The following is a 230,686-nucleotide window of genomic DNA, read 5'->3' as shown; positions in this document are numbered from 1 at the left end:
AATTCATGATATTCTGTTTGTGCATATAGCGCTCCGGTATTTAAATCCTTCTTCATCAAATACATTCGGTTAGACCGTGCATGGGTATACTGTTTGTCAAAGAGCATAAAATAGTCACCGTCAAACCTGATCAAACCACCTTCAGATACCAGCCATAAATAACCGGTATCATCTTTCGCTATAGATTTTATACTGTTTTGAGGCAAGCCATTTACATCTGAGTAATGTTTTATGCTATAAGAAGCCTGGCTTTGGGCATGCCCGTAAAAGGAAAGAACAATTAAAAATAAAAAAAGGATACGGCTCATAATAGCGTTAAGCGGCTTGAAATTAAAGGCGCTAATTTATCATCTTTTTTTTGCTTTAGAGCCTTTGGCTTACATATCAAGCCTGTTACAGTGTGATTACGTTTTGATATAGAAATAATTCTAGTCCTGATCAAAAGGACTTCTACATCTGCTTTGAAAAGGAGGTTTTAAATTTGGCTAATTATAATTGTTAACCTCCAATGCCCGCACTATAGACCTATAGCGATGCGCCATCTTTCAAATTAATCCCGTTTGTTGAAATCCCTGTTAAATAAAATTCTAATGAAAAAAGAACTACTTACTTTTTTGCTACTACTTTTTACATTTCAGCTCCATGCAGCCGACTATTATTGGGTTGGTGGTGGTGGAAACTGGAGCGACATTAATCATTGGCGACTCGGTAGCAGCAGTGGTAATATCGCCGGAATCGTACCGTCGGCCACTGATAATGTTTTTTTCGGTGTAGATGCAGGTTTCACCAATACGAGCAGGACGGTTACTATTGATGCAAATTCATTTTGCAATAGCATGACTTGGGCAATTAATGTGCCTAATACCCCAACAATCAATCGGACGGGAACATTTTTGCTCACTATCTCTGGGAACCTTGTCCTATCCCCTACTGTGACCTATAACTTTACGGCAGACATGGTGGGAACGACAGATTTAACACTCACCACTAATGGACCTGTAAAGGGGAATCCAACGCTTACTATTAAACCAGCAAAGGGACTTACCGTAACCGATGACTTAGTATTTGCCACTGCTAGTTCAGGCACTATCATACAAACTGCCGGATACTTTAATGCCTCAGGCAAAACCATTGTTATTGGAACTTTCCAGAGCAATGGTAATAGTGTAAAAAGTGTGGATATCAGTAATAGTATAGTCACCGCCGGAACATGGGATTACAGGGGAACCAACAAAACCTTGAATGCCAGTGGATCAGTGCTTAAATCTGGTGTTACTATAATTGCAAATGACTTTTACCCTGAAGTGGAAGTGAGTGCTGCCAATGGCGGGAATATGAGCATTAATAACTGCGAGATTCCCAAATTAACCTTTACTGCTACCTCTACATCATCCCAGGCTAGAATAGGAGGCGGAAATAAAATCAATATCCTGACATTTTTAAGTAATGGATCTATTATCGGTGATAGTAATGAGCTGAATGTTGTTGAAATTGGCAGAGCAGGGACAGTATCCGGGAACTATAATACCATCAACTCGATCAACATTAATTCCAATGGTTCTATCGTTGGCTCCGGTAATAACATCGGTTATATTGAGATTAAAGGCACAACCTCAATTACTGCAGGAGCAACCCCTAATACTTTTGGAACATTACTAACTGCACCCAACAAAAACATCACCATCACCCGGACTAATAATATCACTACACTTTTCAGAGCCGGTGGAGCGCCATGTGATGGATTTACAGAAATTACCGGTTCTACAAGTGGAACATTGAGCTTTGCTGCCGGAGCTACTGCTGACATTGACAACGTATTGCTAACCGACCTCACTGCAACTGGACCAATTATACCCATTGCAATAAGTGGGATCGATAATGATGGAAACACTGGCTTTGATATTATAGAACCTGCCGGTACTTCAGGAACGCTTTATTGGGTAGGTGGAGCAGGTGACTGGAATGACAATAGCCACTGGAGTAATAGCAGCGGAGGAGCAGGTGGTGCATGTATTCCATTTAAAGGCAATGATGTAATATTTGATGATCTGAGTGGTTTTACCCCAACCAGCAAGTCAGTAACTACTTCCTCCAATACGTATTTTAACAATATGACATGGAACATTAGTGCTTCAAATTCCGCTAACTTTACTACAAATGCTAATTTCACAATGCGTGCTTATGGTTCAGTGTCTCTTGCTAAAACACTGAATATTGTTGCTAACATCAGGTACGTAGGCAATAATGCTGTAACCCTTACCACAAATGGGAATACTTTAGGTACTTTAAATAATGTTGTTGAGAAAACAGGAACAGGGGGACTTAAATTAATCGATGACTGGAATACTGCTAACGGCAGATTCTCCCTCAATTCGGGATTCCTGGACCTGAATGGAAGAAACATTTCCATCTATTCCCTAGTTAGCGCCACTAGTAAGCCTCGCACTTTGGATATTCAAAATGCGAATATTAATGTGTCCTATATATGGCAATATACAGGCGGCAACAAACAAATACAATCAAACAATTCCTATATTGAAGCAGCCTATCAATTTTCTTCAGACGGATTACAATACCCTGTTGTACATCTTACTTCCAATAGTAGTGGGGCAACCTTTAGCATCGCTAATACTACCTTCAACGAACTGCTTTTCACTGGCACTACTCCCACTAATACTGCCCCAAGAATAGGCAGCAATAATACTATAACTGACCTTGTTTTCTGTGGTGGTGGAATTATTGGAGGGAATAACACCATTACCAACCTCGAATTTAAAGGAGTAGGTTATGTTAATGCTACAGGTAATAATATTGGTACTTTATTAACTGCTCCTAACCGTAACTACCAGTTTACAGGTACTACCACCATTAATACAAGGTTCAGGGCGGTAAACCCCGCTTGTAACGGATTGGGTGAAATAAAAGCCAGTGGTAGCTCAGCAAAGATTGTTTTTGGGGCAAATGCAACAGTAGACATCAACAATGTGTATCTGGAGAACATGGTAGCATCTGGAGGTGGTGGTTCACTTACTTTACCTATTCCTTTTAGTGGAGCCGATGCCGGTGGAAACGAGGGTTGGACCATTACCACATCTGTTGGAGCTGACCGTTATTGGGTTGGTGGAGCTGGTGACTGGAACGATGCCAGTCATTGGAGTTTAAGCAGCGGTGGTACAGGTGGTGCCTGTATACCCACTGTAGGCGATGATGTATATTTCGACGAAAAGAGTGGCTTTACTTCGGCATCAAAAACAGTTACTGTAAGTAATGGCAATGCTTATTTTCATAACATGAGTTGGGCTGGGGCATTAAATAGCCCTGTACTCAATAAATCCAGTGCTTGGGCCATGGAATGTTGGGGGAACAGTGTCATCTTGAACCCAACAGTTACCCTAAACATATTTTACTTTCAACTCAAAGGCCCGGAGGCAACAATCTTGAAGGGTAATACCCTGGGTAGTTTTAGTATACAGATTAATAAACCCGGAGGCAGCCTTACATTCGCTAACGATTATAATAACACCAATACAACTGTTTATGTTATTGAAGGTAGTGTGATTGCGGCAGGTAAAACACTCACAATAAATCATTTTAGCAATAATGGTTATGACAATCCCATTTATATAGACATTAGCAATGCCACAATTAATGGTGCGTGGACCTTTAATGGCGGAATCACCAAACGCAGTCTCAATGCAACCAACTCTGTTATAAACGCTGCCGGATTTACTGCCAACGGGTTTACGTACAACATCGTCAATGCAAACGGAACTGCCAGCTCTAATGCGAGTTTAAGTAATACCACTATTCAGTATCTCACCTTTGTGAATCCCAGTGAACTCTCTGCAATAGGTATTAACGGTACTAATAATAAACTAGGTACAGTTGAATTTAAAGGCAGTGGCGGTATATACGGTACAAATAATACCATAGGCACACTCATCTTTTTCCCTGGTGATATCTATACTTTTACAAATGGCACCAATACTACCATCACAGGAGAATGGTATGGTAGTGGTACTCCTTGTAAACCTACCGAGATTAAAAGCAGTCATGCTACAGCAACGGCAACAATTACAAAAACTTCGGGTGTAGTTGAGTTTGATTACGTGAGGCTAAGCCGTCTTGTAGGTGCCGGCGGTGCCACTTTTAAAGCTAAGGAACATAGTACTGATCTTGGAGGGAATGTTGGTTGGAGTATTTCTCCTTACAATGGAGCAGCACCTATTTTAGGATTAGGTCCAGATGTGAGCTTAAAAAATTCCCAACTACCTTATACTATTAATACCGATGGCTTTTTTGGCTCACCGCTTTCCCAATACGAATGGAAAAAAGGTGGTATTGTGATCAGTACAGCTAATAAAATTAGCATCACTGAGCCAGGAATTTACTCCGTTAAAGTCATGTTTCCTGATGGTTGCTCAATTACAGATGACATTACCATATCGTTGGTCAGCACAGATCTTGCAATAGTTAAATCGGTGGATAACCCGGCGCCTATTGTGGGCGCAAATGTCGTATTTACACTTAAAGCAACTAATAAAGGGCCGGGTGCAGGTACAGGAATTACAGTGACTGATCAACTCCCAACCGGATACACATATATAAGTGATACCGCTCCCCTGGGAACAACTTATAATGCCGTAACGGGATTATGGACAATAGGCAATTTAGCTTCGGGTGCTGATGCCATAATAACGATTACTGCAAAAGTAAATGCGACGGGTAATTATGCAAATACTGCAACCATTTCATCTGCAGGGGATGATCCTGATCCTGCTAATAACAGCTCAACTGTTACATTGGTGCCAAGCCCAACAGTAGTCGTTACACAGCCAAATTGTGTGCTAGTAACAGGAACTATTGAAGTGCCACTTGCTCCTGGTAGCACCTATTCAAAAGATGGAGGAGCAACTTTTCAGGCAAATAACATCTTTACAAATTTAGAACCCGATAATTATTCCATTGTTGTAAAAATCGGGGATAATAAAAGTATGCCGGTAATGGTAACCATTAATGAAGCCCCGGCACCACCAGACGCTCCGGTGAGTGGTGGTAACCAACAAGTATGTGCAACCAGCCCTATTCAGACATTAACAGCAACAGCAACGGTACCCACAGGGACAACTATTACCTGGTACGATGCCCTAGTTGGGGGGAATGTGGTTGCCAATCCTACTTTGAATGCAATAGGAACGGTCATTTATTATGCCCAGGCAAGTAATGGCATCTGTACCAGTAAATCGAGGACTGCAATACTGCTCAATATCAATTCAGTTCCGGTTATTACACAGCTTGCCGATCAGGTAGCTTGTGCTACATACACACTTCCAACCATTACCGGAACAAATCTTACCGGCAATGAAGCTTACTATAGCTTGCCAAATGGAGGCGGAATAAAATACCCTGCTGGTGCAGTGATCAATACCACTGGCACGCAGACTTTATACCTGTTTGATAAAGCCGTATCGCCAGTAATTTGTGCAGGAGATATCGATGTTACAGCAAATACTGATATGAGCGATAATGTATTATTGCAAAACATGCTGAACAGCAGTCACATGTTTTATACAAGAGCTGTAGATCCAAACTTCTGGAAGGGTACTGCCAATCAATCAGTAGTATACAGTAATACGGAACCTTCACATATCTATCAAAGTTTGGTTGGTGATCTGAAGTTACCAAATGATCCGGTATGTACAGGAACACAGGTACAAGTTTCACTGCAAGCCACTTTCAAAAATGAAGGGCCTGTAGCAGGGCAGGCTTATACAGGTCAAATGGATATCGTTAACAAAGTGACTAAAAAAAATCTGTATCAAACTATGATACAGCCCTCAGCAGCAGTAGGTGTACCTTATACCTTCTCTGTTTCAGGAATAGTTGATGCAGCCGATTTAAAAGCGGGAAACCTGGCTATAATTTTGAATGTGGAAACTGCTCAGGCAGGTTATAAAAACTGGACACTCTCTAACTTCAGCGCCACCTATAAGTATTTATCTGAGACACCTTGTCCGGATGAAAAATCATTTAAACTTACTATAAATCCAATACCTGTAGCTCCCGTTAGTGGGGGAGATCAGGAGGTTTGTATTGCTGGGGCAACTTTGCCTTTAACCGCAACAGCTACCGTGCCTACCGGAACCACCATTATCTGGTATGATGCACCAGGAGGAGGGAATATTGTCGCGTCACCAACGTTAAGTGCTGTAGGCACTATCACTTATTATGCTGAAGCAGCAGTCAACGGCTGTGTAAGTATAAACAGAACCCCGGTAAAATTAACCATAAACCAAAATCCGGTTATTACCCCCATTGCAGATATAAACTCCTGCGGGCCATTAACACTACCTGCAATTACGGGAAATAATTTATCGGGAACACAAGCTTATTATACAGGGATCAACAAAACCGGAACAAAATACAATCAAGGTGAAGTATTCAGTACACCAGGTGAAACTATTTTGTATGCTTATGATGAGGTGCTTGCTGCAAATAATAGTACTAATCCGGAAGGAGAATTAATATGGACTGAGGCTAATTATACTGCGGGTAAGCTAAGTGCATTGTTCCCCGATAATTCCCGCGCATTGGCGCCAGTTACTAATCCAGATAGAATGACCAGTAAAGATCCTTCGTTATATGCGTCATTCGTGGGGGGAGGGAGCTCGGTAAAGTATGGGGCTTATGTTAGAAAACTGGAACTTCCGGCTGGTTATGTTAATTCGGGGGATGAAGTCCTTGTTTCGGTTGGAAGCGGGGGATTCAGAACTGGTTTTTTGAGTACCAGCTATCCGGGAAATATGGGACAATTATCCATCATCAATATAGCAACGAACCAACTGTTGTACCAGGCTCCTTTTGGCGATATTGAAGCTAATGCGAGGGCATATCCTTCCGTTTCGGGCCTCGTCTCTGCTGCCGACCTTATCGCAGGGAAAATTGGTGTTTTTATGGAAATGAGGAGCACCTTATGGAGAGTCTCAGAACTTGCCGCCAAATATCAGTTTGTTTCTTCAGCTGTAGGTTGCCCTGCCCAGCAAAGCTTTAAGGTAAACATTAATTCAATACCTGCAGCACCAGCAGGTGTTAATCAAACTGTATGCGCAGATTCTCCTGTTCAAACCCTAACCGCAATGGCTACCGTTCCAATTGGGTCAACTGTAGTATGGTATGATGCGGCAACTGCCGGAAATGTGGTTCCTAATCCCACTTTAAGTATTGCCGGAACAAAGACCTATTATGCCGAAACCCATACCGGGACATGCATCAGTGCAACAAGAACGCCGGTAGTGTTAACCATAAATGCTCAACCGGTATTGAATATACAGAATCCACCGGTTGCTTGTCATACTTCCACTATTGACTTGACAGCCGCTACAATTACATCTGGAAATCCATCTAATCTTCAGCTTACTTATTTTACTGATGCGGCTACGACTACTGTTCTAACCAATCCGGCTGCGGTTGCCCTCTCAGGTACATATTATATAAAAGGTACCAACCCAATCACTGGCTGCAGTATTGTTAAGCCGGTAGTGGTTCAATTTGTAGACCAGCCAGAGGTTACACTGATCCATCCGGATTGTGTGAATCCTACCGGGACAATTAAAATAACTGCACCTATCGGATCTCAGTTTATTTATAACATTATATCCACAACGGGGGGCACTGTTACAGCAACTGCCGATAATACAGTATTTACTGTTTCGGCCGGAACCTATCAGGTAACAGCAAGCAATACAACGGTACCGGGTTGTGTAAGTCCTGTGACTACCATTGTCATTAATGCCACTCCTACAACAGCAATGCCATTGGTTAAGCAACCCGCCTGTGATGAAACAGAAGGAAGTATTGAATTCCCGGTAAATGCAAGCTACCAATACGCCATTGATAATGGTGCATTTACCGATGGAAATATATTTCAACTTGCAGTAGGCACGCATACCATTAAATCTAAAAAAACAGGAGCTGCCTGCGAGGCCGATGCGATTACCGTAATCATTGTTGCCAGCCCCGGAAGACCAGGTACTCCTATAGCGACAGATCAGCAAGCTTGTGCACTAAATCCTGTTCAAACTTTAAAGGCTATCGCCACGGTATCAGCAGGATCACCTGTTGGTACGGTTATCAAATGGTATGATGCGTTAGTCGGTGGAAATGTAATTGCAAGTCCAACCTTAAACACTGTAGGCAGCATTACTTATTACGCAGAGGCGACAGATGCGGGTTGTACCAGTGCAAGCAGGAATGCTGTGAAACTAACACTCACCGCACAACCAGTAATTAACCCTATAGCAGATATTAATTCATGTAGCAGCATTATCTTGCCGGCAATTGCGGGAGCCAATTTGTCGGGTAGTCAGGCTTATTACACTGCAATAAACGGAGGCGGTACAAAATATAGTGTTGGTGACCAATTTAGTGCTGCTGGCGAAACAACATTGTATGCTTATGATATCAATTCGGTAGCCTTACCTGGAACAGGCTGCGCTGCACAACAGAGCTTTAAAGTATTAATCAGGAACACAACTGCCGGAGTAATAGGTGCAGATCAGATCATTTGCAAAAATACAGCTGCTGTTGCTTTGTCATCAACTACAGCTGGAACAGGATTGGGAACGCTAAGTTACCGTTGGGAGAGTTCATCAAATGCTTCAGCAGGCTTTGTAACTATTCCAGGCAAAATTCTGGAAAGTTATAGTCCCGGAGTTTTAAGCACTACTACATATTTTAGAAGAGTAACGGTTTCTGTATATGGAACTGTATGCGAATCTGTGCCAACAGCCGCAGTGAAAATTACTGTTCAGGATGTAGTTACAGCAGGCGCAATTTCTGCCAGTCAAACCATCTGTAAAAGTAGCAGTCCGGCTACATTAACATCAGCAACTGCCGGAACAGGTTCTGGAATTATCACGTACCGTTGGGAAAGTTCAACGACAGATGCTTTTACAGGTTTTGCAGCTATTCAAGGTGCAGTTTCTGCCGATTATAGTCCTGCGGCCTTAACCACTAATACCTGGTTTAGAAGAGTCGCCATCTCAACAGAAGGTGCCAATGCTTGCGAGTCGACACCAACAACTGCCATTAAAATAACTGTGCAGGCAGCGGTTACTGCGGGGACAATCAGTGCTGATCAGACTGTTTGCAACAATACCGCGGCAGCTTTAACATCAGTTACTGCCGGAACAGGCGAAGGAAGCATCAGTTATCGTTGGGAAAAATCAACAACAAGTGCAAGTACAGGTTTTACCGTTATTTCGGGAGTAACAACGGCAGGCTATACGCCTACTTCCTTAATTGTTACGACCTGGTTCAGAAGGATTACTATATCAACATTAGATGGTATAGCTTGCGAATCCGTGCCTACAACGGCTACTGCGATTACAGTCCAGCAAGAAGTTACAGCAGGGGTAATAGGTGCCAACCAAACGGTTTGCTTCAATACTCCTCCTGTGGCTCTCGCCTCAACTACAGATGGAACAGGATCAGGAATCATTAGTTATCGCTGGGAGCAATCTTCGGCCTCAGCTCCGGCATTTGCCGTAGTTCCCGGGGCCATATTGGCAGGTTATACACCGGGCGCATTAACCGAAACTACCTGGTTCCGCAGAATCACCATTTCATCATTGAGTGGTGTATTGTGCGAATCTGTACCAACATCAATTATAGAAATTATGGTTCAGGAAGCTACTTCCCCAGGTACAATTGCTGCCAGTCAGACGATCTGTTATGGCAGCACCCCTGAGCCATTAACATCAGTTACCGCAGGAACAGGTGCAGGAAGTATCAGCTATCGCTGGGAAAGTTCAACAACGGATGCGTTGACAGGCTTTGCATCTATACCAGGCGCGGTATCCGCTGCTTATACTCCTAAAGCGTTAACTGCTACTACTTATTTCAGAAGGATTACAGTTTCAACCTTAAACGGCAAACTATGTGAATCAGCACCAACACCTGTGGTTACCGTTAGAGTACAGATCGCTGTTACAGCAGGTATAATTGGCGTAGACCAGGTAATCTGCAACAATACTGTTCCGGCAGCATTAAGCTCGGTAACAGCAGGAACAGGGTCAGGAACCATTAGCTACAGATGGGAGCGTTCATCGTTTGCAACTACTGGTTTTACTGCCATCCAGGGTGCAACATCAGATAGCTATAATCCAGCTAACCTGACCACAAGTTTTTATTTCCGCAGGATTACTATTTCAACACAAAATGGTACACAATGTGAATCGGTACCAGCAGCTGCGATTAAAATTACTGTGCAAGGGGCTGTTACGGCAGGGTCGATTAGCGACGACCAGACCATTTGTGCCAGTACTACTCCGGCAGCACTAACCTCAACTATTGTCGGGGCAGGTTCAGGTATAATCAGCTACAGATGGGAACGATCAGCAATTGCTTCTGCAGGTTTTACAGCTATTTCAGGCGCACAATCAGCAGGTTATGCTCCGGCAGCTTTAACACAAACTACTTACTTCAGAAGGATTACCATTTCAACAGAAAATGGCATTGCCTGCGAATCTGTACCAACGGCAACCACCGCCATCACTGTACAAGATGAAGTTACGGCGGGTGCAATCAGTGCCAACCAAACCATCTGCAACAATACGATTCCGGCAGCGTTAACATCAGCTACAGAGGGAACCGGATCGGGTACAATTACCTATCGCTGGGAAAGTTCAATAACCGGTGCTACTACTGGTTTTGCAGCTTTAACAGGTGCAACGGCCGAAGATTATGCACCTGGTACTTTAATCACCACCACATATTTCCGCAGGACTACCATTTCAACATTAAATGGTAAAATATGTGAATCTGCACCAACAGCGGTTGTCACAATTTCAGTTCAGGCTGCGGTTACTGCCGGAACCATCAATGGTGATCAGATCATCTGTAAGAACAATGCGCCGGCAGCATTAACCTCAACTATTGCCGGGTCAGGGTCAGGTGTAATCAGCTACAGATGGGAAAGTTCAATAACAGGTGATAATACCGGGTTTAATACCATCCCGGGAGCAACGTCTGCAGGTTATAACCCTGGAGCGCTTACCACGGAAACCTGGTTCAGAAGAATTACACTTTCGACCCTAAATGGTGTGGTATGTGAATCCGTACCTACAGCTGCGGTAGCTATATCACTAAACAATGCACCTGGTGGGGCTAACCAGAATAAGAACACAGATGAAGATGTGATGCTGACTGGTCAGGTAACCGGAACAGATGCCGACGGAGATGTATTGACTTACAGTAAGCAAACCAATCCTGCCCATGGTGTGGCGATGGTAAATACTGACGGAAGTTATACTTATACTCCAGTTAAGGGTTACAGCGGAAATGATAGTTTTACCATAGGCATAAGCGACGGATGTGCAGTAACGATGGTAACGATAAATATTACGATTAAGGCTGCCCTGATTCCTGCACCATCCATAACACTTGTGAAAACAGGGGTGTTTACACAAAACTATATTGCCTACTCGTTTGTAATTAAAAATACAGGGAATGTAACAGTTTATGACTTGAGCTTAACCGATGCCAAATTAAATATCCTAAATAAAGCAATTGATGCCCCTAATGGTCTGTTGCCAGGAGCTTCAATTACCGTAACTGAGAAATACATCATTACACAAGCTGATAAAGAAGCAGGTGGGGTAACCAATACAGCAACTATAAATGCAAAAGATGGTAAAGGAACTGCAATAATGGATATCTCAGGAACTACCGAGACCAATAACATACCTACCATTACCCCGGTTAGCAAAATTTTGGTTGCTGTGGATGATCAATACGAAGCCGATGCGAATAAAGTGATTAAAGAAAATGTACTGCAGAATGATGATCTCGCAGGTCAGGATCCAGCTAAACTAACTGTCGTGGTTATAACTCAGCCCCAAAATGGTACGCTTGTTATAAATCCTGATGGTACATTTATCTATACGCCAAATCCAGGGTACACAGGTGCAGATAGCTTTACCTATCTCATCAAAGACGAATACGGTTATTACAGTAATAGAGCTGTTGTTTCCCTTAAGATCAATTTCTTCGGCATTTCTGTACCTACATTATTTACACCAAATGGTGACGGAACAAATGATATATTTGAAGTACGTGGACTGAATCAATTTGCAGAAAATCAGTTGACTATAATTAACCGTTGGGGTAATGAAGTTTACCGGGCCAATAATTATCAAAACAATTGGAATGGTGAAGGGCTGAATGAAGGAACTTATTATTACTTGTTAAAAGTTAAAAAAGCAGGCAGTAGTGAATGGGTAATTTTCAAGGGATATACCACTATAGTCAGAGCATTTAAAAAATAGTATTGAATTATAAATTGAGCATCAGAGGAGGACATCCTCTTCTGATGCAAAAATGAAATCAATGATGAGAAAAGTATTACAGTTAACAATAGGTTTGATGCTGCTATTCAACCTGGCAAATGCCCAGCAAGACGGCCAGTTTAGTCAGTATATGTTTAACGGGATTTACATCAATCCTGCCTATGCAGGTTATAAGGAGCAGTTAAATTTACATGCTTTTTACCGCAACCAGTGGACAGGTATTCAAGGTGCACCGAAAGTACTGTCGCTGGCAGTAGATGCAATAGCAAATAATGGAAACGTAGGTTTGGCCTTGCAGGTGTCGAGTGATCGGCTGGGTGCTCAACGCAATGAATCTGTTTATGGTAACTATGCTTACCGAATCAGGATGAATGCAGAAGGAACTTCCAGGCTGGCATTTGGTCTCGGTGTTGGGGCCGTTCAACTAGGTATCGATGGAATGCTTTTAAATCCTAACGATCCCGAGCCTAACCAACCTGTGGGTATGTTGAGTACTATACTGCCGGATGCAAGGGTGGGCGCATATTATTCCGATGATCGGTTTTATGCCGGGTTTTCGGCCGATAACCTCCTATCGCAATACATTGATGTAGGTAAGTACGCTTACATTGCTCAGCCTAAACCACATTATTATTTAACGGCAGGAGTGCTACTTCCTTTAAGTCAGGATATTTTATTAAAACCTTCATTTCTATTGAGAGACGATAGAGGTGGTCCGACAAGTTTAGATGTAAATGCATTCGTGATTTTTGCTGAGAGATTCTGGTTAGGAGGATCCTATCGTACAGGTGTGAAATTGTATAGTAAAAACTATTTGCAGAAAAATTTAAGCACCCTGAATTCGGCAGTTGCCGCAATGCAGATCTTTCCTACTCAGAACTTAAGAGTAGGCTATGCCTACGATTTTTCTATTGGCCCGTTGCAGGGGTACAGCAGCGGAACCCACGAATTATCCTTAGGCTATTTTTTCAATAGAAAAAATACAAGAATGCTAACACCAAGATATTTTTAACATGACGAAGATTCAAACCACAATTATATGCTGCCTCATCATGCTGCTTACCTTACAAACCAAAGTAAAAGGACAGTATGTTTTAATTGAAGCAGACCAGCAATATGCACTTTATAATTACAGCAAAGCAATAGATTTATACGAACGGGCTTATCAAAAGAAAGCTACTCTTCATGCTGCTGAACGCTTAGCTGAATGTTATAAAAATCAGCACAATTATAAACAAGCGGAAAACTGGTATGCAATAGCATCAGCTATGCCAGGCAGCAGGATTGCGAATACCCTTTATTATGCGCAGGCATTGCAAAGCAATAGCAAGTATGCAGAAGCCAAAGCGCAATACAATAAATATAGTCTGGAAAATAAGGCGGTAACGGAACATCAAAAAAGCATTTGGCTGCAATCATGCGATTCGGCTATGCACTGGATGAAAGCACCTACAGATATCACGATAAAGAATGAACAGAGCTTAAATTCGGCACAATCAGACTGGGGAGCAACAAAAAATAAGAACAATGTTGTATTTGCTTCCGATCGGGGCATTAGCGGGAAGGACAATCAGGCAACAAATCGACCTTTCTTAAAGTTTGATGGAGCGAAAACTCCTAATAAGAATATTTACGGTTGGACAGGTAATGCTTATTTAAGGCTATATACACAAACTGGAAATGACAGTGTTAAGCTGGTTCCGGTAAATGCTGGTACGGCCTATCATATTGGCCCTGCAAGCTTCACGGCAGATGGCAGAACGATGTATTTTACCCTAACTAAAATCAATAAGGATGCAGCTTATGAAACAGTAAAGGGTATAAAGGACAAGTTAGCTACCGTAAATGTAGAGATCTATTCAAGCACAAGCACTGAAGCCGGTGACTGGTCTGCCCCAGCTCCGTTTAAATATAACAATGCAAAGGAATATTCACTTGGCGATCCTTTTATTACTGCTGATGGACAGCGTTTATATTTTGCTTCGAACATGCCGGGAGGTAAAGGTGGGATGGACTTATATGTGTGTGAAAAGACGAACGCTGGCGATTGGGGTGTGCCTGTAAACTTAAAAGAAATCAATACCGAAGGCAATGAACGAAGTCCGGCAATTGATGAGGAAAACAATTTTTACTTCAGCAGTGATGGTAGAGTAGGTATGGGTGGATTGGATATTTATTCAACGACGATCATAAATGGAAAAATTGGTGAACCCAGGAACCTTGGATACCCAACAAATTCTCCTCAGGACGATTTCTCCTTTAACAAAATTACAAAATATACAGGTTATCTATCTTCTAACAGAACAGGTGGCTTGGGCGATGATGATATCTACAGTTTCACATTACCAATGCCAAAGAAAATTTCTTACGTAGATCCGGTTGTATTGAACAAGGAAATCAGGTTAGAGAACATCTATTATGATTTCGATAAATGGAATATCAGACCGGATGCAGCTGTTGAACTGGATAAATTGGTTCAGATCCTTAAAGAAAACCCAACGATTTGGATTGTACTGGGCTCACATACTGATAGTAGAGGAAATGACGCATACAATCTGAGGTTATCACAAAATAGGGCGAACTCGGCTGTCGAATATATTCTTAACAGAGGCATAGATAGAAAGAGAATAACTGCAAAAGGTTATGGCGAAACCAGGTTGCTGAATAGATGTAGCAATGGCGTTAAATGTAGCGAAGAAGAGCATCAGCTAAACAGAAGAACCGAATTTACAATTGTGAAGCAGTAGTATTTGTTACTAATGAGGGATTAAGTAGCCCCTGGATGAAAATCCAGGGGCTTTTGTTTGTGCGCCGGGCATGGCGATCAACTCTAGGGTGTAAGTCCCGAGCCCACTTTGCAGTAGGAAGGGTTAGCCAATAGCAAGGGTGTCGCGGGTGACTGCGAATCTGAAGGAAGCTGGTGGCAAATATGGGGGCCTACGTACAGAAACTGTATATAAGGCGGGTTGATGTGGGTGATGTTGCAAAACAAATAGAAGCCCTATGCTGCACAGAACATCAACACGTAAATACAGAGGTCACATCCATAGAAAGTTGACCGCCTTACCCCGGGAGATCTGTCTATAGACTGTCAAAGGTATGCGCGAGTACCGGCGAAGAAACAATAATCAGAATAACAATGGTTACTTGGGATAGGCAGAAGTCAGCAGAAGTCGTAGTACTGTTTTTTTTTAACAGGAAGGACTGAATGTTAGAATGGCAAAGGAATCAAAACGTTTATGGCGAAACGTTCACAACTGAAACACGTAAGAGAACTGCCTGCGGGAGTATAGGCCGGAAGCTGAAAGTAAAACGCAGGAGGAGTTGAGTCTAGCTATGCAACTAATGAGCACAATGCCTGGAATTAGTTTTTTTTTAGTAGTATGCTTGAAGAAATATTAGACATCCGAAATGCACAAAAAGCCTTTCGGCAGGTTACTACCAATAAGGGTGCTGGGGGTATTGATGGTATGCAGACCGATGAACTTCGTGACTACCTCAATATCCACTGGCAAGCATTAAAGAGTGATATTTTAGCGGGTAATTATCGACCACAATCTGTACTTAAGGTAGAAATACCCAAAACGGGCGGTGGAACGAGAATTTTGGGCATCCCAACGGTAATCGACAGGCTGTTGCAACAGGCGATCTCTCAATGGTTGAGTCCTAAGTACGAGGGCGATTTTTCAGCAAACAGTTATGGGTTTCGCCCGGGTCGCAGTGCACATCAGGCGGTATTTCAGGGGCAGGTAAACCTCAATGCGGGTTATACCTGGGTTGTAGAAGTGGACTTGGAAAAGTTCTTTGATACGGTCAACCACGACAAGCTTATGAGCCTGTTATGGGTTAAGATCAAGGATAAGGGGACCTTAAAGCTTATTCGTGCTTACCTAAGTGGCGGTATGATGGATAATGGACTGGTTAGCCCCAGAAGAGAGGGTGCGCCGCAAGGTAGTCCTTTGAGCCCTTTATTATCAAACATTATTCTGAATGAGCTAGATCAAATTCTGGAAGACCGGGGCCACCGTTTTGTACGTTACGCAGATGACTGTAGTATTTATGTGCGGAGCAGAAAATCGGCCTTCCGTGTTATGGCGGTTATGACAGGCTATTTGGAAGATAAGTTGAAACTCAAGGTCAACCGGGAGAAGAGCAAAGTAAGCCGACCATCTGGTAGCACGCTTTTAGGCTTTTCCTTTTATGGCTCCAAACAAGGATGGCAGATCCGGGTTGCGTCCAAATCTCTGAAAACGATAAAACAGAAGATAAGGGAACAAACCCAACGGAACCATTCGATTGCTACTAGTGAACGAATTTATAGACTAGAAAAGGTCATACGGGGCTGGGTAAATTACTTTTCTATAGCCAAAGCCAAAAATCAGTTACTTAGATTAGACGAAATGGTCCGTGTAAGGTTAAGAATGATCATTTGGAAACAGTGGAAGAAAGTATATACCCGTATTGGGAACCTAATTAAGTTGGGTATTTCAAGGGACAAAGCTTATGAATGGGCAAACAGTCGAAAATCTTATTGCAGAATTGCTCACAGCCCAATACTATGTCGGGTGCTAGACAATGCATACTTTACAAAGCTAAAGTATACGGGCTTTACCAACTACTATTACTGGAAAACTGAATACCAGAAGAAATTATTCTAACAAACCGCCGTATGCCGAACGGCACGTACGGTGGTGTAGGAGGACAGATAGCTAAATAATAGCTATCTTCCTACCTAATGAATTTGTACGAATTAAAAACCAATTAAGATGGTCTTTTTAATTCATCATTAATGATACTGGCGGCCAGGATTACAGTATGCAGCGTTTCGTAATAAGCAATCAGATTGGCACGCTCGGAATTAGTTAATACGAATCTCTTGGTGTAGAAACTTTGTTTGATCATTAACCAAAGATTTTCAAGGCTTTCATCAAGCGGATAGGTCTCAAAAAAATCTTTTAATGTGGCTTTTACGAACTCGTTAAGTTCAGCTTTAGTTCCTGATGGTCTTTTGTGTAAAAATTGATCGGTTGAATACATATGCTCATTTTTTATTTTCAAAAAATGAGTCTCAATAAGGGATTTATAGAAAACTATAGCGGGTTAGTTTATCAGATAAAACGAATATGCACTATAGCGAGCTCTATATACCGCATCACGAGGCCTCTCACAGCCTTACCAAACGGATTTACAATAGAACCCATAACACTATAGTGCACTGTCAAAAGTACAACAATATTTGTCATGGGCATTAACCTATTGTCTCGTTGGTTGCGATTGTGAGAATTTAGTGATCGAGACTCTGAATTAATACCTCATTTAAGAAGTAGGATCTGTTATTGTTGTTTCTTTATTTCATTGGCGATTTATTTTTGGGTGGTTAACAGTTCGATTTATTATTACTGTAATATAATCAATGTAATTTAATAACTCAACATTTTCTTTATAAAATATCAAAATGTTATTATGAAAAAATATTGTAATAAAATGTATTGTTTTGATTGTGGCGTTCTAATTGTTCTAAAGTATAGGACAGGGTGTGATTTTGAAGGAGTTTGGGTAAGCTTTGAGTAAGCATTGGGTAAGGGTTGGTTAAGCCTTGGAATACCCCCAGGCTTAACCAACCCTTATTCAACGCTTACCTAAAACTTGTCCAATTGCATTTTTCAGCTAAACAGAGATCATTAAATATTAATTATTTTTAGTTAAGTTTGGGAAGCAAGGGTTGTGCGAAAGAATCTATCGAAGCATAATCATTTAACCGAATCTTTAATTAAGCTGATCATATATGGCTGCAATGGTTACTAGAGTATTTGATTTACTACAATACAACTTAGAGAACTTTCCTAAAGAAGAATTTATTAGCGGTAAAATAAAGGGAGAGTGGGTAAAACACAGCACCCAAAATTTTTGTCGGAAGGTTGATCTGTTAAGTAAAGGATTGATCAGTATTGGCATCGGGAAAGCATCAAGGGTTGCTGTGATGTCGCACAACAGGCCTGAATGGAATATGACTGATTTTGCGATTAGTCAAATTGGGGCCTACCAAATTCCGCTGTATCCGACATTAGCAGAACACGATGTTAAGTTTATTCTGGAAAATGCTGAGGTGACAATGGTTTTTGCTGCTGATGAAGCTATCTATAAGAAGTTGCAGGCTGTAAATAAAGAATTAAAGTCGCCGGTTAAAATTTACACATTTGATGAAATAGCGGGTGTAGACCATTGGAGCCTATTATTAAAAGCTGGTGAAGGATTAACAGAGTTACATTTAGGTGCCTATAGGGATGAAGTGAAACCGGAAGATATTTTGACCTTGATTTATACATCAGGAACAACGGGAACACCCAAAGGGGTAATGTTAACCCATGATAACCTGGTCAAGAATTTCGAAAATTCGGCAGTACTTTTACCCCCCGGACTTGAAAAGGCGCTAAGTTTTTTACCGTTGTCGCATATTTTTGAGCGTATGGTAGTCTACCTGTACATGTACTCCGGAGTAGGTGTATACTACGCCGAGAGCATGGACACCATTGTTGCTGATATACAATTTGTAAAACCAAATGCTTTCTCTACCGTTCCGCGATTGCTGGAAAAGGTTTATGAGAAGATTATGGAAAAAGGTAAAGCCCTTACCGGAATTAAAAGGGGCATCTTTTTCTGGTCGGTAGCACTTGCCGAAAAATTTGAAACCAGGAACAGCTGGTTTTATAATTTTAAACTGGGGATTGCCCGTAAACTGGTATTTAAAAAATGGCAGGAAGCCCTGGGTGGAAACATCGTGGTGATCATTTCAGGTGGAGCAGCATTAAACCCTCGCCTTGCACGTGTTTTTTGGGCAGCAGGAATGCCTGTTTTTGAAGGGTATGGTTTAACAGAAACATCACCCGTAATTACGGTGAACCATTTGGACAATACGATGTTTGGAACAGTTGGGCCAGCTATCAAGGGAATGGAAATTAAAATTGCTGAAGACGGCGAGGTTTTAGCAAGGGGCCATGCCATTATGAAAGGTTATTATTTGCGTGATGACCTAACTGCTGAAACGATAGATAATGAGGGCTGGTTCCATACCGGTGATATTGGTGAAATTGTAGGGGGAAGGTTCCTTAAAATTACAGACCGGAAAAAAGAAATATTTAAAACTGCGGGGGGTAAATATGTAGCTCCACAAATTATAGAAAATAAATTTAAGGAAACGGCACTGGTAGAACAGGTAATGGTTCTGGGCGAAAACCGTAAATTTCCATCGGCATTGATTGTACCTAATTTTGTGGCGCTCAAAACATGGGCTGCCAAAAAGGGGATCAAGTATACTACAGATGAGGAAATGGTAAAAAATGCGCAGGTGATAGAAAAGTTTAACCAGATCGTTGAATATACAGGCAAAGATTTTGGGAAATGGGAGCAGGTAAAACGGTTTGCCCTGCTGCCTAAACAATGGAGTATTGATGGTGGAGAGTTAACGCCAAAATTGAGTTTGAAGAGAAAGGTTATCCTGGAGAAAAATGCAGTGATAATAGATAAAATCTATATAGATGCAGAAAATTATAAAGCTTAAAAGTTTCATTGCGGCAGCTACCGCAGTATGGGTAACAGCCGTTTTTTCTGGCTGTGTGGGTGGACAGCTTGGTCAGGACAATAGTGCCGAATACCGTAATGGGATGGTGGTTTCGGCCAATGAAAAGGCTTCTCAGGTTGGATTAAACATTTTAAAAAAAGGAGGAAATGCCATTGATGCGGCTGTTGCAGTACAGTTTGCCCTGGCTGTTGTATATCCAAATGCCGGAAATATCGGTGGCGGTGGCTTTATGGTTTACCGTTCTGCATCCGCAGAAATAAACACGCTTGATTTTCGTGAAAAGGCCCCTGAAAAGGCTTCCAGAGATATGTACTTGGATTCAGAGGGTAACCCTGTTGTAGATAAAAGTCTGGATGGGCATTTGGCTTCTGGGGTTCCGGGATCGGTAGCTGGAATGGTGGCTGCGCATCAAAAATATGGGAAGCTGAAATGGGCAGAGTTGATTGAGCCGGCAATTGCATTGGCCAAAAATGGATTTAAGATCAGCGAGCGACAAGCCGACGAGTTGAATAAGCAGAAGGAAAGGTTTGTAAAGTATAATCCCAATGGTACAGCGCTTGTAAAGGAAACTGAATGGTTGGAAGGTGATGTACTGGTTCAGTCAGAACTTGCAGCAACTTTAGAGCAGATAAGGGATAAGGGTCATGCAGGATTTTATGAAGGACAGGTAGCGGATAGTTTACTGGCCGAAATGAAGCGTGGTGGAGGAATTATCAGCGCCGAAGATTTAAAAAATTATAAAGCTATATGGCGTAAACCTATTGTTGGCAATTATAAGGCTTATCGTATTATAACTATGCCTCCACCATCAAGTGGCGGTATTGCTTTAATTCAGCTGCTGAAATTAGTGGAGCCTTTCCCTTTAAAAAGGTGGGGATTAAATGCCGACTCAACAGTACAGCTGGTTGTTGAGGCTGAACGTAGGGTGTATGCTGACAGGGCTACCTATCTTGGTGATCCTGATTTTTATAAAGTACCACAAGCGCAGTTATTAAATGCTGCTTACATTAAAAGTAGAATGGCTGGCTTTAACTGGTCTCATGCTACGCCAAGCTCGGAAATTAAGGCCGGAGTGTTGACGGGTGTTGAGCATGAGGAGACCACTCATTTTTCTATTGTAGACAGGGAGGGCAACGCCGTGTCTGTAACCACCACCTTAAATGGATCGTATGGATCGGCAGTGGTTGTAAAAGGCGGTGGCTTTTTATTGAATAATGAAATGGATGATTTTTCGGTAAAGCCCGGCGCGCCAAATATGTATGGTTTAGTAGGTGGAGAAGCAAACGCAATTGCACCGGGTAAGCGTATGTTGAGTTCTATGACGCCAACTATAGTCGAAAAAGATGGTAAACTGTTCATGGTTGTAGGTACTCCGGGGGGCTCTACCATTATTACTTCTGTTTTTCAAACGATGGTTAATGTTATCGAATTTGATAAAAGTATGCAGAGTGCGGTGAATGCGAAAAGGTTTCATCATCAATGGTTACCGGATACCGTTTATGTGGAAAAAGGAGCTCTGGATAGTATAACAACCCTCAACTTGATCAATAAAGGTTACCCTATTTTGGAGCGTGGTCCTATTGGAAGGGTAGATGCTATATTGAAAACCAAATGGGGATATTACCAGGGGGGAGCAGATAAACGAGGTGATGATAAGGCTCTTGGTTGGTAGTATTGTACTGAATTATGCTACTACAGGTTACGGTATGGAGCAGCCTATTAATTCACTCTTATTCTAGTCCAAAACGGTATTTGGTTTAAAAAGCCTCTCTATTTATTTAGGGAGGCTTTTTTTATAATGAAAAAAATGAATATTTGTACTTGGATTATAGATTTTAATTCAATAGCTTTGTTATGCAAGCATAGTATTTGATGAAACAACAGGAAACAATTGATTATTTTTTGAAAGTAGTTTGGCAGAATGTATCTAACACATACAATCAGATTGCTTCGGGATTTGGAATTACACAAGCCATTGGTTATGTGCTTATTAATATTGATAAGGAAGGGACTGCTGTTTCTCAGTTGGCTGGCCTGCTGGGAGTGAAGGCAACCAGCTTGTCAAGAATGCTAAACAATATGGAAGAATTGGGGTTAATATATAGAGAAACTTCTTCGGGCGACAGGCGTTCGGTAAAAGTTTATCTGACCGAACTTGGTTATGAAAAGAGACGTATGGCCAAAGATGTGGTGATTGCTTTTAACGAATACCTGGGCGAAAACCTGAGTTTAGCTGAGAAGAATAACCTCCTGGCAGCCCTGCAGAAATTGAACAAACTTACATTGGCATATAAAATTCCCGTTGAACATGATGAACAAAAAGATAAATAGAGTAGCGGTACTGGGCTCTGGTATTATGGGTTCCCGTATTGCTTGTCACTTTGCAAACATTGGGGTAGAAGTACTTTTGCTGGATATTGCAGCGAAAGAGGAAGATAAAAACAGCATCGTAAACTGGGCATTGCAAAATGCTGTAAAGACTAACCCTTCGCCCGTTTATTCGAAAAAGGTTCTGACTAAAATTTCGACAGGGAATTTTGAAGATGATATGTCTAAAATTGCCGGTTACGACTGGATCATTGAGGTTGTTATTGAGAATCTGGACATCAAGAAAAAAGTTTTTGAACAGGTAGAACAGTTTCGCAAGCCAGGAACGTTGCTTACTTCAAATACCTCTGGTATACCAATTCATTTGATGGCTGAAGGGCGTTCAGAAGATTTTAAGGCGAATTTCTGCGGAACACATTTTTTTAATCCGCCTCGTTATCTGAGGTTGCTTGAGATTATACCAACACCGTATACTAAGCCGGAATTGGTAGATTTTCTGATGCATTATGGAGATAAATTTTTAGGTAAAACAACGGTTTTATGTAAAGATACTCCTGCATTTATTGCGAATAGGGTAGGTGTTTATTCGATAATGGCCCTATTGCATTTGGTAGAGAAAATGGACCTTACGGTTGAGGAGGTTGATAAATATACCGGACCTGCCTTGGGAAGACCAAAGTCGGCAACTTTCCGTACTACAGATGTGGTCGGTTTGGATACCATGATTAAGGTGGCTAAAGGCCTTTATGATAATTGTCCGGATGATAAAGCACACGATTTGTTTAAGCTTCCTGCTTATGTAGAAAAGATGGAAGCCAATAAATGGCTGGGTGATAAAACGGGACAAGGGTTTTATAAAAAAACAAAGACTGCCGAAGGCAAAACAGAAATATTGGCGTTGGATTTAAAAACGCTGGAATACCGTCCGCAGGTGAAAGTGAAATCGGCTACGCTGGATTTGACTAAGCCGATTGAAAATGTGCGCGACAGAATGAAGGTGTTTGCGGCCGGAAAGGATAAAGCCGGAGAGTTGTTCAGGGCTTCTTTCTTTGGTTTGTTTGAATATGTGTCTGATCGTATCCCTGAGATTTCTGATGAACTGTATAGAATTGACGATGCCATGCGTGCCGGTTTTGGATGGGATTTAGGTCCGTTTGAGGTTTGGGACGCTGTTGGTGTTATTGAAGCGATTGAAGGCATGAAAAAATATGGACATGAGGCTGCTGCCTGGGTTCATGAAATGCTTGCTGCTGGAAATACTTCGTTTTATAAGATTGAGGATGGGCTGAAGAAATATTATGATATTCCTTCTAAAAGCTATAAAGCGGTACCGGGTGCTAAAGAATTTATTATTCTGGATAACCTGAGAGCTAATAAAGTAATCTGGAAAAACTCCGGAGCTTCTATTATTGATTTGGGTGATGGTATCATCAACGTAGAGTTTCACTCTAAAATGAATACGATTGGCGGTGATACTTTACAGGCGATAAATAAAGCCATTGATATGGCTGAAAAGGATTATAGAGGGGTAGTGATTGGCAATGACGGAGCAAATTTCTCGGCAGGGGCTAATGTAGGGATGATTTTTATGATGGCTGTTGAGCAGGAATGGGAGGAGTTGAATCTGGCGATCAGAATGTTCCAGAACACTTCTATGAGGATTAGGTATTCGTCTGTTCCGGTAGTTGTAGCTCCGCATAATTTAACATTGGGCGGAGGTTGTGAGTTTAGCTTACATGCCGATCATGTGCAGCTGAACGCGGAAACTTATATGGGATTGGTTGAGTTTGGTGTAGGTGTAATCCCTGGTGGAGGCGGTACAAAGGAATTCGCGCTGCGTGCATCGGATGAGTATAGGGAAGATCAGATTGTACAAAATACGCTGAAGGATCGTTTCCTGACCATAGGTATGGCTAAAGTTTCTACTTCTGCGGTAGAGGCTTTTGAGTTGGGATATTTGCAAAAAGGTAAATATTCGATCAGTATGAACCGAAGCAGGTTGATCGCTGATGCAAAGGCTAAAGCAATTGAGTTAGCTGATGCGGGATATACACAACCGGTAAGGCGTAAAGACATTAAAGTTTTAGGTAAGCAGGGCTTAGGAATTGTTTATGCCGGGGCGAATACCATGTATTCCGGTCATTATATTTCTGAGCATGATAAAAAGATTTCTGAGAAGTTGGGTTGGGTAATGTGCGGAGGCGATCTTTCATCACCAACAGAGGTAACAGAGCAATATTTACTGGATCTGGAAAGAGAAGTTTTCTTGTCGCTTTGTGGTGAGCGGAAGACTTTAGAACGGATACAGAGCATTGTAACTAAAGGGAAACCGTTGAGGAATTAAGAGCAAGGATGAAGGAGCCAGGAACCAGGATGAAGGAGCAAAGAGCGTATTGTCTTTGATCTTTGTTCCTTGATCTTTAATCAAAAAAAGATTTTTAATCAACAAAAAGGTCTTTAATCAGAATATAAAATAGGTTAAGTCGCTTGGTCTTTGATCCTTGTTCCTTAATCATTAATCAAAAAGAATGGAAGCATATATTATAGCAGGGTATCGAACCGCAGTGGGCAAGGCTCCACGAGGTGTATTTCGTTTTACAAGGGCTGATGATTTGGCTGCTGAAGTAATCAGAGCATTGGTAGCTTCGGTACCTAACCTGGATAAAGAACAGATTGATGATGTAATTGTTGGAAATGCGACTCCTGAGGCTGAGCAGGGATTAAATGTAGCTCGTATGATCTCGTTGATGGGATTGGATACGGATAAAGTGCCGGGGGTTACGGTAAACAGATACTGTGCTTCAGGATTGGAAACCATTGCTACCGCTGTTGCCAAAATTAAAAGTGGCATGGCTGATTGTATCATTGCAGGTGGAGTTGAAGTAATGTCGGGTATGCCTTTTGGCGGATGGAAGATTGTTCCGAACACCGATGTAGCGAAGACAAACCCGGATTGGTACTGGGGGATGGGTTTAACTGCTGAGGCTGTAGCGAAGGAATATAATGTAAGTAGGGAAGATCAGGATTTGTTTTCTTATCAATCGCACCAAAAGGCAGTAGCTGCAATTAAAAATGGACATTTAAAAGAGGGAGTATTGCCAATTACGGTAAATGAAAATTACCTGGACGGGGATATGAAAAAGAAAACCCGCAGTTATGTGGTGGATACGGATGAAGGACCACGTGCAGATACTTCTATAGAGAAACTGGCTAAGTTAAAGCCTGTTTTTGCTGCGGATGGCTGTATTACGGCGGGTAACTCTTCGCAAACTTCGGATGGTGCTGCTTTTGTACTGGTGGTGTCGGAGAAGAAAATGAAAGAATTGGGCGTTGATCCAATAGCTCGTTTGGTGAGCTATGGAATTGCCGGTGTGCCACCTCGTATTATGGGAATTGGGCCAATATATGCAATTCCTAAAGCGCTAAAACAGGCAGGAATGACATTAGATCAGATAGAGCTGATTGAGTTGAATGAAGCTTTTGCTTCTCAATCGCTGGCCGTTGTAAGGGATCTGCATATCAATACCGATATTTTAAATGTGAATGGTGGTGCGATTGCATTAGGACATCCGCTGGGATGTACCGGGGCTAAGTTGTCGGTGCAATTATTTAATGAACTAAAAAGAAGAAAACAGAAATACGGGATGGTGACGATGTGCGTAGGTACAGGACAAGGTGCAGCCGGTATTTTTGAAATATTTTAAAAGTAGTTAGTAGCTAGATGTTAGTATTTAGAAAGCATGTGTCTTCTAACTGCAAAATACTAATATCTATCTGCTAACCTCTAAAAACTAACGACTAAAGCATGGAATCTACAGACAAAAAAACAATTAAAGGTGGCGAGTTTTTGATTACAGAAACCACTTATCAGGATGTATTTATTCCTGAAGAATTTGATGAAGAGCAAAATATGATTGCACAGACTTGCCGTGACTTTTTAGCAGCGGAAGTTTACCCAAACCTAGATCGTATAGACGCTCAGGAAGAAGGATTAATGCCGTCATTGATGGATAAAGCCGGTGAGTTGGGCATTTTGGGGGTTTCGATACCTGAAGTGTATGGTGGTTTTGGAAAAAACTTTAATACTTCTATGCTGGTTGCTGATGTAATTGGTGCCGGTCATTCTTTTGCTGTAGCTTTATCTGCCCATACGGGAATTGGTACTTTACCTATTTTGTATTATGGAACGGATGAACAAAAGAATAAATATATCCCTAAGCTGGCAACAGGTGAATGGAAAGCGGCTTATTGCTTAACAGAACCCAATTCGGGATCGGATGCCAATTCGGGCAAAACCAAAGCTAAGTTATCTGCGGATGGTAAACATTATGTGATCAATGGTCAGAAAATGTGGATTACCAATGGCGGATTTGCTGATATTTTTATCGTGTTTGCGAAAATTGATGATGATGCAAATTTAACTGCATTTATTGTGGAGCGTGCATTTGGGGGTATCACAATGAACCCGGAAGAGCATAAGATGGGTATTAAAGGTTCATCAACCAGGCAGGTGTTCTTTAACGATTGTCCGGTGCCGGTTGAGAATATGCTTTCTGAGCGTCAGAATGGATTTAAGATAGCGGTAAATATTTTGAATATTGGACGGATTAAATTGGCTGCAGCTGCAATTGGTGCATCGAAAGCTGTCATTGATACTGCGGTGAATTATTCGAATGAAAGGATTCAGTTTGATCGTCAGATTTCTAAATATGGAGCGATAAGGTATAAGCTTGCGGAAATGGCGACTAAAGTTTATGCTGTTGAATCGGCAAACTATCGTGCAGGTCAGAATATTGACGATGCTTATGAAACATTGGCTGCCGGTGGTATGGATGCGAGTAAGGCAAAGTTGAAGTCAACTGAGCAATTTGCTGTAGAGTGTGCTATATTGAAGGTCTGGGGTTCTGAGGTATTGGATTACGTGGTTGATGAGGGGGTTCAGGTTTATGGTGGTATGGGCTTTTCTGCCGAAGCACCAATGGACCGGGCTTATCGCGATGCCCGGATCAATAGGATCTTTGAAGGGACGAATGAGATCAACAGGCTGTTGACTGTGGATATGATGTTGAAACGTGCAATGAAAGGGGAGTTGGATTTGATGACGCCTGCTACTGCTGTTGCTGCCGAATTGATGTCGATCCCTGATTTTGGAGAAGAAGATGATGCGCTTTTTGCAGCTGAGAAAAAGATCATTAAGAACCTGAAAAAAGCAACATTAATGGTTGCCGGTGCTGCGGTACAGAAACTGATGATGAGCTTGTCGAAAGAACAAGAGATACTGATGAATATTGCAGATATGGCTGGTTATGTATATGTAGCCGAGTCGGCCATGTTGAGGACCGAGAAACTGGTGAGTTTACGTGGAGAAGCAGCTTGTGAAGGTCAGCTGAATATGATGCGCATTTATTTTGTTGAAGCTGTAGATGCGGTTCAGAAAGCGGGTAAAGAAGCTTTATGGGCTTTTGCAGAGGGCGATGAGTTGCGTATGATGATGGTTGGCTTGAAAAGATTTACTAAAATGGAACCTTTTAATGTTAAAGAAGCCAGACAAAAAGTGGCACAACAATTGATCGCAGCTAATAAGTATTGCTATTAAAATCAAAGAAACGATTCATAATTAAAACTGGAAGGCCCGTAATCTGATTGCGGGCTTTTTTTCACAGTACAGTTTGTTACTTTTTTAAATCAGCTGCGAGAGCGCTATCATCGGGTGTAAGAACAATCTTTTTTCCGCTTTTTGTTGTAACCAGAATTCGTTTGTCTTTGCGAGTTGCATACAGCGTCAATGATCCCAGGCTGGAACTATAGTATTTGCCGAAATAACCAAAATAGCCACCGATCCCAAATGTCCGGATAAGTGTTCCAGAACGTCCATTGTCCAGAGACTCTACAGAATGAATCTCATTTTTTGCAATTCTGATATTCCCCGCTAGTCTTTTGATGATAAGTTCTTCATCAGTGAGAATGTAAGAGATCGGCCTCATGGCCAATGATATTAGAAATACACCTGTAAGAACAGCCACGATAATTACTGAATTGGTTTCTCCTGAGAATAGATACTCTTTTATTTGGCCATATATAAAATAGGCGGATATGCAGAGCATCAGTACCGTAATCAACCAGGCTGTGGAATCCATTGAAACGGAATATTTTGAAGAGGTCTTTTTAGTCGTTGTCATAAGTGGTATATTAGGTTCAAACTTAGGTAAAATTGCATAGTATTCAGTTGTTAAGTTTATGAAGTGATTTACATGAAGATAAAAAAAAATATGTCAGAAGAAGTTGGATAATACATATGTAATATTAGCCTTTTTAGTTTTTTTTATTTCCTCTTTGATATATATGATTAAAAAAAAAGTGATTTGGGAGGATGCAGAATCTGTCTATGGTAATTCTTTTTCTTTAAAAGCGTTTATTTTTTTGGTGGGGATAATTATAATTTTGTTAGTGCGATTAATACAAAACCTCTAACTATTACTTCTGCTAAAGATAATTTGACTTTTAAAAATGGGAACTTACAGAACAAAAAGGAACATTATTTAACTATTATCAAAAATAGAATGAATAGGTAAGAGGGAAATAATTTTAAACTTCAGATCTACCAATGGAATAATCACAGGTGTTAATTTTTTAGACGTATTATTTTTATTTTTCTTTATGTATACAAATAAAAAATACTTTAAATTATCGAGCAATTCATGAGGAGTTTTAAGAGCAAGTAGTGTATTAAGAGCTGGGCTAGCTTGATTACGGGCAAGGTTTTATGATCTAGTGATTGGAAGATTTAATCTAATTTATAGACTGGCTGAAAAATATGCTGATTTTAGTCAATACCAGCATGCAGGAGACAATCTAATATCGAATATTGATATGAATGGAGATTCGATCTAGACAACAACTCGAACAATTAGGAATGGTAATGATATTACTAATTATGGCACAATACATATAATAAAAACAATTAATCATGAAAAATAAGTTAGGACTTTGGTTAGCGTGTATTCTATATATAGGATGTATACCTGTAGAGCCTCAAATTAAAGTGTACTTTGATCCTTCTGGAGCGACTTACCTTGAAAAGATTCCATTAATACTAAGAGTAGACGATCGCATAATTTTGGATACTGTTGTTGAGAATAGTCATGTTAATAAAAGTCTATTAATGATAAGCTTCAAAAAAAATCGAAATGACGGGGTTTTATTTGCTGAAGTAAATGGTAAAAAAGAACTTATAAAACAGTTGAACGAAGTCTCAATAAAATGTACGGATGTATTTTTGGGGTATGATGATCATTCATTAATTTTTAAAGAAGCCAGAAAAATTGAAATTGAGAAAAAAGATAAACATATCCCTACAGACTTTAAACAATTGTTTGATAGTATAAAAGCCTCGTCAGGCAATAAATATCATCAGATCAATTTCAATATAAAAGAAGGGGATTGTCAAGGATGACATCAAGGATCCTTTTAACTAAAATAAAATGAAAAAATATTTATTCAATGTATTACATATTGTAGCACTGTTTTTATGCTATGTTTCCTTTGGAATATTGATTTATTGGATATTTAAAATAGATATTCCACTTTCAATTAGAATCAAGGATAGTTCTTTTGTCGCCATTGGCACTTTTTTTCTACTTCCTATTATAGGGTTGATTTGCATTAAATTTAGTAAGGACAATGATGTTTATCATCGGATGTTTTTTTTAGTGTTTGGTTGTTTTTTCATATCCATGAAGTCATTATTTCTATTGCAAACCTATCCCCTTTGCCAATTTTGAATTGACCACTAATTGTTAAAATTGGTTAAAAATTGCGCCATCAGCAATAAAAGACTATTTTTGTCAATTATGTTAAAAACCAGTATTTTGTTGGGGCTTTTTTTATTGGCGGTAGCTTTTGTTGCCTGCAAAAAAGAACCGCCCTATGATGCCGAAAAAGAACTGGATATTGACGACGCGATAATTGCAAAGTATTTGTTAGATAGTGCTGTTACTGCTACTAAAGATAGTTCTGGTTTGTATTACAAGATCATTAGTCCGGGTACTGGAAATGAAATTACAAATACAGATACTGTTTATGGCAATTATACTTTGAAAATTTTAAAGGACACGGTTTTGCTGGCAAAAAGCGTTGACAGTACTTTTAAGTTTATGCTTCCCGGTTATATCAAAGGGTGGCAAATAGGTGTTGGCCTGATAAGACCTGGAGGATCAATCCGGATGATTATTCCATCTGCATTAGGCTATCAGAACAGGGCAGTAACATCACCTATAATTCCACCAAACTCAATATTAGATATTACATTATCAATAGTTTCTATAAATAAAAAACCCAAATGATTAAAAAGTTATCATTATATACCTTTGCCTTGTTAGGCTCTTTAGTTCTATTCAATTCTTGTAAAAAAGAGTACGAGTCTATTGAAACTGTAGATAACCGTGCGATAGCAGATTACATTAAAAATAATAACCTTACAGGTGTGAAGGATACTTTAGGGTATCATTATCAGATTATTACTCCTGGTACAGGTGCTTCGGTTTTGAATTCAGATTCTGTATATTACACCTATAATTTTACGCATATAAACGGTACTTCAATCACTAAAAACGGTGATTATCAAATCCCGGGAACTTTTTTAGGTTATACTGACAGATTTAGTTTCAGGACGCTTCCTGCGGTAAGGATTACATTAGGTAAGCTAAAAAAAGGAGGAACTGCAAGGGTTATTCTACCTTCAAGTATGGCATTTGGTAAAAATGGAGTTCCATCTTTGGGGATAGAGTCGAACGAGGTAATTGTAGTTGAATTGGCTTTGCTTGATTTTGCTCATCAGTATCAGGTAGATAATTTTTTGATTAACAAATTCGTTGCTGCTAATAACTTGCAACCGGTAGTAGATCCAACGAGGGTTCGTTATATTGTTTCTGCAGAGGGTACGGGTAAAGCCGACTTAAAGTCAACTTCTACTGTGACAGTTAAGTATACAGGAAGGCTATTGAGCGGAACGGTATTTGATTCGAATACAGATGGGTATACTGCGCTTTTGAGTGACCTGATTCCGGGGTGGTATAAAGTTCTTCCTGGAAAAGTGGGTGTTGGGGGTAAGATACGTTTAATTATTCCTTCGGATTTAGGCTATGGAACCAGTGTTCAAAGAGATGCCGCTGGAAATGTCACTATCCCGGCAAATTCATGTCTTGATTTTGATTTGGAGATTACCGCTATTACCAATTAAGAATATTACTGTAGAGCGGCCTTAAATGCTTTTAGGGCTCTTTCTCTCGCAAAAGCATGTTCGACCATAGGTTTGACATGCTTTTGTTGTTTTAGCTCTGGTACCCATTGATGAATGTACTCATTTTTCGGATCGAACTTTTTGGCTTGCAGTTCTGGATTAAACACCCTAAAGTAAGGCGCGGCATCATTGCCACATCCACAAGCCCATTGCCAGCCACCAACATTGCTTGCCTGATCGTAATCTAATAGCTTTTCTGCAAAGTAAGCTTCACCCCAACGCCAATCTATCAAAAGGTGTTTGGTTAAAAAGCTAGCGACCACCATTCTTACCCTATTGTGCATGTATCCCGTTTTATTGAGTTGACGCATTCCCGCATCCACCAGTGGATAACCTGTGTTTCCTGTACACCATTTTTCAAAATCAGCTTCATTATTGATCCATCGTATATTGTCGTATGCCGGTTTAAAGGATTGATGGGCGGAGTGTGGAAAGTGCCATAAGATCATCATATAGAAATCTCTCCATGCAAGTTCCGATAACCATTTTTCGGCTTTTTGCATGGATGCCTCTCGCGCTGCTTTACGTATGCTTATCGTTCCAAAACGGAGATGAAGTCCTATATGTGTTGTTGCATCCAGAGCGGGATAGTCCCTTTTATCCTCATAAGCCTGTAACTTCGCTTCAAAATCTTTTGAAGGAAATATTTGCTCAGAACGCCCAAAGCCTAAATCCTGAAGAGATAAGTCGTTTTCAGTTTTTACCGGAAGCAGGTTGTTTATATATTTCGATACCGGGTAGGCTTTGAGGTAGAAGGGCTGTAGCTTTTGCCGCCACTGATGGAAGTATGGAGTAAATACGGTGTAAGGTTTCCCATCTGCTTTGCTGATTTCATTCTTTTCGAAAATGACCTGATCTTTAAAAGTTTTGAATGGAATACTTTCGGAGCTGAGGTATTCAGCTAATGCATCATCCCGTTCGCGCGCATAAGGTTCGTAATCATGATTGGTGTAAACTTCCTTAACGGTGTAACTATTGAGTACTTCCGCCCATACCTGTTCCGGAGTTCCATATTTTATCAATATAGTCGAATTGTAGCGGTTTATTTCAGAATTGAGTTGTTGAAGTGTGTCATAAATAAAAGTCACACGGGCATCATTCTTAGCTGGCAATTTTGAAAGTATGTTTTTGTCGAATATAAAGAGCAATAGCACAGGGTAATCACCCTTTAGGGCGTGATATAATGCTGCATTGTCTTCTATTCTTAAATCTCTGCGTAACCAGCAGATGCTTGTTTCTTTTTTCATGAAAAGTGTTTTCAACCGTAAATATCTGATAAGGCATCCATAAGTTGCGTATACTTAAATTTAAAATCTGCCGATAATAGCTTTTGGGCTGAAGTGTTGGAACTGGTAAATATCACCTCGCTCATTTCTCCCAGAAGTATTCTAAGGATTTTTTCTGGGATATTAAAAGGCCAGACCGGGCGGAGTAGCTTTCTGGCGATAGCCTTGGTTAAGGTGGCATTGGTTACCGGAAATGGGGCACAGGCATTGTAAGCACCGGCCATTAAGGGACTTTCTACTGCATTTTTGTAGGCTGATATGACGTCGTCAACGTGGATCCAGGGAATCCATTGTTTGCCTGTACCCAGGGGTGCTCCAAGGAAGAACTTAATCGGTTTTTCGAAAGATGTCAATGCGCCTTCGCCTTTTGCAAGTATAATTCCGGTTCTGAATTTTACTATTCTTAGTCCAAGGTATTTACCCTTGTCAACAGCGTCTTCCCATTGTTTGCAGCATTGAGCCAGAAAGCCAAACCCGGCAGGACTGTCTTCTGTAAGGATTTCATCTCCGCAATCGCCATAATAACCCGAGGCAGAAGCGGCAATGAAAGTGTCAACATCGGCATGGTGCTCTTTAATGGCTTTGTAAAGCAGCTGAGTAGACAATACTCTGCTATCTATAATCTGTTGTTTACGTTTGTTTGACCATCGGTATTTTGAAATATTTTCTCCGGCCAGATGGATAACTGTATCTATACCAATCATACAATCCTTATCAATCCGACCACTGTAAACATCCCATAGGAATACTTGCACACCTGGAATGTTTCTCTGTTTTCTGCTGAGGATAGACACTGTATGGCCTGATTCTCGCAGGGCGTTGATTAGTTTTTTACCTATCATGCCCGTTGCTCCGGTTATCAAAATTCGCTTGTTCATTTGCAGAGGGTTTTTAGGTTAGATTAATGCAGCATAAAGAAATTAAAACAATTAGCGCCTTATTTAGGTATTGTTATTTGATGCATTAAGTATTAATGGTAATTGTATAACTATGGATCTGTGATTTGGTTTGTTAAATTATCTTTTTTTAGTAAATATTTTGTTCTGCTTATGTAAAGATTGCCGTAATATTAGTTTTAGGATAAAAAATGGCATATTTTTGAAATTTACAGTATAAGTTTAGTCTTGAAATTAATGAGGAACAAAAAAATATTAGTTTGGTTTAGGAACGATCTACGCTTACATGATAATGAAATGTTAGTTGAGGCAATTGCTAAATCGGACAGTATTTTACCCGTTTATTTCTTTGATCCACGTTACTTTGAAAATACCAGATTTGGTACAGTTAAGACTGGCGCTTTTAGGGCTCAGTTTTTGGTGGAGAGTGTACTGTCCTTAAGAAATACTCTTCGTAAAATGGGTGGTGATATTTTATTGATTCATGGGAAGCCTGAAGATCATATAAAAGCACTGGTGGAGCAATTTGATATTGCTGAGGTTTACCATCACCGTGAAGTTGGACCGGAAGAAACCTTAATTTCGGATGGTGTTGAAGATCTCTTATGGGAACTTAAAATCAACCTTAAGCATTTTATAGGTCATACCTTATATAATAAAGAAGATCTTCCTTTTCCAATAAAGGACATTCCGGATGTTTTTGCACAGTTTAAAAAGAAAACCGAAAGAGATGCCATTGTAAAGTCTTGTTTCCTATCTCCTGAAGATATATCGTTTGTTGAAAATGAGCATTGGGGAGAAGTCCCTTCATTAACTGATTTGGGATTTGCGGAAAATGGTAATAATTTCGGTGTTGAAGGTGCTATTGGGGGTGAAGATGCCGGATTGGAACATTTGAAATTGCTGCTGGCAGAAGGCGCCGATATTTATCTGAAACCAAATGGTAAATCGACTGCAGATAAGCCCGGTTTCTCTTCTCATTTGTCGGCATGGTTGGCCTTAGGTTGTTTATCGCCACGAAAGGTATATTGGCAGGTTAAAGATGCTGAGCGTGAATTTGGAAGTAATGCTAATTTTAATCAGATACTTCTAGGGCTGTTATGGCGTGATTATTTCAGGTTTATGTTTAAAAAGCATGGTATTGCCTTTTTTCAGGAAAAGGATCTGGAAAATGACATTATTGAGGCAACTGCAGAAATAGATCCTGCTTTGGAAAGCTGGAAATCAGGTAATACCGGGAACTCAATTGTTGACAGGTATATAAAGGAACTGAATGACACGGGCTTTATTCCACATCCGGGTAGATTATTAGTGGCTACATTTCTTATTCATGTGTTAGGGGTTCACTGGACCTGTGGCGCTGCCTATTTTGAAGAAAAGTTGATCGATTATGCACCTGCCAGTAACTGGGGAAATTGGGCAAGTGTTGCCGGTGTAGATAAAGATACCAAGTCGAAAAATGGATTCGATCTGAACAAGCAAATTAAAATTCTTGATATGGCTATTTCCGATAGCCCTTCTTTTGCTTAGTTAACTAATTATGTTGATGTTCCGTTGCTTATTGCGGGCAGCTTAATCCCGGAATTTGATGTTCTTACGGAGGTTCGGCTGAGCTGTTTAAAGCATGTTTGCGCTATGGTAGGGTTTCTTGAAGAATTATAAAGAAAATTGCCTGTTTTATAAGGTAAAATCCTAATTTTGCTTCACTTATAGCATACTTAAACATAATGGATAATTTATCTTATCTCAATGGCGCAAACGCCGAATACGTAGAGTCCTTATACCAATCTTATAAAGAAGACGCAAATTCAGTTGAATTTGGCTGGCAGAAATTTTTTGAAGGCTTTGATTTTGGAAGAGATTCTTCAGGTGCTTCCGTTAGCACTGAAGCCCCGGAGCACTTTTTAAAGGAAGTTAATGTGTTAAACATGATCAATGGCTATCGCCAGAGAGGTCATTTGTTTACACATACTAACCCGGTAAGAGAAAGACGTCAGCATTTACCTACACTGGATATTGAAAATTTTGGTTTGGCCAAATCTGATCTGGATACCGTTTTTAATGCAAGTGTTGAGCTGGGTATTGGTGCAGCAAAATTAAGTGATATTATCGCCTTTCTGAAACAGACTTATTGCCGTTCGATAGGTGCAGAGTATAAATATGTGCGTACACCTGAAGTTCTTTCCTGGATTGAGCACAAAATGGAAAGCGTACGTAATACGCCAAGCTTCTCTATTGATGAGAAGAAACGTATTTTGACAAAACTTAATGAGGCAGTTAGCTTCGAGAATTTCCTGGGTACCAAATTTCTTGGTCAGAAAAGATTTTCATTAGAAGGTGCTGAAGCATTAATTCCTGCCCTGGATTCGGTAATCGAAAAAGGTGCAGATCTTGGTATTGAAGAGTTTGTGATTGGTATGGCACACAGGGGGCGTTTGAACGTTCTGGCCAATATCATGCAGAAATCTTATAAAGATATTTTTGCTGAGTTTGAAGGTAAAGCTTACAGTGCAGAATCTCCATTTGGAGGTGATGTTAAGTACCACCTTGGTTACTCAACGGATGTAACTACAAATGATGGCAAGAGTGTCCACCTGAGTCTTTGCCCGAACCCTTCTCACCTGGAAACAGTGAATGGAGTGGTTGAAGGAATGACCAGATCTAAAATTGATTTTAAATATGGTGGGGATAATGCCCGTATTGCACCTATTTTGATTCATGGTGATGCTTCTGTTGCCGGACAAGGTATTGTTTACGAAGTGATCCAGATGGCTGGCCTGGATGGTTATAAAACTGGTGGTACTATTCACCTGATCATTAACAACCAGATTGGTTTTACTACTAACTTTAAAGATGCACGTACGAGTACTTACTGTACAGATATTGCAAAAGTAACTTTGTCTCCTGTATTCCATGTAAATGGTGATGATGTGGAGGCTTTGGTTTATGCGATTAACCTGGCTATGGAGTATCGTCAGAAATATAAAAATGATGTATTCATCGATATTTTGTGTTACCGCAGGTTTGGGCACAACGAATCGGATGAGCCTAAATTTACACAGCCATTGCTGTATAAAGCGATAGAGCAACACGCCAATACAAGAGATATTTATATTGATCAATTGGTAAAAGAGGGTTCACTTGAAGCGAGCGCTGCAAAAGAAATGGAGAAAGAATTCCGTGGACTTTTGCAGGAGCGTTTAAATGAGGCGAAAGCCATTACCTCTACTTATCAGGATGTGAAGTTTGGTGGTGCATGGTCTGATATGCGTATCGCTACGCCTAAAGATTTTGAAAGCTCGCCAAATACTGCAGTAAAGAAATCTACTTTATTGGAGATCGCTAAAAGAATAAGCACATTGCCAGCTGATAAAAAGTTCTTTAAGAAAATTGAGAAACTTTTTGATGAGCGCAGCAAGATGGCCAACACTACCCATGTATTTGATTGGGCTATGGGTGAGCAGCTGGCTTATGGTACTTTACTTGCAGAAGGAAAAAGAGTACGTTTAAGTGGACAGGATGTAGAGCGTGGTACTTTCTCTCACCGTCATGCAGTATTGACTTTAGAAGATTCGGAAGAAGAATATATCCCGTTGGCAAATATCTCTGACCAACAGGCGCCGTTTGATATTTACAATTCACATTTGTCTGAATATGGGGTTTTGGGTTTTGAGTATGGTTATGCCATGGCTAACCCGAATGCATTAACAATTTGGGAAGCTCAATTTGGTGACTTCTTTAATGGTGCGCAAATTGTTGTAGATCAGTATATCGCCAGTGCGGAAACCAAATGGCAGCGTGAAAACGGATTGGTCATGTTACTACCTCACGGTTATGAAGGACAAGGACCTGAGCACTCGTCTGCAAGGATTGAGCGTTTTATGGAGCTTTGTGCTGATTACAATATGCAGGTAACCAACTGTACTACTCCTGCAAACTTCTTCCATGCTTTACGCAGACAGTTTAAACGTGATTTTAGAAAGCCTTTGGTGGTGTTTACACCTAAGAGTTTATTGCGTCATCCGTTGTGTATTTCGCCTTTGGCAGACTTTACAGATGGTAAATTCCAGGAAGTAATTGCAGATAATAATGTAAAAGCTGCTGATGTTACGAGAGTATTGTTCTGCAGTGGTAAGATTTATTACGAATTGTTAGAGAAACAGCAAAAAGATCAGATTAAGGATGTAGCTGTTGTTCGTGTTGAGCAATTGTATCCTACGCCATTAGCGCAAATGGAAGCTGTGTATGGCAAATATAAAAATGCTAAGGAAGCAGTATGGGTTCAGGAAGAGCCAGAGAACATGGGGGCATGGCCATATTTGTTGCGTAGACTGAGAAGAACAATCTTTAGTGACATCGAAGTAATCTCGAGAAAAGAAAGCAGCAGTACAGCTACAGGTTATGCAAAACAACATGCAGATCAGCAAGCTTACATTTTAGCAAAAGCTTTTGAGATGACTGTTACAGAGCGTGATGAAAAAATAGCTAAGAAGTCTGTGAGTAAAGTGTTTAATGTAGATTAGAAAAAATAATACAACTGTTATGAGTATAGAAATAAAAGTTCCGCCAGTAGGCGAGTCGATAACCGAAGTTGTTTTATCACGTTGGGTGAAAAATGATGGTGATGTAGTGGAAATGGATGAGGTGATAGCAGAATTAGAGTCTGATAAAGCAACATTTGAATTAACTGCAGAGCAAGCCGGAACTTTAAAAACAGTAGCAGCTGAAGGTGATACTTTGGCTATAGGTGCTGTAGTTTGTAAAATTGAAGATGGTGGTGCTGCGCCAAAAGCTGCAGCAGCTGCTCCTGTTGAAGAGAAACCTGCTGCTGCGGCTGATAAAGTTGCTGCTCCGGTTGCCGAAAGATCAGGAGAAAGCTATGCTACCGGTACTCCATCACCTTCTGCTGGCAAAATTCTGGCTGAGAAAGGTGTTGGTGCTGCTTCTGTTAAAGGAACAGGTGTTGATGGAAGAATTACCAAAGAAGATGCATTGAATGCGCAGAAGTCTGCACCAGCTGCTAAAGCTGAGGCACCTAAAGCTGCAGTTGCTGCTCCTGTTGCGGGTTCAAGAAACGAACGCAAAGAAAAAATGTCGCCATTGCGTAAAACAGTAGCAAAACGTTTGGTTGCTGTTAAGAATGAAACGGCTATGTTAACCACATTTAATGAGGTGAACATGAAGCCAATCATGGATTTGCGTGGAAAATATAAAGATCAGTTTAAAGAGAAATTTGGTGTAGGTTTAGGCTTTATGAGCTTCTTTACTAAAGCCGTATGCGAGGCGTTGAAAGATTTCCCTGCAGTAAATGCGCGTATTGATGGTGAGTCTATTGTTTACAACGATTTTGCTGATATCTCTATCGCTGTTTCTGCACCTAAAGGTCTGGTAGTTCCTATCATCAGAAATGCAGAGAGCATGAGCCTTGCTCAGATTGAGAAAACAGTAATTGAACTGGCTACAAAAGCACGCGATAGCAAATTGACAATTGAAGAAATGACAGGTGGTACATTTACGATCACTAATGGTGGAGTTTTTGGATCAATGATGTCTACTCCAATCATCAATGCGCCTCAGTCAGCCATTTTAGGTATGCACAATATCATTGAGCGCCCAATTGCTGAAAAAGGTGAGGTTGTTGTTCGTCCGATGATGTATTTGGCATTGTCTTATGACCACAGAATTATTGATGGAAGAGAGTCTGTAGGCTTCTTGGTTAGGGTTAAACAATTACTTGAAGATCCTGCAAGATTATTATTAGGCGTTTAGTCTTATGAATATAAAGAAAAGGCCCGTATCAATTGCGGGTCTTTTTTGATTTATATAAATTTATACTGATGAAAAGACATTACTTATTCTTTTTTTTATTAATTTTTTCAAAAAAATTAAGTGCACAACAAGAAATTACTCCTTCTGCACCAGCACCTAAAATTGGTAAAAGTATCTTCGGTAATGAGGTGAAGAGAAATTTCTCCAGAAAAGGAGATTTCTTTGTGACCTGGGGATATAACCATTCCTGGTATGCAAATAGCGATATCAATTTTAAAGGTCCGGGCTATGATTTTACCCTTAGGGATGTTGTAGCACAAGATAGGCAAACTAAATTAAGCTGGAAGTATCTGGATCCAAAATCTATAAGTATCCCGCAGTTTAATTTTCACTTTGGGTATTTTATCAAAGATAACTATAGTATCTCTTTGGGCTGGGATCACATGAAATATGTGATGGATATTCCGCAAAAGGTAAGGATTGATGGGCACATAGATCCTATGGTTTCTAGTCCCGCTGTTCCTACAGGTCGTTATGCCGGTGTATATAATGGTGAAATGCTAGAGGTAGGACCGGATATGCTTGTATTTGAGCATACAGATGGTTTAAACTATGCCAGTGCTGAACTGGAAAGATACGATGATATCTGGGTACCTCGTTCTCAACGTACTTCATTAACTATGGAAACCGGTATAGGTGCAGGCTTAGTGGTGCCTAGAACTGATGCCCATTTGTTTGGAGTAGGAAAGAACAATTATTGGAATGTAGCAGGCTGGGGTGTTTCTGCGAAGCTTGGTTTCAAGTTCTATATAACTAAAGGTCTTTATTTGCAGAACAGCACAAAGGTTGGTTATATTGACCTTTCTAAAATCCATACAACAGGCAGAGATGACATTGATGGCGCAAGTCAAAATATTAAATACATTGAAAATTATACGATACTTGGTTTTCAGTTCTAGTATTGTAATATCTTGATATACACAGGGAGGATTTCTTTATGGGAGTCCTCCTTTTTTGTTTTTGTTTTCTATTTTAGCAGCTTGACCCGATCCTAAACATATGAAACAGATAACCTTTACCTTTCTATTCTCTCTTCTTGTTCTGAATGGTTTTTCCCAGCATGTAAATCAAAACTCCGGCTGGCTGATGTTTTTAAATAGTACAAAGTTTAGTGACAAGTGGGGATTACATCTTGATGTCCAGCTGAGGACTGAAGATAATTGGGATGGGGTTCGGAATTTTCTCTTCAGACCCGGAGTAACCTATTATATCAATAAGAATAGCAATGCAACTGTTGGCTATTTGTTGACAAATACCTTTTTAAAAAATAACGGGATAGCCAAATATACTTTGACAGAGCACCGCATCTGGGAACAGTATGTATATACTCATAAAATTAAACCGGTTTATGTTCAGCATCGTTTCAGACTGGAGCAACGTTTTATAGAAACTACGGGAGAAGATATTTTTTCACAACGATTCCGGTATTTTGTCAGGTTTGTACTTCCCCTTACTGAAGCTAAAGAGCCGTTTGTTGAGGGACCATTTGTGGCATTACAGAATGAATTGTTTTTCAATGTTCAAAACAAAGACAAGCTAAACGGCAAGTTGTTTGATCAGAATAGGGCATATGGTGCTGCCGGTTACCGATTTAGCAAGCGCTTTGATATGGAAGTGGGCTACTTAAATCAATTTATTGATGGGCGCTCCGTGAATACGATTAATAATGCGGTTCAACTTGCTTTCTATACCCGATTTTAGTTGACTTGTTTTGTGTCAATATAAAAATTCGGATCTATTTTAAAAGTACTATTGGTGATGGATTTATCGATATCGATAGTTTTCCAATGGGTAGCAGGGGTGATAAAATTGAAGCTGTCTGGTTTTAATGTTACTTTTACCGGCATGTCAAAATCCTTTACGTCGGCTACCCAACGGTATTTAAGAACGCCATTAGTGATCTGATATTCAAGTACAGGGATATGGGTATGGCGCAGGTACTGATCAAATATCTTGTTTAACTTTAATCCACTTTGTTTGGCTATATAATCTTCAATCTGATGAGTAGTTACGGTGGAATGGTAAAAGGTTTTATTTAATCCTCGCAATATGCCCCTAAACTTTTCATCATCGTTGATGAGCTGTCTGATCAGGTGTATCAGGTTTGCTCCTTTGTAATACATATCTCCGGAACCTTCCTGGTTAACACCGTACTTACCTATGATGGGGATGTCGTTTTTAATGTTTTTTCTTATGCCAACTACATAAGCTAACGCTGCATCTTTTCCATACATGGATTCGGTAAATAGGGCTTCGGAGTAATTGGTGAAAGCTTCGTGCACCCACATGTCGGCAATATCTTTTGTGGTAATGTTATTACCGAACCATTCATGTCCGCTTTCGTGAACGGTAATGAAATCAAACTTTAATCCCCATCCCGAACCGGATAGGTCATTGCCCAGATATCCCATTTTAAAGTTGTTGCCATAAGCAACTGCACTTTGATGTTCCATGCCAAGATAAGGGGCTTCGACTAGTTTATAGCCATCTTCATAAAAAGGGTAAGGGCCAAACCAATACTCGAAAGATTTTAGCATTGGTTTAACATCAGCATCCCAGTGCGGACGTGCAAGGGGGCTATCTTCTTTTAATGACCAAAAATCTAAAGAGAGCTTTCCTTTTTCGCCTGCGTATTCATCTATCCAGTGGGAATATCTACCGATATACATGGTTATATTGTAATTGTTGATGGGGTTATCTACAAACCAGTTGTACTGAAGATATCCGTCAGGCATTTCTACAGTGTTACGCAATCTGCCATTCGAGATTTCTTGTAGGTCTTTTGGCACGCTAATGCTGATCAGCATACTGTCTACCTCATCGCTTTGATGGTCTTTGTTTGGCCACCAGCAACTAGCCCCCAAACCCTGGCAGGCTACAGATACCCACGGATTACCCGATTTATCTTTGCTGAAAATAAAACCCCCGTCCCATGGTGGATTTTTGGCGATTATCGGGTTTCCGGAATAGTATACGGTGAAGCTTTCATCTGTCCCTTTTTTAATAGTTGTTGGAAAGGTTACAAATACAGCATTAAACTCCCGTTTAAATGGAAGCTCTATTCCATGGAAAACTACCTTCTCTACTTTTAAATTAGCGAACAGGTCGAACTGCAGGTTTTTGAAGTCCTGGGTGGCGGTGAACTTAAATTCGTTACTGCCACTAATGAACTTATTTGGGATATCTACTTTAACGTCAAGGTGATAATAATTAATATCATAGCAAGATCGCAGTGAGCTTAGCGTTCCACGTAAACTATCGGCTCGGGAGAATTGTTTCTTCCCCTTCATCAGCTGTGCATTTGTGGTGCCAACAGTGAGCAATAATGCGATAAGGCTATATATTAATTTTTTCATTATCAGCTTATGGTTTTAATACGGTTAGGGTAAGTGCAGAAGCATTGTTTACATCGTGAAATATGCGATGTGTGGCTTTTTGAAAATCTGAAGGAGCTGCCTGATAGATATCCATAAATTTTTGAGGGTTTCTATCGGCTAGTGGAAACCAGGTATTCTGGACTTGTACCATGATGCGATGCCCTTTTTTAAAGGTGTGTGCAACATCCGGAAGGGCATAATTTACTTTGGTAACCATGCCTGGAACAAATGGTTCTGGTTTTTCAAAGCTGTTGCGGTATTTACCCCGCATGATTTCGCCACGTACCAACATTTGATAACCACCCATGATGATATTGCGTGGATTAGGGGAGGGAGCAGGACTATCTTCAGGATATACATCAATAAGTTTAACTACATAATCGGCATCTGTACCAGTAGTAGAAACGACCAGATTGGCCAGAACGGGACCAGCAAGGGTAAGGTCTTCCGTTAAAATATCGGTCTGGTATACTTTTACATCCGGTCGGCGGGAAGCAAAACGCTGGTCATCTATCATGTATTCGCGTGTTCTTTTGGCTTGAACTCCTGCCTGGTAGGGAACCGGGCTGTTCGGGTCGCTCACATATTCATCCCAGCTATCTGTTCTTTGTACTTTATCAAAGCCCAACTTTCCATTTGGCTGGAAGTACAATGTTTTATTTTCTGTTTCATTAGGTGGCCATGTGCTGAACTTTTTCCATTCGTTGCTACCAGTTATAAAGATATTTGCTTCGGCCGGACTAAAGCTACCTTCGCCTTTCAGGTGGTATTTAAAGAAAGGAAGTTCGAAATTTTCCTGGTAATAGGTACTGGTTGGCTGACCAAAATTGATGTCGCCAAAGCTATCGCCTTTGCCGCGTACCCAGCCACCATGAAACCATGGGCCTGCTACCAGAATATTATTGGCACCGGGGTTTTGTTTCTTAATTGTCTTGTAGGTTGCAAAAGCTCCATAAGCATCTTCAGCATCGAAGAAGCCACCCACAACCATTACTGCAGGCTTTACATGGGTAAGGTATTGTTGGATACTTCTTGCTCTCCAAAAGGTATCGAGGTTTGGATGGGCAAATAAATTGTTCCAGAACTTGATGCTGTCGGCAAAATATTTCTCTTTTAAGTTCTTAACCGATCCAGCTTCCAGGTAAAAACGGTAATTGTCTTGAATTGGAAATTTAAAACCCTTAGGTCCTTTATCAGGGGTAATGGGCTGTGGTCTTGGAACACCAAAAGTGCTCATAAAGCTAAAGGCGTCACACAAAAATAGGACGCCATTGTGGTGAAAATCATCACCAAGGTACCAATCGGTAACCGGAGCTTGTGGAGAAACCGCTTTTAATGAAGGATGTGCACCTGGCAAGGAGGTGGTTGAATAAAAGCCCGGATAGGAGATCCCATAAATGCCGACTTTGCCATTGTTGTTTTTAATGTTTTTTACCAACCAGTCAATCGTATCATAGGTGTCAGAACTTTCGTCGATGTCCTTTTTACTTTTTTTATTTGCTATTTGTGGCCTGATGTCTTCGAAATCGCCCTCACTCATCCATTTACCCCTTACATCCTGGTATACAAAAATGAAGCCTTCTCTCATTTCGGCAGGGAAATTGCCCAGGCTTGTTTTATAATTCGTTTCACCATATGGTGAAACTGTATAGGGTGTTCGGTTAAGCAGGATAGGATATTTTTTACTTTGATCCTTAGGGATATAAATGGAGGTAAAGAGTTTGATGCCATCTCGCATAGTGATGCGCCTTTCTATTTTTGTGTAGTTTTCCCGTACGTATGCTGAGTCGGTTTGTTGTGCAAATAGGGAAGGGGCTGCAAAAAGCAGCAGAATGGCAAGCCAGAAGGATTTAACAGGAACCATAAGTCAAGGTTTTTTAAGTCATAAATATATGGAATTGGTTAATAATTGACTGATATTCACATTAGGTTTCTTAACTTTACGCAAAAAAAATCCTTAATATGCAATACGATGTAGTTGTAATTGGCTCGGGCCCGGGCGGTTATGTTGGAGCGATCAGATGCGCCCAATTAGGCTTAAAAACGGCAGTTATAGAAAAATATAAAACTTTTGGTGGTACCTGTTTGAATGTAGGTTGTATTCCATCAAAAGCCTTGTTAGACTCTTCAGAACATTTTCACAATGCAGCTCACACATTTTCGACTCATGGTATCAACCTGAAAGATTTAAAGGTTGATATGGCGCAAATGATTGCGCGCAAAGATGATGTGGTAGCTCAAAATACTGCAGGTATTCAATACCTGTTCAAAAAAAATAAGATTGATTCTTTTGAAGGCGTTGGTTCTTTTGTTGACAAAAACACTATTAAAATTACTAAAGACGGTAAGTCTGAAACAATTACCGCTAAAAATGTAATCATTGCTTCGGGTTCTAAACCTACAGCATTGCCTTTCTTACCAATCGATAAAAAACGCATCATTACTTCTACTGAAGCTTTAAATATTACTGAGGTTCCAAAACAAATGATTGTTATTGGTGGCGGGGTAATTGGCTTAGAGTTAGGTTCTGTATATGCGCGTTTAGGAACTAAGGTTTCTGTAATTGAGTTTATGCCTTCTATTATAGGTACAATGGATGCAGGTTTAGGTAAAGAGCTGCAACGTGTATTGAAAAAATCTCTTGGTATGGAGTTCTTCATGGGCCATAAAGTGACCGGAGCTACTGTTAAAGGTAAAAAAGTAACTGTTACGGCTACTAATGCTAAAGGTGAAGAGGTTAGCTTTGAAGCTGATTATTGCATCGTTGCGGTTGGACGTACAGCTTATACTGAAGGATTGGGCTTAGAAAATATCGGCATCAAAACTGAAGAAAGAGGAAACAAAATTCCTGTAAATGATCATCTTGAAACTACTGTGCCAGGTGTATATGCTATTGGTGATGTAATTAAAGGTGCGATGCTTGCGCATAAAGCGGAAGATGAAGGTATTTATGTTGCAGAGAGACTTGCAGGACAAAAACCACATATCAATTACAACTTGATTCCAGGTGTTGTTTATACTTGGCCTGAGGTTGCCTCAGTAGGTTATACTGAAGAGCAATTGAAAGAGCAAGGTATTCAATACAAAGCAGGTTCATTCCCTTTCAAAGCTAGTGGACGTGCTAAAGCTAGTATGGATACTGATGGTTTTGTAAAAGTATTGGCAGATGCTAAAACTGACGAAATTTTAGGTGTACACATGATTGGCCCACGTGCTGCAGATATGATCGCTGAGGCGGTTGTAGCTATGGAGTTCCGCGCATCGGCTGAAGATATTGCAAGAATTTGCCATGCTCACCCAACTTATACTGAAGCATTGAAAGAAGCAGCAATGGCTGCAACTGAAAACAGGGCAATACATATTTAGTATCCTGTTTAGCTAAAATAAAAAAAACCGGAGGATGAATAATCTTCCGGTTTTTTTGTGGGAATCGTAGTCATAAAAAAAAGATGAGGTTGAGCCCATTATTCTTTATAGATTGGCTAAAATGTTCTCGGCTTTGTGTTTGATCTAGAAAAGTATTGCATTATCAATTACCATTTGATCTTTCAATATTATCAATTTTTAAAAGCTCTTTAAAAGAGATATTTCCGATGGTAAATAGAATATTTGCTTCTTCCCTATGAAGATGTGATGCGAAAATTTCGAACCCATCTTGTCGCCAGTTCAAAAAATCGAAATCACCTGCATCATAATCTTCAACGGTTATATTCACAGGATATCCTAGTTGATTAGTTATTTTATTAAAACCGAGCATATCTTTGATTTTTGCACTAAAATATATTGTAAACTCAGTTTTGCTCTTGATATACGCATCAATAGTAAGGCTTGGAATCCCATAAAAATTAAATGAAATTGATTTGTCTTTAATGATCCTATTAATTCGATACATAAATAATGGGGCGAATGGACTCAATGGGGACTGATCTTCATTTGAAGTAAAATTTTGATTAATAAATTGTATTGCCTTTGTTTTGTCATTAATTATTGTGCTTAAGTCCATATTTTGTGCCTTAGTTTTTTCTACTAAAAAAAGGAAAAAAAATGATTAATCTCAGTAAGAAAGTGGGGTGAAACTAAAAAGAGCCTGAAATCATGATTTATGATACAAGCTCTTTCAAATTCATCTATTATATACAGATGATTAATTAAATTATATTATGATTATAGTCTTAAAAAACAACATTATCTAATTGATTTGTTTGTAAGTAATAATACACTACCTAATTTGCCGGGTATGCATAAAATGCTACGCCAACTCTTGACCAATTGGAATACTGAAGATGAATATTAGGATTTGAAGTAGTATAATGATTAACACTCCCTCCATTATACCCAAACAAATATATTGGAATAGTACCGGGAACTTGAGTTGAGTATGCATAAAATGAAATGCCCCTGTATTCCCAATTAGCATAACCATTAACAGCATTCCTATCAGTAGATATAAAGTGATCTACAACAGAGTCATTATAAAATAAATAAACAGGAACTGTTTCTGGAGCTTGGATTTTAAAAGCTTTAAAATCAACTCCCAAGGATTGCCAACCAGTGAACCCAGTTGTGGCATCTATTTCTGGCGAAGCATAATGATCATGTCCGGCACCATAATAGAATTGATAAATCGGCACTGGAGATAGATTTTGAAGAATATAAAATTTTATGCCATCAAATCTGTAGCCAGGAAATATGTCTGGAGAGTTTGAATATCGATGAAAGCTTCCCAATGATGAAGAATAATTTTCATAAACAGGAAAAGCATTAGTTTCTTGATTTTCATAAACATAACAAACAATTCCATCGTAGTTGTAACCGGAAGTTGTCGTTAATGTAATGGTGTAATAAGAATTTCCATTAGTGGGATGAGTATACCTATACAAAGGAACAGTTCCCGTTTTAGCAGAAGTAAAAACATATCCAAAAATGCCATTATATGTGAAGCCAGGGTAGCTTGAATAGTACGTAGTGGACAACTGTCTTTTTTTTCCAGATATGTATTCGTAGAGAGGAACAGAACCAATTTCTGGCGCAGTAAATGCAGGAGGGACACCTATTACCGGGTTTCCTGAATCTGGCGTTGCTGTTCCCGGTATAAAATCATAAGCGATGACTCCTCCGTTTGATACATATGCCTCAGTACGCCATCCAGACTCAGGGACATTGGGCTTATAGTTTTCGTAGAGAATATAAATCTTCGATCCAATTGATAATTTTGAATGGTCAATAACGGTTGTTAACTCTTTGTATAATGTTGCCGTATAAAGTTGAAAATCACCATTTTTAAATGTGTATGCACCATTAAAAAATTTATATTCATTACCCTCTTTGTAGCCTAGTCCTATCTTCATATTAACAGGATACCAAGTATTATTTCCGCTTGAAGATCTGGACATATCTATATAATATTTAACAGTTGTTGTCGTACCGTTACTGAGTTTGATCTTTTCTCCATCCAAATAGGCATTAGGAATAGTCACATTGTCAATATTTCCATATATTCCCTGACCTGGATTTTGAGCTTTCGACACTACATATAAAGAGATGAATAAGGTCAATAATAAAAGCGTTTTTAAATATTTCATTTTATTTCGTAATAGAGTTTAAATAGAACCGTGTTAATTTCTCAAGGTTAACCTGATCTACACCTCGCAATGAAAACTGTTGAGTTTTTTCGTCATATCTAATATCATTGACATCAACATTGATCCTATTTGCAAAATACTTTGTTAAAGTAGGAATATCTACTCTCTGTGTTGTTGTACCTGCATTTTGCACCTCTAACTCCGTTTGTTTACAACCCAGTAAAGCAGTGAATGTAAAAAATGCAAGTAGCATTGCTTGTTTTGTTAATTTTAACATAATTGTATTTAAAATAATACCTACTCTTTTTAAGATTTTCGGCCTCCTCTAAGATTTTAATGTGATTAATAGTTTTATTCCGAAACCTGATCAACTGATCAAATAGTTATGGAGATATTTTAAGACTTCATAAAACAGGGCGTAGATTTACACTCCTTAAATAGATCAATATAAAAGTCCATTATTTGAGAGTGCTTAGTTCCATAATTTATTCAGTTATTTTTTATAAAACTATTCACAAAGCAGTTAAAATATATTTGTTTTACGCGAAAGCCTATTTTTGCTACGTGAATGTATGTCGCTATTACGTGAATGAAAACCTACTATAAGTCACTAAAATGATATAGTTAAATTTTTAAAATAGTAGCAAAAAAAAGAGGTTCAACATTGATTAAATCATTGACCATCCGTACGGTATGGCGGTATAAAACCATCAAGATTGGGCGGAAACGCTTGGTGGTAGGGGCTAAAAATAGATTTTCTTATTGCCTATTTTACTAATGATTGTTATTTAAATGTTTGAAAATAAATGGTTTAAATCAAGTAGCAACAGGAAAGTACTGACTTAAGTAACTTAAGATCGGTAAGAAATAAGATTCATGAACTGAAAAGGGCCTGAAATCATGATTTCAGGCCCTTTTTATTAGTTTAAAATATTAATGAACGTGGTCCATTTCATATTCTTTCACTTCTTTATGTGTATAAGGTTCTACCATTAATTCTTCCATGGTTTTGCCTTTTTTGTTGAAGCCTAAACGCTCCAGGATATTGTCAAATACCTGGTACATTACCGGAACCACGATAAGGGTTAGGAATAATGAACTGGTTAGACCACCAATAATTACCCATGCCAAACCATTTTTCCATTCTGCACCGGCACCACTTGCCAATGCAATTGGCAACATACCAATAACCATGGCGATGGTAGTCATCAGGATTGGACGTAAACGAGCGTGGTTAGCAAGAACCAATGCTTCGTGAGTAGTCTTTCCTTCTGCTTTCATCTGGTTGGTAAAATCGACCAGGATGATCGCATTCTTAGCCACCAAACCGATCAACATGATCAATCCCAGGATGGTAAAGATACCTAATGATTGGTTTGCTAAAGCAAGTGCCAATAGGGCTCCGATAACCGATAGTGGGATCGAGAACATTACTACCAGTGGGTAAATGAAACTGTCGTACAAGGCAACCATAATCAGGTATACCAATATGATAGATGCCAATAAAGCGATACCTAATGTACCAAAACCTTCACTTTGGTTTTCCTGATCACCACCCCATACGTAAGATACGCCTGTAGGTTTTTTCAGTTTACCACTTTTCTCCAGATCTTCCAGTTGTTTTTGGAAGTCAGCCACAATAGTACCTGTTGGTCTACCGATAGACTGTGCCTGTACTGATACTGAAGTACTCTTATCACGTCTTTCCAGCTGACTTGGACCTGAACCTTCTTTGATCTCTGCGAATTGTGATAATTTAACCTGTTGACCGCTAGAATTGATAAAGATCAGGTTTCTTACATCGTCAATGTTTTTACGATTAAATGCCTGGTAACGGATATTGATGTCATATTCGTACTCGCCCTGACGGAATTTACCATCGGTGTTACCACTAAAAGCGGTTTGCATTGTAGTACCTACCGTTTGTAAGGTCAAGCCTAAAGCTGCCATCTTATCACGATCAACCTGAACGTTAATCTCCGGACTACCTTTTTCTACAGATAATTTGATCTCTGCAGAACCTTTAATACCAGCCAGTACATTTTTTGCTCCTTCTGCATATTGTAAGGCACTTTCCAAATCAGGACCCATTACGACCAGTTGGATAGGTGCGTTTTCTGCAATACCCAGGATACTGATAGGAACTGTTTTTACTTTTACGCCTACCAGGTAGTGCGCAAGCTCACGACTTATTTTAGTAGCATAAATACTTGATTCGTCCTGACGATCTTTACGGTCTACCAATTTAACATTGATCTCTGATTTGTACGCAGTTGCCTGTGTACCACCCATATCACCACTTGCCTGACCAACTGTTGTGATCATTTGTACAATCTCTTTTTTCTTGCTTAAGAAAGCTTCAGCTTTTTGAGTTATCTGATTGGTTTTCTCAATAGAAGCATCTTTAGGTAATTCTAGCTGAACAAGGAATTCGCCTTTATCACTCTTAGGGAAAAACTCTGTACCAATGAAACCATATTTGGTTAACCCGCAAGAACTAATCAACAACATAAAAACGCCTACAATTGTTATTGCTTTATGTTTTAAAGTCCACTCAAGGATGTTTGTAACCCAGTTGGTGAAGGTATGTAATTGTTTTTCGAACCATAAAATGAAGCGCCCGAAAACATTTTTACCTTCAATTTTTTCCAGTTTACCAAATCTTGAAGATAATAGTGGAACGATGGTAAATGAGGCGATGAGTGAAAGTAATGTAGCAATAATTACCACCACACAGAACTGACGAAGGATGTTAGATACCAAACCAGTACTTATTGTAATCGGGAAGAATACAACCACAATTACAAAAGTGATGGAAACAACGGTGAAACCAATTTCACTGGTTGCATCATAAGCCGCACGTACGCGGTTCTTGCCCATCTCCATATGCCTGTAGATGTTTTCCAATACCACAATAGCGTCATCTACAAGGATACCAACCACGAGTGATAAACCCAGTAGCGACATCAGGTTTAGCGTATACCCAAACATGCTGATCCCGATAAAGGTGGCAATTAATGAAGCCGGGATAGACACCATTACAATTGCAGCATTACGTAAACTGTGCAAGAAGAAAAGCATTACAAAGGCTACGAGGATAATTGCCAGAATTAAATCGTGGATTACCGCATCTGCTGACTCCAGTGTAAATATAGAACTGTCGTTTACAATCTTGATATGCAGGTCATTTGCCTGATAGTCTTTTTGTAAAGTTTCAATTGTTTTGTGCATTTGCTTACTTACTTCTACCGCATTTGCATCTGTTTGTTTAATGATCTGAACGGCAATTGCACCTTTTCTGTCAATACGTGCAATTTTCGCTACCTCTTTCTGTGCATCCTGAACATCAGCTACATCCTTTAAACGGATTTGAGCACCTGATTTACTGGTTGCAACAACCAGGTTTCGCAACTCATCTACATTTTTGTATTTACCTGATAAACGGATTAAGATATCCTCATCATTGGTTTTAACACTTCCTGTAGGGAAATCAAGGTTGGAAGCCAGGATAGCTTGTTGAATTTGAGGAACAGATAATCCGTAGCCTTGAATTTTATCAGCATTTAAACCTACTTCAATCTCACGTTCCTGTCCGCCTACTAAGTTTACCTGAGCTACGCCACTTACCCTCGAAAGGATAGGTGCAATACGCTTATCCATCAAATCGTAAAAAGCAGCGTCGTCCATCTTTGCTGAGGCCGACATGGTGATTACAGGTAAATCATCCAGCGAGAATTTATTTAATGAAGGAGGTTTTACATCTGTAGGTAAATCGGCCAGAATCTTATTTACTTTACGCTGAGCATCATTTAACGATAAATCGATATCTGCCTTAGCGGTTAAGGTAATGGTTACGACCGACAAACTTTCGTAAGAAACAGCATTTAGTTTCTTTACGTTCTCCATAGAAGATACAGCATCCTCGATTTTCTTGGTCACCGTATTTTCTACCTCACTGGGAGATGCTCCCGGATAGATTGTTGATATTGATACTACGTTGTTTGAGAATTTAGGCAAAAGTTCATAACTCAAAGAAAAGTAGCTCAATAGTCCCAATAGTGTTAATGCGGCGAAAACCACAATAACAAGGCTGGGACGTTTTATAGAAATTTCTGTTATCTTCATGTTAATCTTATTTTACAGGGGCAACAGCGCTGCCGTCTACTAAATTGATTTGACCGCTTGTAATTACGGTTTCTCCTTCATTTAATCCTTCAAGGATCTCTACGTTTTCACCTAAAATTCTGCCTGCAATTACTTTACGTGTTTTGGCAGTGTTTCCATTCTCCAATACAAATACCTGGTTACTACTTACGCTACCCACGAATGATCCACGCGGGATAGTTAAAGCAGGAGCTTGTTTAGGGAATTTAAATATTGCAGTTCCGTACATACCGGCTTTGATATCTTGTTTTTTATTGTTTTCTACGATAAGCTCAACCGGGAAGTTTAACGAGTTGTCTGCTTTTGGAGCGATGAAACTCACTTTACCAACATAGCTATCCGTAGGGAAAACATTCGATTTAATTTGAGCCTGATCGCCAATTTTAATGCTAGCTACCTGATTCTCGTTAACGTTTACTTTCAGTTTTAACTTCGATACATCAACTATTTCAAACATCTGGGTTCCTTGTGTATTTACAAAAGCTCCAACTTCAATGTATTTTTTATTGATGATACCATCGATTGGTGATTTTACATTTGCATCACTTACTTTTCTGGAAGCGCTTTGTAATTTTAAACGCGCATTTTCAACTGCCAGTTTAGCCTGATCTAATTGTTGTTGCGTAACACCACCAGTTTTAAATGAACTGCTGTATCTGGCTTCGTCTTTGATTGCATTTTGAAGGTTAGCTTCAGCTGTTTCTTTATCTGTATTTATGATCTCTGCATCAATACGGGCTATAACCTGACCTTTAGTCACCCGATCTCCTTCTTTTACATAGATTTTGGTTACGCGACCTGCATTTTCAGATCGGAAATCTAGTTCCTGGTTCGGTGCAAATGTTCCGTTTACTGCAAAATCAAGGTCAATAGGTTCTTTTTTAATAACAGCAGTACGTACACTCACAGCCCCACCACCTTGAGCCACGATTGCCGTTTTTGCTTCGTTTTTCTTTTTATTGTTGGTTAATACCATACCAATTCCTACCAGGGCAAGTATGATTACTAAGGCTGTAATAATTCCTCTTTTCATTATAATAGCGATTTTATATTTCCGTTTGATTTGATTAATTGTATTTCAGCGACTTTATAGTTTAAAAGTGCTTGATTGTAGTTTTTCTGAGCCTCTGTTAATGAGTCTTCAGTTTCCAGCAAGTCTGTCAATGTAGCTAGTCCATTGTTGTAATTGTTTTGCGTGCTGTTGTAAATCTCTTGTGCCAATAAAACGTTCTGACGTTGTGAGATTATGGTGTTCATGTTGTCCTTTAATCCAATTTTAGCGTTCTCATAAGCTAAATTTAAACTGTTCTTTGTTTGCTTAATATCTTCTTCAGCTTTTTTAAGGTTAACATCAGCTTGACGTACTTTGGCTCTTGTGGTGAAACCATTAAAAATTGGAACTTTTAAAGTTAGTCCTACAGCAGCCATGTCGTACCAGTTGGTTGTCGAATTGCCTTTAATCATATCGAATTTATTGCCTACACCAGTATAATTATAATTGCTATTTAAGGCAAGCGTTGGGAAATATTCAGATACCTTAGCTTTCCTGTCTAGTGTGTATAAATCTTTTTGAATGTTTGCAATCTTTAGTTCGGTACGGTTATCTAAATTAATACCTGTTGACATATCCGGTAAAGATTTAACTTCGGCCAGTTCCGTTGCGGGTAAAACAATTGCAGTTTCAACCGGCATTCCCATAGAGAATTTTAATTGATTCTCTAATTGAGTAATGGTGTTTAAAACCTGAGATTTTTGTGTCTCAAGATTGGTTACTTTTACCTTTATGCGGTCTACATCAATCTTTTTGGCAAGGCCATTTTTATGTTGATTGACAGTGATTTGTTCTACAACTTTGACGTTCTTAATGTTCGTATTGATTACATCCAACTGTTGTTTGTTAACCAGAACCGCATAGTAGTTACTGGCTACTTGTTCAATAACTTGTTCTTCAGATAAATTGGCATATAAGCTGTAATATTGCTCACTTGTTTTTGCCGCTTTTAAACCGGTAAATACGGTTTGGTTAAACAATTGCTGACTTAGCTGGATTCCTGCTCCGGTATTGTATTTGGTGCCTGCTTTTGCGATCAGCGTTTCACCTGGTTTACCGATAATTTCACCTGGTAAAACAATGCTTTGTATAATCAGATTGTCTGTGAAGCTGGCATTGCCTGTAATCTGTGGTAAAGCCTGACCTCTGATCTCTTCGGTTTTATATCTGCCACCATCAATGTCAAGTTTCGCTTTACGCACATTCACGCTATTCTGGATCGCATAATTCAAGGCTTCTTTCAGTGTTAGGGACTGCTGAGCGCTTACTGTATTGGATAATAATAACCCCAATAACAATACTGGAATCATCTTTATCTGTTTAATTATTATATTCATATATAGTTATTGATTTTTTAATCCTTTAATAAATATGTTGGATAAGCTAAGCTGCCTTTCCAGTATATTTTTCATTTCTTTTTTGCTTGGGAACAGTTCTTTATTGCCATGCATGATACACAATGAAGTGATTCCGGCCAGACAATCAAGGTATAGCTCTGCAGTTTTATATACGTCTGTAGGTGCAATTTCATTTTTGTCAACAGCTGTCTGAAATAAATCTGCGTGAAACTGTATGTTTCTGGTATGCATTTTCATGACGCTCTTTTTAAGTTCATCTGAATTTAACGATGAATCGGGAGTGCCGCTTGATAAATGCAGCATATAGTACTTCTGGAAAAAACGATGTCTTATTTCTACAAAGTTGTTCATACAGTCCATAAGTGAAATGTCTGCCGTTTTTCCCTGCTCCAGATATTCAAAATAATCGTTAAATATTTTTTCTATTACTCCTAATACCAGACTGCTTTTATCAGGAAAATAATAATATAAAGAGGGTTTAGATACCGATAGGTCTTCTGCAATTTCATTCATTGTGGTTTTACTAATGCCATAATGAATGAAACGTTTTATTGCACCCTCAATAATTGTTTCTCTTTTTTTATCTGTCTCTACCATTCTACTTTTTTACTTTCTGACTTTTTTATATCAAGGGTCAAAAATACAGCCATAATTCCACATATGGAATTTTAGCTCAAAAAGTGGCGTAAACTTACAATATTATGACTGTTATTTGGCGGAATACGGCCTTAAGCCTTGCAGAAAGATCTCAGCAAACACTCTTTCCTTCAGGAAGATCTGCTTAAACTGTTCTTTTCCAGGGAAGATGTTCTTGTCTTTAGACATGATGTTAAAATGTATACCTGACAGGGCATCGATAAATATCTCGGTTGCCAGCTTTGGATTTTCTATTTCAAACTCGCCGCTCGAAATGCCACGGGTAAATAATGATCCGATGATTATGGTCTCAAAAGCTCTTGCTTTACTGAATTTTTCATAGAGATCATCCGGCAATTCGTTGCCAATAATTTGAGTAGACTCCAATAAATTGTAGTATTTCTGAATAAATGATTGTCTTTTTTGTAATAATTTAAATATTCCTTCAGTTGAAGTGCTTGCCTTATCAATTGATTTTACCAGGTCTCTGCTGATCACTTGCATCAGGTATTCGATGGCGCTTACGTATAAGCTTAATTTGTCAGGGAAATAGTAATAAAGCAGTGCTTTAGAGAAAGATACGTCTTTTGCTATCTCGGTCATAGTGGTTTTTGATAAACCATAATGCGCAAACCGTTTTAATGCCGCTTCAATAATTATACCTCTTTTTCTATCCTGATTTTCCATATAAATAACTACAATTCTCCTTTGATATAAGTTCTTTTAAAACGTAATAACAATCTAGCCGAAAAATAGGCAAAATTTTTAAATATTGCTTTTAAGATGTTTATTACAACTACTAACAATTACATTTGCGCTGTATATCTATTATATCTATGTCTATTATACAAGAAAATATATCCCTGCAATCTTATAACACATTTGGTGTAGCTGTTAGTTCAAGTTTTTTTGCTGAGATTTTTAATGAATCAGAATTAAAGGAGCTGTTGGCTCTGGATATGATTAAGAAACAGCCTCTTTTGGTATTAGGTGGGGGTAGTAATATTTTATTTACTAAAGATTTTAATGGATTAGTGATAAAGGTAAGTATACCGGGTATTACAGCTGTAGTTGAGCACAATGAAGTGTTGGTAACTGCAGGCGCAGGAGTAGTATGGAACGAATTTGTGAATTATTGTGTAAGCAGTGGTTTTGCGGGTGTTGAAAACTTAAGTCTTATTCCCGGTACTGTTGGCGCATCACCCATACAAAATATAGGTGCGTATGGTGTGGAACTTAAGGATGTTTTTTACACTTGCAGGGGTTATGAAATTGCCACTGGCGAAGAACGTGTATTTAATTTTGAGGATTGCAAATTTGGTTATCGTGATAGCGTTTTTAAAAATGAACTGAAAGGTCAATATATCATTACAGCAGTAACTTTTAAATTAAGTACCGAAGCTCATATCAACAGCAAATATGGCGCTATACAAACCGAGCTTTTAAACCGAAATATAACCAATCCAACTATTGCAGATATATCGCGTGTTGTTGCAGATATCAGGGTAAGCAAGTTGCCTGATCCTTCGACCATTGGTAATGCCGGGAGCTTTTTTAAGAATCCTGTAATAGATCGTTTAGCGTTTGAAAAGATGCTTGCGAAATTTCCGGATGTAGTTCATTATCCGGCCCCGAATGACAAAATTAAATTGGCAGCAGGTTGGCTTATAGAGCAATGCGGTTTTAAAGGTAAGGTTGTAGGTCATACCGGGACATGGAAAAACCAGGCCTTAGTCTTGGTTAATCATGGTGGTGCTACCGGGGACGAGGTGTATACTTTTTCGGAAGAAATCATAAATAAAGTGAATATAATGTTTGGTGTAATGCTGGAACGGGAAGTAAATATTCTGTAATATCCACCTGTTTGGTGTTGTTAACAGCCATAATTAATTTCTTAACATTGAATCTTATTTTTTGGTACATATCTTGTATAGAGGTTAGTATGTATTATTAAACAAATTTTGAGCGCCACTCACTCAACAAGTTGTTTGTATGTTTTTTTTAACCTTAAAACTAAAACACTATGACAAAAACTGAGTTCAACGTACAGCTGCACGACCATTCTGGTTCCTTACAGTCCTTCGCCCTAAATTTTACTAAAGACATCGAGGATGCAAATGATCTGGTGCAAGACACAATGCTTAAAGCGGTTACCTATTATGGGAAGTTCAAGGAAGGGACGAATCTGAAGGGTTGGCTGTTTACAATTATGAAGAATACGTTTATTAATAATTACAGGCGTTTGGTAAAAACAAATGCATTAATCACAAAATCAGACGATATTTCTTCTGCCAATTTGCATTACAGTGCAACAAAAAATACCAGCGAAAGTAAATTTGTAATTGGTGATATTCATAAAGCGTTATCAACATTACAACCGGAATATTATATTCCATTTGTGAAATATTTTGAAGGTTATAAATATCACGAAATAGCAGAAATGCTTGAAATTCCAATAGGTACAGTTAAAACAAGAATCCATGTCGCCCGACAAATTCTTAAGAAATACTTGAAAACCTATTCAAAAGACATTTTGGGTTCTGAAATGATTTAAATTAAGTTTTCATCCCCAAAAAGAGGCACCATAAGGTGCCTCTTTTTGTATAATGAATATTCGAATTCAGAAAATATTCAGATTACAAGTGTAGATTTACGTAATGAAAATCTTGATTATTGAAGATGAACGTGAACTGGCACAAAGTATAGCTGATTATTTATCTGAAGAAAACTATCTGTGTGAATTTGCTGCTACCTATCAGGAAGCGCTTGAAAAGATAGAAGCCTATGCGTATGATTGCATTTTATTGGATATTATGCTGCCTGGTGGAAGCGGCATGAAGATTCTGGAACGATTGAAGGGGTTAAATAAACAGGAAGGTGTAATTATAATCTCCGCTAAAAATTCGTTGGATGATAAGATACAAGGTTTACATTTTGGCGCCGATGATTACCTGGCGAAGCCATTTCATTTACCTGAACTTGCCGCAAGGATTTACTCTGTAATCAGAAGAAGGAGTTTTGCCAATACCAACATCATTCAGCAAAATGAGCTGCAAATTGATTTGCTGGGTAAATCTGTGAAAGTGCATGAGGAACTTATTCCACTAACCAAAAAAGAACTGGATTTGTTGCTTTATTTCATTGCGAACAAGAATAAAGTGGTTTCTAAAGTTGCACTTGCCGAGCACCTTTCGGGTGAGCTTGCTGATATGTTGGATAATCATGATTTTATCTATGCGCATATTAAAAACCTTAAGAGAAAACTTACAGAGGCGGGCTGTGCGAATTATTTAAAAACCATTTATGGTAGCGGTTATAAATGGGAAATATGAAGAACTTATTAAATAAGCCCTTACGGATTTTTACGCTCTACTCGTTTGTGGTATTGTTGTGCAGTATCCCTGTTTATTTCATCATTGTTGATTTAATATGGATACATGAGGTTGAGGAACACAATCACATTAAAAGCGAGGCAACAAAACAAAACCTGCGTTCCATAAAATTTGAAGATGGACAGATGGGAAAAAGCATTGCGCTTTGGAACCAGATACAGCCCGAAACGAAGCTGCGTGAGGTTGATGCTTTGCGGTCGGACAGTACCTATAATGAGTATCGCAAAAATACATATATCCCAGGTAAAGGATTTGATCGGTTTGAAGGACTGGTTACCTATTTTGAATTGAATGGTAAGTTTTATAGTCTTACCGTTGAGACTAATCTGGAAGAGAGTTATGAAACTATTTTAGCTATTACGGCTGTTACAGCATTATTTTTTATCATTTTACTGATTGGCTTTATTCGATTAAACAAAAGGATCTCTATTAAATTGTGGCAGCCGTTTTACGTTAGTCTGCAAAAGATAAAGGCTTTTGACCTGAGTAGTCTGGAAAAGCCGGAATTTGACAAGACGGATATCATTGAGTTTGAGGAGATGAATAGCAGTGTAAGCCGGTTGATGGATGGTAGCATTAGTGTTTACAAACAACAAAGGGAGTTTACAGAAAATGCTTCGCATGAGTTGCAGACTCCTCTGGCTGTAATTCAATCGAAATTAGATTTACTCTTGCAAAGTCAATCCCTTTCATCCCAGCAATCTGCAATTATTGATGAAAGCCATAAGGCTTTAACAAGGGTGTTCCGGATAAACAAAAACTTGTTGCTGCTTGCCAAAATAGAAAACCAGCAGTATGCCGGTCAGGAAAATATAAATCTGTCCCTGCAATTGGAGGAACAGATTGAGTTGCTTTCAGATTTCCTATTCACTAAAAATTTAAAGTTGCATCAGCAGATAGCACCTAACGTAAATATTGAAGGTAATAGGGTGCTGGTAGAAATTATGCTGACCAATATATTGATGAACGCGGTGCGGCATAATGTTAAAAACGGTGAAATTGGTATTTGTCTTGAGCAGGGTGAATTAATTGTTTCTAATACCGCAGTGGCATCTTTAAATCCTGAAAAACTTTTTAAACGCTTTAGTTCTGCTGCTGCTGATAGTCCGGGGAGTGGCCTGGGGCTTGCTATTGTTAAGGAAATATGTAGCCGTTATAAATGGAATGTCAGCTATAAGTTCGAAAATGGGGCTCATATTTTTGCCGTATCCTTTTAGCATTCAGAATTAATTCTAAATCAGTTGTTATTCTTGTCTCATTAAATGAAATGTGTACAAGAAAACAAAGTTATGTCTAAGATCCTTTTATTTGCAGCCTTGCTGTTTACAACGCTCTCTAAAGCTCAAACTCCTTTAATTACCATTTCTGGAGTTGTAAAAGACGGTGGAAACACCGCGGTACCTTATGTTAATGTTGCGCTTAAAAAACAAGCCGATAGTAGCTTTGTCTCCGGTACCATTACCAATGATGAAGGTATGTATACTTTTTCTGGAATAAAAAGTGGTGCTTATATAATTGAAGTTTCTGGGGTCGGATATAAAACTTACAAGCATCAAACTACAATTGGGGTAATGAGTGCATTTCTGGATCTGGGAACCATCACGTTGAAAGAAGATGCAAAGCTGTTGGAACATGTTGTCATTACCGGAAAAGCACAGGATGGAGTATCTGATAAAATGGATAAGAAGGTTTTTTCTCTTGGTAATAACCTTACTCAGTCTGGCGGGTCAGTTTTACAGGCCATGCAAAATCTTCCGGGGGTAACCGTTCAGGATGGGAAGGTTCAGCTTCGTGGAAACGATAAAATTGCAGTGCTAATTGATGGGAAACAAAATGCAATTACCGGTTTTGGCAGTCAGACCGGTTTGGATAATATACCGGCTTCTGCGATAGAGCGCATTGAAATTATTAATAATCCATCTGTACGTTATGATGCAAATGGGAATGCGGGTATCATTAATATCATCTACAAAAAGAACAGGCAGGAGGGGTTAAATGGAAAGATTGGACTGACTACTGGTTTAGGCGCATTGTGGCTGCGAAAAGATAATCTACCTGGGATAAGACCTCAATATCAGGCAACGCCTAAAGTTAATCCTTCGCTTTCCCTTAATTACCGGAAAAATAAGCTGAATACGTTCCTTCAGGCCGATTGGTTGTATACTCAAACGCTAAATCGTAATGAGTTTGCAGAACGGGTATATGATGATGGTACGGTGATTAAGCAGCAGGTAAAACGAAATAGAACAACTACATTTTCTACAGTTAAAACCGGAGTAGACTGGAATCCGGATGACAATAATACTTTTACTTTTTCGGCCTATTTAAACCGGGAGAAGATTTTAGATGATGGTGATATTCCCTATTTTAATGGTGATTTGTCTGAAAGAAGACGTTTGTGGCAATTTCTCGAAGATGAAGTAAAATATACGGCTACCGGTGCTTTGTTGTATCAGCATAAATTTAAACAACCCGGACACCTTTTAAATGCGGCTTTCAACTATACGTTTCACAGGGAAGATGAGAAGTATTTTTTTACCAATATTATGCCTTCTTTTACAGGGAAGGACTCTTTTAAGTTATTGTCTGATGAGCATGTGGCGGACCTGAATCTGGATTACATCAAGCCGCTTAAGCATGGTCGCCTTGAAAGTGGATTTAAATTAAGAAACAGGACTATTCCCACCAATATGCAGTTTTTTCCTGGATTAAACTCTCCATTGGATGTGAATGCGGGCGGATGGGCTGATTATAAAGAAATCATACCTGCCGTATATGGTAATTATGTTTTTGAGAGCAATACCTTTGAGGTGGAAGCTGGCTTAAGGTTGGAATATGTGAAAGTGAATTATGATGTAAATCCAACTCATAATACCTATAAAAGCGATGGTTATGACTATTTTCGACTTTTTCCTAATATCCGTTTAGGGTATAAGTTAAATGGGGCTAACAAACTTTCTATTTATTATAATGAGCGTGTAGACAGACCAAATGAGGTCGACATCAGGATTTTTCCAAAGTATGATGAGCCGGAAGTTATAAAGGTTGGAAACCCGACCTTGCGGCCTCAATTTACTAAAAGCTTAGAATTGGGGCATAAGGTAAGCTGGGAAAAGGGGAGTCTTTATTCTGCATTATATGGTAAACGTACAACTGCTACCATTACGCGTATTGCTACTACAGTGCCTGGTAATGCGCTTATATATAATATTTTTCAGAATGCTGGTGACAGTCAAAACGCAGGAGCTGAGCTTACTTTACAGCAAGAGCTGAGGCCATGGTTCTCGATTAATTTAAGCGGAGCTTTATATAGGAATACAATTGATGCTTTTACGGTTGAAAACAAATATCCTGTTCCAACTATTTACAGCATGGACAAGGAAAGCATTACTTCCTGGAATTCGAAGCTAAACACGATGTTTAAGCTTTCTAAAAAAACGGAGTTACAATTATCTGCCATTTATCTGGCACCCGATCTGATCCCGCAAGGGAAAATTGGTTCCAGGTTTTCAATAGATTTGGGAGTGAAAAAACAAATACAGAATGGTAAGGGCGAGTTGTTTTTAAATGGGACTGATATTTTAAATACATTGCAGATTAAAAAAGAGATTGTTGGCAACGGTTTTCGTCTAAATAGCACTGATTATTATGAAACTCAGGTGTTCAGGTTGGGTTATAGTTATAAGTTTTAAATTAATTAGGGGTTTCTGCAAAACTTTCATTTAGTTTTGCTTGTACGGAAGGTAAAATGATTATAAAGTATCAGTTAAAGATTAGCCTGGTTTTGTTGGCATTTGTTTGTGCTGTTAAAGTTCAGGGACAAACCATAGATTCATTGCCTGCAAAGGTAGTTTATAGCGAAGTCGAGTACAGGTCTATCAAGCCTAAAGCACTTATCGTACCCGCCTTTTTTATTGCTTACGGATTTACTGCACCTTATATCAAACCATTAAAAAAGCTGGATGATGATACCAATTTCGAATTGAGAGAGGATCATCCAGGGTTTGGCTTCCATGCTGATGATTACCTGCGCTATGTTCCTATTGCTGCTGTATATGGACTGGATTTGGCAGGTGTAAAAAGTAAACATAATTTTGTGGATAGAACAGCAATGTTACTTTTGTCTACCGCCATAATGGGTGCTTCTACTACCATTACCAAAAATATGACGCACAGGATGCGCCCTAATGGCTTAAATGATCAATCTTTTCCATCTGGCCATACTGCAATGGCTTTTATGGCTGCAGAGTTTATGCATCAGGAGTATAAAGATCAGTCTCCCTGGTATAGTGTAATTGGATATTCTGCTGCGCTAACTACTGCTACGCTGCGTTTATATAATGGTGCTCACTGGCTAAGCGATGTAGTTGCCGGTGCCGGATATGGTATGCTCTCTACAAAAATTTCTTACTGGGCTTATCCCTTTATAAAAGATAAGCTGTTTCACCGCAAATCAAACCAAACTGTATTGGTTCCCTTTCATCAGGATGGGCACACGGGTTTAACTTTTGTTGGTAAGCTTTGAGCTATAACATGATGAAATCTAAAAATAAATTTCCATCTTTTGCACTGATCGTCAGGATTCTTTGCCCGTTGGTTCCAGGATCTGTATGTATTTTATAATCATTCTAAGATTATAGATTAAACTCGCTTATTAACAAAAGTGATATAGAGTAATAGTAATAACATGCTAGCTACTAAACACACAGAAGGAAAGGTAATTCCATTATTATAAATAAGATAGACTCCAGTTGCTGTAACTATAATTATAGCTAAAATTATTAATCTATACCCCATTGCTATTTAATTTTTTAAGATAAATGTGCTTCCTCTCTAAAATTCACCAATGTTTAATGGTTGTTAACTTATGAGGTGCATATATTGTTTAGACAAATAAGTGATTAAAAACCCCTAGTGGTATTTGTTTATCTATATATACAGAACATCCTAATTACTGAATTTAATGCTCAGGTAAGGGATAACAACAACAATCAAAAAAATCACAATGTATGCTTTAGGGTTTGCAAAATTCAATGTCCAACCAAGAGATGAAATTCTTTTGGGCACTATAATCCTATCATCGCCTGGATTGAAATAAAAAACTCCGTATTTATAATTAGTTGGATTATTTGTGGGGTCGTTCCAGTCGCTCATAAACAGAATTATTAATTTTATCTTAAATCCAAATTGATATTGTAGCTATTATAAATGTAAGCAATAAAAAAGAGAATTCCGCTTGATCCGAAGGTAGCTCCGCAATCCGAGGTGAAGATTATTTAAACTATTCGTAATTGTTTTTAATTATTAATAAATTTAGTACATTCTTTTGAATACATGGCTTCTTAGTGCTGTTCGAATATCCATTGTAAAATATTAGTAAGATAAACGGTTTAATTTCGTTTATCTTATATCAAAACTACATAAAGCATTTAAATATGCAAAATATTAAGAAGATAAACGATTAATATTCGTTTATCTTATGTTATTTTAACAACCCTGCCAGAAAGTGTGTCGTTTCTATGAACCTTTGCTGGTTTTTGTGGTAAATTCTGATTTTTACATTGTAGGTACCATCATTTTTGTAATGGTGAATGTAGATTTTTGCATCAACTGTTGCCATTTTAACTTAAAAAAAATTGCAGTGCTACACCTTCAGTTTTTTTATTTACAAATGCTATTATAGATTTCGGCGCTTAGCTTTTATAAGTTATATTCGGTTTTAAACCACCATTAAATTAATGTCGAACATACAAAATCAAACAAATGGAAGACTATATCTCAACCTTTATTATCAATCTTGAAAATAGACCTGAAAGATTGGAAAATGTATTAAAGGAATTCGTGGGAAGGGATGAATTTGAAATCAATATCATTAAGGCCGTAAAACACGAAATTGGTGCAGCAGGTTTCTTCAAGAGCATACATTTAGCAATACGTAATGAATTGAAAAATATTCTTGATGACGATTCTGGTTCGGGCTCTGGTAAGGGTTCAGGTTCCAAACCAGGAAGCCTTCCTCCTAAAAGAAAAGCTTGTGAGCATTCGGCACGTGGAAGCAGATGTACGTACGATTATATGGGTGTAGAACAACGAGAGTGTTGTACTTCATTCTCGGCCTCTGAATTGTTTTGTTCAACTCTAATTACTGGAATTAATAAACCCTGATCACAAATTGGGACGGGCGAATTTTTCAGGAGATCTTATGTAAATAACCACTTCATTCTAGCAGATCTTGAAGAAAGGGCTGCTAGAATCAAATCCAAATACTATGACCAAAGTAATAAAATTAGGTGTATTTTACATGCTCAGCTTTTTGTTTTTGTTAGCGGCTAAACCCGCTCTGGGCATAGGAATAGATACCCCAACTATTGTATCAGGTATAGCTAAATTAACTGGAACGATAAAAATTCCTAATGGTGCAAAAAGGGATAACATCTTTGTAAAGATTACTGTTCCGCATCAAATTTCGGGAGAGTTTGTCAAATATAAAGCAGTTGTTGATGGAACAGGGAAATTCTCAGTTGATGCTGATGTTGAAACAACTGTTTCTTTTGTACATTTTTCTACAAGTTTAAATCCAGGAAAACCCCTTCTTGTTAAGCTGGAAAGTGGTGAGGTTACCCGTCTTGATATTGCGTACAATTCAAATTCTGATGTCGAAAATATCGAGGTTACACCTGCAATGAATAAGAATGATATGACCCGATACTTTGATCTTATAGGTGAGATGATTCAAACTCCGCCTATTAGTAAAGCGGAACCTCTATATGATAAGAGTACAGATCATTTTTTGAATTATGCTAAATCTCTCCTATCGGAAATATTAGCGGTTGCAAAAAATGATACATTGATATCAAAAGAATTAAAAGAAGTATTGTATGACGATTTTCGTCTTTTTTTTTATAAAGGTTCTGTATTTGATTACGACGCAGCGATGACAGCTAATTATGGCAGAACTAATGGTGATAAAAACAAGAAGCCTGTTATCCAAAAGACGGACAGGTCATATTATCATTTTTTGAGAGATTTTAAGCTCAACGACCCACAATATTTGTATGCTGTTACATTCCTTGAATTTCAAAGAAAAGTTCTCCTAAACGAAACTTTAGCAATACCCCAAATAGATGAAACTGATATCCCCATCTGGCTGTCAAGTACGAAAGCTATTTTATCAGATTTACTCGGGTTTAATAGCGGCCCATACTATGATATTCTAGCCGCTAATGCCTATGGCAGACAGCTAACCGAAGAAATAAGACCATTAAGCGAAAAACAGAAACAAAATATTTTGAATTATTGGGGAAATGGAGAAATCGCAAAAATATTATTTCGAAAAAACCAAGAGGTTGCTGAACTAGACAAATTCAAATCCCCGGCAGTAATTAATGATGCGTCTAAAATTGCTCCAGATAAGATTATTCAAAAGATTGTCTCAAAGCATAAAGGAAAAGTTATTCTGATCGACCTTTGGGCAACATGGTGTGGCCCTTGTTTAGAAGCGATGCAGCGTTTCAGGAATACAAAGGCGGAATTTCACGGTAAAGATGTTGTATTTGTATACCTGACAGACGGTTCATCGCCTCGCAAACTCTGGGAAGAAAAAATTAAAGGGATAGGCAACGAACATTATTACCTGGATGATAAGCAGTGGAGACATGTTATGGACAAGTTTGAGTTCGAATATATTCCATCGTATTTATTGTGTAACAAAAAAGGCGTGCTCACCAATAAATTTTCAGCCTTCCCTGAAAATGAAGAGGTGAAAGCAATGATTAACGAGCTTTTATAGACCGTAACAGCACTTTGATCCGTAGGAAACTTCCTATTTTCGAAATAAAAAACCCCATCCTAATAGCTAGAAATGGGGTTTTTACGTGATTTTCATACTTGAAAATATTTGCTCCCTCTGCTGGGCTCGAACCAGCGACCCTCTGATTAACAGTCAGATGCTCTAACCAGCTGAGCTAAGAAGGAGTGCTGGTTGTCAAAACGTTGTTTTTGATCTCTTAAAAAGATTAAACCTTTGGTCGTTTTGGGAGCGCAATATTAAGAATTTTTCATTAGATTGACGAAAATAAATGTAAAATAATATTGAGTTAAGGCAAACTACATCTGGATCAGGACGAAAGAATATCAAAATAGTTATTTTTTTGAGAACTGTTTCCAAATTTAAATCGAAAGCAGCTTGTGATTGTCGCCCATAGTTTCGGGGGCGTTGACGGGGCCTTGCTGGGGTGTTGCCGGGGCGTTGATGGGGCTAATGCCGGATCAATACCGGGTCAGTACGTGATGAAAAACATAGCAATTATGGCACTCGATGGATCAAGCAAAAAAGTTGGGGAGGGATTAATTTTGTTTAGATTTGCATTAAACAGCAATTATATTGGATTCTACCCTGCTTTCATTAATACTACCAGAAGGTCTTAGCGACTATTTTGAATTCGACCGAGCTGCTACAATTGACGGTTCAACCTATATTTATTTGATAGAAAAGAACATTCATCCACAAGAGTTTTCTGGAGATCATCTTTTATCTAAAGGATTCTACGATGAGGCTTCCGTTCGAGACTTTCCTTTGCGTGGCAAACCTTGTTTTTTAAACCTTAAGCGTCGGAAATGGCTCAACACCCGAACAAGTAAGATCGTTTCCCGGGATTGGCAATTAGTTGCCGAAGGCACAAAGATGACTCAAGAGTTTGCCTTTTTTTTTGAAAGACTATTTGGATTCCACCCCAATAAGCTGTAAAAGTCTTGGCCATTTCTTTGGTGTTGACGGAAAGCGTCTGGAAGAGCAATATGCCCGCCATTTAAGTGATTTTAGCAGCTGGGATCAGGCGGAACACTCTGAGAATTGGCTGCTTTTTGCTAATAATATGGGGGAATATTTATCAATTGATGAAACTAGCCTTTCACAAGGAGAGCTCTATACAATACTGACTAATAAAGGGGCAAAAGGGAAGAAAGGTGCTTTGGTAGCAATTGTAAAGGGTACTGAAAGCGAGTCGATCATAAAGGTTCTTCACAGAATGAAGGAGCAGGTAAGGAAACAAGTAAAAGAAGTAACCCTTGATCTGGCTCCGACAATGACCAGAATAGTAAAAAGGAGTTTTCCAAAAGCAAAGCTTGTTTCAGATAGGTTCCATGTACAGCAATTGGCTAATGAAGGTGTCCAGGAAATCAGGATTAAACATAGATGGGATGCTATAGAACAGGAAAACAAAGAAATGGATCTAGCCAGAGAAGTAAAGAAGCCTTGGATTCCCGAACTTCTGGAAAATGGAGATACGATAAAACAGTTACTGGCTAGAAGTAGGTATTTGTTATTTAAAAAAGAAGTAAACTGGACTCCTTCACAAAATCACAGGGCAGAACTGTTATTTAAGCTATACCCAGATTTGCAGCAAGCGTATAAAGTCTCCCAGGAACTGTCTTCAATACTCAGCCATTCAAAAACTAAAATGATTGCCTTTAAAAAGTTAGCCTTATGGTATAACAAGATAGAAAAAATGGGTTATAAATCCTTCAATACCATATCAAGAACCGTTCAGAACAATTATGAAACAATATTAAACTACTTTGATAACAGATCCACTAATGCCTCCGCAGAATCTTTTAATGCGAAGATTAAAGCTTTTAGAACGCAATTTAGAGGGGTAAGAAATGTCAAATTTTTCCTATTCAGGTTATCAAAAATATATGCCTAATCCCTCCCCAACTTTTTTGCTTGATCCCACTCGATCCCCGAGGAGTTGCTAAGAACGTTCTTTAAACCAAAAAAGCCTCTCAGTTTTCACTGAAAGGCTTTGTGATTTGGCTCCCTCTGCTGGGCTCGAACCAGCGACCCTCTGATTAACAGTCAGATGCTCTAACCAGCTGAGCTAAGAAGGAGTGCTGGTTGCCAAAACGTTGTTTTTGATCTCTTAAAGAGGTTAAACGTTTGTTCGTTTTGGGAATGCAATATTAGGGGTTTTAATTTATTTATGCAATATTTGCAGTGAAATAATTTTAAAAAATATTCAATTAATTTATATGAGCCTGATAATCATAGGAACTGTAGCCTTCGATGCTATAGAAACTCCCTTCGGAAAAACGGATAAAATAGTAGGCGGAGCCGCAACTTACGCTAGTTTAGCTGCTTCTTATTTCTATAATAAAGTTAAAATTGTTGGTGTTGTAGGTGATGACTTCGAAAAAAAGGACATCGATACCTTTACCGAACATGGTATTGATACAGAAGGATTGCAGATAAAAGAAGGCGAGAAGTCGTTTTTTTGGTCGGGTAAATACCACAATGATATGAACAGCAGAGATACTTTAGCTACAGAACTAAATGTATTAGCCGATTTTGATCCTATTATTCCGGAGAGCTATCAAGACTGCGAATTTTTGATGCTGGGTAATCTAACTCCAATAGTACAGCAAACGGTTATCAATCGTCTTAAAAATAAGCCTAAGCTGATTGTTTTGGATACAATGAACTTCTGGATGGACATCATGATGCCGGATTTGTTGGAAACGATTAAAATGGTAGATGTATTAACCATTAATGATGCTGAAGCTCGTCAGTTATCCGGAGAGTATTCTTTAGTGAAGGCTGCCAGGAAAATTCTGGAGATGGGACCAAAGTATTTGATCATTAAAAAAGGCGAGCATGGTGCGTTGTTGTTCCATGAAGATAAGATCTTCTCGGCTCCCGCACTTCCGTTAGCAGAAGTTTTTGACCCAACAGGAGCAGGTGATACTTTTGCAGGTGGTTTTATTGGCTATATGGCTAAAGTAGGAACCGTTAACTTCAATAACATGAAGAACGCAATTATTTTTGGTTCAGCCTTGGCTTCTTTTTGCGTAGAGAAATTTGGAATTGAGAAAATTCTGAACCTTACTGAAGAAGAAGTGGCAGGGCGTGTTCAGGAGTTTGTAAGCTTAAGCTCTTTTACGATCGAGGCATAATGATCTGATTACAGATCATTAATAGAAATGGCTATTCAGTTAATGAATGGCCATTTTTTATACATTCAGTCTGCCTATTATACTGAATTTCTCAAATACCGTTTCCGTATGAGGGGCATCAGATAACTCTTCTGTCAAATCCTGTCCGGCCCAATGTTCATAATGCTTCCCGTTACGCCACAACTTGCTTTCTGTTACATCATAGATGAAGCCATTATAAGCCACCCATATTTGAGGTTTATCCTGCCCATTTCGCAATGCCAGTTGTTGTTTGGTATACAAAGGCAGGTTATCCATCAATTTTAGCCATTTTGCTTTTAAAAAATTCAAATAGGTATACCGTCGTCAAGAGCATCCCCATAAAGTAGAAATAAGCTTCAATAGGCAGATAAGCGAGGTATAATTTCAATGTTGCATTTTTATTCAATATAAGCAAAGACTGATGTTTAATTACCTGACAAATCAAGTAAAATGGGATTAACAATGCAAAATAAGCTCTGTAAAAGCGGTACATAAATCTTAGCCTATTCTTATATTCTATGTAAAGTAGTAATGCAAATACAATAAAAAAGGTAGTTGCAGTATACCATTTCAGGTAGCCAAAAAACAATAAGGCAATGCAAATGCCTAATATCAGGTTGCTAAACGATAGACTAAATTTTTCTAGATCATTATTCGGAAACTTTGAATTTAAAGAATGGTATACATATAATCCAATGGCAGGGATGAGAAAGGAAAGTAGAAAAATATTGGCGCTAAAAGACAAGATACCCAATATAACAAACAATATTGCAAAAAGGGAAAATAGGATGCCTGTTAAACAAATCGATAATAAAATTGTTCTCGTATAACTATTGTTCATGTATGCGGATAAGTTCAAATCCAAAAGTATGATTTTGACATCGTTTAACAGCTATAAATTTAATTTCACCACCATGAAAAATGCATTACTATTATTTATCCTTATGACGTTAGGATTATCGGGCTACAGCCAGAATAATCCAAAAATTGACAGCACTAAAATCTGGACGATTCATGGAGAGAATACTTTTCTGATTAACCAGAGCTCATTTTCTAACTGGTCGGCAGGAGGTATAAATTCCCTTGCTGCGAATTTGGTTTTAAATTACGATTTCAATTACAAAAAGGACAAATGGAGTTGGGATAATAAAGCGATTGCAGCTTATGGGCTTAGTAAACAGGATGGTATAGGGGTACGCAAAAACGATGATAGGCTTATTTTAAATAGCCTGTTGGGCTATCAGGCGGCAAAGTATTGGATGTACACTTTCTATGCAAATTTTCAGACTCAGTTTGCCAATGGTTATAATTATAGCGGCACACAGCCTACATTGATTTCAAAGGCATTTGCTCCGGCTTATCTTACGTTTGGACCTGGTATTGCTTACAAGCGTTCGGATAATTTTAGAGTCAACTTTTCTCCAGCTGCTGTCCGGATTATTATGGTGGAAGATAATTATCTATCATCATTTGGTGCATTTGGTGTAACTCCTTTTAAGAAAAGCCTCTTCCAGTTTGGTGCCTCACTTGATGCTTATTACAAACTGAACCTTATGGAGAATATAAGCCTTGAGAATATTTTGAAACTTTATTCCGATTACCTGAATAAACCGCAGAACATTTATACTGATTATACGGCTAATCTTTTTATGAAGGTAAATAAATTTGTAACGGTTAATGCTGGTGTAGAACTGATTTATGATGATAGAACAAAGATACTTAAGGAAGTTGACGGTGTATTAGGGCTGCATAAAGCTTTGCAGGTTAAGCAAATTCTTGGCGCGGGGTTAACCTATAAGTTTTAAAAGGTATGTATCTTAGGTTTATTGTTACACTAAAAATATATGTCAAATATTAACCTGATTATTGAAGAACGCCCGGCCAGTATAGGTAGCTTTATGGTTGGACGTCTTTTGCCTTTTCGTGATAAACGGATGGTTGGCCCTTTTGCTTTTATAGACCACATGGGGCCTACATGTATGAACGATACCGAAAATTTGGACGTTCCTCCACACCCACACATTGGATTATCCACACTTACATACCTTTTTGAAGGAAGTATTATGCACAGGGATAGTTTGGGTAATGAAATAGAAATAAAACCAGGGCAGGTTAACTGGATGACTGCGGGCAAAGGGATTGTACATTCGGAGCGAACTCCGGAGTATCTACGCAATTCGGAAAAAATGATGCATGGTCTACAGATTTGGGTGGCTTTGCCTAAAAAATTGGAAAAAATGGAGCCCGAGTTCTTTCATGTGGAAGGAAAGGGGCTTCCTGAGTGGGCAGATGGTGGAGTTCACTTTAAGCTGATTGCCGGTGAGGTTCTTGGGCGAAAATCGGATGTTCCTGTTTATAGTCCGCTTTATTTTCTGGAACTGAAAAGCAAGAGTCGGCAAACGGTTAAAATAGGTAAAGATCTGTTTGGCGAAAGTGCTTTATACATTTTGGAAGGCGCAATAGAAAGTGAGGGTAATACCTTTGGACCGCGACAAATTTTGGTGGCAAAAGACAGTAAACTTTGTGAGTTTGATATGCAGGAGAACACAACTATCTATATTTTTGGTGGCGAGCCTTTTGCCGAGAATAGAATTATTTACTGGAACTTTGTGGCCTCTACAGAAGAAAGGATCGAAGAAGCAAAAGCCATGTGGCTGGAACAATCATTTCCGCCGGTACCCGGCGAAACAGAGTTTGTGCCGCTGCCTTTACAAAGTAAAAATATAAAAAAACAAAAGTAAATAGATGAAAGCAGCATATTTAGAAGGAAATAACGAGCCATATCGTGTAAAAGAAATACCAACGCCGGTTCCTGCAGATCAGGAAGTTTTAATTAAGCTTGAATTTTCTTCCTTTAATCAAAGAGACATCAGGGTACAAAAAGGGATATATACCGCAGCACCTTTGCCTGAAGGTGGGTTGGCCATTGGTTCTGATGGTTATGGTAAAGTGGTAAAAGTTGGAGAAAATGCCGATCCGGTTTGGTTAGGAAAAGAAGTCGTAATCAACCCCGGACGCAATTGGGGTGATAATCCTGAGGCATTTGGACCGGATTTTAAGATCATGGGCTGCCCGGATCAGGGTACCTTTGCTGAATACATCGCGGTTGATCAGAAATACATTAAACCTAAACCTTTACATTTAACCGATGAGGAGGCTGCAGCTTTGCCATTGGCAGGGCTTACAACTTATCGGGCAGTATTTACCAAAGCGAAGGTTAAAAGAGGAGAGAAGGTGCTGGTAACTGGCATTGGAGCAGGTACGGCCTTATTGGCGTTACAGTATGCACTTGCTGCAGGTGCAGAGGTTTATGTGACTTCGGGTACGGCGAGTAAGCTGGAAAGAGCGATTGCAATGGGTGCAAAGACTGGCTTTAATTATAAAACTGAAGACTGGGCTAAACAGGCAAATTCGCTGACAAATGGATTTGATGTAGTTTTAGACAGTGCTTCGGGGAAGGGCTTTGTGAAACTGATAGAAGTACTAAAACCAGGTGGCAGATTGGTATTCTGGGGTGGTACAGATGGCACCATCGAAAGTATAGTTCCTGCACATATCTACTGGAAAAACCTCTCTATTTTAGGAACAACACTTGGCAATAATCAGGAGTTTGCTGATATGCTGGCTTATTCTGAAAAACACAATATAAAACCGGTGATTGATAAAGTTTTTCCATCACTGGCCCATGCGCAGGAAGCTGCCGAATATTTAGCCTCAGGCAGCCAATTCGGTAAGATCGTGATGGGTAATAAGGTTTAGCTTTGGTTTAGCAGCTCGCGCTGCATTACCTTGGCTGTTTGTGTGCTGCCATCATGGCTCCATCCCGGAGGATAAATAAAGTATTTGATCTTATCCATGAATTTTGGAGCCTTTTTTACATCGGCGATTAAAGCCTTAAATTCATGGAATATGATATTAACCGCACCTGTGTCTTCAGGTTGCTTGGTTAGTCCGTATGCTATTTCTTCCTCCTCAATCTCTTTCTGAAAGGTACCAAAAATACGATCCCATAAGATGAGCACCATGCCCATGTTTTTATCCAGGTAACGCAGGTTACTGGCATGATGCACACGGTGGTGAGATGGGGTTACAAAAATGTACTCGAACAGCGGATGAAGCTTGCCAATAGTTTGGGTATGTACAAGATTGCCATAAATTTGAGTAATAAGGTAAGCAAACAGGATGTCGAAAGCATTAAATCCCATTAGGGCCAGGGGAAGGTAGAAAAATACCCTGTATAAAGGTTCGAAAACCGTAGATCTAAAACCAGTGGTAAGGTTAAAATATTCGGATGAATGGTGAGTTACATGCATGGCCCAGAAGAACCTTACGTAGTGCCCCGTATAATGTAAAACCCAATACAGGAAATCCTGAGCAAGGATCAATACAATCCAGTAAACATAGATGTTGGAGATTTGGAATAAACGATGATGCGTGTAAACATATTCCAATAACATAAATGTTGCCGCCTTTGTAGCTACATTGATGATAAATGCGGCTGCCATTAGGTAAACATTGGTTAAGGTATCACGCCCACGATAGAGTTTTCTATCATGAGCGTAACTAAAATACATTTCAATTAAACTGAGTACAGCAACAAATCCAAATAAAGCAACTACGGTTATACTCTTATCTAATTCAATCATCCTTATTATATTATGGTATTATTAACGTTTTTTGTTGTACGGTATGTGCACTGAAAAAACCAAGTGCACCACCGCTTATATTGGTCAGAGGATTGCTCGGTGCAGCACCATTGTCTGATCCGTTTGCACCATATAAACTATACAGGTAGGTGTAAACAGCTGCATCAATACAATGCATCTCTGCAGTTAGTTTGTCTCCCTTTTTGAAGTTTAAAGCCTTGTTTTTTGTGTTGTTTTCAAAGACAAGGTAGTCGTTAATCTCTTGCCCACTGGTGAATTCATCATTCATTACCTTATACTGCTTCTGGATTTTGTCGTTAACAAACTGTTGAAACCAGTAATAATTTTTAGTTTCCAAAGGATCTTTGAATTTCACCATAGGCGTAACTCTGGTTGTATCAAAATCTTTTGGTTTAAGGGTAAAATCCAGAAAAGGAACCACCTGAGGCATGGTGCTACTGGCTTTAAATAACTCACCGTTAATATTAACTGTTAAGTTATAGGTTTCGCCGGGAGTGCCATTAATTGCAGTGGTTTCGTAAATGCCTTTTCCAGTTTCTCTTAACACAATTGTATTGCCTTTGTTTTCAATTTTCACGCTGGCTCCGCTAATCCCTTTAAAAAGATTATCGTCGCTAAATTCTTTGGTTTCACTGATATATACCCTGCAAGTACTGGGCTCATTTGTAATGGTACCCTCTATTACATATTTAAGTTCGTTGTCTTTGAGCTTTAGGTCTATAGCCTTTTCACAAGACGATTGAACTGTGATTACCAGCAAAAGTATAAAACGAAGTATTGTTTTCATAAGTCTAAAATTTAAAATTATACGAAATTGACGGAACGAACCTAAATAAGGTTGTTCTTATGGCCTCCGTTCTGTTTGGATCTGTTTCTTTGTCTCTGAAAGTGATGCGGTATGCGTTCTCTCTTCCATAAGCATTGTAAAGACTGAAATTAAGCTCAGATGAATATTTTTTGGTTTGCTTTAAGAGGCGCGTTGCACCTAAATCAAGACGGTGATAGCTTGGCATCCGGTCTGCATTGCGTTCCGAAAAATAAAAATAGCTATGTCCAAGTAATTTGTATTTTCCATTTGGAAAGGTAACAGCATTTCCGGTGGCAAATACCCAGTTGGCTGATAGCGTCCATTTTTTGCTCAGTTGATATATGCCTACCAATGATATGTCATGCGTTCTGTCTTGACGGGCATTGTACCAATTGTTATTGTTGATGCCATCAATTTGTCTTTCTGTTTTAGATAATGTATAAGCAATCCAGCCGGTTAGCCTTCCGCTTTTCTTTTTCAGTAAAAACTCTGCGCCATAGGCTCTGCCTTTTCCATAAAGCAATTGGGTTTCTATAGGCTTATTGGTATAAATATCTGCTCCATTTCTATAGTCGATCTGGTTTTGCAGTGTTTTGTAATAAGTCTCAACAGTTAGCTCATAGCTATCATTACCCAGGTTTTTATAATAACCCAATGATACCTGGTCACTCAGTTCCGGTTTAATGATATTGGTGCTGGCTACCCATCTGTCTGTGGGGGATGATGAGTTAGAGTTGGAGATGAGGTGTAGATTTTGTGCATTTCTTACGTAGGATGCCTTAATGGAAGTGGATTCGTTTAGCTGTAGAGCAGCGGCCACCCTTGGTTCAAAGTTTACGTAAGTTTTCACAATTTCGCCGGTTTTATAACTGGTTGTTCCAGTTACATTGCCATTCGGGTCAAGTGTAAAATAGTCGCCTTTCCCAAGGATACTGAAGGCAGAAACACGTAATCCATAAGTAAAACTCAATGTGTTGCTGGCCTTCCAGGTATTGCTGGCATAAATGGCATTCTCCAGCGAATATCGGTTTTGAAGATTTTGTGATATTAAGCCGGAATTGCCTGTGGCCTGTACTTCGCCAGGTTTTATAGTATGGTATATGGAATTTAGCCCAAAGCTAAGTGTGTTTTTATCATTGACATACCACTGCAGGTCTTCCTTAAAGTTCCAGTCTCTGATTTGTGAGAAAAGTCTAATCGAGTTTTCATCATTAGTGGATTGGATCTTATAGTTGTAATTGCTGAATATGGCTGAGGTATTTGAAAATAGCTTGCTGCTAAAAACATGGTTCCATCGTAAGGTAGCGGTGGCATTGCCCCAATCTATACCGGCTAGATTATCTGAACCCAATACATCCTTGCCGAAATAACCGGATACAAATAACCTGTCTTTATCGCCCAATATATAATTGGCTTTCATGTTAATATCATAAAAATACAACTTCGCATCTTTGGTAGCTGAATCACCTGAAAGCTTCAAAAACATATCGGCATAAGTTCTGCGGGCGGAGATCAGGAAGGAGGATTTTTCCTTTTGTATCGGCCCCTCTACATTTATCCTTGCAGCAATAAGTCCTACACCGCCACTTACTCCAAACTTTTGGTTATTCCCGTCATTCATTTTAACATCCAGAACTGAGGATAAACCACCACCATATTGGGCAGGCATGCCACTCTTGTAAAGTGTTACATTTTTTATGGCATCAGAGTTAAATGTCGAGAAAAAGCCAAGTAAGTGAGAGGCATTATAGACCGGAGCTTCGTCTAAAAGGATCATATTCTGGTCTGCACTGCCTCCACGCACAAAGAAGCCACCACTGCCTTCGCCTGAAGTTTTAACTCCCGGTAAAAGTTGGAGAGTTTTAATCACATCGCGTTCTCCAAGTAGTACAGGTACATTTTTGGTCTCACTGATGTTTAATCGTTCCATTCCCATTTGTGGGTTGTCGATCTTCCTGCGGTCAGAATTTGCGGTAATGGTTACCGTTTCAAGCTCATTTAAATCATCATCAAGGGCTACATTTAAGCTGGTGTTTTTATTGAGGTTTACACTCGTTTTGTAGCTTCTTGCGCCAATAGCATTTACCAGGATGTCGTAATTACCTGCAGGTAGGCTAATGGAGTAAAAACCATATTCATTGCTTGAAGTAGCATAGCCGGTTCCTACCACTCGTACAGTCGCAGCTATAATGGTTTCACCGGTGTTGGCATATTTAATAATACCACTTATAGTGCGTTTTCCTTGATTTTGAACCGGATTGGCCGCCGGTTCGGCCTCCGACTTTTTTTCTTTAGCCGGATCAAAGCGTATAAAAATTTCTGCTCCCAGGGGGCTAAACTGCAATGGATGTCCAGAAAATGCATCACTTAGAACGGCTGACAGTGGTTTGTCTTTCGCACTTATATTGAGCTTTAGCTTGCTGGTGGCCACCTGTTCGTTATAAGTGAATTTAACGCCGCTAATATCCGTGATCTTATCCAGTGCTATTTTTAAGGGTTCATTTTTAAGGGTTAATGTTATTTTCTTCGCTAGTGGGTCTTGCGCCCTGGTTTGGGTTTGCATGATCAATAATAGGAGCAATATTATGGCAATACATGTCAGAAATCTGACTGGTCCATTTGGTTTCATATAGATTTGATGTGTGTTAAGGTTATGGCCTTCGCTAAATTATTTCGATTTTGGATTATAAATTCGCGAAGGATTCATAACTTTATAATTAGATATTGATTTAATTGCCCCTTAGTTCTCAAGGCTTGGGCATTTCAAATTGATTTAGATACTTGCCTGGTTGTGTAATTCACGATCAGGCATTTATTTTATGATCGCATAGTGCCCTCCATCTTTCTTCCATTTAGTTTCCATTACTGTACATAATTTATTTAAGGTTTCATTTAGTGGATCAGACATATTCAGGTTGCCATAAAATGCTTTTGAAGACAGTTCCTGATCAAGCTGAATTTTAATGTTATACTGGTTTTCTAAATCCTGGCTAACTGCTTCAAGGGTTGTGCCCTTGTATTCATACAAGCCTAATCGCTTGCTTAGGAAAGATGCTGCATCAGGATAGTTGATCTTTGTAATTTTGGATGTCGTTTTATCAACCGTAATCCGTTGATTGGCTGTTATTGTATCTCGTTGGGTATGATTGTTGGCATTTAAGGCTACGGCAACTCTCCCGGTAACCAGTGTTATAGCTATGGTGTGCTGTTGTGTATATGCAGTAACATTAAAGCTAGTGCCAAGTACTGTAGTGCTTACTGCCCCACTTTTAATGATAAATGGATGCCTGGCATCATGAGTTACTTCGAAAAAGGCTTCTCCATCAAGTGATATCGATCTTTCGGGGCCCTCAAATTTATCAGGATAGCTTAATTTACTGTTCGGACTAAGCCATACTTTGGTCCCATCAGCAAGTTGTAGTTGTTTACGTTCACTTGCAGCTGCTACAAGTTGATATTGGGGGCCAGAGTTAAATATATTGGTAATGGCCGACCGATAAAAATATGTGCCAGTAAGTAGTATAAGCAATGCTGCAACACCAATCCATTTTTGTAAACTAAAGTAGGATTTCTGTGGAAGTGTAAGTTTTATTTGTTTAGGCTCTGATTTCAGGAATGGAGGAATTAAGCCTTCTTCTGGCAAAGCATTGGTTTGATCCCAGGTGTTAGACATTAAGGTCAAGAGTTCCAAATCAGTATTGCTTTTATTTAGCAATTCAAAGAATTGTTTAAGTTCTGCGGCGCTACACTGATTGTTCAGGTATAGGTTATACAAGTGTTTAAATTGCTCTTTTTCTTCCACTGTTTGATAATTAGCAGGGCTCTTTTACGATGCCCGTTTATTACAATACAATTGAAAAAGGGAGGGGGACTAGTGGGGATGAAAATAATTTGAGGAAGCAATGATAAAACAAACCATACTTCCATGTTTACTGACGTAACTACGGATAAATTTTGTAGCTTCTACCATATGGTTTTTTACTGTGTTTTTTGAAATGTTTAATTTTTCAGCGATCTGATCGTGGCTCATTTCTTCGTTACGGCTCATCTGGTAGATGATCTTTTTTTGAGGAGGCAAATTTGCTATAGCTTCATCGTAAGTTTTTAACAGCTCCTTTTCCAGTAGGTTATCTTCTGTCGTATTACGGATGGTTTCTATGTAATGGAATACTTCATCCTGCAAGCTTTTTTCGCGTGCTACTTTTTTAAGGTGATTGAGGACGTGGTTTAAAGTGATTTTCTTGAGGTATGCACTAAAGTTTAAATCGGTATTGATCTGTTCTTTTTTCTGCCATAGTCTGATAAAAACTTCCTGAACAATCTCTTCTGCAGTTTCATCGGATTTACACAGGTTATAGGCATAGATGTACATTTTGCTTCTATACTGGTTATAAATTTGTGCAAATGCCAGCTCATCGCCATTTCTGAGTTTAATCAGTAGCGCATCGTTTTCAGTAATATCTGATTGGTCTGTAAGCATCGAAATCTATTGCGCTCAATGTTAAATAAAATTTTTTGTACAAAAAAATAAGGCGCAATAGGGTTCGGTTTTACCTTCCAGTCAGATCAATTGTAAAGCTGTCAAATAAAGCCGGTTCCTGCGTTTCTGCAATAAGCTTTTGCTGCGAAACGGTATAGTAGGCTCCCTTGATTGTGAAGCTGAAAGGGCTTTTCTCGATTACAATTTTTAAGAAACCATGCTGGTTATCACAATAACTTTCCAGGAGAATATCATCAAGATTCGGACTTTGTGTGATATACGCCGGATCCAATGGATCGGCTAAAGTATGTAATTCCTCAAAACCTCCAGCTCCTGCAACGATAAAAGGTATGGTCTTGCCATCGCTGTATTGTTTGCTAAATCTTTGATAATTATGTACATGTCCACTAAAAACAACATCTGGTTTTACTCCGGCTTCTTCAAACGCCGATTCCAGAAATTCGATCATGTTCAGGCTGGAGCCATGGTTGTAATCCGCAGAATATGGGGCGTGATGCAGGCATACAATAATGGCTTTTTCAGCATTTTGTTTTGCTGCATTTTGTAGCTCTTTGATAAACCAGCTGCGTTGATCTTTTTTGATGCACCCGTATTTAGGGACATTGGTGTACAGGCCTATAATCGTAGCAAGTGGCGCTTCCATTGTCCAGTAAACATTGGGCTGTATCTGGCTTTTGCGCTGGGTGTTTTGGCCAAAATAAATTGTTTTCGGACATGTATTGCAAAAGGTCGTGTAAAAGGCTTCAAGACTGTCGTAATGCGTATCGCTGTCTGGATTTATATCGCTATCATGGTTTCCGGCAATGGCATAAATTGGTTTGGGATAACTTTCAAAAGGAGATAAAAATTGGGTTTCATATTGCTCCGCTTCACCATAGTGATATACAATGTCACCCAAATGATATAAAAAAGAAGGCTGGTCTGCTTTTGTAGCATTTAAACATTGGGCTGTCATTTGCGTGATGACCTGCTGTTGAAAGCAGAGCTCGGTTAGTCCGCCGGTATCACCAACCATGTGAAAAGTCATCTTTTCCTTATTCCCAGGAACACTTAACCGATAGGGATAACTGCCTGATGGCTGCGGTAAAGACTGGAATTTATGAGCGTCATCAATCTGTTCTGTTTTTAAAACAGGGCTATACAAGGTTTTAGTGCTGATCATAACCATATGTTTTGGTGATTACAATAAAATTAAAGCTGTAATGTTAAGTCATGGTTAAGAAATTGATAAGAACTAACCTTTGTGGTTTTATAGTCAACTGTAATCCGGATGTAATTAAATGATAATAAGGGTAATATTCGATTTGTGTTTCAATATTGTGAATATTTTTTATCTAATTTTGAAAACGAATTTTGAGAATCTTTATGAAACGTTTCATCTTTATAGTAGCTATGGCTTTGAGCCTCAGCGCTTGTGATAATACTGAAAGAATACGGTTAAGAGCCCCAAAGGCCGAAAGTGCCGATGAAATGGCTGCTACTGAAAAGAAAGATACGCTTCGAATAGATACTTCAAAAAACGATACAACAGTTTTACGCTGACATAGGGTTGTCACTACTCCATCTATTTTTGTCCAATAAATCATCAAGAATGGAAAAGTAAACACTAAGATCATTTCCTGTTATAGGAATTACAGTACGAACCAGCAATGCTGAAGGACATGCGGCAAAAGATATCCCCGAACTGTGGGCAAGGTTTTGGGCCAGTAATATTGCAGCGCAGATACCGGGTAGAATAGGCGACGATATTTATAGCGTTTATACTGCCTATGAGGGGGACTATACCCAGCCTTATACTACATTAATTGGTTATAGGGTAGAGAACCTGGACCAGATACCTGAGGGCTTTTCAGGTCTGTTGATTGAAGAAGGACCTTATATGAAATGTACTGCTAAAGGTAATTTGCTACAAGGTGCAGTATTTGATGCCTGGTTGGAAATATGGAATGCCAAAATTCCAAGAGCGTATACTGCTGATTTTGAGGTATACGGCGAGCGCACTCAAAACCCGGAAAATGCAGAAGTTGATATTTATCTGGCAGTTAAACATTAACAGGTTTAAATTTTTACTAAGTTTGAATATACTAACTCATAACTTATGGTAAAATTAAACAGATCAATAGGTATTCCGGCGCTCGCAGGGACTATCTTATTCCTTGCTGCATGTAGCAATTCCGGTGTTAAAACGGGCGAACTTCATTCAGGGATTATCCTTAAAAATATGGATACCACAGTGGTTCCAGGAAATAATTTTACAGAATATGTAAATGGAACCTGGATGAAAAACACCAAAATTCCTGCGGATAAGTCATCTTATGGTGCAATGTCCATTTTAGCTGATAAAACGCAGGATGATGTGAAAGCTATTATTGAAACTGCTGCAAAAGCTAAAGCGCCAGAGGGTTCGGAAGAACAGAAGATTGGGGATTTTTACGATTCCTATATGAATATGAAGCTTCGCGATTCTATAGGTTTAGCACCTTTGGCTGCCGAGTTTAAGAAAATTGATGCACTAACTTCGAATAAAGATCTTGCTGCTTATTTTGCTTATGCCAATAAGTTAGGCTTTAAAATTCCTTTTGGCCTTGGGGTGATGGAAGATTTTAAAGATCCTAAAAAATATATGCTATATAGCTGGCAGGGAGGTTTAGGCTTACCTGATCGCGATTACTATTTGCTTACAGATGCGAAATCAAAAGAGCTCCGCGATAAGTATGTTTTGCATGTGGAAAATATGTTGAAGATAGCAGGAATCCCTGATGCTGCAGCGAAGGCAAAGGAAATCATGGCTTTGGAAACTTTACTCGCTTCAAAGCACATGAAAAAAGAAGATACCAGAAATATGGCAGCTTTGTATAATAAGTATGCAGTTAAAGATCTGAATAAGCTACTTCCTGATTTTGATTGGAATGTGCTGCTTGCTGATGGTGGTATTAAAGGTGTGGATAGTCTGGTGGTTACTCAGGTAGCTTATACAAAAGACCTGACTCCAATTTTGAAAAATACCCCAATTGAAACCTGGAAAAATTATTTGAAATGGGGCGTGATTCATGGCGCTGCAACTTCATTAAATACAGTACTGGATCAGGAAAATTTTAACTTTTATAGTAAAACGTTGAGAGGCGTTAAAGAGATGAAACCTCAATGGCGTAGAGCAGTAGAAGTGGTAAATGATAATCTTGGTGAAATGGTGGGTAAATTATATGTTGAGAAGCACTTTCCTCCAATAGCTAAAGAACGTATGTTGAAATTGGTAGGTAACCTTTTGAAAGCTTATGAGGCCAGCATTAAAGCGCTTGACTGGATGAGCCCAGAGACTAAAAAGGAAGCCCTGGTAAAGATTAGCAAGTTTACGCCTAAAATTGGCTACCCTGATAAATGGAGAGATTATAGCACTTTGAAAGTGATTAGGGGTGATCTTTATGGAAATGAAATGCGTTCTACAGAATTTGAATACAATAGAACCATCAATAAATTGGGTAAACCGGTTGACCGCTCTGAGTGGGGAATGACTCCACAGACGGTAAATGCTTATTACAACCCGCCAATGAATGAAATTGTGTTCCCAGCTGCAATTTTACAACCTCCATTCTTTGATATGAATGCTGATGACGCTGTAAATTATGGTGGTATTGGTGCGGTAATCGGACATGAGATTGGTCATGGCTTTGATGATCAGGGTAGTACTTTTGACGGTAATGGTGTAATGCGTAATTGGTGGACAAAGAAAGATACTGAAGAGTTTAAGAAAAGAACAAATGCACTGGTTGCGCAGTACAATAGTTTTAAAGTTTTTCCTGATTTAAGTGTGAACGGAAGCTTTACATTGGGAGAAAACATTGGTGACCTTGGTGGTTTGAGCATTGCCTTAAAAGCTTATGAAGCTAGTTTAAATGGTAAGCTTGCACCGGTTATGGATGGTTTTACTGGTATACAAAGAGTATTTATTGGTTGGGGACAAGCCTGGTTAAATAAATCAACTGAGGAAAATTTGAGAACTCAGGTAGGTACCGATCCACATTCTCCTGCTAAATTTAGAGTGAACGGTGTGGTAAGGAATATTCCTGAATTTTATAGCGCATTTAATGTGAAACCTTCAGATTCATTATACCTTGCTCCGGATAAAAGAGTGAAAATCTGGTAAGGGATTTAATATCCTATTAAAAGGTCTGATCAGCTCGCTGATCAGACCTTTTTCGTTTAATTATATTGGTAAGAAATATTTAACTGGTGATGTAGTTTTCCAACTGGGAAATGGTTTGTTTCTGATCTTCAATAATGAATTTTACCAGGTCGCCAATAGATACCATTCCAAGTAATTGATCCTTCTCCATCACAGGTAAGTGTCTGATATGTTTATCGGTCATGATACTCATGCAGAACTCGATGGTATCTGAAGGCAATACCGTAATGGGGGCTGCAGTCATGACTTCTTGTACAGAGGTTTCGGCTGAAGATTTACCATGCAGGATAATCTTTCGTGCATAATCTCTTTCCGTGAAAATCCCTTTTAATTCCTGTTCTTCCATAACAAGAAGGGCACTAATGTTCTTTTCCATCATTAGCTTCAGGGCGTCTAACACAGAAGAATGCTCGGTTATTGAGAAGATTTGAACAGATTTTGTACTGAGTAAATGTTTTACTGTTTTCATAAGGTGTTCATATTTAGCTAATTGAATTTAACTAAAAAAATACAGAATCACAACAATGGCTATAAAAACAATAAAAAATAGTTTGACTAAAGTACTGATAAGATTTCGTCTACATATTTCCTGTCGTTGGCCAGTCGTGGTACTTTATGTTGCCCACCAAGTTTCCCTTTAGATTTTAGCCAATTGTAAAATGTATTGGAAGGAGCGTTGTGAACTTTTGGTCTACGCAAAGCAAGATCTTTAAACCGTTTTGCATCGTAGTCAGAATTTACCTCCCTTAATGTTTTGTCCAACACATCTACAAACCTTTCAAAATCATTTGGCTGCTGATCAAATTCTATGATCCACTCGTGACCACCCACTTCTTCTCCTTTAAAATAGATCGGACAAGCCGTATAATCTTTAAAAACGGCATTTGTTTCAGTGCAAGCCTTACAGATAGCTTGTTCGGCATTGTCAATAATTACTTCCTCTCCAAAGGCATTGATGAAATGCTTGGTGCGACCGGTAATTTTAATACGATGGGGGGAAAGGTTGGTAAACTGTACGGTATCACCGATCATATAGCGCCATAAACCGCCATTTGTAGAAATGATGATGGCATAATTCTTATTCAGCTCCACTTCAGCAAGTGATAGTGTGCGTGGATGGTCACTATCAAGATGCTCCAATGGCAGGAATTCGTAATAAATCCCGTAATCAAGCATCAAAAGCATTTCATCAGAATTGACTTCATCCTGGATACCGAAAAAGCCTTCTGATGCATTATATGTTTCCAGATAATACATCTCGTTACATGGAATCAGTTCTTTGAACTGTTCTCTGTAAGGTTTAAAATTAACAGCACCGTGTATATAGAGTTCAAGATTTGGCCATACTTCAAGTAAATGTTTCTTCCCCGTTATTTCCAGCACTTTTTTAGCCAGTACGATGGTCCAGGTAGGTACTCCGGCAATATTGGTTACATTTTCTTTAATTGTTGCCTCTGCCATCTTTTCCATCTTTTCTTCGTAATTGTCCATCAGGGCAATAGAAATGTTTGGCGTACGGTAATATTCGGCCCATACCGGCAGATTTTTAATCAGCACAGCGGAAAGATCACCATAAAAGGAGTCCTCGTTTAGTTGGTTAATTTGATGACTCCCACCTAATACCAGGCCTTTCCCGGTTAGAATCTGATTGTTAGGTCTATTGTTGCAAAAGATGGAAAGCATATCTTTCCCTCCCTTAAAATGGCATTCCTGTAAAGATTCAGCAGATACAGGGATAAATTTACTTCTGTCGCTGGTTGTACCTGATGATTTGGCAAACCATTTAATCTCCGAGGGCCAGAGGATGTTCTGTTCTCCTTTAAGCATACGTTCTATGTAAGGCTTTAAGGTATCGTAGTTTTGTATGGGTATTCTTTCTTTAAACTGCTGTGGGCTAAGGATAGATTGATAATCATATTTTAATCCCCACTCCGTGTATTCTGCACTGGATATCAGTTTATGAAACCATTCTTCCTGTACATCATGCGGGTATTTCATAAAAAGCTCGATCTGATGAACTCGCTTTTTCATGTACCAGGTAAAAATTGAATTTACAATTGCCATACGTAGGATTTTGAATAAGGATTATAGGTTTTTTTTGCGAAGTACGAAGTTTGATCCCAAATATACTCTTCTTACCATCTCATTTGCCGCAAGCACTTCTGGTGTGCCCGATTCGAGGATTTTACCTTCAAAAAGCAGGTAGGCTCTGTCTGTAATGGACAAAGTTTCCTGAACATTATGATCGGTAATCAATATTCCTATATTTTTTTGTTTGAGTTTAGCCACAATTGTCTGAATCTCTTCAACAGCAATCGGATCTACACCGGCAAAAGGCTCATCCAATAGTATAAAGTTAGGATTGGCGGCAAGTGCCCTTGCTATTTCAGTTCTTCTTCTTTCTCCACCCGAAAGCAGATCGCCTCTATTTTTACGTACTTTATGTAAACTAAACTCACTAATCAGTTCTTCCAGTTGTTCGTGGCGCTCTTCCTTATTCAGGTTGGTCATTTCTAAAATGGCCATGATGTTATCTTCTACCGACAATTTTCTGAATACTGAAGCCTCCTGTGCCAAATAACCAATTCCCTTTTGCGCCCTGCGGTACATGGGGTCTTTGGTAATGTCTTGGTCATCTAAAAAAATTGTGCCTTCATTAGGCTTGATCAAGCCTACAATCATGTAGAAGGAAGTTGTTTTTCCTGCTCCGTTTGGCCCCAGCAAACCAACAATTTCTCCCTGGCTTACACTAAACGAAACGTCGTTAACAACTGTGCGCTGTTTATATTTTTTGATTAGATGCTCAGCTCTTAATATCATTTATATATATTAATTATTGATTTTTATGTCTTTAATATTTAATTGTAATCGTCTTTGTTCTTTCCAAACGTTTTCCTCAATAGTATAACAAACGGAGAATGGTTGGTTTGGTTGTAGCAAAGGCTCAAATTCTTCTGCCATTCCAAATCCGATACATTCAAAAATAGGGGAATTTTGTTGTTTTATGGTTAATTTTAAATGTTTTGTGCCTACAACAAAGGGACGTCCTACAAAAGTTACACCATGGGTCACAAATACAGGTGCTGTATTGTGTGGGCCAAAGGGAGCCATTTGTGCAATGATACGCTGAAATTTTCCATCTATTTGAGAAAGGTGGATTTCATTGTCAATCTTAATTTCAGGGCAAAGCAGATCGTCTGTAATTGTTGCCTTCACAATTTCTTCAAAGCGGTCTGCGAAAGATTCAATATGTTCCGGCTTAATGGTTAAGCCAGCGGCAAACTTATGTCCACCAAATTGCACGAGGAGATCCTGGCACCCCAATAAAGCCTCATACAAATCAAATCCTGGTACAGAACGGGCTGAGCCGGTTAGCAAACCATTTGATGCTGTAAGTACCACAGTCGGTCGATAATAGGTTTCTGTTAGCCTGGAAGCAACAATACCGATAACGCCTTTATTCCAGCTTTCATGGTACACAACTGTTGTTTTTTTATTGATAAGGATCTCACATTCTGAAATTAAAGCCAAAGCTTCAGCGGTAATGCTTTGGTCGGAGGTTTTACGATCGGTGTTTTGCAGGTTGATGAGTAAGCTTTGCTCTTGAGCCAGCGCATCTTCAGCACACAATAACATTTTAACAGCCTGATTCGCATGGTCCATTCTTCCGGCGGCATTGATGCGCGGAGCCAGGCTAAATACCACATCCGTAAGCGTATAATCTTTGTTTTTGCCTGATATGTCCATCAATGCCTTTAAACCCATACAAGGATTTGTGTTTAGTTTGATAAGCCCATGGTAGGCGAGAATCCGGTTTTCATCTTCCACAGGAACAATATCAGCGGCAATACTTACCATAACCAGGTCAATATATTTTTCGTATTGTGTTGCGGGTAATCTATGCGCTATGCAATAAGCCTGTGCCAATTTAAAACCAATGCCACATCCGGCAAGTTCTTTAAAAGGGTATTGGCAATCTTTACGTTTAGGATCCAGAATGGCGATAGCTGCAGGTAGCTCATCACCGGGTAAATGGTGGTCGCAAATGATAAAATCTATTCCCAGGTTATTTGCATAAGCAATTTTGTCTGTCGATTTAATCCCGCAATCGAGGGCAATGATTAAACTAAATCCTTCTGTTTTTGCATAATCTATACCTGTTGTTGAAATTCCATAACCTTCTTTATGACGATCAGGGATATAATAAGCGATGTGATCTGTAAATTGGTTAAAAAAACTAAATGCCAGTGCAACGGAAGTGGTCCCGTCTACATCATAATCACCGTAAATCAGTATTTTTTCACCTTTATTGAGCGCCCTGTCTATACGCTCGATAGCCCTATCCATATCCTTCATTAAAAAAGGATCGTGCAGTTTGGCTATCTCTGGTCTGAAATATTCTCGGGCATCATCAAAGGATAAAATGCCTCTTTGTACCAAAATTTGTGCTAAGCTCTTATCTATATTTAGTTTTTGTGCAAGCAAGTCTGCTGTTTCGGGATTTCCCTGGATAGCCTGCACCCATCTTTTCTTCATCGTTATCTGTTTGTTTATCAATCGTTATGAATTTTGCATGACCGTATTGTTGTTATTTATAAACAGGAAGTTCATGGAGGTTCCATATCTTTGCAATGATTCGTAAATATATCATTTAATTTCTTCTTACTAATAACTACGCCATTGCAAGTTTTCACTTTATACGAAGGTTCTTATTCTGTTGCTGCTGATAAGAAATTTGTTCCTTTTAATCCGGAGACAGATGATCCTAAAAGTCGTCCGGCATCTTTGTTTATTCATGTACAGCCCTTCCTTGTAAAATTAAATAACTCATTGGTTTTATTTGATACAGGGCTTGGATATAGCAATGATAAGGGGCAATTGATTTTACATGAAAACATTAAAAAAGCAGGATTTGATCCTAAAGATGTTGATCTGGTATTGATGTCTCATTTGCATTTTGACCATTCCGGGGGGATGATTCATCATCTGGGGGATAAAATAGAGCTCAGCTTTCCACATGCAAATTATGTCATTCAGCGCGGGGAATGGGAGAGTGCTTTTACCAATAAGTCATCCTCTTATAAAACAGAAATATTTGAATTTTTGCAGCGTAACGCGCAACTTACTTTTATCGAAGGATCCGGACAGTTGACAAATGAGATTAGCTATGAATTGACGGGAGCACACACTCCATTTCACCAGGTTTATTTACTTGATGACGGAGTGGATAAGGTGTTTTTTGGCGGTGATGTATTGCCAGAACCCGAAGAATTGTTGAGAAAGTTTATCGCTAAATATGACTTTGACGGAAGGAAAGCGATGGAACTGAGAGAAGAGTTTGGAACAAGAGCCGCTGCAGAAAATTGGAATTGTCTGTTCTACCATGGAAAAAGTAGGGCCACAGGTTACGTTAGTCTAACCGATGGGCAGTTCAAAATCTCGTAGATTTTACTAAACCAACAGTTTAAAAAGTTCAATTAATCTTTCTATGGATAAGGGTTTAGAAATAAACCCTTTCACTTTTGCATAGGTTTTTGCCTTTTCAATATCATTCTCATATACCGAAGAAGAAAGCATGTACATATCTACTCTCTTGGTAATGTTCAGCGCTTCATAAGCATCAAGAAACTCCCAGCCATTCAATACCGGCATATTAATGTCAATAAGAATAAGTTGCGGAAAGTCTTGTTGATCTCGCGTAGCTTTTAAATGATCAATAGCTAGCAAGCCATTGGCCTTAGACACCATATTCACATTGTATCCAGTTTTTTCAACTATCTTTTTGATGATAAAGATGTTAATATCATCGTCATCAATAACGAGAAGGTTAATTTTATTATCCATCATAAAGTTGATTGGCCCCTAGCCACAAAATTGGTATGCATATAAAGTTATGAAATATGTTGTAATTTGTTTTATGTAACAGATATTTATTTTATCATAAAAAAAGCCATTATTAATAATGGCTTTTTTTATTTCCTGTCAACTTATTGTTTCCGAGTTTTTTATATGTGCTCTTCCATATAACTTTCAATTGGCGGACATGCACAAACAAGTGATCTATCGCCAAATGAATCGTTAACCCTACCCACAGATGGCCAGAATTTATAGGCTGCTACATACGGCAACGGAAATGCTGCTGTTTGTCTGCTATAAGCATGGTTCCACTCATCACCTGTCGCTACAGCTGCTGTATGTGGCGCATTTTTTAAAGGGTTGTCTGTTTTGTCCAGTTCACCGCGCTCAACTGATGTGATTTCTTTTCTGATCGCAATTAAAGCATCACAGAAACGATCAAGCTCATGCTTAGGCTCACTTTCAGTTGGCTCAATCATTAAAGTTCCTGCGACAGGGAAAGATACTGTTGGTGCATGGAAGCCATAGTCCATTAAGCGTTTGGCAATATCAACCACTTCAATTCCGTAGTTTTTAAAGCCTCTGCAATCCAGGATCATTTCGTGTGCGCAACGTCCGTTAGCACCCGAATATAATACCGGATAATGCTGTTCTAAACGCGCTTTCATATAATTCGCATTTAGTATTGCATACCTGGTGGCATTAGCTAATCCATCTACACCCATCATGGCAATATAGGCATGAGAGATGATTAAGATAGAGGCCGAGCCCCATGGCGCAGATGATACTGCATGGATAGATTTTCCGTTGTCAATGTTTACTACAGCATGTCCCGGTAAATAAGGAACAAGGTGTTTCGCTACACCAATTGGTCCCATACCCGGGCCGCCGCCACCGTGAGGAATACAGAATGTTTTATGCAAGTTTAGGTGACAAACATCAGCGCCAATGTTACCTGGGCTGGTCAAGCCAACCTGAGCATTCATATTTGCCCCATCCATATAAACCTGTCCGCCATTCTCATGGATGATGTTACAGATATCAACAATGCTTTCCTCAAATACACCATGTGTAGAAGGGTAAGTCACCATTAAACAAGAAAGGTTAGCCGCATGTTCTTCAGCTTTAGCTTTTAAATCATCAACATCAATATTTCCATTTTCCAATGATTTAACGATAATGATCTTCATTCCTGCCATAGCTGCAGAAGCCGGATTAGTACCATGTGCCGATGAAGGAATTAAGGCAATGTTACGGTGTGCATCGCCTCGGTCATTGTGATATGCTCTGATCACCATTAAACCTGCATATTCCCCTTGCGCACCTGAATTTGGTTGTAAGCTCATTGCGGCAAAGCCGGTAATTTCACTTAACCATTTGTCTAATTCATTAAATACAGTATAATAACCCAAAACCTGATCTGCCGGTGCAAATGGGTGGATTTTACCAAACTCTGGCCAGGTAACAGGGATCATTTCTGTAGTTGCATTTAGTTTCATGGTACATGAACCTAAAGCAATCATTGAGTGACAAAGTGAAAGATCTTTAGCTTCTAAAGATTTGATATAACGCAACATTTCATGTTCTGAACGATGCGTGTTGAATATTGGGTGCGTTAAGTAATCAGATTTACGTTGTAAGGCTGAAGGAATTACAGTCTCCACATTTTTATCTTCAATCTCCACTGCGTCAGCAGCAATGCCTTTTACTTTTGCAAATATTTTGGTCAGCAGTTTAATATCCTCTGCCGAAGTCGTCTCGTCTAATGCAATGGTAACGATACTGCCATTGTAATGCAGGTTAAGTTCATTGTCGATACACTCTCTGTGGATAGAATCAGCCAGATTACCAAGATCCAATTGTATGGTATCGAAATAAGACTTGTTGAGTTGTTTATAGCCTATTTTTTCTAATGATTTAGCTAGTGTAATTGCCAATCCATGTGTACGTTCAGCAATTAACTTTAAACCTTTAGGACCATGGTAAACAGCATAGAAACCAGCCATAATGGCTAATAGAGCCTGTGCAGTACAAATGTTTGAGGTTGCTTTATCCCTACGGATATGCTGCTCACGTGTTTGTAAAGCCATACGCAAAGCGTAATTGTTATTGCTGTCGATAGTTACGCCAATAATACGGCCCGGGATGGAGCGTTTGTACTCGTCTTTAGTAGCAAAGTATGCTGCATGAGGACCACCAAAGCCCATTGGTACACCAAAACGTTGTGAAGTACCAACTACAACATCTGCACCCCATTCTCCCGGAGGAGTTAATAAGGTAAGACTTAACAAGTCAGCTACAACGGTAACCTTAACATTTTTGTCATGTGCTTTTTGTGCAAAACCGGTATAATCAAATACCTCACCATTACCTGCAGGGTACTGGATGATCGCTCCAAAGAACTCGTCGCTAAGTTCAAATAACTGGTGATCACCAATTACAAGTTCAATGCCGTAAGGGTTAGCACGGGTTTTTAAAATATCTATAGTTTGAGGGAACAACAATTCAGAAACGAAGAATTTTGTAGCCTGTTGATTTTTACGCAGACTGTATTGCATAAACATAGCTTCAGCAGCAGCAGTACCTTCGTCTAAAAGAGATGCATTTGCAATTTCCATACCTGTAAGGTCGATCACCATAGTCTGGAAGTTTAACAACGCCTGTAAGCGGCCTTGTGCAATTTCCGCCTGGTATGGTGTATATTGTGTATACCATCCCGGGTTTTCCATTACGTTACGTAATATAACACCCGGAGTTATGGTGTCATAATAACCCTGGCCTATATAAGATTTGAAAACTTTATTTAAAGAAGCTGTTTGTTTTAGTGCTGTAAGGTAATCTGTTTCTGATTTGGCCTTTGGCAAATTCAACGGTTGCTTTAATCTGATAGATTGAGGCACAGTTTGTGCAATCAGTTCGTCAACAGAACTTACGCCAATGGTGTTTAACATTTCATTGGTATCCTGTGTGTTAGGAGCAATGTGACGATCTTTAAAGTCCTCTTTGTAATGAATATTTAAGCTCATGAAGTCTATGAATAAAAAGTTGCGCAAAGGTAATAAAAAATACCCTTAGCTTCAGTCAAAAAGACTTCATAAACTTTTAAGCATTAATGCTTCAACTGCTGTAAATACATTTGTATGGTGTTTTCAAGGCCTAAGTAGAGTGCATCACAGATCAATGCATGACCAATACTGACTTCAAGTAAGCCGGGAACGCTTTGAGCAAAATATTTCAGATTGTGGAGATCGAGATCGTGACCGGCATTAATACCTAATCCAAGTTCATTCGCTTTATGAGCGGCTGCGACATAAGGTAGGACGGCTTTTTCTCTATTGTCGTAATAATTATGTGCATAAGCTTCTGTATATAGCTCAATTCTATCAGTTCCGGTTAATACAGCAGCCTCAACCATTTCTACAACCGGATCAACAAATATAGATACCCTTATGCCGGCTGATTTAAAGAGGCCGACCATTTCCTTTAAATAAGCTGCGTGTTTAATGGTGTCCCAACCATGATTGGAGGTGAGTTGTCCGTCTGCATCAGGCACCAAGGTCACCTGGGCTGGTTTATTTGCCAAAACCAGTTCTACAAATTTGTGCTCTCTGCAGTTCCCTTCAATATTAAACTCTGTTGCAATCACAGCTTTTAAATCGAAAACATCTTGATAACGAATGTGTCTTTCATCGGGGCGTGGGTGTACTGTGATTCCTTCGGCGCCAAAACGTTCACAATCTAAAGCTACTTTTACAAGGTCCGGATTATTACCACCCCGGCTATTGCGAAGCGTAGCTATTTTGTTGATATTTACTGATAGATGTGCCATGCACAAATATAAAAGAAATAACCATGTCAATACGATCTCTATTTGTTTTTATAGCCTTTATCAGCATTTGCAACATCACAAGCGCTCAAGAAGCCAAAACTGTTTTTAAAGGGTATCCTGTTATTGCACATTCCGATACCTTGTTCTTTGTTAAAAATAAGCTTGGTCCTTTGTCGGCAACTGAAAGGGCTGAAAGAACCTCTGCAAAGATAACAGCGTTGGCCGAAGATCTACTTTTTGTGCCTGATTCGTTAATCACCGAAAAAGATTCAACACTGATTGATATTGTCTATAAGGGAAATGTACTGTTGAGTTTATCCAAAGCGGATGCTGATTCGGTAAAGATGGATAGGGAGATAATGGCTACAGCCTATCAGGACATTATCCTCAATAATATTAAAATCTATAAAAAGGAGACTGATGTTTCTCAGCTATTAAAGCGGGCAGGATTAGGTTTGCTGATCATTGCCATTATGATCATGTGCATTTATTTCCTTAATAAGTATTCAAACCGATTCAATGCCTGGTTGCGTGTAAAACTTCATCAAAAGATTGCGGGCCTGAAGATTAAAAATTATGAGTTAATTAACTCTAAAAATGAACTGTGGCTGATTCGAAAGTTATTGAATGTGATTAAGGTCGTCGTTATATTTATTCTTGTTTATCTTACCCTTCCCGTATTATTCCGACTTTTTCCCTGGACTAAACCCTGGAGTGACAGTCTGATCGATTTTGTGTTAAATCCTTTAAAAAATATATCTAGCGGGATCATCGACTTTATCCCTAATTTAATAACCATAGCAATAATTTTTCTTGTTTTTCACTATATAAAGAAGGGTATCAAATTTTTCTCTAATGAGATTGCTACCGAGCGGTTAAAGATCAATGGATTTTATCCAGATTGGGCCAAGCCTACTTATAACATTGTGAAGATCATATTAAATGCATTTATGATTGTGGTGATCTGGCCGTTTATTCCAGGTTCAAATTCTGAAATATTTAAAGGTGTCTCTGTATTTTTGGGGGTACTGATCTCATTTGGGTCTTCATCTGCCATTAGTAATGGCGTTGCTGGAATGGTCATTACCTATATGCGGCCATTTAAGATTGGCGATGTGGTAAAGATTGGAGAAACTATCGGGGCTATTCAAGAAAAATCGCTGTTGGTAACCCGTGTTTTAACGGTTAAAAATGAGGTGATCACTATTCCTAATAGTGCAATATTAACCGGTAATACGATAAATTACAGTAGTCTGGCTGCAGAGGAAGGCTTAATTATTCATACTACAGTAACGTTGGGCTATGATATTCCTTGGGCTACAGCGCATGAATTGTTGATCAAAGCTGCTTTGGCTTCGGAGGGAGTAGTTAAAGAAAAAGAGCCTTTTGTGTTGCAAACAGGACTGGAAGATTGGTATGTATCTTACCAATTGAATGCTTATATCCGTAACCCTAAACAGATGCCTGTTATTTATTCCGAAATTCATAGAAATATTCATATTGCATTTGATGCCGCGGGTGTCGAGATTATGTCGCCGCATTACCAGGCCATCAGAGATGGAAATGCCAGCACAGTTGTCAATCCAGAAAAGTCATAAACAAAATGGAAACCCTTAGCCATAAAATAGTAAGCCTAGGTGGCATTGTTGGCTTATTTTTTTTCTTAACGGTACCAGCTGTTGCGCAGGTAACTGTTGCAAATTATACCAAGTATTTTGCTGCAGTCAAATATGAAAATAAGACGCAGTTGGTTTTGCGTAAGTTTAAAAGAGATGATGTTGATTCTTTTTTGATTGTTGACCCCAATGAACTGACAACAGAAATAATTCCAGCTGATCGGGTAAGTCCAAAAGCATTAACCTGGCAGGAGGTGCTTCGTTACTTTAACGATTCCCCGTATGCCAAAACAATAAATGATGCCTCGCAATTATCCGGGAGTTTGCAAGATGCAGGGATTATACATGGGTTTCCTAAAGAAAAGGGGATCACTTTGACAATTGATCTTTGTCCTTCACACAAACCACTTGATAAGATTATTTTTACTTCATTAATCACTGAATTTCAGCGAACTGAAAAACCGGTTCCTCTGGCGATATCCATTACAGGAAGATGGATGCTTACCCACAGTAGTGATTTGAAGTGGTTAAAAGAGCTTGTGCATTCGGGAGACATTGTTGTTACCTGGGTAAATCATTCTTACAATCATCGGGTAAGTGCCAAAGCCCCACTCAAAACTAACTTTCTATTGGAACCGGGTACTGATCTAAATTTTGAAATACTGGGAACAGAAATCGCAATGATGCAACAAGGATTGCTGCCTTCTGTCTTTTTTCGTTTTCCAGGTTTGGTCTCTGATCAGCAAGTTGTCGCTAAATTGCTTTCTTATGGAATTATTCCGGTAGGTAGTGATGCCTGGTTGGCAAAAGGACAGGCGGCCAATTCTGGTAGTATTGTTTTAATTCATGGGAATGGAAACGAACCTGTGGGCGTTAAAGACTTTATTCAGTTATTGAAAAATAAGCAGGGAGCGGTTAAAGGTAAACAGTGGTTATTATACGATTTAAGTGAAAGTATCGAAGACGAGTTTGAGAAATAGTTTTAATCCACCCTTTGTCAGCTTAGAATGCCATACTGCAAAACAGCGTCAAATAAATGTCGGTATGGATTGAAGAAAAAAATAAAAACAAAGAAACTTAGCTGATGTTAATGAAGAAGTATTTTTGAGGTTCTATGTCAAAAAGATCCTTGCGACAATATTTTCATGGATTACAGCTTCCATATTATTCATGAGAAATAGATACACATCAATACGGAATCATCATGAAAAAAATTACATTTTCCCTGATCTTTGTCACATGCTTATCGAGTACTGTTTTTGCCCAGATTAGTCCTCCGGGACTTGGTAGAGTACAGGCAGCATCCTGGTTTGTCATTGCGTTAAGACAAGGATTGGACAGTGCAAATAAAAAACAATCGGTAACCTACTTGGGGATTGGGAGAACCAGTGAGCCCACAGGAGATGGTAATCCCTTTAAAAAACAAGCCATATTTGTGCTTAATCAGGAGTTTTACAATCATTACAGTAAAAATTGGCAATACTCTTATGCTTTGAGTTACCGCAGACAGAATCAATATGAAGACATCCCTCCTTATGACAAAGCTTCGCCAAGTATTGAGCAGGAATTCCGGGTGTATGGTCGATATTCTTATTTATTGAGTAGCCCCCGCTTTAAATGGGTTAATACGCTTAGACAGGAGTTTAGGAAATTTTTTGATCCTAATTTTAATAAAGTTGAAGAGAACTTTCAATTGAGGACGCGGTTCAAGACACAGCTTACGGCCAATGTAGATGAAAAGAAAGTGCATCGTATCATTAGCAGTGCAGAAGCTTTGTTTTCGGTTAGCAAAGATAATTTTCCCGAAAAATCATGGGGTAAATTTGGATACAGGGAAGCTCGTTTTTGCTTATATTACTCAGTAGCTCCTACAAAGGGGCCCTTTGTATTTGACGTTGGGTATATGAACGATTTACTAGGTAAAGGCTCCAGTATACATGATGCGCATTACATTGCGCTGGATATTATATGGGAAAATCCTTTTGGTAAGATCAAACTAAAAAAGAATCCTGCAAATGACCAACTCGATTAAGCAATTTTAGCTAAGTGTAAACGTGCTACTTTCTCATCTAAATAGTTATTGAAAAATAAGCAGGCAACGAAAGGCAAACAGTGGTTGTTGTACGATTTAAGTGAAAGTATAGAAGACGAGTGTGAGAAATAGTTTTTCTTTCTAGTTAGTGGTGGAAATGTCCTTATCTACTCAAAACCAATGGAATGAATAAAAAATCTGAATGTTAGCTTTATGGCCAGAAATCTGCTTCAAAAGAAAAAGCATGTTGAAGATGATGTGTTTTCTAAGACTGTTGGAATTGCTTTAAATGCTAGTTTTTAATCCTTAAATAGTTTAAATGAAAAAGGGATGCAATCATAAAATTGCATCCCTTTTCTATTTTTAAGAGATTTTGTATCTGTTGTTAGGATTAGTATCTGTAAGCTTCCGGTTTAAACGGACCTTCAACAGGAACACCAATGTAATCAGCTTGGTGTTGATCTAAAACATCAAGTTCTACACCAATTTTAGCTAAGTGTAAACGGGCTACTTTCTCATCTAAATATTTAGGAAGAACATATACTTTGTTTTCATATTTATCTGTGTTAGTCCAAAGCTCTAATTGAGCTAAGGTCTGGTTAGTAAATGAGTTAGACATTACAAAGCTAGGGTGACCAGTTGCACAGCCTAAGTTTACCAAACGACCTTCAGCCAATAAAATGATGTCCTTGCCATCAATCGTATATTTATCAACCTGAGGTTTGATTTCTACTTTAGTATCACCATAGTTTTTGTTTAACCAAGCTACGTCAATCTCATTGTCGAAGTGACCAATGTTACAAACGATCGCTTTATCTTTCATGGTTTTGAAGTGCTCAGCACGAACGATATCACAGTTACCTGTTGTTGTTACAATGATATCAGCTTCTTTTACTGCTGTAGCGAATTTTTTAACTTCATAACCTTCCATTGCAGCTTGTAAAGCACAAATCGGATCAATTTCTGAAACGATTACACGTACACCTTGTGAACTCAATGATTCGGCAGAACCTTTACCCACATCACCGTAACCGGCAACAACAGCAACTTTACCAGCCATCATTACGTCAGTTGCACGACGGATCGCGTCAACTAAGGACTCACGGCAGCCGTATTTATTATCAAATTTAGATTTAGTAACCGAATCGTTTACATTGATTGCAGGTAAATGCAAAGTGCCATTTTTCATGCGCTCATATAAACGGTGTACACCTGTTGTGGTCTCTTCAGATAAACCTTTGATCTCTGCAATCAGTTCAGGGAACCTGTCGAATACCATATTGGTCAAATCACCACCATCATCTAAGATCATGTTTAGTGGTTGACGCTCAGGACCGAAATGTAAAGTTTGTTCGATACACCAGTCAAAGCTCTCTTCATCTAAACCTTTCCAGGCATAAACCTGGATACCTGCAGCAGCAATAGCAGCAGCAGCGTGGTCTTGGGTTGAGAAAATGTTGCAAGATGACCAGGTCACTTCAGCACCAAGCTCTACTAATGTTTCAATTAAAACCGCAGTCTGGATGGTCATGTGTAAGCATCCTGCAATGCGGGCACCTTTTAAAGGTTTTGATGGTCCGAATTCTTCACGTAATGACATTAAGCCTGGCATTTCTGCCTCTGCCAATCCGATCTCTTTGCGGCCCCATTCTGCCAGTGAAATGTCCTTAACTTTGTAAGGAACGTAAGTTGTCTCTACTGATGACATATTGTTTTTGTTTAAATGAAGTGCAAATCTACAGCATTCCTTTATCAATAACAAAAAAGCATTATTGTAGTGCATGATGTTGACATTGAGGCTATAAATGGAGGAAGCCACCCTAATTACTGTGGCTTGTTTTAAGCAAAGTAATTTAATGGTAAAAACTATCTTCCTAAAGTGTTAAACCTTTGATGCTAACTGCAAGTGCTGTACATTTGTGTGTTCAAATAGAAATTGTAAAAAGTATTTTAAGCATATGTATCCAGAATATTTAGTAGAACCAATGCGTGCAGAACTTACCAAAGTAGGTTTTGAAGAGTTAAAAACGGCAGAAGATGTTGATAACGCTATCAGTGTCGAAGGAACTGTATTTGTTGTTGTGAACTCTGTATGCGGTTGTGCCGCTGCAAATGCGCGTCCTGCTGCAAGGTTAGCTGCAGCTAATGAAAAACATCCTGATAAATTGGTGACTGTTTTTGCAGGTATGGAAAAAGAAGCAGTAGATAGAGCTAGAGGTTATATGATGCCTTTTCCTCCTTCATCACCAGCTATGGCTTTATTTAAAGATGGTAAGTTGGTTCACATGATCGAGCGCCATCAGATTGAAGGCCGTCCGGCACAAATGATTGCAGATAGCTTGATCGGTGCATTTGATCAGTATTGCTAATCGTTTAAACGAAAAATCTTAATAAATGGGTGATCTGAAAGATTGCCCATTTTTATTTGTGCGCCGGGCATGGCGATCAACTCTAGGGTGTAAGTCCCGAGCCCACTTTGCAGTAGGAAGGGTTAGCCAATAGCAAGGGTGTCGCGGGTGACTGCGAATCTGAAGGAAGCTGGTGGCAAATATGGGGGCCTACGTACAGAAACTGTATATAAGGCGGGTTGATGTGGGTGATGTTGCAAAACAAACAGAAGCCCTATGCTGCACAGAACATCAACACGTAAATACAGAGGTCACATCCATAGAAAGTTGACCGCCTTACCCCGGGAGATCTGTCTATAGACTGTCAAAGGTATGCGCGAGTACCGGCGAAGAAACAATAATCAGAATAACAATGGTTACTTGGGATAGGCAGAAGTCAGCAGAAGTCGTAGTACTGTTTTTTTTAACAGGAAGGACTGAATGTTAGAATGGCAAAGGAATCAAAACGTTTATGGCGAAACGTTCACAACTGAAACACGTAAGAGAACTGCCTGCGGGAGTATAGGCCGGAAGCTGAAAGTAAAACGCAGGAGGAGTTGAGTCTAGCTATGCAACTAATGAGCACAATGCCTGGAATTAGTTTTTTTTTAGTAGTATGCTTGAAGAAATATTAGACATCCGAAATGTACAAAAAGCCTTTCGGCAGGTTACTGCCAATAAGGGTGCTGGGGGTATTGATGGTATGCAGACCGATGAACTTCGTGACTACCTCAATATCCACTGGCAAGCATTAAAGAGTGATATTTTAGCGGGTAATTATCGACCACAATCTGTACTTAAGGTAGAAATACCCAAAACGGGCGGTGGAACGAGAATTTTGGGCATCCCAACGGTAATCGACAGGCTGTTGCAACAGGCGATCTCTCAATGGTTGAGTCCTAAGTACGAGGGCGATTTTTCAGCAAACAGTTATGGGTTTCGCCCGGGTCGCAGTGCACATCAGGCGGTATTTCAGGGGCAGGTAAACCTCAATGCGGGTTATACCTGGGTTGTAGAAGTGGACTTGGAAAAGTTCTTTGATACGGTCAACCACGACAAGCCTATGAGCCTGTTATGGGTTAAGATCAAGGATAGGGGGACCTTAAAGCTTATTCGTGCTTACCTAAGTGGCGGTATGATGGATAATGGACTGGTTAGCCCCAGAAGAGAGGGTACGCCGCAAGGTAGTCCTTTGAGCCCTTTATTATCAAACATTATTCTGAATGAGCTAGATCAAATTCTGGAAGACCGGGGCCACCGTTTTGTACGTTACGCAGATGACTGTAGTATTTATGTGCGGAGCAGAAAATCGGCCTTCCGTGTTATGGCGGTTATGACAGGCTATTTGGAAGATAAGTTGAAACTCAAGGTCAACCGGGAGAAGAGCAAAGTAAGCCGACCATCTGGTAGCACGCTTTTAGGCTTTTCCTTTTATGGCTCCAAACAAGGATGGCAGATCCGGGTTGCGTCCAAATCTCTGAAAACGATAAAACAGAAGATAAGGGAACAAACCCAACGGAACCATTCGATTGCTACTAGTGAACGAATTTATAGACTAGAAAAGGTCATACGGGGCTGGGTAAATTACTTTTCTATAGCCAAAGCCAAAAATCAGTTACTTAGATTAGACGAAATGGTCCGTGTAAGGTTAAGAATGATCATTTGGAAACAGTGGAAGAAAGTATATACCCGTATTGGGAACCTAATTAAGTTGGGTATTTCAAGGGACAAAGCTTATGAATGGGCAAACAGTCGAAAATCTTATTGCAGAATTGCTCACAGCCCAATACTATGTCGGGTGCTAGACAATGCATACTTTACAAAGCTAAAGTATACGGGCTTTACCAACTACTATTACTGGAAAACTGAATACCAGAAGAAATTATTCTAACAAACCGCCGTATGCCGAACGGCACGTACGGTGGTGTAGGAGGACAGATAGCTAAATAATAGCTATCTTCCTACCTAATTGCGGATATATGATGTAAAACCTTTCTGTACAACTCATCAGGTAAAAATGGCTTGATCACGATATCATCAATACCGGCCTCAGCGACATTCAATTCTATCTCCTCAGGCAAGTTGGCTGTAAGTGCGATAATAGGTATAGTAATCCCATTCTGACGCATTTTGGCACTCGATTTATAACCATCCATTATTGGCATATGTAAATCCATCAATACTAGCTGATGTTTGTTCGCATCTAGTCTGTCTAAGGCTTCCTGCCCATTTAGTGCAACATCTATGGTTGCCCCCCAACGTTCCAGATATCTTTGTGCTACAAGCACATTCATCAAATTATCTTCTACTAATAAAATATGAATACCGGTAAGTAGCTGGTCGCTTTCATTTGGTGATTGCTCCAACTTTTTGTGCCCCAATGTTTTTACACTCTTCTCAAAAGTCTGTACAAAATAAAAGGTAGATCCTTTGCCCTCGTAACTCACCAGGTTTAATGATGATTTTTGAAGTTCTAAGATCCGCTTGCAGATAGATAATCCCAAGCCGGTTCCTCCAAATCCTCTGGATGTAGAAGAGTCGGCTTGAGTGAATCTTTCAAAAATAAGCTGCTGTTTTTCCTTTGAAATGCCTATCCCTGTATCTTTAACTTCAATATTTAGTGTTATGGAGTCATCTGTTTGCGCAATGACCTTTACGCCAACCTGTACAGAGCCATGGTTTGTAAATTTTATGGCATTGTGCACCAGATTGGTGATCACCTGTGATAGGCGGGTTGGATCGCCTAGTAATTTGTTCTTTAAAGCCTGATCAACATTTAATGTTAGGCCAATCCCCTTATCATGTGCTGCTCCTTGTAGCCCTGAAACAATATTCGCTGCAATAGAAGCTACATCCATTTCAATGTGTTCAAAGGAAACTTTTCCTGCTTCAATTTTATTTAGATCCAGGATGTCATTGACTATAGACAATAGATTATTTGCAGAGAAAAGCATCACATCCAGTTGCTCTTTTTGATCGTTTCTTGGTGTGTTTTTTAAGAGCAGGTGACTCATCCCAATAACTGCATTTAATGGGGTTCTGATCTCATGACTCATGGTGCTTAAAAACTCACTTTTTGCTTTTAAGCCTTGTTCCGCTTCAGCTCTGGCCTTTTTCAGTTCAAATGAAACCCTGTGCGAAAGTATGAGGGACTGAAGAAAGAAAAAGCTGATGTAGAAAAGAAAGCTAAGCAATTGAAATGCTGGGATAAAAGACCAGTAGTGGAGCAGTGATACCGCAAAAACCGGCATCAGCGCAAAGGAGCTCATCAAGGTGTAAATCGCTCCTGGTCTTTTCCTCACATAGGCCAATATGTATACATAAGGTACATAGATCAGGCAAAATAACATTACCCCAAGGAAGGGGTTCATTAACTGGGTAAAATAAAACGGAGGTAGACAAAGTACGGCTAAAGAAAAACCAAAACAAAGCAAGCACATAGCCTTTATAATGCCCATGTTGACCTCAGCAGGGTAAAGGTAACGTGTGTATAAGGAAAATAATCCTATTGCTAAAAACAGACTTAAATACTCAAGGCGTACCGTTAAGTACCAGTTTAGATTAGGTAAAATCGTATGAAGTACATAATTGTCTATTCCGATAATTCTGTAGCTATAAACTATAGAAAATAGGGCGAATAATAAGATAGCTTTATCTCTGTTACCCATTAAATAAAGGCCTAAAAAGAAAAAACCACCCATTATGAGACAGCCGGTTAGCAATAAATCGATGGCCTCTGACTGCTTTCTTTTTAAAATAAGATATTCTTTGTTCCCAATCCATATGGCCTTTTTAATGCCGCCCTTACTATGGGTAAAGTTTGCTATTTGCAGTAATAAGGTTACAGAATCGACATTTCTAGGCAACTCTATTGTTTTATACTCCCAATAGGGGACAAAGTCTTTGGCTGTAGTACTAACATGTCCATTCGATGCAGTGAGATGTCCATTGACAAATAATCGATAGGCGCTGTAAACATCAGGCATTGCCATCCTCAAGGGGGCGTCAGTTTTAGGCAATAAAACTGTCAGCTTGTAAGTCGCAAAACCTTTTGACGGAAAACTCTTTCCGTTTATTTTGTCTGTCCACTTAAAAGGAAATGTAATGAGCTTTCCAGGATGGAGATTAGATTCGTCAGGCATTAAAAGCCGATTCCAATAGAATACCCATTCGCCATTAAGTGCAATTTTATGATCTAATGATTGATTACGAAGGTCTATAATGCCCTTTTTAGCAACAGGAATTGTTGCTTTGTCTTGTGCAAAATTAGAATTTATGAAGCAACAAAGTAGGAGTAGGGTGCTATATATATACTTTTTTATCAATTAACGATTTTAATTTTGGCGCTAAGATATGGTAATTAAGAAGTTAATAGCAAGGAAATTAAAAATCCTTATTGAGTAATTTTTCAAGCTCTCCAAACGAAACATTCATTCTAACTCTTCCTTGTTTAGCATAGGCTATTTCCCCCGTCTCTTCAGATATTATGACAGCAACGGCGTCAGTAGTTTCCGATACACCTATGCCAGCGCGGTGGCGTAATCCAAATTGTGGAGGTAGTTTATCGTTATCGGTCAAAGGAAGAATGCAGCTCGCACTTTTAATCTTGTTCTCGGCAATAACAACTGCGCCGTCATGAAGAGGACTGTATTTTTGGAAAATACTCTCCAGCAAGCGTTTTGATATTTTAGAGTCGATCACTTCGCAGCTATTGGCAAAAAGCTGGTCGTCGTAAAATTTGACAAATACAATTAATGCCCCTGTTCTAGACTTTTTCATGCTTTTGCACGCATCAATAATGGGTTTAATCCTGATCAGATTATTTTGCTCAATATTTTTGCTGCCAAACAAATATCCCCACCATGCCTTGTTTTGTTGTAAAAAGGTATTCTTTCCTATCAGCAGCAGGAAGCGGCGTATCTCAGGCTGAAAAATTACAATCAATGCAATAATCCCAACGCTCATAAATTGGTTGAGGATATTGGATAGCAGATTCATGTGAAGGGCATCTACGATCCAATGTATTACCAATATAATCACCATGCCCAGTAAAAGGTTTACTGCCAATGTATTTTTAATGAGATTATAAATGTAATATATGATAAGTGCGACAAGAATTATATCTACTGCATCTGTAACGGTAATCTTTAAGAAATCGAATTCTAGTGTTTTCAATGTGTTTAGTTATTGTTTTGCAAAATCTGCATGAGCTTCATTACCGCCAAGTTAGGAAATTTTTAGCCATATTATTGCTGCTGTGTCTTTTCAACCAAAGCGATGCACTCTGCAGCCGCTTTTACATCATGAACACGTAAAATGTTAGCCCCTTTTAATAAGGCGATGGTATTCAGTGTTGTTGTGCCATTTAATGCTTGCTCCGGGCCAGTACCCAAAAATTTATAAATCATGGACTTTCTCGAAAGCCCTATAAGAACGGGAAGCTCAAAAAGATTGAAGTCCTCCAAACGCCGCAATAATTCATAATTTTGATCAAGTGTTTTGGCAAAGCCGAAACCAGGGTCAAGGATGATGTCTTTTACCCCTAATTTTTTGAGCTTTTCAACCTTGTCAGAGAAATAACCAGTTATTTCCAGCACCATGTTATGATAGTTAATGCTTTTTTGCATGGTTTGAGGTGTTCCTTTCATATGCATCATGATGTAGGGCACGTTTAAATCCGCCACAGTTTCAAACATAGCCTCGTCCATCTTGCCGGCTGCAATGTCGTTTATGATATGTGCACCGGCTTTAACTGCTGCCTGGGCAACTTTGGCTCGAAAAGTATCTATCGAAAGCAAGGCTTCTGGAAACGCCTTAATAATAGCCTCAACAGCTGGAACAATTCTGTCTATTTCCTGCCCTTCACTAACTTCGGCAGCACCTGGTCTTGATGAATATGCGCCAATATCAATAAACCGACCACCTTCATTTATAATGGTTTCGGCACGTAGTAATGCCTGCTCAATAGAACTGATGCGGCTGTTGCTATAAAAAGAATCAGAGGTGAGGTTTAAGATTCCCATTACACAGGGGGTACTTAAATCAACCAGTTTACCTTTTAGGTTTAGTGTGGTCTTTCGGTTTAAAAATGTATCTTTAGCCATTGTTTTGATACAAACTTAGATAAAAAAGGTTTCGTATTGAAACGGGTTTTGAACTTATTATTTTAATTGTTTTGGCAACAAATACATCTCAGGAATTCGACGCTGTTATCGCGGTTTGCAAATCGCTTTTTTTAAAGAAAACAAAAGACTACGGAACAGCATGGAGAATATTAAGACCGGCTTCTATAACTGACCAGATTTTTATTAAGGCGCAGCGTATTCGTACATTAGAAGAAAAAAAAGTCTCCAAAGTAGGGGAGGATATCACTTCCGAATACATTGGTATCATTAACTATTGTATAATTGCCATGATGCAATTGGAACTAGGGGAGAATGATCCTTTAGAAATGGGACTGAATGCTGTAGAGGGCGGTTATGATGCAAAAGTAAATGAAACCAGGGAATTGATGTTCAACAAAAATCATGATTATGGCGAAGCCTGGAGAGATATGCGCATCAGCTCATTGACCGATCTGATCCTGATGAAAATCTTAAGGGTAAAACAGATAGAAGATAATTTAGGGCAAACGCTAGCCTCAGAGGGTATAAATGCCAATTATCAGGATATGTTAAATTATTCAGTTTTTGCATTAATTAAATTAGGTGTTCAGTAATGAGAAAGATTACATTAAATTTTTCGAGGATCTTTGTTGGTGTCCTTTTTATTTTTTCAGGATTAATTAAAGCTAATGATCCACTGGGATTTGGCTATAAGCTACAAGAATATTTTGATGTATTCCATATGTCCTTTTTGGGCGGTATGGCTACCGGAATCGCCATATTGCTTTGTGTATTTGAAATCGTATTGGGTGCTTTGTTGTTGTTCGGCTTTTGGAGCAAGAAGGTAACAACCGGATTACTGGCCGTAATTATCTTTTTTACCTTCTTAACTTTTGTATCTGCTGCCTTTAAAGTAGTTACATCTTGTGGCTGTTTTGGAGATGCAATTCCCTTAACCCCATGGCAGTCCTTCTCTAAAGATCTTGTCCTGTTGGTGTTGATCATTTATTTATTTATAAGTCATGACCTGATCAAACCTGTTACCACAAACTTGAAAGTACAGCAAGGACTATTTGCATTTGTAACCCTGGCTTCTACATTATTTGGTGTGTTTACTTATAGCACCTTACCTGTTTTAGATTTCTTGCCTTATAAAGTAGGTGCAAACCTTCCTCAGTTAATGAAAATTCCTGAAGGAGAAAAGGGTGATGAATATGCCATCATGTATAAGATGCATAACAAGAAGACGGGCGAAAAGAAGGTAATGAGCGATAAAGATTATTTGAAAACTGAGATTTGGAAGGACCCCAACTGGGAAATTGTAGGCGATCCGGATAAAGTTTTGGTTAAAAAAGGTTATGAGCCTAAGATCAAAGATTTGCTGATTACTGACGCTTCCGGTACCGATTATACCAAAGAACTGATAGAGAATCCTTATTACAATCTTGTAATTGTAGCTTACAACTTAAATGATGCAAACGAGAAAGCCATGGCTCAGCTCAATGCATTGGCATTAAATGCAGCAGAACAGTTTAATATTAGAACAGTTTTGTTAACTTCTAATTCAGCCAGCGATGTAGATTTATTTAGCAAAAGGATGAAATTGTTTGCAGAAGTATTTTATGCTGATGCAGTACCTTTAAAAAGTATGGTTAGATCAAACCCAGGTGTATTGTTACTTAAAAATGGGGTAGTGATCAACAAATGGCATTACAACACTGTGCCATCTTTTGATAAACTTGCTGATATGTACTTTAGTAAATAACGATGTTCCAATACGCCGTCAAAAAAATCTTATATGGATTTGCTGTAATGGCAGGCGTCATTGTAGTGGTGTTTGTTTTGTTTAACATATTGCCCGGTGATCCTGCAAGGATGACCATGGGGCAGCGGGCAGACGTATCTTCTATTGAAGCTGTGCGTAAGGAATTTGGATTGGATAAATCTAAATCTGCTCAGTTCTTTCTTTACCTGAATGATCTTTCCCCACTCGGTATTCACGAGAACACCACAGAGAGTAAAGATAAATATCATTATGTAAAACTGATTTCATTTGGCAATGAGGTATTGGCACTTAAATGGCCTTACCTACGGCGCTCTTATCAAACAAAACGTGATGTGACCACAATATTATCCGAAACTGTGCCCAATACTTTCATACTGGCGCTAACAGCCATGATATTTGCAACCCTGATTGGCGTATTTCTAGGTGTGCTTTCGGCAGTTCATAAAGATACCTGGATAGATAAAGCTGCCAATTCATTCGCTATTCTAGGTATTTCGGCTCCATCATTCTTTGCCGGCATCATTATAGCCTGGCTGTTTGGGTTTTTATTGAGTGATTATACAGGGCTCAATATGTCGGGAAGTTTGTACAGCTATGATCCTTTTAAAGGAGAAATCATGACCTGGAAAAATCTATGGTTGCCTATGATTACTTTGGGTTTAAGACCCCTGGCTATTATTGTTCAATTAACCAGGAGTGCCATGCTCGATGTGTTGGCACAGGATTATATCCGCACTGCCCGTGCAAAGGGACTAAGTCGCAATGTAATCATTTATAAACATGCTTTAAAAAATGCACTAAATCCTGTGATCACAGCCATATCAGGTTGGTTTGCCTCTTTGCTGGCAGGATCTTTCTTTGTAGAGTATATATTTGGTTATAATGGACTCGGCCGTGCAACGGTAAATGCGCTTGAAATGTCTGATTTTCCCGTAGTAATGGGCTCCATTCTTTTTATTGCATTCGTATTCGTAATAATTAATATTTTGGTAGACGTATTATATGCCTTTGTAGATCCAAGGGTAAAACTAGTGTAAATGATGAAGATTTTTTTAATAGGTTTTATGGGCTGTGGTAAAAGTACAATGGGGAAAAAGCTGGCTGTAAAACTAGGATACGAATTTATTGACCTTGATCATCAGATTGAGAAAAGTCTGGGTACAACAATAGGGGCTTATTTTTTAACACATGGTGAAGCAGCTTTCAGGAAGTTGGAGAGTGAAACACTAAAGAACTTTGATTACCCTGCAAATGCAGTTGTGGCAACAGGAGGAGGTGCTCCCTGCTTTTTTGATAACATGGAATGGATGAATACGAATGGCCTCTCTATTTACATTGAAATGCCTGCCGCAGCTTTGGCCAAACGTCTGGAAAGTGGTAAGGAAAAACGACCCCTGTTAAGGGAGCTTAATGAGGCCGAAATGATTGAATTTATCGAAGGTAAACTCACTGAGCGGGATGTGTTTTACAAGCGCGCCCTGGTAACTGTAAATGGAATTAGCCTCACCGCTGATGCGATGAGGGCTATGATATTGAGCAGGCAATAAATATTTACTGCTATATGTTTTTATGGTCTGAAAATGTTAGGCCTTTTTTTCATGGCTTGATCCACTGAGTACGGTCCTGAACCCACAATCCAGAACAACACCAGCAATAGCAATACAATGATGGATAACCATAGCTCATTGTTAAGCGCTGAAAATCCGTGCGACAGGTTGACAAAGAATACAGCACATAACAAAATTGGAATCTGAATAACCGACGCAAAGCGGGTAAGCAGTCCAATGGTAATAAAAAGGCCACCTACCAGATGCACAAAGCCAACAATATGTAATCCTGCGCTCGACATGAAGCCTGAGAAACCATAAGTGCCGTTTCGCAAAATCATGTCTTGAAGTGCCTCCGTATTGCTTACAATAGCAATACCTTTACTAAAGATGAGCAAGCCTAATACAATTCGGATAACATCCAGCCATTTGGCATGATGGACATCGCCCCAGTGCTCAATTTTTTGAATAACTGTCATACAGAATGCCTTCTTTTTAATGAAGGTCCTCAATTAAAGTTAACAAAATTTAAGAATAGAAACAACAGTAAAATATTAACAACAAGAGGTTTATAGACGTTCCCAGGATAGGTCGGCCTGCATTTGTAGAACAGAAGAGAACTGTTGCCTCGGTGCCAGATTCAAATAAGGGTAAGTAACTTTAGATAAATAAAGTCCCTCAGGGTGTGCGGGAGTGATTAACTCCGGCGTTTTATTATTGATCAGATAACTTTCAAACTCTTCTACACTCAATACTCCTTTGCCAATTTTTAACAATTGTCCCATAATGATCCGGATCATTTTACTTAGAAATCGATTGGAGGAAATCTGGAAACGAAGGTGATCACCGTTCTTGTCGACTGATAAACTGGCTGATTTGACATAGCATAAGGTATGCTCGTATTTATCGGGGCTCGTGCAAAAGGCTTTATAGTCTTTATAATTTGGCAATATGGCTGCTGCCTGTTTCATCTTGTCAAAATCCAGCTTATCCAGCAAATAAAACGAACTCAAACCGTTTAAAAAAGGATTCTTATAAGTATGTATAAAATAGTCATACGATCGTTGTACGGCATCAAAACGAGCATGTTGCATGCCATCCATAGGGATAATGTCGAAAATAGCAATGTTGGCAGGCAGCACCTTATTCATCCTGAACATCAGGTCGAAATCCCAGGGCTGCTCCACGTCCATATGAAAGAAGAACTGACTGGCATGTACACGCGCATCTGTACGGCCACAGCCGTTAATAAATACAGGCGTTTTTAATACCTGGCTAAGTGCTTGCTCAATAACTCCCTGTACATTCATTACCCCTGGTTGTTTTTGCCAGCCATTGTACTTTAAGCCGTTATAGCCTATATGAACAAAATATCTCAATCTCTTTCTGTTAATGTTATTTTTTCCCTGCGCGTTTGTTCAGCTCTTCGATGGGCATGTTCATCATTCTGCCTATTGGAGTTTTACCCCTGTAGGTAATTACTTTTAGCATGGTCGCATCTTTTGGTGGTGTCAGTTTTTCTGTGTACTTCGGATAAAAACGGTCAGGGAAAGAGTTGTCGAAACTGTAATAAATATCTAATCCCGGAACTTCCGTGCTCAGTTCTATCTGCAATTGCTTGTCGGCCGATCTGCTTACTTTAAAAATAGGATCATATACACTTGGTGCATATTTAGTTTCGGCCATATCCAGGCGCTTAAAGTGCTGCTCTACCCTGCCAAAAAAGTTTAGCCAGTTTTTTTTGGCTGGGGGCGACCAAAGTGATTCTGCAATTGCCATTCCCCTTGGCCAGGTCATATATTCAGCTTGACGGATATTAAATACCTGTTCAGTCCATAAATTACCCTGTCCGCCTTTGATATATTTCGGATCAACCTCTGCCGGTACCGGTTCAAATTCGTAAGCTTTGCTTAAACGTAGAGAAGCATATACCCTCGGTTCAGTTATAGCATCCGCTTGCATATAATCCAGGTAAGCGAAAGCAGTTGGAGTCATTACCACCTCATGTTGCTTTTTAGCTGCCTCAACACCATATTTTATTCCACGCCATGCCATCACAGCTACGCTAGGCGATAGGTCGTCATTTAATATCTCATCCCAACCTATAAATTTCTTTCCTTTGGCTTCCACCATTTTTTGTATACGCTTTTCAAAATAGCCCTGTACCTGGTGCATATCTTTTAATCCCTCTTTTAGCATTAATGCTTTAACAGCATCACTTTTCTCCCAGTAATTGAACGGAGCTTCGTCGCCACCCATATGGATATATTCAAATGGGAAAAGTGCAGCGATCTGCGTAATGATCGTATCTAGAAAAGGATATACTTTTTCATTGGCAGGGCAGAGCGTATTGTCTACCATAGCCAAAGGAGGGGCCCCTCTAGACCAATCCATAATCCGTTCACCAGAACGTACTTTGTAGTTTTCAGCACCTGGGGTACAAGACAATTCAGGATAAGAAGCAATTGCAGCCAAACTGTGACCTGGGACATCAATTTCAGGTAGAATATTTACAAACCTTTCCTTTGCATATTTTACCAGTTCCTTAATGTCTTCCTGTGTATAAAAACCACCATAGTTCCTTGGTTCATCAGCTGTGGGTGGAGTGAAATTTCCAAATTCGCCTACTTTTTTTACACTCCATGCACCCACCTCGGTTAACTTAGGTAAGCCTTTTATTTCTATTCTCCAACCTTCGTCGTCTGTAAGATGTAAATGAAGAACGTTGTATTTATAGCGTACCATTGCATCGATATACTGCTTTACCTCATCCTTTGTGAAAAAATGTCGGGCAACATCAAACATTAAGCCTCTCCAGCCTAAACGTGGATAGTCTGTAACCTCAACGCAAGGCGCTTTCCATTCTATGCCCTCCATAAGTTCTTTACTCTCGATGGCCACAGGGAACAACTGAAGCAGACTTTGTACCCCATAAAATAACCCAGCTGGCTTATTTGCCTTTATGCTGATGTGTTTGGGAGTTACAGATAACTGGTATCCTTCTGTCCCAAGTATCGGATCAGTTTTATCATTTAACGATAGTTTAATGTTTGCTATTACAGATTTACTACTTGTTGTGGACACATAGCTGCCTGTAGGAATGGATAACCGCTCCTTTAAGAAAACAAGGAGCTGATGTGTTTCCGGTATAGCGGGGCATTGTATCGTTACATTTGCAGGTAAAGTAAAATGTCCTTCATGTTTAACAAGGGTTACCGGTTCCGGTATAATGGCTATCTCTTGAGGCAGGGGCTTAACAGGATCTGGTATTTCTAAAGAGATGGGTGGGGGCGAAACGGAAGTCTGACCAATAACAGCACAACTTAGTAAGCAAAAACACAATAGTGAGAGGATATTCTTCATTTAACGAATGTTTAACAGATTATAAATTTTGGAAACGGATGCAATTTACCAATTACTTTAATGCATCCAATACTGTAAATAGTTTCTTGTTAATGCCAGAGCCCGAATAGTTGTTGATATTGATGACAATGATATATTTATTGCCAGCCATACTAGTATAGTAACCTGCAAAAGCTGAAACATTGTTTATCGTCCCACTTTTTATTTTCATGCCATTGTATTCCGGGAAGGCCTTGTAGTAGTCGCCAAACCAGACTTCTTTTTGCGCTTGAAACAGAACATTGGCTACGGCCATTGTTGTGATACGGTTTGCCGGCGATAAACCACTTCCATCAATAATATTCATGGCATTCTTATCAATGCCCTTATCAGCCCAAAACTTAATTTCGGTTGTAGCACCATCCGCTGTTGTAGCAGCTTTACCCGATTTTATGGCAACAGCTTTCAGTAGGGTTTCTCCATATAAATTGATGCTCTTTTTTAAAAACCAATAAGTCATTTCCGACAACGTAGGCGAGGTTATGGTACTGATTTTTTGCGTAATCTCTGCAATAGGACGCTCATTGAGCGCCATGATACGGGTTGTAGTTGCCGGTTGTGTTGCAATGATACCCAATAGCTTTAAAGTATCTTGTAGGCGGTAGGCGCAATCAAAAGCCGGATCGGGGAGGGCAGCAGAAATGCTTGATTTACCATGGTCTATACCCCATGTGCCTCTTACATAGGCTACAGTACCATAAGGGGGTAAAAAAACATATGCATTATCTCCTGTGCCCTGAGTACCGGTTTTAAGTTCATTCGCAATTTTCAGATAAGGAATTTCAGGAACCGTTTTTAATATTTTAACGGGCTCATTTACGCTCAATCCTGATTTTAAATATAAATCAAACTGGTTTTCACGCCAGGATAGTCCAGAGGTGCCGGCTCCATAATAATTTCCCATATCCTGCCAGGTCCAGCCTTCAGGTGTAGTTTGCGTACCAAATATGCGGTCGTCGCCAATAATAGCCCCTTCAATTTTTTTTATGCCAGCCTTTTTAATTGCAGCAATCCATTCCGTCAGTACAGCCCGCTCTTTGTTTTGGTATCGGTCAGACCCTAAAGTTGGATCGCCGCTTCCAACAATCATCAAATCCCCTTTTAAAATTCCTTCAGCAGTAATATTTCCGGTATAAGCTAAAGTCGTCTGAAACTGAAAATCTTTTCCCAGTACATTAAATGCTGTAGCAGCGGTGATCACTTTTAATGTTGAGGCCGTTGCTAAACCTACCTGCTCATTACGGGTAAACAACGGTTTTCCAGTATTGGCATCCAAAACGCAAAGCGAGGTGGTGGCATATCTGGTCTGTGGGTCTAACTGAAAAGCATTGTAGGCTTTTTCCAGCTTCTGTATAGGGCTTTGTGCAAAAGAGAAGCTAATGATGAACAGTAAGAGTGAAAATGGGAATATTGATTTTTTAGACATAAGCTTTTAAAAAAGAAAAGTGATGTATGTATAACCGGTAAGAGCTATTCATACATCACTTTAACGTTTATAATTTATAAAATTATACCAGTTTGTTTTTTACCAGGTATTCAGCAATCTGAACAGCGTTTGTTGCAGCTCCTTTACGTAGGTTGTCAGCTACAATCCACATGTTCAATGCGTTTGGTAAAGACTCGTCACGTCTGATCCTTCCCACAAATACCTCATCTTTCTCATGCGCATCTTTAGGCATAGGATATTTAAGGTTTGCAGGATCATCAACTAAAATGATGCCTTCTGTATTCGCCAACAGGCTTTTTACCTCAGCTACATCAAAGTCGTTTTCAAACTCAATGTTTACCGACTCAGAGTGACCGCCCATTACCGGAATACGTACTGTTGTAGCCGTAACTTTAATGCTATTGTCGCCCATAATTTTTTGGGTTTCCAAAATCATTTTCATCTCCTCTTTGGTATATCCATTATCCTGGAAAACATCAATCTGAGGGATTACATTTAAATCGATAGGATAAGCATAAGCCATAGGACCGTCAGTTATTCCTTTACGCTCGTTCATCAGTTGCTCAACAGCTTTTACACCAGTTCCGGTTACAGACTGATAAGTTGAAACAACTATACGTTTGATCTTATATTTATCATGAAGTGGTTTTAAAGCCACAACCATTTGAATAGTTGAACAGTTCGGGTTTGCTATGATCTTATCGTTAGCCGATAATTCACTTGCATTTACTTCAGGTACAACCAGCTTTTTCGACGGATCCATGCGCCATGCAGATGAATTGTCGATTACTGTAGTACCAACTTCAGCAAAACGTGGGGCTTCAGCTAAAGAAGTGCTGCCACCTGCAGAAAACAACGCAATATCAGGTCTCATCGAAATCGCAGTATCCATGTTTACAACAGCGTACTTCTTACCCTTGAATGTGATTTCCTTACCAACGCTCTTTTCAGAGGCTACAGGGATCAATTCGGTTAACGGGAAGTTACGCTCTTCTAATACTTTTAACATTACGGTGCCTACCAGACCGGTGGCTCCAACTACTGCAATCTTCATCTTTTTTTAATTGTTGTTTTACTTGTTTTTAATTTATTTAATCAATTGTATTTATGGTGAAATAATAAGTCTTCAAATATGGGCATTTTTTCAATCATAAAAAAGGGAAGTGGCTTTTGCTAACCACTTCCCTTTTAATTTGTTAAGATATATCTTATTAAATCAGCTCGCGGTTTACATAATCAAAGCTTTGCTTAATGCTTACAAATGGATCTTTCGAAAAATTCTCCTGTTCCACAATTAAGTGCTCCAATCCAGCCTGCTTGGTATGTTTATAAATGTTCTTGAAATCTATCGTGCCAGTACCAACTTCAGTATTTATACCATTATTGGTCTTATCCATATCCTTTACATGCCACATCGGAAAACGGCCAGGGTATTTATTAAATAATGCAACAGGATCATTTCCTGAGCGTACTACCCAGTACAAATCCATTTCAAATCTGATCAGTTTTTTATCTGTTTCGGTTAGCAAAATTTCATACCCTGTAGTTCCGCCCTCATGCTGTTGAAATTCAAAATTGTGGTTATGATAAGCTAGTTTTAAACCTGATTGTTTCGCTACTTCAGCCGCTTCATTTAAACGCCCGGCAATCTTTTTATAATCTTCAAGTGTTTTTCTGATCGGTTCACCTAAATAAGCAATGGTAAAATATTCATTGTTTATGCCGGCAGCACCTTCTATCAAAGGTTTTAGCAGTTCTTTGTTACCAGTGCTTAGGAAATTATCAATACCAAAATGACCACTTGGTGAAGTTAGCCCATTGGTAGTAAGTAAGCTTTTAAAAGATTTGGGATCCATACCCCAATATCCATTTGTTGGCGAATAACTGTAAGTTTCTACCTCTTTGTAGCCTGCCTGCGCAATTTTTTCTATTACGTCTTTTACATTATGAGGGAGTTGATTCCTCAAAGTATACAGTTGCAGCCCAATTTTTCTTCCAGCGGGAGCACTGTAAGCAAGGGATGGTAATAAGAATGCTCCGGCGGCGGCAAGTCCTGCTTGTTTAATAAAAGTTCTTCTCGACTTCATATAGTTTGAATTTAAACGTCGCAAATATTTACGGCATCTCTTAATGATTTAATTTTATCTGCGTACTTAGGAATAAACTCCTGAGCTACATAGCCCTTAAATCCTGTTGCAAGGATCGCTTTCATAATGGCTGGGTAAAACAATTCCTGTGTATCATCAATCTCATTTCTGCCAGGTACACCTGCTGTATGATAATGAGAAATATATTGATTATAGGTTTGAATATTACGGATCACATCTCCTTCATCAATCTGCATGTGATAAATATCGTATAGCAATTTGAAGTTTTCAGATCCTAGCCTTTTAGCCAATTCAGCACCCCATGCTGTATGGTCACATTGATAATCCTTATGGTTTATTTTGCTGTTCAAGAGCTCCATAACCAATACTACACCATGCTTTTCGGCCAGTGGTAACACCTGTTTTAAACCGTCAACACAGTTTTTTAGCCCGGTTTCATCATCTTTACCACGTCTGTTGCCACTAAAGCAGATCAATTGTTTATAGCCTGCTTCTGCAACCTTAGGAATCATCTCCGAATAGTTTTTAATCAGCGTAGCATGAAACTGTGGGTCATTCCATCCATCTACTAAATTGATCTCTGCACCATTACACATAGATGAATATAAGCCATGTTTTTTTAGTGTAGGCCAATCTTTAGGGCCTACAAGATCAATGGCTTTAATGCCGATTTTTTTTGCTTCGATACACAAGTCGTCCAATTCCATTTTTCCAAAGCACCAGCGGCATACTGAGTGGTTTATATTTCCTTTTAGCATGGTGGATTTTGTTTGTTCCAAAGCAAAAGTGGGGATAGCTGCTGAGACGCCTAAAGCGGCTGTTCCGGCAACAATGTTTTTCAATGCAGTTCTTCTGCTTAAATTTTTACTCATTGGTTATTAGATTAAGCCTCAACTTTCTTTTTATCATTAAAAAATAGCGCAAATAGCAAGAATACTATAAATGCTATACACGAAGGAATGATCCAGATCATTTTCCAATCGAAAGATCCATCAGCAGCTTTGTAAGTATCAGTGATGATACCAGCAACTTCAAATCCAATAAGCATACCAATACCATAAGTGGCCAGGGTAATTAAACCTTGTGCAGCACTTTTGTATTTTTCGCCTGCGGCGGCATTGGTGTAAATCTGCCCGGATACGAAGAAGAAATCATAACAAATACCATGAAGCGCAATACCGATGATAAGCATAAAGCTCAAGTCGCTGGCATTACCATAAGCGAATAGGGCATAGCGAACGCCCCAGGCAAGCATACCTACTAAAATGGTCTTTTTGAAACCAAATCTGGTGAAGAATACGGGTAATAACAATAGGAATAGCACTTCAGAAACTTGCCCGATAGTCATTTTACCTGTAGGATTTTCAAGACCTACATTAGAGAGGAATGAATGTGCATTCTGATAATAAAAGGCCAGTGGAATGCATATAAGGATAGAAGAGATAAAGAATACAGCAAAATTCTTATCTTTTAATAGTTTTAGAGCTTCAAGGCCAAGTATTTCTGATATTTTTACCTTCTCACCCGACGCAACTTTAGGAGGTGTTTTAGGTAATGTAAAACTAAATAAGCCTAAGATTAGAGAAACTACTGCACCCATCATGAAGGTGTTTTTCAGCAAACCATCTTTTACACTCAGGTCACTATCCCAATGAAATACATAGCTGATTAACAATCCGGCAGCTATCCAACCTATGGTTCCCCAAACCCTAATGGTAGAGAATTCTTTTTCAGGATCATTCATTTGGTTGAAAGACACAGAATTGACTAGTGCAAGCGTTGGCATAAACAAAATCATGTAAGCTAGTACATAAGGGTAAAATGCAGTTATTTCTGTGGCACTGTACATCTGGTACATTAAAAAGGCGCCAACTAAATGCAATATGCCAAGGATTCTTTCAGCATTAAAATATCTGTCTGCAATTAGCCCAATAATGAAAGGTGCGATGATAGCACCCCATGATTGAGTAGAAAAGACGGCGGCTGATTGACTCCCCGTAGCGCTAAGGTTGTGCCCCAGAAAGGTGCCAAGTGTCACAAACCATGCACCCCAGATAAAGAATTCCAGGAACATCATGGTTGATAATTTGATGCGGTTGTTTAAGTTCATGTTTGGTTGTTTAGTTCTTTTTTTATGGATCTATTATAGCTGTTTAATCATGATATTGCGGTACCATACTTCATTTCCATGATCTTGAAGCGCTATTTTTCCAGATTTAAATGTACCCCAATCTGGCCACTTTGCAAATTTACTTCCGGCAATAAGCGTTTTCCAGTTGTCGTCCCAAAGTGTAGTTGATACTACTTTCACACCGTTTAAGTATTGTTCCAGTTTCCCGTCTTTGCAAATGATTTCAGCTGTATTCCATTCGCCAACAGGTTTTACCGGCTCAGAACTACTTTTAATCAAATCATATAAATCTCCTGCACGATGCTTGGCAATCTTGCCATCACTATGACCTTCGTTATCCAATACCTGCATTTCTAAGCCCGTACTATAAGTTTGATGGTATTTTGAGGGATCTTCTTTTACATAATAAATAATTCCACTGTTACCTTTTGGGGCAATTTTCCAGTCAATTTTTAAATGAAAATTGCTGTATTCATTATCAGTTACCAAATCCCCACCACCATCACTATCCCCCTTGGGGTCAAAATGCAAGGTTCCATCTTCAATAGTCCATTTTGCACCGGCAGTAGTTTTTCCGTAAGTATGCCAACCTTTAGTTGTTTTACCATCAAATATTTTAGTAAAACCTTTTTTGTCTGATTGAGCCCGAGTAACGCCACCACCTAGTAGTGCAGTTAATATAATGGCCGAAAAGATATATTTTTTCATGTTCTTTGGTTTTCTTTTCTGATTAAAGATTAAGGAGCAAAGACCTCGCGACTTAATCAATTTTACTTTTTCTTCATCTTTGCTCCTTAAACACCGAGTGACCACCCTTTGCGGTATTCACGTTTTACAAACTGATTCACTTCATCAAAATTGGTGATCTTCATGTTGGCATTGTCCCAAAGTAATTTGATGTTTCTGCCTGGATACTTGATCTTGCCTTCAGCATTTTTTCGTTGTATGTCAGTACCTCTAATGGCCAGATTCGCCATTAATAATGATTCTGTAAGTGGACCAGCAATAGAGAATGGGGAGCTTAGCACTTTTTTGCCATAACCGGCAATACAAGCCTCAACCCATTGTCCGTAATGACCATCAGCACCACCTTCAACACGAGCAAATTTTTGTGCTACCTTGATGTTTTCATTTCTGCTTAAAGGAAGTAAACGTGGATTGGCACCATAAGTACTAGCCATCATTTTACCTTTTGTCCCAACAAACAATGTCCCATTTCCGCCATCACCAAATGTATCGTTTGCCGCCAGTTCCTCAGGACGCTCAGGCTGTATACCGCCATCCATCCAGTGTACCGTAATGTCACCATTTGTTTTATTGGTTTTAGGGAATTTTAAGGTCACGTGGCTTGATGGTGGACAGCTGTCAGGGAAGTACCCTCTTTTAAACTCATCTACATATACAGAACCCACACTTGCCTGCACTTCAGTAGCATATTTTAAATTTAAAACACTGAAAGGTGCTTCCAGGAGGTGACAGCCCATATCTCCAAGAGCTCCGGTTCCATAATCCCACCAGCCACGCCAGTTGAAAGGAACAAGTTTTTCTACGTAATTCCTATAAGGAGCAGTGCCTAACCATAAATCCCAATCAAGATCAGCAGGTACTGAAGCTGCGTTGGCCGACCATGGAATACCTTGCGGCCATACCGGTCTGTCGGTCCATGCATAAATGGTATGCACATCGCCAATTAAATCGGCATCGTACCATTCTCTCATCAATCTGGGGCCATCATTTGATGCACCTTGATTACCCATTTGTGTTACCACTTTATACTTTTCGGCCGCTGCAGTTAATGCACGGGCTTCAAAAATATCGTGGGTTAAAGGTTTTTGAACATAGACATGCTTTCCCAGTTGCATAGCTGCAATAGCTTGTATGGCGTGATTATGATCCGGTGTAGAAATAGAAACCGCATCAAAATGCTTCGCTTCTTTGTCCAGCATTTCACGGTAATCTCTATAGTATTTCGCTTTAGGGAATGCCTTTACACTATTTGCAGCCCTGCTATCATGTACATCACAAAGGAATCCAATATCAGCCTTCCCGCTTTTGTAGAAGTTAGCAATATCCGATTGACCCTTACCACCGGCACCTATACTGGCAATAGTAAGTTTGTCACTAGGTGCCAAAAAACCTCTTCCGCCCAGAACATGGCGCGGCACAATCATAAATGCAGAGGCTGCAATAGCTGTTGTTTTTAGAAAGCTACGTCTGGATGAAGCCTCCTGGTTTTTTTTTGCGTGGTTCATTTTTGTGTGGTTCTTGTTGAGGGTGTTATTTTTTGAGCGATAAAATGTAGCTAACCATTTTTTTCGCATCGTCTTTACTTAAAGCCGAGTGTGGAGTCATTGGAATCTCTCCCCATACTCCTTTACCTCCCGCAATAATTTTATCTGCCAGGTGATTTACATTTTCATCATTTAAAGGGTATTTTGCTGCGATATCTACGTAAGCAGGACCAATTACTTTCTGTACTTTATTGTGGCAACCAATACAGTCTGATTTAGCAATTAGTTTTTCTCCTTCCCCCTTAGGCGCGGTAGTTTCAGCTTTGGCAGTCGTCTCAGTAGGTGTTGCCGGAGTTTCAGTTGTAGTAGCAGAACTTGTAGTTGAAGAGCGCTCTTCAGGACTTGAACATGAAGCCATTGCCAATACAAAGCAGCCCAGTATAAATAGTGTTTTTTTCATTTTATTGTTTTATTGATTCAGACCTAAAATCCTATTGTTGAAATCATCATCCCCACCAGAGGAAGCAAAATCATCAAAAGCTCTGTCTGTTACTTTAATAATATTTTTTTTAATAAACTCAGCACCTTCTTTGGCGCCAACCTGAGCATCTTTTATACAGCATTCCCATTCCATTACTGCCCAACCTGTATAATCGTATTGAGCCAATTTACTGAAAATGGTCTTGAAATCTACCTGTCCATCTCCAGGCGAACGGTACCTTCCGGCACGGTTAGCCCAACTTTGATAACCGCCAAAAGCACCTTGCCTACCTGTAGGATTAAACTCTGAGTCTTTGACATGGAAAGCTTTAATACGCTCATGATAAAAGTCGATATATTGGATATAATCCAGTTGTTGCAATACAAAATGCGAAGGATCATATAGCAGACAGGCGCGGGGATGGTGGTTTACCTTCTCCAGGAACATCTCGTAAGTGATACCATCAAACAAATCTTCTCCTGGGTGTATTTCATAACAAACGTCTACACCACAAGCATCAAATTCATTAAGAATGGGCATCCATCTTTTTGCCAGTTCTGTAAAGCCGGCATCTACCAAACCTTCAGGACGCTGCGGCCATGGGTGGAACATGTGCCATAATAAGGAACCGCTAAAAGTAGCATGTGCATTTAAGCCCAGGTTTTGCGAGGCTTTTGCCCCATACTTCAATTGTTGTACAGCCCATTCTGTTCGGGCTTTTGGGTTGTTTTTATAAGCATCTGGTGCAAAGGCATCAAACGCAAGGTCATATGCAGGGTTTACCGCTACTAACTGTCCTTGTAAATGAGTCGATAATTCAGTAATCTCCAATCCGTAAGACTTCACTTTTCCTTTTAGCTCGTCGGCATAAGTTTTACTCTCTGCTGCTTTCTGTAAATCGATGAAACGTGCATCCAGCGTAGGCATTTGTATACCTTTAAATCCAAGGCCTGCCGCCCATTCACAAATGGCGTCCAGAGAATTGAATGGGGCCTCATTTCCAATAAACTGGGCTAAAAAAACTCCTGGTCCTTTAATCGTTGTCATGGTGTATTATATTTTAAAATCAAACCATTTCTGATCCGACTGGCTTGAAGCCACTGTGTTTTCAATAAAAGCCATTCCTCTGACGCCATCTTCCACATTGGGGAAGTCGAGCATCACTGCTGTTGGTGTGCCACCTTGTAGTTTTGTCCTCAAGGTTAGTGCGAAGTTTCTGTAGATGTTAGCAAAAGCCTCAAGGTAACCTTCAGGATGGCCTCCCGGTACACGAGTGTTGTGTTTAGCAACATCAGCCAAATATGCCTGTCCGGCACGGTATACTTGTGCTGGCTGGTCTAACCATTTAATAATTAAAGTATTCGGTTCCATTTGGTGCCATTCCAAACCACCTTTTTCTCCGTATACTTTAATTTTTAAGGCATTCTCTTCACCGGCAGCAATTTGTGAGGCCACTAAAACTCCGTTTGCACCATTGTCAAATTTAAGCAGCACATTGCCATCATCATCCAGCCCTCTTCCAGGTACCACAATGTTGAGGTCTGCACAAAGTTTAGTAATCTTCAATCCGGAAATGTATTCAGCCAATTGAGCGGCATGAGTGCCTATATCGCCCATACAACCACTTTTCCCGCTTTTAGCAGGGTCGGTACGCCATGCTGCACCAGCATTGCCTTCACGCTCGGTGAGTGTACTCAACCATCCCTGAGGATATTCAACCATGATCTTTCTGATGGCACCCAGCTGACCAGCAGCAACCATCTGTCTGGCCTGTTTTACCATCGGGTAGCCCGAGTAAGTGTGGGTTAAGCATAAAGTTAATCCTGTTTCCTTAACTTTTTGTTGTAACAGTTTAGCCTCATCGAGTGATAAAGTAATAGGCTTTTCAATCACCACATTAAAGCCATGGTCAAGCGCCATCATTGCAGGTGCAAAATGGGCAAAGTTAGGCGTCACAATCGTAATAAAATCTATCCGTTTATCCGCAGGCAATTTACTCTCCTGCGTGATCATCTCTTCATAATTTGAGTAAGTCCTGTCGTCAGGAAGGAACAACATTTTGCCGGATTCCTTAGCTACTTCAGGATTTACACTCAATGCACCGCAGCAGAATTCGACCTGCCCGTCAATATTTGCAGCTATTCGATGAACGGCGCCGATAAAAGCATCTTTACCGCCACCAATCATACCCATTCTAAGTTTTCTATTTTCCATTAAAGGTTACCTTTTTTTAGTTCACTAACCGCAAAGTCGCAGGCTCTGGCAGTTAGTGCCATATAAGTTAATGATGGGTTCTGACATGCGGCCGAGCCCATGCATGATCCATCGGTTACAAAAACATTTTTAACTTCATGCATCTGGTTCCATTTATTCAAAACTGATGTTTTAGGATCATGGCCCATGCGTGCTGTTCCCATCTCATGGATGGCCATACCCGGAGCAGAACCATTGTCAAATGTTTTAATATCCTTGGCACCGGCTGCCTCTAACATTTCAGCCGCGTCATTCATCATGTCAACACGCATTTTTCGCTCATTATCTTTAAACTCACAATCAATGGCCAATACAGGTTGTCCCCATTTGTCTTTCTTGCTTTTATCGATAAATACTTTGTTTTCAAAGTAAGGAAGTGATTCTCCAAATCCGCCAAGTCCCATTGTCCAGGCACCTGGAACAGTCATTTGATCTTTAAAATCACCACCAAATGCCAATTCCGCAACATCAGCATGCCAGTTACCACGACTTCCGCCTCCCTGGTAACCAAAGCCCCTTACGTAGTCACGTTTATCATTACCCATGTTCCTGTAGCGCGGAATATAAATGCCGTTTGCTCTTTTTCCATAGGTATATTTATCATCGAAGCCCTCTATTCTGCCATTCGCTCCACAACGGAAATGATGATCCATTAAGTTGTGTCCAAGTTGACCACTCCCATTACCTAGCCCGTTAGGGAATTCATCAGAAGTAGAATTTAATAAAACGAAAGTTGTGCCCAGTGTTGATCCGTTTACGAATACAATCTTTGCAAAGTACTCAGTAGTTTCCATGGTTTCCGAATCAATAACCACTACACCTTTAGCTTTTTGACTCTCCTTATCATAAATGATAGAGTTTACCAATGAAAATGGGCGCAAGGTTAAGTTACCTGTGGCTACTGCCGCTGGTAGGGTAGACGATTGTGTGCTAAAATAAGCACCAAAAGGACAGCCTCTGCTACAAAGGTTACGATATTGACATTTACCACGCCCGCCGTGCTCAACAGTTAAGTTAGCTGTGCGGCCAATGGTCATAATCCTTGATTTGTTCCATTTGGCTTCAATACGTTTCTTAACCTCCTTTTCCACACAATTCATTTCCATAGGAGGGAGAAATTGACCATCGGGACAAGCAGGCCAGTTTTCGGCCTGACCGCTAATACCTGCAAATTTCTCTACATAATCATACCAGGGGGCAATATCTTTATATCTGATTGGCCAGTCTACACCATGACCATCCTTTAAGTTATCCTCAAAGTTCAGATCGCTGAAACGATAACTTTGTCTCCCCCACATTAATGATTTACCCCCAACATGGAATCCGCGATACCAGTCAAAACGCTTAACTTCTGTATAAGGGCATTCCAGGTCATTTACCCAAAAGCTTTCATTAAATTCGGTATAAGGGTAATCTCTTTTTTGTACCGGATGGGTGTCTTTTTGCGCTTCGGTTAATTTGCCTCTATGTTCAAACTCCCACGGTTTTTTCATGGCCGTGGTATAATCTTTTATATGTTCAATGTTTCTGCCTCTTTCCAGCAATAAAACTTTTAAACCTTTTTCAGTTAATTCTTTTGCTGCCCAACCTCCGCTAATTCCAGATCCTACAACAATTGCATCATAAGTGTTCTGCGCTGTTGCTTTAACATTTAAATTGCTCATTATTTATTTTTATATAAAAAGGTTTACGACCAAACTTTCTGACCGGGTTTTAATGGTACATTACCATCATATCGGCCCGGAATTTCAACAAATGCATAAGCCTGAGTGGCTCCAACTTCTGAAGTGAAATAACCCAATAGGGTAAGATCTCTGATGATAGAAAAGAAACGTGGCTCCATTTTAGGCTTATCTTTTGGAAGGATAGATGTTGTTTCTGGTGCCTTCTGTTGGTCTATTTTTTCCTTTTCTGCTTTTGTGGCGGCAACAGTTACATCCCTCAGTTTACCCAATAATTCCTGGCGTTGAGGTACCGTTAATTCCATGAAGGATTTTTTATATTCATCCTTAGCTTGCTTTTCCAGATCTTCAAGGCCTTTTGTAAAAGCCTTTTGTGCATCGTCCGGATAACAATCCTTGATCATCATCGTAATGAATGGTCCAACACCCGCTGCTTTTGCGCCCGGAGAACTGGTTGTAGGAATAATAATGTCTGCGACCTCCGTAACCAGCTTTTGCTGATCTGCAGTAAATAAGCTGCTATTTGCCTTAGTGGATGTTGAATTGCAACCTTCCAGAAATACGCCAATTGTAGTTGCTGATAACGCGCCCCCCATTAAAAAGGCAACGTTTCTCACCGCTTCTCTTCTGTTCATATTTGGTTGATATTGTGTGTTTAAATTGCGTTTTGTTTTGTAATAATAAGCAAAATAAAATAGTTAGTGTTATAAATACACCATAAAGTAAATATATAATGTTTTTGTTACTAAATCAATTTTTTAACAATTACATTAATTGTTGTAAATCAAAAAATAAATCCACAGCACCATGTAAATAATCGGCTATAAATTTTGGTTGCTACGAACATTTTTGAATAGGTTTGTTCATTTATTTACCTTTGTCAAAATCCATAAATTATTTATGAGTGAGAAAATATTAGTATTAGGTTCTAATGGCCAGATCGGCACAGAACTAGTTACTGCCCTACGTAAAACCTATAGTGAAGATAATGTAGTAGCCTGTGATATCCGCAGACCTGATTATGACATCAAAAATTCAGGACCTTTTGAGTTTGTAAACGTGCTTGAAAAGGATACTTTAAACAACATCTTTCAAAAATATAAGCCTACACAGGTATACCTGTTAGCGGCGTTGTTATCGGCCACGGGCGAGCAAAATCCAAAGCTGGCCTGGGACTTAAATATGAATGGTTTATTAAATATTTTAGACCTGGCCATTACCTATAAAACGGCAAAGGTTTATTGGCCTAGTTCTATTGCAGTATTTGGACCAAATTCGCCTAAAGATCTTACGCCACAGTTTTGTGTGATGGATCCAAATACAGTTTATGGAGTAAGTAAGCTTGCCGGCGAGCGCTGGTGCGAATACTACTTTAATAAGTATGGCCTGGATGTACGCAGCATCCGTTATCCGGGACTGATTAGCTGGAAAGCTGCTCCAGGTGGTGGTACAACCGATTATGCTATCCACATATTCCATGATGCGTTGATGAAAGGGAGTTATGCTTCTTTTTTAAATGCAGCAACAGAATTACCGATGATGTATATGGACGATGCAATAAGGGGAACTATTGAATTAATGGACGCAGAGGCCAGTAAGATTTCTATCCGGTCCAGTTATAATTTTACAGGTGTAAGCTTTACACCTGAGATCCTTGCAGCTGAAATCAGGAAACATATTCCGGAATTTACCTTAACTTACACCGATAATGACCCACGTCAGCAAATTGCAAATAGCTGGCCAAGGTCTATAGATGATAGTTATGCGGCTAAAGACTGGGGTTGGAAACCAGAATTTGATTTGGCTAAGCTGACAACAGATATGTTAAAGAATTTAAAGAAATAAACTCGGACTGAGGACCGATAAAAAGTAAAACAAGAAAATGGGAAGAGCATTTGAATTTAGAAAAGAAAGAAAATTTAAACGTTGGGCCAAAATGGCCGTACAGTTTACCAGGATAGGTAAAGAGATTGTAATGGCTGTAAAGGACGGAGGTTCGACTCCTGAAACCAACTCACGCTTGCGTACGGCTATCCAGAATGCTAAGGCAGTAAATATGCCTAAGGATAGGGTAGATGCTGCGATTAAACGTGCTTCGAATAAAGATGAGAATGGATACGATGAGTATGTATATGAAGGTTATGCTATGCATGGTGTAGCTGTGCTTATTGAAACCGCTACAGACAATACCAATAGAACTGTTGCCAATGTACGTAGCTATTTCAATAAAACTGGTGGTACTTTAGGTAAAACAGGCTCATTAGATTTTATCTTTAACCGCAAATCTATTTTTAGATTTTTACCAGGAGAGAGAGATTTAGAAGAATTGGAGTTTGAATTGATTGACGCTGGTTTGGAAGAATTGTATCTGGAGGCAGATGAAGAAGGAAATGATATTGCTGTAGTGCAAACAGCATTTGAAGATTTCGGAAAAATGCAAAAAGCATTGGAAGATCTTGGTGTAGAAATGAAAAGTGCTAAACTGGAACGCATCGCTTTATCACATACTCCTGTAACTGAAGAACAGGCGGCTGATGTGTTTAAATTAATTGATAAACTGGAAGAGGACGATGACGTTCAGGCCGTTTATCACAATATGGCAGATTAAATAGTTCTTAAACTATTTATAATTAGAAAGTAACCCCAAGCTGGAACTCCGCTTTTGCAGAGTTCCAGCTTGGGGTTTTATGGAGTGTACAAGAAATTGAGGCCTTTTTAAAGTCTTTATTGTTTCAAAGCAAATCGCTCTTCCATTACATCTCTCGAGTTGCCACCAATATAGATTTTAAAATCTCCGGGCTCAGCTATAAATTTTAAAGCTGTATTAAAAAACTTTAAATCCTCTTCAGTGATTTTAAAGCTCACTGTCTTACTTTCTCCTGGCTTTAAACTTATTTTTTGAAAGCCTTTCAGCTCTTTAACCGGACGAGTAGAACTACCTACAAGATCCCGAATGTATAATTGCACTACTTCTTTACCTTCGACAGTTCCTGTATTTTTTACCTCAATACTAGCTGTAATGGATTCTCCAGCTTTAAGACTGTTTTTGTTTAGTTTTAAATTGCTGTAAGCAAAAGTAGTGTAGCTCAAACCATAACCGAAAGGATAAAGCGGATCATTGCTCACATCGAGGTAATTGGAACGGAATTTACTAAACCATTTGCCTTCTGCTAATGGTCTGCCTGTGTTTTTGTGTGCATAATATAAGGGAACCTGACCTACATTTTGAGGAAAGGTTGCAGTCAGTTTACCCGATGGGTTTACTGCGCCAAACAAGACGTCAGGAATCGCATTCGCTGCTTCGGTACCGCCAAACCAAACATTTAAAATGGCCGGGATATTTTCGTTTTCCCATTTCAAAGCCAATGGCCTGCCGGTAAACAAAACCAGTACTACTGGTTTACCTGTTTTAAGTAAAGCTTGTAATAAACGTTTTTGTACATCAGGAATTTCTATACTCGTTCTGCTGGATGCTTCGCCACTCATCTCCGAGCTTTCGCCTAATGCAGTAACTACTACATCGGCTTGCTGAGCTAGTTTTACCGCTTCAGCAATTATTTCAGCTTCCGGACGATTATCACGCGGGATATTACGACCAAACATGGTCGCTCTATCCTGATATTGAGCATCGGAAACCAAATTAGAACCTAAGCTATACAAGATTTTAACCTCAGTGCCCGCCGCGGCTTGCATTCCCTGTAAAAGCGATTGGGTATTGGCCAGATCACTGTTTACGCTCCAGGTGCCAGGCATATTGGCACCAGTATTGGCCAATGGGCCTATTAAAGCAATAGTACCTGTTTTTTTCAAAGGCAGAATTTGTTGATTATTTTTTAAGAGCACAAAAGATTCAGTTGCAGCCTTCCGGGCAAAGGCAAGATGCTCCGGTGTCAGAATTTCCGTTTTAGCTCTTTCCTCGTTGCAATAGCGAAAAGGATCATCAAATAAGCCGAGCTTGTATTTGGCTTCTAAAATGAGGCGACAAGCATTGTCAATTTTTTCCGGTTTTACTTTGCCCTGTTGTACGGATTTTTTAAGTGTCGTTAAAAAGCCTTCGCCAACCATATCCATATCTACACCTGCATTTAAGGACAAAGCCGAAACAGTTTGAAGGTCACCCAAACCGTGATCCATCAATTCGTTTACGGCTGTATAATCAGTAACAACAAAGCCTTTAAACCCCCACTGTTTGCGCAATAGGTCCGTCATCAGCCATTTGTTAGCCGTTGCCGGAACACCATTGATGTCATTAAATGAAGTCATGATACTGCCTGCGCCTGCATCAAGGGCAGCTTTGTAAGGAGGTAAATATTCATTGTACATGCGATCCAAACTCATATCTGTTGTATTGTAGTCCCTTCCCGCCTCTGCTGCGCCATATAAAGCAAAATGTTTTACACAAGCCATCATGGTGTTATATTTAGAAAGATCATCGCCCTGGTAACCTTTAACCATTGCTTTTGCAATTTGTGAACCCAAAAAAGTATCTTCTCCCGAGCCCTCAGAGATGCGGCCCCAACGGGGGTCTCTCGAAATATCTACCATAGGTGAAAAAGTCCAGTTCAAACCATCGGCAGTTGCTTCAATGGCAGCAATGCGGGCTGTTTTTTCTATTAAAGCCATATCCCAGGTGCAGGAAAGTGCAAGTGGGATAGGGAATGTGGTTTTATAACCATGAATCACATCCTGACCAAATATAATCGGTATTTTAAGCCTGGTCTGCTGAACTGCAATTTCCTGTGCCTTACGGATGCGGGCAGGAGTAGTTAAGCTAAAAATGCCGCCCACCTGTCCTTTTTTTATCTTGCTTTCTACATCTGTACTTATAGCAGATCCGGTGGTAGCTTCGCCCCCGGTAAGTAAATTCAGCTGTCCTATTTTTTCATCCAATGTCATTTTTGACATTAAGGTACTGATATAGGTATCCATCTTTGGATGGGGTGTTGGGGTTACTTTTTTCTGTGCAAATAGGATAACCGGGCAGCAAAAAAGAAGTAGGGTATATAGGTAGGGTATTCTCATAATAAATAATCTTTTATTTCTTTATAGTTGGGAGTTCTGGTAGGGCAGGGCTAGTAAAACCTAAACGCATTAGCCCATTTATTGCTGGGGTACTTTTCATAAAGAGATTCCATAACAAACCTGTTCGGTAATTTTCAATCATGACAATAATCGGTCCTTGATCAATAGCCAGATGTGATTTTGCATACCAGTTCTTTTCTTCACTAAATGCATCAGCAAAACCATATTCTGTCCAAAGCTGATCACCAAGGTCAAAATAAAAATGCTTTAAAGCCTGCATGGAATACTCTGGGGTATAAGGGAAGGATGATAAAGCAGCTGTTGGGCTAATCACACTGAGGTCATTTGTGGGTGAATGTGCAGAATAGCCATCCCAACTGTCACTAGCGGTTAGTCCCCAGCTATTGGCATTGTAACCTTTATATTTTTTAGGATTGTCGATGCAATAAGCCCTGTTAATTAAGGTATGGTTTTTATTCTGCTCCCAATAATCTGCATATTGGTCTTTTAACCCCCTTGGATCTAGTCCGGTAAAAGAATAATGAGCAAAGAATAATGGTCCACCAAACTCCATACCTAGAGGGAGGTTAATATTATAGTAATTTTTATGGTTTAAAAAGTGTTTTGACGCTGTCCATCCATCATAATAAGCGCTTGACTTTATGGGATAGCTTTGAGAACCTGCCGCAAGGATATAAGTGATCAGACATTCATTATAACCTTTAATCTGGTGATTCATGGCCCAGCCATGGTTTGGACTCCAGTGCCAGTACAATACGTCTTGATTGTGCGTAAACCAATTCCATTCAATAGCATTCCACATTTCGCTTATTTTGCTTCTGATGTTTTTTTCTACAGGATTATCTGCAATATAGTATTCTCTGGCTGTTAATAGTCCTTGAAAAAGAAAAGAGGTCTCGACAATGTCGGCTCCATCGTCTTTTAAGCTAAAACGAATAGTTTTGCCTGTGCTACCATTTAACCAGTGTGGAAAAGCGCCATGGTACATGTCGGCTTCTTTATGTAAAAAATCAACTATTTTTTGTGTTCTTAATGCAGCCTGTTCGCGAGAGATAAATTTTCGTTCGGCGGCGACGATGATCGCCATTACTCCAAAACCCGTTCCCCCTGTTGTTACCACTTCATTGCCATAATTATAAGCTATGTTGCTTCTTTCGCGGGCCATACCGCTTATAGGGTGTCCGAAATCCCAAAAATAACGGAAGGTTTGTTTTTGTACCAGATCTAACAGCTGTTCATCTGTCAGGTTTTTTTGGATTTTCATTTCAGGCTTTATGCCCTCGTTTTTGTTGGATGTTGTTTTTACCTGAGCTGAGGATTCGCTTGCTAATAAGGTAAAGGCCATTAAGATGTACAGGTAAAATGAGGTTCGTTTCATGTTAAAAGTTATAATTTATAAATTGGGACTGGTAAATCCTAGTTTCAATAATCCTGATTTCACTTCAGGAGCACTCATAAATAAGTTCCAAAGTAATTTACTCCGGTGGTTTTCAATCATTACAATGATCGGCCCCTGATCAATAGCCAGCGTTTGGGTGTCAAACCATTTATCTTGTAAAGAGAATGCATCTACAAAACCGTAATCTTTAAACAGTTTGTCGCCCAATTTGTAATAAAAGAATTTGAGTGCTTGCATGGATTCTGTAGGCGTGTAAGGGAATGAAGATAGTGCTGCCGTTGGTGCAATTACACCAAGATCATTATTCGGAGAACTTGCTGAATATCCGGTAGGGGTATCGCTGGCGGTTAATCCCCAGCAATTCTCACTATAACCTGCATAATTTTTAGGATTGGCCTTACAGTAATTGTAATTGATGAGGGTATGAGCGCGATTTTGAGTTTCGTAATTGGCATAGCTATCCGTTAATCCAAGAGGATTAATGCCCAAAAAGGAATAATGTGAGAAGAATAATGGGCCTCCATTCGCAGAACCCAAAGGAAGTGGGATGCCAAAATAGCTACTGCCATTTTTAATAGCATCATTTTTTGCCCAACCACTATCGTACACTGTTTTTGGAATGCTGTGTGTAGAAGAGGCGGCGGCCATAATATAGGTAATTAAGCCTTCATTCCAGCCCCGGAGTGGAAGGTTCATTTCCCATGCATAATTAGGGCTCCAGTGCCAATACAATACATCACCATTGTCTTTACGGTGCCAATCCCATTCCACACTATTATAAATGGTCGTAATGTCGTTTCTTAAAGTGGTTTCGGCTGCATCTGTACCCGTAAAGTATTGTCTTGCTGTAATTAATCCCTGAATCAAAAAAGATGTTTCTACCAGGTCGCCACCGTTGTCTTTAGTGCTAAAGGGCTGTACTACGCCTGTATTGCCATCTAGCCAATGAGGATATACTCCATGAAACCGCTGTGCTTTGTTTTTTAAAAAGTCTACTATTTTTTGCATACGAGCGAGACCCTCTGCACGGGTTATAAAGTTGCGGTGAATGCCTGTAACCAGTGCCATAATACCAAATCCTGAGCCTCCGATAGTAACGGTATTACCAGAAGTGCTGCGTTCACGGGCCAATCCACTGATTGGATGTCCAAAGTCGTAGAAGTATTTAAAGGTTTGTTTTTGAATTAAGGTAAGTAATTCATCATCAGTAATACGTGGAAATTTATCGGTATTGTTAAGCCCTGTACTTAAATTAATCTTAACTGGGTTAATCAGTTTGCCTCCCTTTGCAGATTTTATGCCTTCATTTATTTCTATGCTATAATTTTCAAAGGAAGACAAATCGTTGGGCGATGTAACGGTTAGCGTTTTATCTCCTTCTGATAAAAGGGTTGTTACAGTAGTTAAGGATCCTGTGCTATTACTGAGTTTAATACCAGTGGTTATGGTAGCTGGATTGATAGGCTCGGTAAATGTAAACCTGAGGATGGGATTTACACCTGTATGATAAGTTAAAGTGCCATTATAGATGCCATCTACGGTAAAAGAGAGCGAAGTGTCGGTTGAACCGCTAGTATCGGTATTGCTTTTTTTGCAGCTGCTATGCAGCAAGAGGATTAAGGCAATGGTGTAATATAATGACTTTTTAAGATGTATCATGAAAGGTGATTTGAATTAAGGGGAGAACAGGAAAATTCCTATCCCCCCCCAAGGGATTATTTTTTAGCCAGTCCTAAATTATAAATGGCTTTAATGTGTGCATCGGTTAGTGAGATATTCCAGATTTTCAACTCATCAATCCTTCCGGTCATTGGGGCAAAACTGACATCTGTATTTACTGACTTGCCTGGAATTACATTGTAGTTTCCACCTATAATGATTTCACTTGGTTCGTAGGATTTGAAAAGGTTGGTACCAACACCTCTGCTTGGAAATGCACCCACTTTTATACCGTTGGCCCAGATGTTGAACATCCCCGTAGTACTTTCGTAGGTGAGAAGTAGGTGTGTCCATTTGTCTGCGCCAATTTTTGGTGTCAGATAAGGAAAGTAGGTTGGTACACCGGGTGCATCACGTAGCGTGTTTACATTGTCCTGCATCCCGCCACTTATAGCCGTAAAAGTTGGATTTATTTTTAACTCATCCGTGTTTGTTGCAGGAAAACTTTGGGTGTTTAAAATAAAGTTTAAGCTTCCATTAAAAATTCCGGGTCTTGCCAGTTGAAAGATCATGGTTTTTTTGGATCCGTTATTGAGAATTTGAACCCATGTGCTAATCGTGAAATTTTGAAATACATCTGTTTTTAATTTTGGCAGTTGAACAGGATAATACAGGTATCCGGCAGTTAAGTTTAAGGCTTTGCCTCTAACACCTGCATCCACAAAAGAGTCACCCGCAGTTGTGGATGGTGCAGTACCACTTATCTTTTCATTTTTTGTGCCATCAAAATCCCAGTAGGCAACTAAATTATCAGGCGCAACTTCATCAGAAGTTTTGTACCCGTCAATGGTGCCGGCATATTTTCCCGGATCAGCATCAGGTAGGTTATTTGGGTTTCCGTCTTTTTTACATGCGGAAAACAGGATTGCAAACATGGCCAGACAAGGGATGCAATAGATATAATATGGTTTTGAAAACTTCATATGAGTACGTGTTTAATTAATAACCAAAATTTTGTGTAAGTACACCTTTACTGATGTCTATCTGAGCTTGTGGAATAGGTAATAATTCGTGTTTCCCGGTTACAAAGCTTTTGCCTGCATTTTGTAGTACCTGTCCGGCAATGCCCCAGCGTACCAGATCAAAAAAGCGGTCATGCTCCATAGCCAGTTCTATTCTTCTTTCCTTGCGGATGGCTTCGCGCAATAAGGGCTGATCAGTTGTTGTTATATTAGGTAAAACATTATCAGCAGGAAGAGTGCCTCTCCTGGCTCTTTCCCTAACTGAATTTAAGGCTGCAAGGGCTGCAGTAGTATTGGCTGGCCCGCCTACTTCATTAGCTGCTTCAGCATACATCAATAGCACATCTGCATAGCGCAGAATCCGGATGTTCATCCAATAGCTAAAGTTATCTAATATAGCGTTTCTGACAGCTGGATTGCTATGCACTTTTTGGTTATAACGAGGGTTTGGTAATCCGAGCGGAACAGCCTCACCGTATACCGAAGTACCACCGGAGTACAATATGGTTCTGTCTTTTCGTGGGTCTTTTGGTTCATAAGCTGCTTCAAGCAGTGTCGACGGGGTATTAAAGCCCCAACCCAGGTTCCAGATGCCTGTCCCCCTTACACCCTGTATACTTGCAAACTGGCTTCCGTAGGCTCTTTTCTCCTGAAGGGTGGCAAGCGCCTGAAGCTCGAATACAGATTCTTTACTATTCTCACCGTCCTCACCAAAAATCCTGGTATAGGAGGTCGTCAGGTCATACTGGTTAGAACCGATAACTAAATTTGCTGCGGCCATAGCCATAGCCCATTTCTGTTGGGTAAGGTATACTTTTGCTAATATACCATTGGCAGCGCCACTTGTTGCTCTACCTGGAAACTTTGTAGGATCCCAGTTTGGAGGTAAATTGGCACCGGCAAACTGAAGATCAGTTTCAATTAGTCCATAAATTACTGCAGATGCACTTTGGGGAATGTTTGTTTGTGCGGTCGGGTCGGCAAATATTTTGTCAACTAAAGGTATTCTGCCAAATAAGCGAACCAACATAAAATAGGAATATCCCCGTAAAAACTTAGCCTCTGCTTCTGCGGAGATTTTCGCTTGTGGCGGAGTTCCCGGATCCTGATCATTTGCTATTTTATCTAAAGCGATATTGGCTTTGTTGATTACGTTGTAATAGCCCTTCCATAAATCATTTACAAGACCGTTAGAAGGAATAATGGTAAAGTTATCCATTTCAGCTGAGGTAGGCCCGTCTGTTGGGGTACTCCCTTTATCAGCATCATCACTTCTGATGCCAGTAGCTGCAATAAAACCACTGCCTGAGGCATCATAGTTCTTGAGTAGATCATAGCCTGCAAATAATTCGGCATCAAATGGTCCGGAACCTTTTGGGTAAGGGTATGTGCCGGTTGTATATTCACCTTGTGGTTTACGATCGAGAAAGCTTTTTTTACAGCTTGTGATGAGTGAAATTGCGGTTATACTAAAAAGAAGTATAATGCAGATTTTTTTATTAAATGTTTTCATCGTTTGAATTATATAAATGATTCAATTAAAATGTTGCATTGATACCAAAAGTGTATACTGCAGGTATTGGGTATACGCCATTATCTGCACCACCACCAATTATGTTATTGATGGGTACCTCGGGGGTATATCCCGTTGTTTTGCTCCAGGTATGTAGATTCTGACCGCTAACATATAACCTCAGGTTTTTTATACCGGCTTTTAAAAGTGTATTAGGCTTAAAGGAATAACCGAGCTGTGCGGTACGAATGCGGAAATAATCACCCGGTTCCAGGTAGTAAGAACTCATTAGGTAATTGTTGCCCCTTGCTTTTTGCAAAATAGGTTCAACATTACTGGTACCTGGGCCCGTCCATGCATTTAAACGGTTTGTCTCAAAATTTAAATCAGCAAATGTTGCTACCCTACGTTGCGTATAAACATAGTTGCCTGCCACACCCTGGCCTTGTAGTACCAAATCAAACCCCTTATAACCGAACGTAAAACTCATTCCATAGCTCCAGTCCGGAAATGGAGAGCCTAAATTTTCTCTGTCTGCCGGTGTGATTACGCCATCACCATTTAGATCCGCATAGGCAATATCGCCGGGTAGGGAATTCGCCATACGTGGCATCCGGTCAAGATCAGCGGTTGATTGGTAAATACCCACCTGTCTGTAACCATAAAAGTGCCCGATAGATTGGCCTGTAATTGTTCTGTTTACAGTGCCGTTTCCAAATATGCTGTAGTCTATGGTATTCCCAATAGATTCAACCTTGTTTTTATTGTAACTAAAGTTTGGCGTAATGTTATAGGTAAACTGATCGCCTATTTTGTCGTTCCAGCCTAGTGCTACTTCAATTCCTTTATTGCTGATTGTGCCAAGATTTGTACGATATTTATAAGAACCACTTGAGCTGAGCAGCGTAAGCTCAGAAATGATGTCATGACTTTTCCTGTCATACAGGTTGATTTCAGCATTGAAACGGTTGTTTAAAGCTCTTAAATCTATACCCAGATCAACTCCTCGTACGACTTCCCACTTTAGGTTTGGATCTGGAATATAAGCAGGTGCTTTACCCGGGTAGATATAATCACCAAATACCCCGGATCCGGAAGTGTTTAGCACCGGGAGGTAAATGTTTTTCTCAATACCTTGTGCATTTCCTACAGTTCCCCAGGAACCGCGGAGTTTTAAAAAGTCAATACCTTTCAGGTTTTTAAAAAAATCTTCTTCAGAAATTACCCAGCCTAAGCCAACGCCACCAAAGTTACCCCACCTATTTTGCGGGGCAAGCCTCGAAAGCCCGTCACGCCTGTAGGTTGCATTTAACAGGTATTTATCTTTAAAAGCATAGTTTACACGAGCGAAATAGCCTAGTGCAGATTTCTCATCACCTCTTCCATCTACGTTGCTTGGATTACTGCTTTCTGCAATTCCAATGTACCAGAAGGATGGATCATTGGGGATGTTTAGCCCAATATCAGTTCTACTACCCGAAAGCGTGGTGTTGCTGGTGAAAATAGAAGTAAAACCAGCCATGGCAGTAAGCCTGTGTGTTTTGTTAAAGGTTGTGTCATAAGTAAGGGTATGATCTTGCTGGAATTTTCTGAATTCATCTGCACCTTGTCTTACTGACGTTCTTGCTAGCGGATTGTTAAACCTTTCGGTTGGAGCAGCTCCTTCGCCTAAATTAATAACTGTAAAGGGTAAGGGAGTGTAGCCTCTATTGTTGTTAAAGCCCAGGTCTGTGTAGAACTGAGATCTCCATTTAAATTGCTTTAAAAATTTAACTTCGGCAAACAGGCTACCCACTACTCTGTAACCTTTATTAATGCTGGTTTTATCATTCTGATAAATTCTTGCTACCGGATTTCCTACCTGTGCCCGCTGAAAAGAAGGCATGGAATAATAGGCTGTTTCACTCTCGTGGATACCCACAATAGGAGCGGCCCATAAAGCGTTATTCAAGTCGCCACTTGATGCGTCTAATATCCAGTGTGTCCCGGTAAAATCTGCACCTACTTTAATATTGTTGTTTACCCTGATTTCTTCATTTATGCGGGCAACAAATCTCTGGTACTTTCCAAATTTTATTACGCCTTCCTGTGTATTGTAACCCAGGTTGATTAATGTAGTAGATTTTTCGCCATTATTTGAAATGCTAAGGTTATTGTTGCCTTGAAAGGCTGATTGAAGAATTTCTTTTTGCCAATCGGTATCTGCGGTGTAATTGGTGTAGTCGAACGGTGCAGCACCTGAATTGGCCAGGAGGTTATCGTATAGTTTTCTAAATTGTGCGGCATTGGTCACGTCGATTGTCTTGGTGACTTTTTGTATGCCAGCAGAACTTTGAAGATTTATGGTTGTTTTGCCCATGGCTGCCCTTTTGGTGGTAATTACAATCACCCCGTTAGCAGCCTGTAGGCCAAAAATGGCAATAGAAGAAGGATCACGTAATACTTCCATTGTTTCTATATCGGCAGGGTTTATATAGTCGATATTGCTTTGATGTACGCCATCCACTACATAAAGGGGAGCTGCACCATCACCAGAGGAATTGTTTACACTGTTTACCCCTCTGATCCTTACCGTTGGCGATTCACCAGGTCGACCGCTATTTACGACGGTTAGACCTGCAACTTTTCCCTGTAAGGAGGATAATGGATTGTTGTTGGGCATTCTGGATACTTCATCACCTTTAACCTGTGTGATTGAGCCTGTCAGGTCCCGTTTTCTTTGAGTGCCATAGCCAACTACCACTACATCTTCCAAATCCTGTGAGGAAGCGGAAAGGCTTAGGTTTATAGTAGTTTGATTGTTTACGGCTATCTCTCTAGTGATATAGCCTACATAAGTGTACACCAGCGTGGCATTTGCTGCTGTACTAATGGTGTATTTCCCCGTTGCATCTGTTTGCACAGCGGTAGTGGTTCCTTTTACCTGTACGCTTACACCGGGCAGTGTGGTTTTATCTGCGCCATCGGTTACTGTACCTTTTACAGTAATGTTTTGTGCCATTGCTACATTGGTAAAAAGAAAACAGAGAAAAGTTAAAACAGAAAGTTTTGTAAAGATTCGTTTCATACTATTTGGTTGTTTAATTGTTATCTAAATTTCTGTTACTGCAGGCGCTAATACAAGAAAATGGCCTCTACATTAATACATCATATCTGAAATGAGGACTATCTCAAAAGGGCTTTTTGAGTCTGTATTTGACTTAAAATAAGCATTTTCTTAACTTCACATCAAAATTTTGGACTACAGTGGGTATGCTTTTGGAGACCAAAATAATTGGGTTAGAAAAGAACTGATGAGAGGTAATGATGTAGTGTTAAAGCTCTATCAGGAACTCAACCAGGTTCTTGTCATGAGGTACATTGAGCTTTTTTCGTAACCTGTATCGTCTGATTTCTACCCCTCTTAATGAAATGTTTAGTAAGGATGCCATTTCTTTACTACTCATATTCATGCGCAGGTATGCACATAGCTTTAGGTCATTGGGTACAAGATCAGGGTGATTTACTTTGAGTTTTTTAAAGAAACTTTCATGTGCCTCATTGAAGCTACTTTCAAACAGATTCCAGTCGCGTTCATCATTCATACCTTCATCTATCACTTTCTGGAGTTTTCTAAGCTGATCTTCACCAAGCGTTTTACCATGGCTGTCTTTTAGTTTCAGCATCTCCTGACTCAGTTTTTGAAGTAACTCGTTTTTATAGACGAGACTCATGGCCGAGTTGGCCAGTTCGCGGTTTTTACTTGCAAGTTCTGCTTGAAGTTTCTCTGTTTGCAACTTAACGATTTGCTGCTCTGTAGCCTCTGCTTCTTTTTTAAGGAAAGCTTCTTTTTCGGCCTGGAGTTTAGCGGAAATGACTTGCTGATCTTTTTTTAGCTTTTGCTCATACAGGCGTTTAAAAGCAATGAGCAACAAAATACCCAGTATAAAATATATTGCGATGGCCCAATTGCTGGCATAAAAGGGTGGTAGTATAGTGAATTCAAATTGAGTGACCTTGCTCATTGCCCCTTCGCTGGTCATAGCTCTTACTTTAAAAATATAGGTTCCGCGGCCAAGGTTGGTGAAATCTTTTTGTGAAGCTGTACTCCAGTCTGACCATTGCCTGGAATATCCATCAAGGTAATACTGGAATTTAACTTTTGTTTGTTTATAATAGGGTAGAGCAAAAGAGATCCTGATGTTGTTGCGACCAAATGGAATTTCTATTTCAGTATCGCTGTTGCCAAATTCGCTAATGGTATGAAAGGTATCTGTGATGTCTTCAGTTTTTCTAATCAATACAGCAGGCAGACGGGTATTTGCTGCACTATCCAGGACATTATCACTAGCATTATAAATTACAAAGCCATCGTCCATACTCATCAGATAAATCTTATCGCTTATTTTACTGATGTTCTCGTAGTATTGTACCATTCGTCCATCCAGTATGCTGAAGGTACTCGAATCTACCTGAACTTTGCCAGGTTCCAGTAAATGTATTAACCCCATCTTACCATGATTAATGAACCAGTATTTTTTTTCACCGGCATTAATGATCTTGTTAGAATTGGCAAAACTTCCCAGCTCTTTATTTAAGGTAGTATACTTGGTAAAGTGGTCGCTAATCTCATCATAGGTTAGAAAGCCTTCGTCGGATGAAAAGATAAGTCTGTTTTGTAGTTGGAAGACGTTAATATTGTAGTTGCTGGGCAACCCATTCTTTGCATCGTAACTTTTAATCGATGTAACTTTTTTAAGGTCGGCACTCAGGCTGAGTTTGTAAATACCTTTGTAGGCATGACTTACCCATAGTTCGCCTTTGGCATCCTGCTCAACATATCTGGATGGCTCACCAAAGTTTTCTATCTTATGGTAAAACTTCCATTGCCCGGTAGCATCTTTTTTAAATAGTACGAGTCCATTGTAAGTCCCCTGGATCAGATAGTCGGGATTAGCGCTTAACTTTTTAATGGTCCAACCTCCTTTTATGGTTGATATGTTTTCCAGTTTATTACCTGTTACTTTAAAAGTGCCGTCGTTGTGACCACAAAATAGCTGATCATCTATAACAGTAAGATCCCAAACCTGACCTTGGGAGTTGGGAATCAGTTTAAAGTCAAAAGAATTGAATAGGTTACCTGTACCCGATGTCCATGGGCTATAAAACAAACCCTGGTTGGTACCCAGATAGATGTTGTTCTTGTAAATCAGGCTGGAATAAACCGTGCCGAATTGCCCGGTTTTATCAAAATAGAAGTATAATGGCGAATTTAATTCTATACGATCTATACCATTGTCGAGCCCAGCCCATAAATTTTGATCCTGATCAGCATACAGACTTAAAACGGTGTTGTTTTGCAGGCCGCTTGATTTATTGATTCGCTGAACAATATTCCCGCTTTCATCTATAATGATCAGGCCATTTAATATGGTGCCGAAGGCAAAATAACGATCCAGAATACGGGTGCCGTTATTGAGTTGATAGGTTTTTAGAAAATCATTGGCAGCCGTGCTTAGGGGGCTGAAATGATCACCATTGTAAACAAACAGCCCTTGTTTGCTGGTACCTATCAGCAGACTGCCATTCTTAAATGGTAGAATTGACAATACATCTTTGGGAAATATGGTGCTGCTATTTTTTAAAGCGATTAGTTTAGTGCCAACAAGTTCAAACAACCCATTCCCTATCACCTCTACATAAAATTTCTGATCTACTTTATGAAGGAATAGTAGAGATCGTTGAGCCGTAACTACATTTATCTTTTTGTTCTCGTAAATGTAAATGGCCGAAAAGGATTGAAATATTACTTTTTTTCCTGTAGTATATATTTTCCAAATCTCGTCCTTAATACTATGTTGTTTAGGAATCAGGCTGATTAAGGAAGTATAGGTTAAATGCTTGTTTTTGTTAGACCAGTATCCAAACTCGCCAAAGCTGCCTGTATAAATTATGCCTGCCGTATCTGTAGCTACTGAGCGTACAATTTGGCGGTTGGGCATTTTATACTGCTGCCAGTATTTGCCATCGAAACTGAGCAGACCTTGTGCATTTCCAAAATACATAATGCCATACTTATCTTTGGCTATAGACCAGTTTTGGTTGCCAGATAAGTAAACGGATTTGGGGTAATTTTGCACATAAGGAACACCAATACTTTTTACATTATCTGCTATTACATAAAAGGGTAAGTATAGAACAAGATAAAGTAAAAAGTATTTTAGGTGCCTTCGTTTCATGAAGAGCTAAGATAGTTATTTCGCTGCTACGTTTACAGGCTGAGGTACTTTTACATAATATCCTGTTCCATCGTATTTGCGTTTACGAGGGTTTGTGGTACAGGCTGCTGAACAACACCCTTGCAATTCATCTCCGCATTCATCACATTGTGTAACATGCTCATTGCACTCCGGATTGGCACAGTTGATCATTTTAGGTGTTGTTTTGCCACAGTTATAGCATTTAGATACTATGGTTGGGTTCACAGAGTTGACATCAACAGCAATACGGTTGTCGAACACGTAGCACTTGCCTTCAAAATCTTCTCCACCGGCCTCTTTTCCGTACTTAATGATACCTCCATGAAGCTGGTATACATCATTAAATCCATGATGGAGCAGTAATGCAGATGCTTTTTCGCATTTGATGCCACCAGTACAATAGGTTAGTACTTTTTTGTCTTTGTATTGGGCAAGCTCATTTATTTTTTCGGGGAAATCCCTGAAATTTTCTATATCGAGTGTTACAGCATTTTTAAATCTGCCAAGATTGTGCTCGTAATTTGAACGGACATCAAGGATGATTACATCTTCCTGATCAATCATTTTCTGAAACTCAGCAGGCTCCAGATGTTTACCGGTTTGCTTATTCGGATCGATGATATTTGGGTCTCTTAAACCGGAGTGAACGATTTCTGATTTATAACGGCAATGCATTTTAATGAAAGAAGGTTCTTCCACATCATCGATTTTGAAGTCAGTTTTTGCAAAACGCTCGTCTGCTTTGATAGCTTCCATATAGGCTTCGCAGGCTTCTTTTGTCCCTGAAACGGTACCGTTTAAGCCCTCATCGGCTACGATAATCCGGCCAACAAGACCTAGTGATTTACAGAATTTAAGGTGATCGTCGGCAAATTGTTGCGCCTCAGCTATAGGACTATAGCAATAGTAAAGTAATGTCTGGAATTTTTTCATAATTCATTGATACCGGTGCAAATGGCGTTTAATGCTTTTGCAAAAGTATAAAAATTTCAGTTCTCTTCCAATACTGGGACCTTCTGCACCGAAGGAGTGCAAAAGGTCCGAGGACTTGTCTGAGAAGGTAATTCTTCGTTTCAAGAAGATGGGAGAGGTAGTTTTATTGGGTGCTAATTTTGCGAATTCGGCCTGAACCATCTCTGGTAAAATAGATATTGCCTGCAGCATCAACCGCTAAATAGGCTGGTAATCCGAATACAGCAGTTCCAATTGGTCCATCAACATCGACCCCAGTGCCATTACTACGAGCAAATGTACTTACCACCCCTGCCGGAGTAATTTTTCGAATGCTATTGTTTCCATTGTCTGCAACGAATAGGTTTCCTGTTGCATCAATTGCGATGCCTGTCATTAATCTTCCAAAGCGGGCTGCAGAGCCTATACCATCAACATCTCCTTGCACACCGGCCATTCCAGCCACTGTAGTGACAACTCCTGTAGGAGTGATTTTGCGAATGAGATTATTGCCTGCATCTACCACAAATACATTGCCTGCTGCATCAACCGCTATGCCGTCGGGGCCCATGAATCTTGCATCTGTTCCTGTTCCATCGGCATAGCCGGAACCTGCACCACCATTGGCGGTACTTCCCGCAAATGTAGTGAGTACTCCCGCAGTGCTATATTTAAGAATGCGCTCGTTTGACCTTATCGTCATATATACATTACCCGCAGCATCTACAGCAACACCTAATGGAGCACTGGGTTCTGAATAGCCATTGCCTACAAGTGTTGTAGTTATTCCTGTTGGGGTAATTTTTCGGATGCGGTTGTTCAGATGATCGGATACATATGCATTTCCACCGGCGTCAAGGGCTATACCATATGGTCTGTAAAATTTTGCCACAGTTCCAATTCCATCAGCAAAACCATCCGTTTGATTTCCTGATAATGTGGTTACAACTCCTGCTTGGGTAATTTTTCGGATGCGATTGTTAGAATAGTCTGCCACATACACATTGCCTGCTGCATCTACAGCTATGCCTCGTGGGCCGCCAAATTGTGCCGCCATACCTGTACCATCAACAACGCCGAATTCGCTACTGCCAGCGAGTGTAGAAACGATTAAAGCTTTTGGAACGGCCGCTGGTGTTGTGGTGACTGTTGAACTGTTGTTGGCCGGATTTGGGTCATTCTCTATACCAGTTATTGTCGCAACATTGACATAAACACCGGTGGCATTTACTTTAGCTACAATTGTTAAGGTAGCAGTTGCTCCATTTGCTAGTCCAAAGCCACTCCAAATACCGGAGGAATAGGTGCCAGTTGTTGCAGTAGCCGAGACAAATGTATAGCCAGTAGGTAATGCATCGTTTACGTTAACGCCTGTTGTGGCGGCGGGGCCATCGTTGCCTGCAATAAGTGTAAAGGTAACATTAGTGCCTATTATTGGCGTAAGATTATCAACCGACATGCTGATTTTCCGATCGGAATTCAGTTCCGGAACAATTATTTTATTTTTTTTACAGCTTGATACAATGAGCATTAATGCCATTATAGCTTGTAAAAGAGTGATGCGGTTTTTCATGATATGGGATTTAAGGTGAGGTAGAGTGGGGCGCATAAAGTGGCAAAACTATAGCAAAATTGATATTTAATGGCAGCGTTTAATAGTAAAAAAACGACATCTTTTAGGAGGTTAAACGAGTTATACCTAATAGAGGGAGGGATTACAGGTTAAAGTGCAAAATTTGTAGCTGCAAAATCGCCGGGGTTGATACCTAAAAAGCGTTGAAAGCTTTTAATGAGATGCATTTGATCATAGTAATTAAAATCATAGGCCAGGGCAGTCCAGTTTTTATCAGGGAAGTTGATTTTATCATGCAGCAAATTTTCAAAACGGACCATATTGCAATACAGCTTAGGAGTTGTGCCGACTTCTTTTACGAAATTTCGTTCCAGTTGTCTAGCTGACAAACAGATCTTAGCTAAGAAACCAGCAATATTAGCGGGGGCTTTATTTTTAAATATGAGGTCGGTCATTTGATCTATTGCTATGGATGGATAAATTTTATGCTGCCCCAGCATGAGTTGTAAGTAAGGTTCAATAATGTAGATGCATTCATTGATGTTTTTACAAGCCATCAGTTGTTCCGTTATCTCTTGAAAAAGAGCTGGTTTTATCAATTGTCCGTCAATAGCCTGATTACAAAATAGGTTTGCAGGCATACCCATTAAACGATATAACCCGGAAGGTTTAAATTTGATGGTGAAAGAAACAAAGCGACCATTAATGGCAATCTGGTACATTTTATGTGTACGGGGGCCACGTATGGTACAGCGGGCAAATGGTATTACTTTCTTTGACTTGTAATCGATGGTTTCAAAACTGTCTCCTAAAAAAAAATCAATGGAGCCGGTAACGCGAAGTGGCATTGACTTAACAATTGGCTGAGACCTAAACACCATTAATGTTCTGAATACATATTCAGATATAAAAGGCTGAAGTGATTTAGCAGGAGCTACTTTTTTTACAACTGATGCAGGCGTATTCATACATAGACACTTATCTTTCTACCTAAAGATAAGTATTTTATCTGATAATTGTACGGGATTCTGTAATACTATTGTGTAGGGGTTAATGGAATTCTAAAGGTCCCATTTGTTACCTGAATGGTTTTGTTACTGTTCGTGGAACTACCTGTAAAAGTAAAGGTCCCTTCCAATGCCGAATCGTCTATTCTTGTAATGACGATTTCGCCTTTTCTTCCACCCCAGATACCAACATCATCATGAGTCATCAGGTCAGCTGCCCTTTTGTCTGAAAAAGCGAAACGTTTACCGGGGGCTAACCCTCTGGTCCATATGTAAAACCCAATTGATTCACCATCTTTTTCACCTTGTATTCTTTTGGAATCACTCTTGTCATCGGGTAGCATAGCGCTTGCCGTCCATTCTTTACCATCTATGTTAGCACTCATCCAATATCCATTTTTAGAAGTAGGGATGAAGCCAGGACTATTGGCTTTCATGGTAGACTGTATATCACTCATTAGTTTTTTAGCATCACTTTGTTGTTTATTCTGGCAGGAACATAGTATAGATATGGCTGCAAGGAGAAAGATTAGAGGTTTCATGGCGGATGTTTTAATTTGAATAGACAAACTTCATGATAATTGATCCTGAATGAATAGTAAAAAAACGACATTCTAATGTGGAGGGGGACGGTTATATTGTAACAAATTAAGTGTAGGCTGCCTTTATACTACTTAATTTGTGTTGGATAATTACTAAGTTTGTGTCAGTAATCAATTAGAACTGTATACTAACTAACTTTTAAACATAAAATGACTAAAATTTCAATGAAGCCATTGTGGTTATCAGCTGCGCTATTGCTTGGAACTACCGTTGGCTTTGCACAAGACAATCTTGTTAATTCGCTTAAAAATAACCAAAGTGCTAACAGTACAAGCAGTTTTACTTTTACTCCGGTAGTAAATGCTGAAGCAACATCAGTAAAGAATCAAAAATCATCAGGTACATGCTGGAGCTATAGTACCAATTCATTCCTTGAATCTGAGATGATCCGTATGGGTAAGAAACCGGTTGATTTGGCCGATTTGTTTACTGCCCGTAATGCTTATATCGAAAAAGGCATCAACTATGTACGTATGCATGGTGCACTGACTTTAGGCGATGGTGGTGCTTGTCATGATGTAATCAATATGTTTGCTAAATATGGTGCTTTACCTCAGGAGGCTTATAATGGTAACGATTATGGAAGTCCGGGTTCTTCAGATAGAATGAACAAACTAACAGAAGCCATTTTAAAGAAAGCAGTTGAAGGTAAATTCGATCCAACATGGAAAGCAAGATACATTGCAACTATAGATTCTTGTATGGGTGCTGTTCCTGAGAAATTCACTTATGAAGGAAAAGAGTATACTCCTAAAACTTTCGCTAAAGAGGTGGTTGGAATTAACCCTGCTGATTATGTGGAGCTTTCATCATTCACTACTAGTCCTTACTATGAGAAAACTGTATTAATGGTGCCTGATAACTGGTCATTTGATCAGGTTTATAATGTGCAGATGAACGATATCACTACCATTATTGACAATGCATTGAAAAAAGGATTTACTGTTGCATGGGCTACTGATGTAAGTGAAAAAGGCTTTAGCTGGAAAAACGGTGTGGCTTATGTGCCTGCAAAAGATTTTGAAAACATGAGCAATGACGAAAAAAAAGCCATGTTTAATGGTCCAAAACCTGAGAAAGAAATTACTGTAGAGATGCGTCAGGCAGCTTTTGATGACTATGAGACTACTGATGATCACGGAATGCAAATTACCGGTATAGCGAAAGATCAAACTGGTAAAGAATATTATATCGTTAAAAACTCTTGGGGTGCAAGTAACGATTACAAAGGATACTTATATGTAACTAAAAACTTTGTAAAATATAAAACTACTGCCTTCTTGTTGAACAAGAATGGAATTCCATCTGATTTACGCAAAAAAATGGCGATTAAATAAGATCTGGTTTTAAACTAAAAATGGGATATATCGTCGTGGTATATCCCATTTTTTGTGGATTAAAAACCATATGAGAGGCGGAACCCATGCTGTATTTCTTTGTTGCCATTGTAGGCAAAACCATAAACGGCTCTGAATATTAACCGCTGAAAGCCGAAATAGAATTCCGTGTAATCTCTTTTCATAGGCTGGCTCAAATAGCTGGCACCAATTAACTCTTCCAATTTTAATTTCCGTAATAATGGAACCTTGTTGGTAAACAAGCCAGAAAAGTTATGCTCAAAGTGGGCCTCTATGTATTCCTGATTGGTGCTGAATAGATAAAAATCAAGGAAAAGGAATTTTCTTAATTCAGGTAAGGAAAATAGGGAATTGTTGCCCCTGAAGTGCTTGTATTCAGGATAATAGATTTGACTGTTATTTAGGAATTTTCCTGCTTCAAGAACAATTGATGAATACCCCCATAGCCCACAATTGATTTTCTCTTTCGCGACCTCCAATGAAAGGATATCATAATCAACATCACTATTTAATAAGCCTTTTATGCCCTTTCTATACAAAAGCTCAATTGTAGGATATTTAGAAGGTTGGTAAAAACGGCCTTCTGGACGGGTAATGTATCGTTGTCCTATAGTGTACTTGAGGGAGGCTTTTAAAGCTAAAGCGCTGTAGGTAGGAAATAATGGCGTTTCTACTAATGGCGTAAAGGGATTGTTTGAGGTGAATTGTTCCCCTTTAAAGTCATCGAATTTAAAATAGGTGGTATTGACGAGGTTGGTGTTGCGGGAGTAATCTACACTAAGATTTGCCAGAAGCCCATTGGTAAGTTCCCCGGCAGTTTTAATGTTCGCAAATTCTTTTTTATAAAACTTGGAGTAATTGGTCTCAAAAAACAAGGAGTTAATGGAGTTGCTATATAGACTCATAGAACCATAGTTGTTGAGGTCAAATATGCCTGATCCTGCGCTGATACTGATATTTGCCCTTTTTATAGGGTTGTATCGGTAGTTCGCTGTTAGGTTTCCGGTAAATGTTTTATTTGAAATGCCATACCTGACTTCAGCCCGGATACTATAATTACGTTTGTCTTCGAGCGCTTTTGTAAAAACGACTGCGGGTTTGAAAGTGAGGCCTTCAACTGTGTTGTAAAATATGGAATTATAAAGTGGTTCGAAAGTGTAGTGCTCTTTTTTACGATATTTGGTAATGGTGTATCCGAATGCGATGAGTGAAAATGGGCCTATTTTATTGTTGACTTTTTCCACAGAGTCGAGGTAACGATTTGAGCTCTTTATGGCAGCAATGCTGTCTTTTCTGACATAATTCCTACTTTCTTCCGGAGTAAGTGGAATGGGACGGTTGTTTAACCAGAATAGGGAGTCTTTCTTGTTAACCGACTTATTGATCTTCAAAATCTCACCATTGAAATAGTGTTTAGGGAAGTTGGGCTTTAGGTTATAGTTACTGTAAACCCCGATATAGTAGCCGTCAAACTTAAAACCCAATATGTTTCCGCTAAATTGAAAGTTAATATTTGAAGGCATATAAGTATTGCCTGTTTTCAAAAACTGCTGGGAAATGTTAAGGGTGTCAAGGAGGTTGATGCCTGTGTTTTTTGTGAGATAAACATCGGCGTTGACCAAATGCCAGGTATCATCTTTAATATAAATTATTCCTCTAAATACCGGGTCGTGAGCCCTGCGTGGAATGAGTTCGATTTTGTTGATCAGGGCTCCATTTTCCATACTTACACCTAATAGCTTATAATGATAGTAGAGTAAGGCATTGTCGGAAATTGGAGATACAAAACCTCGGGTACTCAATTTGCTTTCCAGTAAGAGGTTGTCATAGAAATTGATGATCAGGTCGGAGGCTTTATTAAAGCTAAAAGCATTGTTCTTCCCCGCAGTTTTTGAAGAAATCATTTCTTCATGAATTTGATCAGGACGTTGATAAGCAAAAGTGGACGTAGATTCGGAAAGGTATAAAATACCTCTTCTATTCGTATCCAAATCCAGTATCCTTTGTACATCCCTTCCAAATATCTTTTTTGGAGCGCCACTCAGTTTTTGTAAACCCTTAATGTAAACATCGCAGGTGTAGGCCTTTACCTCATTAAGGTGCTTCTTTCTTGCTTTTATAGCTTGTCTGATCACTTCGTAAGCAGGGTCTTCGGCGTTTGCATTGATAGTAACACTGGAAAGTGTGTAAGCCTCGGGGCTAAGGACTATATTTTGCAAAAGATCAGCATTGATTGTTAATTCTTTTTCTACGACCTTATAACCAATTGCCTTGTATATGATAGTATAAGTACCCGGATCAATCGTAAAGGCGTATTGTCCATCGATGTTTGCAGCAGTTCCCTTTGTCGTGTTTTTGATGAATACAGAGGCAAAAGACACGGCATTACCCTCAGGATCAAGAATGCTGCCGCTGAGTTTAAATTGCTGTGCAGAACTGCTAAGTAAGCTTAGAAAAAGAGAGAATGTCAAAAAAAAATACTTCATCAATGGGGTTTAAATCATTATTCCTAGACTAAAAATAGTAGCAATGATTAGTGGTTTAACTGCTTGTTTTGAATAATCAAATATGATTATAATTTACAACGCTTACCAGTGTGCTTTGTTTTAATTTGTTAATGGGCAACTTTTTAATCTTAAGGATTTCCTCAGACTTCTTCCGAAGAAATGAAAAAACGTACTTATCTTTGAAAATTATCCAATAAGTTCAATTGTATTTACTGATATAACAACAAAGGTATTACAGATTAAGGTTTATATATTAAAATTCTATGTTTTTTCACGTTGTGGCTTTTTGTCGTATTGCAGTTCATCTCATTAGTTTTAACCCCTTACACCTTTTTTCTTTGCAGTTTTCCAGTAAATTATTATCTGGTGGCAGCTTGTTGATACTCCTGTTTTCAATGCCTTCTTTTGGTCAAACCACTATTAAAGGTTTGGTTAAGGATAAACATACCAAACAACCTATTCCAGCTGTTACCATTTCATTTTCAGGTGCTAGTGGCGGAACAGTTTCCGATAAAGACGGAAATTTCCACATTCATACAAGTAAAACAATAAAAGGACTTAGTTTCTCTGCTATAGGTTATAAGAAACTCCATTATTCATTGTCAGCGAAAGAAGTTCCTTCCATAAATATTGAACTGGAGGAAAGTAGCAACAATCTTGATGGGGTAAGTATTGTTGCGTCTAAAAAAACAAAATATCACAATAAGAATAATGAAGCCGTTGATTTGATTCGAAATGTAATTGCCAATAGAGATAAAAACCGAAATAAGCAGGATAGTACTGTGGTTTTTAATCAGTACGAAAAATTAAACATGTCTCTGAATATGGGAGTTGCAGAGATTTCAACGTCTTCTTTTTTGCGAAAATTTCCATTTTTGCTTAAAACCGCCGATACAGTTAGAATTCCAGGAAGAGCATTAATCCCATTGTTTATGCGCGAAAGGCTATCTATGTGCCAGGAAACTAAAGATCATTTAAATGATAAGTCTTTGGTACTGGACGAAAAGCAATCCAGAATTGATCAGGGATTTGATGAGGATGGAATTGATGAATACCTAAACCGGGTCTATCAACATGTAGATATTTATGACCATGATATTGCCCTTGGAAGTCAACGTTTTCTAAGTCCGATTTCGTCCTTAGCTCCTGAATTTTATAAGTATTTCATTACAGACACAATTAAAAATGTAAAGCCTTATGTTGTGCGCCTCGCATTTAGTCCGAGAAATAAACAGGATCAGCTTTTTATGGGTGAAATGCTAATTCCTCTTGATGGCAATTATGCGGTAAGCAGTGCAACATTTTATCTGAATAAAGCTATTAATCTCAACTGGGTAAATGATTTTCAGGCCAGCGTTGAGTATACAAGAGATAAAAAGGGGCAATATTATATTACTAAAAGTACTACCGCTATGGATTTGGGGTTGTTTAAGGGGAAGCACAGTATTTTTGGTGTGCGAACACTCGCAACTTCCAATTATAGAATTGGTAATGAGGGGGTAGTTTTTCCTTCTGCTAAGGAACTCTCTGTAAGAAAGAAAAGTTTGGATACTTTTAAACGCCCACTGGCATTGTCTGCTCTGGAGTTAAATGCTTATAAAAATATTGATAGCCTGAAAGAATCGCCAAAGTTCAAGCGATTTATGGGGATTTCTGCTTTGGTAATTACCGGTTTTCACAAGACCGGGCCTATTGATATTGGGCCGGTAACCTCTTTTTATAGCTTTAACAATGTTGAGGGAACCAGACTACGTCTAAGTGGAAGAACAAATGAAGATTTTAGCGATAAAGTGGTATTGGATGCGGGAGTCGCTTATGGTACTAAAGATAAAGAGTGGAAGCATTCTGTAGGGGTTATTTATTCCTTTAAACCCGAAGGTGTGCTTAGGTTTCCAATAAATTCGATTGCAATAAGGAGTAGTTATGAAACCCAAATTCCGGGACAGGACTTTAGTTTCCTGGAAGAGGATAATTTCTTGCTTTCATTTAAAAGAGGGGTTGATGATAAACGTTTATACAATCGGAAATGGTCAGGAGAATACCTCCGGGAAATGGAAAATCACCTGTCTTATCGGGTCGGCTTTCGTAATCAGGAATTTACTCCAGCTGGTGGATTGATCTTTCAACCGGCTTCAGGAGCTCCACTTGTACATCGTCTTCAGGTATCTGAATTTACCTCTGAACTTAGATGGGCCCCTAAAGAGCAATTTTACCAGGGAAAACGCTTTCGTCGTCCTATAAAGAATGGATATCCGGTTTTTACATTTAGAGCTTCGGCCGCATTCAAGGATTTTTTAAATGGAGACTATACCTACCAAAATCTATTATTGAATGTCTTTAAAAGGGTATATGTGGCTCCTTTTGGTTATTCTGATGTGATTGTTGAAGGTGGAATGATATTGGGTAAAGTCCCGTTCCCGCTCTTAGATATTCATAAGGCCAATCAAACCTATGCCTATCAGATTCAATCCTATAATTTAATGAACTTTATGGAGTTTATGAGCGATAGATATGCCAGTATCAATATTGATCATTCTCTCAATGGCTTAATCTTAAACAAAGTGCCGCTGATTAAAAAGCTAAAACTTCGTGAAGTGTTCTCCGCGAAGGTACTTTACGGTGGGATTTCACCAAAAAACAGACCCGAAAATGATCCTGATCTTTATCGTTTTGCTACAGATAAGGATGGTGTTCAGACTTCATTTGGATTGGACAAAACTCCTTATGTCGAGGGTAGTGTAGGCCTTTCAAATATTTTCAAGTTGCTGCGGGTTGACTATGTTAGGCGCTTTACTTATCTTTATCAACCACATGTTTCTAAATGGGGAATCAGGGCAAGGATACACGTAGATTTCTAAATATACCTGATTTTGGTTACCACCCGAACAGGGGAATTGCATAACTTTGGCAGTATAACACTTATTATTATGTATAAAACATTACAGCCGGTTCTTCAGCAGGAACTAGATCAAATAGAAAAAGATGGTTTATTTAAACGTGAGCGTATCATTATTACGCCGCAGGGTGCTGATATAAAGATAAGTACAGGGCAGGAAGTCGTTAACTTTTGTGCAAATAATTACCTTGGCCTATCCTCTGATCCACGTGTTATTGATGCAGCTAAAAAAGCAATCGATAAATATGGTTATGGAATGTCATCCGTTCGCTTTATTTGTGGTACTCAGGATGTACATAAAGAACTGGAAGAAAAGATCTCTAAATTTTTAGGTACAGAAGATACCATTTTATATGCTGCTGCATTTGATGCAAATGGAGGTGTTTTTGAGCCTTTATTTAACGATCAGGATGCAATTATATCCGATGAATTGAACCATGCTTCAATTATTGATGGCGTTCGTTTGTGTAAAGCAAAACGTTTTAGGTATAAAAATGCAGATATGGTTGATCTGGAGCAACAATTGATTGCTGCTAAAGATTGTAGACACCGAATTATTGTTACGGATGGCGCATTTTCTATGGATGGAGTAGTGGCTCCATTAGATCAAATCTGTGACCTTGCCGATAAATACGAGGCATTAGTGATGATCGATGAGTCGCACTGTACCGGGTTTATCGGAAAAACAGGCCGTGGGACGCATGAGTATTTTAATGTAATGGACCGTGTTGACATTATAACCGGTACCTTGGGTAAGGCCCTTGGTGGTGCTTCAGGTGGTTTTACATCCGGTAAAAAAGAAATTATTGATATGTTACGTCAGCGTTCTCGTCCATATTTATTCTCCAACACATTGGCTCCAGCTATCGCTGGTGCTTCAGTGGCAGTATTGGATTTGCTAAGTGAAACGACAGATTTAAGAGATAAACTGGAATCTAACACCAGGTATTTCCGCGAAAAAATGACTGATGCAGGTTTTGATATTAAACCAGGTGTGCATCCTATTGTACCCGTGATGTTGTATGATGCTAAACTGGCACAGGAATTTGCTGCAAAGATGTTGGAAGAAGGGATTTATGTGATTGGTTTTTACTATCCTGTAGTTGGACAAGGTAAAGCAAGAATCCGCGTTCAGCTATCTGCTGCGCACGAGTTACATCATTTAGATAAAGCAATTGCTGCATTTACGAAGGTAGGTAAAGCATTGGGTGTGATATAAATTGTAAGACCGGGTTCATTTTCCCGCTTGTAACATCTTACAAGTTGATTTTGGACCCGGTGTTTATAAAAATATTATAGAAATTGCTGTATATTTGACCCCATGTTACAAGATAAGATAACACAATACACCGAGGAAATTAATGCTTTTTCTACGGATAATGCTGATGAATTAGAACAATTCCGCATAAAATTCCTGGGTACCAAAGGAATCATCAAAGATATTTTTGATGAGTTTAAAGCTGTTTCACCTGAAGAGAAAAGAACTCTGGGTAAGGTTTTAAATGAGTTTAAGCAATTGGCAGAGGCCAAATATCAAACGCTTAAAGATCAGACAGAGGTAGCTGATACTTCAAAAGAGTCAGGTATGGACTTAACGCTTCCTGGTGAAGGGTTTGAAGTTGGTTCCCGCCATCCTTTGGCTTTGGTACGAAGAGAGATCATTGAGATTTTTAATAAACTTGGTTTTGTGGTTGCCGAGGGGCCGGAAATTGAAGATGACTGGCATAACTTCTCTGCATTGAATTTTCCTGAAGAACATCCGGCACGTGATATGCAGGATACCTTCTTCATTAAAAAAGGTGGAGAAAAAGGTGATATCGCATTGCGTACACATACATCCTCCGTACAAGTGAGAATGATGGAGTCTGGGAAACCACCGTTCAGAGCAATTATGCCGGGACGTGTATACCGGAATGAAGCAATTTCTGCAAGGGCACATTGCTTTTTTCACCAGGTAGAGGGTTTGTATGTGGATGAAAATGTATCTTTTGCAGACTTAAAGCAAACCTTATTTTATTTTGTGCAGGAGTTGTATGGCGAAGGTACAAAAGTGCGTTTCCGCCCATCTTATTTTCCATTTACAGAGCCATCTGCAGAAATGGACATTTCTTGTACAATATGTAAAGGTGCTGGTTGTCAGATGTGCAAATACAGTGGTTGGGTAGAGATTTTAGGTTGTGGTATGGTTGATCCAAACGTTTTGGAAAACTGTAACATCGACAGCAAGAAATATAGCGGATTTGCATTTGGAATGGGAATTGAGCGTATTGCAAATTTAAAATTTGAAATAAAAGATTTGCGTTTGTTCTCTGAGAATGATGCAAGATTTTTAAAACAATATAAAACTTCATTGATATAATGAGGAGCATTCCCGGTATACTATTGTTAGCTTTGGTATTGACCGGATGTGGTAAACAAAGTCTGGTGATTCCTAATGTACCGGTTAATCTTAGTTTTCCCTTAAGTGATCCAAGATTGATTAGGTTAAGTAGTCCTGGTGGAGCCGTTGCTTTCGATAATTATGGCGTTGCAGGTATTGTGATATACCGGACGCTTAATGGAGGGTATGTGGCTTATGATAGGTGCAGTACAGTTAATCCTGAAAAAAAATGTGCTGTAACGTTAGATGAACCAAGTTTTACGGTTACAGACAAATGCTCGGGAGCGAAATATCTTTTGGAAGACGGAAGTCCGGCAAAAGCACCAGCAGAGTTGTCACTGAAAAAGTATAATACAGTTATAGCAGGAATTACATTACACGTAACCAATTAATGGAACCAGAGAAAATAAAAGAGAGCATAGTTAGAGCTGCTAAGGAGTTATTTAGAAAATACGGTTATCATAAAACAAGTGTTAATGAAATAGCAAGAAAAGCGCGTATAGCCAAAGCTACGATATATAAGTATTTTGAGAGCAAGGAGCAGATTCTGGATGCCATTTTAATGGATTATCTGGATTTAAACCTGCACGAAATATTAAAAAATAAAGCTCAGTTTGCTGATGAGGAAGAGCATCTAAAAGCTCTGGTGATGAAAACCTGTAGATTAACTTATACTGTTTGTAATGAGTTTATTGGATGGGATTTTGTGCGGGAGAATGCCAATTCTCAGGAGTTTTTAAAGCATTTGTCTGATCAGTTAGAATCGCTATTGCTATCTGCTTATCTTGAGCTTGACCATTTTAAAAATCATCCATCCCGCAGGGAGGGACTTGCATTTTTATTGAAAGCCAGTAAAAATATAGTATTTTCTTTTGCCTTTACTTCTGTTAGCGATTCTGATGTCCGCAAAAACTTTGTTAGTTTTCAGAAAGAACTTCTTCCCTTTTTAGTTAAAGCAGCTTTGTAAACGACGTTATGCGTTATTCCTTTCTATAGCAGGCATTCCAAAATGTCCGTGGGATAGCTGTATGTCTGAAAAAAAACCTGTAAATTTGCGGCATAATGAGTAGAAATAGAAAAGCCGGAACGATAACCATCATTCCTAATTTAAGTATTATTGATATTGCCGAAGAGGGTAAAGGGGTTGGCAAGGCCGATGAGCTGGTTGTTTTTGTAGAAAAAGCTGTGCCAGGCGATGTTGCGGATGTTCGTATTGTAAAAAAGAAGAAAAATTTAGCAGAAGCGGTAATTGAGACCCTTCATCAAAAATCTGAATTAAGAACAGATCCCTTTTGTCAGTATTTTGGTACCTGTGGTGGCTGTAAATGGCAGCATATGGAGTACGATGCTCAGTTAAGGTTTAAATATAAAAATGTAGAAGCTGCATTGCAGCGTCTGGCAAAAATAGATACTACCGGCATGGAACCAATTCTAGGTTCAGCCGAAAATAAATACTACAGGAATAAACTGGAGTTTACCTTTTCCAATAAACGTTGGTTAAATAAAGAAGATATGGCCGAAAGGCCGGAAGGCGTGGATGTAACTAGTCCTAATCCAGATTTGGAAATGAATGCGTTAGGTTTTCATGTTCCGCTTCGTTTTGATAAAATAATTGATGTTCAGCATTGTTATTTACAGGCTGAGCCTTCTAATGATATTAGAAACGAGGTTAGGTATTATGCTTTAAAGACTGGCCTTACTTTTTATGACCTGCGCAATCATGAAGGTAATCTGAGAAATCTGATTATCCGCACCTCTTCAACCGGTGAAGTTATGGTAGTGGTTGTATTTGCTTATGCAGAACAGGAGCAAATAGATGGCTTGATGGAACATTTAAAAAGCAATTTTCCAGAGATTACATCCCTTTTATATATTATAAATCAGAAGAAAAACGATACCATCTTTGATCAGGAGGTTATTACTTATGCTGGCAGAGACCATATTTTTGAAGATATGGACGGTTTAAAGTTTAAAATCGGTGCAAAATCTTTTTATCAGACCAATTCTGTCCAGGCGCATGAACTATATAAGATCACTAAAGAATTTGCAGGATTTTCCGGTAATGAGTTGGTTTACGACCTTTACACAGGTGCCGGTACGATTGCTAATTTTGTAGCAGGTAGCGTAAAGCAGGTTGTTGGAATTGAATATGTACCAACAGCTATTGAGGATGCAAAGTTTAATTCTGAACTAAACGGAATTGATAACACAATTTTCTATGCAGGTGATATGAAAGATATCCTGACGAGGGAATTTATTGCTGATCATGGTAAACCTGATGTGGTAATTACAGATCCACCAAGGGCGGGAATGCACGCTGATGTGGTAGCAAGATTATTGGAGATGGAAGCAGAGAAAATTGTTTATGTAAGCTGTAATGCTGCTACACAAGCACGCGATTTGAGCCTGCTTAAGGAAAAATATGAAGTTGTGCGGATTAAGCCTGTTGATATGTTCCCACATACGCAACATGTAGAGAACGTAGTATTGTTGAAATTTAGAGGGGAATAAGTCTAAACGATTTTTAAAGATGGATATTGAAGAATTAATGCCACAACAGCCTGAAGGAGGCAAAGATGAGCAGAAGAAAAGTCCGCTTGTAAGTCTGGAAAAAGATCTTGACTTATATGCTGATGCTTTGAAGGAAGTAGCTATAGAAATTATTGTTGAAGGGATTTCTGCTAATCCCATTTTTGTTGCCCATCAACATACCGTAAGCATAGGGGAGGTGATTTTGGACAGGAAGGAATTGAGTACGGAATGGACTATACAAGCCTCAACTTTTGAGGAGTTTGTGGAAAAGGGCATCATTACACCCGAAAAAAAGGCTTTGTTTTTGAGAAGTTATAAAAAACCAGAGGATTTTATGTGCGTATTTGTGATCGTGCCAGAAGGAGCTAATTTTATATTCTATCCTTATAAAACCAAAGGTTAACGGTTTGGCTTACAAAAGAAATCCCTATCCGGGCAAACATGGATAGGGACGACTAAAAAACTACCAATTAGACAAAGCTGAAGCGGAAAGGTTTCATGGTTTAGAAAATATTTTTAAATATTTGAATATGAACCTTAAAATCGTTCTTTTTGTAGCATAAAATAAGGCAAAAAATGGCAGGATCTCAATTACTCATTCTTGATAAAAAGCAGATACAACAGAAAATAAACCGAATTGCTTATCAGATATTGGAAGATAACCTTACGGAAAAGGAAATTGTGCTGGCGGGCATCTGGGATAGAGGCTATAAACTGGCGTTGAGATTGAAAAAGGTATTATCAAAAATCTCTGATTTGAAGATTACCATGCTAAAGATTGAGTTGGACAGGCAAAACAGTAAGTTGGTTGCCAATACAGATCTGGAGGAAACGCATTGGAAAAATAAGGTCATCATTCTTGTTGATGATGTATTGAATAGCGGGAAAACTCTTGCCTATGGCTTAGGCGTGTTTCTAAATACACCACATAAAAAAATCAGGACCGTAGTGTTGGTAGATAGGAGTCATAAAATATTTCCTATAGCCACTGATTTTGTAGGCTTGAAAATGGCAACCGTCCTGAAGGAACATGTTGATGTGATTATGGATGTTGAGGGTGAGGAAGATCGGGTTTATTTAAGTTAATTACTTTTAGAAACAGGAGATGCAGTATGATATTATTTGTGTATGCAGTCCTGGTCTTTCTTGTACTGAGGTTTTGCGTTACTTTATTTAATTTTTTGTCCAACCCAAAACTTGGGTATTACGGTAAGCATTTTTCGGAAAAGGTTTCGATCATTGTTTTAACTTCAACAGCTAGGCATGATGTGGAAAATCTGCTTGCATCGATCGATGAGCAGGATTATGAACATACTGAAGTATTTGTTCAGCATCGCGAAAGCATCACTACATTGATCAATCGGACAACAGGGAAATATCTTTTGTTTTTATCATCGGGCACTACAGTACATTACGGTTTAATCAATAACCTAATATGCCGAATGAAAGTATTTAACCTGGCCGCTTTGAGTTTAATCCCTACATATAGGGCTTCAGGGCTTATAGGTAAGTGCATTTATCCATTAAATGATTTCTTGTTATTGAATCTCCTTCCGTTACGCTTGGTTAGATTAAGTGGGCTGCCTGCATTTACTGCGGGGAGTAATGATTGTTTGTTTTTTGATGCTACAGTATATAAACAGCATAAATGGCATGAAAAATTGCAAATAAAAGTATTAGAAGCCACAGAGATTATAAAGTTGGTAAAGCAACAACAGCTAAAAGCGGAAGTTTTATTGGCCAATAAGTTCGTATATAATACTGTTGATATAAAAGATATAACGAGCTTTTCCATGCGGTTATTGATGAATTTTGCAAATAGCAATTTGGTAGCACTGATCTACTTAATGCTGGTTATAGTTGGACCTGTTGTTGTATCTCTTGATTTTAACCCGGCACTTGCAATTCTGCCGGTTGGATTGATCTTTTTATCAAGGGTGATGATCGCTTTTTTGACTGCTCAGAATCCTTTAGTGCAGGTATTGTTACATCCATTGCAGATGATCTTGTTATTCGGGTTGATACTGAAAGGGATTTGGGGACGTATTGTAGTGTCAATTAAACTTAAGAAATAGCAAAATCAAACAGATTTTGCGTAATTTTGTATAATCTCAAAAAAACTATATTCATGAAATACAATTTAGCTGTAACTATAGATAAGGCATCAGGCTTTTGCTTCGGAGTAGTTTATGCTATTGATATGGCTGAAGATATATTGGACAATGAAGATTACCTTTATTGCCTTGGAGATATTGTTCACAATGACGAAGAGGTGAAACGGTTAACGGATAAGGGACTTCGTATTATAGATCATGAGCAGTTACAGCATTTACATAAAGAAAAGGTATTGATTCGTGCGCATGGAGAGGCACCTTCCACTTATGAGCTTGCATTGAAAAATGAACTGACATTGATTGACGCTTCTTGTCCGGTTGTATTGAAACTGCAGAACAGAATCAAAAATTCGTATGATGATGATGAACAAATCCTGATATTCGGGAAGCATGGTCATGCGGAAGTGATCGGTTTACAAGGTCAAACCGACGGTAAAGCGATTGTTTTTCAGGATATTGCAGAGTTGGATAAGGTAGAGCTTCCTGCTAAGTTTACCTTATACAGTCAAACGACAAAGAGCACCGATAAATTTTATGCAATTAAGGACGAGCTGATTGGTCGTGGGTATGATGTTAAAGCAAATGATACCATTTGCAGGCAAGTATCCAACCGTTATGGTGATCTGGAGAAATTTGTTGCAAACTTTGATAAAATCTTATTTGTATCCGGTAAAAAGTCTTCCAATGGGAAGGTTTTGTACGATGTATGCAAAAAATATAACGACAATTCGTATTTCATATCTAATGTTTCGGAAATTGATATGAGTTGGTTCGCTACTAATGATAAAGTAGGGATATGCGGAGCAACATCAACGCCAATGTGGCTTATGGAAGAGGTGAAAGCCTTTCTCCTTCATCATTAAAAAGTAATTATTCCTTTTCGGGTAAATGATAAAACGGAAAAACAGTTTGAATAGTTAATTTTGGGGAATAATTATGGGAAAAAAGGGTGTACTATTAGTGAATTTAGGAACTCCGGATAGTCCGGAAGTTGGTGATGTGCGTAAATATCTGGATCAGTTTCTGATGGATGAACGCGTGATCGATGTGAATGCTTTTAACCGCACTTTACTGGTTAAAGGTATCATTGTTCCTTTTCGCAGCCCGAAAACCTCAAAGCTTTACAAAGAGATCTGGGATGAAAATGGCTCACCCTTATTGTATTTCAGTAAGATACAAGCCGCTTTAGTACAGGAACAACTTGGGGAAGAATACCATGTAGAGCTTGCCATGCGCTATCAAAATCCTTCAATCTTGTCTGCTTTGGAAAAGATGAAGGCCGGCCTTGTTGAAAGCATTAAAGTAATTCCGTTGTTTCCTCAATATGCATCGGCCAGCAGCGGTTCTGTAATCCAGCTGGTGATGGAGTTGGTGAGCAAGTGGGCCACGATACCCCCTGTAAGTTTTGTAAGCTCTTTTCATGATAATGAATTGATGCTGGAAACCTTTGCTGAGAATGCGAGGAAGTATAAGCCTGAAACCTTTGATCATGTTTTGTTTAGTTTTCATGGCTTACCGGAGCGTCAATTGTTAAAATGTGACCATACCGGGAAACATTGTTTGAAAAAGGACAATTGCTGTGATACCCTTAATGATACCAATAAGTTTTGCTATTCTGCCCAGGGACATGATACGGCAAGATTGATCGCACAAAAACTTAATATTGCCAAAGAAGATTATACGGTTTGTTTCCAGTCGCGTTTAGGAAAAGAACCGTGGGTTCAGCCCTATACGACTGACGTGCTCAAAAAACTTGCAGCGGAAGGTAAGAAGAGACTGCTGGTTTTTAGCCCTGCTTTTGTCGCCGATTGCCTGGAAACCCTTTATGAAATTACGGTTGAATACCACGAAGAGTTTAAGGCGCTTGGTGGAGAGCATGTACAGCTTGTTGAAAGCTTAAATGATAATCCAAAGTTTATTAGGGCGCTGGTTGAAATGGCTAAGTCTTAAAATATTTGCTTAAGTATTGTAGAATCTGATCAGTAGATCCCGTTTTTGAGGTTACATATTGCTTTGCAATATCACCCTGATGTTGAGAAGCTGTTAACGCTGCAAAGGCAGATTTAAGCTCATTAATATTATTAATGCTTTTTGCAGCCCCTAGCGTTATCAGGTCTTTTGCTTCCTGGAACTTATCATATTTTGGCCCAAAAATAACAGGTATGCCAAATGCAGCCGCTTCCAATGTATTGTGGATACCAGCGCCGAAGCCACCACCAATATAGGCAACCTTGCCATAAGCATAAAGTGCAGATAACATTCCTATATTATCAATAATCAATATTTGATGCTCAGTACTTGTTTCATCAGTGGCAAATGTCGAATATTTGATAGCCTGAGGAAACAAGCCTTCTATTTCATTAATGTGATGCACACCAATCTCGTGGGGTGCAATGATAAATTTCCATTCAGGATTTGAAGTACATAACAATGCAATCAATCGTTCATCTTCCGGCCAGGTACTCCCCGCAATAAGAACAGGTGCATTTCCACAAAATTTTTCAATTATGGTTAGTTTCTTAGGTATGGCAGCATTTTCGGCTACCCTGTCAAATCTGGTGTCGCCGCTCAGCGTAGCATTTTGAATGTTTATCGTTTTTAGCAATTGAATGCTTTCTTCGTTCTGTACAAAGAAATGGCTCACATAAGTGAGGATTTTTCGATGAAAGGAGCCATAAACCTTAAAAAAGATCTGGTTAGGCCTGAAAATGCCTGAAATAATTAATAAGGGGATGTTTTTGCTATGCAGTTCTTTAAAGTAATAATACCAATACTCATATTTGGTAAAAATGGCAAGTTCGGGATTAAAAGCTTCAATTAATCGTTTGGCATTTGAGGCGGTGTCTAGTGGCAAATAAAAAACACCTTCCGCTAGTGTATAGTTCTTCCTGATTTCATACCCTGAAGGAGAGAAAAAGGTGACAATTATTTTTTTTAAGGGGTATTGTTCTTTTAATTTCTCCAATACCGGTCGCCCTTGCTCAAATTCTCCTAAAGAAGCAAAGTGAAACCAGATATGTGGTGTAGTGGCATCTATTTTTTTCTCAATTCTGGCGAAAATATTTTGTCTTCCTTTGATGAAAAATGAAGCTTTGGTATTAAAAGGAGAAAGTATCCTGATTATTAAGCTATAAAGTTGAATTGCAATGTTGTAAAGCCAAAGCATTTTGTGTGTTTATTTATTATCTTAGCCGAAGATACTTTAATATAATTAAAACAGGATTAATATATGAAAATAGCCGTTATCGGGACAGGATATGTGGGGTTAGTAACAGGTACATGTTTATCAGAAACAGGGAATAATGTAATTTGTGTAGATATTAACGAAGCCAAAGTGCGACAAATGCAGGCTGGCGAAGTTCCGATATACGAACCGGGTTTAGATGTTTTGTTTCACAGAAATATTGCTCAAGGTCGGTTAACATTTACTACTGATCTCGCTCATGCGGTTAAAGACGCCCAGATTATATTTATGGCATTGCCAACCCCTCCGGGAGAAGATGGTTCTGCAGATTTGTCTTACATTTTAGGCGCTGCTAAAGACATTTCAAAACTGGTTACCAATTATAAAGTTATCGTAAACAAATCAACAGTTCCGGTGGGAACGGCTGACAAAGTTCAGGCTGTTTTTGCTGAAAATACTGATGTGGAAATAGATGTAGTTTCTAATCCTGAGTTTTTGCGTGAAGGTGTTGCTGTCGAGGATTTTATGAAGCCTGATAGAGTAGTGATAGGAACTAGAAGCGACAGGGCACAAAAACTGATGTTAGAATTGTATGGTCCTTATGTTAGACAGGGAAATCCAATCTTATTTATGGATGAGCGCTCATCGGAGTTAACAAAGTATGCTGCCAATTCCTTTTTGGCAACCAAAATTACCTTTATGAATGAGGTGGCTAATCTTTGTGAAATTGTTGGTGCAGATGTAGATGCTGTTCGTAAAGGAATTGGTTCTGATGCACGGATCGGAAAGCGCTTTTTGTTCCCGGGAATAGGTTACGGAGGTAGTTGTTTCCCTAAAGATGTACAGGCGCTGTCAAAATCGGCAGACGAGCACGATTATGATTTCCAGTTGTTGAAATCTGTAATGCAGGTAAATGAAAAACAAAAAACCATATTGGTTGATAAGCTTTTAAAGTATTACAAAAATGATTTGAAAGGTAAACATTTCGCATTATGGGGATTGGCGTTTAAACCTGAAACCGATGATATTCGTGAAGCACCTGCTTTGTATATTATTGATGAATTGATTAAACGTGGAGCAACTGTTACTGCATTTGACCCTGAGGGGATGAGTAATGTGAAGGCAATTTTGGGTGATAAAATAGCTTATGCAGAAACTCAATACGATGCATTGCTCCATGCAGATGCCTTATTGATTGCCACAGAATGGTCTGTATTCAGAAATCCGGACTTTGAATTGATGGAAGCAAGCCTGAGCAATAAAGTTATTTTTGACGGACGTAACTTATATGATCTGGACAAAATGATTGAACTAGGATATTATTATAACAGTGTTGGCCGTAAGCTTATAAATTAATGAAACGTAAAAGAGTTTTAATAACCGGTGCTGCCGGCTTTTTAGGTTCGCATCTGTGCGATAGGTTTATCAAAGAAGGTTACCATGTTATAGGAATGGATAACCTCATCACTGGTGATCTGCAAAATATTCAACATCTGTTTGGATTGGAAAATTTTGAATTCGCTCATCATGATGTTTCCAAATATGTATACGTATCTGGTGAACTGGACTATATACTTCACTTTGCCTCTCCGGCAAGTCCAATAGATTATTTGAAAATCCCTATCCAGACTTTAAAAGTAGGATCATTAGGAACCCATAATCTCCTTGGCCTCGCAAAAAGCAAAAAAGCAAGAATGCTGATTGCTTCTACATCAGAAGTTTATGGTGATCCGAATGTAAACCCGCAACCTGAAGAGTACTGGGGAAATGTAAATCCAGTTGGACCAAGAGGTGTTTATGATGAAGCAAAACGTTTTCAGGAAGCAATGACAATGGCTTACCATACTTTCCATGGTTTGGAAACCAGGATTGTAAGGATATTTAATACCTATGGGCCAAGAATGCGCTTGAACGACGGAAGGGTATTACCTGCCTTTATTGGTCAGGCCTTACGTGGTGAAGACCTTACCGTATTTGGTGATGGTTCTCAGACGCGTTCATTCTGTTATGTAGATGATTTGGTTGAGGGAATTTACAGGTTGTTGTTAAGTGATTATGCTTTACCGGTTAACATTGGTAATCCTGATGAGATCACTATCAAACAATTCGGAGAGGAAATTATCAAGCTTACCGGAACGCACCAGAAGCTGGTATTTAAGGATTTACCTGTTGATGATCCAAAACAAAGGCGCCCGGATATTACTAAAGCAAGAACTATTCTCGGCTGGGAGCCGAAAGTAAGTAGGGCGGAAGGTTTGAAAATTACTTACGAGTATTTTAAATCGCTGCCAGAAGAAGCTTTAATCAATAATGACCATAAAGATTTTACAGGATATAACCGTTAATTAAGAAATGTCTAAAATATTAGTAACCGGAGGAACCGGTTTTATTGGCTCGCATACTGTAGTAGAACTACATAATGCAGGCTATGAGGTTATTATTGTGGATGATTTTTCTAATTCAAATCCTAAAATACTTCAGCAAATAGAAGCAATTACAGGAAGCAGACCTGAATTTGTGCAGTTGGATTTATGCGATGAGCCTAAAGTAAAGGACTTTGTTTTACAACACAGCGATATTACCGGAGTAATTCATTTTGCAGCATTTAAAGCTGTTGGTGAGTCCGTTCAACAGCCGCTAAAATATTACAGAAATAATTTTTATTCGCTGATCAATTTGATCAATGCATTTAACAGCAAGATAAATCTGGTATTTTCTTCTTCCTGCACAGTTTATGGACAACCTGATGTTTTGCCGGTAACTGAAGATGCGCCGACAAAAAAAGCAGAATCTCCTTACGGAAATACCAAACAAATTGCAGAAGAAATTTTGCAGGAAACCTGTGCGGTGACTCCTCAACTTAAAGTAACATCTCTGCGCTATTTTAATCCAGTAGGAGCACATCATAGTGCTTTAATTGGCGAATTGCCAATTGGTGTTCCTCAAAATCTTGTGCCTTTTATTACACAATCTGCAATAGGTAAGCGTGGGCCAATTACTGTGTATGGTAATGATTATGATACCCCTGACGGTAGCGCTATCAGAGACTATATTCACGTAGTGGATTTGGCAAAGGCTCATGTTGCTGCAATTAAACGGTTGGAAAGCAATAAAGCCAAGACCAATTATGAGGTGTTTAACCTTGGAACAGGTAAAGGTTCTTCAGTGTTGCAGATCATTGATGCATTCGAATCTTCAACTGGGGTAAAATTAAATTATGCAATTGGACCAAGAAGAGAAGGTGATATTGAAAAGGTTTGGGGTGATGTCACAAAATCAACCAGAGATCTGGGCTGGAAAGCGGAATTGGACTTGAATGAGATGATGTCATCAGCCTGGAAATGGGAAAAATACTTACAGGATAATCCCTTTTAGATGCTGTTAAGTGAGCACAAGGAGCTGAAACTAGAGATAAAATCTCTTCCTGAAAAGGAAAAGGATAAGCTGTTGCTCAGGCTGATTGCTAAGGATAAGGTTTTAACCGAGCATCTTCATTTTAAATTACTGGAAGATGAGGAAGATCTTGTACGCCGGCAGCAGCACTTATTGCATAGCATTGATGAAGGTATTGCAGATTTAATGACTGCTAGAAAGTTGAACTCAAAGGATACCTTGCTTAAAATGCGAAAATTAAACGGGAGTATTAACCATCATTTTAAAGTGACAAAGGATTTGAACAGCGAAATGGAACTCCGGATTCACTTGTTAAACCAAATCCCTGTTGAATTTGATGAAAGCGTTTTTTCTTCCCTTTATAAATTTAATGAGAAGCTGACCGTTTATTTTGTAAAAACAACAATTTCAGTTTTAAATAAATATGATAAAATGCATGAGGATTTACAATTTGACCTTAAAGCATCTTTGAATATTTTATTAAATAAAATATATAACAATAAAACGGCAGCAATTGCAAAAACACTGGGCTTGCCAACAGAATTGTAGTAATAACTTATAGAAAGTAACATTATATATAGATGAAAAAAATATTAGTAACAGGTGGTGCAGGTTTTATCGGATCTCATGTGGTACGAAGATTTGTAAACAATTATCCTCAATATGAAATTGTAAATCTTGATAAATTAACCTATGCGGGTAACCTGGCTAATCTTACTGATGTAGAAAATAAACCTAATTATAGATTTATTAAAGCCGACATTACCAATGCAGTAGAGATCAATAACCTGTTTCAGAAAGAGCAATTCGATGCAGTGATCCATTTGGCCGCTGAATCTCATGTAGATAGATCAATCGCAGACCCTACAGCATTTGTAATGACGAATGTTATTGGTACTGTAAATTTACTGAACGCTGCCCGGGAGTATTGGAAAGAGGATTATTCAGGTAAACGTTTTTATCATGTTTCTACCGATGAGGTTTATGGTGCATTAGGCGATACAGGAATGTTTACTGAAACAACTGCTTACGACCCGCATAGTCCATATTCAGCATCCAAAGCTTCATCTGATCATTTTGTTAGGGCATATCATGATACTTATGGTTTGAATGTAGTGATTTCTAATTGTTCCAATAATTATGGTTCTCACCACTTTCCGGAGAAGTTAATTCCGTTAGCCATTAACAATATCAAAAATGGTCAGCCTGTACCTGTTTATGGAAAAGGGGAGAACGTGCGCGATTGGCTTTGGGTAGAGGATCATGCAAGAGCTATTGATGTGATTTTTCACCAGGCTAAAACAGGCGAAACATATAATATTGGGGGACATAATGAATGGAAGAACATTGACTTAATCCATTTGTTATGCAAGATTATGGACAAAAAGTTAAATCGTGAAGCAGGTACATCAGCTAAGCTGATCACTTTTGTAACCGATAGGGCAGGGCATGATCTGCGTTATGCAATAGATTCTGCCAAGCTGCAGGAAAACCTGAACTGGGTGCCAAGCTTACAATTTGAGGAAGGATTAGAAAGAACAGTAGATTGGTATCTTGAAAATGAAGAATGGCTAAACAATGTTACTTCAGGAAACTATCAAGCCTATTATGATACGCAATACCACGGAAGATAATTAAGCAAGTTATTCATATCTTAAAGCCTCTACTGGATCCAGTTTAGAGGCTTTTTTTGCAGGGTAATACCCTGAAATTATACCTACCAGAACACATACTGCAAAGCCTCCAAAAATCCACTCCCATGGAATAATGAATGATCCCCCCATGCCCAGAGAGATCAGATTTCCCAGGGCTATACCTAGAAATATCCCAAAAGCTCCTCCCATCAGACAGATGATAACGGCTTCTATTAGAAATTGTTTCCGTATCACTGCGGGGTTTGCACCAATGGCTTTGCGGATGCCAATTTCCCGGGTTCTTTCTGTTACAGAAACCAACATAATGTTCATTAGGCCAATTGAAGCGCCCATTAATGTAATAATACCAATGGCTATACCTCCCCAAACAATATATCGCAAGTTTTCAAATAGTGTTTGCGCCATAGCATCGCTTTTGGTGATTTCGAAATTGTTAGCATCTGCAACTCTGATTTTTCTGATATTTCTAAATACGGCGGTCGCCTCTCCAATCACATTATCCATAATATCATTGTTTGGAACAATAACGGTTATGGTATAGGAAGGGTTTGAAGTAGAGTTAATCAGTTTTGCTTTTAACAGCGGAACATATACAGCACGATCACCACTAAAGCCCATGCTCTGACCTTTGGAAACGAGTACTCCAACTACTTTTAACCGGCTATTACCTACGTTAATAATCTTATCCAAAGGGTCTTGTTTTTTAAATAATTTTTCACTGACCTCACTTCCAATAATACAGATGTTAGTTCCGGACTGAGTTTCTGCTAAATTGAAATTTCTACCCAACGCCAGTTCAAGGCCTTGCGAACCCAGGCCATTCTCATCTACGCCCTGTATGCTGATGTTCGGATTTGTTTTTTCCGTGCCATATTTAACCGTAGCACCTCTGGTTGCAACAACACTTATGGCTACTTTGGCAGGTGTATTTAATTTTTCTTTAAAGGCTAAAGCATCCTCATACCGGATGGATTTAAACGGTTTTTGTCTTTGCCGGGAACCTCCAATCCTGATGCCTGTACCACGGTTCCTGATATTAAAGGAATTTGCACCCATACTGGAAAAAGCTTCTGTCATGCTCTTTTTAACCGCATCAAGTGTAGTTAAAATGCCCACCAGGGCAGATAGACCAATTGCAATGATCAATGCTGTAAGCATGGTGCGCAACCGGTTGCCGGTGATGGATTGCAGGGCTAATTTTACGTTCTCAGTATAGGTCATTACAGGCAGATAAATTTAGGTGCTAAAATAAAAGTCCTGTTGTTAAGACAACAGGACTTACTATAATGTTACAAATGATAAGTTCATTTATACTGAAAAACTGGTTCCACAACCACAAGTACTAGCTGCATTCGGATTGCTAAAAGTGAAACCTCTTGAATTTAAACCATCTTGCCAGTCAACCTGCATGCCCATCAGGTACATTTGATGCGCTTTATGCATAAAAACCTTAATGCCGTCAATAATAAATTCCTGATCACCATCTTTTTTCTGATCAAAACCCAAAACATAATTCATTCCAGAACAGCCACCACCTTCAACACCAACACGTAAGCCAAAATCATCGGCAATTTCTTGTTGGTCTTTTAGTTTAAGAAGCTCTTTGACAGCTGTTACTGTAAAGGTTACAGGGGCAAATGCGGTATCTACTGTATTACTCATGTTATTTATCAACCGTTAAAAATCTATTAATAGAGCAAATATAAATCAAAATGTACATTTTTGTCGGGACTACCACTAATTATTACGGTATTTAAACAAAATAAAATGGACTTGCAGAAAATTATAACCGAAGCAGCAGTATTGGTAATAGGAGGTGTGGCTACGGTTTCGGCTGGATATTATTTAATAAAGGACGACATTAGTACTTATTTTAGATTGAGATTTTCCGATCAGAAAAAGGAGAAGGAGAGCCCTTTATTATCGCTACGTTTACAGGCCTATGAGCGTTTAACTATTTTTATAGAACGGATAAACCCCGCTAATCTTTTTATCAGACTGCATCAACAAGGTATAACACTTACTGAGCTTCAGGCAGCTGTATTAAACGAAATCAAATCAGAATACCAGCATAACATTACCCAACAATTGTACATCAGTACGCCAACCTGGGATGTGGTAAAAAAGCTTAAAGATGATACCATAGCCATGGTGAACAATGGAGCGAAAAGTTTGCCCGCAGATGCTACAGGCGTTGATTTGAGCAGGAAGGTTTTACAACACATGGCGGGGATTGAAAACAATCCTTATGATTTGACGTTGGATTTGATTAAGAAAGATATTCATCAGTTGTTTTAGTTATGAGCAATAAAAAATTTACTACCACATCCGGTATAGAAATAAAAGAAGTCTACACCAAAACAAGTGCTCCGCTTGAGGCGCCAGGTGAGTTCCCATATACAAGAGGTATCCAAAAAGATATGTATCGTGGCCGGCTATGGACTATGCGGCAATATGCCGGCTTCTCCACTGCTGAAGAATCAAATAAACGCTATCACTACTTGCTAAAGCAGGGAACTATGGGGCTTTCGGTAGCCTTCGATCTGCCTACCCAAATTGGTTACGATTCGGATCATGAAATGGCAGAAGGAGAGGTTGGGAAAGTTGGTGTAGCTATTGACTCATTAAAGGATATTGAAATATTGTTTGATGGGATCGAACTTCAGAAGATTACTACTTCAATGACAATTAATGCTACTGCCTCCATTTTACTAGCGATGTATATTGCATTGGCTAAAAAACAAGGTGCTGATATCAAACAAATTTCCGGTACAATACAAAATGATATTTTAAAGGAATATGCAGCAAGGGGTACATATATCTATCCGCCTAAACCTTCAATGCGGATTATTACCGATATTTTTGAATATTGCAGTAAAGAGGTGCCTAAGTGGAACACGATTTCTATTTCAGGTTATCATATACGAGAGGCCGGATCCACAGCTGTACAGGAGCTAGCCTTTACCCTGGCAAATGGAAAAGCTTATTTAAATGCGGCCCTTGAAAAGGGCTTGGATATCAATGTTTTTGCCAAGCGTTTATCCTTCTTCTTTAACTGCCATAATAATTTCTTTGAGGAGATCGCAAAGTTCCGTGCAGCAAGAAGAATGTGGGCGAAAATTACAAAAGAACTTGGCGCTACAGACGAAAAGGCACAGATGCTCCGGTTCCATACGCAAACGGGTGGGTCGACATTAACCGCACAACAACCGCTTAATAATGTGATAAGAGTTACCAATCAGGCAATGGCAGCGGTGTTGGGTGGGACTCAATCTCTGCATACCAATGGCTATGATGAGGCACTTTCTTTACCTACAGAAGCAGCTGCAAAAATTGCTTTACGAACACAACAGGTTATTGCCTTCGAAAGTGGGGTGACGGACACGGTTGATCCTTTGGCCGGTTCTTATTTTGTGGAAGCACTTACTGATGAAATTGAAGCTGCCGCTCATTTATACATTGATAAGATTGATGCTATGGGCGGATCAGTTAATGCAATCGAAAATGGTTACATTCAAAATGAAATTGCTGACGCTGCTTATCAATACCAAGTAGAAGTTGAACAGGGCAGCAGGATCATTGTCGGAGTAAATAAATTTATCCAGGAAAAGGAAAGTATAAATGATGTATTTACGATTGATGAATCCATCAGGACGATCCAAACAGAAAAGTTAAATAAACTTAAAGCTGCACGGGATAATAAAGCGGTAGAAAAAGCACTGAAAGACCTGGCAAATGCAGCTAAAAGCACCGATAATCTAATGCCATTTATTCTGGCGGCGGTTGAGGCTTATGCCACACTTGGAGAAGTTGCAGATGTAATGCGTAATGTTTTCGGAGAATACTGATTCTCATGTTAATAAATAGTTATCCACATAAAAAATTGAGGTTAACTATGATATGATATTGCTTTATAAGTACTTACCAAATAAATGAAAATTAAGTTTTTTTTGTTGATAATTTTTTGAATATTCGATCTCACGAACGAGCTCACCTGATATGCTCTTATCGTCAGTATAAACCAAGAAACTATAAGTATGACAATGGAAAAAACTTGTACCCAAGTATGGAAGGACTGTCTCCAAATCATAAAAGATAATATTCCGACCCAAAGTTTTAAAACCTGGTTCGAACCAATATCTGCACTGAAGTTGGATGGTAAAGTTTTGACGATACAAGTGCCAAGTTTATTCTTTTACGAATGGTTAGAAGAACACTATGTTGGTCTGCTTAGAAAAACTGTTAAAAAGCAGTTGGGTGAAGAAGGCAGACTGGAGTATAATATCGTTGTAGATAAGTCTTCCAATAGCGGATCTCCTTACACGACCAACATGCCGAGTAATGGAAATGGTGCTGAAGCTAAAAAGCAATCTATGCCTATTCCTGTCTCGATAAATAAAGACATTAAAAATCCTTTCATTATACCTGGCTTAAAAAAACTGAATGTAGATCCTCAGCTGAATTCCAATTATACTTTTGAAAATTATATAGAAGGAGATTGTAATCGTCTGGCGCGCTCTGCAGGGTATGCAGTAGCCGCAAAACCAGGAGGTACATCATTTAATCCTTTGATGATTTATGGAGGTGTAGGCTTGGGTAAAACGCATCTTGCTCAGGCTATAGGTAATGAGATTAAGCATAATATGCCCGATAAGCTGGTGATTTATGTTTCCTGCGAGAAGTTTTGCCAGCAGTTTGTTGACTCATTAAAGAATAACACCATCAACGATTTTGTTAATTTTTACCAGGCAATGGATGTGATCATTATGGATGATGTGCACAACTTTGCAGGTAAAGAGAAAACACAGGATATATTTTTCCATATTTTCAATCACTTACATCAATCTGGCAAGCAGGTCATTCTATCTTCTGATAAAGCGCCAAAGGATTTGGCAGGTTTAGAAGAGCGATTATTGAGTAGGTTTAAATGGGGGCTTTCTGCAGATTTGCAGGTGCCAGATCTGGAGACCAGAATTGCTATTCTTCGCAAGAAGATGTATGCCGATGGAATTGAGCTACCGGCAGAAGTAGTAGAATATGTTGCTCATAATATAGATAACAATGTTCGTGAGCTCGAAGGAGCTATGGTATCCTTACTGGCACAATCAACGTTAAACAAAAAAGACATAGACCTTGCATTGGCCAAGCAGATGTTAAAGAATTTTATCAAAAATACTTCAAAAGAGATTTCTATGGAGTATATACAGAAGTTGGTATGTGAATATTTTGAGGTACCTGTGGATATGGTTAAATCTCAAACACGTAAGCGGGAAATTGTACAGGCACGTCAGATTTCAATGTACCTATCCAAAAGCCATACCAAGTCATCCCTAAAAACAATTGGTGCTTTTTTTGGTGGAAGGGACCACTCGACAGTAATCTATGCCTGCCAAACGGTAGAAGATCTTATAGATACTGATAAAAAATTTAAAGGTTACGTGCATGATATCCAGAAGAAATTAAAAATGAGCTAGTCCTGCTCATTATACCAAAAAAGGCTTGTAAGCAAAACTTACAAGCCTTTTTTGGTATAAAATGGTTGTTTAATTTTCTTCCAGTTTCATCAATCCATAAAATAGAGCCGCACAATGTAGGGCCTGATCTATTTTATTGGTAGCAAGTAGCTGTTTGATCTCTGCAATGGTATATTCTTCTACATTTAGGATCTCATGTTCATCTAAATGTTGCTCATGAGTTTTTGTACCGCCCTTTAATAGGTAAGTGTAAGTTACATTATTTGCAGTAGCCGGATTAGGATGAAGCGTTGCAATCAGTTCTGCGCTTTTAAAAGAATAGCCGGTCTCTTCGAGTAACTCTCTTCTAATGGCATATTCAGGTAACTCATCACCATCAATCACTCCACCTGGTATTTCCAGCGAAATAATATCAGCCGCGTGACGGTACTGACGTACCATGATTAGTTTGTTGTCTTCAGTAAGCGCAATTGCATTTACCCAGTTCGGATATTCCAGTACATAATAATCGTCCTTTATACTTCCGTCTTGCAATTTGCAGGTATCCACCCTAAGTGTTGCCCATTTTTCTTTCACCAGGTATTTTGATGAAAGCTTTTTCCATTTCAATATCTCCATTTAAAGTCTAAATTACCAGCTTCCGCTGCTGCCTCCGCCACCAAAACTACCACCGCCGAAGCCACCAAAACCTCCGCCGCCACCGCTGCTTCCTCCGCCCCAGCCGCCACCACCGCCGGAACCTCTTCCGCCGCCTAGCAACATGCTCCAGAAAAGGGCATCAGCAACACCACGTCCACCGATAACCTGGCCTCCGCCACCGCTTCCACCGCCTCTTCTCAACATGACGATGACTATTACGACAATAATAATGACGATAAGAATTCCGGATCCACCACGACCTTCTTTCGCAGCTTTAGGTTTGTCATTCTTATATTCGCCCTTCGTATAAGCAATAATGGCATTTGTTCCTGCATCCAGCCCCTTGTAATAATCGCCTTCTTTAAAATAAGGTTTGATGTCGTTGTCGATGATCCGCCTGGTGTACATATCCGGCAATACACCTTCAACACCATATCCGGTTTGTATAGCAATCTTTCTGTCGCCCAGTGCCACAACAATCATTACACCATTGTCTTTACCTTTGGTACCGACACCCCATTTTCTACCCAGTTGAAACGCATAATCATTGATGTCGTATTCACCAACAGATTTTAGTACAGCAATAGCAACCTGTATAGATGTCGAATCATCAAAAGTAACTAGTTTTCGTTCTAGTTGCTGTATTTGGTCTGCCGAAAGTGTTCCTGTATAATCATTAACCAGCGTGTTGGGTTTTGCAGGGAAATCCTGAGCAAAACCTGTTGCAGAAAGAATGATCAGTAATAAGGCTACGAGTGATTTTTTCATCGCCTAATGTTTTTTGTATTGATCCATAAAAATAATATCATTTGGCAGTTCGTTGATGTCATCTCCCTCAAAAGGGAAGTATAAAGCCAATTTCTCTCCTGCCAGCATAATGCCGGCTATAATTCCCTGTACAATATTGCCGCCTGAAAAATGAGCTTTCATTGCTGTTTGCGTAGTCTCCCAAAAATCAGGAGGTACAACCTTGTGAATGCCGCTATCACCAATTACTGCAAATTTATGGTCTTCATAAGCAAGATAGATCAACACCCCATTATGTTTAGCTGTTTTATCCATGCCTAGCTTTGAAAAATAGCTGGTAGCTTTTTCAAAAGCACTGCCGCTGCAATGTTTATCTACGGCTATTCTTATTTCGCCAGAAGTAGCTTTTTCAGCCTCTGAAATTGCATTTGCAATAAGCTCCTGGTCTTGTTCTGTAAATATGCCCATGATAGGATTACTTGATATGAATAAGGGTAATGCATGTTTTGATAATTAAACAGGCATTACCCCTTAAAAGTTGATACTTTATATTAGAATTCTACTTTTGGTGCTTTTTCAGCTCCAGCTTCAGCTTTGAAACCGGCTTTCTCTTTAAAGCCGAACATGCCTGCGGTAAGATTAGTAGGGAAAGATCTTATTTTTGTGTTATATGTCTGTACCGATTCATTAAAATCTTTACGCGCAACAGCGATTCTGTTCTCTGTGCCAGCCAACTCGGCAGAAACATCTTTAAATTGTTCTGTAGCCTTTAATTGAGGATAATTTTCTGTAACCATTAATAAGCGGCTTAAAGCCTGACTAACCTGGCCTTGTGCAGCCTGGAATTTCTCGATATTTTCTGGTGTTAATTTGTTTGGGTCAATAGTAACTTGAGTAGCTTTTGCTCTGGCCTCAGTTACCTGAGTTAAGGTTGACTGCTCAAATTTTGCGGCACCTTTAACGGTGTTCACCAAATTAGGGATTAAATCCGAACGGCGTTGATACTGGGTTTCCACTTGATTCCATTTTGCTTTTACATCTTCATCAAGTTTAACCATACTATTGTAACCGCATCCACTCATGGTTACAACCAAGGCTAAGAGGCCTACTATTGTCAATACTGTTCTTTTCATTTTCTTTCGTTTTTTTTTGATTTTAGTTGTTGCAAGCCTAAAAAGGCTTCTCGTTAATAAGCGTTAATTTACACATTAGAACTCAATTTCCGTACCTTTGTTACAGTTCGGGATAAAAACCTGACAACAATTATGCAAAAAGACATTGAAATCACCATGGCTCCAGAGGAAATGGAGTCGGAAACTATACTTAAAAATAAACTCTCAACTACCTTAAAAATAGATGTAATACGCATTAAAGGATACAAGATCCTGAAGCGTTCTATTGATGCCCGATCAAGAAAAGTAATTTATCGGTTACAGGTAAGCGTATTTATCGACGAGATGCCATTGGCAGATGTTTTTACGATAAACTATCAAAATGTCAGTAATGCTAAACCTGTAATTATTGTAGGAGCAGGGCCCGCTGGATTGTTTGCTGCGCTGCAGTGTATAGAAAATGGCCTTAAACCTATTGTTTTAGAGCGTGGTAAGGATGTAAAACAACGAAGAAGAGATCTTGCCGCGATTAACAAAGAAGGGATAGTAAACACCGAATCTAACTATTGCTACGGTGAAGGGGGGGCAGGAACCTATTCCGATGGGAAGCTTTATACGAGATCCAATAAGCGTGGTGACATCAATAAAGTATTACAAACTTTTGTGCAGCATGGTGCAACAGACGATATTTTAATTGATGCCCGACCACATATCGGTACCAATAAGCTACCTCAGATTATAACCGCAATCAGGGAAACCATATTGAATGCAGGTGGCGAAGTACGTTTTGATCAGAAAGTGACCGATATTCAGGTCGATTTTGGAAAAGTTAAAGGTGTAGTGATTAATGGCGATCATAGCTTGTCGGCGGATGCAGTCATTTTAGCTACCGGTCATTCGGCACGCGATATTTACGAATTGTTGCATGATAAAGGTATTCTTATAGAAGCAAAACCTTTTGCTTTAGGGGTAAGAATTGAGCATCCACAAGCTATTGTTGATGCAGCCCAATACCATTGTGATGTTCGAAGTGAATTTTTGCCACCTGCTTATTACAGTTTGGTAGAGCAGGTCGGTAGCAGAGGGGTATTTTCTTTTTGCATGTGCCCGGGGGGGATTATAGCGCCTTGTGCTACCTATGAAAATGAAATCGTAGTAAATGGATGGTCACCCTCTAAAAGGAATAACCCATATGCAAATTCTGGAACTGTGGTCCAAATCACATTGGAAGATGTAAAAGGTAATGACCCTTTAAGAATGATGCATTTTCAAGCGGAAATAGAACGGAGGGCTTTTCAATTGGGTGGCGGTAATCTGGTTGCCCCTGCGCAACGGATGGTCGACTTTGTCGAGGGGAGAGTTTCTAACGATTTGCCTAAAAATTCTTATCTGCCCGGAACAAAGAGTGTAACACTTAAAGATACGCTTCCTGATTTTGTGGCTTCGAGCTTAAAAAGTGCATTGCCAGTTTTTGGGAGAAAGATGAAAGGGTATTATACCAATGAAGCTATTCTTGTAGGTGTAGAAAGTCGAAGCTCATCCCCGGTACGCATTCCGAGGGATAGGGAAACGTTTCAACATCCGCAGGTTTCAGGGTTATTTCCTTGTGCAGAAGGGGCTGGCTATGCCGGTGGGATTGTTTCTGCCGCTATTGACGGGGTAAACTGCGCCAATGCGGTTTTAAAGGTGATCTAACTCAAACAGATTTTAATGGCCATTGTTATAAAGAAGGAGTAGAGTTGTATTGTCTTAAAATAGTAGATGTAATTGTGAAACCATAAAACCAAAATAGTGAAGAAGACTTTAATTATAGGTGCAAGCCCAAATCCTGAACGCTATGCTTATCGTGCAGCCCATATGCTTACTGCTAAAGGTCATGATATTGTTAATGTAGGAATAAAGAAAGGGGAGGTTGCTGGTGTTGAAATTGAAAAGCCGGGCGTCATCCATCATGATATTGATACTGTAACCTTATATATAGGTCCGCATTTACAAGATCAGTACTACGATTACATATTACAAACGAAGCCTAAAAGGGTTGTTTTTAATCCTGGAACGGAAAATGTTGAATTGGAAAGCTTGTTAGTGGCTAATGAGATTGAGCCTGTAGAGGCTTGTACGTTGGTATTACTGTCTACTGGGCAGTATTGATCTTTTGTTTTAATAGCGTTATTTAGCGTAATTATAGAATTTAATTATAGATAGCCCTTATGATAGTAATATTGTAAGGGCTTTTTTTGTGGGGTAAGAAATTCGGAGGCTTAGTGCAATTATTAAGTTATCCCTATAACTAGGGACAAGACATAGAATCTATACAAGGATAAGACAACGTTCTACATAATACTACTTGACTAGATGAGTGTCAATATGCGCTTAGTGTAAATCCGCAGTGAGTCCGCCATGAGTCCGCGGTGAGTCCGCCTTTTTACTGGAAAAAGGCGGACTCACCGCGCTCTAATTGCATAAGGAAGGCGGAGTTACTGTGAGCTTAGGTTGGGCTCTTTACCTATGGTTGATTATGGTAGGGTTTAATACTACAAGGTCGATCAGTCGCATCTTACAGGTACTTTAGGCCTACCTTGTAGGTGTTGACACCTATAATGTACCTATGAGGTACCTAGAAGGTGCCTAGGATGTACCTATTAGTCTTAAGCCATACAAATCATGTCACCAGGCATAGCTATATAGCTATACCGGCAATAACTCATGCTCCCCGAGCCCATATACTACTGTGTATATCTGCTCGTGTTGTCATTCTACGTCCTTGATGTTGCCTTAAAAAACGCTATGTAGTTTTTCTGGTTGTGTTGTAGGTAGTTAGAGAATAAAGCGTGATAATATTTGCTATAGGTTTGTAAAACGGCATAATTTTCCTACTTTTGCAACCCGCTTCGGAGGAATGGAAACAGTGAGAAGGATAAAGAAGAAGGTTGATTTGAGGAGCTGAAAGTAGAGATTGGTATTTCTTTAACGTTGTTTAAAAGCAATGAAAAAATAAAAGAAAAAAAGTTTTAATAAAAAGCTTGACAATACTAAAAAGATTTCTACCTTTGCAATCCCAAACAGAACGGGAGTTTTCAAACGGAGTTTGATAACGAAATAAAAAAGATTGAAACGTTGAAGATTTGAAACTGAAACCAGGAACATTAAGACCAGGACGAAACAGAGAATAGGAAACGAAGAAATATAAAGAAGACCCGCGAGGCGATTCGAGAAGTTCATTAAAGAGATGTCATTTATAAAGCGTAGCGAGGTAAGATAGTACGATTTCAAAGTACATGAAACCGAAGCTATTTTTTCAAGTCAGAATCTAACTAGACAATATATAATTAGAATAAGACTATTGTTAATACAAGTTAAGAATGGTCAGTGTTCAAACAAAACATTTTACAATGGAGAGTTTGATCCTGGCTCAGGATGAACGCTAGCGGCAGGCCTAATACATGCAAGTCGAACGAGATTAAGGAGCTTGCTCCTTATGAAAGTGGCGCACGGGTGCGTAACGCGTATGCAACCTACCTTAATCAGGGGGATAGCCCGAAGAAATTCGGATTAACACCGCATAAAATCACAGCACAGCATTGTGTAATGATCAAATATTTATAGGATTAAGATGGGCATGCGTGTCATTAGCTAGTTGGCGGGGTAACGGCCCACCAAGGCGACGATGACTAGGGGATCTGAGAGGATGGCCCCCCACACTGGTACTGAGACACGGACCAGACTCCTACGGGAGGCAGCAGTAAGGAATATTGGTCAATGGAGGGAACTCTGAACCAGCCATGCCGCGTGCAGGAAGACAGCCCTCTGGGTCGTAAACTGCTTTTATTCGGGAATAAACCTTATTACGTGTAATAAGCTGAATGTACCGAAGGAATAAGGATCGGCTAACTCCGTGCCAGCAGCCGCGGTAATACGGAGGATCCAAGCGTTATCCGGATTTATTGGGTTTAAAGGGTGCGTAGGCGGCTTATTAAGTCAGGGGTGAAAGACGGTGGCTCAACCATCGCAGTGCCCTTGATACTGATGAGCTTGAATACACTAGAGGTAGGCGGAATGTGACAAGTAGCGGTGAAATGCATAGATATGTCACAGAACACCGATTGCGAAGGCAGCTTACTATGGTGTGATTGACGCTGAGGCACGAAAGCGTGGGGATCAAACAGGATTAGATACCCTGGTAGTCCACGCCCTAAACGATGAATACTCGCTGTTAGCGATATACAGTTAGCGGCTAAGCGAAAGCGTTAAGTATTCCACCTGGGGAGTACGCCCGCAAGGGTGAAACTCAAAGGAATTGACGGGGGCCCGCACAAGCGGAGGAGCATGTGGTTTAATTCGATGATACGCGAGGAACCTTACCCGGGCTTGAAAGTTAGTGAATCATTTAGAGATAGATGAGTGAGCAATCACACGAAACTAGGTGCTGCATGGCTGTCGTCAGCTCGTGCCGTGAGGTGTTGGGTTAAGTCCCGCAACGAGCGCAACCCCTATGTTTAGTTGCCAGCACGTTAAGGTGGGGACTCTAAACAGACTGCCTGTGCAAACAGAGAGGAAGGAGGGGACGACGTCAAGTCATCATGGCCCTTACGTCCGGGGCTACACACGTGCTACAATGGATGGTACAGAGGGCAGCAAGCTGGTAACAGCAAGCGAATCTCAAAAAGCCATTCACAGTTCGGATAGAGGTCTGCAACTCGACCTCTTGAAGTTGGATTCGCTAGTAATCGCGTATCAGCAATGACGCGGTGAATACGTTCCCGGGCCTTGTACACACCGCCCGTCAAGCCATGGAAGTTGGGGGTACCTAAAGTATGTAACCGCAAGGAGCGTCCTAGGGTAAAACCGATAACTGGGGCTAAGTCGTAACAAGGTAGCCGTACCGGAAGGTGCGGCTGGAATACCTCCTTTCTGGAGTAGTTTTGACTACTCGCTACGCTGAATGATATAAATGACGATAAGATCTCAAAAAAGAAAAACCCATAGGATGAAGCATCGTTTAGTGCTCCATACTGCAGTATAGACATCTAGTCCCGTAGCTCAGTTTGGTTAGAGCACTACACTGATAATGTAGGGGTCAGCAGTTCAAATCTGCTCGGGACTACATAAGATTGAATCTTAATGGGGGATTAGCTCAGCTGGCTAGAGCGCCTGCCTTGCACGCAGGAGGTCAACGGTTCGACTCCGTTATTCTCCACCATCACCGGTGCCTAATACAAAAGGCACGTAAATAGGAAACCAACCCAAAAGGAAAGTGACCCGGGATAGAAAAGTTCTTTGACATATTGGAAGAAGTTAAAAAAGAAGAGCAAACAACAATAGAGACGTTGTTTGATTGGAACAGATTATTAATTGGATAAAAGATGAAAGATCCAGGAATAAAGACTTCGGTTTTTATCCTTCATTCTTGCTCTTTGATCCTTGATCTGAAGAAGGTCAAATGACAATCAAAAAAGCATTTCCATATGCGCAAAAGGGTATGGAGAGAAGAAAGTAATTAAGAGCACACAGGGGATGCCTTGGCTCTCAGAGGCGATGAAAGACGTGATAAGCTGCGATAAGCTTCGGGGATTAGCAAATATGAATTGATCCGGAGATTTCTGAATGGGGAAACCTGGCTAGTTGAAGACTAGTCGTATATAATACGCAAACCTGCCGAACTGAAACATCTAAGTAAGCAGAGGAAGAGAAAATAATAATGATTTCCTGAGTAGTGGCGAGCGAAAGGGAAAGAGCCCAAACCAGTAATGTTACGGCATGACTGGGGTTGTAGGACTACGATATGATTATAATGCAATGAAGTGGAACAGGATGGGAAGCCTGGCAATATAGAGTGAAAGCCTCGTACACGTAAGTACCATTAGTCTAGTAGTATCCTGAGTACCGCGAGGTCGGAGACGCCTTGTGGGAATCAGCCGGCACCATCCGGTAAGGCTAAATACTCCTGAGAGACCGATAGTGAACCAGTACCGTGAGGGAAAGGTGAAAAGAACCCCGAACAGGGGAGTGAAATAGAACCTGAAACTGTGTGCTTACAAGCGGTCGGAGCGTCCAGGTGGCGTGACGGCGTGCCTTTTGCATAATGAGCCTACGAGTTACTCTTCTCTGGCAAGGTTAAGTGTTTCAGACACGGATCCGAAGCGAAAGCGAGTCTGAATAGGGCGTATAGTCAGGGGAGGTAGACGCGAAACCTTGTGATCTACCCATGGACAGGTTGAAGGTGCGGTAACACGTACTGGAGGACCGAACCGATAAACGTTGAAAAGTTTCCGGATGATCTGTGGGTAGGGGTGAAAGGCTAATCAAACTGGGAAATAGCTCGTACTCCCCGAAATGTTTTTAGGAACAGCGTCGTGGTAGAGTTAAATAGAGGTAGAGCTACTGATTGGGTGCGGGGGAGTCAAATCCTACCAAATCCAGACAAACTCCGAATGCTATTTAATATACACGGCAGTGAGGCGCGGGGTGCTAAGGTCACGCGCCGAGAGGGAAAGAACCCAGACCATCAGCTAAGGTCCCCAAGTTACAGTTAAGTTGAACTAACGAGGTCCGATTGCATAGACAGCTAGGATGTTGGCTTGGAAGCAGCCATTCATTTAAAGAGTGCGTAACAGCTCACTAGTCGAGCGATCGGGCATGGATAATAAACGGGCATAAAATTGTACACCGAAGCTATGGGTAATATTAATATTACGGTAGGGGAGCATTCCAGCGGCAGCGAAGGTATGACGTAAGTTTTGCTGGAGCTTCTGGAAAAGCAAATGTAGGCATAAGTAACGATAAGGCAGGCGAGAAACCTGCCCGCCGAAAGGATAAGGTTTCCTGATCAACGCTAATCGGATCAGGGTTAGTCGGGGCCTAAGGAGAACCCGAAGGGGATATTCGATGGACAACGGATTAATATTTCCGTACTTTTTATAACTGCGATGTGGGGACGGAGTAGTGACACTGCCGCGATCTGACGGAATAGATCGTTGAAGGCTGTAGGTAATGGACTGGTAGGCAAATCCGCCGGTCTAGCTGAAGGCTGATAGTACCGCAAACCTTCGGGGGCGTGGATAGTGCAGGTAATCAGACTTCCAAGAAAAACCGCTAAGCTTCAGGTTATAAAAACCCGTACCGCAAACCGACACAGGTATCCGGGAAGAGAATTCTAAGGCGCTCGAGTGAATCATGGCTAAGGAACTCGGCAAAATGGCCCTGTAACTTCGGGAGAAGGGGCGCTGGTAGCAATATCAGCCGCAGTGAAAAGGCCCAGGCGACTGTTTAACAAAAACACATGGCTTTGCAAAATCGAAAGATGAAGTATAAGGCCTGACACCTGCCCGGTGCTGGAAGGTTAAGAGGGGATGTCATCAGCAATGAGAAGCATTGAATCGAAGCCCCAGTAAACGGCGGCCGTAACTATAACGGTCCTAAGGTAGCGAAATTCCTTGTCGGGTAAGTTCCGACCTGCACGAATGGTGTAACGATCTGGGCGCTGTCTCAGCCATGAGCTCGGTGAAATTGTGGTCCCGGTGAAGACGCCGGGTACCCGCAACGGGACGGAAAGACCCCATGCACCTTCACTACAATTTAACATTGACATTGGATACAGGATGTGTAGGATAGGTGGGAGACTATGAAGCGGCATCGCCAGGTGTTGTGGAGTCAACGTTGAAATACCACCCTTTCTGTATTCGGTGTCTAACTTGGCTCAGCTAAGGACATTGTTTGATGGGTAGTTTGACTGGGGTGGTCGCCTCCAAAAAGGTAACGGAGGCTTTCAAAGGTAAGCTCAATACGCTTGGTAACCGTATGAGGAGTGCAATAGCATAAGCTTGCTTGACTGTGAGGCAAACAAGCCGAGCAGGGTCGAAAGACGGATATAGTGATCCGGTGGTTCTGCATGGAAGGGCCATCGCTCAAAGGATAAAAGGTACGCTGGGGATAACAGGCTGATCTCCCCCAAGAGCTCATATCGACGGGGAGGTTTGGCACCTCGATGTCGGCTCGTCACATCCTGGGGCTGGAGAAGGTCCCAAGGGTTCGGCTGTTCGCCGATTAAAGTGGCACGCGAGCTGGGTTCAGAACGTCGCGAGACAGTTCGGTCCCTATCTGTTGTGGGCGTAGGAATTTTGAGTGGGGCTGACCTTAGTACGAGAGGACCGGGTTGGACTAGCCTCTAGTGAATCTGTTGTTCCGCCAGGGGCATTGCAGAGTAGCTACGCTGGGAATAGATAAGCGCTGAAAGCATCTAAGTGCGAAACTAGCCACGAGATGAGAATTCCATATAGGACCGTAGCAGACTACTACGTTGATAGGTTACAGATGTAAAGGTTGTGAGATCAAAGTCGAGTAATACTAATCATCCGAAGCTTTCAAGAGCAGAACACTGTTGTTTGTTCTTCAAAACTTAACTTCTTTCAATAATATGTCATTTGTTTAGTGAAAATAATCGAAAGATATATAACTAGATATTTAAAAATATTTAGGTGCCTATATCGGTGGTGTCCACCTCTTCCCATTCCGAACAGAGAAGTTAAGCCCACCAGAGCCGATGGTACTGCGGTAACACGTGGGAGAGTAGGTCGGTGCCAAATCTTAAAAGAAAGCCTTCAGGAAACTGAAAGGCTTTTCTTGTTTATAAGGTTTTGTTAATTCATATATAGGTAATCGTCAGGGCGTGTTCCATTTTCATACCTTACCAATTTCCCTTCTTTAAAAAAGAAAAATTTATAACCAGTACCTACATACATGGTTCGGTAAATTGTCCTCCCACCTTCATTTGCTGAAACAAAATCTGGTTTGTTTTTTTCTTTGAATTCAGTTTCTGACATGCCCATTGTAAATTTGGCTTCATGGCCATACATTGCTCTGCAGCTTAGCAATGTTATTGCCAAGCCTGCTAATAAAATTAACTTTTTCATTTGTGTATTTATTTGTGTGTATTGAAATTACTCAATAATTATGCCTTTAAACACATGAAAAATGATTAAAATATTTTAGCTGACGAAACTTTTTTGTTACCATAAATATAGATTTCAAAAAGGCGCGGCCTTTAAAGAAATAAGCACATAAAAAGCCACTACTATTGAGTGGCTTAAATTTTTATTTCATTTTAGACCTTGACAATAGCGGTTCTGTTAATGCTATACCAGGTTATTGATAGAGGCATATTGTAATAACATGATCGTTTTTCCGTCTTTGATTTCTCCCATTCTGATCATGTCAATCGCTTTTTCAAAAGGAAGTTCCAAAACTTCTATGTGCTCATTTTCCTCTTTTAGACCACCGCCTTCATTAACCTTCATTTCATTTGAATACTCGGCTACAAAGAAGTAGACTAGTTCAGTTACTGAACCTGGAGACATATAGGCTTCAAATATTTTTTCCACTGTACTTATTCTAAATCCTGTTTCTTCTTCAGTTTCCTTTTTGATACAATCCTCTGGATTGTCTTTGTCGAGTAAACCAGCGCAGCATTCAATTAGGTAACCGGTTTCATTGCCATTAACAAAAGTAGGCATCCTGAATTGTCGAGTGAGCACAATAGTTTTTTGTATTTTGTTATAAAGCAATATCGTCGCACCATTTCCCCTGTCGTATGCTTCTCGTTCCTGTATTGATTTTACACCATCAGTTCCTGTTATTTCAAAGCTTATTTTTCTTAAGGTGTACCAGTTGTCTGAAAGAATTTCTGTATTTGTTATGTTTACGCTATTCATATTAAATTGTCTGTAATTTTAAGCCAAAGTAAGGTGTTGACTGAATTTTTTGATGGAGTAAGAAAGTATGATATTTGTATAATAAAACTATGGATGTGGAAACAAAAGATCAGTTGAATTATAAACGTATTGCAAAGGCCATAGATTATATCAAGGAGAATTTTTAATGCAGCCTCGTCTGGATCAGATTGCAGAGCAGGTTCATTTAATTCATTTCATTTTCAAAGGCTTTTTAGCTGCGATGAATAGGGTAGGAAGAGCTTAAGATAAGAGATTTGAATGATGATATTTTATTTTTTTTTGACTGAAAAATAGTAAGTTATGATTTAATAGGAGATATAAGTGCATTTAAGTTTGTGGGGGCGTATAATTTTCCTACTTTTGCATCCCGCTTCGGAGGAAGGGAAACAGTGAGAAGGATAAAGAAGAAGGTTGATTTGAGGAGCTGAAAGTAGAGATTGGTATTTCTTTTAGAGCGTTTAAAAGCCTCGGAAAATAAAAGAAAAAAACTTTAACAAAAAGTTTGACAATGCTAAAAAGATTTCTACCTTTGCAATCCCAAACAGAACGGGAGTTACCAAACGGAGTTTGATAGCGAAATAAAAAAGATTGAAACGTTGAGGATTCGAAACTGAAACCAGGAACATTAAGACCAGGACCAAACAGAGAATAGGAAACGAAGAAATATAAAGATGACCCGCGAGGCGAATCGAGAAGTTCATTAAAGAGATGTCATTTATAAAGCGTAGCGAGGTAAGATAGTACGATTTCAAAGTACATGAGACCGAAGCTATTTTTTCAAGTCAGAATCTAACTAGACAATATATAATTAGAATAAGACTATTATTAATACAAGTTAAGAATGGTCAGTGTTCAAACAAAACATTTTACAATGGAGAGTTTGATCCTGGCTCAGGATGAACGCTAGCGGCAGGCCTAATACATGCAAGTCGAACGAGATTAAGGAGCTTGCTCCTTATGAAAGTGGCGCACGGGTGCGTAACGCGTATGCAACCTACCTTAATCAGGGGGATAGCCCGAAGAAATTCGGATTAACACCGCATAAAATCACAGCACAGCATTGTGTAATGATCAAATATTTATAGGATTAAGATGGGCATGCGTGTCATTAGCTAGTTGGCGGGGTAACGGCCCACCAAGGCGACGATGACTAGGGGATCTGAGAGGATGGCCCCCCACACTGGTACTGAGACACGGACCAGACTCCTACGGGAGGCAGCAGTAAGGAATATTGGTCAATGGAGGGAACTCTGAACCAGCCATGCCGCGTGCAGGAAGACAGCCCTCTGGGTCGTAAACTGCTTTTATTCGGGAATAAACCTTATTACGTGTAATAAGCTGAATGTACCGAAGGAATAAGGATCGGCTAACTCCGTGCCAGCAGCCGCGGTAATACGGAGGATCCAAGCGTTATCCGGATTTATTGGGTTTAAAGGGTGCGTAGGCGGCTTATTAAGTCAGGGGTGAAAGACGGTGGCTCAACCATCGCAGTGCCCTTGATACTGATGAGCTTGAATACACTAGAGGTAGGCGGAATGTGACAAGTAGCGGTGAAATGCATAGATATGTCACAGAACACCGATTGCGAAGGCAGCTTACTATGGTGTGATTGACGCTGAGGCACGAAAGCGTGGGGATCAAACAGGATTAGATACCCTGGTAGTCCACGCCCTAAACGATGAATACTCGCTGTTAGCGATATACAGTTAGCGGCTAAGCGAAAGCGTTAAGTATTCCACCTGGGGAGTACGCCCGCAAGGGTGAAACTCAAAGGAATTGACGGGGGCCCGCACAAGCGGAGGAGCATGTGGTTTAATTCGATGATACGCGAGGAACCTTACCCGGGCTTGAAAGTTAGTGAATCATTTAGAGATAGATGAGTGAGCAATCACACGAAACTAGGTGCTGCATGGCTGTCGTCAGCTCGTGCCGTGAGGTGTTGGGTTAAGTCCCGCAACGAGCGCAACCCCTATGTTTAGTTGCCAGCACGTTAAGGTGGGGACTCTAAACAGACTGCCTGTGCAAACAGAGAGGAAGGAGGGGACGACGTCAAGTCATCATGGCCCTTACGTCCGGGGCTACACACGTGCTACAATGGATGGTACAGAGGGCAGCAAGCTGGCAACAGCAAGCGAATCTCAAAAAGCCATTCACAGTTCGGATAGAGGTCTGCAACTCGACCTCTTGAAGTTGGATTCGCTAGTAATCGCGTATCAGCAATGACGCGGTGAATACGTTCCCGGGCCTTGTACACACCGCCCGTCAAGCCATGGAAGTTGGGGGTACCTAAAGTATGTAACCGCAAGGAGCGTCCTAGGGTAAAACCGATAACTGGGGCTAAGTCGTAACAAGGTAGCCGTACCGGAAGGTGCGGCTGGAATACCTCCTTTCTGGAGTAGTTTTGACTACTCGCTATGCTAAATGATATAAATGACGATAAGATCTCAAAAAAGAAAAACCCATAGGATGAAGCATCGTTTAGTGCTCCATACTGAAGAAAGGGGACATGAGTAGGCAAGAAGATTTGTGAAATGAGAAATCAGTACTCATAAACCTTACTTACGAATATCTAGTCCCGTAGCTCAGTTTGGTTAGAGCACTACACTGATAATGTAGGGGTCAGCAGTTCAAATCTGCTCGGGACTACATTAAGATTAATCTTAAGGGGGATTAGCTCAGCTGGCTAGAGCGCCTGCCTTGCACGCAGGAGGTCAACGGTTCGACTCCGTTATTCTCCACCATCACCGGTGCCTAATACAAAAGGCACATAAATAGGAAACCAACCCAAAAGGAAAGTGACCCGGGATAGAAAAGTTCTTTGACATATTGGAAGAAGTTAAAAAAGAAGAGCAAACAACAATAGAGACGTTGTTTGATTGGAAGAATACTGAGCGCAAGCAATTGCATTCAGTAAACTGAAGGTTTAACAACAATCAAAAAAGCATTTCCATATGCGCAAAAGGGTATGGAGAGAAGAAAGTAATTAAGAGCACACAGGGGATGCCTTGGCTCTCAGAGGCGATGAAAGACGTGATAAGCTGCGATAAGCTTCGGGGATTAGCAAATATGAATTGATCCGGAGATTTCTGAATGGGGAAACCTAGCTAGTTGAAGACTAGTTGTACAATGTACGCAAACCTGCCGAACTGAAACATCTAAGTAAGCAGAGGAAGAGAAAATAATAATGATTTCCTGAGTAGTGGCGAGCGAAAGGGAAAGAGCCCAAACCAGTAATGTTACGGCATGACTGGGGTTGTAGGACTACGATATGATTATAATGCAATGAAGTGGAACAGGATGGGAAGCCTGGCAATATAGAGTGATAGCCTCGTACACGTAAGTACCATTAGTCTAGTAGCATCCTGAGTACCGCGAGGTCGGAGACGCCTTGTGGGAATCAGCCGGCACCATCCGGTAAGGCTAAATACTCCTGAGAGACCGATAGTGAACCAGTACCGTGAGGGAAAGGTGAAAAGAACCCCGAACAGGGGAGTGAAATAGAACCTGAAACTGTGTGCTTACAAGCGGTCGGAGCGTCCAGGTGGCGTGACGGCGTGCCTTTTGCATAATGAGCCTACGAGTTACTCTTCTCTGGCAAGGTTAAGTGTTTCAGACACGGATCCGAAGCGAAAGCGAGTCTGAATAGGGCGTATAGTCAGGGGAGGTAGACGCGAAACCTTGTGATCTACCCATGGACAGGTTGAAGGTGCGGTAACACGTACTGGAGGACCGAACCGATAAACGTTGAAAAGTTTCCGGATGATCTGTGGGTAGGGGTGAAAGGCTAATCAAACTGGGAAATAGCTCGTACTCCCCGAAATGTTTTTAGGAACAGCGTCGTGGTGAAGTTAAATAGAGGTAGAGCTACTGATTGGGTGCGGGGGAGTCAAATCCTACCAAATCCAGACAAACTCCGAATGCTATTTAATATACACGGCAGTGAGGCGCGGGGTGCTAAGGTCACGCGCCGAGAGGGAAAGAACCCAGACCATCAGCTAAGGTCCCCAAGTTACAGTTAAGTTGAACTAACGAGGTCCGATTGCATAGACAGCTAGGATGTTGGCTTGGAAGCAGCCATTCATTTAAAGAGTGCGTAACAGCTCACTAGTCGAGCGATCGGGCATGGATAATAAACGGGCATAAAATTGTACACCGAAGCTATGGGTAATATTAATATTACGGTAGGGGAGCATTCCAGCGGCAGCGAAGGTATGACGTAAGTTGTGTTGGAGCTTCTGGAAAAGCAAATGTAGGCATAAGTAACGATAAGGCAGGCGAGAAACCTGCCCGCCGAAAGGATAAGGTTTCCTGATCAACGCTAATCGGATCAGGGTTAGTCGGGGCCTAAGGAGAACCCGAAGGGGATATTCGATGGACAACGGATTAATATTTCCGTACTTTTTATAACTGCGATGTGGGGACGGAGTAGTGACACTGCCGCGATCTGACGGAATAGATCGTTGAAGGCTGTAGGTAATGGACTGGTAGGCAAATCCGCCGGTCTAGCTGAAGGCTGATAGTACCGCAAACCTTCGGGGGCGTGGATAGTGCAGGTAATCAGACTTCCAAGAAAAACCGCTAAGCTTCAGGTTATAAAAACCCGTACCGCAAACCGACACAGGTATCCGGGAAGAGAATTCTAAGGCGCTCGAGTGAATCATGGCTAAGGAACTCGGCAAAATGGCCCTGTAACTTCGGGAGAAGGGGCGCTGGTAGCAATATCAGCCGCAGTGAAAAGGCCCAGGCGACTGTTTAACAAAAACACATGGCTTTGCAAAATCGAAAGATGAAGTATAAGGCCTGACACCTGCCCGGTGCTGGAAGGTTAAGAGGGGATGTCATCAGCAATGAGAAGCATTGAATCGAAGCCCCAGTAAACGGCGGCCGTAACTATAACGGTCCTAAGGTAGCGAAATTCCTTGTCGGGTAAGTTCCGACCTGCACGAATGGTGTAACGATCTGGGCGCTGTCTCAGCCATGAGCTCGGTGAAATTGTGGTCCCGGTGAAGACGCCGGGTACCCGCAACGGGACGGAAAGACCCCATGCACCTTCACTACAATTTAACATTGACATTGGATACAGGATGTGTAGGATAGGTGGGAGACTATGAAGCGGCATCGCTAGGTGTTGTGGAGTCAACGTTGAAATACCACCCTTTCTGTATTCGGTGTCTAACTTGGCTCAGCTAAGGACATTGTTTGATGGGTAGTTTGACTGGGGTGGTCGCCTCCAAAAAGGTAACGGAGGCTTTCAAAGGTAAGCTCAATACGCTTGGTAACCGTATGAGGAGTGCAATAGCATAAGCTTGCTTGACTGTGAGGCAAACAAGCCGAGCAGGGTCGAAAGACGGATATAGTGATCCGGTGGTTCTGCATGGAAGGGCCATCGCTCAAAGGATAAAAGGTACGCTGGGGATAACAGGCTGATCTCCCCCAAGAGCTCATATCGACGGGGAGGTTTGGCACCTCGATGTCGGCTCGTCACATCCTGGGGCTGGAGAAGGTCCCAAGGGTTCGGCTGTTCGCCGATTAAAGTGGCACGCGAGCTGGGTTCAGAACGTCGCGAGACAGTTCGGTCCCTATCTGTTGTGGGCGTAGGAATTTTGAGTGGGGCTGACCTTAGTACGAGAGGACCGGGTTGGACTAGCCTCTAGTGAATCTGTTGTTCCGCCAGGGGCATTGCAGAGTAGCTACGCTGGGAATAGATAAGCGCTGAAAGCATCTAAGTGCGAAACTAGCCACGAGATGAGAATTCCATATAGGACCGTAGCAGACTACTACGTTGATAGGTTACAGATGTAAAGGTTGTGAGATCAAAGTCGAGTAATACTAATCATCCGAAGCTTTCAAGAGCAGAACACTGTTGTTTGTTCTTCAAAACTTAACTTCTTTCAATAATATGTCATTTGTTTAGTGAAAATAATCGAAAGATATATAGCTAGATACTTAAAAATATTTAGGTGCCTATATCGGTGGTGTCCACCTCTTCCCATTCCGAACAGAGAAGTTAAGCCCACCAGAGCCGATGGTACTGCGGTAACACGTGGGAGAGTAGGTCGGTGCCAAATCTTAAAAGAAAGCCTTCAGGAAACTGAAAGGCTTTTCTTGTTTATAACCCATTCTAACCTTCATAGATTATAGAGTTTTCTTCTCTTTGGGCCTTGTGTCTCTTTTACTTTTTTGGGAAGTTATTTAGTGTTAAAAAATGCTAAATATATGCCCTAAAAGTAATAAAACCGTATTATTGTATTTTACCTTAATTCATACATATCCAGCAATGAAACTAAAACATTCATTATATTTCGCAATTTGCTTTTTCGTTAGTACAGCTGCTTTTGCACAAAGTAAAGATGTTAAGCTCCCTCCAAATTGGCAGAATTTAGATTTAGTGCAAGATGGTTATTTCGGTATAAGTACTGAAAAGGCTTACAATGAGCTGTTGCAGCATAAAAAGCCTAAAGAGAATATAATTGTAGCTGTTATAGATGGTGGTGTTGAAACAGATCATGAAGATTTAAAGAATGTCATATGGACAAATAAGAAAAAAAAATCGGGAAATGGGATTGATGATGATCGGAACGGATATGTTGATGATATACATGGCTGGAATTTTATAGGGTCGAAAAAGGGAAACCTTGCCTATGATAATTTAGAATTGGTTAGAATTTATCGGGCGTTACAGCCTAAGTACAAGTCGACGATTAAATCTACTGTGCTGGATAGTACGGAAAAGGAAGAATTCGCACTTTATACAAAGGTTACTGCTGAGTTTGGAAAAAAATATGACGATGCTCATCAGGCTTTTGCTGTTATTTCTATTATAAACAAAATGCTTGACTCTGTTGGACAAATTAATCATAAAACTATTCCTTCATTAGAAGATATGGAACGTTACAAAGCTGATAGTGAAGAAGAGGAGCAGTGTAAAAAGATCATTCGCAGGGGAGCAAAAGAGAGTGGGTCAATGGAGAAGTTTCATAAGGAAATGAAAGATGCTTATAAGCAATATGATGTCATGTTGAGGTATAATCTAAATCCTAAATATGATCAGCGTGCTGAGTTGGTTGGAGATGATTATTCTAATGCGAGTGAGCGCTTTTATGGTAATAATGATGTTAAGGGGCCAAATGCGGAGCATGGAACGCACGTGTCTGGTATAATCGGTGCAGAGCGAAATAATGGGATAGGTATAAACGGTGTTGCAGATCATGTTCGTATCATGTGTATTAGGGTGGTACCAGATGGCGATGAGCGGGATAAGGATGTAGCAAATGGTATTAGGTATGCAGTGGATAATGGTGCGCGCGTGATTAACATGAGTTTTGGTAAGGGCTTTAAGTGGGCTAAGGATGTAGTGGACGAAGCGGTAAAGTATGCTGAAGAAAAGGGGGTTTTATTGGTACATGCGGCAGGTAATGATAATCAGAATAATGATATTGTAGATAATTATCCAACTAAGTATTATGATAGTCCAGAGGCTGCTGCATATAAAAAAGCACATAAGAAGGCTGAAATTAAGCCCATGGCATTTAGGCCTGGTCAAAATCAAATGCAAGGGAACAATTTGGGGAGAAATTATCCGGTTACACCTTTAAAACCCGTTTTGGATACAGTCAAGTTTAATTTGCCACATGCCAGCAACTGGATCGAAGTAGGTGCCAGTGCTTATAAGAATGACGCAACTCTGAAGGCTTCTTTTTCTAATTATGGTAAATATACCGTGGACGTATTCGCCCCGGGATTTATGATAAGGTCGACTGTTCCTGGATCTAAATATGAAGAATTTGATGGAACAAGTATGGCTGCTCCTGTTGTTTCTGGTTTGGCAGCTTTGATCTTAAGTTATTATCCAGAGCTTAAGCCTTATGAGGTAAGAGACATCATTATGAAATCAGTAGTCAAGGTGGAACAGAAGGTAAAACGTGAGAATGAGAAAGGGGAAACTGAACGTGTTAGTTTTAAGGAGCTATGCGTTAGTGGTGGGATTGTAAATGCGTACCAGGCATTAAAATTGGCTGAAACTTATAGAACTAAATAACTTGCTTTATGAAACATTTTTTGTGTCATTTTAGCTTGGAAAGCTGTGTTTTGGACCATTGCCTTATACCTTCTTCATAACTACTAGGTTTAAAATTAAATGCTTTTTCAAATTTTGAGGAGTCTAAATTATAGTCGTGGTCATATTGATAATACATCTCCACTGTTCCTGCAACGACTTTTTTAAATAAGCCAACCATTTGCAGCATCAATTTATTCACTGTAATGAAATTGCCCTTAGCACCAAAAATATCCGCTGCCAGTGCGATCATCTCCTGACCGCTTATTGGTGAGGCCGTTGGCAGGTGCCAGATCTGATTCCCTGACTCTTCATGCTGACCCAACAAATACATTGCTTTTCCGGTGTCAGGGATATAAGTGAAATTGTGGAGTTTCTTAGGGTTACCAATCCATTGCGCAGTTTGATGTTTGGCAAATTTATCCAGCACCATGCTGTCCAGGAAACTATTCATAGAATCGGTACCATAAAAATCAGCAGCCCTGGCAATAGTAGCCTGGATATTACCCGATTTCACTTCTTCCATCAGCTGGGTAGCAATTTTCGCCCTGACCTCACCCTTTACACTCACTGGATGGTAAGGGGTACTCTCCAACATAGGACCATTGACCAATCCATACATATATACGTTATCAAAAAATAGCAGTCTGGCCTGTGTTTCCTTTGCCACATTTATTAAGTTCTGCATGATGACTGGCCATTGTTGCTTCCAGATCTCTTTATCATAGACTAGTCCTGCACACATATAGATAACTGTTGATCCTTTCACAGCATCCAATACTTCCGAATAGTTCAACAAATCTGCCTTTCTCCAGGTCATCCGGGTATCGGTAGTCTTTACTGGTCTTCTGCTAACCAATCGTACTTCTTGATTATGGTTTAACAATTCACGTGTTAGCGCATTTGCTGATGGCCCGCCGGCTCCTAATATGGTATGCATAGTTTTTGATTATGATTTACGTCAAAGGTAAGTGACTGTAACTGTTCAAAACGTTAACAAAAGATAAGCATTTCAGCTGGCAACAGCTCTTCCTAAAGTTCTTTTACGGATTCTTGAAAGGGAAACCGGGGTAATGCCAAGAAAATTGGCTATGTAATGTTGAGGAATACGCAATAATAAGTCGGCCTGATTTTCAAGCATAGTTAAGTAACGTTCTTCAGGGCTTTGCACAATGAAAGCTGCAATCCGATCTTCATAACAGCAGATATAGTATTCGGCTACTAACCTGCCGAACTGTTCCATCTTAAAGGCAAGCTTAGGATGAACGAATAGCCGCTGCATATCTTCGTAAGCAATCAAAATCAATTCCGTATCCTCCATGGCCTGGATACAGGTGAGGCTTGGCTCTTGTTTGAGGTAACTTTTATAAGAACTTACAAATTCATTCTCAAAGCAAAAATATCCTGTAATCTCTACTCCATTCTTTACATGGTAAAATCTTAAAGAACCCTTAATCACGAAACCTACATGCTTGCAAACTTTACCATGAACTACAAAGTGATCTTTCTTTTTAACACTTGAAACTGTTAAATAAGGAATTAGTTCGATCCACTCTGCATCAGAAAGCGTAACGAATTTTGCAAATCCTTCCCTAAATGCCTGCAATGTTGTTTTAGAAATCATTTGATTTTTCATGATTAACCCTAATTCTAGCTATATAAAAGTAGAGAAAAATAAACGGGATCGTAGAAGAAAACAACAGAATGGTATTAGCTATCTGTTTTCTGATAGACTCTTACATAATCAATTTCCATTGTTGCAGGAAAGACAAGGTCATCGATTCCCTTTTGCCCACCCCAAAAGCCACCTACAGCCACATTCAAGAGTAAAAATTGAGGGGCATTAAATGGCCATTCTTTGGTTGTTAAATGTTCGTTCCGGGTAATGAAGTAACTGACTCCGTCTAACATAAAATCTATTTTCTCAGGCGTCCATTCAATGGCATAAGTATGAAATTGGGTGTATGGACTGGCGATATAGATGCCCTTGGTTTTTTGGGTCCCCTTGATATGATTATACGAAGCGGTATGGATGCTGCTAAAAAGGCTGTCTTTGTTAAAACCTACATGCTCCATGATATCAATTTCGCCACAGGCAGGCCAGCCAGCTGTACTTATATTTTTCCCCAGCATCCAGATGGCGGGCCAGGTACCACGCCCCGCAGGAAGTTTTGCCCTGATTTCAATTTTTCCATACGTAAATTCGGCTTTATTTTTTGTGGTCAGCCTTGCAGAGGTGTATTGCCTATTTCCTTTGGCCTGTTTTCGGGCTGTAATTTTTAAAATACCGTTTTCTACTTTAGCATTTGAGGTGTCTTTTTCCGTATAAAACTGTAGTTCATTATTACCCCAGCCACCGCCACCGATATCAAAATTCCATTTGCTGCTATCGGGTAACCCTTTGTAATTGAATTCGTCGCTCCACACTAACTTGTAACGCTTTGCACCTGATTTTCTTTTAAGACTATCCAGTATTATTCCAGGTTTATTGGTATGAACAGCACCTTTATTAACGACACTGCCAAGACCTAAACCCATTATGACTAAGAAACTACCAACTAAGCGCATAAGAGATAAATTAATATGATGTACACTCTATTATATAAATAATGGGATTCAGTTAAAATACTCTTTAGAAGACAAGCTTTTGTTGCCCTCTAAAGAGATCTAATATAGAATTAATAACCTGGATTTTGTTTTAAAACACCATTTGAAAGAATCACCTGAGTTGGTGGAATGGGTAAATGACCACGTTTCGAATCATCCCAATCCATGGCATAACCATTTGCAGGGGTATTGGCGCCGGCAGTAAATACGACAGGTCCATTAGTGGTCAGGGTGCCGTTGTAATATGGGCCGATTAAACTGGACTCATTGATTTTCTGCTTCGCATAGGGTAAGCCATATCTCAACAGATCCCAATAACGGATACCTTCTCCTGCGAGTTCCACTCTGCGCTCATGACGGATATTGTCTATTGTTGCGGTTCTGTCTGGCATACCAGCACGTTTTCTTACTCGCTTCAAATAGGCATCAGCTTTGGTTTGATCAACACCTATATAAAGCTCGGCTGCCATTAATAAAACATCTGAAAAACGGATCACATGGATGTTTTGTCCCCAGTTAATGGAATTTAAACCTGAAGGGCTAAGGTACTCGGTAGTCGTATTGTATTTGTTGTTAAAATAACCTGTATGCTGCCAGCCTTTGATTAAGCCTGGTGCATCTGCAGCCGATTTTAAAACTAAGATGGTCGCGTCTCTTCTTGGATCTACATTTGGTGCTGTTTCGAATTCCTGATATAAAGATTCTGTGGGTACGGCATTGCTAAACCCTGCAGTATAGGGGATGCCGTTAACGCCCCTCGGACCAAAATACAAGACATTGTAGTTTCCCTGTGCTCTGTACTGATCGCTGGTACTGCCAGACATATAGGCTAAATTGCTACAATCTACTTCCCAAACCGACTCAATGCTCATTTCATTGTTTTTTCTCCAAACATCTGAATAGGATTGAATGAGGTCAAAACCACCAATGCTGATGATCTCATCCAGATAACTGCGTATTTTTACGGCATCAATTGTGTTGCCTGCAGCATTCAATTCTGTTCCATAGACACCTTTTCCATAGAGGTATACACGGGCCAAAAGTGCCGATGCCGACCAGTATGTGGCATGTCCATTGTTGGCTTTCATGGATTTTTTAGGAAGGTAAACCATGGCTTCAGTTAGGTCTTTCGCAATCTGGTTGAGTACAGCTTGTGGAGCTGCTTGTGGCTGGTTGTACTGATCTGGCGTTTGCTGCTCAATAATTAGCGGCACATTTTCAAACCATTTGAAGAGGTCAAAATAGAAATGTGCCCTCAGAAATTTAGCTTCTGCAGTACTTACATTTTTAAAATCTGCACTGGTCTGTACCCTGTCTACATTGGCTAAATAGGTGTTTGCTCTGGCGATTCCCTGGAAATAAATGCTCCATACACTACCATAGGTACCATCATTGGCATTGAATGGTGCCGCTGCTGTAGCTCTAAAACTGTCGATGCCTTTTACACCAACGGCATCTGATGAACTTCCTCCTCCGGCATAGGCATCATCTGATGCAGCTTCGGCCCAACCCATTAATGGGGTATGCCCTTGATTGATATTGCCCCATTGCAACACATGGTATACACCGGCCAGGGCCTGGTTGGCTTGTAATTCTGTTTTGAAAAAATTGCTTTCCTCAATTTGTGAAGGGGGAGAAACCTCCAGAAACGACTTTTTACAGCCTATGGTTAGGCTGAGTAGTATTGAAAATGCAATACCGGCTATGTTTTTATCAATTGATTTCATAAAAAAATTCTTATACATGAACGATCTATAATTTGGCGATGATTCCGAAACGGAAAGTTCTGGATTGTGGATAAACTCCTCTATCAATACCCAATGACAGTGGACTGGTGGCTCCGAGTTCTGGATCAAATCCGGTATATTTTGTAATGGTAAAGGCATTGTCGACTGCCGCAAATACCCTAACATTGCTCAGTTTGATATTGCTGATTAGGTTTTTAGGTAAAGAGTAGCCCAACTGTATGTTTTTCACACGTACAAAACTTCCATTTTCCAATAAAAGATCAGATACGGTTGCATAGTTTTTGTTTGGATCTGTACTGATGAATCTTGGGAATTTAGCATTAGGATTGTCTGGTGTCCAGGAATCCAGCATAGTTGCCGGAAGATTGGAAACGGTTTTATCAAAACGGTAATTCCCGTTGAAAACTTTTTGACCAAACATTCCAATTGTAAATACACTAAAATCGAAGTTTTTATAGTCTAAATTGATCGTGAAACCCGTAATGTATTTCGGGTTAGGATCGCCAATATTGGTGCGGTCTAAGTCATTGATCACGCCATCGTTATTGATGTCGATAAATTTCAAATCACCCGGTTTTGCATTGGGCTGGATCTTTTTCACCACACCGGTATTTGGATCGGTAAAGGTATAGGCATCTACTTCAGCCTGGCTTTGGAAAATTCCACCAGTTTTTACACCCCAGAAATAACCGATAGGTTCTCCTACGGCCATACGGGTAATGCTACCTAAACTGATATAGGCCGCACCAGGGATCGCTTGTGCCGTATTGTTGATTTTAGTGACTTTGTTTACGTTATGTGAGACGTTGAAAGACAGGTTAATGCCGAAATCTTTGCCGATTTTATCACTGTAGTTAATGCCCAGCTCAATACCTTTATTCTGAACATTTCCCCCATTGATATAGGGTGCAGAATAACCTACACTAGCCAAAATGTTTGGTCGGATTAACAGATCTTTGGTTGTTTTTACATAATAATCAGTGGTTAGGGACAGTTTGTTTTTGAATAAGTTGAGGTCTAGTCCGAAGTCTGTCTGCTCACTGGTTTCCCATTTCAAATTCGGATTTGCTATGGCACCTAAAGAAGCACCGCTGGCCAGATATTCTACACCATTATTGAGGAAGGTATAGCCATTGTCATTTGTAATGATAGTAGAAGCCCATGGGAAAGAACTGCCCAGGTTTTCATTTCCATTTTGACCCCATGAAGCGCGAATTTTCAGGAAGGAAACTGCGGATGGTTTAAAGAAATCTTCTTTGGAGATGATCCAGGCACCTGAAACGGATGGGAAGGTAGCATATGGATGATTGCGGCCAAAGCGTGAAGAGCCATCTCTGCGGATAACTCCTGAAACCAGGTATTTGTCATCATAGTTGTAAGCCAACCTTCCAAAATAGGAAGCCAGGGTTCTGGTGTCTGCACCGCCATTGTTTTTGCTGGAAGCGATATCCGTGGCTACATCAATATAGGCTAGACTTGGATCGATAGGTGATGGGTCATTTCTTGATCCACCCAGGTTTTGGTAAGTATATTTATAGGCGGATTGTCCTGCAAGAACCTGAATATTGTGCTTGCCGAAGTCATGTGCATAGCTCAACACATTTTCCGTTTGCCAGGTATAATCTCTGGAGAAATTTGTACTTACACTAGAATAGTTTTGCCCTGAGGTTGGCAATAAATAATAAGGTGGTGTATAACTATTACTGTTATAATTGCCGAGATCCATACCAAAGGTACTGCGGAATTTAAGTCCTTTCCATAGGTTGATTTCTGCGTACGCATTGCCAAGCAGTTTATCGATTTTGTTTTTACCATTGATAATGGCCAATTGTGCCAGTGGATTGGGAAAAGTTGCTTGTGGTGAAATGCCATATACCTGTGTGCCATTTTTTACGGCATTAACGTTATAGGCAGCTAGTTTAGCAGGATCTGTTTCATAAAGCGGGGTTAGCGGATCGATATTTACGGCATTACCTAATACTTGTCCACCCTGATCTCCATTGTCGAAGATTGCACTGCGCTCGCTGTGGATGTAATTGATATTGGTTCCGATTTTTAAGAAATCCGTGATTTTCTGATCCACATTTAAGCGAAAGGTATATCTTTTGAAGTCGGAATTATCACCACCGATGACACCTTGTTGATTGAAATAGGAGAATTCGGCCAGATAAGTCCCTTTATCACCTCCGCCTGATGCGGTGACCTGATGATTGAATATCGGGGCATTTTTACGAAAAAGGGCATCCTGCCAATTGGTTCCAATACCATAAGAATCTGGATTTGGATAGGGAACCGGGTTAGTTGGGTTTGCATTTTGTGCACCTACATTCATCATGGTGGCATATTGTGTGGCGTTCAGTACGGGTAGCTTACGCCAGGTATTTTGTACCCCATAATAACCATCATAACTAAGGGTAGGCTGACCGGCTTTACCTGTTTTGGTGGTGATTAAAATTACACCATTGGCACCTCTGGCACCATATATGGCAGCTGAAGCGGCATCTTTTAACACGTCCATACGCTCAATGTCTCCTGGGTTCAGGTATTCAATGTTGCTCACTGGAAAACCATCTACAATGAATAATGGATCCGGGTTGTTATTGGTCCCTGTTCCACGAATGCGGATCATAGGCTTATCACCCGGTTGCCCGTTTTGATTCAAGACCAAAACACCTGGTGCATTTCCCTGAAGGGCTTGCTCCACACGGGTAATGGATAGTTTTTCTATGGTTTTGGATGTTACACTGGATACTGCAGTGGATAGGTTCTGTTTTTTCTGCGTTCCATAACCTACTACAACCACATCATTTAGGTTACTTGCCAGAACGTAGAGTTTAATAGTTAGGTTTGGGGCAGCTTTAAGCTCCTGGCTGGTATAACCAATATAGGAAATAATCAAAACTGCATTTTCCTCTATGTTTTTTAGGGTAAAGGCACCATTGGAATCGGTAATAACGATCGTGTTTGTTCCTTTGACCCTTACGGTTGCTCCAGGCAAACTTTCGCCCCTGTCGTCCACCACATTTCCACTGATATTCATTGTCTTAATGTTGGAGACTGGAGTAGGAGATACCTGTTCTTCTTTGAGTTTAAATACAACGATTTTGTCGGTAATGAAAAAGGTAATGAAATGGCTATCGAAGCAGGCTTTAAGGGCATCTTCAATACTGACATTACTTACGCTTACTGTAATTGGGGCGGCCCGACGGATCAGTTGGGTATCACCCAGAAAATCATACCCACTTTGCGCTCTAATTTTATTGAGAATAGAGGAAAGAGATGCATTTTTTTCATGAAGGGTAATTTTTTGTCCGAAGCCTGCAGCACTGACTTGCAGTAAACATGTGGTTAGGATAATCATCGTTAGCCTCATAATTCGAAGGATTGATTTAGGTAGATAAGCTTGTTGCCTTGACCTAATGAGATGGTAAAATTTCATACATTTGATTGTTTGGTTTTTGCCTTAGCCTCCTTTTAGCGTTAAGCTGAGGTGGGTTATTGCAGATGAATTGATTTTTTGTTGGAAGAACAGAATTGATTTGACCAGGCATTCGGATCGGGGTACTCGTAATACTCCGGTCCTTTTTTTGCCCGACAGGCTTTCGCTTAAGTTGGATCTCTCATGGGCATATGTGGTTTTATTCGTTAAATTGGCTTATAAAACGGTGATTTGGTTTCCTTCTACTTTGAAATGTACTTTTCCCGTAGCTTCTAAAGCGCGGATAACAGCGATTAAATTTTTAGAACGGGACACCACACCGGTAAATAAGACCTCTGCGGGTTGATGTTGGTAAGTGACTTTTACGTTGTACCATTTGGAGATTTTACGCATAATGCTATTCAGGTCTTCTCCATCAAACATAAAATTTCCATTTTTCCAGGCCATGGTGCGTTCCAGATCTGCGAGTTGGATTTGTAAACTATTACTGCCAAGAATGGATTGCTGACCAGGTTGAAGAATGCAGGTTTTGCGTATTAATGAATTCACTTTAACGGATCCTTCTAGTAGTGTAGTTTTTATTGTCTGTTCATCTGTATAGCTGTTTACATTAAAATGGGTGCCCAAAACTTCTATGTTTTGTTTGATGGTGACGACTTTAAATGGTTTGGACTTGTCTTTGGACACTTCAAAATAACCTTCGCCACTTAATTCTACGCGACGTTCATTTGTGGCAAATTGCACTGGGTATTTTAAAGAGGAGGCTGCATTGAGCCATACTTTAGTCCCATCAGGGAGGGTAATCTGATATTGACCGCCATTGGGTGTTTCAATGGTATTGGTCATGTTGGAATGGTTACCCTTGCTGGACGTGGCTTCATAAACCAGCTGTCCTTCTTGTTTGTTGGTGATGAGGATACCGGCCTGACTGGCCAAATTCCCTATTTTAGCATTGCTAAGGTTTATTTTTTCTCCATTGGCCAGGGTGAGGGTTGCATTGTTTCCACCGGGCTGAATTTCTTCTATGATTTGTTTTTTTGCAAGTGTTGTCGGAGGGATGGGCTTTTGTTTGAGGCTAAAATAGAGCCCAATACTAAAGATCAAAAATAAGGATGCAGCGGCAATCCAAAGAGGTTTTAGTTTTTGAACCTTAGATTTTTCTTTTTGATGGATACTTTGGTGGATCCGGTTACGCAAACGGGTTTCAATTTGGCGGTGCAGGTCTTTTGTTTCTGAGGAGATTTCTATTTCTGTATCATCGAAAGCATAATACCAATCCTGGACCATGGCTTTTTCCTGTGGTGTAGCTTTTCCTTCAAGGTAATTATGGATGGCTTTGATTATTTGTTCTGATGCTTGCATTTAGTGTCCCTTTTAGAGTAAGTGTTCTAACGGGGGGCTAGCACCTATGTGGTTTTAAGATTTTTTATAGAAAAGTAAAAAAGAGCAGGAGATGGATGTTTTTCATCACGATCCGGAGTCGACCTAATGCTTTATTGAGTTGATTTTCAACAGTACTTGTGGATAGGTTTAACTTGCCGGCAATTTCCTTGATGGAGAGGTGTTCTTCCCGGCTGTATTTAAAAATGATTTTGCATTTTTCTGGTAGCTGGTTGATTTCTTCCTGGATCAATTGCATGATGTTTTTGAAATGCAAGCTGTCTTCGAGGTTAATATTGTCTGTTTCGTCGCTGCTTTCCATGGATTGGCTGTATGTCAGGCGACGTTGTTCTTTCCGGATCTTCTGTAAGATCATGTACTTGGTCGCGGTAGCCAGGTAGGCACTGAGGTTGGAGATTTCTACTTTTTCCCGGTTGTTCCAGAAGGAGACCATAACATCATGTACAATATCTTCTGCGGCCTGTATATTCTTTAGACGGTTGTAGGCGATACCAAATAAGCGCTTCCAATGCCGGTTATACAATTCGGTAAAGGCAATTTTATTGTCCGATTTTAATAATACAGTTAATTCTTCATCAGAATATGAGGAGTAATTCTCCATGAATAAGTGGTTGATATTTGGTTGGTAATAAATTTATCAATAATTTTCTGTATTTCTATTTTTATACCATCGTCAATATTCCAGGCATTACAAAGATGAGGTTACCATTTTATTGGAAGGTTATTCTGGGATTACGATTCTGTTAAAAAATCTAAACCTCCATTTATCAAGCACGCTAGAGTCTATCTCTTTTATCTATCAATATAGATGTCATTTGGTCAGGATTGTCCAGAAAGCCCTTGTACAATTGGTAGATGTCCGTCTCTTTGTATGTTACTTTATGTATTCCATCAGGTGTCATCTGGTAGATTGTCGCATCTGGATAGGCAAGTATAATCGGTGAATGAGTGGCAATAATGAATTGAGAGCGCTTATTGATCAATTTGTCCATTTGAGCAAGCATAGCCATTTGACGCGTGATCGAGAGCGCAGACTCTGGCTCGTCCAAAATATACAGTCCCGAACCTCCAAACCGATTCATAAACAGTGCCCAAAACGATTCGCCATGCGATTGCTCGTGCAAAGATTTACCACCGTAGGAACTGATGATAGAGGCACCTCCCCCTGGCTCTTTATCCAGCTCGTCTATTTGGGAAGCGACATTGTAAAAGCTTTCTCCTCTTAAAAAGAAACCATCTTTCATTCTATGAATTCCTTTGCTGAATTTCAAATATCGGTGCAAATCAGAATGTGTAGACTGGGTAGCAAAATTGAAATTTTTACTCCCTCCTTCCGCGTTAAAGCCTAAACCTATTGCAATCGCTTCCAATAAGGTCGACTTCCCCATTCCATTTTCACCAATCAAATATGTTACTTTCGGATGAAAGTTTAGCTTCTTAAATTTCTTTATACTGGGAATATTAAAAGGATACCCATTGGAAAGGACACTTTGCGAGTCTAATTGAACCGTATTGATATATCCGTTAAAATCCATTCGCATCTAGTATTTAGCATGTTAAGATACAGCCGTCGATTAGTATTAGCAAATGTAAAATGTTTTTCACTCCGTTAATTATGTATAAACAGCTATTGTAACCCGACTCGCCATTGTTAATAAGCAAATAGCTGTCTCATCTGTGTCTCAACTACTGAAAAGCTTTAATTGTGGATAATGTTGAAAGCGCGTTAACACCCATTTAAACGTAAAAAGCTCACTGAAAAGTGAGCTTTTTTCTAGTAGAGTCGAGCTGCAATATGTCGAACTTTTATGAGCATTGTGAGGCTATAGTAAATTTTGAGATTCTAGTTAATAATTGAGTTGAAGGACAATATAGAAAGAAGAAAGTTTGACAATTAGCCCTTTTTTATGTCAATAAATCTTAGTTAAGGAGCTCAGCGAGTTTCTTCTCTAGGGCACTGCCTCTGAGGTTATGGGCTATGATCTTACCATTCGAATCCACTAAATAATTCACGGGAATTTGTTTGATGTTTAAACTTGTGCCCAGGCGTTTTCCCACATCATTTGTATTAACGAACGAATCCATCTTAAGTGCGGCGACCATACCTTTCCAACGTCCGAGATCATCTTGATGGTCAAGTGATACCGTCATCACCTCAAATCCCTTTTCTTTATACATTTTTTTTGCCTCGATCAAGTTGGGCATCTCTGAAATACATGGGATACAATAGGTCGACCAAAACTCAATGAGTGTATACTTATGCTGTGTAATCACATCCTTGCTTTGCACCAAACTCTCCTTTGTATCCGGCACGGTAAAATTATACATGTTTGCATTTAATGGTAGTTTAGGTGGATATTTATATTTTACGAAGCTAATTTTCTCTTCTTTTTTGATTTTTTCATCCATTTTTTTTCCCGCGTTGCTAGCCCTAATGTTGGAATCCAGTCCCTCAAAAATGCGCCTTGCATCTTTTATAGATACGCTTGAGGTAGTTACAAGACCTCGGAAATGATCAAGGGAAACCGGAGAGCTTGGATTAGCTTTTATCATACTTAAGTAGGCACTATCTGTCCGGCTGAAACTGCGAAATTTATAGTAGGTTTGTAGTTCCTCTATCTTAGCAGAACTCAGCCCCTCTACACTTTGTGTTGCCTGCTGTTGAATAACCTTTACCAAGCTGTCGTACTCTTTTTGGAAGTAAGTTTTTTGTTCCTGAAAAGCGTTAGCCAATCGGTTCATAGCTCCGCCGTTTATCTCGTACTTTAACGTGCCCGAATGAAATTTGACCTCGACTTCGGGATCTAGATATATCAGTTTGGAAATACCCTCATCGCCACGCTCCAACGAATCTTGATTGGAACACAGTACGTAATAGGCAGGTGTCATTTCTGCATTGCTTTCAGGATACATGCCTGTAAACTTGAAAGATCCATCCTTAATTGGAACTTTTCCAATAGTTTTATGATTCCGGTCATATATTATTGCATTTTTGACAACATTTTTACCTTCGATTGTTCCCCGGATCGTAAAACTGAATTGTTGCTTTTGAAGTTGTCCTGAAGCTTTCGGTTTGATCAAACTGCCCACAATTAGGGCACCGATGAGTACTGTGGTGTACGAACTTATTGTCATGAAGCGAATATTTGGTTAGTTGAATATAGAACTAAATAATTAGTTTTCAAAATGATTTGTGTTTTTTGGAAGCAATTACAACCTTAACTAAACACAGACTAGCGAGATCCATAGATGCACTGATTTTGAAGAATTATCCAAATTAATTCTGGGATATATAGGGCTTTCACCTTGCCAGTTTTCAAAGAGGATAAGTAAAGGAGGAGGCGTCTTTTTTTTGTGGATATAAAAAAAGGAAACAATCTGTATAGGTTGTTTCCTTAAGTAGAATCGAGCTGCAATATGTCGAATTTTTATGACCATTGTGAGGCTATTTTGAATTTTGAGAAAGTTTGATAGAACAAGAAGTGTTTATTTCTTTTAAGATATAACTAAAATAAATGTTAAAACGAAAAACTATGTAGGTAGATTCGTTTGAAACTCAATTTACTGTTAGCTTTATTCTTTTAAAACTGACATGGGCATAACTACTATAATCTTACTAAGTCTTTTTGTTTTTCGACTGATTTTTAAACTGACCGGCAATTCGAACCGCTACGATTCAACTCCTTTGCATTATGAAAGACCGGCAACTGAAGAAAAAGAAATCATTCCGGGTAATCCATTTTACACAAATGCGCCAGAACATTGGGGAACCATTACCGATGAGTTTCTAAGTTCAAACAGGGCGTTTTCTCTGAGTTACGACCATAAAAAAGATGATGCCGTAATTAAACGTCGTAGTTGGATGGTGAATTCTTTGACGCTAATGGGCAAGATTAATAAGCAACTGGAAAAGAAAAATAACCAAAAAGTCCATACATCTTATAGCGATGCACTTTTAGACTATAGCGAAGCATACGCAACTTCATGCTGTATTGAAAAACTTTTTAAAAAAGGAACGATCAGCATCGCTGGAATTGCAGTAGATAACTATAAACGTTATGCCGTTATTCTATTTGATACGCCAACCCCGATGAAATATATTGATGAACTACGCATCTATTTTCTGGAAGATGGCTATGAGGGTTTGATCTATTTCGCTGTAGATGATCCAAACCAGGTTACCAAAAGTGTGACTCTAAAGTTTGAGAATTTTAATAAAAATTGCTTCTCCGTAGATCATGCAAAACAAGGTCATAATAATTGGGAATATGACAGCTATGCGATGTGGTGGGCTAGCGAGAAGGAAAGCAACTTTAGCTCAGCTATTATCAAAGATGATATACGTTTGTCCCTTGATCTATTGAATTTTCATAATTCTTATGCACTTGGCATATTGAGTTTTGCCTTTGGGTTAAAGAACAACAACAATAGGACAAGTCTTCCAGACTATGATGAAGTGGTGATAATGGGCCCGGAAGGAGTGCAGATTATTATTACGCTATCCAGGCAGTATGGTATTAATTTTCATTTTCCAGTGTTGCCAAAATTTGAAAGTTACCGAAACAAATTTATGAAAGTCTATGTGAACTTTTGTTACGATATCAGGGTGCAGATTTTAGAACATGATTTGCCCAATGATGATTTTGATACCACTTCTACTTTAGCGTGGTATCAGCACCTGTTAGATGCAAGTACAAGCAGTGATAAAGATATTCAGGTAATTGGGCGTTTAACCAAGACCGAAAAGTTTTTGTTGAACTAAACCGAAAGTATATGGGTGATACCACAGTACCTTAAAATTTCAGGCTAGAATTTTTTGAAAAAATATTTTTTGAAATTGGGTTTATATGTGAGCCAAAAAGTCAAATTCCATAACGGAAACATAGCCTTAGTTTAAAAAGCAGGTACCACGCTCTTATGAGCATGAGGGTGGGGGATACCAGCAGGAGGGCTTAAAGAATGTTTAATCCTGAGTTTAGTATTTCATTTTCAGGAGGATTTTGTTTAGTAGGTGACATCTTGCGGAATAACTTTATATATTTTTAATATCAATGGTAAATATATGAAAGGTGCAGTAAAGTTAGATTATCTAAAATGGGGCTTTGACAACATAACACTAGAAGTTAGCATAAAAGGTGCACAATAACCTTAGTTATAATCAGGGGTAGTGGTAAAATAATTTTCAATTGGAAATTCTAATAATGATCCAGCATAGAGTAAGGTTCTCTTATTGCTCTCTGTCGATCCCCAAGAGTATTTAGTTTTAATTTTTGTATCTATTGTTATTACATTGAAATGGTCGATGTTTTTAACATAAGGTTTTAACCTCTTTGCAAATTCTTGAGCAAAGGCTAATTCATTTTTATCAATTTTTGGGTTGAGTATATTTATCTGAAAATCTATTCTTTTTCCATAAGCCGCACTTTGAACCCTGTTTTTGATGAGATCAATGCTTATACCAGAAAACGAAACTTTTTCAAATTGAAACTCTTTATGCAAATTTTTTATAACTTCTTGTTCAGGTATATTGAATATAACTTTTTCCTTAGTATAAGGATTTTCAATGTGGCAACTAGCTATGAATAATATTAAGGCAAGTACAATCTTTAGGGAATATTTGGTTGAGATCATTTTTAGAACCTTTGGTTAATACAATATAATTGAATTAATGTTTACAAGGGCTACATGGTAGCCTTAAATATTAAAATTTATAAATTATATAATTTTTCTATCCTTACGTAGTAGAGAGAGACTTTTTCCACTATATATGTAGAGGATTGTACCCCCTCATCATTTTTCTTATTGTAATCATGCTTTAAATACGTTTAAATATCGATTATAATACTAGTACCTATCTATAGTATGAATAATATAAGAAAAGCATTTAATACTCGAAGGTTCTTTCAAAAATGTATTATATTATGTGTAGACGTAGCAATAGTAGCATAAACGGCATCAATGACTTTTACTAGTCCTTCTGGTGTCGATAGAAACTTGACTGGTTTGAGGAAATAATATAATGCTGTTTCTATTTGATTTTATTCGCTATAAGTTGCACCCCATCCAGTCCGAACTTTGTTCAGTATTATGTTTGTTGGAATTGGGTTTAACTGTGGTTCATCAAACATGGTATTTGCTGATGATTCAATTATCTCATCGTATTCCTCTATTGGTTTAATCATAATTTAGAGTTTACTATATAGTAGGTTCGCTTTCAGTTGCCAGAGTTTCTCTCTTATCTTGTAAAGATATTAACAATTGTGATTCAGGCAAAAGACATAGGAATAGTGGGGGCGGCTTTGGCGCACGCGCCAACAGATGCGCCAAATAAGGGTACATTTAATGGCATTTTAGCTCTTTATTGTGCGATGAATTTATTATATTTGAGTGAGCAAAACGCTAGTTGTATTATTCTATAAGGTGTTGAATATCAGTTTTTTTTAAACGCAAAAAGCTCACTGAAAAGTGAGCTTTCTTTCGGTAGAGTCGAGCTGCAATATGTCGAACTTTTATGACCATTGTGAGGCTATTGTGAATTTTGAGAAAGTGGTAAATAATAAGGTTGAAGGTCAATATCGAAGAAAGGAACAATGATGCGCCAAAATCCTCTTAAACCCCAAGTTACTCAGATTTATACTGACTTAAATAGCCTTAAAATCGGCCAAATAATCGGTTTTAGGCATGAAAAGTGACCATTTTGGAGCGTAATTGGAGATTTCGCTGAAAGGAATGTGTTTTGAAATGCTTTCTAGCAGGAGGTCATGATTTATAACTGAGGAAATCAGTAAAGGTAACTAAGATAGACTTTCCAACAGGTAAAACAAAAAGACCGGGACTGATGCTAGCAATCCTGGTCATATCTTTATGAATGGTTTTATGGAATACTTATAAGAAAATCATCATGAGTAACTAAAACTTACTTAATGAAAAGAAACCTACTTGCCATTCTCCTAACTTTTATCACTTTAGCCGGATCCGCACAACATTTAATCAAAGGAAAAGTAATCGACGAGGACAATCAGCCCGTAATTTCTGCCAACATCCTTCTGCAGAAAAAGTCAGAAAAATCCATTGTACAAACCAGCATCACAGATAGCATTGGTATCTTCCTGCTGAATCCAAAGCAAACCTTACAACATCAACTGGTCATTAGTGCCATAGGCTTTGAATCTACGTTTGTAGATTTACCTGATGCCCTTCATCAGGATACCATTTTGCTCGTCAGGTTAGCGAGACAGCGCAAGCAATTAAAGGAGGTCAATATTTATATTAAGGCGCCACTCATCGTCCGTAAAACAGACCGGATTTTATTCAATGTAGAAAATAGCCTGTCTGCCATTGGCGGAGATGGGATTGATGCATTGAGCAAGGCACCCGGCGTTCGCGTCAATGATAATGGTGTCAATATCGTCGGAAAGAACAGCATTAAAATCATGGTAAATGATAAACTGATTCAGCTTTCGGGTGTTGATCTGATCAACTATGTGAAGTCCATCCCCTCTGGCAATATCAAAAGAATTGAAATCATCACCAATCCTTCGGCACGTTATGAAGCAGACGGAAACTCAGGCCTGATCAATATTGTATTAAAGCAGAATGGCGAACAGGGCTTCAACGGCATGATAAATACTGGTGGTATTATAGCCAGCAGATACACCGCCGGCCTAACAGGGATCTTCAATTATAACCAGGGTAAGCTTCACCTCAGCAGTAACCTGAGTGGTGTTTATTTGAAAATAGAATCTAAGTCTTTTTCTGCTTTTTCTAGCCCAAAAAGCTTATGGGAGCGGCAGCTGGATGAGCTAACAACTGGAAAGGGTGGAAGAGGAGATATCAGGGTGGATTATGATTTAACCGCAAACACAACAATAGGCGTAAAATACATGGAGGGGGCACGTCATTACACGATTGATTCGAAGGAGAATGGCGCATTCTACGCCACAGGTCGGCTTTTAGATTCCACATTAGTGCTTACTGGCAAAGATAAATTGAAGTATACGCTGAGAAACTTTGAATTCTATCTGGATCATAAAATTGATACCTCAGGAAAAAAGATAGAATTTACTTCCAATTATTTTAAATACGGAACCATTGATAACAATCATTTCCAAAGTAAGAGTTATATGCCTGAGCTGGAATTGTTAAATAATTACCAGCCTGTTGGTTTAGCTCAGGATGAACGCTTTGACATCTTTTCCAGCAAATTAGACCTCAGCTTACCCTATAAATTCGCCAGTCTGGAGTTGGGGGCCAAAATCTCCAATATCAAAAGTAAAAACGACCTGGTCTATGAGCCTAGCTCTGGTGCGATTGTGCGCAACAATAACCTATTCGAATATAAAGAAAACACACAGTCGCTGTATGCAACGGCAGATAAGAATTTCAACAAATGGAGCATGAAATTGGGTTTAAGAATGGAGATGACCCAGACTACCGGACGTTCCTCGCTGCAAACATCCGCGCAAAAAAACGATTATGTCCAGTTGTTTCCTACTTTTTATCTGAAGCATAGCCCGAATGAAAACAATGTTTTTTCCTTTACTTACGGCAGAAGAATTAACCGGCCAGATTACAGCCTGTTGAATCCAGCCAGGCTTTATAGCACCGTTAACGTCTACGAGGAAGGAAATCCGTTCCTGAAACCATCCTTTAGCAATAATTTCGAGTTAAATTACAATTATAAAGATTGGTTGAGTACTTCTGTTTACTCCAATTTTGTTTCTAATGGATTTAGCACCCTTGACTTTTTCGACCCGCAAAGTAACATTCAATCCCGTGTACAACGGAATTATGCAAATTCAGTAACCACCGGCCTGAGTGAAACACTGACCATCAATAAAATAAGCTGGTGGGAAAACAACAATCAGTTGAATATTTATATGGAAAGGTCTAAATCAAACGGGGCAATTGCAGAAGGAACGTTAAAACAATGGAGCGGCTATGTCTCTACGAATAATACTTTTACCCTCAACACAAAGAAAACGTTAATGGCGAATGTTACACTTTGGTATCAGTTCCCTGAACTAGCTAACCGATTGATCAGTTCGGCTTATTATGCAACTGATTTAAGTTTAAGAGCGATGTTTATGGACAGAAAATTAACTTTTTCGCTCAATTCATCTGATATTTTTAAAACCAGTCAGCGGAAATATAAGGGCATTGTCAATGGTGTGCATCAGTTCAATACAGCATATAAAGATAATAGAAAAACAATGATCAGCATTCTTTACCGTTTTGGAAACAGCAAAGGAAATAAAGTGTCAAGAAATACCGATAATACAGAAACCAACCGGATCAAGCAGGGAATTTAATTGTTGGAGATAAAATTAACGCAAGAAGCTGGTCAATTTCAATAATTGACCAGCTTCTTGCTAAGTTTAGCCTGCTTCGGAGCTTATCTGTCGCAGTTACAATTGTCCCTTTCATCAAAGTGTGTCCCGTCCTGAATTTAGTTGTCGTTTTTGGTGAGAAGGGGTCAAAGCTTTCTGGTTTTTCCGCTTACTCGCTCTTCTGCGATTTTGGATACCCAGTACAATCCTTTTTCGTTAGATAATTGAAATTAAATAGTTAACTCTATGAAATCAGCTTATCTATATGTTCGCGTTAGTACCAACGAACAAAAAAGGAAGGGCTATTCACTGCCCGAACAGGAAGACCGGTTGCTGAAATATTGCGAAACCGGCAATGTAAATTAAATATATTGAACAATCACGATTCATGCAAAACTGTTAGAAGTGGTATTCTAGCTTTGGCGCATGCGCCAAACTCTAACATACGGTTCTATTTTTTTAGAAGTTATGTTATGTATGGGGCTTCTCGCTGGTGGTAAATTTAAAAAATATTTGTTGATATTGGCAATTGTATTCCATATATTAATAATTTTTTATCAGGGTATATTCTCATTCTTTTTTGCAATTACTGGGGGACTGATTATATACCTCTATCCATTTTATAAACCTATTACATTAAAATTATTCCATGAAAAAGTCTTTAAACCTCATATTTCTCATTAGTCCCTCTATAATCCTTTGTTATGTAGTGATTTATGTTTATTATTACCAACAATTACCTGAAGTAATTGTTGGTCATCGTGATCTCACAGGGAAAATAGATGGTTACACAGAAAAATCTTTTATTTGGATACCTATACTTTTTAATATCGTTATCGTTTCTGCTATTAGATATCTTATAGGTAAACCTATGATGTTGAACTATCCTGTAGAGATTAATGATAATAATCGAGATTCAGCATACGGGAAAATGCAAATATTTCTTTCTATTAGCGCTATAATAGTATCGGCTTCGTTTTCTCTTATTATATTCGATGCAATAGGCTTACTAAATTCTACTAATGCGTTATATTTTGTATTATATTTTTTTGTTAGTGTCGTCGGACTTCCGTTATTTATAGCGCAGACTAAGTTGTAATGATACCTCTATCTCTCAGGTCATTTAAACTAATATTAAAAGGTATGTCATGTTCAAATCTTTTATTAGTTATTCGTAGATCTATAATTCAAGTAATCTATATCCCTTTATATTAAAAGGAAAATTAGATAAGTTTTATGGTTCTTGTTAAGAAATTATGTATAGATTTTAAAAATATCTTCTAATGTTTTCTTACCTTGTTGACAATCAGACATAAATTTCTCAAAGAATGGAAGTCATCTGCCTGCAAGACAGCGCCCTTTACGCGCTTGTCGAAGAAGTTGTCGCGCGTTTAAAGAACGAGCATAAAGAAACCAAAGAAGATAAATGAGTCTCCGATGTCGAAGCAATGGAATGCTTAAACATTAAATCGAAATCCACCCTGCAAAGCTATCGCGACGAGGGTAAAATCCGTTTCAGCCAGCCGAGTAAAAAGGTCATTCTATGCTTAAAGTTTTCTTCCCCCAACAATTCCGCTTGATCCTGGCATATCAAAAAAAGATATTTTTTAATATGAAAAGGGTTATTCTAAATTCCTTTTAACAAAGGAAGCCCATCTTTCGATGAGCTTTTACCTAGTAGAGTCGAGCTGCAATATGTCGAACTTTTATGACCATTGTGAGGCTATTGTGAATTTTGAGAAAGTGGTAAATAATAAGCTTGAAGGTCAATATCGAAGAAAGGAATAAGCTCTCCAGTTTATACTCCTTTACCTACGCTTACTGCTTTTTGATAACTTTTGATCAATGTCAGATGAGGAGGCATGACCTTCCATTTCTTTGAAATGATGGTGGGTTCGGGACTGATGTTGGCAATCCTGGTCATATCTTTATGAAAGGTTTTATGAAATACGTATAAGAAAATAATCATGAGTAAAACTAAAACTTACTTAATGAAAAGAAACCTACTTGTCATTCTCCTAACTTTATCACTTTAGCCGGATCCGCACAACATTTAATCAAGGAAAAGTAATCGACGAGGACAATCAGCCCGTAATTTCTGCCCCACAATCACGGTCTATTTTTACAACTTATACTTCTTTTTCATTATTGGCTGTAATAATAAATTTGATTGTTAGTTGATATGACAATAAGTGATGCTTTCAAAATTTTCATGGACAAATTGGCACGAATTTCTTTAAAAATAAGAAGGAAAAGAGGAAATATAGCGTTGGCACGATTATGCAGTTGCATAATTGATTGATAACCAATTAATATAGTCAAGGTGGTAATTAGGTGTGGATAGTATAGGCTATATATAAAATTAAACCAAATTATTCCAAGTATGGCAAAAAATGTTACTCAAGCTTTTAACGACTTCTTAACTAATACAGTAAGGTTAGATACCGACCGCTCTGATTTAGCTAAAAGCAGCAAAAATTACCTTCAGGGTCAAATATTGAATTTCCCTGATGATGATACATTCCCTAAACTCCACGCAGATGGGGTTATTGATTATGGCTCCTTTTCGAGGAAAACCAAAATTCGGCCCTTAGATGATATTGATATGATGATCATTATGCACGGCCAGAGTGGTACTTATAAAGAATTGTATGGAAGGATCGAAATTTCGGTTCATCCTGACGCTAAAACTTTGGTGAACCTTTGTAATGCGGATACTTATATTCTCAACTCCAGAAAAGTAATTGAAAAATTTAAAACGAGCTTGGGTAATATTTCAAAATATGGAAATGCAGATATCAAGCGAAATATGGAAGCAGCAACGCTTAAGCTGACCTCATATGAGTGGATATTTGATATTGTACCTTGCTTTATTTCTACACCTGATGATACAGGAAAAAATTTTTACTTGATCCCGGATGGAAGTGGTAATTGGAAAAAATCAGATCCCAGATTCGACAAGTTGAGACTTACTACAACAAATGGATCACAATTAGTGTCCGTCATAGACATAATCAGAATTTTCAAGTATTGGACAGGCAGGGCAACAATGCCAACCATCAAGTCTTATTATCTTGAAAATTTAATACTTAATTACTACCGTTCCGGGGCAACAAGCGAAGTGTATGTTGAAAATGAGATACCAAAAGTTCTGGCTTATATTTATCATAATATTCATAACAGCTTAAATGATCCAAAGGGCTATCAAGGTGATATTAACCATCTCACATTTGATGAACGGGAGAAGATTAAGAATAAGGCTGCTTCCGATTATCACATAGCCATTGCAGCCAGGGAACTTGAAAAAGATAATAAAATGGAGGCATCAATCAATAAGTGGCGCGAAATATTTGGTGATTATTTCCCTAAATATATATAATATGGAGACAATTTTTACAAGACAAAATCAAGAAAAAAACATCAATAGGCTGGCGGCTCAAAAACAGCTTTACCTTGAAGCAAAAAAAGCTTTTATATTTATGGTCATTCTTGCTGTACCATTGACGGCTCTGATTGCTTTTATAAAAATTGGACTGGCTATTTTTGGAATAGATATAACGGCTTTTGTTAATATCTATTCTATTAGTATTGTTTTTTCGGAACTCTTATTAGTAAATGTTGTAGTTAACGCCTATAAAGCGGATGCGGCTAAAATTCAGGAGCAATTCGATTGCGATGTTTATAGCTTAGATTGGCATCGGATTGTTGTGGGTAAGAAGCCAAAACAAGAGCTTGTTAATAAGTTCTCGTCGAAATTTAAAAAATCAGGTGGTGATCTAAGTAAACTGTATGACTGGTATCCAACGGAATTAGCATTAAAAGATCATCTTACAGCTGTGTTTTTATGCCAAAAAACCAATCTCAATTACGACACAGCGATAAGAACTCATTTTAAAAAATTGGTCTATAAAATTGGTATCAGTGTTTTTGTAGTTATATTAATTTCAGCGTTGTTTTTCAATTATAGCCTATGGGATTTTATTGTGAAATTGTTTATGAGTTGTTTGCCTGTGTTTACAGTGGGTGCTAAAATTATTATAGATCAAAACAAGGCAATAACAAATGCGCAAACTTTATCTGATGCCATAGAAAACGTTATAGAAAGTGGTGAAATAACTTTGCAGCATATTAGGAGTGTTCAGGACAAAATCTATGCTAGCCGAAAAGATTCGGGATTAATACCTGAAAAACTTTACAATAAAATTAGGCAACGGTTGGAAGATGAGATGCATGATAACGCTGCAAAATATTAAGATACTATGTATGCTTCGAATTGCATAGAGGAATGCTAATAGGCGGATGAAATTTTAAGTCGCTCAAAAATTTCTAGCTGACTATAGTATCTATATTCTAAAAACATAAACATAGAAGGGTAAACCTAGCTTACTAATACAATTAATTATTATTTGATATATATGGTGCATTTTCACGTAGATGGGATTCCGAGTGAATTCCTTAGATTTATTAAAGAAAAAAGTAAATTGAATTTTCACTTCCAAGAAGGTGACAATTTGATCTACGACATCAGTTTTGATACTGAAGATGACATTGATAAGTTATGCAAGTGGCTTTTAGCGGAAGGTAAAAATAAGATTAAAGTCAGCCCAGTGCCTGTTGGCAATTCAGTAAAAGTGGGAAATGTGTATCTGGTGAACAATCCGGATTTTAAAATAGTTAGTTCTGTTTACCTAAAATTAATCCCAAACTATAAAGCCCATTACATAGAAAACTTAAGGCCTGACAGATTTATCAAATTCAAAAATCTAAAAGAGCTTGAAGCAGAATTAAGTGGGGTTAATTCCATAAATGCAAAACTTGATCAAGGATATCTAGTTTTTACCATAGATGAACAAGAAGTTATTGTTAACATTACGCCAGACAAAATTTTGACGGTAAGGATCACAACGGTACTTAATTCCTTACCCCATTATTCTGAATCCTTCACCGTGCAATTGCCGAAGCAATTTACAAATTCATTGGTCATTCAGTTTTTAAAAAACTATTTGAGCAACACTAAGTTTCGCTTTACAGAAATTAAAAAGCATTTAGATTCTTTTTCTGTCGTCATGATCCAAGAGCGTGATGATCTCGAAGAAGAAAACAATGCATAAACTAGGTATTGACCAAGCGCTTAATGCCCGTTAGGGCCGCCCGAGATTTTAGCCGATGCCAGCGGCACGGCAATGGGGGGCAATCTGTTTACCAATGGGGGCGGTTTTTCTCCGCACTTATTGGTAAACTCGATTCATCAGCATTTACAATTCGAACTGATTAATACACTTTTTACTGGAGAAATTCACTATGATGGATGGCATTATCGAACTGATAAACTAAATGAAGTATTTGAATGGATCTATCGGAAAAATAAAGAATTATGGGTGCAAAAAAGAGTCGAGCGGAAATATGTCGAACCTTTACGAGCATTGCGAAGCAATAGTGAATTTTGAGGATTTAGTTAATAGTCGAGTTGAAGGACAATATCGAAAGAAGAAATGATTTTCTCAATAGATAGGCAGAGAGTATGTATCCCTTTTGCTATGCCTTTAGATGTTGAGTACTTGAATATGCCAGAATTCTTTTGGTAGAAAACTTCGATTAGGTAAAGATTTAAGGCATAATAAAATGTCTGTTAAGATATTTATTAAAATAAATTTTGTACTGTCAGGAATATATATTAATATTGTATCATAGTTCTTTGAAAGAGTTTTTTAAAACTAATGTAATTGATTCAAATCGTAAAGTGTAGCAATACACAACCTATTTTAGGTCTTTGGGTGAGCATGACTTTTCACAACACAACCCGACACCGAACGAGTCCACTCGTGAAGTTGTTCTCAGGAGTGTTGTCGTCAGCCTTTAAGCGAAGCAATAAGTGAACTTTATCTGCCTTTTAACTAGTGTTGAAGTCAGTCTTTAAGTGAACCTCTAGCTGAACCTTTATCTGGCTTTTGACTGGTGAAATTGACTGAAACTAAACTGAATTAACTTGTGACAACTGGTATAATCTGTAGTGAAATCATCTCTGTTTTTGATAAGGAAGCAGGATTCTGTAGGAGTGAGTAACGATCAACGTTTGTGAATTTAATTACAGCATAATTGAAAAAAGGAAGGCAATAGTGCCTTTAATTAAATTCAAGATTATGCAAAAACATAGCTTAAAAAACAACGATGAGCTTATACAAGGTATAAGAACCATCCTTTCAAATGACCGTTGTTCGTTCTCAGATGAAGAACAAGTTCTTTTAAATGATTGTATTGACAAACTAGAAGAGTCCAAAACAGAGCCAAATCCTCATGTTCAGAAACTCACGTTTGTTAAAGTATTAGAGATCCTCTTACGGATATTTACTTTTATCGATCATGTTAAGGACTTATTTTAATCTGGCACTCCTACTTTTATCAAAATATGTTTTATGGACATTGGAAGCACAATTAAACGACTAAGAATAAAAAAAGGGTTTAAGCAGAATGAATTTGCTGATAAATGCGATCTTACCCAGGCTTATCTCTCCAAGATAGAGAGTAACCAAAAAGAACCAGCACTATCTGTTTTAAAAACAATAGCAAGTGCATTACAAATTCCACTACCGGTACTATTTTTCCATTCGTTAACCGAAGAGGACGTTGATCCTAAAAAACGGGACTCATTTAAGATCATCTTACCTTCAATACAAGGAATGATTGAAAGCTTTTTTTAGACAATATGCTGGATATAAATAAACTATGCCGAATTTTACTGATATCACAAAAGGAATTAAACCATCTTTTAGAGAATATCGATAAATATTATTACTTGATTAGTAATCCTAAGTTGGATAAGGCGGGCATTCCTCTGATAGGTAAAAACGGTAAACCAAGAACTAGGGATTTATATCCCAGCGTAAAACTTCTCAAAGATGTTCAAAAGCGGATCTACAATAACCTGTTAAAAAAGATCAAGCTACCTGATTATGCCTTTGGTGGAATTGCCAAAAGAGACAATATTTTAAATGCTAAAATGCATCAGGGGAATAAGTTCTTTTTTAATACGGACTTAAGGAATTTCTATCCCGGCATTACCCACAATCAGGTTTTTGATATGTTTATGAAGAGAAAATTTTCTCCTACAATTTCCAGCATACTCACCAAACTGACGACTTACAAAGGCAGCCTCCCACAAGGAACTCCAACATCTCCTTACCTGGCAAATCTTGCCTTTTATAGTGCAGGTAATGAAATTGATATTTTAACAAGGGAACATGGACTTATTTTTACAACTTTCGTAGACGACATCACCATTTCGTCAAAAACAAATTTTCAACATCTGATCAATGAAGTCATGGCTATTATCATTTCTAAAGGATTTAAGATCAGTCACAACAAGACCTTTTATCAAACGAAGCATCCTAAAGTCACAAATATTATTGTTAAGAACAATGGTCTTTATTTAGCAGAGAGTTACAAAAAGAAGATTGATGCGTTTGAGGATAAAGAAACCCCTGAAGCAAAAGGCACGATCAATTATTATAAACGGGTACATAAGATTAGCAAGACCAAATCCGTAAAATTAAAAGAGAAGGTCTTTCAAAAGCTCTAAGCACCATATATCCTAATAGCTTTTGCCAAATTGCAGGGCGTACATTATATCCTATTTGTCGATTACAATTTTATGATCCATTTAGACATCTAAAACAATACTATCAAAATTACAGCCTAGTTGATCTAGTTCGTCTTTATGTTCAGTATGTCATCAGTTTTACCCAATTTCATTTTAAGCTCCGATTGTCGGATCTTGAGTCTTGTAAAATGATATTTAGTTCCACTACAGATTTCTTTCGCACGAATACTGGTCAAGGCCGAAAGGTCACTATCGATATAAGCCTGGTCTTCATATACCTCTGGTCTGAGCTTGTAGTGAGCTTTACTATTTTCTTCATGCATGTAGATAAAGCCGACAGACTCAGCAAGCTTTCTGGATGCGTTATAATTCTCTTTTGTCAGCAAACCGCTATTAACAGTGGTGCATTGAAAATCCCTGTTGTCCTGGAAATGGTGTGTCGGAATATCTAGTACAAAGAAACTCGTTGAAAAAGAAGTTGAGTAAGCCAGTTGGCTTATTCCGCTGTGAAATTTACTTTTGTCATCATCCAGTTTTATTGAGAACTATATTAAAGGGAATATACCAAAAACACTAATTTCAGCATACAAGCAGGCCGATTTGTTTTCCACAATTGACCTTCAAGTATAACAGTGAAACTGCAAGGTATATAAGAATCCAACACTGATAATAAAAAAAAGCGAGTATAGAGACTTGAATGCTAAAGAAATTAGTAGTTTGCCGGCCAAATTGTTTCTGTCATGATAAATTCTGCTAATAAATCTCTAACTTCACCATCAGACGTTAATCTGGCTCCTCGGTTTATTAACTCAATTACACGCTCTAACAAGACAGGCCGTATGAAGAATAAAGTAAATGTAAACAATAATAGCATTGATTCTGCTGGTATAACGAAGGACTATATGGATGCTGTTGCAGAATTAATCTGGAACGGGTTTGATGCCAGTGCATCCATAATAGATATCAAGTTCAATTCAAATGAGATAGACCATATCAATGAATTGAATATCGTTGATAACGGAACTGGAATCAACCTCGCCGAATTGACAGATACTTTTGGTTCTTTTCTGGACTCGGTAAAAAGGGGGTCTTTTCAAAGGTCCTCTTATATTCGTGGCAAAAAAGGAAAAGGCCGTTTTTCATTTATAGCTTTTGCGAATACCGCAGTCTGGTCAACAGTTTTTCTAGATATGGAGTCTGAAAAATGCTTGGCTTACGACGTGACTATCCATGCAAACGATAAGGATCATTATAATGATGATAATAAAAGAATAGCTGAAACCAGTCAAACAGGAACTTGGTTGAAGTTGTCCGATTTACATGGTGTAACGGCTTATTCATTTCAATGCGATGAGTTTATTAATTTTTTGAAATATGAATTTGGCTGGTTTTTATTGCTCAATAGTAAAAATAACTTCATTCTCAGTATTAACGGAGTCCCACTTAAATACGATGATATTCTAGGGGATCATGAAGTTTCAGACCGGATAATTTCTGATGCTAAAATAGTTGATCATAAATTTACGATCACTTATGTACGCTGGAATGAAAAAATTGGGGACAAATTCTATTATTATTTTTTAAACGGGGAAAAGAAAGAAAAGTTCAAACAGCTTACTTCATTTAACAATAATGCAATTAACTTTTTTCATAGCATCTATATTGAGTCTGATTTCTTTGATGACTTTACTTTTTCTGACAGTGAAGAGTCTGAACCACTATTTGGCAATACCCCAAATAATCCCGTTTTCAAAACTTTAGTTAAGGAATTACAACAAATTATCAATTTAAAACAAAAAGAATTTGTACGGATCAATGGAGCTAACGAACTCATATCAAAATACGAGAGAAATGGTGTTTTTCCGAAGTTTAAGAACAATAAATATGAACAGGAAAAACGAAAGGACCTCGTTGAAGTTGTCAGAGAAATCTATTGCATTCAGCCTAAGATATTTAAAGGACTTAACGAAACCCAGGAAAAGACCAGCATCGGGTTCATCAATCTTTTGCTAGATACAGATGAGCGTGAAAATATATTATCCATACTTGAGGGAATAGTCAATATCTCCAGTGAAGAACGAGAAAATCTATCGGTTTTGCTTAAAAAAACAGGATTTGCACACATTACCAGGACTATTAATCTTATTGAGAATAGGTTTAAGACAGTAGAACTTTTAAAGACACTTGTATTTGATCTTAAACATTTCTCTAACGAAAGAGATCATATCCAACATGCAATTGCTGATAACTATTGGCTTTTTGGAGAACAATTCCACTTAGTGACAGCAAATGAAGGGTTTGAGAAATTATTATCAAACTATCTCCACCTAGTTGATGGCTTAACTAAGCCTCCAAAGGTTAAAATTCAGGATGAGGAAAAAAACCGTAGACCTGATTTGTTTATGTGCCGTCAGAGAAGTGTTCCTGATCCAAATAACCATGATGACGATATAGAGGAAAATATTATGGTGGAATTGAAGCGTCCTACAGTTACCATAGGTAAGGAGCAGCTTAGGCAGATCGAAGATTATATGGATTTTATTACACGTCTGGATCAGTTTAATTCACAAACGAGAAAATGGAAGTTCTTCGTGGTGAGCAACAAAGTAGATGAATATATTGAGAAACAATATGATGAATTCAAGGGTAAAGGTAAACGTTATCTGGTAAAATCATGGGGAAACTTGGAAGTTTTTGCTATGACATGGGATGATGTTTTTAGAAACTTCATAGTCAAACACAAATATTTACTAGATAAGCTCGATTTTGATCAAAAGGCACTTCATGAAGAGCTTAATTTAAAAGGAATTAAACTGGATGTATCCGGAGCTCAACTAATTACGAATACTGTAAGAATCCGAGCATTACAGAATAATTAAATGTAAAAGCCGTTGTAAATCCAATTTGGATTTCCTGCTCGTGCAAGCTCCTTAATTTCTTGGTAAGCCTTGCGTAATCTTATACCTGCGGCTTTGTTTCCTTTTTCGTGGAATTCCGTTGAATTTGGCTGGTCCCAGTTTTGATGGTAATTGGAAATTGTATGTCTAAGTAAATATTTAGAAATCCATTTTAGTCACCATGGACTACTTTCAATAACTAAGCGATGTTTAAATATATTGAAACCCAAAATTGGGGGAGGTCCACCTTCGCCGAAATACACACTATATCCAACATAATAGCATTCTGATTTCCTGAAAAAAATGCAGAACTTATATTAAGATTTATATAATGTTCATATGAAATCAGCTTATCTATACGTCCGTGTAAGCACCGACGAACAAAAAAGGAAGGGCTATTCCCTGCCCGAACAGGAGGATCGATTATTCAAGTATTGTGAATCCAACAATATACATGTTAAAGGAGTTTACAGGGAAGACTTTTCGGCAAAGAACTTCAACCGGCCCGAATGGAAACAACTTGTATTGGCCGTCAAAAAAGAACGTACCAAAGAAGAAAAGAATATCTTATTCATCAAGTGGGATAGGTTCAGTCGTAACATACAATATGCCTACGAGATGATCGGTATATTACGGAAGTACAATACCAAGGCAATGGCCATCGATCAGCCTGTCGATCTCGATATTCCGGAGAGTTCGGTAATGCTTGCCGTCTACCTTTCCGTCCCGGAAGCGGAAAATACCAGGCGTGCCCTTAATACTGCAAATGGAATGCGTAGAGCTCGGCAGATGGGGCGACATCCGAACAAGGCCCCAATGGGATTTGTAAACCTTACTGGGATTGACGGGAAAAAGTTTATCGCACCAAAGCAGCCCGAAGCGAGTGTTGTCAGATGGATTTTTCTTCAGCTAGCAAAAAATATCTATAGGATGACGGACGTTAGAAAGATGGCTGTTGATAAAGGCTTCCTCTGCTCGCCTTCAAATTTTTCCAAGCTTATCCGTAACCCTGTTTATTGTGGTCTGATTCCCGTAACATTGAATGCCGAAGAAAAGCAGATGGTAAAGGGCAACCATGAGGCTTTAATTTCTGTGTCGACTTTTTATCAGGTGCAGAGTATCATAAATTCAAAAAGAAGGATTTCAAGTAGAACGGAAGAGCTAAAGGCAATATTTTTTCTGACAGGTTTTTTGATATGTCCCCTTTGTGGTAGAAGGATTTGCGGAAGTTTTTCGAAAGGATCGAAAAACAAGTATCCATATTATCATTGCAGGGGACGATGTAGGACTAGGATGAATGCAGTTCTCCTCAATTATAATTATGAGCGCAAACTACAGCAGCTTGTGCTTTCCGATAATGCTATCCAACTTCTCGATCTTATTCTAGATGATGCTAATCTAATCACGAATAGGACGGAATACCTGAACGAAAGAGCAGAACTTTTGAGACAGCTTGCGAGACAGCAGTCAGCGCTTTCCAAAGCTCGGAAATTGTTCATAGAAGATATATTGAAGTTTGATGATTATAGTGAATTCAAAAAGGAATATCTGCTAAATTCTGCCTGTCTCAAAAAAGAACTGGGTGATAATATTGATAAGCTGAAAAGTATTGATATGCAACGTCAATTACAGCACAGAACCTTGATAGACGTTTTTGGCGGATACGCCACTCTGGATACCGCCGATAAAAAACACCTTGCCAAGCTTCTCCCGCCAACCAAGGTTAACTTCCAAACTGGCGAACTTTCCTTGGAACTGAACGGGGCATTGTCAAAAATATTGATGTTGAACAAAAATGGCCAATTATGGAAATGAACTTTATAGAAAGAACGATTTCAGTTAAACGGGCAATTTCCATTTTGGCCAAGAGCGGCATTGAGGTTGACGAAAAAGAAGCTGATGTTATCTTGGATTTTCTTTATCTGATAGCAAAGAATTACATAAAGAACGAAGAAGTGGGAAACACTCATAACCCGAAGGAGAAGTCAAACTCGCTAAAAACGACGTAGATATGTTCTTAAAGCAATTTTTTAGACTCTTTTGGATAAAAGTCTAGGAGGTTTTTTAGCGATTGTCGAACACAATTTGGCCGGATGATAACAGTTTGGGCCACAGGATTTTATTGGCATAAAAAAAGGAAACAACCTATGTAGGTTGTTTCCTTAAGTAGCGGGGAGCAGAATCGAACTGCCGACCTCAGGGTTATGAATCCTGCGCTCTAACCATCTGAGCTACCCCGCCGGGCTTTTATTCAGTAAAAAACCGTTGTGATTTTCTAAAGAGTTGCAAATATAGAATAATTTACTTTTCTTTAGAAATAAATGTTAAAAATTGTCTAAAAAATTCAGAAAGTAAGTGTTTAACGATGTCAGAAAAGAAAAAATTTACCCTAGAATATGAATTGAGATCGTCTCCACGTATTTTATTTAGCTTTATTAGCGAGCCAAATGGCCTATCTCAATGGTTTGCGGATGATGTAGTTTTCCGTGATCAAACATATACTTTCACGTGGGATGATGAAATACAGAAGGCGAAATTGCTTAGTGTTAAGGAAAACAAGCTTGTTAAATTTAAATGGATTGATGACGACCCACATTGCTATTTTGAAATGGAAATTGTCCAGGATGAATTAACCAATGATGTTGCTCTTGCGATAACAGATTTTGCAACTGATGATACCCTGGCTGAGCGTACATTAATTTGGGATAATCAGATAAACTACCTGCATAGTGTATTAGGTGCTTAATTTTTCGATGGCTTTGCCTACATTTGTATATTGAAAAAGATTCATTTACTACTTGTCAAAGCATTTATAAAGCCATTCTTCGTCACTTTTTTTATAGTGATGTTTATTCTGTTGATGCTTTTTTTGTTTAAGTACGTTGACGACTTGATCGGGAAAGGATTTGAATGGTATGTCATACTTGAGCTGATGTATTACGCATCTGCAGCCAATGTTTCCATGGCGCTTCCGCTTTCCATTCTGCTATCGTCCATTATGACATTCGGCACTTTAGGTGAGAATTATGAACTGGTAGCGATTAAATCTGCAGGTATCTCTTTGCAGAAGGCGATGATGCCTTTGTTAGTGCTGATTATTTTTCTCGCTATCAGCTCCTTTATTTTTTCTGATTATATGTTGCCCAAAGCAAATTTAAAGTTTGGCTCTTTGTTGTGGGACATTAGGAATAAAAAGCTATCTTTTTTAATTAAGGAGGGGGTATTTAATAATAGTATTCCTGGTTATTCTATTAGGGTCGACAAAAAGAATGATGACGGGCAGCTGCATAATATCATGATTTACGATCATACCGGGAATAATGGAATAGCAAAAATCATTATTGCCAAAGATGGAATGATGTCTAAAGATGAAGATCATTTAGTATTGAAGCTTCGCGATGGTGTAAGGTATGAAGAGTCGAGCGGAAAAAGCTCTTCCTATAATCCAAGGCAAGAGTTAACAAGAATGCGTTTTAAGGAAACAGACCAAAAGTTTGACATCTCCAGTTTTAAAATGAATAGAACGGATGAGGAAGGCTTTAGAGGTAATACTCAAATGCTAAACTTAAAAGGACTAACCAAAAAGAAAGATTCTTTATCTCGTGAATTGGACAGTCTTAACAAGTTTGCTGCTTTGAATCTCAGTAGCTATTATAAGCAGAATAACTATACAAAAGGGTATACAAAAGTAATTGGTAAAGCAAAGACAATAACACAGCCGGTGCTAAATACAGTTCCCAAGAATCAGAAATTGTCGGTTATTCAAGGGGCATTAGATCAAGCTAATTCTGTGATGCAAACCACATCGACCAGAATTGCCGATCATGCAGATAGAATAAGAAATATTATTAAGGTGGAGAATGAATATCAAAAGAAATTTACACTTGCTTTCTCCTGTCTACTATTGTTCTTTATCGGTGCTCCTTTGGGGGCTATTATAAGGAAGGGGGGGCTTGGGTTACCTGTTGTAGTTGCCATCGTATTTTTCCTCATTTATCACATCATAGCCACTGTTGCTGAGAAATCTGCGACCCAAGGTTCCCTAACTCCATTTTTTGGTATGTGGATGGCTATTATTGTTTTATCACCTTTGGGGGCTTTCCTTACCTATAAGGCTACAGTTGATTCAGCCTTGTTTGATATCAATTATTTCAAACAGATAGCCGTTAAGTTCTTTAATAGATTTAAAAAGAAAGCACCTTCAAAAGCAGCTTAATGGAGATATCAATCCTCCAACCGACTATTCATTACTTATTTATGATATTTTATGGCGTGAAATTGTGATTGAAGGTTGTAACTTTGCAATGTAAATTAATAGATTCTCAAATCAATTTAGGATTTGGGAATTGATATACTTATAGAATGGAAATTAAACTCGATGCAATAGAAGATGCTATTGCGGATATAAAAGCAGGAAAAGTTATTATCGTTGTAGATGATGAGGACAGAGAAAACGAAGGCGATTTCTTAACTGCAGCTGAGAATGCTACCCCGGAAGTTATCAATTTTATGGCTACTTATGGTAGAGGTCTGATTTGTGCTCCATTAACGGAACAAAGATGCGACGAACTTGGCTTAGAGCCTATGGTAGGGAAAAATACTGCTGCTTATGAAACGAATTTTACGGTTTCTGTAGATTTACTTGGCTACGGTTGTACAACAGGTATTTCGGCATCAGACAGATCTAAAACTATTCTTGCATTAATCAATCCTAATATTGACCCTGCTGAACTTGGAAAACCGGGACACATATTCCCATTAAGATCTAAAGATGGGGGTGTACTGAGACGCTCAGGTCACACTGAAGCTGCCGTAGATTTAGCCCGTTTAGCTGGAATGGAACCCGCAGGTGTGCTTGTGGAAATCTTGAAAGATGATGGTGAAATGGCAAGGCTTCCGGATTTGATTAAAATTGCGGAGAGACACCAACTAAGAATCATCTCTATTAAAGATCTTATTGCTTACCGATTAAGTAAAGAAACCTTAATCAAGGAGGAGGTTACGATTAGCTTACCTACTCAATGGGGTGATTTTAATATGACTGCCTATACACAGTTAGATAACAATGCTACACATTTGGCTATCAGCAAAGGAAAATGGTCTCCAGATGAGCCAGTACTGGCAAGGGTTCATAGCTCTTGTGTAACCGGCGATATATTCGGATCATGCCGCTGCGATTGTGGCCCGCAACTTCACAAAGCTTTAGAAATGATTGATAAAGAAGGTAAGGGAGTGGTTGTTTACATGAATCAGGAGGGCCGTGGAATAGGCTTAATCAATAAACTACGTTCATATAATCTACAAGATGCTGGTTTTGATACTGTAGAGGCTAATATAAAATTAGGCTTTAAAGGTGACGAGCGGGATTATGGGGTAGGCGCACAAATACTAAGAGCCCAGGGTATAACTAAGATGCGATTGATGTCTAACAACCCAACAAAAAGAGCTGGTTTGATTGGATATGGCTTAGAGATCGTAGAGAATATTCCAATTGAAATTCAAAGTAACGTTCACAATGAGCAATACTTAAAAACGAAACGTGATAAGATGGGACATCAAATCATGAAAGGCTAAGGATTTATTTCTTTTTTTGCTTTTTTTGATCATTTATGATAGCCTCTTTATTTGCAGGCTGCTGGACAGCGGAAGGTTTTTTCTCATCTTCCGCTGTCTTTTTTTGGGCTTCTAATTTCTTCTTCTTTTCCTCTCGTCGGATTTTTCCGGTAATCTTTTGAAGAAACTCCTTGAAACTATCAAACTGTTGGGTATAAATTAAACCCAAAGAAGTCACATTTGTATTTTGACTCTGGATCGTATTAAAAATACTCAGTTGAGTTGGAGGTTTGTTTGCCAGTTTACCCACTAAGGTCCCATCCTTTTTAATTAGTGCAAGAACCTCGACCTCACCACCTACATAATTGCCATTGAAACCAATAGGTGAAAGATCACTGTTGGTACTCCTCTTGTCTACAATTCCCGCATTTAAAACTATTCTGTTTTCAAAAAAGCGGAAGGATGCATTCGCCTCACTTAGAGAGCGAATGTTAATGTCAACAAAATCAAGATTTAAAGAAGAAAGTACGTTGTTAAATTGATTAAACAATAGCTCTGTTGCAGTACTTGTTACGCCTGATGTGAGCTGTTTCCCAAGATCTTCTTTTCCTGTTCCCGGTGCAAAGCTGCGTCTGATGATTAAACTTAAAGCCTGTAAATTCCTGTTGTTGTCATCATTAAAATAACTCTGCATTTCCTCTTTAATTGCAGGGTTTGAGGGGAAAAACACATCAAGCTTAATATCTGGTCTTAATAATAAACCGGTCAGTCCCATTTCAACCTCGACAGGGATTCTTTCATTGGTGTTGGTGCCCTCTCTATTGGCCGCAGAATATAAGTCCGTTGTGTTCGCTCTAAGCGAGTATATGGCTTTTAAGTTGATTTGCGCAGTATTGGGGTTACCAGTCCATCTAATGGTACCTCCCTGCCTGATACTAAATTTTTTGTTGATGACCTCCTGAGCTGTAAAATCAAAACTACCGGATTCAATAATATAGTCGCCCGACATTTCAAAGTCACCCAAACTATTAATTTTAAGCGCAAGGTTTTTAGAATTCCCCTTGCCACTCAGATTGCCTAGTGAAGTAAAGATGTTTGCAGTACTATTTGCGTCTACATCAAGTTTTAAGCTCATGGTTAATCCTTCAAAACTTGTTTGTTTTTTTACATAGGTAGCTGTGTCCTTGCTTACAAAAGTGATGAAATCTTTACTTGAAACGGTTTCAGAACTATTTAAAGGTAAGTTGAAGACTGTCCCTTTTTCAGTTTTTGCATCAATATCAATATACAATAGGTTTGTAGGCCCCTTAAATTTAAATGTTCCGGTTGCGTAAGCCTGACCGAAATAAAGTGAATTGTCTTTTTCAGTTGTATTTAACGCCATAAAATTAGTGGCATTTACATTTACATCAAGTCCGGGGTTGTTGATATCATTTAAATCTACCGTACCATTTGCTATCGCTTTATTGCCATTTACATCTAATAGTTTAAGGCCATCAAGCTCAATAACACTATTGTTTACCGCTACAACATCCGTTATCGTATATCTTGTTTTGAGGTAGTTGATTGTCATTGCTGTCTTATCCAAAGAAAGTGAGCCTTTAATAGCCGGCTTTTCAAAAGAGCCATTTACTGTTAAATCGGCAGAAACATAGCCTTTTAAATCTGAGACTAGATGCTTAACAAATGGGCTTAAGATAGCCAGTTCAGTTTTGTCAAGTTTTACCCCCAGGTCTATTTCTTTCTTTTCGAGATCCAGTTTACCTATAGCCCTTAGTGTTTCTCTATCGGCGGCAACAATATTGGTAAATATGTTCGCTACATTTCTGGACTTATCGTACGAAGAGGTATCAGTTAGACTACCTATATAAGTGTCATTAAAAACCAGGGAGTCTATTTTTATGTTGTCGTGTATTTCGGGAGATTTAAGGATATTAGCTAAAGTAGTTTCCCCATTCACATTTCCACTAATTTTAAGGCCAAGTGTCTTTACAAAAGGATTTAAGGTTGTTAAACTAAAATCTTTGAAGCCTACAAGCAGCAAATCTTTGGGGTTACTTGAAAGTATACCATCCAGGGTAATATATTGCTTCCCATTGTTGAGATCGAAATTCTGGATCTCAGTTTTTCCATCTTGAAAGCTTATATTTACTTTTTCCTGAATCTTCCATTCTTCATTATTCACT

General features: G+C 39.3%; 170 protein-coding genes, 7 tRNA genes and 6 rRNA genes (2 of these 183 only partly in view). 97 read left to right on the top strand and 86 right to left on the bottom strand.

The window, feature by feature from the left end; translation table 11 throughout:
* Nucleotides 1–308, bottom strand: partial view of an ATP-binding protein gene (locus tag P0Y49_18795; GenBank protein WEK18827.1) — the 5' portion only. Its footprint begins 2,662 nt before the window's first position; only the first 308 of its 2,970 coding nucleotides appear in the window; it begins with the start codon at nt 306–308; its stop codon lies beyond the left edge, outside the window.
* Between the two features lie 282 nt (nt 309–590).
* Between P0Y49_18795 and P0Y49_18790 the strand changes: the two genes are divergently transcribed.
* The 4 genes from P0Y49_18790 to ltrA (P0Y49_18775) all read left to right on the top strand — a co-directional run bounded on the left by P0Y49_18790 (nt 591) and on the right by ltrA (P0Y49_18775) (nt 17,005).
* Nucleotides 591–12,326 carry an Ig-like domain-containing protein gene (locus tag P0Y49_18790; protein WEK18826.1) on the top strand — a complete coding sequence of 3,912 codons (11,736 nt, stop codon included), beginning with the start codon at nt 591–593 and terminating at the stop codon, nt 12,324–12,326.
* Between the two features lie 61 nt (nt 12,327–12,387).
* Nucleotides 12,388–13,359, top strand: a complete 972-nt coding sequence (locus P0Y49_18785) for a type IX secretion system membrane protein PorP/SprF (GenBank protein WEK18825.1) — start codon at nt 12,388–12,390, stop codon at nt 13,357–13,359.
* Nucleotide 13,360: 1 nt separating this feature from the next.
* On the top strand, nt 13,361–15,094 hold the full coding sequence (locus P0Y49_18780) for an OmpA family protein (protein WEK18824.1): 1,734 nt from the start codon (nt 13,361–13,363) through the stop codon (nt 15,092–15,094).
* Nucleotides 15,095–15,730: 636 nt separating this feature from the next.
* Nucleotides 15,731–17,005, top strand: a complete 1,275-nt coding sequence (gene ltrA / locus P0Y49_18775) for a group II intron reverse transcriptase/maturase (protein ID WEK18823.1) — start codon at nt 15,731–15,733, stop codon at nt 17,003–17,005.
* Nucleotides 17,006–17,108: 103 nt separating this feature from the next.
* Here ltrA (P0Y49_18775) and P0Y49_18770 read toward each other — a convergent pair whose 3' ends face one another.
* Nucleotides 17,109–17,384: a hypothetical protein gene (locus tag P0Y49_18770; GenBank protein ID WEK18822.1), complete on the bottom strand. Its 276-nt coding sequence runs from the start codon at nt 17,382–17,384 to the stop codon at nt 17,109–17,111.
* Between the two features lie 748 nt (nt 17,385–18,132).
* Here P0Y49_18770 and P0Y49_18765 point away from each other — a divergent pair.
* The 6 genes from P0Y49_18765 to P0Y49_18740 all read left to right on the top strand — a co-directional run bounded on the left by P0Y49_18765 (nt 18,133) and on the right by P0Y49_18740 (nt 27,850).
* Nucleotides 18,133–19,905, top strand: coding sequence for a long-chain fatty acid--CoA ligase (locus tag P0Y49_18765; GenBank protein WEK18821.1), 1,773 nt, complete (start codon nt 18,133–18,135; stop codon nt 19,903–19,905).
* On the top strand, nt 19,883–21,598 hold the full coding sequence (gene ggt / locus P0Y49_18760; GenBank protein ID WEK18820.1) for a gamma-glutamyltransferase: 1,716 nt from the start codon (nt 19,883–19,885) through the stop codon (nt 21,596–21,598). The genes P0Y49_18765 and ggt overlap by 23 nt, the downstream gene beginning before the upstream one ends.
* 200 nt (nt 21,599–21,798) lie before the next feature.
* Complete coding sequence (locus P0Y49_18755) at nt 21,799–22,257, top strand: MarR family transcriptional regulator (GenBank protein ID WEK18819.1); 459 nt, start codon at nt 21,799–21,801, stop codon at nt 22,255–22,257.
* Entirely contained in the window at nt 22,238–24,598 is a 2,361-nt protein-coding gene (locus P0Y49_18750; GenBank protein ID WEK21812.1) for a 3-hydroxyacyl-CoA dehydrogenase/enoyl-CoA hydratase family protein, read from the top strand. Before P0Y49_18755 ends, P0Y49_18750 begins: the two co-directional genes overlap by 20 nt.
* A gap of 184 nt (nt 24,599–24,782) precedes the next feature.
* Nucleotides 24,783–25,958, top strand: coding sequence for an acetyl-CoA C-acyltransferase (locus P0Y49_18745; protein ID WEK18818.1), 1,176 nt, complete (start codon nt 24,783–24,785; stop codon nt 25,956–25,958).
* A 101-nt stretch (nt 25,959–26,059) separates the two neighbouring features.
* The gene (locus tag P0Y49_18740) at nt 26,060–27,850 is read left to right on the top strand and encodes an acyl-CoA dehydrogenase family protein (GenBank protein ID WEK18817.1); all 1,791 of its coding nucleotides are present in this window, start codon (nt 26,060–26,062) and stop codon (nt 27,848–27,850) included.
* 76 nt (nt 27,851–27,926) lie between these two features.
* Here P0Y49_18740 and P0Y49_18735 read toward each other — a convergent pair whose 3' ends face one another.
* The gene (locus tag P0Y49_18735) at nt 27,927–28,433 is read right to left on the bottom strand and encodes a PH domain-containing protein (GenBank protein WEK18816.1); all 507 of its coding nucleotides are present in this window, start codon (nt 28,431–28,433) and stop codon (nt 27,927–27,929) included.
* Between the two features lie 788 nt (nt 28,434–29,221).
* Between P0Y49_18735 and P0Y49_18730 the strand changes: the two genes are divergently transcribed.
* The 3 genes from P0Y49_18730 (at nt 29,222) to P0Y49_18720 (ending at nt 31,492) form a co-directional block, all read left to right on the top strand.
* On the top strand, nt 29,222–29,707 hold the full coding sequence (locus P0Y49_18730; protein WEK18815.1) for a hypothetical protein: 486 nt from the start codon (nt 29,222–29,224) through the stop codon (nt 29,705–29,707).
* Nucleotides 29,708–30,104: 397 nt separating this feature from the next.
* Nucleotides 30,105–30,596 (top strand): FKBP-type peptidyl-prolyl cis-trans isomerase, encoded by a 492-nt coding sequence (locus P0Y49_18725; protein ID WEK18814.1) that lies wholly within the window; start codon nt 30,105–30,107, stop codon nt 30,594–30,596.
* A complete protein-coding gene (locus P0Y49_18720) occupies nt 30,593–31,492 on the top strand; it encodes an FKBP-type peptidyl-prolyl cis-trans isomerase (GenBank protein WEK18813.1) in 900 nt (299 codons plus the stop codon). Before P0Y49_18725 ends, P0Y49_18720 begins: the two co-directional genes overlap by 4 nt.
* A 5-nt stretch (nt 31,493–31,497) precedes the next feature.
* Here P0Y49_18720 and P0Y49_18715 read toward each other — a convergent pair whose 3' ends face one another.
* Nucleotides 31,498–32,799, bottom strand: a complete 1,302-nt coding sequence (locus P0Y49_18715; protein WEK18812.1) for a deoxyribodipyrimidine photo-lyase — start codon at nt 32,797–32,799, stop codon at nt 31,498–31,500.
* 11 nt (nt 32,800–32,810) lie between these two features.
* On the bottom strand, nt 32,811–33,716 hold the full coding sequence (locus P0Y49_18710; GenBank protein ID WEK18811.1) for a TIGR01777 family oxidoreductase: 906 nt from the start codon (nt 33,714–33,716) through the stop codon (nt 32,811–32,813).
* A gap of 255 nt (nt 33,717–33,971) precedes the next feature.
* Here P0Y49_18710 and P0Y49_18705 point away from each other — a divergent pair, with 255 nt between their 5' ends.
* The 5 genes from P0Y49_18705 to P0Y49_18685 all read left to right on the top strand — a co-directional run bounded on the left by P0Y49_18705 (nt 33,972) and on the right by P0Y49_18685 (nt 41,264).
* The gene (locus P0Y49_18705; protein ID WEK18810.1) at nt 33,972–35,264 is read left to right on the top strand and encodes a DASH family cryptochrome; all 1,293 of its coding nucleotides are present in this window, start codon (nt 33,972–33,974) and stop codon (nt 35,262–35,264) included.
* Nucleotides 35,265–35,461: 197 nt separating this feature from the next.
* Nucleotides 35,462–38,257 carry a 2-oxoglutarate dehydrogenase E1 component gene (locus P0Y49_18700; protein ID WEK18809.1) on the top strand — a complete coding sequence of 932 codons (2,796 nt, stop codon included), beginning with the start codon at nt 35,462–35,464 and terminating at the stop codon, nt 38,255–38,257.
* Between the two features lie 19 nt (nt 38,258–38,276).
* Nucleotides 38,277–39,503, top strand: a complete 1,227-nt coding sequence (gene odhB / locus P0Y49_18695) for a 2-oxoglutarate dehydrogenase complex dihydrolipoyllysine-residue succinyltransferase (protein ID WEK18808.1) — start codon at nt 38,277–38,279, stop codon at nt 39,501–39,503.
* A 68-nt stretch (nt 39,504–39,571) separates the two neighbouring features.
* Nucleotides 39,572–40,462: a hypothetical protein gene (locus tag P0Y49_18690; GenBank protein ID WEK18807.1), complete on the top strand. Its 891-nt coding sequence runs from the start codon at nt 39,572–39,574 to the stop codon at nt 40,460–40,462.
* Between the two features lie 100 nt (nt 40,463–40,562).
* A complete protein-coding gene (locus P0Y49_18685; protein ID WEK18806.1) occupies nt 40,563–41,264 on the top strand; it encodes a DUF2490 domain-containing protein in 702 nt (233 codons plus the stop codon).
* Here the strand turns inward: P0Y49_18685 and P0Y49_18680 are convergent.
* The gene (locus P0Y49_18680; protein WEK18805.1) at nt 41,261–42,919 is read right to left on the bottom strand and encodes a M1 family metallopeptidase; all 1,659 of its coding nucleotides are present in this window, start codon (nt 42,917–42,919) and stop codon (nt 41,261–41,263) included. The genes P0Y49_18685 and P0Y49_18680 overlap by 4 nt on opposite strands.
* 7 nt (nt 42,920–42,926) lie before the next feature.
* Entirely contained in the window at nt 42,927–44,804 is a 1,878-nt protein-coding gene (locus P0Y49_18675) for a CocE/NonD family hydrolase (GenBank protein WEK18804.1), read from the bottom strand.
* 98 nt (nt 44,805–44,902) lie between these two features.
* On the opposite strand from P0Y49_18675, the gene lpdA reads away from it, so the two are divergent.
* Nucleotides 44,903–46,306, top strand: a complete 1,404-nt coding sequence (gene lpdA / locus P0Y49_18670; protein ID WEK18803.1) for a dihydrolipoyl dehydrogenase — start codon at nt 44,903–44,905, stop codon at nt 46,304–46,306.
* 163 nt (nt 46,307–46,469) lie between these two features.
* Here lpdA and P0Y49_18665 read toward each other — a convergent pair whose 3' ends face one another.
* From P0Y49_18665 to P0Y49_18630, 8 genes are all read right to left on the bottom strand, one after another.
* Nucleotides 46,470–46,943 carry a hypothetical protein gene (locus tag P0Y49_18665; protein WEK18802.1) on the bottom strand — a complete coding sequence of 158 codons (474 nt, stop codon included), beginning with the start codon at nt 46,941–46,943 and terminating at the stop codon, nt 46,470–46,472.
* Between the two features lie 220 nt (nt 46,944–47,163).
* Complete coding sequence (locus tag P0Y49_18660) at nt 47,164–48,522, bottom strand: hypothetical protein (GenBank protein ID WEK18801.1); 1,359 nt, start codon at nt 48,520–48,522, stop codon at nt 47,164–47,166.
* A gap of 1 nt (nt 48,523) precedes the next feature.
* The gene (locus P0Y49_18655; protein WEK18800.1) at nt 48,524–48,775 is read right to left on the bottom strand and encodes a hypothetical protein; all 252 of its coding nucleotides are present in this window, start codon (nt 48,773–48,775) and stop codon (nt 48,524–48,526) included.
* Between the two features lie 680 nt (nt 48,776–49,455).
* Entirely contained in the window at nt 49,456–52,647 is a 3,192-nt protein-coding gene (locus P0Y49_18650; protein WEK18799.1) for an efflux RND transporter permease subunit, read from the bottom strand.
* Between the two features lie 7 nt (nt 52,648–52,654).
* Entirely contained in the window at nt 52,655–53,719 is a 1,065-nt protein-coding gene (locus tag P0Y49_18645) for an efflux RND transporter periplasmic adaptor subunit (GenBank protein ID WEK18798.1), read from the bottom strand.
* The gene (locus P0Y49_18640) at nt 53,719–55,047 is read right to left on the bottom strand and encodes a TolC family protein (protein WEK18797.1); all 1,329 of its coding nucleotides are present in this window, start codon (nt 55,045–55,047) and stop codon (nt 53,719–53,721) included. Before P0Y49_18640 ends, P0Y49_18645 begins: the two co-directional genes overlap by 1 nt.
* A 33-nt stretch (nt 55,048–55,080) precedes the next feature.
* On the bottom strand, nt 55,081–55,692 hold the full coding sequence (locus P0Y49_18635) for a TetR/AcrR family transcriptional regulator (GenBank protein ID WEK18796.1): 612 nt from the start codon (nt 55,690–55,692) through the stop codon (nt 55,081–55,083).
* A gap of 111 nt (nt 55,693–55,803) precedes the next feature.
* On the bottom strand, nt 55,804–56,418 hold the full coding sequence (locus P0Y49_18630; protein WEK18795.1) for a TetR/AcrR family transcriptional regulator: 615 nt from the start codon (nt 56,416–56,418) through the stop codon (nt 55,804–55,806).
* A 149-nt stretch (nt 56,419–56,567) separates the two neighbouring features.
* Between P0Y49_18630 and murB the strand changes: the two genes are divergently transcribed.
* The 6 genes from murB to P0Y49_18600 all read left to right on the top strand — a co-directional run bounded on the left by murB (nt 56,568) and on the right by P0Y49_18600 (nt 63,648).
* A complete protein-coding gene (gene murB / locus P0Y49_18625) occupies nt 56,568–57,584 on the top strand; it encodes a UDP-N-acetylmuramate dehydrogenase (protein WEK18794.1) in 1,017 nt (338 codons plus the stop codon).
* A 170-nt stretch (nt 57,585–57,754) separates the two neighbouring features.
* Nucleotides 57,755–58,285: an RNA polymerase sigma factor gene (locus P0Y49_18620; GenBank protein WEK18793.1), complete on the top strand. Its 531-nt coding sequence runs from the start codon at nt 57,755–57,757 to the stop codon at nt 58,283–58,285.
* 103 nt (nt 58,286–58,388) lie between these two features.
* A complete protein-coding gene (locus P0Y49_18615) occupies nt 58,389–59,063 on the top strand; it encodes a response regulator transcription factor (GenBank protein WEK18792.1) in 675 nt (224 codons plus the stop codon).
* Nucleotides 59,060–60,340, top strand: coding sequence for a HAMP domain-containing sensor histidine kinase (locus tag P0Y49_18610; GenBank protein ID WEK18791.1), 1,281 nt, complete (start codon nt 59,060–59,062; stop codon nt 60,338–60,340). The genes P0Y49_18615 and P0Y49_18610 overlap by 4 nt, the downstream gene beginning before the upstream one ends.
* Nucleotides 60,341–60,412: 72 nt before the next feature.
* Nucleotides 60,413–62,815: a TonB-dependent receptor gene (locus P0Y49_18605; protein WEK18790.1), complete on the top strand. Its 2,403-nt coding sequence runs from the start codon at nt 60,413–60,415 to the stop codon at nt 62,813–62,815.
* A 56-nt stretch (nt 62,816–62,871) separates the two neighbouring features.
* The gene (locus P0Y49_18600; protein ID WEK18789.1) at nt 62,872–63,648 is read left to right on the top strand and encodes a phosphatase PAP2 family protein; all 777 of its coding nucleotides are present in this window, start codon (nt 62,872–62,874) and stop codon (nt 63,646–63,648) included.
* 422 nt (nt 63,649–64,070) lie between these two features.
* Here the strand turns inward: P0Y49_18600 and P0Y49_18595 are convergent, their stop codons facing one another.
* Nucleotides 64,071–64,277 (bottom strand): DUF5808 domain-containing protein, encoded by a 207-nt coding sequence (locus P0Y49_18595; GenBank protein ID WEK18788.1) that lies wholly within the window; start codon nt 64,275–64,277, stop codon nt 64,071–64,073.
* Nucleotides 64,278–64,886: 609 nt separating this feature from the next.
* On the opposite strand from P0Y49_18595, the gene P0Y49_18590 reads away from it, so the two are divergent.
* Together P0Y49_18590 and P0Y49_18585 are read left to right on the top strand one after the other, a co-directional pair.
* Nucleotides 64,887–65,288: a hypothetical protein gene (locus P0Y49_18590; protein WEK18787.1), complete on the top strand. Its 402-nt coding sequence runs from the start codon at nt 64,887–64,889 to the stop codon at nt 65,286–65,288.
* Between the two features lie 67 nt (nt 65,289–65,355).
* Nucleotides 65,356–66,912 (top strand): TlpA family protein disulfide reductase, encoded by a 1,557-nt coding sequence (locus P0Y49_18585; GenBank protein WEK18786.1) that lies wholly within the window; start codon nt 65,356–65,358, stop codon nt 66,910–66,912.
* Between the two features lie 111 nt (nt 66,913–67,023).
* Here P0Y49_18585 and P0Y49_18580 read toward each other — a convergent pair.
* Nucleotides 67,024–67,097: transfer RNA gene (locus P0Y49_18580), tRNA-Asn, on the bottom strand.
* A 409-nt stretch (nt 67,098–67,506) separates the two neighbouring features.
* On the opposite strand from P0Y49_18580, the gene P0Y49_18575 reads away from it, so the two are divergent.
* Together P0Y49_18575 and P0Y49_18570 are read left to right on the top strand one after the other, a co-directional pair.
* Complete coding sequence (locus P0Y49_18575; protein ID WEK18785.1) at nt 67,507–67,869, top strand: hypothetical protein; 363 nt, start codon at nt 67,507–67,509, stop codon at nt 67,867–67,869.
* Nucleotides 67,832–68,827, top strand: a complete 996-nt coding sequence (locus P0Y49_18570; protein ID WEK18784.1) for a transposase — start codon at nt 67,832–67,834, stop codon at nt 68,825–68,827. Before P0Y49_18575 ends, P0Y49_18570 begins: the two co-directional genes overlap by 38 nt.
* Before the next feature lie 107 nt (nt 68,828–68,934).
* Here the strand turns inward: P0Y49_18570 and P0Y49_18565 are convergent.
* Nucleotides 68,935–69,011 (bottom strand) — tRNA-Asn (locus P0Y49_18565).
* A 141-nt stretch (nt 69,012–69,152) separates the two neighbouring features.
* Here P0Y49_18565 and P0Y49_18560 point away from each other — a divergent pair.
* Entirely contained in the window at nt 69,153–70,073 is a 921-nt protein-coding gene (locus tag P0Y49_18560; protein WEK18783.1) for a PfkB family carbohydrate kinase, read from the top strand.
* A 57-nt stretch (nt 70,074–70,130) separates the two neighbouring features.
* Here the strand turns inward: P0Y49_18560 and P0Y49_18555 are convergent, their stop codons facing one another.
* Nucleotides 70,131–70,370 (bottom strand): cytochrome b5 domain-containing protein, encoded by a 240-nt coding sequence (locus tag P0Y49_18555; protein WEK18782.1) that lies wholly within the window; start codon nt 70,368–70,370, stop codon nt 70,131–70,133.
* Between the two features lie 638 nt (nt 70,371–71,008).
* On the opposite strand from P0Y49_18555, the gene P0Y49_18550 reads away from it, so the two are divergent.
* Genes P0Y49_18550 through P0Y49_18540 form a run of 3 tightly spaced genes read left to right on the top strand, consistent with a single transcriptional unit; the run spans nt 71,009 to nt 73,853 of the window.
* Nucleotides 71,009–71,899: a DUF3078 domain-containing protein gene (locus tag P0Y49_18550; protein ID WEK18781.1), complete on the top strand. Its 891-nt coding sequence runs from the start codon at nt 71,009–71,011 to the stop codon at nt 71,897–71,899.
* A 39-nt stretch (nt 71,900–71,938) separates the two neighbouring features.
* Complete coding sequence (locus P0Y49_18545; protein ID WEK18780.1) at nt 71,939–72,835, top strand: pirin family protein; 897 nt, start codon at nt 71,939–71,941, stop codon at nt 72,833–72,835.
* A 4-nt stretch (nt 72,836–72,839) separates the two neighbouring features.
* Nucleotides 72,840–73,853, top strand: a complete 1,014-nt coding sequence (locus P0Y49_18540) for a zinc-binding dehydrogenase (GenBank protein ID WEK18779.1) — start codon at nt 72,840–72,842, stop codon at nt 73,851–73,853.
* On the opposite strand, the gene P0Y49_18535 is transcribed toward P0Y49_18540, so the two are convergent.
* The 6 genes from P0Y49_18535 to P0Y49_18510 all read right to left on the bottom strand — a co-directional run bounded on the left by P0Y49_18535 (nt 73,850) and on the right by P0Y49_18510 (nt 81,232).
* Entirely contained in the window at nt 73,850–74,740 is an 891-nt protein-coding gene (locus P0Y49_18535; GenBank protein WEK18778.1) for a sterol desaturase family protein, read from the bottom strand. The genes P0Y49_18540 and P0Y49_18535 overlap by 4 nt on opposite strands.
* Before the next feature lie 10 nt (nt 74,741–74,750).
* On the bottom strand, nt 74,751–75,548 hold the full coding sequence (locus P0Y49_18530; protein ID WEK18777.1) for a DUF4249 domain-containing protein: 798 nt from the start codon (nt 75,546–75,548) through the stop codon (nt 74,751–74,753).
* Between the two features lie 4 nt (nt 75,549–75,552).
* On the bottom strand, nt 75,553–78,198 hold the full coding sequence (locus P0Y49_18525) for a TonB-dependent receptor (GenBank protein ID WEK18776.1): 2,646 nt from the start codon (nt 78,196–78,198) through the stop codon (nt 75,553–75,555).
* A 183-nt stretch (nt 78,199–78,381) separates the two neighbouring features.
* A complete protein-coding gene (locus P0Y49_18520) occupies nt 78,382–79,371 on the bottom strand; it encodes a FecR domain-containing protein (protein ID WEK18775.1) in 990 nt (329 codons plus the stop codon).
* 69 nt (nt 79,372–79,440) lie between these two features.
* Nucleotides 79,441–80,049, bottom strand: a complete 609-nt coding sequence (locus P0Y49_18515) for an RNA polymerase sigma-70 factor (GenBank protein WEK18774.1) — start codon at nt 80,047–80,049, stop codon at nt 79,441–79,443.
* Between the two features lie 70 nt (nt 80,050–80,119).
* A complete protein-coding gene (locus P0Y49_18510; protein ID WEK18773.1) occupies nt 80,120–81,232 on the bottom strand; it encodes a metallophosphoesterase in 1,113 nt (370 codons plus the stop codon).
* 203 nt (nt 81,233–81,435) lie between these two features.
* On the opposite strand from P0Y49_18510, the gene P0Y49_18505 reads away from it, so the two are divergent.
* The 3 genes from P0Y49_18505 to P0Y49_18495 all read left to right on the top strand — a co-directional run bounded on the left by P0Y49_18505 (nt 81,436) and on the right by P0Y49_18495 (nt 84,214).
* Nucleotides 81,436–81,612, top strand: a complete 177-nt coding sequence (locus P0Y49_18505; GenBank protein ID WEK18772.1) for a hypothetical protein — start codon at nt 81,436–81,438, stop codon at nt 81,610–81,612.
* Between the two features lie 82 nt (nt 81,613–81,694).
* The gene (locus P0Y49_18500) at nt 81,695–82,123 is read left to right on the top strand and encodes an effector binding domain-containing protein (GenBank protein ID WEK21811.1); all 429 of its coding nucleotides are present in this window, start codon (nt 81,695–81,697) and stop codon (nt 82,121–82,123) included.
* Nucleotides 82,124–82,168: 45 nt separating this feature from the next.
* Entirely contained in the window at nt 82,169–84,214 is a 2,046-nt protein-coding gene (locus tag P0Y49_18495; protein WEK18771.1) for a peptidase M13, read from the top strand.
* Nucleotides 84,215–84,293: 79 nt separating this feature from the next.
* On the opposite strand, the gene P0Y49_18490 is transcribed toward P0Y49_18495, so the two are convergent.
* The 4 genes from P0Y49_18490 to recJ form a co-directional block, all read right to left on the bottom strand.
* Nucleotides 84,294–84,722 (bottom strand): CBS domain-containing protein, encoded by a 429-nt coding sequence (locus P0Y49_18490; protein WEK18770.1) that lies wholly within the window; start codon nt 84,720–84,722, stop codon nt 84,294–84,296.
* A gap of 86 nt (nt 84,723–84,808) precedes the next feature.
* Nucleotides 84,809–86,317: a GH3 auxin-responsive promoter family protein gene (locus tag P0Y49_18485; protein WEK18769.1), complete on the bottom strand. Its 1,509-nt coding sequence runs from the start codon at nt 86,315–86,317 to the stop codon at nt 84,809–84,811.
* Nucleotides 86,318–86,338: 21 nt separating this feature from the next.
* The gene (gene lptB, locus P0Y49_18480) at nt 86,339–87,073 is read right to left on the bottom strand and encodes an LPS export ABC transporter ATP-binding protein (GenBank protein ID WEK18768.1); all 735 of its coding nucleotides are present in this window, start codon (nt 87,071–87,073) and stop codon (nt 86,339–86,341) included.
* Nucleotides 87,074–87,082: 9 nt separating this feature from the next.
* A complete protein-coding gene (recJ, locus tag P0Y49_18475; protein ID WEK18767.1) occupies nt 87,083–88,789 on the bottom strand; it encodes a single-stranded-DNA-specific exonuclease RecJ in 1,707 nt (568 codons plus the stop codon).
* A 144-nt stretch (nt 88,790–88,933) separates the two neighbouring features.
* Here recJ and P0Y49_18470 point away from each other — a divergent pair, with 144 nt between their 5' ends.
* Nucleotides 88,934–89,698 carry an MBL fold metallo-hydrolase gene (locus P0Y49_18470; GenBank protein ID WEK18766.1) on the top strand — a complete coding sequence of 255 codons (765 nt, stop codon included), beginning with the start codon at nt 88,934–88,936 and terminating at the stop codon, nt 89,696–89,698.
* A gap of 6 nt (nt 89,699–89,704) precedes the next feature.
* On the opposite strand, the gene P0Y49_18465 is transcribed toward P0Y49_18470, so the two are convergent.
* The 3 genes from P0Y49_18465 to P0Y49_18455 form a co-directional block, all read right to left on the bottom strand.
* Nucleotides 89,705–90,100: a response regulator gene (locus tag P0Y49_18465; protein WEK18765.1), complete on the bottom strand. Its 396-nt coding sequence runs from the start codon at nt 90,098–90,100 to the stop codon at nt 89,705–89,707.
* A 158-nt stretch (nt 90,101–90,258) separates the two neighbouring features.
* Entirely contained in the window at nt 90,259–93,135 is a 2,877-nt protein-coding gene (gene gcvP, locus P0Y49_18460; protein ID WEK18764.1) for an aminomethyl-transferring glycine dehydrogenase, read from the bottom strand.
* An 83-nt stretch (nt 93,136–93,218) separates the two neighbouring features.
* Nucleotides 93,219–93,938 (bottom strand): pyridoxine 5'-phosphate synthase, encoded by a 720-nt coding sequence (locus tag P0Y49_18455; protein WEK18763.1) that lies wholly within the window; start codon nt 93,936–93,938, stop codon nt 93,219–93,221.
* 23 nt (nt 93,939–93,961) lie between these two features.
* On the opposite strand from P0Y49_18455, the gene P0Y49_18450 reads away from it, so the two are divergent.
* From P0Y49_18450 to P0Y49_18440, 3 genes are all read left to right on the top strand, one after another.
* Complete coding sequence (locus tag P0Y49_18450; GenBank protein ID WEK18762.1) at nt 93,962–95,536, top strand: mechanosensitive ion channel; 1,575 nt, start codon at nt 93,962–93,964, stop codon at nt 95,534–95,536.
* 5 nt (nt 95,537–95,541) lie between these two features.
* Nucleotides 95,542–96,534, top strand: a complete 993-nt coding sequence (locus tag P0Y49_18445) for a polysaccharide deacetylase (GenBank protein WEK18761.1) — start codon at nt 95,542–95,544, stop codon at nt 96,532–96,534.
* Between the two features lie 224 nt (nt 96,535–96,758).
* On the top strand, nt 96,759–97,586 hold the full coding sequence (locus P0Y49_18440; protein WEK18760.1) for a hypothetical protein: 828 nt from the start codon (nt 96,759–96,761) through the stop codon (nt 97,584–97,586).
* Between the two features lie 391 nt (nt 97,587–97,977).
* On the opposite strand, the gene ahcY is transcribed toward P0Y49_18440, so the two are convergent.
* Entirely contained in the window at nt 97,978–99,294 is a 1,317-nt protein-coding gene (gene ahcY, locus P0Y49_18435; protein ID WEK18759.1) for an adenosylhomocysteinase, read from the bottom strand.
* Between the two features lie 250 nt (nt 99,295–99,544).
* Here ahcY and P0Y49_18430 point away from each other — a divergent pair, with 250 nt between their 5' ends.
* Together P0Y49_18430 and ltrA (P0Y49_18425) are read left to right on the top strand one after the other, a co-directional pair.
* Nucleotides 99,545–99,955: a BrxA/BrxB family bacilliredoxin gene (locus P0Y49_18430; GenBank protein ID WEK18758.1), complete on the top strand. Its 411-nt coding sequence runs from the start codon at nt 99,545–99,547 to the stop codon at nt 99,953–99,955.
* A gap of 634 nt (nt 99,956–100,589) precedes the next feature.
* Complete coding sequence (gene ltrA / locus P0Y49_18425; GenBank protein ID WEK18757.1) at nt 100,590–101,864, top strand: group II intron reverse transcriptase/maturase; 1,275 nt, start codon at nt 100,590–100,592, stop codon at nt 101,862–101,864.
* Nucleotides 101,865–101,934: 70 nt separating this feature from the next.
* On the opposite strand, the gene P0Y49_18420 is transcribed toward ltrA (P0Y49_18425), so the two are convergent.
* From P0Y49_18420 to folP, 3 genes are all read right to left on the bottom strand, one after another.
* Nucleotides 101,935–104,298: an ATP-binding protein gene (locus tag P0Y49_18420; GenBank protein WEK18756.1), complete on the bottom strand. Its 2,364-nt coding sequence runs from the start codon at nt 104,296–104,298 to the stop codon at nt 101,935–101,937.
* Between the two features lie 58 nt (nt 104,299–104,356).
* Nucleotides 104,357–105,148: a diadenylate cyclase CdaA gene (gene cdaA, locus P0Y49_18415; GenBank protein WEK18755.1), complete on the bottom strand. Its 792-nt coding sequence runs from the start codon at nt 105,146–105,148 to the stop codon at nt 104,357–104,359.
* 71 nt (nt 105,149–105,219) lie between these two features.
* Nucleotides 105,220–106,077 (bottom strand): dihydropteroate synthase, encoded by an 858-nt coding sequence (folP, locus tag P0Y49_18410; GenBank protein WEK18754.1) that lies wholly within the window; start codon nt 106,075–106,077, stop codon nt 105,220–105,222.
* Between the two features lie 71 nt (nt 106,078–106,148).
* Between folP and P0Y49_18405 the strand changes: the two genes are divergently transcribed.
* From P0Y49_18405 to P0Y49_18390, 4 genes are read left to right on the top strand one after another with little or no spacing between them, the layout of a single operon-like run.
* Complete coding sequence (locus P0Y49_18405; protein ID WEK18753.1) at nt 106,149–106,691, top strand: DUF1599 domain-containing protein; 543 nt, start codon at nt 106,149–106,151, stop codon at nt 106,689–106,691.
* A complete protein-coding gene (locus P0Y49_18400; GenBank protein ID WEK18752.1) occupies nt 106,691–107,842 on the top strand; it encodes a DoxX family protein in 1,152 nt (383 codons plus the stop codon). The genes P0Y49_18405 and P0Y49_18400 overlap by 1 nt, the downstream gene beginning before the upstream one ends.
* A gap of 2 nt (nt 107,843–107,844) precedes the next feature.
* Nucleotides 107,845–108,900, top strand: a complete 1,056-nt coding sequence (locus tag P0Y49_18395; protein WEK18751.1) for an ABC transporter permease — start codon at nt 107,845–107,847, stop codon at nt 108,898–108,900.
* Nucleotides 108,901–109,410 carry a shikimate kinase gene (locus P0Y49_18390; protein WEK18750.1) on the top strand — a complete coding sequence of 170 codons (510 nt, stop codon included), beginning with the start codon at nt 108,901–108,903 and terminating at the stop codon, nt 109,408–109,410.
* A gap of 20 nt (nt 109,411–109,430) precedes the next feature.
* Here the strand turns inward: P0Y49_18390 and P0Y49_18385 are convergent, their stop codons facing one another.
* From P0Y49_18385 to P0Y49_18315, 15 genes are all read right to left on the bottom strand, one after another.
* Nucleotides 109,431–109,889, bottom strand: coding sequence for a DoxX family protein (locus P0Y49_18385; protein ID WEK18749.1), 459 nt, complete (start codon nt 109,887–109,889; stop codon nt 109,431–109,433).
* Nucleotides 109,890–109,979: 90 nt separating this feature from the next.
* Nucleotides 109,980–110,789, bottom strand: coding sequence for a tRNA pseudouridine(38-40) synthase TruA (gene truA, locus P0Y49_18380; protein WEK18748.1), 810 nt, complete (start codon nt 110,787–110,789; stop codon nt 109,980–109,982).
* Between the two features lie 16 nt (nt 110,790–110,805).
* Entirely contained in the window at nt 110,806–112,773 is a 1,968-nt protein-coding gene (locus tag P0Y49_18375; protein ID WEK18747.1) for a family 20 glycosylhydrolase, read from the bottom strand.
* Between the two features lie 52 nt (nt 112,774–112,825).
* Nucleotides 112,826–114,238: a D-alanyl-D-alanine carboxypeptidase/D-alanyl-D-alanine-endopeptidase gene (gene dacB / locus P0Y49_18370; protein ID WEK18746.1), complete on the bottom strand. Its 1,413-nt coding sequence runs from the start codon at nt 114,236–114,238 to the stop codon at nt 112,826–112,828.
* Between the two features lie 82 nt (nt 114,239–114,320).
* Entirely contained in the window at nt 114,321–115,313 is a 993-nt protein-coding gene (locus P0Y49_18365) for an aspartate-semialdehyde dehydrogenase (GenBank protein WEK18745.1), read from the bottom strand.
* 157 nt (nt 115,314–115,470) lie between these two features.
* Nucleotides 115,471–116,346, bottom strand: a complete 876-nt coding sequence (locus P0Y49_18360) for a sugar phosphate isomerase/epimerase (GenBank protein WEK18744.1) — start codon at nt 116,344–116,346, stop codon at nt 115,471–115,473.
* Nucleotides 116,347–116,357: 11 nt separating this feature from the next.
* On the bottom strand, nt 116,358–117,239 hold the full coding sequence (locus P0Y49_18355) for a TIM barrel protein (GenBank protein WEK18743.1): 882 nt from the start codon (nt 117,237–117,239) through the stop codon (nt 116,358–116,360).
* Nucleotides 117,240–117,250: 11 nt separating this feature from the next.
* Nucleotides 117,251–118,477, bottom strand: coding sequence for a nucleoside permease (locus P0Y49_18350; protein ID WEK18742.1), 1,227 nt, complete (start codon nt 118,475–118,477; stop codon nt 117,251–117,253).
* Nucleotides 118,478–118,510: 33 nt separating this feature from the next.
* Complete coding sequence (locus tag P0Y49_18345; GenBank protein ID WEK18741.1) at nt 118,511–119,206, bottom strand: DUF1080 domain-containing protein; 696 nt, start codon at nt 119,204–119,206, stop codon at nt 118,511–118,513.
* An 86-nt stretch (nt 119,207–119,292) separates the two neighbouring features.
* Nucleotides 119,293–120,750: a Gfo/Idh/MocA family oxidoreductase gene (locus P0Y49_18340; protein WEK18740.1), complete on the bottom strand. Its 1,458-nt coding sequence runs from the start codon at nt 120,748–120,750 to the stop codon at nt 119,293–119,295.
* A 25-nt stretch (nt 120,751–120,775) separates the two neighbouring features.
* The gene (locus P0Y49_18335) at nt 120,776–121,189 is read right to left on the bottom strand and encodes a c-type cytochrome (protein WEK18739.1); all 414 of its coding nucleotides are present in this window, start codon (nt 121,187–121,189) and stop codon (nt 120,776–120,778) included.
* Between the two features lie 9 nt (nt 121,190–121,198).
* Nucleotides 121,199–122,257, bottom strand: a complete 1,059-nt coding sequence (locus tag P0Y49_18330; GenBank protein ID WEK18738.1) for a sugar phosphate isomerase/epimerase — start codon at nt 122,255–122,257, stop codon at nt 121,199–121,201.
* Between the two features lie 6 nt (nt 122,258–122,263).
* Nucleotides 122,264–123,424 (bottom strand): Gfo/Idh/MocA family oxidoreductase, encoded by a 1,161-nt coding sequence (locus P0Y49_18325; protein ID WEK18737.1) that lies wholly within the window; start codon nt 123,422–123,424, stop codon nt 122,264–122,266.
* Entirely contained in the window at nt 123,424–125,127 is a 1,704-nt protein-coding gene (locus P0Y49_18320) for a GMC family oxidoreductase (GenBank protein WEK18736.1), read from the bottom strand. Before P0Y49_18320 ends, P0Y49_18325 begins: the two co-directional genes overlap by 1 nt.
* Nucleotides 125,128–125,150: 23 nt before the next feature.
* Complete coding sequence (locus P0Y49_18315; GenBank protein ID WEK18735.1) at nt 125,151–125,780, bottom strand: gluconate 2-dehydrogenase subunit 3 family protein; 630 nt, start codon at nt 125,778–125,780, stop codon at nt 125,151–125,153.
* A 265-nt stretch (nt 125,781–126,045) separates the two neighbouring features.
* Here P0Y49_18315 and P0Y49_18310 point away from each other — a divergent pair, with 265 nt between their 5' ends.
* Together P0Y49_18310 and P0Y49_18305 are read left to right on the top strand one after the other, a co-directional pair.
* A complete protein-coding gene (locus P0Y49_18310) occupies nt 126,046–126,990 on the top strand; it encodes an NAD-dependent epimerase/dehydratase family protein (protein ID WEK18734.1) in 945 nt (314 codons plus the stop codon).
* A gap of 37 nt (nt 126,991–127,027) precedes the next feature.
* The gene (locus P0Y49_18305; GenBank protein ID WEK18733.1) at nt 127,028–127,753 is read left to right on the top strand and encodes a YebC/PmpR family DNA-binding transcriptional regulator; all 726 of its coding nucleotides are present in this window, start codon (nt 127,028–127,030) and stop codon (nt 127,751–127,753) included.
* A gap of 116 nt (nt 127,754–127,869) precedes the next feature.
* On the opposite strand, the gene bglX is transcribed toward P0Y49_18305, so the two are convergent.
* The 11 genes from bglX to P0Y49_18250 all read right to left on the bottom strand — a co-directional run bounded on the left by bglX (nt 127,870) and on the right by P0Y49_18250 (nt 146,093).
* Nucleotides 127,870–130,167, bottom strand: coding sequence for a beta-glucosidase BglX (gene bglX, locus P0Y49_18300; GenBank protein WEK18732.1), 2,298 nt, complete (start codon nt 130,165–130,167; stop codon nt 127,870–127,872).
* Between the two features lie 13 nt (nt 130,168–130,180).
* Nucleotides 130,181–131,566: a glucoamylase family protein gene (locus P0Y49_18295; GenBank protein WEK18731.1), complete on the bottom strand. Its 1,386-nt coding sequence runs from the start codon at nt 131,564–131,566 to the stop codon at nt 130,181–130,183.
* A 15-nt stretch (nt 131,567–131,581) separates the two neighbouring features.
* The gene (locus tag P0Y49_18290; protein ID WEK18730.1) at nt 131,582–133,246 is read right to left on the bottom strand and encodes a glucoamylase family protein; all 1,665 of its coding nucleotides are present in this window, start codon (nt 133,244–133,246) and stop codon (nt 131,582–131,584) included.
* A gap of 56 nt (nt 133,247–133,302) precedes the next feature.
* Nucleotides 133,303–134,229: a LamG domain-containing protein gene (locus P0Y49_18285; GenBank protein ID WEK18729.1), complete on the bottom strand. Its 927-nt coding sequence runs from the start codon at nt 134,227–134,229 to the stop codon at nt 133,303–133,305.
* A 16-nt stretch (nt 134,230–134,245) separates the two neighbouring features.
* Entirely contained in the window at nt 134,246–135,781 is a 1,536-nt protein-coding gene (locus P0Y49_18280; GenBank protein WEK18728.1) for a RagB/SusD family nutrient uptake outer membrane protein, read from the bottom strand.
* A 25-nt stretch (nt 135,782–135,806) separates the two neighbouring features.
* Nucleotides 135,807–138,848, bottom strand: coding sequence for a TonB-dependent receptor (locus P0Y49_18275; GenBank protein ID WEK18727.1), 3,042 nt, complete (start codon nt 138,846–138,848; stop codon nt 135,807–135,809).
* 247 nt (nt 138,849–139,095) lie between these two features.
* Nucleotides 139,096–141,999: a triple tyrosine motif-containing protein gene (locus P0Y49_18270; protein ID WEK18726.1), complete on the bottom strand. Its 2,904-nt coding sequence runs from the start codon at nt 141,997–141,999 to the stop codon at nt 139,096–139,098.
* 15 nt (nt 142,000–142,014) lie between these two features.
* Complete coding sequence (locus P0Y49_18265) at nt 142,015–142,953, bottom strand: rhodanese-related sulfurtransferase (GenBank protein ID WEK18725.1); 939 nt, start codon at nt 142,951–142,953, stop codon at nt 142,015–142,017.
* 163 nt (nt 142,954–143,116) lie between these two features.
* Nucleotides 143,117–144,544 (bottom strand): hypothetical protein, encoded by a 1,428-nt coding sequence (locus P0Y49_18260; protein WEK18724.1) that lies wholly within the window; start codon nt 144,542–144,544, stop codon nt 143,117–143,119.
* Between the two features lie 149 nt (nt 144,545–144,693).
* On the bottom strand, nt 144,694–145,512 hold the full coding sequence (locus P0Y49_18255) for a helix-turn-helix domain-containing protein (protein WEK18723.1): 819 nt from the start codon (nt 145,510–145,512) through the stop codon (nt 144,694–144,696).
* 68 nt (nt 145,513–145,580) lie between these two features.
* The gene (locus P0Y49_18250) at nt 145,581–146,093 is read right to left on the bottom strand and encodes a DUF6252 family protein (GenBank protein ID WEK18722.1); all 513 of its coding nucleotides are present in this window, start codon (nt 146,091–146,093) and stop codon (nt 145,581–145,583) included.
* Between the two features lie 225 nt (nt 146,094–146,318).
* On the opposite strand from P0Y49_18250, the gene P0Y49_18245 reads away from it, so the two are divergent.
* Nucleotides 146,319–147,491: a C1 family peptidase gene (locus P0Y49_18245; protein ID WEK21810.1), complete on the top strand. Its 1,173-nt coding sequence runs from the start codon at nt 146,319–146,321 to the stop codon at nt 147,489–147,491.
* Nucleotides 147,492–147,550: 59 nt separating this feature from the next.
* Here P0Y49_18245 and P0Y49_18240 read toward each other — a convergent pair whose 3' ends face one another.
* Nucleotides 147,551–149,998, bottom strand: coding sequence for a DUF5686 and carboxypeptidase regulatory-like domain-containing protein (locus P0Y49_18240; GenBank protein WEK18721.1), 2,448 nt, complete (start codon nt 149,996–149,998; stop codon nt 147,551–147,553).
* A gap of 284 nt (nt 149,999–150,282) precedes the next feature.
* Between P0Y49_18240 and P0Y49_18235 the strand changes: the two genes are divergently transcribed.
* The 11 genes from P0Y49_18235 to hemH all read left to right on the top strand — a co-directional run bounded on the left by P0Y49_18235 (nt 150,283) and on the right by hemH (nt 161,891).
* Nucleotides 150,283–152,877 carry a DUF5686 family protein gene (locus tag P0Y49_18235; protein ID WEK18720.1) on the top strand — a complete coding sequence of 865 codons (2,595 nt, stop codon included), beginning with the start codon at nt 150,283–150,285 and terminating at the stop codon, nt 152,875–152,877.
* 69 nt (nt 152,878–152,946) lie between these two features.
* Nucleotides 152,947–154,134, top strand: a complete 1,188-nt coding sequence (kbl, locus tag P0Y49_18230; protein ID WEK18719.1) for a glycine C-acetyltransferase — start codon at nt 152,947–152,949, stop codon at nt 154,132–154,134.
* 102 nt (nt 154,135–154,236) lie between these two features.
* Nucleotides 154,237–155,274: a phenylalanine--tRNA ligase subunit alpha gene (gene pheS / locus P0Y49_18225; protein ID WEK18718.1), complete on the top strand. Its 1,038-nt coding sequence runs from the start codon at nt 154,237–154,239 to the stop codon at nt 155,272–155,274.
* Nucleotides 155,274–155,687 carry a hypothetical protein gene (locus tag P0Y49_18220; GenBank protein WEK18717.1) on the top strand — a complete coding sequence of 138 codons (414 nt, stop codon included), beginning with the start codon at nt 155,274–155,276 and terminating at the stop codon, nt 155,685–155,687. Before pheS ends, P0Y49_18220 begins: the two co-directional genes overlap by 1 nt.
* Entirely contained in the window at nt 155,687–156,262 is a 576-nt protein-coding gene (locus tag P0Y49_18215) for a helix-turn-helix domain containing protein (protein ID WEK18716.1), read from the top strand. The genes P0Y49_18220 and P0Y49_18215 overlap by 1 nt, the downstream gene beginning before the upstream one ends.
* 95 nt (nt 156,263–156,357) lie before the next feature.
* Nucleotides 156,358–157,806 (top strand): 23S rRNA (uracil(1939)-C(5))-methyltransferase RlmD, encoded by a 1,449-nt coding sequence (gene rlmD, locus P0Y49_18210; protein WEK18715.1) that lies wholly within the window; start codon nt 156,358–156,360, stop codon nt 157,804–157,806.
* Nucleotides 157,807–157,825: 19 nt separating this feature from the next.
* Entirely contained in the window at nt 157,826–158,230 is a 405-nt protein-coding gene (locus P0Y49_18205) for a hypothetical protein (GenBank protein ID WEK18714.1), read from the top strand.
* Nucleotides 158,231–158,403: 173 nt separating this feature from the next.
* Nucleotides 158,404–158,913: a phosphoribosyltransferase family protein gene (locus P0Y49_18200; protein WEK18713.1), complete on the top strand. Its 510-nt coding sequence runs from the start codon at nt 158,404–158,406 to the stop codon at nt 158,911–158,913.
* Between the two features lie 95 nt (nt 158,914–159,008).
* Nucleotides 159,009–159,902 (top strand): hypothetical protein, encoded by an 894-nt coding sequence (locus P0Y49_18195; GenBank protein ID WEK18712.1) that lies wholly within the window; start codon nt 159,009–159,011, stop codon nt 159,900–159,902.
* A gap of 53 nt (nt 159,903–159,955) precedes the next feature.
* A complete protein-coding gene (locus tag P0Y49_18190; protein ID WEK18711.1) occupies nt 159,956–160,804 on the top strand; it encodes a 4-hydroxy-3-methylbut-2-enyl diphosphate reductase in 849 nt (282 codons plus the stop codon).
* Nucleotides 160,805–160,877: 73 nt separating this feature from the next.
* The gene (gene hemH, locus P0Y49_18185; GenBank protein ID WEK18710.1) at nt 160,878–161,891 is read left to right on the top strand and encodes a ferrochelatase; all 1,014 of its coding nucleotides are present in this window, start codon (nt 160,878–160,880) and stop codon (nt 161,889–161,891) included.
* Here the strand turns inward: hemH and P0Y49_18180 are convergent.
* Nucleotides 161,881–163,107: a glycosyltransferase N-terminal domain-containing protein gene (locus tag P0Y49_18180; GenBank protein ID WEK18709.1), complete on the bottom strand. Its 1,227-nt coding sequence runs from the start codon at nt 163,105–163,107 to the stop codon at nt 161,881–161,883. The genes hemH and P0Y49_18180 overlap by 11 nt on opposite strands.
* Nucleotides 163,108–163,170: 63 nt before the next feature.
* Between P0Y49_18180 and P0Y49_18175 the strand changes: the two genes are divergently transcribed.
* The 5 genes from P0Y49_18175 to rfbB are packed head-to-tail and all read left to right on the top strand — an operon-like array spanning nt 163,171 to nt 168,152.
* A complete protein-coding gene (locus tag P0Y49_18175) occupies nt 163,171–164,481 on the top strand; it encodes a UDP-glucose/GDP-mannose dehydrogenase family protein (protein WEK18708.1) in 1,311 nt (436 codons plus the stop codon).
* Nucleotides 164,481–165,470, top strand: a complete 990-nt coding sequence (locus P0Y49_18170) for an SDR family oxidoreductase (GenBank protein ID WEK18707.1) — start codon at nt 164,481–164,483, stop codon at nt 165,468–165,470. Before P0Y49_18175 ends, P0Y49_18170 begins: the two co-directional genes overlap by 1 nt.
* A 7-nt stretch (nt 165,471–165,477) precedes the next feature.
* Complete coding sequence (galE, locus tag P0Y49_18165) at nt 165,478–166,500, top strand: UDP-glucose 4-epimerase GalE (protein ID WEK18706.1); 1,023 nt, start codon at nt 165,478–165,480, stop codon at nt 166,498–166,500.
* On the top strand, nt 166,501–167,067 hold the full coding sequence (locus tag P0Y49_18160) for a hypothetical protein (GenBank protein WEK18705.1): 567 nt from the start codon (nt 166,501–166,503) through the stop codon (nt 167,065–167,067). It abuts the gene before it with no gap.
* A gap of 32 nt (nt 167,068–167,099) precedes the next feature.
* Nucleotides 167,100–168,152, top strand: a complete 1,053-nt coding sequence (rfbB, locus tag P0Y49_18155; protein WEK18704.1) for a dTDP-glucose 4,6-dehydratase — start codon at nt 167,100–167,102, stop codon at nt 168,150–168,152.
* 9 nt (nt 168,153–168,161) lie between these two features.
* Here the strand turns inward: rfbB and P0Y49_18150 are convergent, their stop codons facing one another.
* Together P0Y49_18150 and P0Y49_18145 are read right to left on the bottom strand one after the other, a co-directional pair.
* Nucleotides 168,162–169,394 carry an ABC transporter permease gene (locus P0Y49_18150; GenBank protein ID WEK18703.1) on the bottom strand — a complete coding sequence of 411 codons (1,233 nt, stop codon included), beginning with the start codon at nt 169,392–169,394 and terminating at the stop codon, nt 168,162–168,164.
* Between the two features lie 87 nt (nt 169,395–169,481).
* The gene (locus P0Y49_18145) at nt 169,482–169,835 is read right to left on the bottom strand and encodes an iron-sulfur cluster assembly accessory protein (protein WEK18702.1); all 354 of its coding nucleotides are present in this window, start codon (nt 169,833–169,835) and stop codon (nt 169,482–169,484) included.
* Nucleotides 169,836–169,940: 105 nt separating this feature from the next.
* Between P0Y49_18145 and P0Y49_18140 the strand changes: the two genes are divergently transcribed.
* The 3 genes from P0Y49_18140 (at nt 169,941) to dnaA (ending at nt 173,647) form a co-directional block, all read left to right on the top strand.
* A complete protein-coding gene (locus tag P0Y49_18140) occupies nt 169,941–170,471 on the top strand; it encodes a hypothetical protein (GenBank protein ID WEK18701.1) in 531 nt (176 codons plus the stop codon).
* Between the two features lie 2 nt (nt 170,472–170,473).
* Nucleotides 170,474–172,021 (top strand): methylmalonyl-CoA mutase family protein, encoded by a 1,548-nt coding sequence (locus P0Y49_18135; protein WEK18700.1) that lies wholly within the window; start codon nt 170,474–170,476, stop codon nt 172,019–172,021.
* 195 nt (nt 172,022–172,216) lie between these two features.
* On the top strand, nt 172,217–173,647 hold the full coding sequence (dnaA, locus tag P0Y49_18130; protein ID WEK18699.1) for a chromosomal replication initiator protein DnaA: 1,431 nt from the start codon (nt 172,217–172,219) through the stop codon (nt 173,645–173,647).
* A 69-nt stretch (nt 173,648–173,716) separates the two neighbouring features.
* On the opposite strand, the gene P0Y49_18125 is transcribed toward dnaA, so the two are convergent.
* The 4 genes from P0Y49_18125 to P0Y49_18110 all read right to left on the bottom strand — a co-directional run bounded on the left by P0Y49_18125 (nt 173,717) and on the right by P0Y49_18110 (nt 176,166).
* Entirely contained in the window at nt 173,717–174,265 is a 549-nt protein-coding gene (locus tag P0Y49_18125; protein ID WEK18698.1) for an NUDIX hydrolase, read from the bottom strand.
* Nucleotides 174,266–174,277: 12 nt separating this feature from the next.
* Nucleotides 174,278–175,054, bottom strand: coding sequence for a TPM domain-containing protein (locus tag P0Y49_18120; GenBank protein WEK18697.1), 777 nt, complete (start codon nt 175,052–175,054; stop codon nt 174,278–174,280).
* 3 nt (nt 175,055–175,057) lie between these two features.
* Nucleotides 175,058–175,501: a TPM domain-containing protein gene (locus tag P0Y49_18115; protein ID WEK18696.1), complete on the bottom strand. Its 444-nt coding sequence runs from the start codon at nt 175,499–175,501 to the stop codon at nt 175,058–175,060.
* A gap of 83 nt (nt 175,502–175,584) precedes the next feature.
* Nucleotides 175,585–176,166 carry a LemA family protein gene (locus tag P0Y49_18110; protein ID WEK18695.1) on the bottom strand — a complete coding sequence of 194 codons (582 nt, stop codon included), beginning with the start codon at nt 176,164–176,166 and terminating at the stop codon, nt 175,585–175,587.
* A 132-nt stretch (nt 176,167–176,298) separates the two neighbouring features.
* On the opposite strand from P0Y49_18110, the gene P0Y49_18105 reads away from it, so the two are divergent.
* From P0Y49_18105 to rrf (P0Y49_18075), 7 genes are all read left to right on the top strand, one after another.
* Nucleotides 176,299–177,840, top strand: a complete 1,542-nt coding sequence (locus P0Y49_18105; GenBank protein ID WEK18694.1) for an NAD(P)/FAD-dependent oxidoreductase — start codon at nt 176,299–176,301, stop codon at nt 177,838–177,840.
* A 96-nt stretch (nt 177,841–177,936) separates the two neighbouring features.
* A complete protein-coding gene (locus tag P0Y49_18100) occupies nt 177,937–178,296 on the top strand; it encodes a CoA-binding protein (protein ID WEK18693.1) in 360 nt (119 codons plus the stop codon).
* 1,238 nt (nt 178,297–179,534) lie between these two features.
* A 16S ribosomal RNA gene (locus P0Y49_18095) occupies nt 179,535–181,056 on the top strand.
* A gap of 118 nt (nt 181,057–181,174) precedes the next feature.
* A tRNA-Ile gene (locus tag P0Y49_18090) sits at nt 181,175–181,249 on the top strand.
* Nucleotides 181,250–181,268: 19 nt separating this feature from the next.
* A tRNA-Ala gene (locus P0Y49_18085) sits at nt 181,269–181,345 on the top strand.
* Between the two features lie 287 nt (nt 181,346–181,632).
* Nucleotides 181,633–184,511: ribosomal RNA gene (locus P0Y49_18080) — 23S ribosomal RNA — on the top strand.
* 104 nt (nt 184,512–184,615) lie between these two features.
* Nucleotides 184,616–184,727, top strand: a 5S ribosomal RNA gene (gene rrf, locus P0Y49_18075).
* The 16S, 23S and 5S rRNA genes sit together here with 2 tRNA genes alongside, the layout of an rRNA operon.
* A 54-nt stretch (nt 184,728–184,781) precedes the next feature.
* Here the strand turns inward: rrf (P0Y49_18075) and P0Y49_18070 are convergent.
* Nucleotides 184,782–185,054 carry a hypothetical protein gene (locus P0Y49_18070; protein ID WEK18692.1) on the bottom strand — a complete coding sequence of 91 codons (273 nt, stop codon included), beginning with the start codon at nt 185,052–185,054 and terminating at the stop codon, nt 184,782–184,784.
* Nucleotides 185,055–185,276: 222 nt separating this feature from the next.
* Nucleotides 185,277–185,852, bottom strand: coding sequence for a GDP-mannose pyrophosphatase NudK (gene nudK, locus P0Y49_18065; protein WEK18691.1), 576 nt, complete (start codon nt 185,850–185,852; stop codon nt 185,277–185,279).
* Between the two features lie 889 nt (nt 185,853–186,741).
* Here nudK and P0Y49_18060 point away from each other — a divergent pair.
* The 6 genes from P0Y49_18060 (at nt 186,742) to P0Y49_18035 (ending at nt 193,911) form a co-directional block, all read left to right on the top strand.
* Nucleotides 186,742–188,263: ribosomal RNA gene (locus P0Y49_18060) — 16S ribosomal RNA — on the top strand.
* 181 nt (nt 188,264–188,444) lie between these two features.
* Nucleotides 188,445–188,519, top strand: a tRNA-Ile gene (locus tag P0Y49_18055).
* A gap of 18 nt (nt 188,520–188,537) precedes the next feature.
* Nucleotides 188,538–188,614, top strand: a tRNA-Ala gene (locus P0Y49_18050).
* A 232-nt stretch (nt 188,615–188,846) separates the two neighbouring features.
* A 23S ribosomal RNA gene (locus P0Y49_18045) occupies nt 188,847–191,725 on the top strand.
* Nucleotides 191,726–191,829: 104 nt separating this feature from the next.
* Nucleotides 191,830–191,941, top strand: a 5S ribosomal RNA gene (gene rrf, locus P0Y49_18040).
* Nucleotides 191,942–192,150: 209 nt separating this feature from the next.
* Complete coding sequence (locus tag P0Y49_18035) at nt 192,151–193,911, top strand: S8 family peptidase (protein WEK18690.1); 1,761 nt, start codon at nt 192,151–192,153, stop codon at nt 193,909–193,911.
* 25 nt (nt 193,912–193,936) lie between these two features.
* On the opposite strand, the gene P0Y49_18030 is transcribed toward P0Y49_18035, so the two are convergent.
* The 9 genes from P0Y49_18030 to P0Y49_17990 all read right to left on the bottom strand — a co-directional run bounded on the left by P0Y49_18030 (nt 193,937) and on the right by P0Y49_17990 (nt 206,259).
* The gene (locus tag P0Y49_18030) at nt 193,937–194,869 is read right to left on the bottom strand and encodes an NAD-dependent epimerase/dehydratase family protein (protein WEK18689.1); all 933 of its coding nucleotides are present in this window, start codon (nt 194,867–194,869) and stop codon (nt 193,937–193,939) included.
* 72 nt (nt 194,870–194,941) lie between these two features.
* Nucleotides 194,942–195,565, bottom strand: coding sequence for a Crp/Fnr family transcriptional regulator (locus P0Y49_18025; protein WEK18688.1), 624 nt, complete (start codon nt 195,563–195,565; stop codon nt 194,942–194,944).
* 74 nt (nt 195,566–195,639) lie between these two features.
* On the bottom strand, nt 195,640–196,497 hold the full coding sequence (locus P0Y49_18020; protein WEK18687.1) for a glycoside hydrolase family 16 protein: 858 nt from the start codon (nt 196,495–196,497) through the stop codon (nt 195,640–195,642).
* Between the two features lie 110 nt (nt 196,498–196,607).
* Nucleotides 196,608–198,263 (bottom strand): RagB/SusD family nutrient uptake outer membrane protein, encoded by a 1,656-nt coding sequence (locus tag P0Y49_18015; GenBank protein ID WEK18686.1) that lies wholly within the window; start codon nt 198,261–198,263, stop codon nt 196,608–196,610.
* Between the two features lie 25 nt (nt 198,264–198,288).
* Nucleotides 198,289–201,657 carry a TonB-dependent receptor gene (locus tag P0Y49_18010; protein WEK18685.1) on the bottom strand — a complete coding sequence of 1,123 codons (3,369 nt, stop codon included), beginning with the start codon at nt 201,655–201,657 and terminating at the stop codon, nt 198,289–198,291.
* A 282-nt stretch (nt 201,658–201,939) separates the two neighbouring features.
* Nucleotides 201,940–203,085, bottom strand: a complete 1,146-nt coding sequence (locus P0Y49_18005; protein WEK18684.1) for a FecR family protein — start codon at nt 203,083–203,085, stop codon at nt 201,940–201,942.
* 64 nt (nt 203,086–203,149) lie between these two features.
* Complete coding sequence (locus tag P0Y49_18000; GenBank protein WEK18683.1) at nt 203,150–203,725, bottom strand: RNA polymerase sigma-70 factor; 576 nt, start codon at nt 203,723–203,725, stop codon at nt 203,150–203,152.
* A 175-nt stretch (nt 203,726–203,900) separates the two neighbouring features.
* The gene (locus P0Y49_17995) at nt 203,901–204,659 is read right to left on the bottom strand and encodes an AAA family ATPase (protein ID WEK18682.1); all 759 of its coding nucleotides are present in this window, start codon (nt 204,657–204,659) and stop codon (nt 203,901–203,903) included.
* A 385-nt stretch (nt 204,660–205,044) separates the two neighbouring features.
* Nucleotides 205,045–206,259, bottom strand: coding sequence for a TlpA disulfide reductase family protein (locus tag P0Y49_17990; protein ID WEK18681.1), 1,215 nt, complete (start codon nt 206,257–206,259; stop codon nt 205,045–205,047).
* Between the two features lie 457 nt (nt 206,260–206,716).
* Here P0Y49_17990 and P0Y49_17985 point away from each other — a divergent pair, with 457 nt between their 5' ends.
* Nucleotides 206,717–207,886 (top strand): hypothetical protein, encoded by a 1,170-nt coding sequence (locus P0Y49_17985; GenBank protein ID WEK18680.1) that lies wholly within the window; start codon nt 206,717–206,719, stop codon nt 207,884–207,886.
* A 386-nt stretch (nt 207,887–208,272) separates the two neighbouring features.
* Here the strand turns inward: P0Y49_17985 and P0Y49_17980 are convergent, their stop codons facing one another.
* Nucleotides 208,273–208,755, bottom strand: coding sequence for a hypothetical protein (locus P0Y49_17980; protein WEK18679.1), 483 nt, complete (start codon nt 208,753–208,755; stop codon nt 208,273–208,275).
* A gap of 1,292 nt (nt 208,756–210,047) precedes the next feature.
* Here P0Y49_17980 and P0Y49_17975 point away from each other — a divergent pair.
* From P0Y49_17975 to P0Y49_17965, 3 genes are all read left to right on the top strand, one after another.
* Nucleotides 210,048–212,435 carry a TonB-dependent receptor gene (locus P0Y49_17975; protein ID WEK18678.1) on the top strand — a complete coding sequence of 796 codons (2,388 nt, stop codon included), beginning with the start codon at nt 210,048–210,050 and terminating at the stop codon, nt 212,433–212,435.
* 264 nt (nt 212,436–212,699) lie between these two features.
* Nucleotides 212,700–212,819, top strand: a complete 120-nt coding sequence (locus P0Y49_17970; GenBank protein WEK18677.1) for a recombinase family protein — start codon at nt 212,700–212,702, stop codon at nt 212,817–212,819.
* 283 nt (nt 212,820–213,102) lie between these two features.
* A complete protein-coding gene (locus P0Y49_17965) occupies nt 213,103–213,552 on the top strand; it encodes a DUF1648 domain-containing protein (GenBank protein WEK18676.1) in 450 nt (149 codons plus the stop codon).
* A gap of 699 nt (nt 213,553–214,251) precedes the next feature.
* Here P0Y49_17965 and P0Y49_17960 read toward each other — a convergent pair.
* A complete protein-coding gene (locus tag P0Y49_17960; protein ID WEK18675.1) occupies nt 214,252–214,377 on the bottom strand; it encodes a hypothetical protein in 126 nt (41 codons plus the stop codon).
* 459 nt (nt 214,378–214,836) lie between these two features.
* Between P0Y49_17960 and P0Y49_17955 the strand changes: the two genes are divergently transcribed.
* The 6 genes from P0Y49_17955 (at nt 214,837) to P0Y49_17930 (ending at nt 220,029) form a co-directional block, all read left to right on the top strand.
* Entirely contained in the window at nt 214,837–215,832 is a 996-nt protein-coding gene (locus P0Y49_17955) for a hypothetical protein (protein ID WEK18674.1), read from the top strand.
* A gap of 1 nt (nt 215,833) precedes the next feature.
* Entirely contained in the window at nt 215,834–216,706 is an 873-nt protein-coding gene (locus tag P0Y49_17950; protein ID WEK18673.1) for an S-4TM family putative pore-forming effector, read from the top strand.
* Nucleotides 216,707–216,868: 162 nt separating this feature from the next.
* Nucleotides 216,869–217,564, top strand: a complete 696-nt coding sequence (locus P0Y49_17945) for a hypothetical protein (protein WEK18672.1) — start codon at nt 216,869–216,871, stop codon at nt 217,562–217,564.
* A 1,029-nt stretch (nt 217,565–218,593) separates the two neighbouring features.
* Nucleotides 218,594–218,833, top strand: a complete 240-nt coding sequence (locus P0Y49_17940) for a hypothetical protein (GenBank protein ID WEK18671.1) — start codon at nt 218,594–218,596, stop codon at nt 218,831–218,833.
* A gap of 33 nt (nt 218,834–218,866) precedes the next feature.
* Nucleotides 218,867–219,151, top strand: coding sequence for a helix-turn-helix transcriptional regulator (locus P0Y49_17935; GenBank protein WEK18670.1), 285 nt, complete (start codon nt 218,867–218,869; stop codon nt 219,149–219,151).
* Nucleotides 219,152–219,156: 5 nt separating this feature from the next.
* Nucleotides 219,157–220,029: a reverse transcriptase family protein gene (locus P0Y49_17930; GenBank protein WEK18669.1), complete on the top strand. Its 873-nt coding sequence runs from the start codon at nt 219,157–219,159 to the stop codon at nt 220,027–220,029.
* Nucleotides 220,030–220,154: 125 nt separating this feature from the next.
* On the opposite strand, the gene P0Y49_17925 is transcribed toward P0Y49_17930, so the two are convergent.
* The gene (locus tag P0Y49_17925) at nt 220,155–220,436 is read right to left on the bottom strand and encodes a hypothetical protein (GenBank protein WEK18668.1); all 282 of its coding nucleotides are present in this window, start codon (nt 220,434–220,436) and stop codon (nt 220,155–220,157) included.
* 453 nt (nt 220,437–220,889) lie between these two features.
* Here P0Y49_17925 and P0Y49_17920 point away from each other — a divergent pair, with 453 nt between their 5' ends.
* The 3 genes from P0Y49_17920 (at nt 220,890) to P0Y49_17910 (ending at nt 224,956) form a co-directional block, all read left to right on the top strand.
* A complete protein-coding gene (locus P0Y49_17920; protein ID WEK18667.1) occupies nt 220,890–222,929 on the top strand; it encodes an ATP-binding protein in 2,040 nt (679 codons plus the stop codon).
* A 357-nt stretch (nt 222,930–223,286) separates the two neighbouring features.
* A complete protein-coding gene (locus P0Y49_17915) occupies nt 223,287–224,762 on the top strand; it encodes a recombinase family protein (GenBank protein ID WEK18666.1) in 1,476 nt (491 codons plus the stop codon).
* Complete coding sequence (locus P0Y49_17910) at nt 224,753–224,956, top strand: hypothetical protein (protein WEK18665.1); 204 nt, start codon at nt 224,753–224,755, stop codon at nt 224,954–224,956. Before P0Y49_17915 ends, P0Y49_17910 begins: the two co-directional genes overlap by 10 nt.
* A 158-nt stretch (nt 224,957–225,114) precedes the next feature.
* Here P0Y49_17910 and P0Y49_17905 read toward each other — a convergent pair.
* Nucleotides 225,115–225,188: transfer RNA gene (locus P0Y49_17905), tRNA-Met, on the bottom strand.
* 124 nt (nt 225,189–225,312) lie between these two features.
* Between P0Y49_17905 and P0Y49_17900 the strand changes: the two genes are divergently transcribed.
* From P0Y49_17900 to P0Y49_17890, 3 genes are all read left to right on the top strand, one after another.
* On the top strand, nt 225,313–225,693 hold the full coding sequence (locus tag P0Y49_17900) for an START-like domain-containing protein (protein ID WEK18664.1): 381 nt from the start codon (nt 225,313–225,315) through the stop codon (nt 225,691–225,693).
* A gap of 30 nt (nt 225,694–225,723) precedes the next feature.
* Nucleotides 225,724–227,163: an LptF/LptG family permease gene (locus P0Y49_17895; GenBank protein ID WEK18663.1), complete on the top strand. Its 1,440-nt coding sequence runs from the start codon at nt 225,724–225,726 to the stop codon at nt 227,161–227,163.
* Nucleotides 227,164–227,309: 146 nt separating this feature from the next.
* A complete protein-coding gene (locus tag P0Y49_17890; GenBank protein ID WEK18662.1) occupies nt 227,310–228,521 on the top strand; it encodes a bifunctional 3,4-dihydroxy-2-butanone-4-phosphate synthase/GTP cyclohydrolase II in 1,212 nt (403 codons plus the stop codon).
* Between the two features lie 4 nt (nt 228,522–228,525).
* Here P0Y49_17890 and P0Y49_17885 read toward each other — a convergent pair whose 3' ends face one another.
* Nucleotides 228,526–230,686, bottom strand: the final stretch of a protein-coding gene (locus P0Y49_17885) for a translocation/assembly module TamB domain-containing protein (protein WEK18661.1). 2,240 nt of this gene lie beyond the right edge of the window; 2,161 of the gene's 4,401 nt are visible here — the last part of the coding sequence; the start codon falls outside the window, past its right edge — the gene reads right to left on this strand; its stop codon occupies nt 228,526–228,528.

This window comes from Candidatus Pedobacter colombiensis, assembly GCA_029202485.1.
GTDB classification, from domain to species: Bacteria; Bacteroidota; Bacteroidia; order Sphingobacteriales; family Sphingobacteriaceae; genus Pedobacter; species Pedobacter colombiensis.
The sequence above is the reverse complement of the archived record's forward strand: the minus strand, read 5'-3'. Positions and strand labels throughout refer to the sequence as shown.

Bases quoted from the DNA above. Each gene is read 5' to 3' on its own strand.
- P0Y49_18790 (WEK18826.1), top strand. From the start codon at position 591: ATGAAAAAAGAACTACTTACTTTTTTGCTACTACTTTTTACATTTCAG.
- P0Y49_18785 (WEK18825.1), top strand. From the start codon at position 12,388: ATGATGAGAAAAGTATTACAGTTAACAATAGGTTTGATGCTGCTATTC.
- P0Y49_18780 (WEK18824.1), top strand. From the start codon at position 13,361: ATGACGAAGATTCAAACCACAATTATATGCTGCCTCATCATGCTGCTT.
- ltrA (WEK18823.1), top strand. From the start codon at position 15,731: ATGCTTGAAGAAATATTAGACATCCGAAATGCACAAAAAGCCTTTCGG.
- P0Y49_18770 (WEK18822.1), bottom strand. From the start codon at position 17,384: ATGTATTCAACCGATCAATTTTTACACAAAAGACCATCAGGAACTAAA.
- P0Y49_18765 (WEK18821.1), top strand. From the start codon at position 18,133: ATGGCTGCAATGGTTACTAGAGTATTTGATTTACTACAATACAACTTA.
- ggt (WEK18820.1), top strand. From the start codon at position 19,883: ATGCAGAAAATTATAAAGCTTAAAAGTTTCATTGCGGCAGCTACCGCA.
- P0Y49_18755 (WEK18819.1), top strand. From the start codon at position 21,799: ATGAAACAACAGGAAACAATTGATTATTTTTTGAAAGTAGTTTGGCAG.
- P0Y49_18750 (WEK21812.1), top strand. From the start codon at position 22,238: ATGAACAAAAAGATAAATAGAGTAGCGGTACTGGGCTCTGGTATTATG.
- P0Y49_18745 (WEK18818.1), top strand. From the start codon at position 24,783: ATGGAAGCATATATTATAGCAGGGTATCGAACCGCAGTGGGCAAGGCT.
- P0Y49_18740 (WEK18817.1), top strand. From the start codon at position 26,060: ATGGAATCTACAGACAAAAAAACAATTAAAGGTGGCGAGTTTTTGATT.
- P0Y49_18735 (WEK18816.1), bottom strand. From the start codon at position 28,433: ATGACAACGACTAAAAAGACCTCTTCAAAATATTCCGTTTCAATGGAT.
- P0Y49_18730 (WEK18815.1), top strand. From the start codon at position 29,222: ATGAAAAATAAGTTAGGACTTTGGTTAGCGTGTATTCTATATATAGGA.
- P0Y49_18725 (WEK18814.1), top strand. From the start codon at position 30,105: ATGTTAAAAACCAGTATTTTGTTGGGGCTTTTTTTATTGGCGGTAGCT.
- P0Y49_18720 (WEK18813.1), top strand. From the start codon at position 30,593: ATGATTAAAAAGTTATCATTATATACCTTTGCCTTGTTAGGCTCTTTA.
- P0Y49_18715 (WEK18812.1), bottom strand. From the start codon at position 32,799: ATGAAAAAAGAAACAAGCATCTGCTGGTTACGCAGAGATTTAAGAATA.
- P0Y49_18710 (WEK18811.1), bottom strand. From the start codon at position 33,716: ATGAACAAGCGAATTTTGATAACCGGAGCAACGGGCATGATAGGTAAA.
- P0Y49_18705 (WEK18810.1), top strand. From the start codon at position 33,972: ATGAGGAACAAAAAAATATTAGTTTGGTTTAGGAACGATCTACGCTTA.
- P0Y49_18700 (WEK18809.1), top strand. From the start codon at position 35,462: ATGGATAATTTATCTTATCTCAATGGCGCAAACGCCGAATACGTAGAG.
- odhB (WEK18808.1), top strand. From the start codon at position 38,277: ATGAGTATAGAAATAAAAGTTCCGCCAGTAGGCGAGTCGATAACCGAA.
- P0Y49_18690 (WEK18807.1), top strand. From the start codon at position 39,572: ATGAAAAGACATTACTTATTCTTTTTTTTATTAATTTTTTCAAAAAAA.
- P0Y49_18685 (WEK18806.1), top strand. From the start codon at position 40,563: ATGAAACAGATAACCTTTACCTTTCTATTCTCTCTTCTTGTTCTGAAT.
- P0Y49_18680 (WEK18805.1), bottom strand. From the start codon at position 42,919: ATGAAAAAATTAATATATAGCCTTATCGCATTATTGCTCACTGTTGGC.
- P0Y49_18675 (WEK18804.1), bottom strand. From the start codon at position 44,804: ATGGTTCCTGTTAAATCCTTCTGGCTTGCCATTCTGCTGCTTTTTGCA.
- lpdA (WEK18803.1), top strand. From the start codon at position 44,903: ATGCAATACGATGTAGTTGTAATTGGCTCGGGCCCGGGCGGTTATGTT.
- P0Y49_18665 (WEK18802.1), bottom strand. From the start codon at position 46,943: ATGGACTTAAGCACAATAATTAATGACAAAACAAAGGCAATACAATTT.
- P0Y49_18660 (WEK18801.1), bottom strand. From the start codon at position 48,522: ATGAAATATTTAAAAACGCTTTTATTATTGACCTTATTCATCTCTTTA.
- P0Y49_18655 (WEK18800.1), bottom strand. From the start codon at position 48,775: ATGCTACTTGCATTTTTTACATTCACTGCTTTACTGGGTTGTAAACAA.
- P0Y49_18650 (WEK18799.1), bottom strand. From the start codon at position 52,647: ATGAAGATAACAGAAATTTCTATAAAACGTCCCAGCCTTGTTATTGTG.
- P0Y49_18645 (WEK18798.1), bottom strand. From the start codon at position 53,719: ATGAAAAGAGGAATTATTACAGCCTTAGTAATCATACTTGCCCTGGTA.
- P0Y49_18640 (WEK18797.1), bottom strand. From the start codon at position 55,047: ATGATTCCAGTATTGTTATTGGGGTTATTATTATCCAATACAGTAAGC.
- P0Y49_18635 (WEK18796.1), bottom strand. From the start codon at position 55,692: ATGGTAGAGACAGATAAAAAAAGAGAAACAATTATTGAGGGTGCAATA.
- P0Y49_18630 (WEK18795.1), bottom strand. From the start codon at position 56,418: ATGGAAAATCAGGATAGAAAAAGAGGTATAATTATTGAAGCGGCATTA.
- murB (WEK18794.1), top strand. From the start codon at position 56,568: ATGTCTATTATACAAGAAAATATATCCCTGCAATCTTATAACACATTT.
- P0Y49_18620 (WEK18793.1), top strand. From the start codon at position 57,755: ATGACAAAAACTGAGTTCAACGTACAGCTGCACGACCATTCTGGTTCC.
- P0Y49_18615 (WEK18792.1), top strand. From the start codon at position 58,389: ATGAAAATCTTGATTATTGAAGATGAACGTGAACTGGCACAAAGTATA.
- P0Y49_18610 (WEK18791.1), top strand. From the start codon at position 59,060: ATGAAGAACTTATTAAATAAGCCCTTACGGATTTTTACGCTCTACTCG.
- P0Y49_18605 (WEK18790.1), top strand. From the start codon at position 60,413: ATGTCTAAGATCCTTTTATTTGCAGCCTTGCTGTTTACAACGCTCTCT.
- P0Y49_18600 (WEK18789.1), top strand. From the start codon at position 62,872: ATGATTATAAAGTATCAGTTAAAGATTAGCCTGGTTTTGTTGGCATTT.
- P0Y49_18595 (WEK18788.1), bottom strand. From the start codon at position 64,277: ATGAGCGACTGGAACGACCCCACAAATAATCCAACTAATTATAAATAC.
- P0Y49_18590 (WEK18787.1), top strand. From the start codon at position 64,887: ATGGAAGACTATATCTCAACCTTTATTATCAATCTTGAAAATAGACCT.
- P0Y49_18560 (WEK18783.1), top strand. From the start codon at position 69,153: ATGAGCCTGATAATCATAGGAACTGTAGCCTTCGATGCTATAGAAACT.
- P0Y49_18555 (WEK18782.1), bottom strand. From the start codon at position 70,370: ATGGATAACCTGCCTTTGTATACCAAACAACAACTGGCATTGCGAAAT.
- P0Y49_18550 (WEK18781.1), top strand. From the start codon at position 71,009: ATGAAAAATGCATTACTATTATTTATCCTTATGACGTTAGGATTATCG.
- P0Y49_18545 (WEK18780.1), top strand. From the start codon at position 71,939: ATGTCAAATATTAACCTGATTATTGAAGAACGCCCGGCCAGTATAGGT.
- P0Y49_18540 (WEK18779.1), top strand. From the start codon at position 72,840: ATGAAAGCAGCATATTTAGAAGGAAATAACGAGCCATATCGTGTAAAA.
- P0Y49_18535 (WEK18778.1), bottom strand. From the start codon at position 74,740: ATGATTGAATTAGATAAGAGTATAACCGTAGTTGCTTTATTTGGATTT.
- P0Y49_18530 (WEK18777.1), bottom strand. From the start codon at position 75,548: ATGAAAACAATACTTCGTTTTATACTTTTGCTGGTAATCACAGTTCAA.
- P0Y49_18525 (WEK18776.1), bottom strand. From the start codon at position 78,198: ATGAAACCAAATGGACCAGTCAGATTTCTGACATGTATTGCCATAATA.
- P0Y49_18515 (WEK18774.1), bottom strand. From the start codon at position 80,049: ATGCTTACAGACCAATCAGATATTACTGAAAACGATGCGCTACTGATT.
- P0Y49_18510 (WEK18773.1), bottom strand. From the start codon at position 81,232: ATGATCAGCACTAAAACCTTGTATAGCCCTGTTTTAAAAACAGAACAG.
- P0Y49_18505 (WEK18772.1), top strand. From the start codon at position 81,436: ATGAAACGTTTCATCTTTATAGTAGCTATGGCTTTGAGCCTCAGCGCT.
- P0Y49_18495 (WEK18771.1), top strand. From the start codon at position 82,169: ATGGTAAAATTAAACAGATCAATAGGTATTCCGGCGCTCGCAGGGACT.
- P0Y49_18490 (WEK18770.1), bottom strand. From the start codon at position 84,722: ATGAAAACAGTAAAACATTTACTCAGTACAAAATCTGTTCAAATCTTC.
- P0Y49_18485 (WEK18769.1), bottom strand. From the start codon at position 86,317: ATGGCAATTGTAAATTCAATTTTTACCTGGTACATGAAAAAGCGAGTT.
- lptB (WEK18768.1), bottom strand. From the start codon at position 87,073: ATGATATTAAGAGCTGAGCATCTAATCAAAAAATATAAACAGCGCACA.
- recJ (WEK18767.1), bottom strand. From the start codon at position 88,789: ATGAAGAAAAGATGGGTGCAGGCTATCCAGGGAAATCCCGAAACAGCA.
- P0Y49_18465 (WEK18765.1), bottom strand. From the start codon at position 90,100: ATGATGGATAATAAAATTAACCTTCTCGTTATTGATGACGATGATATT.
- gcvP (WEK18764.1), bottom strand. From the start codon at position 93,135: ATGAGCTTAAATATTCATTACAAAGAGGACTTTAAAGATCGTCACATT.
- P0Y49_18455 (WEK18763.1), bottom strand. From the start codon at position 93,938: ATGGCACATCTATCAGTAAATATCAACAAAATAGCTACGCTTCGCAAT.
- P0Y49_18450 (WEK18762.1), top strand. From the start codon at position 93,962: ATGTCAATACGATCTCTATTTGTTTTTATAGCCTTTATCAGCATTTGC.
- P0Y49_18445 (WEK18761.1), top strand. From the start codon at position 95,542: ATGGAAACCCTTAGCCATAAAATAGTAAGCCTAGGTGGCATTGTTGGC.
- P0Y49_18440 (WEK18760.1), top strand. From the start codon at position 96,759: ATGAAAAAAATTACATTTTCCCTGATCTTTGTCACATGCTTATCGAGT.
- ahcY (WEK18759.1), bottom strand. From the start codon at position 99,294: ATGTCATCAGTAGAGACAACTTACGTTCCTTACAAAGTTAAGGACATT.
- P0Y49_18430 (WEK18758.1), top strand. From the start codon at position 99,545: ATGTATCCAGAATATTTAGTAGAACCAATGCGTGCAGAACTTACCAAA.
- ltrA (WEK18757.1), top strand. From the start codon at position 100,590: ATGCTTGAAGAAATATTAGACATCCGAAATGTACAAAAAGCCTTTCGG.
- folP (WEK18754.1), bottom strand. From the start codon at position 106,077: ATGGCTAAAGATACATTTTTAAACCGAAAGACCACACTAAACCTAAAA.
- P0Y49_18400 (WEK18752.1), top strand. From the start codon at position 106,691: ATGAGAAAGATTACATTAAATTTTTCGAGGATCTTTGTTGGTGTCCTT.
- P0Y49_18395 (WEK18751.1), top strand. From the start codon at position 107,845: ATGTTCCAATACGCCGTCAAAAAAATCTTATATGGATTTGCTGTAATG.
- P0Y49_18390 (WEK18750.1), top strand. From the start codon at position 108,901: ATGATGAAGATTTTTTTAATAGGTTTTATGGGCTGTGGTAAAAGTACA.
- P0Y49_18385 (WEK18749.1), bottom strand. From the start codon at position 109,889: ATGACAGTTATTCAAAAAATTGAGCACTGGGGCGATGTCCATCATGCC.
- P0Y49_18375 (WEK18747.1), bottom strand. From the start codon at position 112,773: ATGAAGAATATCCTCTCACTATTGTGTTTTTGCTTACTAAGTTGTGCT.
- dacB (WEK18746.1), bottom strand. From the start codon at position 114,238: ATGTCTAAAAAATCAATATTCCCATTTTCACTCTTACTGTTCATCATT.
- P0Y49_18365 (WEK18745.1), bottom strand. From the start codon at position 115,313: ATGAAGATTGCAGTAGTTGGAGCCACCGGTCTGGTAGGCACCGTAATG.
- P0Y49_18360 (WEK18744.1), bottom strand. From the start codon at position 116,346: ATGAAGTCGAGAAGAACTTTTATTAAACAAGCAGGACTTGCCGCCGCC.
- P0Y49_18355 (WEK18743.1), bottom strand. From the start codon at position 117,239: ATGAGTAAAAATTTAAGCAGAAGAACTGCATTGAAAAACATTGTTGCC.
- P0Y49_18350 (WEK18742.1), bottom strand. From the start codon at position 118,477: ATGAACTTAAACAACCGCATCAAATTATCAACCATGATGTTCCTGGAA.
- P0Y49_18345 (WEK18741.1), bottom strand. From the start codon at position 119,206: ATGAAAAAATATATCTTTTCGGCCATTATATTAACTGCACTACTAGGT.
- P0Y49_18340 (WEK18740.1), bottom strand. From the start codon at position 120,750: ATGAACCACGCAAAAAAAAACCAGGAGGCTTCATCCAGACGTAGCTTT.
- P0Y49_18335 (WEK18739.1), bottom strand. From the start codon at position 121,189: ATGAAAAAAACACTATTTATACTGGGCTGCTTTGTATTGGCAATGGCT.
- P0Y49_18330 (WEK18738.1), bottom strand. From the start codon at position 122,257: ATGACAACGATTAAAGGACCAGGAGTTTTTTTAGCCCAGTTTATTGGA.
- P0Y49_18325 (WEK18737.1), bottom strand. From the start codon at position 123,424: ATGGAAAATAGAAAACTTAGAATGGGTATGATTGGTGGCGGTAAAGAT.
- P0Y49_18320 (WEK18736.1), bottom strand. From the start codon at position 125,127: ATGAGCAATTTAAATGTTAAAGCAACAGCGCAGAACACTTATGATGCA.
- P0Y49_18315 (WEK18735.1), bottom strand. From the start codon at position 125,780: ATGAACAGAAGAGAAGCGGTGAGAAACGTTGCCTTTTTAATGGGGGGC.
- P0Y49_18310 (WEK18734.1), top strand. From the start codon at position 126,046: ATGAGTGAGAAAATATTAGTATTAGGTTCTAATGGCCAGATCGGCACA.
- P0Y49_18305 (WEK18733.1), top strand. From the start codon at position 127,028: ATGGGAAGAGCATTTGAATTTAGAAAAGAAAGAAAATTTAAACGTTGG.
- bglX (WEK18732.1), bottom strand. From the start codon at position 130,167: ATGAGAATACCCTACCTATATACCCTACTTCTTTTTTGCTGCCCGGTT.
- P0Y49_18295 (WEK18731.1), bottom strand. From the start codon at position 131,566: ATGAAACGAACCTCATTTTACCTGTACATCTTAATGGCCTTTACCTTA.
- P0Y49_18290 (WEK18730.1), bottom strand. From the start codon at position 133,246: ATGATACATCTTAAAAAGTCATTATATTACACCATTGCCTTAATCCTC.
- P0Y49_18285 (WEK18729.1), bottom strand. From the start codon at position 134,229: ATGAAGTTTTCAAAACCATATTATATCTATTGCATCCCTTGTCTGGCC.
- P0Y49_18280 (WEK18728.1), bottom strand. From the start codon at position 135,781: ATGAAAACATTTAATAAAAAAATCTGCATTATACTTCTTTTTAGTATA.
- P0Y49_18275 (WEK18727.1), bottom strand. From the start codon at position 138,848: ATGAAACGAATCTTTACAAAACTTTCTGTTTTAACTTTTCTCTGTTTT.
- P0Y49_18270 (WEK18726.1), bottom strand. From the start codon at position 141,999: ATGAAACGAAGGCACCTAAAATACTTTTTACTTTATCTTGTTCTATAC.
- P0Y49_18265 (WEK18725.1), bottom strand. From the start codon at position 142,953: ATGAAAAAATTCCAGACATTACTTTACTATTGCTATAGTCCTATAGCT.
- P0Y49_18260 (WEK18724.1), bottom strand. From the start codon at position 144,544: ATGAAAAACCGCATCACTCTTTTACAAGCTATAATGGCATTAATGCTC.
- P0Y49_18255 (WEK18723.1), bottom strand. From the start codon at position 145,512: ATGAATACGCCTGCATCAGTTGTAAAAAAAGTAGCTCCTGCTAAATCA.
- P0Y49_18250 (WEK18722.1), bottom strand. From the start codon at position 146,093: ATGAAACCTCTAATCTTTCTCCTTGCAGCCATATCTATACTATGTTCC.
- P0Y49_18245 (WEK21810.1), top strand. From the start codon at position 146,319: ATGAAGCCATTGTGGTTATCAGCTGCGCTATTGCTTGGAACTACCGTT.
- P0Y49_18240 (WEK18721.1), bottom strand. From the start codon at position 149,998: ATGAAGTATTTTTTTTTGACATTCTCTCTTTTTCTAAGCTTACTTAGC.
- P0Y49_18235 (WEK18720.1), top strand. From the start codon at position 150,283: ATGTTTTTTCACGTTGTGGCTTTTTGTCGTATTGCAGTTCATCTCATT.
- kbl (WEK18719.1), top strand. From the start codon at position 152,947: ATGTATAAAACATTACAGCCGGTTCTTCAGCAGGAACTAGATCAAATA.
- pheS (WEK18718.1), top strand. From the start codon at position 154,237: ATGTTACAAGATAAGATAACACAATACACCGAGGAAATTAATGCTTTT.
- P0Y49_18220 (WEK18717.1), top strand. From the start codon at position 155,274: ATGAGGAGCATTCCCGGTATACTATTGTTAGCTTTGGTATTGACCGGA.
- P0Y49_18215 (WEK18716.1), top strand. From the start codon at position 155,687: ATGGAACCAGAGAAAATAAAAGAGAGCATAGTTAGAGCTGCTAAGGAG.
- rlmD (WEK18715.1), top strand. From the start codon at position 156,358: ATGAGTAGAAATAGAAAAGCCGGAACGATAACCATCATTCCTAATTTA.
- P0Y49_18205 (WEK18714.1), top strand. From the start codon at position 157,826: ATGGATATTGAAGAATTAATGCCACAACAGCCTGAAGGAGGCAAAGAT.
- P0Y49_18200 (WEK18713.1), top strand. From the start codon at position 158,404: ATGGCAGGATCTCAATTACTCATTCTTGATAAAAAGCAGATACAACAG.
- P0Y49_18190 (WEK18711.1), top strand. From the start codon at position 159,956: ATGAAATACAATTTAGCTGTAACTATAGATAAGGCATCAGGCTTTTGC.
- hemH (WEK18710.1), top strand. From the start codon at position 160,878: ATGGGAAAAAAGGGTGTACTATTAGTGAATTTAGGAACTCCGGATAGT.
- P0Y49_18180 (WEK18709.1), bottom strand. From the start codon at position 163,107: ATGCTTTGGCTTTACAACATTGCAATTCAACTTTATAGCTTAATAATC.
- P0Y49_18175 (WEK18708.1), top strand. From the start codon at position 163,171: ATGAAAATAGCCGTTATCGGGACAGGATATGTGGGGTTAGTAACAGGT.
- P0Y49_18170 (WEK18707.1), top strand. From the start codon at position 164,481: ATGAAACGTAAAAGAGTTTTAATAACCGGTGCTGCCGGCTTTTTAGGT.
- galE (WEK18706.1), top strand. From the start codon at position 165,478: ATGTCTAAAATATTAGTAACCGGAGGAACCGGTTTTATTGGCTCGCAT.
- P0Y49_18160 (WEK18705.1), top strand. From the start codon at position 166,501: ATGCTGTTAAGTGAGCACAAGGAGCTGAAACTAGAGATAAAATCTCTT.
- rfbB (WEK18704.1), top strand. From the start codon at position 167,100: ATGAAAAAAATATTAGTAACAGGTGGTGCAGGTTTTATCGGATCTCAT.
- P0Y49_18150 (WEK18703.1), bottom strand. From the start codon at position 169,394: ATGACCTATACTGAGAACGTAAAATTAGCCCTGCAATCCATCACCGGC.
- P0Y49_18145 (WEK18702.1), bottom strand. From the start codon at position 169,835: ATGAGTAATACAGTAGATACCGCATTTGCCCCTGTAACCTTTACAGTA.
- P0Y49_18140 (WEK18701.1), top strand. From the start codon at position 169,941: ATGGACTTGCAGAAAATTATAACCGAAGCAGCAGTATTGGTAATAGGA.
- P0Y49_18135 (WEK18700.1), top strand. From the start codon at position 170,474: ATGAGCAATAAAAAATTTACTACCACATCCGGTATAGAAATAAAAGAA.
- dnaA (WEK18699.1), top strand. From the start codon at position 172,217: ATGGAAAAAACTTGTACCCAAGTATGGAAGGACTGTCTCCAAATCATA.
- P0Y49_18125 (WEK18698.1), bottom strand. From the start codon at position 174,265: ATGGAGATATTGAAATGGAAAAAGCTTTCATCAAAATACCTGGTGAAA.
- P0Y49_18120 (WEK18697.1), bottom strand. From the start codon at position 175,054: ATGAAAAAATCACTCGTAGCCTTATTACTGATCATTCTTTCTGCAACA.
- P0Y49_18115 (WEK18696.1), bottom strand. From the start codon at position 175,501: ATGGGCATATTTACAGAACAAGACCAGGAGCTTATTGCAAATGCAATT.
- P0Y49_18110 (WEK18695.1), bottom strand. From the start codon at position 176,166: ATGAAAAGAACAGTATTGACAATAGTAGGCCTCTTAGCCTTGGTTGTA.
- P0Y49_18105 (WEK18694.1), top strand. From the start codon at position 176,299: ATGCAAAAAGACATTGAAATCACCATGGCTCCAGAGGAAATGGAGTCG.
- P0Y49_18070 (WEK18692.1), bottom strand. From the start codon at position 185,054: ATGAAAAAGTTAATTTTATTAGCAGGCTTGGCAATAACATTGCTAAGC.
- nudK (WEK18691.1), bottom strand. From the start codon at position 185,852: ATGAATAGCGTAAACATAACAAATACAGAAATTCTTTCAGACAACTGG.
- P0Y49_18035 (WEK18690.1), top strand. From the start codon at position 192,151: ATGAAACTAAAACATTCATTATATTTCGCAATTTGCTTTTTCGTTAGT.
- P0Y49_18030 (WEK18689.1), bottom strand. From the start codon at position 194,869: ATGCATACCATATTAGGAGCCGGCGGGCCATCAGCAAATGCGCTAACA.
- P0Y49_18025 (WEK18688.1), bottom strand. From the start codon at position 195,565: ATGAAAAATCAAATGATTTCTAAAACAACATTGCAGGCATTTAGGGAA.
- P0Y49_18020 (WEK18687.1), bottom strand. From the start codon at position 196,497: ATGCGCTTAGTTGGTAGTTTCTTAGTCATAATGGGTTTAGGTCTTGGC.
- P0Y49_18015 (WEK18686.1), bottom strand. From the start codon at position 198,263: ATGAAATCAATTGATAAAAACATAGCCGGTATTGCATTTTCAATACTA.
- P0Y49_18010 (WEK18685.1), bottom strand. From the start codon at position 201,657: ATGAGGCTAACGATGATTATCCTAACCACATGTTTACTGCAAGTCAGT.
- P0Y49_18005 (WEK18684.1), bottom strand. From the start codon at position 203,085: ATGCAAGCATCAGAACAAATAATCAAAGCCATCCATAATTACCTTGAA.
- P0Y49_18000 (WEK18683.1), bottom strand. From the start codon at position 203,725: ATGGAGAATTACTCCTCATATTCTGATGAAGAATTAACTGTATTATTA.
- P0Y49_17995 (WEK18682.1), bottom strand. From the start codon at position 204,659: ATGGATTTTAACGGATATATCAATACGGTTCAATTAGACTCGCAAAGT.
- P0Y49_17990 (WEK18681.1), bottom strand. From the start codon at position 206,259: ATGACAATAAGTTCGTACACCACAGTACTCATCGGTGCCCTAATTGTG.
- P0Y49_17985 (WEK18680.1), top strand. From the start codon at position 206,717: ATGGGCATAACTACTATAATCTTACTAAGTCTTTTTGTTTTTCGACTG.
- P0Y49_17980 (WEK18679.1), bottom strand. From the start codon at position 208,755: ATGATCTCAACCAAATATTCCCTAAAGATTGTACTTGCCTTAATATTA.
- P0Y49_17975 (WEK18678.1), top strand. From the start codon at position 210,048: ATGAAAAGAAACCTACTTGCCATTCTCCTAACTTTTATCACTTTAGCC.
- P0Y49_17970 (WEK18677.1), top strand. From the start codon at position 212,700: ATGAAATCAGCTTATCTATATGTTCGCGTTAGTACCAACGAACAAAAA.
- P0Y49_17965 (WEK18676.1), top strand. From the start codon at position 213,103: ATGAAAAAGTCTTTAAACCTCATATTTCTCATTAGTCCCTCTATAATC.
- P0Y49_17960 (WEK18675.1), bottom strand. From the start codon at position 214,377: ATGACCAGGATTGCCAACATCAGTCCCGAACCCACCATCATTTCAAAG.
- P0Y49_17955 (WEK18674.1), top strand. From the start codon at position 214,837: ATGGCAAAAAATGTTACTCAAGCTTTTAACGACTTCTTAACTAATACA.
- P0Y49_17950 (WEK18673.1), top strand. From the start codon at position 215,834: ATGGAGACAATTTTTACAAGACAAAATCAAGAAAAAAACATCAATAGG.
- P0Y49_17945 (WEK18672.1), top strand. From the start codon at position 216,869: ATGGTGCATTTTCACGTAGATGGGATTCCGAGTGAATTCCTTAGATTT.
- P0Y49_17940 (WEK18671.1), top strand. From the start codon at position 218,594: ATGCAAAAACATAGCTTAAAAAACAACGATGAGCTTATACAAGGTATA.
- P0Y49_17935 (WEK18670.1), top strand. From the start codon at position 218,867: ATGGACATTGGAAGCACAATTAAACGACTAAGAATAAAAAAAGGGTTT.
- P0Y49_17930 (WEK18669.1), top strand. From the start codon at position 219,157: ATGCTGGATATAAATAAACTATGCCGAATTTTACTGATATCACAAAAG.
- P0Y49_17920 (WEK18667.1), top strand. From the start codon at position 220,890: ATGAAGAATAAAGTAAATGTAAACAATAATAGCATTGATTCTGCTGGT.
- P0Y49_17915 (WEK18666.1), top strand. From the start codon at position 223,287: ATGAAATCAGCTTATCTATACGTCCGTGTAAGCACCGACGAACAAAAA.
- P0Y49_17910 (WEK18665.1), top strand. From the start codon at position 224,753: ATGGAAATGAACTTTATAGAAAGAACGATTTCAGTTAAACGGGCAATT.
- P0Y49_17900 (WEK18664.1), top strand. From the start codon at position 225,313: ATGTCAGAAAAGAAAAAATTTACCCTAGAATATGAATTGAGATCGTCT.
- P0Y49_17890 (WEK18662.1), top strand. From the start codon at position 227,310: ATGGAAATTAAACTCGATGCAATAGAAGATGCTATTGCGGATATAAAA.